Source organism: Exiguobacterium undae DSM 14481, from assembly GCF_000620805.1.
GTDB lineage: Bacteria > Bacillota > Bacilli > Exiguobacteriales > Exiguobacteriaceae > Exiguobacterium_A > Exiguobacterium_A undae.
Genome location: NZ_KK211187.1, coordinates 458,599 through 689,284 on the forward strand (window position 1 = coordinate 458,599; position 230,686 = coordinate 689,284).

Annotated in this window: 206 protein-coding genes, 1 pseudogene and 2 riboswitches (1 of these 209 cut by a window edge); of the genes and pseudogenes, 147 read left to right on the plus strand and 60 right to left on the minus strand. The window is 46.9% G+C overall.

Translation table 11 applies throughout. The features are described 5' to 3' along the window. Positions 1–7 precede the first annotated feature (7 nt). On the plus strand, positions 8–1,144 hold the full coding sequence (gene wecB / locus P397_RS0103085; protein ID WP_028105577.1) for a non-hydrolyzing UDP-N-acetylglucosamine 2-epimerase: 1,137 nt from the start codon (positions 8–10) through the stop codon (positions 1,142–1,144). A gap of 256 nt (positions 1,145–1,400) precedes the next feature. On the opposite strand, the gene P397_RS0103095 is transcribed toward wecB, so the two are convergent. Then, positions 1,401–2,189: a pentapeptide repeat-containing protein gene (locus P397_RS0103095; RefSeq protein WP_028105578.1), complete on the minus strand. Its 789-nt coding sequence runs from the start codon at positions 2,187–2,189 to the stop codon at positions 1,401–1,403. Positions 2,190–2,874: 685 nt separating this feature from the next. Between P397_RS0103095 and P397_RS0103100 the strand changes: the two genes are divergently transcribed. The 13 genes from P397_RS0103100 (at position 2,875) to mreB (ending at position 13,291) form a co-directional block, all read left to right on the plus strand. Continuing rightward, the gene (locus P397_RS0103100) at positions 2,875–3,093 is read left to right on the plus strand and encodes an AtpZ/AtpI family protein (RefSeq protein ID WP_028105579.1); all 219 of its coding nucleotides are present in this window, start codon (positions 2,875–2,877) and stop codon (positions 3,091–3,093) included. Beyond that, entirely contained in the window at positions 3,090–3,476 is a 387-nt protein-coding gene (locus P397_RS0103105) for an ATP synthase subunit I (RefSeq protein ID WP_026831925.1), read from the plus strand. Before P397_RS0103100 ends, P397_RS0103105 begins: the two co-directional genes overlap by 4 nt. Positions 3,477–3,484: 8 nt before the next feature. Further along, complete coding sequence (gene atpB / locus P397_RS0103110) at positions 3,485–4,228, plus strand: F0F1 ATP synthase subunit A (RefSeq protein ID WP_028105580.1); 744 nt, start codon at positions 3,485–3,487, stop codon at positions 4,226–4,228. Positions 4,229–4,303: 75 nt separating this feature from the next. Continuing rightward, the gene (gene atpE / locus P397_RS0103115) at positions 4,304–4,516 is read left to right on the plus strand and encodes a F0F1 ATP synthase subunit C (RefSeq protein WP_012371545.1); all 213 of its coding nucleotides are present in this window, start codon (positions 4,304–4,306) and stop codon (positions 4,514–4,516) included. A gap of 132 nt (positions 4,517–4,648) precedes the next feature. Further along, positions 4,649–5,182 carry a F0F1 ATP synthase subunit B gene (gene atpF, locus P397_RS0103120; RefSeq protein ID WP_026831927.1) on the plus strand — a complete coding sequence of 178 codons (534 nt, stop codon included), beginning with the start codon at positions 4,649–4,651 and terminating at the stop codon, positions 5,180–5,182. Beyond that, positions 5,182–5,715, plus strand: a complete 534-nt coding sequence (locus P397_RS0103125; protein WP_026831928.1) for a F0F1 ATP synthase subunit delta — start codon at positions 5,182–5,184, stop codon at positions 5,713–5,715. Before atpF ends, P397_RS0103125 begins: the two co-directional genes overlap by 1 nt. 19 nt (positions 5,716–5,734) lie before the next feature. Then, the gene (atpA, locus tag P397_RS0103130; RefSeq protein WP_012371542.1) at positions 5,735–7,243 is read left to right on the plus strand and encodes a F0F1 ATP synthase subunit alpha; all 1,509 of its coding nucleotides are present in this window, start codon (positions 5,735–5,737) and stop codon (positions 7,241–7,243) included. A gap of 57 nt (positions 7,244–7,300) precedes the next feature. Beyond that, entirely contained in the window at positions 7,301–8,152 is an 852-nt protein-coding gene (gene atpG, locus P397_RS0103135; protein WP_026831929.1) for an ATP synthase F1 subunit gamma, read from the plus strand. 35 nt (positions 8,153–8,187) lie between these two features. Then, positions 8,188–9,606, plus strand: coding sequence for a F0F1 ATP synthase subunit beta (gene atpD / locus P397_RS0103140; RefSeq protein WP_026831930.1), 1,419 nt, complete (start codon positions 8,188–8,190; stop codon positions 9,604–9,606). A 26-nt stretch (positions 9,607–9,632) separates the two neighbouring features. Further along, positions 9,633–10,046 (plus strand): F0F1 ATP synthase subunit epsilon, encoded by a 414-nt coding sequence (locus P397_RS0103145; RefSeq protein WP_026831931.1) that lies wholly within the window; start codon positions 9,633–9,635, stop codon positions 10,044–10,046. A gap of 322 nt (positions 10,047–10,368) precedes the next feature. Continuing rightward, positions 10,369–10,602, plus strand: a complete 234-nt coding sequence (locus tag P397_RS0103150; protein ID WP_026831932.1) for a DUF1146 family protein — start codon at positions 10,369–10,371, stop codon at positions 10,600–10,602. A 234-nt stretch (positions 10,603–10,836) separates the two neighbouring features. After that, positions 10,837–12,141, plus strand: a complete 1,305-nt coding sequence (murA, locus tag P397_RS0103155) for a UDP-N-acetylglucosamine 1-carboxyvinyltransferase (protein ID WP_026831933.1) — start codon at positions 10,837–10,839, stop codon at positions 12,139–12,141. Positions 12,142–12,310: 169 nt separating this feature from the next. Next, complete coding sequence (gene mreB / locus P397_RS0103160; RefSeq protein WP_028105581.1) at positions 12,311–13,291, plus strand: rod shape-determining protein MreB; 981 nt, start codon at positions 12,311–12,313, stop codon at positions 13,289–13,291. An 88-nt stretch (positions 13,292–13,379) separates the two neighbouring features. Here mreB and P397_RS0103165 read toward each other — a convergent pair whose 3' ends face one another. Beyond that, positions 13,380–14,249 (minus strand): hypothetical protein, encoded by an 870-nt coding sequence (locus tag P397_RS0103165; RefSeq protein ID WP_028105582.1) that lies wholly within the window; start codon positions 14,247–14,249, stop codon positions 13,380–13,382. A gap of 181 nt (positions 14,250–14,430) precedes the next feature. Between P397_RS0103165 and P397_RS0103170 the strand changes: the two genes are divergently transcribed. Further along, positions 14,431–15,630 (plus strand): multidrug efflux MFS transporter, encoded by a 1,200-nt coding sequence (locus P397_RS0103170; protein WP_028105583.1) that lies wholly within the window; start codon positions 14,431–14,433, stop codon positions 15,628–15,630. A gap of 38 nt (positions 15,631–15,668) precedes the next feature. On the opposite strand, the gene P397_RS17545 is transcribed toward P397_RS0103170, so the two are convergent. Further along, a complete protein-coding gene (locus tag P397_RS17545; RefSeq protein WP_028105584.1) occupies positions 15,669–18,524 on the minus strand; it encodes a GGDEF domain-containing phosphodiesterase in 2,856 nt (951 codons plus the stop codon). A 226-nt stretch (positions 18,525–18,750) separates the two neighbouring features. Between P397_RS17545 and P397_RS0103180 the strand changes: the two genes are divergently transcribed. Together P397_RS0103180 and P397_RS0103185 are read left to right on the plus strand one after the other, a co-directional pair. After that, the gene (locus P397_RS0103180; protein WP_028105585.1) at positions 18,751–19,539 is read left to right on the plus strand and encodes a flagellar hook-basal body protein; all 789 of its coding nucleotides are present in this window, start codon (positions 18,751–18,753) and stop codon (positions 19,537–19,539) included. Positions 19,540–19,554: 15 nt separating this feature from the next. Beyond that, on the plus strand, positions 19,555–20,337 hold the full coding sequence (locus P397_RS0103185) for a flagellar hook-basal body protein (protein WP_028105586.1): 783 nt from the start codon (positions 19,555–19,557) through the stop codon (positions 20,335–20,337). Between the two features lie 66 nt (positions 20,338–20,403). On the opposite strand, the gene P397_RS0103190 is transcribed toward P397_RS0103185, so the two are convergent. Next, the gene (locus tag P397_RS0103190) at positions 20,404–22,947 is read right to left on the minus strand and encodes a HAMP domain-containing sensor histidine kinase (protein ID WP_028105587.1); all 2,544 of its coding nucleotides are present in this window, start codon (positions 22,945–22,947) and stop codon (positions 20,404–20,406) included. A gap of 279 nt (positions 22,948–23,226) precedes the next feature. Between P397_RS0103190 and P397_RS0103195 the strand changes: the two genes are divergently transcribed. The 7 genes from P397_RS0103195 to P397_RS0103225 all read left to right on the plus strand — a co-directional run bounded on the left by P397_RS0103195 (position 23,227) and on the right by P397_RS0103225 (position 31,752). Next, the gene (locus P397_RS0103195) at positions 23,227–24,384 is read left to right on the plus strand and encodes an AI-2E family transporter (RefSeq protein ID WP_028105588.1); all 1,158 of its coding nucleotides are present in this window, start codon (positions 23,227–23,229) and stop codon (positions 24,382–24,384) included. 73 nt (positions 24,385–24,457) lie between these two features. Next, a complete protein-coding gene (locus P397_RS0103200; RefSeq protein ID WP_026831942.1) occupies positions 24,458–24,781 on the plus strand; it encodes a winged helix-turn-helix transcriptional regulator in 324 nt (107 codons plus the stop codon). A gap of 316 nt (positions 24,782–25,097) precedes the next feature. Then, a complete protein-coding gene (locus P397_RS18030) occupies positions 25,098–27,725 on the plus strand; it encodes an adhesive domain-containing protein (RefSeq protein ID WP_028105589.1) in 2,628 nt (875 codons plus the stop codon). An 82-nt stretch (positions 27,726–27,807) separates the two neighbouring features. Beyond that, positions 27,808–29,454 (plus strand): glycoside hydrolase family protein, encoded by a 1,647-nt coding sequence (locus tag P397_RS0103210; RefSeq protein ID WP_028105590.1) that lies wholly within the window; start codon positions 27,808–27,810, stop codon positions 29,452–29,454. Further along, positions 29,451–30,080: a class D sortase gene (locus P397_RS0103215; RefSeq protein WP_028105591.1), complete on the plus strand. Its 630-nt coding sequence runs from the start codon at positions 29,451–29,453 to the stop codon at positions 30,078–30,080. The genes P397_RS0103210 and P397_RS0103215 overlap by 4 nt, the downstream gene beginning before the upstream one ends. Next, positions 30,077–31,144 (plus strand): YheC/YheD family protein, encoded by a 1,068-nt coding sequence (locus P397_RS0103220; protein WP_028105592.1) that lies wholly within the window; start codon positions 30,077–30,079, stop codon positions 31,142–31,144. The genes P397_RS0103215 and P397_RS0103220 overlap by 4 nt, the downstream gene beginning before the upstream one ends. 14 nt (positions 31,145–31,158) lie before the next feature. Then, a complete protein-coding gene (locus P397_RS0103225; protein ID WP_026831946.1) occupies positions 31,159–31,752 on the plus strand; it encodes a hypothetical protein in 594 nt (197 codons plus the stop codon). A 45-nt stretch (positions 31,753–31,797) separates the two neighbouring features. Here P397_RS0103225 and P397_RS0103230 read toward each other — a convergent pair whose 3' ends face one another. Continuing rightward, a complete protein-coding gene (locus P397_RS0103230) occupies positions 31,798–32,730 on the minus strand; it encodes a class F sortase (protein ID WP_028105593.1) in 933 nt (310 codons plus the stop codon). A gap of 86 nt (positions 32,731–32,816) precedes the next feature. After that, entirely contained in the window at positions 32,817–34,187 is a 1,371-nt protein-coding gene (locus P397_RS0103235) for a copper amine oxidase (RefSeq protein WP_028105594.1), read from the minus strand. A 304-nt stretch (positions 34,188–34,491) separates the two neighbouring features. Between P397_RS0103235 and P397_RS0103240 the strand changes: the two genes are divergently transcribed. Genes P397_RS0103240 through P397_RS0103250 form a run of 3 tightly spaced genes read left to right on the plus strand, consistent with a single transcriptional unit; the run spans position 34,492 to position 35,667 of the window. Then, positions 34,492–34,788 (plus strand): DNA-directed RNA polymerase subunit beta, encoded by a 297-nt coding sequence (locus P397_RS0103240; RefSeq protein WP_026831949.1) that lies wholly within the window; start codon positions 34,492–34,494, stop codon positions 34,786–34,788. Positions 34,789–34,814: 26 nt separating this feature from the next. Beyond that, positions 34,815–35,237 (plus strand): 3-hydroxyacyl-ACP dehydratase FabZ, encoded by a 423-nt coding sequence (fabZ, locus tag P397_RS0103245; RefSeq protein WP_012371522.1) that lies wholly within the window; start codon positions 34,815–34,817, stop codon positions 35,235–35,237. Between the two features lie 7 nt (positions 35,238–35,244). Continuing rightward, positions 35,245–35,667 (plus strand): hypothetical protein, encoded by a 423-nt coding sequence (locus P397_RS0103250; protein ID WP_026831950.1) that lies wholly within the window; start codon positions 35,245–35,247, stop codon positions 35,665–35,667. Between the two features lie 71 nt (positions 35,668–35,738). On the opposite strand, the gene tnpB (P397_RS0103255) is transcribed toward P397_RS0103250, so the two are convergent. Continuing rightward, on the minus strand, positions 35,739–36,911 hold the full coding sequence (gene tnpB / locus P397_RS0103255; RefSeq protein WP_028105595.1) for an IS200/IS605 family element RNA-guided endonuclease TnpB: 1,173 nt from the start codon (positions 36,909–36,911) through the stop codon (positions 35,739–35,741). 274 nt (positions 36,912–37,185) lie between these two features. Here tnpB (P397_RS0103255) and P397_RS0103260 point away from each other — a divergent pair, with 274 nt between their 5' ends. The 3 genes from P397_RS0103260 (at position 37,186) to P397_RS0103270 (ending at position 40,252) form a co-directional block, all read left to right on the plus strand. Next, positions 37,186–38,691: an SdrD B-like domain-containing protein gene (locus tag P397_RS0103260; protein WP_028105596.1), complete on the plus strand. Its 1,506-nt coding sequence runs from the start codon at positions 37,186–37,188 to the stop codon at positions 38,689–38,691. A 118-nt stretch (positions 38,692–38,809) separates the two neighbouring features. Beyond that, on the plus strand, positions 38,810–39,241 hold the full coding sequence (locus P397_RS0103265) for a helix-turn-helix domain-containing protein (RefSeq protein ID WP_028105597.1): 432 nt from the start codon (positions 38,810–38,812) through the stop codon (positions 39,239–39,241). A gap of 162 nt (positions 39,242–39,403) precedes the next feature. Further along, complete coding sequence (locus P397_RS0103270) at positions 39,404–40,252, plus strand: pirin family protein (protein WP_028105598.1); 849 nt, start codon at positions 39,404–39,406, stop codon at positions 40,250–40,252. Positions 40,253–40,318: 66 nt separating this feature from the next. Here P397_RS0103270 and P397_RS0103275 read toward each other — a convergent pair whose 3' ends face one another. Further along, the gene (locus tag P397_RS0103275) at positions 40,319–40,564 is read right to left on the minus strand and encodes a hypothetical protein (RefSeq protein ID WP_233550726.1); all 246 of its coding nucleotides are present in this window, start codon (positions 40,562–40,564) and stop codon (positions 40,319–40,321) included. Positions 40,565–40,674: 110 nt separating this feature from the next. On the opposite strand from P397_RS0103275, the gene P397_RS0103280 reads away from it, so the two are divergent. The 8 genes from P397_RS0103280 to P397_RS0103315 all read left to right on the plus strand — a co-directional run bounded on the left by P397_RS0103280 (position 40,675) and on the right by P397_RS0103315 (position 54,526). Further along, positions 40,675–41,916 (plus strand): UDP-glucose dehydrogenase family protein, encoded by a 1,242-nt coding sequence (locus P397_RS0103280; RefSeq protein WP_026831956.1) that lies wholly within the window; start codon positions 40,675–40,677, stop codon positions 41,914–41,916. Between the two features lie 65 nt (positions 41,917–41,981). After that, the gene (locus P397_RS0103285) at positions 41,982–42,395 is read left to right on the plus strand and encodes a hypothetical protein (RefSeq protein WP_028105600.1); all 414 of its coding nucleotides are present in this window, start codon (positions 41,982–41,984) and stop codon (positions 42,393–42,395) included. 538 nt (positions 42,396–42,933) lie between these two features. Beyond that, positions 42,934–46,275 (plus strand): hypothetical protein, encoded by a 3,342-nt coding sequence (locus P397_RS0103290; protein ID WP_028105601.1) that lies wholly within the window; start codon positions 42,934–42,936, stop codon positions 46,273–46,275. 212 nt (positions 46,276–46,487) lie between these two features. Next, a complete protein-coding gene (locus P397_RS0103295; RefSeq protein WP_028105602.1) occupies positions 46,488–49,169 on the plus strand; it encodes a glycoside hydrolase family 70 protein in 2,682 nt (893 codons plus the stop codon). Between the two features lie 143 nt (positions 49,170–49,312). Continuing rightward, the gene (locus P397_RS0103300) at positions 49,313–50,896 is read left to right on the plus strand and encodes a S8 family peptidase (RefSeq protein WP_235183944.1); all 1,584 of its coding nucleotides are present in this window, start codon (positions 49,313–49,315) and stop codon (positions 50,894–50,896) included. Positions 50,897–51,057: 161 nt separating this feature from the next. After that, the gene (locus P397_RS0103305) at positions 51,058–52,626 is read left to right on the plus strand and encodes a S8 family peptidase (protein ID WP_028105604.1); all 1,569 of its coding nucleotides are present in this window, start codon (positions 51,058–51,060) and stop codon (positions 52,624–52,626) included. A 48-nt stretch (positions 52,627–52,674) separates the two neighbouring features. Then, entirely contained in the window at positions 52,675–53,388 is a 714-nt protein-coding gene (locus P397_RS0103310) for a hypothetical protein (protein WP_028105605.1), read from the plus strand. Between the two features lie 211 nt (positions 53,389–53,599). Further along, positions 53,600–54,526, plus strand: coding sequence for an LCP family glycopolymer transferase (locus tag P397_RS0103315; RefSeq protein WP_028105606.1), 927 nt, complete (start codon positions 53,600–53,602; stop codon positions 54,524–54,526). A 49-nt stretch (positions 54,527–54,575) separates the two neighbouring features. Here the strand turns inward: P397_RS0103315 and P397_RS0103320 are convergent, their stop codons facing one another. Further along, the gene (locus tag P397_RS0103320; RefSeq protein WP_028105607.1) at positions 54,576–55,730 is read right to left on the minus strand and encodes a hypothetical protein; all 1,155 of its coding nucleotides are present in this window, start codon (positions 55,728–55,730) and stop codon (positions 54,576–54,578) included. A gap of 197 nt (positions 55,731–55,927) precedes the next feature. Here P397_RS0103320 and P397_RS0103325 point away from each other — a divergent pair, with 197 nt between their 5' ends. The 24 genes from P397_RS0103325 (at position 55,928) to P397_RS0103440 (ending at position 82,373) form a co-directional block, all read left to right on the plus strand. Then, the gene (locus P397_RS0103325) at positions 55,928–56,659 is read left to right on the plus strand and encodes a YveK family protein (RefSeq protein ID WP_028105608.1); all 732 of its coding nucleotides are present in this window, start codon (positions 55,928–55,930) and stop codon (positions 56,657–56,659) included. Beyond that, the gene (locus P397_RS0103330) at positions 56,652–57,347 is read left to right on the plus strand and encodes a CpsD/CapB family tyrosine-protein kinase (protein ID WP_028105609.1); all 696 of its coding nucleotides are present in this window, start codon (positions 56,652–56,654) and stop codon (positions 57,345–57,347) included. Before P397_RS0103325 ends, P397_RS0103330 begins: the two co-directional genes overlap by 8 nt. Positions 57,348–57,358: 11 nt before the next feature. Then, entirely contained in the window at positions 57,359–58,123 is a 765-nt protein-coding gene (locus tag P397_RS0103335) for a tyrosine-protein phosphatase (protein WP_028105610.1), read from the plus strand. A 190-nt stretch (positions 58,124–58,313) separates the two neighbouring features. Then, a complete protein-coding gene (galU, locus tag P397_RS0103340; RefSeq protein ID WP_028105611.1) occupies positions 58,314–59,201 on the plus strand; it encodes a UTP--glucose-1-phosphate uridylyltransferase GalU in 888 nt (295 codons plus the stop codon). 16 nt (positions 59,202–59,217) lie between these two features. Beyond that, the gene (locus tag P397_RS0103345) at positions 59,218–59,970 is read left to right on the plus strand and encodes a sugar transferase (RefSeq protein ID WP_081776946.1); all 753 of its coding nucleotides are present in this window, start codon (positions 59,218–59,220) and stop codon (positions 59,968–59,970) included. Between the two features lie 21 nt (positions 59,971–59,991). Then, positions 59,992–60,936 (plus strand): GDP-L-fucose synthase, encoded by a 945-nt coding sequence (gene fcl / locus P397_RS0103350; RefSeq protein ID WP_028105613.1) that lies wholly within the window; start codon positions 59,992–59,994, stop codon positions 60,934–60,936. A 17-nt stretch (positions 60,937–60,953) separates the two neighbouring features. Further along, on the plus strand, positions 60,954–62,033 hold the full coding sequence (gene gmd, locus P397_RS0103355) for a GDP-mannose 4,6-dehydratase (RefSeq protein WP_028105614.1): 1,080 nt from the start codon (positions 60,954–60,956) through the stop codon (positions 62,031–62,033). Next, positions 62,026–63,336 (plus strand): flippase, encoded by a 1,311-nt coding sequence (locus P397_RS17065; RefSeq protein ID WP_152539583.1) that lies wholly within the window; start codon positions 62,026–62,028, stop codon positions 63,334–63,336. Before gmd ends, P397_RS17065 begins: the two co-directional genes overlap by 8 nt. A gap of 25 nt (positions 63,337–63,361) precedes the next feature. Beyond that, complete coding sequence (locus P397_RS0103365; protein WP_028105615.1) at positions 63,362–64,501, plus strand: glycosyltransferase; 1,140 nt, start codon at positions 63,362–63,364, stop codon at positions 64,499–64,501. A 15-nt stretch (positions 64,502–64,516) separates the two neighbouring features. Beyond that, positions 64,517–65,122, plus strand: a complete 606-nt coding sequence (locus P397_RS18120) for an acyltransferase (RefSeq protein WP_035414031.1) — start codon at positions 64,517–64,519, stop codon at positions 65,120–65,122. Between the two features lie 23 nt (positions 65,123–65,145). Then, entirely contained in the window at positions 65,146–66,324 is a 1,179-nt protein-coding gene (locus tag P397_RS0103375; RefSeq protein WP_028105617.1) for an O-antigen ligase family protein, read from the plus strand. After that, positions 66,302–67,531: a glycosyltransferase gene (locus P397_RS0103380; protein WP_028105618.1), complete on the plus strand. Its 1,230-nt coding sequence runs from the start codon at positions 66,302–66,304 to the stop codon at positions 67,529–67,531. Before P397_RS0103375 ends, P397_RS0103380 begins: the two co-directional genes overlap by 23 nt. Further along, positions 67,524–68,072 carry a WcaF family extracellular polysaccharide biosynthesis acetyltransferase gene (locus P397_RS0103385; protein WP_028105619.1) on the plus strand — a complete coding sequence of 183 codons (549 nt, stop codon included), beginning with the start codon at positions 67,524–67,526 and terminating at the stop codon, positions 68,070–68,072. The genes P397_RS0103380 and P397_RS0103385 overlap by 8 nt, the downstream gene beginning before the upstream one ends. Next, positions 68,050–69,315, plus strand: a complete 1,266-nt coding sequence (locus tag P397_RS0103390; protein ID WP_028105620.1) for a glycosyltransferase family 4 protein — start codon at positions 68,050–68,052, stop codon at positions 69,313–69,315. The genes P397_RS0103385 and P397_RS0103390 overlap by 23 nt, the downstream gene beginning before the upstream one ends. Positions 69,316–69,341: 26 nt before the next feature. Next, the gene (locus tag P397_RS0103395; protein WP_028105621.1) at positions 69,342–70,733 is read left to right on the plus strand and encodes a sugar phosphate nucleotidyltransferase; all 1,392 of its coding nucleotides are present in this window, start codon (positions 69,342–69,344) and stop codon (positions 70,731–70,733) included. A 59-nt stretch (positions 70,734–70,792) separates the two neighbouring features. Further along, positions 70,793–71,863: a hypothetical protein gene (locus P397_RS0103400; protein WP_028105622.1), complete on the plus strand. Its 1,071-nt coding sequence runs from the start codon at positions 70,793–70,795 to the stop codon at positions 71,861–71,863. 14 nt (positions 71,864–71,877) lie between these two features. After that, entirely contained in the window at positions 71,878–72,831 is a 954-nt protein-coding gene (gene manA / locus P397_RS0103405; protein WP_028105623.1) for a mannose-6-phosphate isomerase, class I, read from the plus strand. A 28-nt stretch (positions 72,832–72,859) separates the two neighbouring features. Further along, positions 72,860–74,587 (plus strand): phospho-sugar mutase, encoded by a 1,728-nt coding sequence (locus tag P397_RS0103410; protein WP_028105624.1) that lies wholly within the window; start codon positions 72,860–72,862, stop codon positions 74,585–74,587. A 19-nt stretch (positions 74,588–74,606) separates the two neighbouring features. Next, positions 74,607–75,773 carry a nucleotide sugar dehydrogenase gene (locus P397_RS0103415; protein WP_028105625.1) on the plus strand — a complete coding sequence of 389 codons (1,167 nt, stop codon included), beginning with the start codon at positions 74,607–74,609 and terminating at the stop codon, positions 75,771–75,773. A 204-nt stretch (positions 75,774–75,977) separates the two neighbouring features. Continuing rightward, complete coding sequence (locus P397_RS0103420) at positions 75,978–78,281, plus strand: immunoglobulin-like domain-containing protein (protein WP_028105626.1); 2,304 nt, start codon at positions 75,978–75,980, stop codon at positions 78,279–78,281. 295 nt (positions 78,282–78,576) lie between these two features. Beyond that, entirely contained in the window at positions 78,577–79,599 is a 1,023-nt protein-coding gene (locus P397_RS0103425) for an OB-fold nucleic acid binding domain-containing protein (protein WP_028105627.1), read from the plus strand. An 11-nt stretch (positions 79,600–79,610) separates the two neighbouring features. After that, the gene (locus P397_RS0103430; protein WP_028105628.1) at positions 79,611–80,837 is read left to right on the plus strand and encodes a phospholipase D-like domain-containing protein; all 1,227 of its coding nucleotides are present in this window, start codon (positions 79,611–79,613) and stop codon (positions 80,835–80,837) included. Positions 80,838–80,990: 153 nt separating this feature from the next. Further along, complete coding sequence (locus P397_RS0103435) at positions 80,991–81,461, plus strand: hypothetical protein (protein ID WP_028105629.1); 471 nt, start codon at positions 80,991–80,993, stop codon at positions 81,459–81,461. Between the two features lie 93 nt (positions 81,462–81,554). Then, on the plus strand, positions 81,555–82,373 hold the full coding sequence (locus tag P397_RS0103440) for a tyrosine-type recombinase/integrase (protein WP_028105630.1): 819 nt from the start codon (positions 81,555–81,557) through the stop codon (positions 82,371–82,373). On the opposite strand, the gene P397_RS0103445 is transcribed toward P397_RS0103440, so the two are convergent. Both P397_RS0103445 and P397_RS0103450 read right to left on the minus strand, forming a co-directional pair. After that, positions 82,354–83,190, minus strand: coding sequence for a tyrosine-type recombinase/integrase (locus P397_RS0103445; RefSeq protein ID WP_028105631.1), 837 nt, complete (start codon positions 83,188–83,190; stop codon positions 82,354–82,356). The genes P397_RS0103440 and P397_RS0103445 overlap by 20 nt on opposite strands. Further along, positions 83,187–83,621, minus strand: coding sequence for a sigma factor (locus tag P397_RS0103450; protein WP_028105632.1), 435 nt, complete (start codon positions 83,619–83,621; stop codon positions 83,187–83,189). The genes P397_RS0103445 and P397_RS0103450 overlap by 4 nt, the downstream gene beginning before the upstream one ends. Before the next feature lie 432 nt (positions 83,622–84,053). Here P397_RS0103450 and P397_RS0103455 point away from each other — a divergent pair, with 432 nt between their 5' ends. The 7 genes from P397_RS0103455 (at position 84,054) to P397_RS0103485 (ending at position 89,704) form a co-directional block, all read left to right on the plus strand. Further along, positions 84,054–84,611: a hypothetical protein gene (locus P397_RS0103455; RefSeq protein WP_028105633.1), complete on the plus strand. Its 558-nt coding sequence runs from the start codon at positions 84,054–84,056 to the stop codon at positions 84,609–84,611. Next, entirely contained in the window at positions 84,608–84,955 is a 348-nt protein-coding gene (locus P397_RS0103460; RefSeq protein ID WP_028105634.1) for a DUF1430 domain-containing protein, read from the plus strand. The genes P397_RS0103455 and P397_RS0103460 overlap by 4 nt, the downstream gene beginning before the upstream one ends. Next, a complete protein-coding gene (locus P397_RS0103465) occupies positions 84,952–85,563 on the plus strand; it encodes an ABC transporter ATP-binding protein (protein ID WP_028105635.1) in 612 nt (203 codons plus the stop codon). The genes P397_RS0103460 and P397_RS0103465 overlap by 4 nt, the downstream gene beginning before the upstream one ends. Then, positions 85,560–86,000 (plus strand): hypothetical protein, encoded by a 441-nt coding sequence (locus tag P397_RS0103470; RefSeq protein WP_028105636.1) that lies wholly within the window; start codon positions 85,560–85,562, stop codon positions 85,998–86,000. The genes P397_RS0103465 and P397_RS0103470 overlap by 4 nt, the downstream gene beginning before the upstream one ends. A gap of 193 nt (positions 86,001–86,193) precedes the next feature. Beyond that, a complete protein-coding gene (locus P397_RS0103475) occupies positions 86,194–87,726 on the plus strand; it encodes an FAD-dependent oxidoreductase (protein WP_028105637.1) in 1,533 nt (510 codons plus the stop codon). A 323-nt stretch (positions 87,727–88,049) separates the two neighbouring features. Beyond that, positions 88,050–89,069, plus strand: a complete 1,020-nt coding sequence (locus P397_RS0103480; RefSeq protein ID WP_028105638.1) for a fatty acid desaturase — start codon at positions 88,050–88,052, stop codon at positions 89,067–89,069. Between the two features lie 122 nt (positions 89,070–89,191). Next, on the plus strand, positions 89,192–89,704 hold the full coding sequence (locus P397_RS0103485; protein WP_028105639.1) for a VanZ family protein: 513 nt from the start codon (positions 89,192–89,194) through the stop codon (positions 89,702–89,704). A gap of 55 nt (positions 89,705–89,759) precedes the next feature. Here the strand turns inward: P397_RS0103485 and P397_RS0103490 are convergent, their stop codons facing one another. Continuing rightward, positions 89,760–89,954 carry a hypothetical protein gene (locus P397_RS0103490; RefSeq protein ID WP_152539584.1) on the minus strand — a complete coding sequence of 65 codons (195 nt, stop codon included), beginning with the start codon at positions 89,952–89,954 and terminating at the stop codon, positions 89,760–89,762. 381 nt (positions 89,955–90,335) lie between these two features. On the opposite strand from P397_RS0103490, the gene P397_RS0103495 reads away from it, so the two are divergent. Further along, complete coding sequence (locus P397_RS0103495) at positions 90,336–91,739, plus strand: ankyrin repeat domain-containing protein (RefSeq protein ID WP_028105641.1); 1,404 nt, start codon at positions 90,336–90,338, stop codon at positions 91,737–91,739. A gap of 43 nt (positions 91,740–91,782) precedes the next feature. On the opposite strand, the gene P397_RS0103500 is transcribed toward P397_RS0103495, so the two are convergent. Next, on the minus strand, positions 91,783–93,879 hold the full coding sequence (locus P397_RS0103500) for a 5'-nucleotidase C-terminal domain-containing protein (protein ID WP_028105642.1): 2,097 nt from the start codon (positions 93,877–93,879) through the stop codon (positions 91,783–91,785). A 372-nt stretch (positions 93,880–94,251) separates the two neighbouring features. Here P397_RS0103500 and P397_RS17955 point away from each other — a divergent pair, with 372 nt between their 5' ends. From P397_RS17955 to galU (P397_RS0103520), 4 genes are all read left to right on the plus strand, one after another. Beyond that, positions 94,252–94,428 (plus strand): hypothetical protein, encoded by a 177-nt coding sequence (locus P397_RS17955; RefSeq protein ID WP_167331053.1) that lies wholly within the window; start codon positions 94,252–94,254, stop codon positions 94,426–94,428. A gap of 273 nt (positions 94,429–94,701) precedes the next feature. After that, positions 94,702–95,511, plus strand: a complete 810-nt coding sequence (locus P397_RS0103510) for an ABC transporter permease (protein WP_028105643.1) — start codon at positions 94,702–94,704, stop codon at positions 95,509–95,511. A 14-nt stretch (positions 95,512–95,525) separates the two neighbouring features. Beyond that, complete coding sequence (locus P397_RS17070) at positions 95,526–96,479, plus strand: ABC transporter ATP-binding protein (protein ID WP_035387567.1); 954 nt, start codon at positions 95,526–95,528, stop codon at positions 96,477–96,479. 115 nt (positions 96,480–96,594) lie between these two features. Next, positions 96,595–97,473: a UTP--glucose-1-phosphate uridylyltransferase GalU gene (gene galU, locus P397_RS0103520; RefSeq protein WP_028105644.1), complete on the plus strand. Its 879-nt coding sequence runs from the start codon at positions 96,595–96,597 to the stop codon at positions 97,471–97,473. A 38-nt stretch (positions 97,474–97,511) separates the two neighbouring features. On the opposite strand, the gene P397_RS0103525 is transcribed toward galU (P397_RS0103520), so the two are convergent. Further along, a complete protein-coding gene (locus P397_RS0103525) occupies positions 97,512–98,093 on the minus strand; it encodes an LOG family protein (RefSeq protein WP_028105645.1) in 582 nt (193 codons plus the stop codon). A gap of 129 nt (positions 98,094–98,222) precedes the next feature. On the opposite strand from P397_RS0103525, the gene P397_RS17960 reads away from it, so the two are divergent. Next, entirely contained in the window at positions 98,223–98,396 is a 174-nt protein-coding gene (locus P397_RS17960) for a hypothetical protein (RefSeq protein WP_167331054.1), read from the plus strand. Positions 98,397–98,695: 299 nt separating this feature from the next. Continuing rightward, the gene (locus P397_RS0103535) at positions 98,696–98,926 is read left to right on the plus strand and encodes an ADP-ribosylation factor GTPase-activating family protein (RefSeq protein ID WP_028105646.1); all 231 of its coding nucleotides are present in this window, start codon (positions 98,696–98,698) and stop codon (positions 98,924–98,926) included. On the opposite strand, the gene P397_RS0103540 is transcribed toward P397_RS0103535, so the two are convergent. Further along, positions 98,918–99,799: a helix-turn-helix domain-containing protein gene (locus P397_RS0103540; RefSeq protein WP_028105647.1), complete on the minus strand. Its 882-nt coding sequence runs from the start codon at positions 99,797–99,799 to the stop codon at positions 98,918–98,920. The genes P397_RS0103535 and P397_RS0103540 overlap by 9 nt on opposite strands. A gap of 371 nt (positions 99,800–100,170) precedes the next feature. On the opposite strand from P397_RS0103540, the gene P397_RS0103550 reads away from it, so the two are divergent. From P397_RS0103550 to P397_RS0103560, 3 genes are all read left to right on the plus strand, one after another. Beyond that, a complete protein-coding gene (locus P397_RS0103550; RefSeq protein WP_028105648.1) occupies positions 100,171–101,382 on the plus strand; it encodes a hypothetical protein in 1,212 nt (403 codons plus the stop codon). Continuing rightward, entirely contained in the window at positions 101,375–102,118 is a 744-nt protein-coding gene (locus P397_RS0103555; protein WP_028105649.1) for a hypothetical protein, read from the plus strand. Before P397_RS0103550 ends, P397_RS0103555 begins: the two co-directional genes overlap by 8 nt. A 183-nt stretch (positions 102,119–102,301) precedes the next feature. Then, entirely contained in the window at positions 102,302–102,613 is a 312-nt protein-coding gene (locus P397_RS0103560; protein ID WP_028105650.1) for a hypothetical protein, read from the plus strand. Positions 102,614–102,675: 62 nt separating this feature from the next. On the opposite strand, the gene P397_RS0103565 is transcribed toward P397_RS0103560, so the two are convergent. Then, positions 102,676–103,095, minus strand: coding sequence for a helix-turn-helix domain-containing protein (locus P397_RS0103565; protein ID WP_028105651.1), 420 nt, complete (start codon positions 103,093–103,095; stop codon positions 102,676–102,678). 233 nt (positions 103,096–103,328) lie between these two features. On the opposite strand from P397_RS0103565, the gene P397_RS0103570 reads away from it, so the two are divergent. Beyond that, entirely contained in the window at positions 103,329–103,826 is a 498-nt protein-coding gene (locus tag P397_RS0103570; protein ID WP_028105652.1) for a VanZ family protein, read from the plus strand. Between the two features lie 96 nt (positions 103,827–103,922). Continuing rightward, positions 103,923–104,915: an ATP-grasp domain-containing protein gene (locus tag P397_RS0103575; RefSeq protein WP_028105653.1), complete on the plus strand. Its 993-nt coding sequence runs from the start codon at positions 103,923–103,925 to the stop codon at positions 104,913–104,915. Between the two features lie 63 nt (positions 104,916–104,978). Here P397_RS0103575 and P397_RS0103580 read toward each other — a convergent pair whose 3' ends face one another. Then, the gene (locus P397_RS0103580) at positions 104,979–105,737 is read right to left on the minus strand and encodes a hypothetical protein (RefSeq protein ID WP_026832008.1); all 759 of its coding nucleotides are present in this window, start codon (positions 105,735–105,737) and stop codon (positions 104,979–104,981) included. A 31-nt stretch (positions 105,738–105,768) separates the two neighbouring features. After that, positions 105,769–107,058, minus strand: a complete 1,290-nt coding sequence (locus P397_RS0103585; protein ID WP_035414038.1) for an O-antigen ligase family protein — start codon at positions 107,056–107,058, stop codon at positions 105,769–105,771. A gap of 328 nt (positions 107,059–107,386) precedes the next feature. On the opposite strand from P397_RS0103585, the gene P397_RS0103590 reads away from it, so the two are divergent. The 13 genes from P397_RS0103590 to P397_RS0103650 are packed head-to-tail and all read left to right on the plus strand — an operon-like array spanning position 107,387 to position 121,927. Then, positions 107,387–108,037 (plus strand): YveK family protein, encoded by a 651-nt coding sequence (locus P397_RS0103590; protein ID WP_026832010.1) that lies wholly within the window; start codon positions 107,387–107,389, stop codon positions 108,035–108,037. A gap of 21 nt (positions 108,038–108,058) precedes the next feature. After that, positions 108,059–109,930, plus strand: a complete 1,872-nt coding sequence (locus P397_RS0103595) for a polysaccharide biosynthesis protein (protein WP_028105655.1) — start codon at positions 108,059–108,061, stop codon at positions 109,928–109,930. A gap of 14 nt (positions 109,931–109,944) precedes the next feature. Then, on the plus strand, positions 109,945–111,207 hold the full coding sequence (locus P397_RS0103600; RefSeq protein WP_028105656.1) for an oligosaccharide flippase family protein: 1,263 nt from the start codon (positions 109,945–109,947) through the stop codon (positions 111,205–111,207). 14 nt (positions 111,208–111,221) lie between these two features. Next, positions 111,222–112,514 (plus strand): hypothetical protein, encoded by a 1,293-nt coding sequence (locus tag P397_RS0103605; RefSeq protein WP_028105657.1) that lies wholly within the window; start codon positions 111,222–111,224, stop codon positions 112,512–112,514. Then, positions 112,504–113,541 carry an NAD-dependent epimerase gene (locus tag P397_RS0103610; protein WP_028105658.1) on the plus strand — a complete coding sequence of 346 codons (1,038 nt, stop codon included), beginning with the start codon at positions 112,504–112,506 and terminating at the stop codon, positions 113,539–113,541. The genes P397_RS0103605 and P397_RS0103610 overlap by 11 nt, the downstream gene beginning before the upstream one ends. After that, positions 113,531–114,880: a phenylacetate--CoA ligase family protein gene (locus P397_RS0103615; RefSeq protein WP_028105659.1), complete on the plus strand. Its 1,350-nt coding sequence runs from the start codon at positions 113,531–113,533 to the stop codon at positions 114,878–114,880. The genes P397_RS0103610 and P397_RS0103615 overlap by 11 nt, the downstream gene beginning before the upstream one ends. A gap of 12 nt (positions 114,881–114,892) precedes the next feature. Continuing rightward, a complete protein-coding gene (locus P397_RS0103620; RefSeq protein ID WP_028105660.1) occupies positions 114,893–116,236 on the plus strand; it encodes a nucleotide sugar dehydrogenase in 1,344 nt (447 codons plus the stop codon). Next, positions 116,224–117,333 (plus strand): glycosyltransferase family 4 protein, encoded by a 1,110-nt coding sequence (locus tag P397_RS0103625; protein WP_028105661.1) that lies wholly within the window; start codon positions 116,224–116,226, stop codon positions 117,331–117,333. The genes P397_RS0103620 and P397_RS0103625 overlap by 13 nt, the downstream gene beginning before the upstream one ends. Positions 117,334–117,349: 16 nt before the next feature. Continuing rightward, the gene (locus P397_RS0103630) at positions 117,350–117,970 is read left to right on the plus strand and encodes a sugar transferase (RefSeq protein WP_028105662.1); all 621 of its coding nucleotides are present in this window, start codon (positions 117,350–117,352) and stop codon (positions 117,968–117,970) included. Beyond that, positions 117,951–119,018, plus strand: coding sequence for a lipid II:glycine glycyltransferase FemX (locus tag P397_RS0103635; RefSeq protein ID WP_028105663.1), 1,068 nt, complete (start codon positions 117,951–117,953; stop codon positions 119,016–119,018). Before P397_RS0103630 ends, P397_RS0103635 begins: the two co-directional genes overlap by 20 nt. After that, positions 119,015–120,169: an aminotransferase class I/II-fold pyridoxal phosphate-dependent enzyme gene (locus P397_RS17080; protein WP_035414040.1), complete on the plus strand. Its 1,155-nt coding sequence runs from the start codon at positions 119,015–119,017 to the stop codon at positions 120,167–120,169. The genes P397_RS0103635 and P397_RS17080 overlap by 4 nt, the downstream gene beginning before the upstream one ends. A 23-nt stretch (positions 120,170–120,192) precedes the next feature. Further along, a complete protein-coding gene (locus tag P397_RS0103645; protein WP_035414042.1) occupies positions 120,193–120,936 on the plus strand; it encodes a hypothetical protein in 744 nt (247 codons plus the stop codon). 34 nt (positions 120,937–120,970) lie between these two features. Continuing rightward, positions 120,971–121,927 carry an LCP family glycopolymer transferase gene (locus P397_RS0103650; RefSeq protein ID WP_028105665.1) on the plus strand — a complete coding sequence of 319 codons (957 nt, stop codon included), beginning with the start codon at positions 120,971–120,973 and terminating at the stop codon, positions 121,925–121,927. Positions 121,928–122,059: 132 nt separating this feature from the next. Here the strand turns inward: P397_RS0103650 and P397_RS0103655 are convergent, their stop codons facing one another. Next, a complete protein-coding gene (locus P397_RS0103655) occupies positions 122,060–122,671 on the minus strand; it encodes an AmiS/UreI family transporter (protein ID WP_028105666.1) in 612 nt (203 codons plus the stop codon). A gap of 153 nt (positions 122,672–122,824) precedes the next feature. Continuing rightward, positions 122,825–124,078, minus strand: coding sequence for a serine hydrolase (locus P397_RS0103660; protein WP_028105667.1), 1,254 nt, complete (start codon positions 124,076–124,078; stop codon positions 122,825–122,827). A 159-nt stretch (positions 124,079–124,237) separates the two neighbouring features. Between P397_RS0103660 and P397_RS0103665 the strand changes: the two genes are divergently transcribed. Next, entirely contained in the window at positions 124,238–125,146 is a 909-nt protein-coding gene (locus P397_RS0103665) for a Gfo/Idh/MocA family protein (RefSeq protein ID WP_028105668.1), read from the plus strand. 88 nt (positions 125,147–125,234) lie between these two features. Here P397_RS0103665 and P397_RS0103670 read toward each other — a convergent pair whose 3' ends face one another. The 3 genes from P397_RS0103670 to P397_RS0103680 all read right to left on the minus strand — a co-directional run bounded on the left by P397_RS0103670 (position 125,235) and on the right by P397_RS0103680 (position 130,362). After that, a complete protein-coding gene (locus tag P397_RS0103670) occupies positions 125,235–125,864 on the minus strand; it encodes a hypothetical protein (RefSeq protein WP_028105669.1) in 630 nt (209 codons plus the stop codon). Beyond that, the gene (locus tag P397_RS0103675) at positions 125,861–126,550 is read right to left on the minus strand and encodes a zinc ribbon domain-containing protein (protein ID WP_028105670.1); all 690 of its coding nucleotides are present in this window, start codon (positions 126,548–126,550) and stop codon (positions 125,861–125,863) included. Before P397_RS0103675 ends, P397_RS0103670 begins: the two co-directional genes overlap by 4 nt. Before the next feature lie 269 nt (positions 126,551–126,819). After that, positions 126,820–130,362: a CDP-glycerol glycerophosphotransferase family protein gene (locus tag P397_RS0103680; RefSeq protein WP_028105671.1), complete on the minus strand. Its 3,543-nt coding sequence runs from the start codon at positions 130,360–130,362 to the stop codon at positions 126,820–126,822. A gap of 142 nt (positions 130,363–130,504) precedes the next feature. On the opposite strand from P397_RS0103680, the gene P397_RS0103685 reads away from it, so the two are divergent. After that, positions 130,505–131,599 (plus strand): glycerate kinase, encoded by a 1,095-nt coding sequence (locus P397_RS0103685; RefSeq protein ID WP_028105672.1) that lies wholly within the window; start codon positions 130,505–130,507, stop codon positions 131,597–131,599. Between the two features lie 95 nt (positions 131,600–131,694). Next, positions 131,695–132,264 carry a hypothetical protein gene (locus tag P397_RS0103690; protein WP_026832030.1) on the plus strand — a complete coding sequence of 190 codons (570 nt, stop codon included), beginning with the start codon at positions 131,695–131,697 and terminating at the stop codon, positions 132,262–132,264. Between the two features lie 124 nt (positions 132,265–132,388). Here the strand turns inward: P397_RS0103690 and P397_RS0103695 are convergent, their stop codons facing one another. Continuing rightward, complete coding sequence (locus P397_RS0103695; protein ID WP_028105673.1) at positions 132,389–132,868, minus strand: glutathione peroxidase; 480 nt, start codon at positions 132,866–132,868, stop codon at positions 132,389–132,391. 170 nt (positions 132,869–133,038) lie between these two features. Here P397_RS0103695 and P397_RS0103700 point away from each other — a divergent pair, with 170 nt between their 5' ends. The 5 genes from P397_RS0103700 (at position 133,039) to P397_RS0103725 (ending at position 139,288) form a co-directional block, all read left to right on the plus strand. Beyond that, a complete protein-coding gene (locus tag P397_RS0103700) occupies positions 133,039–133,233 on the plus strand; it encodes a hypothetical protein (RefSeq protein WP_026832032.1) in 195 nt (64 codons plus the stop codon). Between the two features lie 240 nt (positions 133,234–133,473). Next, positions 133,474–133,626: riboswitch (cyclic di-AMP (ydaO/yuaA leader) on the plus strand. Positions 133,627–133,948: 322 nt separating this feature from the next. Next, complete coding sequence (gene kdpA / locus P397_RS0103710) at positions 133,949–135,589, plus strand: potassium-transporting ATPase subunit KdpA (protein WP_028105674.1); 1,641 nt, start codon at positions 133,949–133,951, stop codon at positions 135,587–135,589. Positions 135,590–135,606: 17 nt separating this feature from the next. After that, positions 135,607–137,670, plus strand: coding sequence for a potassium-transporting ATPase subunit KdpB (gene kdpB / locus P397_RS0103715; protein ID WP_028105675.1), 2,064 nt, complete (start codon positions 135,607–135,609; stop codon positions 137,668–137,670). Between the two features lie 14 nt (positions 137,671–137,684). Further along, positions 137,685–138,206, plus strand: a complete 522-nt coding sequence (locus P397_RS0103720) for a potassium-transporting ATPase subunit C (RefSeq protein ID WP_028105676.1) — start codon at positions 137,685–137,687, stop codon at positions 138,204–138,206. Continuing rightward, positions 138,203–139,288 carry a universal stress protein gene (locus tag P397_RS0103725; RefSeq protein WP_028105677.1) on the plus strand — a complete coding sequence of 362 codons (1,086 nt, stop codon included), beginning with the start codon at positions 138,203–138,205 and terminating at the stop codon, positions 139,286–139,288. The genes P397_RS0103720 and P397_RS0103725 overlap by 4 nt, the downstream gene beginning before the upstream one ends. Before the next feature lie 120 nt (positions 139,289–139,408). On the opposite strand, the gene P397_RS0103730 is transcribed toward P397_RS0103725, so the two are convergent. Both P397_RS0103730 and P397_RS0103735 read right to left on the minus strand, forming a co-directional pair. Further along, on the minus strand, positions 139,409–142,993 hold the full coding sequence (locus P397_RS0103730; protein WP_028105678.1) for an SH3 domain-containing protein: 3,585 nt from the start codon (positions 142,991–142,993) through the stop codon (positions 139,409–139,411). A gap of 198 nt (positions 142,994–143,191) precedes the next feature. Then, positions 143,192–145,225, minus strand: a complete 2,034-nt coding sequence (locus tag P397_RS0103735; protein WP_028105679.1) for a thioredoxin domain-containing protein — start codon at positions 145,223–145,225, stop codon at positions 143,192–143,194. Between the two features lie 743 nt (positions 145,226–145,968). Here P397_RS0103735 and P397_RS0103740 point away from each other — a divergent pair. Next, positions 145,969–148,716: a chitobiase/beta-hexosaminidase C-terminal domain-containing protein gene (locus P397_RS0103740; RefSeq protein ID WP_028105680.1), complete on the plus strand. Its 2,748-nt coding sequence runs from the start codon at positions 145,969–145,971 to the stop codon at positions 148,714–148,716. Positions 148,717–148,741: 25 nt separating this feature from the next. Here P397_RS0103740 and P397_RS0103745 read toward each other — a convergent pair whose 3' ends face one another. Further along, the gene (locus P397_RS0103745) at positions 148,742–149,098 is read right to left on the minus strand and encodes a hypothetical protein (RefSeq protein ID WP_028105681.1); all 357 of its coding nucleotides are present in this window, start codon (positions 149,096–149,098) and stop codon (positions 148,742–148,744) included. Between the two features lie 358 nt (positions 149,099–149,456). Here P397_RS0103745 and P397_RS0103750 point away from each other — a divergent pair, with 358 nt between their 5' ends. Beyond that, the gene (locus tag P397_RS0103750) at positions 149,457–150,335 is read left to right on the plus strand and encodes a CAP domain-containing protein (protein ID WP_028105682.1); all 879 of its coding nucleotides are present in this window, start codon (positions 149,457–149,459) and stop codon (positions 150,333–150,335) included. A gap of 408 nt (positions 150,336–150,743) precedes the next feature. Here P397_RS0103750 and P397_RS0103755 read toward each other — a convergent pair whose 3' ends face one another. The 8 genes from P397_RS0103755 to P397_RS0103790 all read right to left on the minus strand — a co-directional run bounded on the left by P397_RS0103755 (position 150,744) and on the right by P397_RS0103790 (position 158,675). Beyond that, positions 150,744–151,559, minus strand: a complete 816-nt coding sequence (locus tag P397_RS0103755) for a MetQ/NlpA family ABC transporter substrate-binding protein (protein WP_026832042.1) — start codon at positions 151,557–151,559, stop codon at positions 150,744–150,746. A 35-nt stretch (positions 151,560–151,594) separates the two neighbouring features. Beyond that, complete coding sequence (locus P397_RS0103760) at positions 151,595–152,260, minus strand: methionine ABC transporter permease (protein ID WP_028105683.1); 666 nt, start codon at positions 152,258–152,260, stop codon at positions 151,595–151,597. Continuing rightward, complete coding sequence (locus tag P397_RS0103765; RefSeq protein WP_026832044.1) at positions 152,250–153,263, minus strand: methionine ABC transporter ATP-binding protein; 1,014 nt, start codon at positions 153,261–153,263, stop codon at positions 152,250–152,252. Before P397_RS0103765 ends, P397_RS0103760 begins: the two co-directional genes overlap by 11 nt. 83 nt (positions 153,264–153,346) lie before the next feature. Then, positions 153,347–153,450, minus strand: a riboswitch (SAM riboswitch). Between the two features lie 62 nt (positions 153,451–153,512). Next, on the minus strand, positions 153,513–154,700 hold the full coding sequence (locus P397_RS0103770) for an aminotransferase class I/II-fold pyridoxal phosphate-dependent enzyme (RefSeq protein ID WP_026832045.1): 1,188 nt from the start codon (positions 154,698–154,700) through the stop codon (positions 153,513–153,515). A gap of 130 nt (positions 154,701–154,830) precedes the next feature. Further along, positions 154,831–155,502, minus strand: a complete 672-nt coding sequence (gene pgmB, locus P397_RS0103775; protein ID WP_028105684.1) for a beta-phosphoglucomutase — start codon at positions 155,500–155,502, stop codon at positions 154,831–154,833. A 12-nt stretch (positions 155,503–155,514) separates the two neighbouring features. Next, positions 155,515–156,339, minus strand: coding sequence for a carbohydrate ABC transporter permease (locus P397_RS0103780; RefSeq protein WP_028105685.1), 825 nt, complete (start codon positions 156,337–156,339; stop codon positions 155,515–155,517). 12 nt (positions 156,340–156,351) lie between these two features. Further along, a complete protein-coding gene (locus P397_RS0103785) occupies positions 156,352–157,200 on the minus strand; it encodes a carbohydrate ABC transporter permease (protein ID WP_235184020.1) in 849 nt (282 codons plus the stop codon). 188 nt (positions 157,201–157,388) lie between these two features. Then, positions 157,389–158,675 carry an ABC transporter substrate-binding protein gene (locus tag P397_RS0103790; RefSeq protein ID WP_028105687.1) on the minus strand — a complete coding sequence of 429 codons (1,287 nt, stop codon included), beginning with the start codon at positions 158,673–158,675 and terminating at the stop codon, positions 157,389–157,391. A gap of 305 nt (positions 158,676–158,980) precedes the next feature. On the opposite strand from P397_RS0103790, the gene P397_RS0103795 reads away from it, so the two are divergent. Further along, positions 158,981–159,991: a LacI family DNA-binding transcriptional regulator gene (locus P397_RS0103795; protein ID WP_028105688.1), complete on the plus strand. Its 1,011-nt coding sequence runs from the start codon at positions 158,981–158,983 to the stop codon at positions 159,989–159,991. A gap of 63 nt (positions 159,992–160,054) precedes the next feature. On the opposite strand, the gene P397_RS0103800 is transcribed toward P397_RS0103795, so the two are convergent. Continuing rightward, positions 160,055–160,801 (minus strand): DUF1189 family protein, encoded by a 747-nt coding sequence (locus P397_RS0103800; protein ID WP_028105689.1) that lies wholly within the window; start codon positions 160,799–160,801, stop codon positions 160,055–160,057. 188 nt (positions 160,802–160,989) lie between these two features. Between P397_RS0103800 and P397_RS0103805 the strand changes: the two genes are divergently transcribed. The 3 genes from P397_RS0103805 to P397_RS0103815 are packed head-to-tail and all read left to right on the plus strand — an operon-like array spanning position 160,990 to position 166,314. Next, positions 160,990–163,350: a glycoside hydrolase family 65 protein gene (locus P397_RS0103805; protein WP_174544505.1), complete on the plus strand. Its 2,361-nt coding sequence runs from the start codon at positions 160,990–160,992 to the stop codon at positions 163,348–163,350. After that, positions 163,347–164,690, plus strand: a complete 1,344-nt coding sequence (locus P397_RS17085) for a glycoside hydrolase family 32 protein (RefSeq protein WP_035414047.1) — start codon at positions 163,347–163,349, stop codon at positions 164,688–164,690. The genes P397_RS0103805 and P397_RS17085 overlap by 4 nt, the downstream gene beginning before the upstream one ends. Positions 164,691–164,709: 19 nt before the next feature. After that, positions 164,710–166,314, plus strand: a complete 1,605-nt coding sequence (locus tag P397_RS0103815) for an alpha-glucosidase (RefSeq protein ID WP_028105691.1) — start codon at positions 164,710–164,712, stop codon at positions 166,312–166,314. A gap of 87 nt (positions 166,315–166,401) precedes the next feature. Here the strand turns inward: P397_RS0103815 and P397_RS0103820 are convergent, their stop codons facing one another. From P397_RS0103820 to P397_RS0103835, 4 genes are all read right to left on the minus strand, one after another. Beyond that, a complete protein-coding gene (locus P397_RS0103820; RefSeq protein ID WP_026832047.1) occupies positions 166,402–167,130 on the minus strand; it encodes an MBL fold metallo-hydrolase in 729 nt (242 codons plus the stop codon). A 101-nt stretch (positions 167,131–167,231) separates the two neighbouring features. After that, a complete protein-coding gene (locus P397_RS0103825) occupies positions 167,232–168,035 on the minus strand; it encodes an SMP-30/gluconolactonase/LRE family protein (protein ID WP_028105692.1) in 804 nt (267 codons plus the stop codon). A 43-nt stretch (positions 168,036–168,078) separates the two neighbouring features. Beyond that, positions 168,079–168,603: a YceI family protein gene (locus P397_RS0103830; protein WP_026832049.1), complete on the minus strand. Its 525-nt coding sequence runs from the start codon at positions 168,601–168,603 to the stop codon at positions 168,079–168,081. Between the two features lie 150 nt (positions 168,604–168,753). Continuing rightward, positions 168,754–169,017 carry a metal-sensitive transcriptional regulator gene (locus P397_RS0103835; RefSeq protein ID WP_012371399.1) on the minus strand — a complete coding sequence of 88 codons (264 nt, stop codon included), beginning with the start codon at positions 169,015–169,017 and terminating at the stop codon, positions 168,754–168,756. A gap of 225 nt (positions 169,018–169,242) precedes the next feature. On the opposite strand from P397_RS0103835, the gene P397_RS0103840 reads away from it, so the two are divergent. From P397_RS0103840 to P397_RS0103850, 3 genes are all read left to right on the plus strand, one after another. After that, positions 169,243–169,788: an RNA polymerase sigma factor gene (locus tag P397_RS0103840; protein ID WP_028105693.1), complete on the plus strand. Its 546-nt coding sequence runs from the start codon at positions 169,243–169,245 to the stop codon at positions 169,786–169,788. Beyond that, the gene (locus P397_RS0103845) at positions 169,788–170,549 is read left to right on the plus strand and encodes an anti-sigma factor (RefSeq protein WP_028105694.1); all 762 of its coding nucleotides are present in this window, start codon (positions 169,788–169,790) and stop codon (positions 170,547–170,549) included. Before P397_RS0103840 ends, P397_RS0103845 begins: the two co-directional genes overlap by 1 nt. Before the next feature lie 177 nt (positions 170,550–170,726). Continuing rightward, positions 170,727–172,769, plus strand: coding sequence for a putative bifunctional diguanylate cyclase/phosphodiesterase (locus tag P397_RS0103850; protein ID WP_028105695.1), 2,043 nt, complete (start codon positions 170,727–170,729; stop codon positions 172,767–172,769). Between the two features lie 251 nt (positions 172,770–173,020). On the opposite strand, the gene P397_RS0103855 is transcribed toward P397_RS0103850, so the two are convergent. Genes P397_RS0103855 through P397_RS0103865 form a run of 3 tightly spaced genes read right to left on the minus strand, consistent with a single transcriptional unit; the run spans position 173,021 to position 175,053 of the window. Then, the gene (locus P397_RS0103855; RefSeq protein WP_028105696.1) at positions 173,021–173,368 is read right to left on the minus strand and encodes an iron-sulfur cluster biosynthesis family protein; all 348 of its coding nucleotides are present in this window, start codon (positions 173,366–173,368) and stop codon (positions 173,021–173,023) included. Positions 173,369–173,419: 51 nt separating this feature from the next. After that, positions 173,420–174,148, minus strand: a complete 729-nt coding sequence (locus tag P397_RS0103860) for a TspO/MBR family protein (RefSeq protein ID WP_028105697.1) — start codon at positions 174,146–174,148, stop codon at positions 173,420–173,422. Positions 174,149–174,207: 59 nt separating this feature from the next. After that, complete coding sequence (locus P397_RS0103865) at positions 174,208–175,053, minus strand: DegV family protein (RefSeq protein WP_028105698.1); 846 nt, start codon at positions 175,051–175,053, stop codon at positions 174,208–174,210. A gap of 186 nt (positions 175,054–175,239) precedes the next feature. Here P397_RS0103865 and P397_RS0103870 point away from each other — a divergent pair, with 186 nt between their 5' ends. The 6 genes from P397_RS0103870 (at position 175,240) to P397_RS0103895 (ending at position 180,219) form a co-directional block, all read left to right on the plus strand. Continuing rightward, the gene (locus P397_RS0103870) at positions 175,240–175,785 is read left to right on the plus strand and encodes a helix-turn-helix domain-containing protein (protein ID WP_026832056.1); all 546 of its coding nucleotides are present in this window, start codon (positions 175,240–175,242) and stop codon (positions 175,783–175,785) included. Positions 175,786–175,798: 13 nt separating this feature from the next. Beyond that, a complete protein-coding gene (locus P397_RS0103875; protein ID WP_028105699.1) occupies positions 175,799–176,893 on the plus strand; it encodes an ABC transporter ATP-binding protein in 1,095 nt (364 codons plus the stop codon). Beyond that, positions 176,893–177,699, plus strand: a complete 807-nt coding sequence (locus tag P397_RS0103880) for an ABC transporter permease (RefSeq protein WP_028105700.1) — start codon at positions 176,893–176,895, stop codon at positions 177,697–177,699. The genes P397_RS0103875 and P397_RS0103880 overlap by 1 nt, the downstream gene beginning before the upstream one ends. Further along, the gene (locus P397_RS0103885; RefSeq protein WP_251135606.1) at positions 177,699–178,499 is read left to right on the plus strand and encodes an ABC transporter permease; all 801 of its coding nucleotides are present in this window, start codon (positions 177,699–177,701) and stop codon (positions 178,497–178,499) included. The genes P397_RS0103880 and P397_RS0103885 overlap by 1 nt, the downstream gene beginning before the upstream one ends. Before the next feature lie 3 nt (positions 178,500–178,502). After that, the gene (locus tag P397_RS0103890) at positions 178,503–179,576 is read left to right on the plus strand and encodes an ABC transporter substrate-binding protein (RefSeq protein WP_028105702.1); all 1,074 of its coding nucleotides are present in this window, start codon (positions 178,503–178,505) and stop codon (positions 179,574–179,576) included. Between the two features lie 133 nt (positions 179,577–179,709). Further along, on the plus strand, positions 179,710–180,219 hold the full coding sequence (locus tag P397_RS0103895) for a hypothetical protein (protein WP_026832061.1): 510 nt from the start codon (positions 179,710–179,712) through the stop codon (positions 180,217–180,219). Between the two features lie 32 nt (positions 180,220–180,251). Here P397_RS0103895 and P397_RS0103900 read toward each other — a convergent pair whose 3' ends face one another. Beyond that, on the minus strand, positions 180,252–180,860 hold the full coding sequence (locus tag P397_RS0103900) for a YktB family protein (RefSeq protein WP_026832062.1): 609 nt from the start codon (positions 180,858–180,860) through the stop codon (positions 180,252–180,254). A gap of 129 nt (positions 180,861–180,989) precedes the next feature. Here P397_RS0103900 and P397_RS0103905 point away from each other — a divergent pair, with 129 nt between their 5' ends. Together P397_RS0103905 and P397_RS17900 are read left to right on the plus strand one after the other, a co-directional pair. After that, positions 180,990–182,687 carry a GGDEF domain-containing protein gene (locus P397_RS0103905; protein WP_028105703.1) on the plus strand — a complete coding sequence of 566 codons (1,698 nt, stop codon included), beginning with the start codon at positions 180,990–180,992 and terminating at the stop codon, positions 182,685–182,687. Further along, positions 182,677–182,826, plus strand: a complete 150-nt coding sequence (locus tag P397_RS17900) for a hypothetical protein (protein ID WP_156508404.1) — start codon at positions 182,677–182,679, stop codon at positions 182,824–182,826. Before P397_RS0103905 ends, P397_RS17900 begins: the two co-directional genes overlap by 11 nt. A 15-nt stretch (positions 182,827–182,841) precedes the next feature. Here P397_RS17900 and P397_RS0103915 read toward each other — a convergent pair whose 3' ends face one another. The 4 genes from P397_RS0103915 to P397_RS0103930 form a co-directional block, all read right to left on the minus strand. Beyond that, positions 182,842–183,492: a homing endonuclease associated repeat-containing protein gene (locus P397_RS0103915; RefSeq protein WP_028105704.1), complete on the minus strand. Its 651-nt coding sequence runs from the start codon at positions 183,490–183,492 to the stop codon at positions 182,842–182,844. 268 nt (positions 183,493–183,760) lie between these two features. Further along, a complete protein-coding gene (locus P397_RS0103920; protein WP_028105705.1) occupies positions 183,761–185,410 on the minus strand; it encodes a peptide ABC transporter substrate-binding protein in 1,650 nt (549 codons plus the stop codon). Positions 185,411–185,735: 325 nt separating this feature from the next. After that, positions 185,736–186,185 carry a thioredoxin-dependent thiol peroxidase gene (bcp, locus tag P397_RS0103925; protein WP_026832066.1) on the minus strand — a complete coding sequence of 150 codons (450 nt, stop codon included), beginning with the start codon at positions 186,183–186,185 and terminating at the stop codon, positions 185,736–185,738. A gap of 12 nt (positions 186,186–186,197) precedes the next feature. Further along, positions 186,198–187,040: a hypothetical protein gene (locus P397_RS0103930; RefSeq protein WP_028105706.1), complete on the minus strand. Its 843-nt coding sequence runs from the start codon at positions 187,038–187,040 to the stop codon at positions 186,198–186,200. A 111-nt stretch (positions 187,041–187,151) separates the two neighbouring features. On the opposite strand from P397_RS0103930, the gene P397_RS0103935 reads away from it, so the two are divergent. The 10 genes from P397_RS0103935 to P397_RS0103980 all read left to right on the plus strand — a co-directional run bounded on the left by P397_RS0103935 (position 187,152) and on the right by P397_RS0103980 (position 197,817). Beyond that, a complete protein-coding gene (locus tag P397_RS0103935; RefSeq protein ID WP_026832068.1) occupies positions 187,152–187,439 on the plus strand; it encodes a HesB/YadR/YfhF family protein in 288 nt (95 codons plus the stop codon). Positions 187,440–187,565: 126 nt separating this feature from the next. Further along, complete coding sequence (gene pruA / locus P397_RS0103940; protein ID WP_028105707.1) at positions 187,566–189,110, plus strand: L-glutamate gamma-semialdehyde dehydrogenase; 1,545 nt, start codon at positions 187,566–187,568, stop codon at positions 189,108–189,110. 79 nt (positions 189,111–189,189) lie between these two features. Next, positions 189,190–190,701, plus strand: a complete 1,512-nt coding sequence (gene putP / locus P397_RS0103945; RefSeq protein WP_035414050.1) for a sodium/proline symporter PutP — start codon at positions 189,190–189,192, stop codon at positions 190,699–190,701. A gap of 261 nt (positions 190,702–190,962) precedes the next feature. Next, a complete protein-coding gene (gatC, locus tag P397_RS0103950) occupies positions 190,963–191,253 on the plus strand; it encodes an Asp-tRNA(Asn)/Glu-tRNA(Gln) amidotransferase subunit GatC (RefSeq protein WP_014971273.1) in 291 nt (96 codons plus the stop codon). 16 nt (positions 191,254–191,269) lie between these two features. Beyond that, positions 191,270–192,712 carry an Asp-tRNA(Asn)/Glu-tRNA(Gln) amidotransferase subunit GatA gene (gatA, locus tag P397_RS0103955; RefSeq protein WP_028105709.1) on the plus strand — a complete coding sequence of 481 codons (1,443 nt, stop codon included), beginning with the start codon at positions 191,270–191,272 and terminating at the stop codon, positions 192,710–192,712. Positions 192,713–192,725: 13 nt separating this feature from the next. Continuing rightward, on the plus strand, positions 192,726–194,159 hold the full coding sequence (gene gatB / locus P397_RS0103960) for an Asp-tRNA(Asn)/Glu-tRNA(Gln) amidotransferase subunit GatB (protein WP_028105710.1): 1,434 nt from the start codon (positions 192,726–192,728) through the stop codon (positions 194,157–194,159). A 146-nt stretch (positions 194,160–194,305) separates the two neighbouring features. Then, positions 194,306–195,274, plus strand: a complete 969-nt coding sequence (locus P397_RS0103965; protein ID WP_026832073.1) for a diacylglycerol kinase — start codon at positions 194,306–194,308, stop codon at positions 195,272–195,274. A 27-nt stretch (positions 195,275–195,301) separates the two neighbouring features. After that, the gene (rlmD, locus tag P397_RS0103970) at positions 195,302–196,666 is read left to right on the plus strand and encodes a 23S rRNA (uracil(1939)-C(5))-methyltransferase RlmD (RefSeq protein ID WP_026832074.1); all 1,365 of its coding nucleotides are present in this window, start codon (positions 195,302–195,304) and stop codon (positions 196,664–196,666) included. Between the two features lie 181 nt (positions 196,667–196,847). Continuing rightward, entirely contained in the window at positions 196,848–197,492 is a 645-nt protein-coding gene (locus P397_RS0103975; protein WP_028105711.1) for a hypothetical protein, read from the plus strand. A gap of 16 nt (positions 197,493–197,508) precedes the next feature. Further along, a complete protein-coding gene (locus P397_RS0103980) occupies positions 197,509–197,817 on the plus strand; it encodes a hypothetical protein (protein WP_028105712.1) in 309 nt (102 codons plus the stop codon). Positions 197,818–198,075: 258 nt separating this feature from the next. On the opposite strand, the gene P397_RS0103985 is transcribed toward P397_RS0103980, so the two are convergent. The 3 genes from P397_RS0103985 to P397_RS17090 form a co-directional block, all read right to left on the minus strand. Beyond that, entirely contained in the window at positions 198,076–199,269 is a 1,194-nt protein-coding gene (locus tag P397_RS0103985; protein WP_028105713.1) for a CDP-glycerol glycerophosphotransferase family protein, read from the minus strand. A 24-nt stretch (positions 199,270–199,293) separates the two neighbouring features. Further along, positions 199,294–200,448, minus strand: coding sequence for a helix-turn-helix domain-containing protein (locus P397_RS0103990; protein WP_035414052.1), 1,155 nt, complete (start codon positions 200,446–200,448; stop codon positions 199,294–199,296). Positions 200,449–200,606: 158 nt separating this feature from the next. Beyond that, complete coding sequence (locus P397_RS17090; protein WP_051523874.1) at positions 200,607–202,853, minus strand: methyl-accepting chemotaxis protein; 2,247 nt, start codon at positions 202,851–202,853, stop codon at positions 200,607–200,609. Positions 202,854–203,030: 177 nt separating this feature from the next. Between P397_RS17090 and P397_RS0104000 the strand changes: the two genes are divergently transcribed. Further along, complete coding sequence (locus P397_RS0104000) at positions 203,031–203,453, plus strand: CBS domain-containing protein (RefSeq protein WP_026832078.1); 423 nt, start codon at positions 203,031–203,033, stop codon at positions 203,451–203,453. A 126-nt stretch (positions 203,454–203,579) separates the two neighbouring features. Further along, positions 203,580–206,375, plus strand: coding sequence for a putative bifunctional diguanylate cyclase/phosphodiesterase (locus P397_RS0104005; protein ID WP_028105715.1), 2,796 nt, complete (start codon positions 203,580–203,582; stop codon positions 206,373–206,375). A 244-nt stretch (positions 206,376–206,619) separates the two neighbouring features. On the opposite strand, the gene P397_RS0104010 is transcribed toward P397_RS0104005, so the two are convergent. Next, positions 206,620–208,326, minus strand: coding sequence for a M3 family oligoendopeptidase (locus tag P397_RS0104010; RefSeq protein WP_028105716.1), 1,707 nt, complete (start codon positions 208,324–208,326; stop codon positions 206,620–206,622). A gap of 174 nt (positions 208,327–208,500) precedes the next feature. Between P397_RS0104010 and P397_RS0104015 the strand changes: the two genes are divergently transcribed. From P397_RS0104015 to P397_RS0104050, 8 genes are all read left to right on the plus strand, one after another. Continuing rightward, positions 208,501–209,004 carry a PTS sugar transporter subunit IIA gene (locus P397_RS0104015; RefSeq protein WP_028105717.1) on the plus strand — a complete coding sequence of 168 codons (504 nt, stop codon included), beginning with the start codon at positions 208,501–208,503 and terminating at the stop codon, positions 209,002–209,004. Positions 209,005–209,169: 165 nt separating this feature from the next. Further along, positions 209,170–209,931, plus strand: coding sequence for an ABC transporter ATP-binding protein (locus tag P397_RS0104020; RefSeq protein WP_028105718.1), 762 nt, complete (start codon positions 209,170–209,172; stop codon positions 209,929–209,931). Next, positions 209,918–211,834, plus strand: coding sequence for an FtsX-like permease family protein (locus P397_RS0104025; RefSeq protein ID WP_028105719.1), 1,917 nt, complete (start codon positions 209,918–209,920; stop codon positions 211,832–211,834). The genes P397_RS0104020 and P397_RS0104025 overlap by 14 nt, the downstream gene beginning before the upstream one ends. A gap of 82 nt (positions 211,835–211,916) precedes the next feature. Further along, a complete protein-coding gene (locus tag P397_RS0104030) occupies positions 211,917–212,603 on the plus strand; it encodes a response regulator transcription factor (protein ID WP_026832083.1) in 687 nt (228 codons plus the stop codon). Continuing rightward, on the plus strand, positions 212,600–213,592 hold the full coding sequence (locus P397_RS0104035; protein ID WP_028105720.1) for a sensor histidine kinase: 993 nt from the start codon (positions 212,600–212,602) through the stop codon (positions 213,590–213,592). Before P397_RS0104030 ends, P397_RS0104035 begins: the two co-directional genes overlap by 4 nt. Beyond that, complete coding sequence (locus P397_RS0104040; RefSeq protein WP_028105721.1) at positions 213,585–214,349, plus strand: ABC transporter ATP-binding protein; 765 nt, start codon at positions 213,585–213,587, stop codon at positions 214,347–214,349. Before P397_RS0104035 ends, P397_RS0104040 begins: the two co-directional genes overlap by 8 nt. Continuing rightward, positions 214,315–216,246 carry an ABC transporter permease gene (locus P397_RS0104045; protein ID WP_081776950.1) on the plus strand — a complete coding sequence of 644 codons (1,932 nt, stop codon included), beginning with the start codon at positions 214,315–214,317 and terminating at the stop codon, positions 216,244–216,246. The genes P397_RS0104040 and P397_RS0104045 overlap by 35 nt, the downstream gene beginning before the upstream one ends. A gap of 25 nt (positions 216,247–216,271) precedes the next feature. Next, on the plus strand, positions 216,272–216,901 hold the full coding sequence (locus P397_RS0104050) for a helix-turn-helix domain-containing protein (protein ID WP_028105723.1): 630 nt from the start codon (positions 216,272–216,274) through the stop codon (positions 216,899–216,901). A 47-nt stretch (positions 216,902–216,948) separates the two neighbouring features. Here P397_RS0104050 and P397_RS0104055 read toward each other — a convergent pair whose 3' ends face one another. The 3 genes from P397_RS0104055 to P397_RS0104065 form a co-directional block, all read right to left on the minus strand. Then, a complete protein-coding gene (locus P397_RS0104055) occupies positions 216,949–217,380 on the minus strand; it encodes a hypothetical protein (RefSeq protein ID WP_026832088.1) in 432 nt (143 codons plus the stop codon). Between the two features lie 66 nt (positions 217,381–217,446). Then, positions 217,447–218,649 (minus strand): ABC transporter permease, encoded by a 1,203-nt coding sequence (locus tag P397_RS0104060; protein WP_028105724.1) that lies wholly within the window; start codon positions 218,647–218,649, stop codon positions 217,447–217,449. After that, complete coding sequence (locus P397_RS0104065; protein ID WP_026832090.1) at positions 218,639–219,532, minus strand: ABC transporter ATP-binding protein; 894 nt, start codon at positions 219,530–219,532, stop codon at positions 218,639–218,641. The genes P397_RS0104060 and P397_RS0104065 overlap by 11 nt, the downstream gene beginning before the upstream one ends. Positions 219,533–219,705: 173 nt before the next feature. Between P397_RS0104065 and P397_RS17735 the strand changes: the two are divergent. From P397_RS17735 to P397_RS0104085, 5 genes and pseudogenes are all read left to right on the plus strand, one after another. After that, positions 219,706–219,852 (plus strand): annotated as a pseudogene (locus tag P397_RS17735) (VOC family protein); the annotation flags it as partial. 103 nt (positions 219,853–219,955) lie between these two features. Beyond that, on the plus strand, positions 219,956–221,128 hold the full coding sequence (tnpB, locus tag P397_RS0104075) for an IS200/IS605 family element RNA-guided endonuclease TnpB (RefSeq protein ID WP_028105725.1): 1,173 nt from the start codon (positions 219,956–219,958) through the stop codon (positions 221,126–221,128). Between the two features lie 60 nt (positions 221,129–221,188). Continuing rightward, on the plus strand, positions 221,189–221,338 hold the full coding sequence (locus tag P397_RS17905) for a VOC family protein (protein WP_156508405.1): 150 nt from the start codon (positions 221,189–221,191) through the stop codon (positions 221,336–221,338). 9 nt (positions 221,339–221,347) lie between these two features. Then, positions 221,348–222,001 (plus strand): VOC family protein, encoded by a 654-nt coding sequence (locus P397_RS17095; protein WP_051523875.1) that lies wholly within the window; start codon positions 221,348–221,350, stop codon positions 221,999–222,001. Next, positions 221,998–222,600 (plus strand): alpha/beta hydrolase, encoded by a 603-nt coding sequence (locus P397_RS0104085; protein WP_028105726.1) that lies wholly within the window; start codon positions 221,998–222,000, stop codon positions 222,598–222,600. The genes P397_RS17095 and P397_RS0104085 overlap by 4 nt, the downstream gene beginning before the upstream one ends. 56 nt (positions 222,601–222,656) lie before the next feature. Here the strand turns inward: P397_RS0104085 and P397_RS0104090 are convergent, their stop codons facing one another. Further along, complete coding sequence (locus tag P397_RS0104090; protein WP_026832093.1) at positions 222,657–223,124, minus strand: hypothetical protein; 468 nt, start codon at positions 223,122–223,124, stop codon at positions 222,657–222,659. A gap of 408 nt (positions 223,125–223,532) precedes the next feature. Then, a complete protein-coding gene (locus P397_RS0104100; protein ID WP_028105727.1) occupies positions 223,533–224,273 on the minus strand; it encodes an SGNH/GDSL hydrolase family protein in 741 nt (246 codons plus the stop codon). 43 nt (positions 224,274–224,316) lie between these two features. Between P397_RS0104100 and P397_RS0104105 the strand changes: the two genes are divergently transcribed. After that, positions 224,317–225,384 carry an acyltransferase family protein gene (locus P397_RS0104105; RefSeq protein ID WP_026832095.1) on the plus strand — a complete coding sequence of 356 codons (1,068 nt, stop codon included), beginning with the start codon at positions 224,317–224,319 and terminating at the stop codon, positions 225,382–225,384. Positions 225,385–225,435: 51 nt separating this feature from the next. After that, entirely contained in the window at positions 225,436–225,768 is a 333-nt protein-coding gene (locus P397_RS0104110) for an Asp23/Gls24 family envelope stress response protein (RefSeq protein ID WP_233550691.1), read from the plus strand. Positions 225,769–225,814: 46 nt separating this feature from the next. On the opposite strand, the gene P397_RS0104115 is transcribed toward P397_RS0104110, so the two are convergent. Together P397_RS0104115 and secA2 are read right to left on the minus strand one after the other, a co-directional pair. After that, the gene (locus tag P397_RS0104115; RefSeq protein ID WP_028105728.1) at positions 225,815–226,573 is read right to left on the minus strand and encodes an SLAP domain-containing protein; all 759 of its coding nucleotides are present in this window, start codon (positions 226,571–226,573) and stop codon (positions 225,815–225,817) included. Next, on the minus strand, positions 226,557–228,917 hold the full coding sequence (secA2, locus tag P397_RS0104120; protein WP_028105729.1) for an accessory Sec system translocase SecA2: 2,361 nt from the start codon (positions 228,915–228,917) through the stop codon (positions 226,557–226,559). Before secA2 ends, P397_RS0104115 begins: the two co-directional genes overlap by 17 nt. A gap of 275 nt (positions 228,918–229,192) precedes the next feature. Between secA2 and pgmB (P397_RS0104125) the strand changes: the two genes are divergently transcribed. After that, on the plus strand, positions 229,193–229,855 hold the full coding sequence (gene pgmB / locus P397_RS0104125) for a beta-phosphoglucomutase (protein ID WP_028105730.1): 663 nt from the start codon (positions 229,193–229,195) through the stop codon (positions 229,853–229,855). Positions 229,856–230,111: 256 nt separating this feature from the next. Here the strand turns inward: pgmB (P397_RS0104125) and P397_RS0104130 are convergent, their stop codons facing one another. Further along, on the minus strand, positions 230,112–230,686 hold the 3' end of the coding sequence (locus tag P397_RS0104130) for an N-acetylmuramoyl-L-alanine amidase (protein WP_028105731.1). Its footprint extends 910 nt past the window's final position; only the last 575 of its 1,485 coding nucleotides appear in the window; the start codon falls outside the window, past its right edge — the gene reads right to left on this strand; its stop codon occupies positions 230,112–230,114.

Sequence of the window (230,686 nt, forward strand, 5' to 3'; positions counted from 1 at the left end):
AGTTTGTATGCCAATCAAAGTCATGCCAATTTTCGGCACACGACCGGAAGCGATCAAGATGGCACCACTCGTCAACGTCTTAAAACAAAATCCTGCGTTCGATGTTCATGTCACGATCACGGCGCAACACCGGGAAATGCTCGATCAAGTATTAGAGCTGTTTGAGATTACCCCCGATCACGATTTGAATATCATGAAGCCCCGCCAAACGTTAGTCGATATCACGACGCGTGGTCTGGAAGGACTGGATGCGGTCATGAAAGAAGTCCAGCCCGATCTCGTGTTGGTCCACGGCGACACGACGACGACGTTCGTCGGGAGTCTTGCAGCTTACTACAACCAAATCGCCGTCGGTCATGTCGAAGCCGGACTCCGTACATACGATAAATATTCACCGTTCCCGGAAGAGGTGAACCGGCAGTTGACGTCGACCTTGGCTGACCTGCATTTCGCACCGACCGATCAGGCGGCAGCAAACCTCGCGTCAGAAAATCGCCTGACAGGTGTCTACGTGACGGGCAATACGGCGATTGATGCCTTACAGACGACGGTCCAACCCGATTACGTCCATCCTGTGCTGGAAACAGTCGGTGAACGGAAACTCGTCTTGATGACAGCCCACCGTCGGGAAAATCAAGGTGCGAAGATGCATCAGATGTTCCGCGCGATCCGCCGTCTGGCAGATGATTATCCGGATATCCATATCGTCTATCCCGTCCATTTAAATCCGGTTGTCCAAGAAGCAGCCAAGGATGTGTTCAAAGGGCACGACCGGATCACCTTGATTCCACCGCTTGATGTCTTCGACTTCCACAACTTCGCCAGTCGGGCGCATCTGATTCTGACCGATTCCGGCGGCGTCCAGGAAGAAGCGCCGTCGCTTGGTGTTCCGGTCCTCGTCTTACGCGATACGACAGAACGTCCGGAAGGGGTGAAGGCGGGAACGCTGAAGCTTGCTGGAACGGACGAAGACACGATCTACCGTCTCGCCAGTGAGCTGCTGGACGATAAAGTCGCCTATGCGGAGATGGCACACGCTTCGAATCCTTACGGCGACGGTCATGCTTCAGAACGAATTGCGGCAGCGATTTTAGAACATTTTAATCAGGAAGCGACGTTTGAGCCGTTTCATGTTAAAAATTGACTGACCATCATGACAAAATTGAATACCCGACAAAAAGAACCGGTGCTACCGTCAAAAACGGAGGCATCGGTTCTTTTGTGGAACACAACAGATGAAACGAAATCATCTGGTCAAACATCGTGACCGTCCTCGTTTGTCTCGCCTGCAGAAAGCGCATGAGGAAGAGGGCGGAACACCTGTCACGATAGCATGACGCGTTATACTTGGGAACAGGTCGGCACTTCTATTAGACAATAACCAATTCCACATCATTCCCTTACGCCCAGTGCGACGGTCGAAGCAATAGTTCCGGGAGCCGTGTTCCGGCGTCTCCTTGAGCAGCATTGATTTGGGCCTGCGTTAAAAACAGGGCATCCGTCAGGTCGGCGCCCCGCAGATTACAATCACGCAAGTCGGCGCCGAGGAAATTGACGCCGCGTAACTGACAGTGCGACAGATTCGTTGCCAGTAAAAATCGTCCGCGAAGGCTGCAACCAGATAAATTCTGTCGGGAAAGGTTTTTGCCGATCCAGTCGTTCGGGAGTGTCGGCGGCTTTTTCTGGTACGGCGCTTGGACCAGTGTTTCGATTTGCGCAAGGAGCGGCAGGATCGTCGTGCGGAGCTGGTCGACGTCAAGTACGGCGAGTTCATCCGGAGGCAACGCGGTCTTCGCATCGAGTTCCTGAAGTGTTGTTTTCAAAGCATCATGGATGGAACGGGTTTCCGGTCGGATGCCGTCGGTGAGATACCACATCATTTCCTGAAGGTGGACCATCTTCGGATAGAGGGTGTACATGAGCGGTTTCGTCGAATCGTCATAGATGCCGGAGAACGTCACTTGCGAAATCTGTTGACCGGCGCCGAAACAATCATAGACGGTGCACCCTTTATAACCGCTCGGACGCAGTCGGTCATGAATCTTGCACCGGTAATCGGCATCGAGGTTCCGGCACGGGGTTGCTTCCGGCTTATCGTGTCCGAAGTCGCTCGAGGCGGAAAAGGCGAGCGCTGTGCAACATAAGCCAAAACAGTCCGCGCACCGGACACGAAAACGTTCTGTTTCCATTTGTTCACTTCCTTCTGATGTTCTGTCTTCTTTTTACCATAACGGTCCGTCTGCCGACAATCGTCCGAAAACGTTATTGTTGGAACGCATTGAGCGGACGACCGATGGGGCGAATCACCTGAAAAAAAGCGGGAGAATCAAAACATCCGTGTGAAATGTATGGTTTTTGTTAAAAAATCAACTGCCGGATGACCTCGAAACGACGAAATCAGATCTGACATTTTGAGCTGTGACAAGGGACACAGGAGACGAATTGGAAATCGTCTGCCGGCTTTGTTACAAACAGATGTCAAAGGGGTTTTCCTATCCCAAAACGGAAGCGTTTACAATTGTGAATAAAAATTGTTTTTTCACAAAATCGACACAAATCAAATTTAGATGACTTGTTTCTCATTCCGGAACACGATATAACGTTACTGTTCAATGGTTTTGTTCACCTAGTGAACCATCTCGCTAAACGTTGATAGTACTACATATTTTCTTCACATCTTCGTGAAAAGCGTGGCACGGGATACCTCTGTGAAAACCTTATCAATTGTTGATATACAATGGTTTAGACGGTCCATTTTAATTGTGAATTCATTTGACTATGAAATGGTTCTCATTGTATTCTTGACTAGTATGAAAATCCGCAAATTGTGGGAAAGAAAAAGAGCCCACAACTGGGAAAAGGGGGTCGTCTCTAGTGCGCCAAAACGGGCTCGCGACGAGTATGGTCATGGCCTCGCAAATTTCGACGGCACTTGCCGCACCGATCGTCATCGGCTTTCTTGTTGGGAACTATGGGGAACAGCAGAACTGGTGGCAAAATATGGGGGCGACGTTTTCAGTGTTCATCGGGATTTTCATCGGCATTCTCTGCATGATCGCAATGATCAGGCACTTGTTAGGAGACAAGACATGAACATAATCCTTCAAGATGCGTTGTATCGTGCGTACTTAAGATGGTTCGGACTCTATTATGGAATCCTTGCCGTCCTGTTACTTGTCGGTTATCCGAGTGATCCAGTGATCTATGGGCTGGCATTAGGTGGGGCAGGTAGCTTCATGATTCTGACGCTGCAACGACTCAGCGTCGATCGAATGTATCGTGTAATCGAGCGTGGGCGTAAGCCGATGTCTCGAGGGACCGTATCACGCATGGCGGTCGCGGTACTTTGTGTGATGATCGGTTTGAAGTACGAAACCGAATTGTCATTAACTGCGGTGGTAATAGGCCTTCTCGCCGGCCACGTCATACAATTTTGTGAGTTTTTGACTCACGAACTTAAGCGGGAAAAGAGGTGAATAGTCAAATGAACCACGAAATGCCACTTTACGAAATCCCACTCTGGGGCGACTTCGTTCTGTACGGTAGCTGGACAAACTTGATCACAGTGCTGATTGCAGCTGCTCTCGTTTTCCTGATTGCCGTGGCCGGTACGCGACGTCTAGCGATGAAGCCAACCGGTTTTCAAAACACGCTGGAGTTATTCCTCGAATTCGTTCGCGGAATCATCAGCAGTACGATGGACTGGAAAACAGGGGGTCGCTTCCTAACTTTCGGAATGACACTGTTCCTATTCATCATCGTGTCCAACTTAATGGGTCTTCCCTTTAACGTTGTGACGGGTCATTACATTTGGTTCAACTCACCAACTGCGGATCCGTACGTGACACTTGCACTTTCATCTATGGTAGTGGTCATGAGCCATTATTATGGTGTGAAAATGCGCGGCTTCGGCGCTTATGCAAAAACGTTTATGACGCCGATGTTTATTATTACCATCATCGAGGAGTTCGCAAACACGTTGACGCTTGGTCTTCGTCTTTACGGTAACATCTTCGCGGGTGAGATCATGATTGGTATCATTCTCTCGATCGGTATCATCTCTGGAACGAACGATTTCCAATTCCTCGGACCAGTCGGTGTCATCCTGTCAGCGATTCCAATGTTGATCTGGCAAGGATTCTCTCTCTTCATCGGGGCAATCCAAGCGTATATCTTCCTTATCTTAACGATGGTTTACATCGGACATAAGGCAGCGCACGACCATTAATTCGAAGGTAAAGCATCTGCTTTTCCGATAACCGCACGACCAAATTTCGAACACAATCTAGGGAGGCAATTCATAATGGAACTTATTGCAACAGCGATCATCATCGGACTCGGCGCACTCGGCGCAGGTATCGGTAACGGTCTTATCGTAAACGGTACAGTATTAGGACAAGCACGTCAGCCAGAACTCAAAAACGAACTTCGTCAAACAATGTTCATCGGTATCGGTCTCGTTGAGGCACTTCCAATCATCGGTGTAGCGGTCGGTTTCCTTCTCCTCAACTCTTAATCCGTATTTTACGCATCAAGAACTGAGCTACATAGGGCGTTATTCGTTCCACTAGAGTGAACCGTCATGGGGGCCACGGCTCCCTTATGTAGATATTAGAAGTAGGACCAACCACGAGGGGAGTGTAATCGAATGAATCTCACGTATCTTGCGGCAGAGGCGGGCGGCGAAGGCAACCAACTCTTACTTGCCAATATGATCGTCACGATCGTCGTTTTCCTCTTGCTCCTCATCCTCTTGAAGAAATTCGCATGGGGCCCGCTCATCAACATGATGAAAGCGCGTGAAGAGCATGTGGCGAGCGAGATCAATTCGGCTGAGAAAAGCCGGAAAGACGCTGAAGTCTACGTAGAACAACAACAAGCAGAACTCAACAAGGCACGTACGGAAGCACGTGACCTGTTAGAAGCATCACGCCGTCAAGCTGAGGCAGAACAAGCACGTGCGATGGAGCAGGCACGTCTTGAAACAGAAATGAGTAAGGAAGAAGCCCGCCGTGCGATCGAACGTGAACGCGCTGAAGCACAAGCTGCTTTGAAGAACGATGTTGCTCTTCAAGCAATCGCTGCAGCACGCCACGTCATGAAAACACAGCTTGCGACAGACGAAGCGGCTCAAAAAGCACTCGTCGATCAATTCCTTGCTGACACTAAGGGCACGAACTAATGCGTGACCACGTAGCGGGACGCTACGCAAAAGCGCTCTTCGATCTTGCACTTGAGCACCATGTGCTCGAACAAGCAGAAGCTGATGTGCGAACGCTCGGCGAAGTGCTCCACGCAACACCAGAGCTCGCATCGGTGTTAGACAACCCATCGATTTCTGCAGAAGAGCTGAAGCAAGTACTTCATACGAGCTTCACAGGCTTCAATACCATTGTCTTGAATACCATCCTCGTCATGGTCGAAAACGACCGTGCGGCGGAAGTATTATCATTGCCGGAGCATTTCATCGCGTTGTTGAACGAGCACCGTAACGTTGCGACAGCAATCGTGACAAGTGCATACAAACTGTCAGACGAAGAAATCACGAACGTGAAAGAAACGTTTGGCCAAAAATCAGGTAAAACGCTTGAAGTAGAAAATGTTGTTGATACGAATGTAATCGGCGGACTTCGTGTTCAAATCGGTTACACGACATATGATGGCACGATCGAAACGAAACTAACGCGACTTGAGCGTGAGCTGTTAAAAGCGTAAGAAAATAGGGGTGAAACGCATGAGCATTAGAGCTGAAGAAATCAGCGCCCTGCTTAAAGCGCGTATCGCGCAGTACGGTTCTACGATGGAAGTGAACGAGACAGGTACAGTCATCCAAATCGGTGATGGTATCGCTCGTGCACACGGACTCGACAACGTCATGTCGGGAGAGCTCGTAGAATTCGCTAACGGCACAATGGGCTTGGCGCAAAACTTAGAAGAAGGCAACGTCGGTATCATCATTCTTGGTGACTACCTTGAAATCAAAGAAGGCGACTCTGTTCGCCGTACGGGCCGCATCATGGAAGTACCAACAGGAGACGCACTCCTCGGACGTGTCGTCAACCCACTCGGTATGCCAATCGATGGTCTTGGTCCAATCGAAACAGAACACTATAACCCAATCGAGCGTAAAGCTTCTGGTGTTATGGCACGTAAATCGGTTCACGAACCACTTCAGACGGGAATCAAGGCAATCGATGCCCTCGTTCCAATCGGTCGTGGACAACGTGAGTTGATCATCGGTGACCGTCAGACGGGTAAAACGTCGATCGCCATCGATACGATCATCAACCAAAAAGAAGAAAACATGATCTGTATCTACGTCGCAATCGGACAAAAAGAATCAACAGTCCGTGGTGTTGTTGAGACACTCCGTAAAAACGGTGCACTTGATTACACGATCGTCGTTTCGGCAGCAGCTTCACAGCCAGCGCCACTTCTTTACCTCGCACCATTCGCTGGTGTAGCGATGGGTGAACACTTCATGGATCTCGGCAAGCACGTTCTTGTCATCTATGATGATCTTTCGAAACAAGCAGCGGCATACCGTGAGCTTTCGCTTCTTCTGAAGCGTCCACCAGGCCGCGAAGCCTACCCAGGTGATGTCTTCTACCTTCACTCACGTCTCCTTGAGCGTGCGGCGAAATTGAACGACGGACTTGGCGCAGGTAGCTTAACAGCACTTCCGTTCATCGAGACACAAGCGTCGGATATCTCGGCTTACATCCCGACAAACGTTATCTCGATCACGGATGGTCAAATCTTCCTTCAATCGGATCTCTTCTTCTCAGGTGTCCGTCCAGCGATCAACCCGGGTCTCTCGGTATCGCGTGTAGGTGGTTCGGCTCAAGTAAAAGCGATGAAGAAGGTAGCGGGTACGCTCCGTCTTGACCTCGCCTCTTACCGTGAGTTAGAAGCCTTTTCACAGTTCGGATCTGACCTTGATAAAGCGACACAATCGAAGCTTAACCGTGGTGAGCGGACAGTAGAGGTTCTGAAACAGGATCTCAACCAACCGTTGACTGTCGATAAGCAAGTCATCATCATCTATGCCTTGACTCGTGGTCACCTTGATGATGTTGCTGTTTCAGATATTCGTCGTTTTGAAAAGGAACTCAACCTTTGGCTCGATCAAAACCGCAAACAACTTTGCGATGAGATCCGTAAAACAGGTAACCTTCCAGCTGACGAAGAAATCGTTACTGCAATCTCAGAATTTAAGAAAACGTTCCAACCGACTGTCTAAGAGATTTCTCTTAGACTCGGCCGGACGCTCTTGATACTAACAAGGTGGTGAATCGAAATGGCATCGTTGCGCGAGATACAAATGCGGATCAACTCGACGAAAAGTACGAAACAGATCACGAAAGCGATGAACATGGTTTCGGCGTCGAAACTGAACCGCGCTCAAGCACATAGCGCGAAGTTCCAGCCTTACATGCTGAAAATGCAGGAAGTGCTCGGAACCATTGCGAATGGCACGACAGGTGCTAGCCATCCGATGCTCGAAAAACGTCCTGTCAAAAAGACAGGCTATATCGTCATCACATCGGATCGCGGCTTAGCTGGTGCATATAACGCCAACGTGCTGCGTGAAGTCTACCGGGAAATCAATGAAAAGCATACTACGGACAGTTACGTCTTGTTCGTGGTCGGTAAAGTCGGTGTCCAGTTCTTCCGTTCACGCGGAATTACGGTCACGGACGCGATCACAGGACTAAACGATTCTCCTTCGTATGTCGATGTCGCAGAAATCGTGAAGCGTACAGTGAGTGCGTTCACGCTCGGCGAAATCGACGAACTCAAGCTGTGCTACAACCATTTCTTGTCTGTCATCAGCCAGGAAGTGAAAGTCGAAACCCTTCTCCCGCTCGGAGAAATCGAAGCTTCGTCTTCGACGACTTATGAGTACGAGCCAAGTGAGGAACAAATCCTTTCTGAACTCCTTCCGCGTTATGCGGAGAGCTTGATTTTCGGTGCGCTTCTTGACGCGAAAGTAGCAGAACATGCGTCACGTATGACAGCAATGCAAAGTGCGACAGATAACGCAGATGACTTGATCGGTCGATTGACTCTCGTCTACAACCGGGCTCGACAAGCTGCAATCACGCAAGAAATCACAGAGATCGTCAGTGGAGCCGCTGCTCAGCAGTAAACCACTCGGCGTAATGATAGCTAGGAGGAAACACGATGAACGAACTCGGTTTAAAAGGCCGCGTCGTCGCGGTCATGGGACCTGTCATCGACGTTAAGTTCGACGGACACTTGCCGAACATCTACAACGCGCTTCGTATTCAATATACGCCGCAAACAGTAGAAGAAGTAGCCATCGATTTAACGCTTGAGGTCGCCTTGCATCTTGGTGACGACGTCGTCCGTACCATTGCGATGGATTCTACGGATGGTGTACGCCGCGGAGTGGAAGTACTGGACACTGGTGCTCCAATCTCGGTACCTGTCGGAGAAGCAACGCTTGGTCGCGTCTTCAACGTACTCGGTAACCCAATTGATGAAAAAGAACTCGATGCTACAGTGGAACGTCTTCCGATCCACAAAAAAGCACCGACGTTTGATAACCTTTCAACAAAAGTTGAAATCCTCGAAACAGGAATTAAAGTCGTTGACTTACTCGCTCCTTACATCAAGGGTGGTAAGATCGGTCTCTTCGGTGGTGCCGGTGTAGGTAAGACCGTCCTCATCCAGGAATTGATCAACAACATCGCCCAAGAGCACAGCGGTATCTCGGTATTCGCAGGTGTTGGTGAACGGACGCGTGAAGGTAATGACTTGTACCATGAGATGACGGATTCAGGCGTTATCAAACAAACGGCGATGGTCTTCGGTCAGATGAACGAGCCGCCGGGCGCACGTCTTCGTGTTGCCTTGACTGGTTTGACAATGGCGGAATACTTCCGTGATGAGCAAGGACAAGACGTTCTTCTCTTCGTCGATAACATCTTCCGTTATACACAAGCAGGTTCAGAGGTATCGGCCCTTCTCGGTCGTATGCCATCTGCCGTTGGTTACCAGCCGACACTTGCTACAGAGATGGGTATGCTTCAAGAGCGTATCACGTCAACAAACAAAGGTTCGGTTACATCAATCCAAGCGGTTTATGTACCAGCCGATGACTATACTGACCCGGCTCCTGCAACGACGTTTGCCCACTTGGATGCAACGACGAACCTTGAGCGCCGTCTCTCTGAGATGGGTATCTATCCTGCCGTGGATCCACTTGCTTCGACTTCACGTGCCCTTTCACCGGAAATCGTCGGCGAAGAGCATTACAGTGTAGCTCGTCAAGTTCAGGAAACACTTCAGCGTTACAAAGAACTTCAAGATATCATCGCGATCCTCGGTATGGACGAGTTGTCTGAAGAAGACAAATTGACTGTACACCGTGCGCGTCGTATCCAGTTCTTCTTGTCGCAGAACTTCCACGTAGCTGAGCAGTTCACAGGACAAAAAGGATCGTACGTCCCGGTTAAGGACACGATCCGCGGCTTCAAAGAAATCCTCGGTGGGAAACACGATGATTTGACGGAAGAAGCATTCCGTCTTGTCGGTCCGATCGAAGATGCGATTGAAAAAGCGAAGACGCTTGTCTAAGTGACAAAGCATAAGGGGGACTTGAGATGAACACACTTCATGTCAATATCGTCACCCCGGATGGCGAAGTGTATGATGGGAATGTTCGGATGGTCGTCGCGAAAACGATATCTGGTGAAATCGGGGTTCTCCCGCACCACGTACCGCTCGTGACACCACTCGACATCAGCATCTTGAAGTTGCGCCACGAAGATGGCGGACGCACGTTGATCGCTATCAGCGGTGGCTTTATGGAAGTGCGCCAGGATACAGTAACGATTCTTGCTGAAACGGCTGAAGCTGCGGAGAAGGTCGATTACGACCGTGCCTCTGCTGCGAAAGTCCGGGCAGAACGTCGTCTCCAGGACACGAAATTATCAGATCTTGAGTTCAAACGCGCTGAGCTTTCATTGAAACGCGCAATCAACCGTCTCAACCTAAAAGAGTACGGTCGCGATTGATCCAAGTAAAAAAAGACCCGGTTTCCGTCATGGAAACCGGGTCTTTTTTCATGAACGGTCAATGATTCAGCTCAGGACAACCGTTTTCGCATGCGATTCAGGGATTCAGGTTTAACAACGGTCAAAAAAGTAAAAGTACAATATATGTGTCCTCTTCACACATTTCTCAATCTTATTATGTTGTTTTTTCCAGATTCATCTTTTCATAATATATTTTATACGCTAAAATAAATTATCTTGTGCTTTTTTGTTTGCGCAATCATTCATTGTATGAAATCATGGTAAGGTTGGGAAAAACAAAACAAGAAGAGGTGCAGGAACAGTGACGTCAATCGGTTTAAGTGCGCTAGTCAGTATGCTCGTTTATTTAACAGCCATCATGCTTGCCTGGTGGGCACTCCTTCCTGTCAAATGGGAGAAGTTCCTCCAACATCCTAAAGGTCCGCAGGCTGTCGCTTTACGAGTGTTGCTTGCCATTGCGCTCGGTTCACTTGTCGCCGGATTTTTACTGGATTATTCAGGATTCGCGCAGCGTCTCCAATTTTTAGTCGGATGAACTTGTAACTTCATTGTAAACCTTGAATTGGCAATATGTTTTAGTATGGAACAGGATAGTATTCTTATAATGAAGTAACACAACCATTGTCGAGATGAAAAGTCGTGTTGGATTTGGAATGAGAGATAAACTACAGGGTGTTTCTCTTCTATCATGCGTTGGTCTACAACTATGATCTACACCAATCGCGAATTGAACGAATAGAATAGAAACGAAAGCAGAGGAGCATGAGTAATGGAAAAAATTGTTGTCCGTGGCGGACGTAAATTAGCTGGAACGGTAAAAGTAGAAGGTGCAAAAAACGCAGTCTTAAAAACATTGGTCGCAACGTTGCTTGCTTCAGAAGGAACATCAGTCCTTCAAAATGTCCCGCGTCTTGCAGACGTCTATACGATTAATAATGTCTTACGGAACTTAAATGCAGAAGTGACATTCGATGCAGAAGCAAACACGGTGACGGTTAATGCAGAAGCACAACTAAAAGATGAAGCACCGCTTGAATACGTTCGGAAGATGCGTGCGTCAATTCTTGTCATGGGACCACTCCTCGCTCGTCTTGGACGCGCACGCGTTGCGATGCCGGGCGGCTGTGCAATCGGCTCCCGTCCAATCGATCTCCATCTAAAAGGGTTCGAGGCAATGGGCGCAAAAACAATCATCGGTAACGGCTTTGTTGAAGCACAAGTCGACGGTCGCTTACAAGGGGCAAAAATCTACCTCGATTTCCCATCTGTCGGTGCAACTGAAAACATCATGATGGCAGCAACACTTGCTGAAGGAACGACTGTCATCGAGAACGTTGCAAAAGAGCCTGAAATCGTCGATCTCGCGAACTTCCTCAACGCAATGGGCGCAAAAGTCCGCGGTGCTGGAACTGAAACAATCCGCATCGAAGGGGTTGAAAAACTTCACGGTGGCAACCACTACGTGATTCCGGACCGGATTGAAGCGGGTACATTCATGATCGCAGCAGCGATCACAGAAGGTGATGTCGAAGTCATCGGTGCAGAACGTGAACACCTTCGTCCGTTGATCTCGAAAATGGAAGAGATGGGTGTCAAAATCTCGGATACAGAAGAAGGCCTTCGTGTCGTCGGACCGAAGAAACTGGTTGCGATTGACGTTAAGACGATGCCACACCCTGGCTTCCCGACAGATGTCCAAGCACAAATGATGGCCTTGGTCTTAAAAGCAGAAGGCACATCAGTCATCACGGAAACGGTCTTCGAAAACCGCTTCATGCACGTCGAAGAATTCCGTCGTATGAACGCCGACATCAAAATCGAAGGTCGTTCATCGATCATCACAGGCGGTATCCAGCTTCAAGGAGCAGAAGTCCTTTCAACAGATCTCCGTTCAGGTGCGGCACTTGTCACAGCAGGATTGATTGCTGAAGGCGAAACACGTGTTGGCGCCCTTCACCATATCGATCGCGGATATGTTGATTTCCACCTTAAATTACAAGCACTTGGTGCAGATGTTGAGCGCGTTACAGAAGAAACCGTTGCGATTGAAGAAACAGCCGCGACGAAGCTTTAAGCTCTCATTTCATTCTTATTTATTCTTGACGACTTTCTCAAAAAGAAAGTCGTCTCTTTTTGTTACGCTGTGCTAGAATTGAAAGGTATGTATACATAAATGGGTTAGACGTCCAAACGACGTTCTAAATTTTGGAATAATAGCCAGTGGATAAAGGAGATCACGCGAGATGTTTTCAAAAGATATCGGAATTGACCTAGGGACGGCCAATGTCGTCATTCACGTAAAAGGTAAGGGAATCGTGCTCGACGAGCCATCAGTCGTCGCGATCGATAAAGCAACAGGAAAAATTCATGCCGTTGGAACGGAAGCCCACCAGATGGTCGGACGGACACCCGGTAACATCGTAGCGATTCGTCCACTTCGGGACGGTGTCATTGCCGACTTCGAGATGACGGAAGCGATGTTACGTCATTTCATCGACAAAATCGAAGTCCGGAGTATGTTCGGTGGTGTTCGGATGCTGATTTGTACACCAGCCAGCATCACGACGGTTGAAGCCAAAGCAATCCGTCAAGCAGGCGAAAAATCAGGTGCAAAAACCGTGTTCCTCGAAGTGGAACCAAAAGTCGCAGCAGTCGGCGCAGGGATGGACATTTGGATGCCGGCCGGTCACATGGTGATTGATATCGGTGGCGGAACGACGGACGTCGCCGTACTCTCGATGGGAGACATCGTCTGCGGGGAAACGATTAAAGTAGCAGGGGACCGGTTTGATCACGACATCATCCGGGCGATCAAGGATAACCATAAACTGATTATCGGCGAACGGACGGCACAAAACGTCAAGATGACGGTCGCGACCGTTTCAGACGAAGGACGTCAAGAAGAGATGGACATTCGGGGTCGGAATCTCGTGACGGGTCTGCCGGACAACATTACGATTTCTTCGCAGGAGATGCATGAAGCGTTGGCGGAAGCGGCAATGGAAATCGTCGAAGCGACAAAACGGGTGTTGGAGAAAACACCACCGGAGCTTGCAGCGGACATCATCGACCGCGGCATCATCCTGACAGGTGGCGGAGCATTGCTTGACGGCATCGATCAGTTGCTCGCAAAAGAACTTGGACTGCCGGTCTTGATTGCAGAAGACCCAATGTTATGTGTCGCGCGGGGAACAGGGATCATGCTCGATAATTTAGGAAAATAAGATACACCAACAAGGGTCATTCCAATTGCGGAATGACCCTTTTTTGATGGAGACGTAAGATGAACCGATGCTGCTGAAACGTGCCGGATTACTGCGTACTGCGCATGAACTCCTGATAGGCGTCAAAATCATGATAGACGATGGCGCTTGGCGGCAAGGAACTGTTCATGGTCTGATTCACTAGTTGATTGAGCGTGGTCCGTGTTTTTCCGTAAAAGGTGATGCTCGGTGTTTCCGGGAGCGCTGTAAATTCGATGGCATACGACAAGCGGTGCTGATGACTCGCGGCATACAAGGCATCCGTCATCGTGATGGCAGCAAGACCATTCCCGCCGCCGTAGACCGTCCGGTAACTCATCAACGTCACTTCATCGGCTAACTCCATTGCCCATTCACTGAGCGGACGACCGGAGGCATCGGAAACGGTATGGAACCAGAACGGTAAGAACAGTTGCAAGGGAAGACTAGTGGTGTCACTGACATCTTGAAAAGCCGTTAAGATCCGTTGATAGGAAGCGACGACGGCAGCTTGATCGGTTTCCCACTCCGGTAAGGCATAGGGTTCCAAATCGACGCTGATTCCGTCCGGCCGTTCCATCGTTTCCTGCAGGTAGACATTGATCCAGGCTAACGGGTCTTCGACGTTCGGACGGTTGGCGGTCCCTTCGTTCGTGATCCAGCGCGGTTGTCCGAATAAAAAGTAGACTTCGATGCCGGCCAGATGGGCTTTTTCAACGAAAGAACGGTAGAGGGTACGGTCACCCTCGACAGCGACATGCAGATAGACACGTTTCATCTGTCTGGTGGTCAGCTGATTGATCTTTGTTGAAAGTTGTTTGGCCTCAGGAATCGACCAGATGACGGTATGACGAGTGACGGCGGTCGCTGCTTCACTTGGAACAGGCAGAAGCGAACTGACCACGGCGGCGCAGATGAGACTGACGATGAAACGTTTCATACTCAATCACTCCTCTGATTTCGTTATCTTATTATCGGTTGTTCGGGACGACTTGGATATGAGGCAATAGTCCGGGAGTCATCAGAATCAGTTCAAATCCTAGACATTTCACTTTGTGAAGTGTATATTAGAAGTTGTTGAATTGAAACGGATTTTCCATTAAAAAGGAAGTGATGCCACAATGCCATTGTGGAAACGGAATTTAGTTGTCGTTTGGATTGGCAGTTTTTTGACCGCTGCCGCACTCAGTTTAGTTTTACCGTTTTTGCCCTTATTCATTGAAGAACTTGGTGTCGATGGACGCCAGGAAATCACGACCTGGTCGGGAATCGCCTTTGGGGCGACCTTCCTTGTCGCAGCCATCGTTTCACCGATTTGGGGCCGATTGGCCGATAAAAAAGGTCGGAAATTGATGTTGCTTCGAGCCAGTCTCGGGATGTCGATCGTCATGTTCTTGATCAGCTTCGTCCAAGACGTCTACCAGCTCGTCTTCTTACGTCTTGTCATGGGTGCCGTCTCCGGATTCATTTCCGCCGGGATCACCTTGATTGCCTCACAAACCCCAAAAGAGAAAAGTGGCTGGGCGCTCGGTACATTGTCGACCGGTGGGATTGCCGGTGGCTTATTAGGACCTCTAATCGGAGGATTCCTTGCCGATATGATTGGGCTTCGACCCGTTTTTCTCTTTACGAGCATACCGCTCTTCCTGACTTTCCTCGTCACCTATTTCTTCGTCAAAGAAGAGTTCGTGCCGTTGCAAGTCAAAAAAATGGCTTCTGCGAAGGAAGTCATCCAGTCACTTCGCCATCCGGAATTGATCTTAAGCCTGTTCTTGACGACATTTTTGATTCAGTTCGCCGCACAATCAATCAGTCCGATTTTGTCGCTTTACGTGCGGGAACTCAGTCCCGGAACGGAACGCTTGGCACTGTTATCCGGAATCGTCGCCTCGGCACCCGGGATTGCTGCCTTGATCGCCGCGCAACGACTCGGGCGGTTGTCTGATAAGATCGGAGCGGAACGTGTCTTATTCTTCGCACTGCTCATCTTTGCCGCGTTCTTGATTCCCCAAGCGTTCGTGACCGATACGAGTCAACTGATTGTCTTACGTATGGGAATCGGATTTGCGACAGCTGCCTTGATGCCTTCGGTACAGACACTGCTTCGCAAACATACACCGGCGAATGCATCGGGCAGGATTTTTGGTTATAACCAATCGGCCCAGTTCATGGGGAACTTCCTCGGACCACTGGCAGGCGGTCAAATTGCCGGTCACTTTGGTTTTGAAGCGTTGTTCCTGTTCACCGGTTTGATCGTTATCACGAACGCCGTGTTGGAACGGACGCAGACAGCAGTACTCAGTAAAAATCCGAACGGCTAAAAAACTTCTGTCTCAGCATGAGGCAGAAGTTTTTTTGTTTACGAGGAGGCTTCGAAAAAGTCATCGATGCGTACTTGATGGGTAAGGTTAAGTTGTTCCTGAACGACGATTGATAAAGCACGGATATGGAAATCCGCCGTGTAATAGAAAAATCCGTTGTCGAGTTCTGTGATCGAGACCGGACGTAATAACAGTTCCGGGTGCGTCAAATCATTTAATTTTAACGACAGTTCGAGTTGTTGCTGAACCGGCAGACGAATCGATGAATAGAAAAAGACGGATTGACTGGTACACCGGTTGATTAAGATCGGAGAAGAACCGACCTGGATCACTTTGTTGTTCAGTTTCGTAATCGTGACTTTGGCATGGAGGCTCAACGTCGGTTCTTTCGGAGAAGCCGTACCTGTATCGGTTGGGTACAGCGTTCCTTCGAGCAACAATTGTTTTAAGTGTAAGACGTCGATCGGTTTACTGAACAGGTAACCTTGAATCATGTCACATTCCAACTCCCGGTACAGCTGGAGTTGAGGCAAAGTCTCGACTCCTTCCGCCACGACATCGAGTCCAAACTCCTTAGCCATATAAATGATACTTTTGATGACGGACAGACTTTTCGGATCCTGTTCAGCATGGATGGCAAAGGAACGATCAATTTTTAAACAATGGATTGGATAGCGCTGAATATAGGAAATCGAAGAATAAGCCGTTCCAAAATCATCGAGCGAAAGTTTGACATCCAGTGCGACGAGCTTTTCGAGCGTTTCCAGAACTTGTCCGCCTTCAAGGAGAATGTCGGACTCCAGCAATTCGATTTCAAGCAAGTGCCCCGGAATCCGGTGACGTTTGAGCTGCTGTTCGACAAGTGCGGCGAAGTCTCCATAAAACAGCCGTTTCGGAGACAAATTGATGGATAACGGAACGACTTGACTTGGATTATGATCCAGTAACTCGCGTAACAAGCGACAGACTTGATCGAGCACCCAGTCACCAATGTGAATGTACAGATCACTTTCTTCAGACAACGACAAGAAATCTTTTGGAGAGAGGCGTCCCCATTGTGGATGGTTCCAACGGATCAAGGCTTCGGCACCTACAATCTGTCCGCTCCAGCTGTTCACTTTCGGTTGGTATTCAAGAAAGAGTTCATTCCGGGCAATGACATCGCGGAGATCACGTTCGAGTTCATAACGGCGATACATCTCGATGTCCAGCTTCGTCGAATAAAACTGATAGTTGCTTTTGGACATTGATTTTGCACGACGTAAAGCAGTGTAGGTCTGTTTCAACAATTCTTCTGCTGTGTGGTCATGGTGGACAGAATACGTGATGCCGACATAGACCTTGGCAAACAACTCGTACGACATAATATCAAAACGATGCTCCGTTAAGTCCAGAAGCTGATGGGCGAGTTTGATGGCACGGACCTCATCGATTTTTCCTTTTAGAATCAAGAGGAATTTATCGCCGAAGAGATGACTGATAAATACATCTTTTTGGGTAAGGCGTTTTAGGGTCGCGCTCGTCTGCCGCATCCACTCGTCACCAACTTCATGACCAAATCGCTCGTAGATGACACTGTATTGATTAAACGTCACAGCCATCAGAGTGAAAGGAGAGCGGTGCGTCAGTAATTCACTGATATGATCAAGGACGAAAGCACGATTCGGAAGGTCGGTGATGGCATCATGCATCGATAAGTGCCAAATCTCGTGTTGTTGTTCTTTCAATCGTGTGATGTCGGTCGAAACCCCGTAATGTCCAATCACCGTTCCGGAAGCATCGATAATCGGGATACACGTCTCTTCCAACCAAAATTGTTGATTCGGAAAATCCAGACGGTAGACAAGTCGGACGACATCGCCCTTTTGAATGGTCGGATACACGGCTTTCATGGCCGGTAAATCATCAGGTGAGACAAGTTTTGTCCAAAGCTGGTGATCCCGTTCGATTTGTTTCAAGTAAGAAGCGTAAGGCTCTAGGAAACCCGTTGCATGAAATGTGACGGTATTGTCTTCATAACGATGTTCATACACGGTCGTATCGAGTGACGTAAAAAACTTTTTTAATGAGGCAATGGCTAAATCACGTTCTTTTTCCATCATGACGAGAGGTGTCTCGTCTTGGAGAATGAACAGAATCGAGGTTGGGGTTGTTTCTGACTGAATGACGCCTTCACAATGAATGATTTTTTTGAATTGACTGCGCCGTCCCATCCGTAAGGTCATCGAAAATTCATCGATGGCTCCTTCGTGGAGCAGGCGGCTTTGTTCACGAAAACCTGGACGATCCTCCGGATGCAGTTCTTCGAGGAAATCATAGGTATCCATTTTCGTGACATGTTTTTTTGACAAGGCCAGTAGTGGGGCGAGTGAAGCGGAGGTGATGATTTTTTTGGTTGCCGGTATATATTCAAGGAACGTGACACCTTCGAGCGTATCCGCCAAACGTTCCTTCATCAAGAGCCGTTGGTAGTCGGTGCGAAATTCTTTTTGTTGTGAGATGTCGCGGGCGATACCGTATAAACCGACGATGACCCGTTGCTCGTAAATCGGAATGTTGGTCACGTTTAGTGTGATCATGTGTCCACTTTGATGACGGACCTCGGCCGTGAAATGAACGGTCTCGCCGGAATAGACCCGTTTCTTAATTTCATTAATACGCTTTTTTTCATCAGGTTGCAAAAACTGTTCAAAATGAATATTTTTGAGACCAGTACGGTCGTAACCGAGCAACAGAGGAAATTTGTTGTTAAAAGAGATGAAGTGCCCTTTCGTATCCATCGTATAGACCGCATCAGGATGGTGCTCTAAAAAGTAAGTAACATCGGATAGACTGTTTAAATCTAAAGACCCGGGAACAGAACGTTCAATTGCACGTTTTTTAAAGAAACTCATAAAACTTCACCTCTGATCATGAAATTTAATAATCCTATTATAGCAATATTTGTCAAATTTGAATATGTAATCTTTCAATAAAATAGAGAATGGATTTTTCTAGGTCTTTCGATGCATCTATTTTTCTCATTACCTTATTTTGAAAAAAACATCAAATGTCTAAAAAATAGACCGATATACTAGAAGGAATAGAATTGAACAATAAGTCAATGAGGAGCCAATAGATATGTTACGAGGAATGTATACGGCATCAAATGCCATGCAGTCATTACAACGGCAACAAGAGATGTTAAGTAACAACCTGGCGAACGCCCGGACACCCGGTTTCCGTGCCGATCAGGCGTCACTTCGGACGTTCCCGGAGATGATGATTCAGCAGGCAGGCGTCAATGAACGAACAGGCATCCGGTCACGCGGAACGGTCGGGACACTGGCGACCGGCGTCTTCATGCAGGCGGCGACACCGAACTTCGCACTCGGTTCGATTACGGAGACGGGGAATGCGACAGATATCCAAATCAGTTCGCTTGAAGGAGCTGCCCTCTTTACGGTCCGGCATACGGATCCGGCGACCGGGGAAGAAGAAACCCTTTATACGACCAATGGTCAGTTCGCCGTCGGACAAGACGGTCTCTTGCGGACAACGGAAAACGATCTTGTACTCGGTGCAGACGGTCAACCGTTGAACGTCATCAATGAAGATTTTGTCGTCGATGCAGATGGTGCTGTCACGGACGGTAATGGTCAAGCAATCGGGAATCTGGGTCTTGTCGTGACGAATCAGCCGGAGACGTTGGAACGCACGGGTAACGGTCTGTTCCGATCACCGGACGCCTTGAACGCCGGTGCCGTCAAAGTTGATCAAGGAGTCCTTGAACTCGGCAACGTCGAAGTCGAACAGACGATGACGCAGATGAACGCCGGTCTGCGACAGTTTGAAGCCAATCAAAAAGTCATCCAAGCGTACGACCGGACTGCGGAGAAAGCCGTCTCGGAAATCGGACGCGTCCGCTAATCAAGGAGGAAATCCATGCAATCACTTTATACATCAGCCAGCACGATGGCTCAGCTCCAGAAGCAGCTCGATACGACGGGACATAATCTGGCGAATGCCAATACGAACGGCTACAAACGCCGGGACTCTCAGTTCAATGAACTGTTGGTCCGCAATCTTAACAATCAACCGGGCGGTCTCGTGACCGGACCATTGACGACACCAGAAGGACTGCGGCTTGGTGTCGGTGGATATGTCGCCAATGAAGCGACGCGGTTTACGACAGGGACGTTCCAGAACACGGGACGGAAACTCGATGCTGCGCTCAGTAATCCGCATCATTTCTTTGGTGTGATTGATGCGGACGGCGTGACGAAATTTACGCGGGATGGCAATTTTGAATTGTCACCGCAAGCGAACGGACAAGTTTTGTTGACGGATGATGCCGGCCGTTCTGTCATCAACCAGGCGAACGAACCGATTACGTTTCCGGATACGGCGACATCGATTGAACTGAACAAAGACGGCAACATCACGGGCGTCTTGAACGGGGAACGACGGGTTCTTGCCCGGATCGGCGTCGCTGATATTCCGAACCACGGCGAACTGACGGACGTCGGCGCCGGACTGTTCACGGCGACGGGACAATACCAGAACGCAGCAGGGAATCCGTTGACAGTCGGTACACTCGAAACTTCAAACGTTGACATGGGGACGGAAATGACGAACTTGACGCAGATTCAGCGTGCGTACCAGTTCAATTCCAAAGCTTTGACGACATCGGATCAGATGATGGGAATCGTGACGTCACTTAAGTAAATCACGGAAATTGAATACATGAGACAACAAAAGCCACCTTGCGCAGGTGGCTTTTGTTGTCTTCAATTATTCTTCATACGTCAGAATCGTTGAGATGACTGCAATCGGAAAGCGGATCGTAAAGGTTGATCCTATTCCGACCGTCGACTCGACTTCAATCGTTCCGTTATGGTGTTTGACGATTTCCTTACAAATTGATAAACCAAGTCCGGTTCCACCAATTTTCCGTGTCTCCGAATTGTCGACCCGGTAAAACTTATCAAAGAGTTTCGACATCGATTCTTGCGGAATTCCGATTCCTTGGTCGCGAATCGTGATTTCGGCGAAATTGTCCCGATTTTGAATCTGGATCATGATATCGCCGCCATCCGGTGAGTACTTGATCGCATTGCTGAGCAGGTTGTTTAACAACTGCTTGATTTTTTCTGTATCGGCATCAATCATGATCGGACCTTCCGCTTCAAACATCAACTGGTGTGTCGTATGCGATGCATCGTGGAAGTCGATCAGTTCACTCGCAAGTTGAACGAGGTCAAACGTCGACATCTGATACCGCTGCTCACTCGACTCCATCCGCTGTACATCAAGGAAGTCATTGACGAGTGTCGTCAGGCGTCCGGTTTCCGAGTGAATCGTCGTTAAATACTTCCGTTGTTTCGGCGGATCGATTTCCCGGTTCAGCATCAGTTCCGTGAAGCCGAAGATCGAAGACAGCGGCGTTCGCAGTTCGTGCGAGACCGTCGAGACGAATTCTTCCTTCATCCGGTCCGCTTCCGTTTCCTTCGTGACATCACGCAAGACGAGCATCGTGCCGACCCAGACGTGATTGATCTGAATCTTTTCGGCATAGATCTGGATGTAGGCGTTCTGCGACCGGATCGAGACGACAAGGCTGTCTTCCGGCAGATTTTGCTCGACGATCTGTTCGATGTATTGTTCGAACGGTTCCGGCTCATCGATGATCGACGACAGGGCCGACATCGCTTGGCGGAACGACGAAAGGTTACTTTCGTTTTGATGTTCGGTCTGGACTTCCGGGAACAGCTTCATCAACGGTTCGTTGACGAGCAATTCGTCGGATTCGTGTTCGATATAGACGACGGCTTCCCGAATCGAGTTCAGGAGTTGTCCCGTCTTGTTTTTCTCATGGATCATTTTTTCATAGATCCCCATCCGCATCAGTGAGAGGGACAACTGGTGCGAGAACGACAGGATGTCGCCCATCTGTTCCGGTGTGAAGGCATCGCGGTAACGGACGAGATAAATACAGGCGATAATCTGTTCTTCATTCGGGTCAAGGATCGGTACAGCGACTTCATACATATAGTAGGGATACGGTAACGGGCTGTCGTGCGCGACTTGTTTCGACGAGTGGACCGGTCGTTTCAAGACGCGTGCCCGGTGGAACAGCGACTGGTCGTCTTTGACGAGTTGACCGACCATTTCTTCCGTCATCCCGTACTCGATCGTCGACCGGACGTCATGCTGATCGAGGAACAGCAGGGCACCGATTTCCGAATGGGTGATCGAGACGAGTTTCTCGATGATTTCCGGATAAGCGGTCAACGTCTCGCGAGATGCGAGGGTCTCCGTCAATTCGTTCCGGTATTTTAAATGCTGTTCGCTGCGCAACGTGATTTCGAGTGCTTCTTCGAGTTCCTCTTGTTGCGCCTGCAACTCTTCCTGCTGGGCGACGAGTTCTTCTTGCTGCGCTTGTAACTCTTCGTTTTTCGCGAGCATGTGGACCTTGTTGTCAGCAATCGATGTTGCCATCTGATTAAATGATGTGGTTAAGGTATAAAGCTCATCGTGACGTTTCGGTAACGGAATCGTTGCGATATCTTCACCGGTCGCAAGTAAGGCACTGTCCCGTGACAGCGTGTTAACCTGCTTCGTCACCCGGCTGATGAACGGACGAACGAGTAACAACAAGATGATGATCAATACCACGAGATTCGACAACCAGATGAACTGGGCAACCCGCATCTCACCGAGCAAACTCGTTTTCGCTTCGGTTTCTTTGTCTTGGATCAACGTCAGGTAGTCCGCGAGCAACGTGTCGATCCCGGCAGCGTCTGTGTCCGTCGTCAACTGACTGTTTGATCCTCGTAACGTCCCGTTGGCGTTGAATAAATCGTCCCCGTTTGAAAGGGAAGCAAGCGTCTTCGGATCGAGGAACGTTTCGTCAATCGATCCTTGTCTTTTTCCATCGACGTATTCCGTCAGAAGTGGGAGGGCCGTGCCGAAATAATCGTCGTAAAGCGATCGCGTGGCGGCGGCATATTCTGTCCCTTGCTCGTAGATAGCATTTTCTTCGAACCAGTTCGTCAAACGATTGATTTCACGCTGATTGGCTTTGATCGTATCCAGTATTTCCGGTGTTCCGAACAGCACATACGACTTCACATTGCTCTGCACAAGTGTCCATTCGTTGGCTAACGCATTGGCGTTCGTTCGACGTTCCCGTAAATCATCAAATGTCGCATTCGTCTGATCAATTTTTCGTTCTGTATACGTATAGACAATGGCTGATGTCAGACTGAGGACGATAAATACCATATAAAACGCAAACATCAGTTGGCGACCAATTTTTTGATTAATCCATTTCACTTGTTTATCCTCCACGTGTAGTTTTATTCAATTCAAAAAATTAATCCAGTATTTTTATCTTACTTAATCAAATAGGCATTCATCAAACTTTAACACGCAAAGATGTAAAAAAGATATTTTATTTACTAGTTTCTTCTAATGAACGTTAAATGAGAGCCGTTTCAAGTCATCAAGAAATCGTAGCCGCTTCACTATTTTTTGAAAATAAGGATTAGAAGAGCCGGAATAAAGGGAATCTACTGAGTGATGCCATTATTTTAATCATAAGGAAGTGACAAGATGCAAAAGATGTTTGAGAACAAATGGTACCGTGGTGCCTGGTGGATCATGACGTTGCTGATCATCGTCTGGATCGGGAATCATGTGACGTTCTTGTTTCGGCCGATTGCAATCTTACTGCAAATGGTCGTACCGCCGCTTGCGATTGCCGGGATTCTTTATTATGTCCTGTTGCCGATCGTTGAGCTGCTCGAGAAAAAGATGAAACGCCGGCCGGCCGTGATCGTTGTATTGTTTGGTCTCGGTGGAATCCTGACAGCGCTTGGATTCATCTTCGGACCGATGCTGTCAGACCAAATCACGGAATTCGTCAATTCGATTCCGACACTCGCTTCACAATTCCAACGTCAACTTGTCGACGTGCGGGATCAATTGCAAAACAGTGCCTTCTTCTCCCGTTTCCTCGGAGGACAGGATGATCTGTTTAACAAGTTTTCCGGTAACATTTCCGAGTACGCATCGACGTTCTTAAAAAATATTGGAACCGGTGTCGGTGGATTCGTCAGCATCATCACGACGACGGTCGTCACGATTGTCATCATCCCGATCATGTTGATCTACATGTTGCTCGATGGGGATAAATTAAAAGGCAATCTCGTAAAGATGATGCCGTATGAATACCATAAGGAAACGAAAAAAATCCTCAGTGACGTTCACTTGACGATCATGAGTTACATTCGGGGACAAGTCATCGTCAGTATCGGCGTCGGGATCATTGCCTATATCGGTTACTTGATCATCGGGATTGACTATGCCTTACTGCTCGCCTTGTTTGCGACGATGACGAACATCATTCCGTTCCTCGGTCCGGTCATCGGTGTGATTCCGGCCCTGATCGTCGGTTTCATTCAGGATCCGATTCTCGCCGTCTACGCGGTCATCGTCATGACGGTCGCCCAGCAAATCGACTCGCACATCATGTCACCGCTCGTCCAAGGGAAAACCCTTGATGTCCACCCGCTGACGATCATCATCGTTTTACTCGTTGCCGGGAACATCGCCGGCTTCTTCGGTGTCTTGCTCGGTGTGCCGTTCTATGCCGTCATGAAGGTCATCATCCTCAATATCCGCCGTCTCTATCATTTGCGGTCACAGAAGAAGATGGTCATTGCCGAAGACGACAAGACGTTTAATACAATCGTGACGACAAAAGATTGAGTTTTGAATTTTCCCGCTGCTTCGGTCATACTGAGAAGGTAGAGTATCGTGTCACGAAAGGGGTATGCGTCAGATGGATCAACGTCATGTAGAAGAGCAGGCTGATTTATTAGCACTCCAGAAGTTTCAACACAATTTTGAGAACAGTCTTAAGTCGAGTGTCATTTACATCCTGCGGGATGGGGCATTGACGATTGGTGAGATTGAACAACGCTTGGATCAATCCCATGGTCAGATTCTCGAACAACTGCAAGAGCTGATCGAAGACGGGCTTGTTTTGCAGCAGATGTCCGAAAAAGTACAGGGATTAGCCTATTCATTGACGGGACCGGCAGAAGAACTCGTGCGCCAGTTCAAGGAATCGATTGTGTGGAGTAAACAACACATCACGTATTAACAAATGCCACAAGAACCTCTTGAGCCCTGCTCAAGAGGTTTTTTTGTCGGATTGCTTATTATATCGGTATAAAGTGAAAAACGACGCTTTTGGAAGTAATTAGCGGAATAAGTAATGAAATAAAATTACAATATATTTTATCTTTGTTAAAATCAAAATAAATATTAAATATATTTTAATGGGAATTTAGTATCTCAAATACTGGTTAATAATAACTATATAATCATTATGATTGTAAAAAAATGTATATTTTTTAGTCAGAAAGTCGCATAATATGAGGTGTAAGGTAATTTTTCTCAAGAAAAGGAGTGTTCCAATGAACAAGAAGACACCTGATTTTCGAAAGAAGATGAACCAACACCATAGAAACCACACCAAGCGGCTCGTCAAACTATTGGCAGCGTCCTCACTCGCCCTCTCTCCGATCTCCTTCACGTATACAAAAACCGAAGCATCTGAAAAAAAGTTTCAATCGCAACAACAACAGTTTGCGAATTCGATTAAAAATTCGCTGTCCGGTGCACCTGCCAATCGGGTCAGTTTGGCGGATGTTCAGTTATTGACCGGTGTACAGGTGACTGCTGGACTGACAGAACAGCCGGATCGCTATGATTTAGCACTGGGACTGACCGGAGTCGGTCTCGCGGATGCACAAGTCCTTAATCCGGAACGCGTCGCCGTCTTTAATGTACCGGATCTTGCCGGAAAAATGACGGCTGACGGCAATGCGGCTGTCAGCGTTGAACTTCTCCCGGTGACGTTACAGGATTTACCGACGTTAGAGAGACAATTGGATCCGTTGACAGGAGAGGTGACGAATGTAGTAAGCAGGCTTTTGACAAGAATTGATCGATTACAGAACAGACCGATTGGTGCGTTATTAAGAGTTGAAGGTTTAACAGAGTTAAGCACGGCACTGGAAAACCTTCAAAATCTGGATTCGGCCTTATCTGATTTATTAAAATATGAAGATTCGATTCCGTTTACCGTGAATCCAGATGGTTCCATCATCGTTGATTTTAGTGACGGGTTAGGCAACCACTTGGACACTGCAGTGAAACAAGTCGTTCAAACGGCATTACAAGATCTAGTCGATGCCATTACGAATGTAAAATTGAGCGGGCTTGCCGGAAGCATCATTAATCCGATATTAAATCCAGTCAGAAGTCTTTTGCCGGATGTGAATGCATTATTGAATGCAGTCACGAACGATACAGTAAACCTGTCTAACGATTTAGCTGGTGTACAAGTCCTCGGACCGACCTCCGTCAATCTCAATGTGGATGTCGTAAAACCAGCAGATGTGCCGCAAGATGACGTTGTCGTGACAGGATCAGCCGTCAGTACAACCGTGATCGATGCCGAGTTGTTGAGTGATCTCGATGGACGAGCGACGATTGTATTTGATGAAGAAGCGGATGCTGACGCGGATGCCGATGCGGATGCCGACGCGGATGCTGACGCCGATGCGGATGCCGACGCCGATGCCGATGCGGATGCCGATGCTGACGCCGATGCTGACGCCGATGCGGATGCGGATGCGGATGCCGACGCCGATGCGGATGCCGACGCCGATGCGGATGCTGACGCCGATGCGGATGCTGACGCTGATGCGGATGCCGATGCTGACGCCGATGCCGACGCTGACGCTGACGCTGACGCTGACGCCGATGCGGATGCCGATGCGGACGCTGATGCTGATGCGGATGCCGACGCCGATGCCGACGCTGATGCGGATGCTGACGCGGATGCCGATGCTGACGCCGATGCCGATGCCGATGCTGATGCGGATGCTGACGCGGATGCCGACGCTGACGCGGATGCGGATGCGGATGCTGACGCTGACGCTGACGCGGATGCCGACGCGGATGCTGACGCGGATGCCGACGCTGACGCGGATGCGGATGCGGATGCTGACGCTGACGCTGACGCGGATGCCGACGCGGACGCCGACGCGGATGCCGACGCTGACGCGGATGCCGATGCGGATGCTGACGCTGATGCGGATGCGGATGCGGATGCGGATGCCGACGCCGATGCCGACGCCGATGCGGATGCGGATGCTGACGCCGATGCGGATGCCGATGCGGATGCCGACGCTGACGCGGATGCTGATGCTGATGCGGATGCGGACGCCGATGCGGACGCCGATGCGGATGCCGATGCTGATGCCGATGCGGATGCCGATGCGGATGCTGATGCTGATGCCGATGCGGATGCCGATGCTGATGCGGATGCCGATGCTGATGCCGATGCTGACGCTGATGCCGATGCTGACGCTGATGCCGATGCTGACGCTGATGCGGACGCTGATGCGGACGCCGATGCTGATGCTGATGCGGACGCCGATGCGGATGCGGATGCCGATGCCGATGCTGACGCCGATGCGGATGCCGATGCCGATGCTGACGCCGATGCGGATGCGGATGCCGATGCGGATGCTGATGCAGATGCTGACGCTGATGCGGACGCTGATGCAGATGCTGACGCTGATGCGGATGCTGATAAAGATAATGACAACGATAACGATAATGGCAATGATAACGACGGTGATGATGACAACAAGCCAGATCCGGTCATGGATCCGAAAGATGATAATGATGCCGTGGTCGTGCCGATTCCAATCATTACAACGCCGACCCCACCATCGAATGCAGGCGTCATTACAAAACCAACTTTACCGACAAATGGAGGGGCTGTAACGAAACCGACGTTACCATCAAATTCTGGTGTCGTCACAAAACCGACGTTGCCGGCAACAAACGGCATTTCAGCTAAAAACACACCAATGTATTCAAAACCGGTCAGTCAGCCACTTCCGAAACCTGTGGCGAAAAGTCTTCCGAACACGTCTGAGAACCTCTTCTTGATCACCTTGATGGGGATGCTCGCGACGTTGACCGGATTGTTCGCCAAACTATTCCGACGCCGTCCACAAGACTGAGTCGACAAAAAAGTGATTTCACTTGTAGCAAGGACGTCGTGTCCTTGCTGCAAGTTCATCTTTTTGATAGGAGTGAGACGGAATGAACCAATTCATGCGAATCGAAGGATTGGAAGAAAGATTGACTGAACTGATGGAACAAGAACAAGCGATCTATTACTTGAACCAACGCTTAACGGTTTTTGTATCACTCGGTAATCCGACGGGACGGGCGCAGGTGCATACGTTTCGGGGAAAACGTTTATCGACGATTTTTCAAAAAATCAAGACCCAGCTAGGCGAACGACCAAGTAACTATCAATGGATCAAAGTCGATCTCGCGAAAAACTTTCAATTTTGTACATTTTCCGAATTGAACGCACGTCTGCAACAGACACGTAAAAACTATTTCCGGTCCGGCATCGCCTTCGATACGCGAATGGAATGTGCCTTTCTTGAGGAAGAGTTGAACGGAAATGCGATGTTGACACCAGATCCGGATCATCCTGATTTACGCATCAATTTAAAAAACATGACGCGTTACGTTGAATTGCAACAACGATCGGTTCCACGGATGGCATTTCATCCGGAGACGCGCTGTATCACCTTTGAGACGACCAGTGTCTTCGAAGAAGACGGTCCTGTTGTCTTACAGATGAACACGACAGCAGAAAAAATAAGAACTTATCAGCAACAGCATGACCTTACTTTTGAAATCACATCGGTTGTTCAACAGGCTGGCCGGTATTTAGCCAAGCAAGTTCAACAGAATGGTCGATTCACATATGGTTATTTTCCGTGTTTTGATAAAAAAATCGCCTATTACAACAGCTTACGTCATGCCAGCACGCTGTACGCGATGATTGAAGCCTATGAGGTGACGCCGGACATCGCGTTACGGCAAGCGATTGAACGGGCGAAAGCCTATTTGATTGATGAGTTGATTGTCGTACAAGAGAACCGCGCCTATGTCGTTGATTGGGAGCCGGGTGAAGTGAAGCTTGGCGCGAATGCTGCCGCTATTTTGGCATTGACCCAGTATATGAAGACGTTTCAGGTAACAGATGATTTAGACGTGTGCCGCCAACTCGCGACAGTGATCCTCGAGTTGCAACAAGTAGATGGGAACTTCCATCATGTACTCGCGTATCCGGATATGACCTTAAAAGAAGCCTTTCGGATTGTCTATTACGAAGGGGAGGCAACGTTCGCTCTGCTTCGTCTGTATGAACAGGACCGCGACGAACGATACTTGACCGCTGTCGTCGATGCCTTCGATTACTTCCTGGAGCATGAGTACTGGAAGTATCATGATCACTGGTTGAGCTACAGCGTCAATGAACTGACGAAGCATCGACCGGAAGACCGCTATTACACGTTTGGACTTCAGAACGTCGCACCGAAACTGACGTTCATCCATGACCGGGAGACGACGTACCCGACGTTTCTTGAATTGATGCTCGCGGCACAGGACATGATTATTCGGATACAGACGCAAGGACGGCAGGCATTGCTCGAAAACTTCCCGCTGGAACAGTTGGAACAAACGATCGAACGGCGGATGCATTATCAGTTGAACGGATTTTTTTATCCGGAAGTCGCTATGTATATGAAACGACCGGAGCGGATTCTTGGAAGTTTTTATATCCGGCATCATTCCTTCCGGGTCCGGATTGACGATGTTGAACACAATCTCTCCGGGTATTGTCAGGTCTTACGGAGCAATCGGAAGGAGGTCGAGCTACGATGATACGAAAGGGATCGACGATTTTGCTGCTGATCGGACTCGTTTTGCTTGGATACGTCGGCTATCAAAAGCTGACCGTCCAGCAAACGTTATCCGTGGAACTGGAGAAAGCGAAGGAAGTTGTCGTTCAAGCGGAAGGACAGTCTACGAAAACAGCTGACCAATCGGGTAAAAAAGAACCGATGGATCGAAAAGCCGACCGGGAACCGGACATGACGTTTGCAAACGGCGAGACACTCGGCTTTCTGTCGATTCGTTCACTCGACATGGAACTACCGTTACTGGAAGGTGTGGATGAGGTGACACTCGCAAAAGGCGTTGGTCATCATCCGGAAACGGCCTTCCCGGGACAAGAGGACCGGATATTCATCGCCGGTCACAACGATACGACGTTCTCGAAGATCAGCCAGCTGCAAGAAGGTGACGAAGTCGAACTGTTTCTCGCGGACGGTTCATACCGGTACGTGATGCGTTCGAGTGAAATCGTTGATTATACCGATACACGTGTCTTGCAGTCGACCGGCAAAGAATCACTTGTCATCTCGACTTGTTATCCTTTTTACAATGTAACCGACAGTACAGAACGGTACTTGATTTATCTCGAGCCAGTGAAGGAGGAAGCGCCATGACACGGATTGGCATATTACGTTTGAATGAGAAACCGCAGTTCCGCGATAAGATTGCGTGTGTCGTCGCGGCCTCGATGGGGTTCGAGACCTTTTTCTTTCGACCGCAAGATGTCGATTTTGACAGTCGGATGATTCAGGCCCAGCATTTTTTGGATGACGCGTGGCAGCCGAGTTTTGTTGAGTTTCCGGATGTCATCTACAACCATCTGCCGCTGACGGAAGAACAGAAACAGCTCTTTAAGCGGCTGGCGCAAGAGATTCCGTTTACGACGCACCGGATTGGTAATAAGAACGTCGTGCTGAAGCGTTTGGCGCAAGACGGAACATTTCGGGATAATCTGATTCCGATGCACCGCGTTCGAAAAGGGAGCGATTTGCTGCCGTTACTCGAGCGGTACGGACGCGTCATCTTCAAACCGGCGAACGGCAAACAGGGGCAACGAATTTATACGATGGAGCAAAGGGGAAACGATTCCTTTGATTTTCGGCATTTACTTGAGAATATGAACTATACAAAAGGAGAACTGATTGACCGTATCGAAGAAGAAACAAAGCGGAATCCGATGATCGTGCAACCATTCATTGCTTCCCAAACGATTCATGGTCATTCCTACTGCATGCGGATCCATGTCGCCAAGGGAGCAGGCGGAAAATGGAAGCTCGTGAAGTTTTTTCCCTTTGTCAGCAACAACAACCAAGAATCGGTCAGTCACTTGAGCCATGGCGCGTTCTCGACGACCCGAATGGACATTTTCATGCAACAGAACTACCCGGAGACGCATCATGAGGTAACGCGGAAAATTGTCGACTTTGCCCGTCGATTCCCGGCTTATTTCGAGTCGTTTTATGCCTATCCGCTCGATGCACTCGGGATCGATGTCGGAATCGGGGCGGACGGTAACCTCTATATTTACGAAGTGAACAGTCTTCCGGGCACCCGTTACGTGGAATTCCAAGCGGAGTATCTTGCCATTCAGTACTGTGACCACCTCGCGCGTCAAAAGTCGTCACCCGAAGTGAACGGGTTGACGGCAGGCTGGATGAAGGAACAGATCGAGGCTTAGAAAAGAGGATGAGTGTGAAGACATTTTTGTTTTATGTCATGGCAACACTTCTCGTCATCGTCATCGTCGCGAAGTTCATGGTACCGCTCCTCGGTTGGTGGGAGCAGGAAGAGACGTCAGGCAATCCTGAAAAAGCACGGACGACCATTCGGCTGAACGAAGGGCAGTTAAAACAATTTGACCGGGAGGACCGGATTGGGGTGACATACGAGATGGCGGGGCTCCAGTTAAAGACGCTGGATGTCGCACATCGCGATACGACCCGCCAAACGCCGTTGCTCGTCATCAATGTTCAAAAAGAAAAGCTGTTGCAAATCATGGGGGAACCGAACCGTCTGCTTGCAATCACGGTCAAAATCACCAATCAATCCGCAGACGAGATTCAGATTTTACCGAAGATTGCGGAGTACGAGACAAAAGGAAAAATCGTCACGATTGCGGATCAGTTCAACTCGTTGAACGGTTCCTACAAACCGGGCGAATCACGGATCGGCATCGTCTTCATCCCATCGGCACAAGTTCGGGTGACGGATGGACGGTTAAGTGTGTTTTATCAAACGATGTCCGGTGAAAAACAACTGCGGATTGCCTTGAATCAAGAAAGCTAAAAAGATCTTGCGCCGGTGAGGGCACAAGATCTTTTTTCTTGTATCTTATTTTTGAACGGCACTGAACGCTTCTTCTGATTCGATACCGGCTTTATTGACAGCCGTGATGATGAAGCGGCCGCTGGCGTCTTCCGGTAATGGGAAGGCTTTCCGTTCGATGGATTCCGTCGCACCTAACTTCTTCCGTTTTCCTTTTTGTTCTTGGTAGATGTTGTACTGGACGACTTCTTCATCTGTTGAGGCGTACCAGTTCACGAAACCGCCGGAAACGCGGACATTCGTTGCTGGTTTCGGAGGTGTTTTGACAGGGTCCGAAGCCTTTTCATCCAGTTCCGTGAAGACGACGAGACGATTGTCGTACGTGCCTTCGTTCTCATCATAGACACCGATGCAAGTAATCAAGTTCAAGTTGCGTTGATCCGATGCGCCGAAGATTTTTTCGAGTGGCGCATCGAGGTGACCGTACTCAACGAGCTTCTTGACACGGAAGACAAGTGTCCGGCCGGACTCATCCTTGATTTTGATCGTATCGCCTTTTTTCAGTTCATCGAGACGGTTAAAGACGGCAGGACCGGTCTTTGTATCGGTATGACCGTCGATGACGGCATTCCCGACATCACCTGGACGGGGACCAAACTTATACCAACCTACTTGCTGTTCATTTTTCGGAGTGGCCATGGCGCCTTCTTTATCCAAACCGACCTGCTCGACGTTCGTTTTGACATCAAGCTGATCGATGGCTAACGTTTTTGGGAGTTCAACTTCATTGGTCGAAAGACTCTTAAATTCTTTTTTGAAGATTTCGGACGGTTTGAGTGGATCTTCCTTTGCCTCGGAAGATGCCGCAGACTCAGTTTTTGCGTCGCCTTGCGTGATGTTCGATTGTGGTTCATTCGTGTTTCCGATTAATAGAAAAATTAACGTACCGATTGAAACGAGCATCAAGAGGATGCTGACCGGCAATAACCATTTTTTCAAGACACGTCACTCCTTTCCGAGACAAAGTCTCTTGCGCAGAAAAAGGATAGTGCCGAGGCGCTATCCTTTTTAGTATACCCGAATTCTTATGCGTTTTGACGTTTGCGAGCAAGGACGATTCCGGCTGCACCAAGTGCGAGACCGAAGAGTGCGATCGCACCAGTCGTTGCTGCTGTGTTGTTGTCGCTCATGCCGCCGTTACCTGTGTTTGGCATTGAGCCTGGTGTACCGTCCATGAACTTCTCTGGTGATTGTTTGACGATTGCGTCACCAAGGTTTGCCCCCACGCCGTACATGTAAGCGTAAGACTCACGGAACGTATCAACCGATCCTTTGTAGTCGCCTTCCGTGTACTGCATGAACGTATCTTGGATATACATCTCGTGGCCAGATACAGCTTCTTGAGCCGCTTTTGTCGGAAGGTTTTCTTCCGTTGCTGCGCCAAGGAACGCACCGAAGTCATTTGAGAACATTTTGAGCATCTCTTGTGCGTCACCCATCAATTTCTTATCGTCATTGATCGCTGCTGTGACAAGGTTTGCTTGGGCTTCGATGTGGTTTTTCGTCCAAACTTGCTCGAACTGATCCGCGCCCGCTTGACCGTAAACCGATTTCATTGCCGCTTTGAAGTCAGCTGTGTGCATGTCTTCTGCCCAGTTTGCTGCATCGTAGTCTTTCGCTTGATCGACGCCTGCTGTCATGCTGATGTTAGCCAGTGCGACGTGCTCTGCTGCAAGACTGTTGAGTGTTGACCGGAGGTCAGCTGCTTTTGTATCCGCTTTTGTGTTGTCGAACTTCTCAGGCATTTGTGTTGTGATCGCAACTGAGAGTGCTTTCGAGATGTCATACATACGGCTGTATCCTTCGCGGAACGTGTTGTACGATCCTTCGTAGTCACCGGCTGCATATTGTTGGAATGTTTTATAGACGTCCGCTTCATGGGCACGGAGCACTTCTTCCGCTGCTGCCTTCGGCAGTTTACCTTCTGTTGCTGTATCAAGGAAGCTCGAGAGGTCTTGGACGAACTCTTCCGTTTCCGCTTTTGAAGCGTTGATGCCGTCTTGGTCGTCCGCTTTGACGGCTTTGACGAGATCTGTTGTGTATTTGTTATGGTCGACGAAGATTTTCTCGAACTGTTTCGCGCCTTCTTCACCGTAGACCGATGCGATCGCTGGTGTCATGTCAAGTGCGTTCTGTTTGAGAGCCGCTTCGTAATATTCTGCGTCTTTTGATCCGTCATATTGTTTTTTCATGTCCATGACGGCAAGCACGAAGTGCTCAGAGAGTAGTTGATCAAGTGTTGCACGAAGGTCAGCGGCTTTTGTTTTGACCGTGACGTTTTTCGCGCCGTCCTCATGTTTCATCTCATCTCCGCCACCAGAAGCGAATGCTGCTGTTCCTGGTAATACGAGTGCTGCTGCCATTGCTGTTGCTGCGAATTTTTTCGTGTTTTTCATTTTGTCTCATCCTCTCAAATTTGGGTGGTATTTAAAACGTGTTTGGTAGTTTTTGTTTTACCGTTCTGAACAGCATACGCACCTCGATTTTATTTGGATTGGAAAATGATAAAAGTTTTTTTGAAAAAGCAGGTGGATTCACTTCTCTTCCTTATATAGAAAATGCAGAACTTTTTTACAAGTTCCTCGTTTGTGCATGTTACACTTAAAAAAAGAACGGTTTTGTAGCTAAATCGAAACTATTTAATACCAGGTACTAATATGCTATGATGTTCTTAGACTGACTCAACGAAAGGTGATCAAGATGGTACAAAATCAAGCAGGAACAGACCAACCGACACGTGAACGTCTCAAACGTCATCAACAAGCAGACAATCAGGGACAACAAGACAAGGAACCGAAACAGCGTCAAAAGATGCGTGAGTATTCCTCACGTCGTGTTCCGATTATCGTTCGCTTACTGATCGTTCTTCTGTTAGTCGTCGTTGCGTTAGTCATCGGTGCGATGGTTGGGTATGCGACACTTGGTGGTGGCGAAGCGATGGATGTCCTTAAGCTCGACACATGGACCCGCATCACCGATTTTTGGACGAAATCTTAAACTAACCAGTGATTGGAGCTGTTTATATGTATACGATTGAACAAATCAAGGAAGTGATTCCCCACCGTTATCCCTTTTTACTCGTCGACCGTATTTTAGAAGTCGAAGAAGGTAAACGGGCGGTCGGAATCAAAAATGTCACGGCCAATGAAGAATTCTTCAATGGTCATTTTCCAGACTACAACGTCATGCCCGGCGTCTTGATCGTCGAAGCATTAGCGCAAGTCGGTGCCTTTGCTGTCCTTAAGATGGAACAGAATCAAGGAAAACTCGCTTTCTTCGCGGGTATTGAAAACTGCCGGTTTAAGCGTCAAGTCGTCCCCGGTGACCAGCTCCGACTGGAAGTCGAACTGACGAAACTGCGTGGACCGATTGGTAAAGGGCGTGCCACAGCAACGGTCGATGGGGAAGTCGCCTGTACCGCTGAACTCACTTTCGCGATCAAGTGAAGATGTGATGAAGCGCTGGCTGATTCCACTGGCGATTTCGCTGCTTGTCGTTCCTGGTTGTCAACGTGCTGACGAGGTGGAGACCGCTTCCCCGACGGTCATCATCGATCCTGTCAAACGTGCTGGACAAACAGAAAACATCTCGGCTCAGATTTCAGCAACGGAAAATGATCGAATGCGTTTGACGATTCGCACGGCAAACGATATCCGACTCGACGACCAGCAAGTCGATATCCGACTGGATGTCGCCAATCAGTCGATTCCGTTCCCATTTGTTTCATTCGAAGCAAAAAAAATGGGTGAAGTCAGAACGTATACGTCCGATACGACCATCGAAAAAGAAGTATTTGATGAAAACCGCTTACCGGTCTTGATCATCGATGCGGGTGCAGGACGCGGCATTGAGATTCCGCTCGAAGTCGTCCGTTGAACTACCTCCACCTACGCTTCACTTAGAGGTGAAGGATTCCTGAGTTATCCGACCTAACGGTCGAAAATTTATCAGGCTAACCCCGTCGTCCCGACGGTTGAAGAAGCTAAAATGCGTTCGGCTTCTTGTTTGAGATTCAGTCCTGCATTCACATCTCGATCGTGATGGATGCCGCAACTCGGGCATGTCCATTCACGCAAGCTGAGATGTTTCACGTCTTTGTTTTGATGACCGCAACTGGAGCACAGTTGACTGGAAGCAAAGGTATTGCCAACCTTCACGATGGTCTTCCCGTACCATTCTGCCTTATACTCCAGCATCCGGAAGAACTCCGACCAGCTGACCTCAGAGATGGACTTGCTCAATTTACGGTTCTTCTGCATGTTCTTCACCTGCAAGGTCTCGATCCCGATGACGTCGTGGTTTTGGACGATCTCGGTCGATACCTTGTGCAGGAAATCGTTCCGCTTGTTGGCGATCTTCTCGTGGATACAGGCAACCTTCCGCTTCTGCTTCTGATAGTTTCTCGCCTCGGAAAGCGTGACTTTCTTGTTCAGGGCGATGCGTTGACGGCGGGAGAGCTTACGCTGTTCGCGCGCCAGTTTCTTCTCAAGCGAACGGAAGTAACGGTCGTTCTTGTATACGGTGCCGTCCGACAGGATAGCGAAGTTCTTGAGTCCGACATCGACGCCGACAGATGAACCGGTCTTCGGCAATTCGTCGATTTCCTGCTCGACGAGCAGGGAGACGAAATATTTGCCTGAAGCGTTACGTCGAATCGTGGCGTTCAAGATACGGCCTGTGATGTGTTTCGAATGGGCGAAACGTACCCATTTCAGCTTCGGAAGTTTGAGTTTATTGCATCCAATCGAGACTTCAGGAAGTTGAGACTTTCCCTGTATGTTCGTCTTGTACGATTGGACGGGATGGCGCTTCGACTTGAATCGAGGGCGTTCGTTCTGCTTCTTGAAGAAGCGATCAAACGCATCAGCAAGATGTTTGACGCTGATCTGAACAGAGGTACTATCCACTTCTTTCAACCAGTCGAACTCCTGCTTTAACAAAGGAATTTCTTTGGAACAAGAACCGTAGGACAGTCCTTTTCCAGTGGTCTTGTACATTTCATCCCACTTCGCCAAGAAGTGGTTGAAGATGAAGCGTGAACACCCGATCGTCTTCGCGATCAGGATTTCCTGCTCTTTTGTAGGGTAGATTCTGAATTTGTAGGCCTTGTGTTTCAACACCATTTTTCACCTCCTTTAAGGAAAATATACCCGAAAAGCAGGCTGGCGATTCATCTCCCACTTTCACTTCGTTTAGAAGTGGAAGTATTTTCGCCTAATTTTGATAAAAAAAGGAAGCATACGATAACCAATCGTTCCCGGTTATCGTATGCTTCTTTTTTTATCTTAAGTCGGCTGATTCCGAATGATCTTTGAAAAAGGACTGGTTTATTTTTACTGTATTGTTTAGAATTTAGGTAGAACATATTTAAAGAATGGGGCGAAAATAAACATAATGCGAAAAATTGGAATGTACATACTAGCTTGTTTGCTTGTTTTTGGTGTCATCACACCGGCACAAGCCGAAACAGCACTGACGTGGGACGTTAAAGGAACGGGAACGAATCCTTACACATTAACCTTTACGGGAGAAGGAGTCGTCAACCTCGAATCGGAAACCGCATTGGTTTTTGAAGAGGGCGTGACAGGGCAAGACATCGACATCGCGAAAACACCAATCGTGACGTTCACGGCAGAGACGGCACCAGTCGTCAAGATCGTCTCAGCCGATCAAACGAAAACGGTCTTGATTGAGTTTGGCCGTGAAGTCAAAGAAGAACCGACACCAGAAGAGCCGGTGACGGAAGAACCACCAGCAGAAGAACCAATCAAGGAAGATCCTCCTGCTGAGGAACCAGTTGAAGAAGAGCCGGTCAAAGAAGAACCGATTAAAGAAGAACCAAAACCGGAGACGGAACAACCGATCGCGACGACAGGAACGATCAGCGGAACGATCTGGTACGATGAAAACGAAGACGGAATCCGTCAAGAGAAAGAAACGCGTATCAGTGATGTGCCGGTCTACCTCTTGAACGCGGACTATGACGTTGTCGACGAAGCCTATACAAAAGACGGTCTTTATTCGTTTAAGGACCTGAAGCCGGGCACATACTACATCGACGTCTACGGCATGGACATCGGTTACTACTCCACTTCACCGCAACACGAGGGAACGGACCCGACAATCGATTCTGACCTGGATGAGGACGATATGGCGAAAGTTAAACTGACAGCCGGTGAGAATGTACAAATCGATGCCGGTTTATACGGTTATGATGAAGAAGCAGAGTTGGATTTTTCAAACTTGTTGCTCGTCACGAACTTCTTTGATGCGAACGCCGACAAGATTCCAGGTTACTCGGAGCAAACACTTCCTGCGACGTATACGGTGACGGATGCAATCACAGGCAGCGACGTTTATACGGAGAAAGTCGCGAAAGACGACGCATTGATGATTGAATTGACACCTGGTACGTACACAGTCAAAACAGAAGTCGCTTCCGGATACACGGTTGAAGCAATGCACCACATCTCACTGGACGACTTGATGGATTCGTTTGAATTTGAAATGACGAAAGCCAGTGTCAAAGCATTGGCGGTCGGCATGGCGGATGAAGAGGAAGAAGAATTCCCGGAGTACGATGAGTTCTTGAAACTGTTCGAACGCAAAGCAACAACGGATTCGATCACATTGACGGAAGACACGATGGGGTATTTCCTCGTCGCGGAAATCGTGAAAGCAAAACCGGTCGTAGCACCGAAGCCAACACCGACACCGACGAAAACACCGGTCAAGACGGTCGAAGCACCGGCGACGAACGTAGCGGATCAACAAACAACGAACACGACGTCAAACGAACGTCTCCCGCAAGCGGGTGAAGACAAACCGTTCCCATACGCAGCAACGGGAGCAGGTCTCGCTGTAGTCGGACTTTGGTTATTGTTACGACGCGCTGGATAACAGGAAAGCCCTTTGGACCGAATCGGTTCAGAGGGCTTTTTGATGTGTGTCTCGATTGACACACACGCACACACGTGTGTATAGTAAGGGTATCAAATGAATGGAAAGAGGGATGACGATGTTAACAACAAAACAGATCAGTGAATTGTTACGTGTCTCGGAAGAAACGGTCCGTCGTTGGATTCGGACAGGCGAACTGCATGCCGAACAGGATGGTAAAGGGTACTTGGTCGATGAACTGGCGTTAAAACGTCTCGTCGACGAAAAGTCGCAGATTCCAGGGAACGCGATGAACAAAGTGTTGCCGATCATCAATGATTTGTTTGGACCGGAAGCAGCGAAGTTCGCGAAGTCGAACTTGTTTGATCCGCTCCGCCAGTCGATGGATCAGACGGCCCCACCTCGTCCGGAAGCATCACCGGAATCGGTTGCGGAAGAACTGAGCCAGCTGAAGCGGAAAAAACGTCGTCTTGAACTCGAACATGAACTGAAGTTGCTTGAGATCGAAGAAAAGATTGCCGTTCTCGAACAAAAAGCGAACCGTTTTTAAATCAGACGGTACTAAACGAACGATCCCGAGATAGTAACGGGGTCGTTTTTTTGATAGGGAAGAGAAAGTTGCCTTAGAAAACCTGAACAAGCAAACCAGTTCTGCTTCCGAAACGGACTGTGCGACAATGAGGATATCTTATTAAGCAGAGGAGTCGAAGAGATGTTCCAACGCGATATTGCACAACACTGGCAAGTGACGTATCAGCAAAACGGTTATCCCCATGTCCAGCAAGGCTGGGTCCTGCCGCCGGAGCGAAAAGACGAGTTTGATCCGTTCATTCTGATGGCGGAAGATTGGTTCAAACGCGGAACCTTTTCCGATCATCCGCACCGCGGTTTCCAGACGATTACCTACGTGATGGACGGACGGCTGGAGCATATCGATAATCACGGCGGACATTCAATCTTGGATGCAGGGGATGTTCAGTACATGAACGCCGGTTGGGCGGCGCGTCACGCGGAAGAAGCGGTTGATGACGATCTGATCCATACGCTGCAACTGTGGCTGAATCTCCCGAAACGTCTGAAGGAGACGACGACTTCGTATCAAAACGTTTTGCTCGAAGAAGCGCCGATCGTACCGTTCGACGGGGGGCAGGTCCGGGTCTATTCCGGTGATATTGCCGGGGTGACCGGACCACTCGACAGTCTGGTGCCGATCACGATGAGCGAGATTGCACTCGCACCGGGTGCGACGTATACACACGTCCTCCCGACGAACCATAATGCGTTTATGTATGTCTTGGCAGGAGAGATCGAAGCCGGAGCAAGCAAGACGCGGCTTGCGAAGACGATGGCCGCGACACTGACGTTTGACGAACAGGCATCGGGTGACAGTGGACTGGAACTGACGGCTGTCAGCCGAACGAAGATCTTAATCTATTCCGGACAGCCGATTCGGGAAGAGACGATTGCTTATGGTCCGTTTGTCATGAACACGGAAGACGAGATCCGTCAGGCGTACCGGGATTACCACGACGGCAAGTTCGGACCACCGGCTGTCTTGTGACGACAAAAAAACCAGTTCCACAAGTGGGCTGGTTTTGTTTCATTGATAGGCGGACACCGCTCGACCTTAGGATGAGGTGGAATCGGTCGTCCGTTTTTTCTTTCGCCACCAATACCAGTAGCCAAGTCCAAGTGTAATCGGGATGGCAGCCAGGTAGGGGTTGGCCTCTAAATAACTGATGATCTCAAACAGCGCGAACCATCCACTGAGTAACCCAAGGATAAGTAAGATCGTCCGAATCGCTTCAGGCAGCTTCCGGATACGATATGCGAAGAGACATACGAGGCAAAAGATGATAATCGCCACGAGCATTCCTCCCATTCCCGTATCCAGTATAGCGTATTCGAAAAGCTTTTTCGATGCACAAATCGCTTTCGCTCCCGTATAGTGAAGACAGGGAAACTGACGAAGGACGTGATGAGATGCAAGTGACGGTAATTGGAACCGGTTATGTCGGACTCGTGACCGCGATTGGACTAGCCGACGCGAAACATGATGTAATCTGTGTCGACTTAAATAAAGAACGAATGGAGCGTCTGTCGAACGGAATTGCTCCAATTACGGAAGAAGGAATCGAAGAAGCATTACAACAAAATCAAAGTCGTCTGACCTTCACGACAGAGTATCCGGTATCTGATCTTTATCTGATAGCTGTCGGAACACCAGAACGGGCGGATGGGAGTTGTGATTTATCGGCCGTCGAAGCAGTGGTCAAGTTAATTCATTCGATTCAACCGGACGCTGCTGTCGTCATGAAATCGACAGTACCACCGGGAACGACGGAAAAGTTACAGACGGTCTATCCATCGTTACGTTTTGCGATGGTTCCGGAGTTCTTACGGGAAGGCACAGCGATTCGTGATATGCGTAATCCGCATCGCGTTATCATCGGGGCGCACGATCAACAGTTGGCCGAGACGTTGACGGATTTGTTCAAAACGAATGCACCAATCGTTCATGTGGATCCGACGACGGCAGAACTGACAAAATATGCAGCCAACAGCTTTTTGGCAGTCAAAATCAGTTTCATCAATGAGATTGCCCGATTAGCCGATATTGTCGGAGCAGATGTCGAAGATGTAGCGCACGGAATCGGTCTTGATCCGCGGATTGGTCCTGCTTTCTTGAAGGCGGGCGCAGGTTATGGGGGCTCTTGTTTCCCGAAAGATATCGCTGCCTTGACGACGCTGGCACAACAACAAGGCGAACATCTTCATGTCATTGAAGCAGCTGACCGGACAAACGAAGCACAACTGCAATATGTCCTCGACAAAATCAATCCAAGTCCTGGTCTTCATGTTGCTTTGTTGGGATTAGCTTTCAAGCCGGGAACAGACGATTTACGGGATGCGCCGGCACTACGCCTTGCCGAGCGATTAACGAAGATGGGTGTCACCGTTACAGGATACGATCCGGCAGCAAAAACACTGCTTGATCAAAAGGAATCGATTGAAGAAGCAGTTGCAGGAGCAGATCTTGCTGTCATCATGACGGAGTGGGATGAAATCAAACAGATCACGCCAGAACTTTTAGTCAAACAAATGAAGTCGGCGCGTTTGGTCGACGGCAGGAACTGTTGGGCTTATGTCAATGAGCCAGGAAACGTCCAATACGAAGGGATTGGACGTCCGAATAAAACATTTTCGAACAATCAAACCTTCTGACCTGTCATATAGGGTGAGTCCGTTACGGATTCATCCTATTTTTAATGGTGAAAAGGAGACCAAAAATGAAAATCGATTATTTCAGCGTTATGCCGAGTGGTCCAAAAGGCGCACTGGAAATTCATTGTTTGACGAACGACAACTGGTATCGACGGGTGAGTGAAGAATGGGAACGCGCGATTCATTACGGCGCCGGTCTGATTCGCATCAAGGACAAAGGAGCCGAATTACGGATTCCAATCGAATTCGGACTCGGTTATGTCTTACAGTACTTACGGCAATTCGTCGCAGCAGAACGACATACGCTGGATCAGGCGAGACACCATTTACAACAACAGCTGGAATGGATCGGACGTGGCTTACCAATCCAATTGCGTCGACTGGATGAAATGATTGAAGTAACAGCGGACACCGACCATCGATTTCGTCGGGATGCTTTTTTGGAAGCAATCGAACAAGCCAATCAAAAGGTGTTATGAGACAAAAAGACAGTCACTTTTGTTCAAGTGACTGTCTTTATTTTATTTCACAAAAATATTGACTTATCTGAAATTCTATATAAATGTAAGCGTTTTCTCAAAAAAGGACAGTTAGATTTTTAATTTCCATATACAGCCTGTAAATATATTTTACTAGTTATTACTATTCACCTATTTTTTACAAAAAACCTATTGTCGTGAGTTTCCTGGTTTTGTATATTGAATCTGTAGCTGAGTCATTCACTTTTTTAGAAGTGTGATTCGGTACAAACCTACCACATACGGAAATCCTTCATATTCAAGGGTTTCGACAACATCTTTCTGTTCATCCCAAACTGGATACATAATGGATCACTGACGATCGTCTACTGAATAGGCGATGGATCGGCGCGTGAAACAGAACGTATTCCTCCGAAGAAGACAGAAGGATTGTTGCATGGGTTAAAGTAAATATTTACAAATATTTTACTTTAAGTGTAGGTTATCTGGTTGGGATTGTTGCTTTTAGTTTTGAAAGACAAGAGGAGGAATTGTAAACATGGCTTACTCGAAAAAAACCAACAAATTGTACGCTGCTGCAGCTGCACTTGCGGTTACTGCATCTGTCGTCGCACCGGTTGCTGCTGACGCGGCAGCAAAGGTCTCTGTTAAATACATCGAACCAATCTTGATGAAACACGCAGGTGGTTCAAAGTATGCGGTTAAGAAATTGACATTGCCGACAAAGGTCAAAGTCAAACTTTCAAACGGCAAATACGAAATGCGTTCTGTTAAATGGAGCGGCTCTGTGAAATTTGAAACGAAGTACATCAACAAGTACCAAGTCCTTTACGGTACAGTTGCCGGCACTTCGAAAAAAGCAGTCCTCAAAGTAGAACTTCAGAACTATGTCGTTGATATCCTCGAACCAGTCCTCGAACCAGTTCCAGTCGGAGGCAAAGTCGTTCTTCCGAGTACGATCAGCATCCGTTACAAATCAGGCATCATCGTGAAACGCCCGATCAGCAAATTCAACATCAAAACACCGAGCACATCAAAAGCCGGTAAATATAAAATTGCTTACACGTACAAAGGTGCGAACTCTGTCGTGACAGGTTCAATCAACTATGAAGTGAAAGCAGCAATGATCTCAAACGTCATGGGAAGCGTCGATGATCAGACACTTTCTGTTAAAGCAGACGTCATGTACCCAGCTGTGGGTGCGATGGCTGAACTCTTGATCTACCCAGGTAAAGATATGACGAAAGCACCGATCGTCGTCAAAGGATCTCTTTCTAAAGGGAAATTCATGGCGTCGCAAGGTGGCATTCCGGAAGGCACACACAGCTATGTCGTCAAAGTCGGCGATGTGAAATCAGCTGCGATGGACTTCACGGTTGCAAACACAGTTCTCGCTTCAGCAAAAGCACTCGGCAAAGACAAAGTCGAAGTATCGTTCTCGCGTGCCGTTGATTCTGTTACTGCAGACAACTTCAAAATCGCAGGCGGTACAGTCAAATCAGCAACACTCAGCGCTGACAAGAAATCGGCTGTCCTCGAAGTCGAAGGCTTAGAGTACGGTAAGGATTACACGGTCGACGCGAAAGGCATCCTCATCGGTGGCGTCGCGAAAGACCTCGGTTCACTCAGCTTCATGACGCAAAGCGTTGAAAACATCTGGATGCTCGAAGTCACACCAAAAGCGTCTTCGATCCTTGCAAACGGATCAGACAACACGGAAGTGACATTCCAATTGAAAAACAAAGCAACTGGTGAAGTGGATATGAAAGCAGACGATATCGTCTTGAAATTATCGACATCATTCGGTTCGCTTGCGAAAGAACGCGTCACAATCCAAGACGGTAAAGCGACAGTCCTCCTCACTTCAGAGTTCAGCAACACGGACCTCGAAGCGACAATCGATGCGCAAATCATCGAGACAGTCAACGGTGAGTACAAAGACTTGATCGGTAAAATCGATGGACAAGCAAAAGTGAAGTTCAGCACAGTCATGGTCACACCGGCTCCGGTTGAGATGATCAATGTCCTTGCAGCTGAATCAAACCAAGCGGATCGCGTGACGATCTTCCTCGACAAAGCCGTTTCACGTGAGTTGTTACTCAAGTCGTTTGGACTTGATAAAGTGAGACAAGGTCTTCACGAAGAAGATTACATGGCGAATGACAACATCCAAATCGAGCAATTCGACGGGATGAAACGCGTCATCGGCATCAAGTCAGTTCCTTCGAATCCAAAAGCCTTCGAAGTCATCTTGGATAAAGAAACACCACTCCAAGACAACGCGACGGTCAAAGTCCTTGCGAAAATCACAAGCAGCACGGATACAGAAGTCAAATCAAAAGCGAGCTTCAAATTGACGGATGCACGTCAACCGGAAGTCACGTCTGTCAAAGCAGTCGGCTTGAACCAACTCGAAGTGAAGTTCTCAGAAGCAATCGCTGATGCGAAATTCAAAATCGACGGTCAGTTCGGTGAGAAATACTTCGACGTGAAATATCTCGGCTTTGATAACAAAGAAGGCGTTGACCGCCGCGATACAGTCATCATCACATTGAACGATGAACAGATGATGGCAGCTGTCAAAGCAGAAGAAGCTTACCCAGGACCGAAAAAAGGGTACTTCACGTCAGGTAAACACTCACTTCAGATCTGGGATGCAATGGACTTCGCAGCTCTTTCAGATGAGTCGAACATCGGAACGACACAAAACCTCGACTTCACAGTTGCGGCAGATACAGTCAAACCGACAGCTGGTGTCGTCGTCGAGTCGCCTGAACAATTCCGTGTGATGTTCAGCAAGCAACTCAAAAACCTCAGCCTTGCTGATGTTCAAGCACTCCTTGGTTCGAAAATGAAACTGGAGCGTTACAACTCAGGTACAAAGTTGTATGAAGACTTCAGCCAGTATGCTGAAATCACATACTACAACGAAGAAACAGGCGAAGTTCTCGTTGAGCTCAAGAAAGACTGGACGGAAATCTACGATACCGTCAACACGAAAGAAAACTACTACAACGATAAGTTCAAAATCACGCTCGCGAAAGATTCTGTCAAAGCAGAAGCGAACGGCGAGAAAAACGATGCCTTGTCACTCGACCTCAACTACTCTGGTTCACCGCTTAACACACCAGATCTGAAGAGTGCGGAAATCAATGCGATCGACCGTATCCTCCTCTCAAACGACTTCAACGTCATGATGAGCGAGCCGGTTAAATTACGTGGTCTTGATCAAGCCGATACACCACTCATCAACGCGGACGGTACAGTCTTGCCGCCGAAAACAACAGTTGAGTTCATCGGTAAAGATAAAGACGGCAAAATCGTCACAATCGATGGTTCAGTTGTTGGCTACACAAACAGTTCAGACATGAACTTCCGTGTCGCAGCCAACCAAAGCCTGCAAAACCTCGTCGACAACGCAGGATACGGCGAAGAGTGGAAAGTCGTCGTCAAATCACTTTCAGATGATGTCGGTAACACGGTTGCTACAGCGACACATGACTTCAAAATCATGAAAACGCCTGTTAAACCAGTTGTTTCACCGTTCGAAATCGAAAAAGTGTCTGCTAACGCAAAAGACGAAAAAGACGTCATCCGCGTCAAGTTCTCGGAAGGTGTTCAGTACTCAGGTATGTACGATGCAACAAGTACAGCTCAGTACACATTAAACGGGAAAAACTTGCCGGTCGGAACAAGCATCTCGCTTGCTGACTCAGATGATAACCTCTCGAACGGACTTGATATCGTCAAGATCAAAGTTCCAGCAGGTACGCTCAAAACATTGTCGAATGTCATCACGGTTAACAAAGAGCTTCAGTCGTACGACAACTCTGTCTTGACTGGCGGCTACGAGAAAGCAGTTCTTCTCGGATTGAACTAAGCATTACAAACATCTTCTGTCCAGAAATGGATGGAAGGTGTTTTTTTTTGTTGTGATTAGCGCAATCGATTGCATTTTAGCAAATCTATTGACTTTTTTTGAAAATTTACAGGTGTCATGACAAAAGAAAGGTGGTAAATTATGTGATGTTGATTAGTAATTAAAGGAAAAAACAATCAAATACATACAGATAATAAAGGAGAATAATACCAATGAAGAACACGAAAAAAGTATCAGCGGGATTACTGGCTACTCTCGTAGCAGCAAGTAGTCTTGGCGTCGCACCAAAACAAGCAGCAGCCTATACATCAGGTGAAAAGCTGGATAACCACGTTATCTTCCAAAGCTTCAGCCTCTACCAACCATACGACAGCAATATGTACCGGACACTCGCTAAAAAAGGGGACTTGTTGAATTCGTGGGGTGTGACAGACGTCTGGATGCCACCAGCTTACCGTTCGTTTGACATGGCACGTTACATGGAAGGATATGCAATCGCCGATCGATATGATTTCGGTGAGTTCCCGCAAGGACCAGGCGGAGCAACAGCGACGAAATACGGAAAAGCCAGTCACCTCGAAATGATGGTCGACATGCTACATGACGACAACATCAAGGTTCAGATGGATTTGGTACCGAACCAAATGCTCGGATTAAACCAGCGTGAAGCCGTCTTCGTTCGTCGTGCGACAAGCTCAGGTGAGCCGTTCGCAAATCCGTACACAGGTGGACAAACAACGAAAACAATCGCGACACCTTACCTCGCCTATACAAAAGGTGGCGGAATGGGGCAAGCGAAATACGGTTACCTCAAAGAGTGGAACAAAACCTTCTTAAACGGAACGTCACTACAAGGTCAAGGTACAGGACGTGTCATGACGGACAAAGACGGTAAACCGTACCGTTACTTTGGACCAAACGATGAGAAAAACTACCTTCCGGAATGGTTGATCGAAGCGTCGAAAACACAAAGCTTGAACGTCGTCGATACGTATCTCGCAGCTGACGGCTGGTATGAAGTCTCGCCACAAAACTGGAAACCGATGTTGTCGCAATATGCGAAAGATCCGGGATACCTCGCTTATATGAAAGAAAACGGTTTTGAGACAAAAGAAGCACTCCTTGCATCAGCAGATAACACAACGATTGCCAAGTTGACGGAAGACTACATGAAGACACAAGCGGTCTACGGATACGGATCGGAAGAGCGTTCGTACCAAAATGACAATTCAGGCATCGACATCGAAGATCAGTTCCTGTTCGTCGACGAGACGGGTTACCCACTGCAAGCCTATAACAAGACGATGACGAACAATGATGAGTTCTTGCTTGGCGTAGACTTGGCCAACTCGAACACAGAAGTCATCAAAGAGCAAAAGAACTGGATGAAGTGGATGCTTGAGACATACAAGTTTGACGGTTTCCGGATCGATGCGGCGTCACACTACGATGTAGCGATTTTGAAAGCTGAAGCAGAAGTTGCTAAAGAGCACTTTGGTAAAAAAGAGCACTTGAGCTATATCGAAAGCTACAAATCAGAGCAAAAATCATACATGAAGGCAAACAATGATGAGCAGCTCATCATGGATTCACCGCTCTACTTCACGATGCGGAATGCACTCGGAAACGAAGCATCAAAACGTCCGTTAAGTGCCATCGCAAGTGGTTCAACCGTTAACCGTGCAGGAGCAGGTTCGACGGATGTGTCTGCGAACTGGTCATTCGTCAACAACCATGACCAAGAGAAAAACCGCGTCAACCAAATCATGCTCGATCTTTACGGTATCAAAACAGGCGTCCAGTACGCAGCAGGCGAAGAGCCAAAATCGTTCGAAAAAATGTACGATAAAGACACTGAGAAAAAAGCACTTAACATCTACAATGCAGAACTCGCAAGCACGAAGAAAAAATACTCGGTCGATAACGTCGTTTCGCAGTATGCTTACTTGCTGACGAACAAAGACACAGTCCCGACTGTCTATTATGGTGACTTGTATCAGACCGATGCTTCGTATATGGCGAAACAAACACCATATTATGAGGAAATCACGAACTTGTTGAAAGTCCGCAAGCAGTACGCATACGGTGCTCAAAAAGTCGTGTCTCACACAGCGAACACGTCTAAAATTGCCGGAGATCACTTGATTTCAAGCGTCCGTCTCGGTAAAAACCGCAACACGGGTGTAGCGACAGTCATCGGGAAAAAATCAGCACTCAACACGACGATCAAAGTCGATATGGGGAAACTTCATACGAACCAAGTCTTCGTCGATGCGAGCGGCATCAGCAAGACGAAACTCGTCACTGATAAAAACGGGATCTTGACAGTTCCAGTCAAAGGAATGAGAACGGCAGAAGTGAACGGATACCTTGGTGTCTTCGTTCCACAAACAACAAAAGCACCAACTGCAACGATTGAAAAAGCAAGTGTCTACCAAGGAAAAGGCATCAACCTGAAAACGAAAGTCGCGAATAGCGCATCAGCTGTTTCGTCAATTCGTTACCAAGTAGCCGATTCATCAAAAGCAACAGTCGATACAACGGGACGTCTTGTTGGTAAAGCGGCTGGGAAGACAACTGTCACCGCAACGGTCACATTAAAAGACGGTTTCGTCTTAACGACGACATTGCCGATCGAAACAAAAGTCAACAGCGTCACGCTCAAAGCAACCCAAAAAACATTGAAGCCGGGTCAAGTCACGACAATCGGTTACGCGGCCGCGACGGATAAAATCAAGTCTGTCAGCTACGCGTCACTCAATAAAAAGGTCGCGACAGTCTCGTCAAAAGGTCAAGTCAAAGCTGTTAACAAAGGAACAACATCCATTCGCGTCACGTATACGACGGTCGGAAACTACAAGGTTGTCAAAACCTTTAAAGTCATCGTCAAGTAAGCCTCTCATCCATCACCGCTTTGGTGATGGGTGTTTTGCTTTAAAATAAACGAATCAGGTAAATGATTTTCAGTATTCCACATTATTCCAATCTTATCGGGTACATAGGAGTATGTACCTAAGACGAATAGAGGAGTGGCGGGATGAAACGAATCATTTCAGGTGGTCTGGCACTGAGCGTGTTGATGGGATTTGGATTAAACGGAGAAGCGGTCGATCAGCAAAAAACGGTCAGTCGTCAGCAAGTCAATCAAGCGAAAGCATTCCCGGCGTTCCATGGCAGTTATGTCGGTGCACCACTGAAAGGACGTTTTGATGAGGATGGACTGGATATCTGGTATCTCGATGCGAAGGACTTTGTCGCGGACGGGACACATCTCGAGTTTGATCTCGATTGGGACATCTACGGAACGATGTTTACGAGCAAGGCCGATGCCGATGCCGGACGTGTCTACAACCGTTATTTCCAGCGCAATGACGAAACGATGTATTTCCCGCTCAGTTGGAGCGGGCGCCAGTATCTGATTTTAGAAGGGTATCCGGGAGATACGTACTCCGTTCCGTTCAGCGTTTCACGCTACGAACCGATTGATCTGACGCGCAGTGCGTCTGTTCAAGCCAAAACGACGACCGCACTGATCGTTCAAACGAAATCTGGCATGGTGCGGGGCAACAGTCTCGGGGCGACGCGTGTTCAAGCGTTGGCACCGGAACTCCGCCTCGAAAAATTGACCTACCAATCGGTGGCGGAAGCGGCACAAGCAAAACGAAAATTCGAACAATCGCGCGCAACGGCGTATGTCGAATATGATACACCGATCGAAGCGTTTGGTGCCGATGCGTTTAAGAAACATCAATGGTCGCTCCTCAACACGGGTCAGAAAAAAGGTGTCAAAGGAGCTGACATCGGTCTGACGGCGATGCAAAAACGGATCGCGAAAAAGAAACAAACAACGACACTCGTTGCCGTCATCGATTCCGGTGTTAATCCGAGTTACGCCGATTTTGCCGGGAAGGTCCGGATGGATCTCGGTTATGATTTTGTCAATCGTTCGAAGACAGCTTGGGATGATCATGGTCACGGTTCACATGTCGCCGGTGTCATCGCGGCCGGCAGTGACAACACGTACGGGATGACGGGCATCAATGCGAAAGCATCGATCATCCCGATCAAGGTCCTGGATGAAAATGGGGCCGGTTATACATCGGATCTCGTCAGTGGGATCAATCATGCGGTCAAAAAAGGCGCAAAGGTCATCAACCTCAGTCTCGGTGGTGACACGTCATCGAAATCGGTCGAGTCAGCTCTTTCCTATGCGAAAAGTAAAAATGTCTTGATTGTCGCCGCGTCCGGTAATGCCGGCAAAAAGACGGTCGCTTATCCGGCGCGTTCGAAGTATGTCTTCTCGGTCGGTGCGACCGGTCGGACCGATAAACGGGCCTCGTTCTCGAACTACGGGACGGGACTCGATCTCGTCGCACCGGGTGTCGAGATTCCGAGTTATTTGGCGGACGGAGAAATTGCCTTCGCGAGCGGGACTTCGATGGCAGCACCGCATGTTGCAGCTGTCGCCAGTGTCCTGTACAGTCTCAAACCGACGATTAAAGCATCGGACGTCGAAAGTTTTCTTAAGAAATCCGCCAAGGATCTCGGGACGAAAGGGTACGATACGACGTACGGTTACGGTCGACTGAATGCCGATCAAGCGGCGAGTTATATTAAATGAAGCAATATGGTGAATCCAATCAATATGGGTTCACCTTTTTTAGTGGAGTGCTTCAAAAACAGAGGAAAAAAACCGATAAAAAGACGAAAAATAGGTGTTTGTCATAATTTTTTCCAGTATACTGGATGGATAGGACAAAAGGCGGATAAAGGAGTGGGAAAATGAAAAAGTGGTTAGTCGGTTTGACGGTTTTCGGTTTGCTCGGAACGATGGTCCCGGTTCAGACGGAAGCAGCAGGAACAGGAGCCAAGAAGTTGCCGGTTTTGGATACAAAAACAAAAAAAGCGTACATCAAAGGAACGTTTGACAGTAAAGGGAAAGCATTGTTCTACTTTGATACGAAAACGTATCTGACGGGCGGGACACACTTGAAGTTTGCGGCGGACGCAACGGAAGCCGTCACGGTCTATGAGTCACAAACGGACTATCAAAAACAACTGGTCTATGAACGTTACGCGGAAGTCAGTGATCAATCGTTGATCTTCCCACTCAGTTGGAGCGGGCGTCAGTACATAGAAATCGAAGGGAAGAAAAATACGGCATTTGTCGTTCCATTTAAACTCGAACGGTTTGAGCCGATGCGTGAACAACTGGCAAAAGCCAGTACGTCGGCGAAGGCAAGCAGTCTTGTCGTCAAAGTAACGGGAACGACAAGTCAGACGATGCAGTTGTCTGAGAAAACGGACGCCGTCAAACGGGAGACGATTGACGCCGGACTAAAGCTTGAGAAATTCACGTACCGGACGGTCATGCAGGCACTTGCTGCCAAACGTAAACTTGAACAAACACGTGGTGTCGCCTATGTCGAACTCGACAGCCAAATGCGGGGACTCGGTGGCGATGTGTTCAAGTCGTACCAATGGTCACTGAATAATACCGGGCAACGTGGTGGTGTCAAAGGGGCCGATATTAATTTTGATGCGATGAAAAAGCGGATTGCTTCGAAAAAACAATCGACGGTTCTTGTCGCCGTCATCGATACCGGGATTAATCCGACGTATGCCGATTTTGCCGGACGCGTCCGGATGGACCTTGGCTATGATTTCGTCAATCGGCAACGACTTGCAATCGATGATCACGGACACGGTTCGCACGTCGCTGGTGTCATTGCAGCGAACAGCAACAATACGTACGGGATGTCCGGGATCAATGCCAAAGCATCAATCATTCCGATCAAAGTGTTGAGCGAAGACAACTACGGTTCCAACTCGAACATCGCCAAAGGCATCATGCATGCGGTGAAAAACAAAGCCAAAGTCATCAACATGAGCATCGGTGGCGGCTTCTCGTCACGGGCGATCGAAGACGCGCTCGCGTATGCGAAAAAACAAGGTGTTCTTGTTGTCGTCGCGTCCGGAAACGACGGGGCAAACAAATTGTCGTATCCGGCACGATCGCAGTATGCCTTCTCGGTCGGCTCCTCCAACCGGTTCGACAAACGATCGGCTTTCTCGAACTACGGCGATGGACTCGATCTGATTGCACCGGGACAAGATATTCCGAGTTACCTCAGTGACGGTGAGTCGGCTTTCTGGAGTGGGACGTCGATGGCAGCACCGCACGTAGCGGGGGTTGCGAGTCTTCTCTACAGTTTAAAACCAACCATCAAAGCATCAGAGGTCGAAAATATTCTCAAGAAATCAGCACAAGACCTTGGGAAAAAGGGATATGACACGTCGTACGGATACGGTCGACTTGACGTTGATCGTGCCGTCCAACTATTACGTTAAACAGATAGTTTGAATCAACCAATACCTTTTAGAAAAGAGCGAAAACACATGACAACAACATTTGGTAAATTGACAATTGCGGCAATTCTTGCCGGTTCAACATTAATCGCAGGAACAGCACAAGCGGCAACCAAAGAAGAAATCCAAGCAACGACACAATTCGAAGCTTTGAAAACAGGGATGACAATGGAGCAAGTCGCAAAAGTGCTCTACGGCAAAAGTTATAAAACACAGTTAACGAAAAAAGACGGGTCGACGATGTTAAAGAAAAAACCAGAGTTCGCGGATAAAGAAGACGGTCAGAAATTTGCCGCTTACAACTTTTACGACACGAAAGTAAAAGTGGCACCGACCTATACAGCCTTATCATTTGCTACGAAAACCAAGGATTCGGTCTACCGCCTGACTTCAAAAATGATTAACGTGACTGCGAAAACAAAGCTTGGTGTCCGGGAAAGTAAGATGCAGCTGACAAAAGGTGCAAAACTGACGGAAGGCATGACGGAACAACAACTCGATGCCGTCTTAACGGGTAAAGGACTCGGGGAATGGATGGACTGGTCGAACTTTGACTACTCGATGGTCGCTTCAAAAGCGGAAATTAAGCTAGGGCTGGCTGACCCGATCATGATGAAGTCATATGTCTTCCAGACGACGGATCCGAAAAAACGAATGGTCGTCAGCATGGACTACAACTTCAAGAAAAAAATCTACGAAGTCTTTATGTACGAAAAAGTATCAACAACGGAGTCGTTACTTTAATTCAACGAAACACACGCTATCTAAACGAATTTTGATGAAAAAGAGTTTACCAACCGGTAGACTCTTTTTTTCATCTTTTCCCGTTTTTTACAATTCACGGTCGATTTTCAGTATACTCGACTGTAAGATCGTTTTTATTCGACCGATAGTAACGAGAACTAATGAAGTTACATAGGAAAAAGTAGCATATAATAGAAGGGAACGTGAAAACGTGGAACGTGTCAAAAAAAGAAGGAAAGTCAAAAAGCGGTGGACGCCGTTAAAAATTTTACTGTTGATTGCTTTAGTGTTGGTGATTGGGGTCGGAGGATTCATCGGCTATACGTATTATCAGGTCGACCAGACCGTCAAAAAAATTCAGTCGCCGGTCAAAAATACGGGCGACACAGTCGTCGAAAAACAAAAACCAGTCTCTGTGTTGTTACTCGGAGTCGATCAACGTCCGGGCGAGCGGGGACGGAGTGACTCGATTATGATCATGACACTCAACCCAACGCAAAATGAAAGTCGCCTAATCAGCATCCCACGAGATACGAAAGTCGAGATCGTCGGTCGCGGGACAAATGATAAAATCAACCATGCCTATTCATTTGGTGGACCGGAGATGGCCATCAAAACCGTTGAGAAATTCCTCGATATTCCGATCAACTACTATGCGGAAATCAACATGGAAGGCTTTACCTCACTTGTCGATGCGGTTGGTGGTGTTACCGTCAACAACGATTTAGATTTTAAAGTTGGTGAAAAGCAGTTCACCGTCGGGAAAATTAACTTAAACGGGGATGAAGCTTTAAAATATACGCGGATGCGATACGAAGATCCACGTGGTGACTTTGGTCGTCAAATGCGTCAACGTCAAGTCATCGAACAAGTTGTCGCCAAATTATCCTCGGACGTCTCCGTCAGTAAATTCAATGCAATCATGGATGTCGTCGGGAAAAACGCTCAGACGAATGTGTCGTTCAAACCGATGCGGACACTTGCCTTTGACTACATGGATGCTTTCCAAAATCAAAAGAATTTAAAGCTTGAAGGAACAGGTGGAAAAGAAGCGGATGGCATTTATTACTGGAATCCGACAGAAGATTCACTGGCACAAACAAAAACTGCATTACGTTACTCGTTAGGTCTCGAGTAAGCAAAAGGGACAATCCACTTTTCGGATTGTCCCTTTGTGTTTTATCAGGTTATAAATTTTGTTCGGCCAAACGTACCCGGCTGAAACTTGTCCCGGCTTTTTCAAAACGTTGCAGGCGATAAGAATTACTTGTAACCAGTCCCGTTGTGTCCGTTTCGAGTTGAAGCGGTGCAAGGGTGGCTAGTTCAGCATTTGTGATCGCCGTTTCCGACCAGTCAATTGCGATGACTTTATCATTTTGGAGCGTAAAGAAATGATTACCATAGAACAAATAAATATTTACCTTATCAGGATATGTACGATCAGGTTCACCATACATACTATTCAAATCTTCGGCAGATTTGCCGATAAGGTCAATGAGCGTCTCGGTAACGAAGCTCGTATCGAGATTATCACCGACCCATGTCAATAACGATTCGTCGGCGATCGCATCTTCTTTCAGTGATTTTGTCGTATCCACTGTTTTGATATAGCCGGTCAATTCGTCCGTCAATTCGATTTTACTGACGGTATCGGTTGTTTCAAGAATCCGGTACCCGTCACCGAAGTCAGCTTCATAGAGGGTATCAGTTAGACCGGAGTCACTGTAGATGTTCGTGTTACGTGTTTTGACGTAAAGCACGTTAGCTTCGGCTTTGGCGTCTGTTTTCGGTTCTTTTGTTTTCTCTTCCGACTTTTCAACGGTCACGGGTTGCTCAACCGTTGATTTTGGTTCCGTTGCTGCTGGACGCGCTAAATAGTTGGAGTAGACATAAGTACCGGCGGCACCCAACAAGAAACAGAGGAGCAGTAGTGCTAGCCAACCCCAAGGGATTTTTCGTTTGACGCGAGGTTCGGTCCGGACTTTGACTTTTTGCCGACGGGGTTCCGTCTCGCGATGTGTGCGTGATAAAGATGGCACGATTTCTTCCTCTTCTCGTTGGACAATCGGACCGTCTTCTTTCAGGATCGGTCGGGCGACAAGTGTCCCATAAAAGTCAGCGAGTTGGGAATGGTGTTTACCGGCTAAAAAGGCGGTCCACTCCTCGGCCGTGACGGTATCTTGTTTGAACGGAACGAGTGGTTCTTGTCCGGTCAGACGAATCATTGTGTCTGTCAAAGATTCGGTTGACGCGAGACTGGCACGAATCCGTTCGTGGAGTCGTTTGATGTCTTCTTCTGAGTGCGATGTATAGTATTGGAGTGCTTGTAACGAGCGATGCATGAAGATCTTCCTCCTATGTCGATATCCGGAAATCCATGTAAAAAGAAACATGTCATTCTTTATTATACGCAACAAATTTCAAAAAACGTATGTTATTTCCTGAAATTTAATCAACCATTTCCCAATTTTTTGTTATACTGAGGTCTAGTTGATGAAAATTTCATCGAATTAGACAGATAAAGGAGAATAATTAAACCATGAATGAAACGATTAGTTTACAAGAACTATTTTCAATTTTGAGAAAATCGCTTTGGCGGATTCTCGCACTGACAATCGTCGCAGCCCTTATCTCATTTGCTGTCAGTACGTTTTTAATCAAACCGACCTATCAGGCCGGCACACAAATTCTCGTCACACCGAAGAAACAGGAAAACGATGTGATTGATGCCGCACAAGTTCAATCGTCCGTCACCCTTGTCAATACATACCGTGTCATTATCAAAAGTCCAGCCATTTTAGAAAAAGTCCAAGCTGAAGTTGAAAATGCACCAGACAGCATCAGTGCCTTAAACAACATGATTACAGTTGAAAGTGAACAAAATTCACAGGTCATCAACGTCTCGGTCCAAAATACGGATGCAGCGCTCGCTTCAAACGTTGCGAACTCTGTCGCCAAAGTGTTCAGTGAAGACATCACGGAACTTATGAATGTCGATAACGTCAAAGTTTTATCGGTTTCTGGTATTCCAACGGCACCAGTTAGTCCAAATATTTTACTTAATACAGCAATTGCAGCCGTCGTCGGCTTTTTACTTGGTGTCGGTCTGGCCTTCTTACGTGAAGTTCTCGATCGCCGGATTCGGACAGAAGAACAAGTCCAACAAATCTTGGATCTACCGGTTTTAGGCAGTATCCCAGATATCGACAGTAAAGTCTTTAATGCATCAAAAAAGGCGTCAAAACGAGAGGCGGTTAAACAGTATGGCTAAGAAAAGTAAAATGAACAAAGACGCACGGAACTTGATTACCGTCACCCAACCCAAATCGCCGGTCGCTGAGCAATACCGGACGATTCGGACGAATATCGAATTCATGGCGGTTGACCAAGAAATTCAAGTCATATTAGTAACTTCAGCAACTCAAGGGGAAGGCAAGTCGACGACCTCTTCGAACTTAGCCGTCGCTTATGCCCAGCAGGGTAAAAAAGTCTTAATCATTGATACCGACATGCGTCGTCCGACGGTCCACTATACGTTCCGAGTCGCGAATGGTCTAGGGTTATCAAGTCTTTTGACGCGTCAAGCCGAACTTGAAAAAGCGATCCTACCAACAAAAGTTGATAACTTATCAATCTTGACAGCAGGACCGATTCCACCAAACCCCGCTGAGCTGTTGTCGTCAAACGCAATGGCAAAACTGATTTTGCACTTACGTGATGAGTACGATGTGATTGTGTTGGACGCGCCTCCGTTACTTCAAGTTGCTGACAGCCGAATTACGTCAAAACTGACAGATGGTGTTGTCTTAGTTGTTGGTTGTACAACATCGGATCGTCAACGTGTCTTGAAAGCAAAAGAACAATTGGAACTCGCTGAAGCAAAAATTCTTGGGGTCGTCTTAAACCGTCGTGAACTGACAGATGATTCAGCGTATCAATACTACTATTCCTATGAGTGAGGGATTCCATCATGGTTGATCTACATTGTCATTTACTTCCACTCGTCGACGATGGTCCGGCAAGTGTCGAGCAGGCATTACGTTTAGCAGAACAGGCTGCAAATGAGGGGGTCACACGAATTATTGCGACACCGCATTTGTTCCATCCCCAATTTGAAACGATAGACGTCGATGTCCGACTGACTGTTGCGGAGTTAAACGTGTTACTAAAACAACGCAACATTCCAATCACAGTTTATCCTGGACATGAAGTTCGGTTGACGGGCGAGTTGATGGAAGAAGTGAAGACGGGTGTTGCCTTGTCACTCGCTGACTCACGTTATCTGCTAGTGGAATTCCCATCAACCGGGATTCCTTCATACGCACGACAAGTGTTTGCGGAATTGATTTCAGACGGCTATATTCCAGTTATTGCCCACCCGGAAAAAAATAAAGCCATCATTCAAAATCCAACGTTACTGTTCGATCTGATTTCGAATGGCGCAATCAGTCAAGTGACATGTGCCAGTCTAATCGGCAAGTACGGTAAAGATGTGCAACGGTTTGCTGTTGCCTTGCTTGGAAATGGTCTTGCACATTTGGTAGCTTCTGATGCACATCATGTGGAGAAACGTCCGTTTTATTGGAGAGAATGCCGGAAGTTCCTGGCGCAGGAACTCGAAGGTTGGTTATACGATGAAATTTATGAAAATAACGAAGCAGTGTTACTAAATCAATTGGTAGCCATTAATCCACCAAACCCAGTTGAAAAGAACTGGAAAGGTCAGTGGGTATAATACATTTTTGTCTGAAATAAGAACGAAGAGAGTAAAATTCAGCTCTCTTTTTTCTATGTTAACGCTTACATTATTAAAATATGGAAAAGATTATGGTAGAGTTACCATTGATGTGTTATCTTAATTTACATAAAGAATGCCAAGTTGATTATATTATGGGAATCTAAATATAGTACTAGGAGTGAATTTTATGAATCGTGTAAAAAAGGCGGTTATTCCAGCTGCTGGACTCGGGACACGTTTTTTACCAGCCACGAAAGCGATGCCTAAAGAAATGTTACCGATTGTCGACAAACCGACGATTCAATATATCATCGAAGAAGCAATTGAATCGGGAATTGAAGATATTTTAATCATTACAGGTAAAGGGAAACGAGCGATTGAAGATCACTTTGATTCTGTACCTGAACTAGAAGAAAATTTGATTTCTAAAAATAAGTCGGAATTACTTTATTTAGTTGAAGCGACAACAAACATCAATATCCATTTTATTCGTCAATCGAAACCAAAAGGCCTTGGAGATGCAATCCTCCAAGCAAAAGCATTTATTGGGAACGAACCATTTGTTGTCATGCTAGGGGACGATATCGTTCAAGCCGATATCCCTTGTACACGCCAGCTGATTGAACAGTACGAGATTACAAATAGTTCAATCATTGGTGTTCAACCAGTTGCAGACGAAGATACACACCGTTATGGAATCGTCGATCCAAGTACTAGCATCACAGATCAATTACATAAGGTAAAATCATTTGTCGAAAAACCTGCTCCAGGAACGGCACCATCAAACCTAGCGATTTTAGGTCGCTATTTATTAACACCTGAAATTTTTAAATATCTCGAAACACAAGAGGTCGGATCGGGCGGTGAAATTCAATTGACCGATGCGATTACCCGACTTAATGAGATGCAAAGAGTCTTTGCCTATGAATTTGACGGAAAACGTTATGATGTGGGTGAAAAGCTCGGTTTCATTCGTACGACGTTAGAATTCGCTCTAAAACGTGAAGATTTAGGTAATGACGTACGTGAAATGATGTATGAACTACTCGATTTGAAAGTTCCAGTAACTGAATAAAAAGGAGAGTGTAATTTTGGATAAATCAAGTTCCATCCATGAGGAAACAGCTGTCACGGCACTCGCAGATTCTCCTTCTGTTTCAAAAGTGTTGCTTGAAGAAACACACTTTGAAAGAGTGCCAGATACTTTTGTTGTTACGCCAATTCCATTAGAGGAGTCTAAGAGCTATCTTATTTTAAAAAGACTATTAGATATCGTCGGATCATCACTTGGAATACTCATACTGAGTCCGTTTTTAGTTTTATTGGCAATTATCATTAAATTTGAAGATAAAAATGCATCAATTTTTTTCTCTCAAGATCGAGTTGGCTTAGATGGAAAAACATTCAAAATGTTTAAGTTCAGATCGATGGTTTCGGATGCAGAAGAGCGCTTGGCTAATCTGTTACAGCAAAATGAGACAACGGGTGCTATGTTCAAAATGGCCAATGACCCTCGTGTTACAAAAGTAGGTCGCTTTATTCGTAAAACAAGTTTAGATGAGTTGCCACAATTATGGAATGTATTAAAAGGTGAAATGTCGCTTGTCGGTCCACGTCCACCATTGCCACGGGAAGTGGCAGAATATACTTCGTATGACTTGCAACGTCTTTCCGTTGTCCCGGGATGTACAGGTTTATGGCAGGTAAGCGGTCGAAGTAATATTGGTTTCAAAGAAATGGTGGATTTAGATATTTTATATATTAAAACTAGAAGTTTTATGATGGATTTGAAAATTATTGTAAAAACCATTGCAGTATTGTTTGGTTCAAAAGATGCGTACTAATTTAAGAAAGTAGTGTGAATGATGAATAAGAGTTCTAAAATTTATGTCGCAGGACATCGTGGGTTAGTTGGATCAGCGATTCTTCGTAAACTAGAAAAAGAAGGTTATAAAAACTTAATCGTTCATACAAGTAAAGAGCTTGATTTACGCGATAAGCAACAAGTGGATTCATTTTTTGAACTTGAAAAACCAGAATTCGTATTCTTGGCAGCAGCTAAAGTAGGTGGAATTGTTGCAAACAATGAATTCCCGGCAGACTTTATCCGCGATAACTTAATGATTCAAACGAATGTAATTGATGCTTCGTATCGGAATCAAGTCGAGAAGTTATTGTTCCTTGGTAGTACATGTATTTATCCTAAATTAGCTCCTCAGCCTCTAAAAGAAGAGTATTTGTTGACGGGTCCATTAGAACCAACAAATGATGCTTATGCTTTAGCTAAAATTGCAGGAATCAAAATGTGTCAATCCTACAACAAACAGTATGGAACAAATTACATTTCAGCGATGCCGACAAACCTTTATGGAGAAAATGATAATTTTGACCTTCAATCCTCTCACGTAATGCCGGCTTTGATTCGTAAATTCCATGAAGCAAAATTATCGAATCAATCGTCAGTTGAAGTATGGGGAACAGGAACACCAAAACGTGAATTCCTGTATTCAGATGATTTAGCAGATGCCTGCGTGTACTTAATGAATCATTACAATGAGGATGAAATCATCAACATTGGTGTTGGAGAAGACGTATCGATTAAAGAACTGGCTGAAACGGTGCAACGGGTAGTCGGATTCAAAGGTGAACTGAAATTTGATACGACAAAACCAGATGGTACACCACGTAAATTAGTTGATACAACAAAAATCAATCAGCTAGGCTGGAAAGCTGATGTGAAATTAGAAGATGGTATTTCATTAGCATACGAGTGGTTCTTAAATAATACAGAAACCTTAAAAAAAGTATAATCATAGGAGTGAATCAAATGAAAAAGGCATTGATTACAGGAGTTACAGGACAAGACGGATCATATTTAGCAGAATTTTTACTTGGAATGGACTATGAAGTCCACGGTGTAATTCGCCGTAGTTCTTCTTATAACCAAGAACGTCTAGAAGACGTCATGAATGAAAATGAAGCAGAATCAATGTATAACAATGAAAACTTCCACCTTCATTATGGAGATATTACAGATACTTCAAATGTCATCCGTTTGATCAGTGAAATTAAGCCAGATGAAATCTATAACTTAGCTGCTCAGTCGCACGTACGTGTATCATTTGACGTACCAGAATACACAGCAGATGTCGATGCGGTTGGTACATTACGAATCCTTGAAGCCGTAAAAATTCTTGGATTAATTGAAACAACTCGTATTTATCAAGCTTCAACTTCAGAGCTTTACGGAAAAGTTCAAGAAGTTCCACAATCAGAAACAACACCATTCTATCCACGTTCACCATACGGTGTCGCTAAAATGTATGGTTTCTGGATTACGAAAAACTACCGTGAATCGTATAACATGTTTGCTGTAAACGGTATTCTTTTTAACCATGAATCAGAGCGACGCGGCGAAACATTCGTTACACGTAAAATTTCGCTTGCAGCAGCACGAATCGCACAAGGAAAACAAAAAGAATTAAAATTAGGTAACCTCGATTCATTACGTGATTGGGGTTATGCGAAAGACTATGTCGAGTGTATGTGGTTGATGTTACAACACGATAAGCCGGAAGACTTTGTCATTGCGACAGGTGAAATGCACACAGTTCGTGAATTTGTTGAGCTAGCATTCAAACACGCGGGTATCGATGTTGAGTGGACTGGAACAGGTGTAGAGGAAAAAGGATACAACAAAGTGACCAAAGAATTGATTGTATCTGTTGATCCGAAATTCTTCCGTCCAGCAGAAGTAGAACAACTTCTAGGAACACCTGAAAAAGCGAAGAGCGTTTTAGGGTGGAATCCTACTAAGACGTCGTTTGAACAGCTTGTAGAAATCATGGTTAAACATGATTTAGATAAGGTTTCGAAAGAAACAGAAAAAGTAAGAATGTTTGACTAATGTAATGAAAAGTAACACATTTTCCGGGAAAAATATTTTTAAAAATACCAGTTGGTTGTTTTTCGAAAAAATTTTTATAATGGCTATTAATTTTTTTGTTTCACTTTGGATGGCTAGATATTTTGGACCTGAAAAATTTGGAGACTATAACTATGCATTAGCGATAGTTTCCTTATTTTCATCCTTTGTTCCTTTAGGATTGATTGGGTATCTTGTGAAAGAACTTTCTCAAAATCCTGAAAATGAAAGGGAAATTTTAGGGACTTCTTTTTTATTAAGACTATTGGGTGGGGTATTAGGATTTATTATTTCGACTATAGTTGGATTATCTTTTATAAAAGATGATGATGTATTTATACTGTTTATGTTTTTTAATATAATGCTTCTTATTCAGCCGTTTGAAGTTATATATTTATTTTTCGAATCAAAAATTCAATCTAAAGTATCTGTAATGTCTAGACTAATCGGATTTGTTATTTCTTCACTGATTAAAATAATCCTAATATTAAATAATTCTTCTTTAGAAATTTTTGGTTTGGTATATGTGAGTGAATTTATTTTTTCACTAATATTAATTACATTTTATTATAATAAAAAAGTAATTAATATTAAAAAATGGAATTTTTCTAAAGATTTATCAAAAAAATATTTGAAATCTACTTGGCCTCTGATGTTATCAAGTTTGTCGGCAATCATATATTTAAAAGCGGATCAGATAATGCTAAACAGTATGAGTGGAAGCAAAGAAGTAGGAATATATGCTGCTGCTGTGAAATTATCTGAAGTATGGTTTTTTTTACCGACTATTATAACATCGTCAGTTTTTCCAGTACTAATTTCATCTCGAGAAAATAAAAGTGAGTTTGAAAAAGTTTTGCAAAAAAATTATGACTTTTTGTTTGGCTTAGCGTTTTTTGCGGCAATACTAATTACTTTATTTGCTGATTTAATTATAAAGTATACCTATGGAATCGAATATCAAGATTCAGCATTAGTTTTAAAAATTCATGTATGGGGTGCAATTTTTGTATTTATGAAAGCTTTGCTAAATCGTTGGTTTATCATCGAAGAAATGCTGAAGTTTTCTGCATTTACTCATGTCTTAGGAATGGTTATTAATATTATTTTAAATATTTTACTTATTCCTAAATATGGAGCGATTGGAGCATCGATTGCAACTGTAATTTCTTATGTGTTTTCAATATATTTGATTACATTTTTATTTAAAAAAACAAGAAAAGAAGGAATAAAAATGACTAAGTCATTTTTTATCTTTTTTAGAATTTTTCGGAATAATTATTGATTCCGATGTATTTTTAGGAGGATATATGAAAAAGAATATAATTTATGTTCATCACTCTGGACTTTTGGGAGGTGCTCCTAAAAGTCTAACCTATCTTGTTAGAAAAATAAACACAGACGTGTATAATGCGACTATCTTAGGAATTAGAAAAGGTCCTGTATGGGATTTACTGAAAACTTCTGGTGCTAAACTAGTTCATAAAAATTTTATGTATCCTTTTCATGGATCCACAGTGTCTGGAATGAACATGAAGTTGTTCATAAGAAATTTGATAGGTGTAATTCCAACTTATCTAGTAACTTATAAATATATGAAAAAAGAAAAACCAGATATAGTTCATCTTAACAGCACATGTTTGTTTATAGTTGCAATGGCCACTAGACATGCTTTAAAAAATAAAGTCAATATAATATGTCATATAAGAGAACCCATCTTACAATCTTTTGTAGGGAATATACTGAGATATTTTAATTTAAAATATGTCAATAAATTTATTGCCATTGATGAATTTGATGCTAAAAGTTTAAGCGATAATGTAGAAAAAATAAGCGTAATTTATAATTTTGTAGATTTTAAAGAATATTATCCGAAACCTAAAAATACTGAACTAATGAAAGAAATGGATATAGATTCTAAAGATATAGTTTATTTGTATTTAGGTAGAATAGTGGAGGGTAATGGAGTTAAGGAAATGGTAAAAGCATTTAAAAATGCAATTTTAAAGAATCCAAATATAAAATTAGTTATTTCTGGTTTTTATGATAACGCAAACAATTCCTATGAAGAAGTGATAAAAAAAATGTGTTCTAACAATGATAATATAAAGTTATTATCTTTTGTTGATGATGTACCTAATCTTATAAGTATATCTGATTGTATAGTGTGTCCTTTCATAGAACCACATTTTGCAAGAAGTATAGTTGAGGGATCTGCAATGAAAAAGTTTTCGATAGGTAATAATATAGGTGGACCTAATGAATTAATTGAACACTTTAAAAGTGGTTACTTGTACTCTACGCAAAAAGAATTTGAAGAATATATTTTTGCAACTTCTATAAATAGAGAATTAAGAGAAAAACTTAGCAGTAATGCCTATAATTTCGCATTGAAAAACTTTGATTCTGAAATTAATTCAGATAGAACATTCAAACAATATATAAATTAAGGAATGATTTTATTGATGTTGAAAACAATTTTAAAGGTTAATAGAAAAGTACACAAAATATTTTGTTCGTTCCTTTCTATTGAAATTTTAAAAAGTGAGAATGTTTCTTTTCATAAAGATATAAATATAGTTGGAATACCTATAATCGAAAATTTTAGAAATGCAAAAATTACTTTGGGACAAAGACTAATAATTTGTTCAACCACAAATAGTAATCCTATGGGACTCAATCATAAAACTGTGATTAGAACTTTAGATGAATTTGCTGAAATAAGCATAGGTAACGATGTGGGTATAAGTGGTGCTTCAATTTGTGCAGCTGAAAAAATCACTATCGGAAATAATACGATGTTGGGTGCAAATGTACAAATTACAGATACAGATTTTCATCCTATTCAAATTAATAATAGAAGATATAGCAAAAAATTTATTAAAAAAAAGGCAGTAACTATAGAAGACAATGTATGGATAGGGGCTAATTCGATAATATTAAAAGGAGTAACTATTGGTGAAAACTCAATAATAGGTGCCGGTAGTGTAGTTACAAGTTCTATACCAAAAAATTGTATTGCAGCAGGATCACCAGCAAAGATTATAAAGCAAATAAGTGCTGAAGAATAGCTTTTTTAATAAGGAGATTTAAATTGGAATTATTAAATAAAAAAAGCAAAGCTGAAAACGTAAAGAGTTTTATAACTACCTTATTGATAATTTTATCGTCGGGCACGATAGTATTTTATAAACTTTATTATCTCGAAACAATTATATTTATATTTGTGTATTCTTTAATTTTTTATTTTCCAAGCAAGATCAATTTGAAATTATTTTCGATTTATTTTGCTTTTGTTACTATTTTAACAATGAACTTTTTTATACATCAAATAAATATAGATAGCTATCTTGGTTTAATGTTAAAAATCACTTCTATTTTTCTTATTTTTAATAAAATAAAAATTACTTCTTTATCTAAAAATTTTGTGAAAATAATGGTTTTCCTTGCTGCAACAAGCATCCCCTTCTTTTTTATAGGTTATTTCAATAGTGATTTTGTAAGACAATATATTGATATAACTAAAGTGTGGGATTCGGATTATAGAATAACACCATTATATGTATATGATTATTGGAATTTCGAAAGAAATAACGGCATCTTTTGGGAACCTGGAGCGTACCAAGCACTATTAAATATAGCTTTATTTTTAACGCTGAAAATTAAATTAAAATATAAAAAAATGTATATTCCTTTGTTGGTTTTAGCTATATTAACCACTTTTTCTACTACTGGATATATAATAACAGCGCTCATTTTTTTATATCATTTTAAAAACAAATTCTCAAATAATATAAAGCCTAAATATTTTTTACTTAGTTTGATTATAATCTTAATTTATTTGTACTTAGAAATAAAATTTTCAGTTATTTTCTCTAAGTTTCAAAGCGACAATTTTTCTTTTGATAGAAGATCGATAGATAGCTTTTCTAATTTTGAACTAATGCTAAAAAAACCTTTTGTAGGTTGGGGATACCAAAATAATGATGTTCTATACAATAATTATGGTATAAAAGACTCTTCAAATTCCCTATTGCAGTTTGGATATCAGTTTGGTTTGATACCTTTAATAATTCTTTTGGTATTGTATTGGAACTCTTTTAAAAAAATAACAAAAGATAGATTAGGGATTTTCATTTTGACTATTATGTTGTTAATTATTCTTATGACTGAGAACTTTTTATTGCAACCGTTATTTTTACTTATAATTTTTGGAAGTAGTTACAAAAGAGAGGATGTAAGCTTGAATAATGAAAAAAAAATTAGTTGGTGAAAATAATGAATTAGAAATTCTTTACGTAGCTCCATATGTTGATGAAAAGGTAAAAGAATTCAGAGGTTATGGTTCTTTACATCCAGCTGGAAATAAAAAAATAGTAGCAATTAATAATTTGTTCAAAAAAAATAATTGGAATTCTACCATCATTTCACCACTATTACTAAAAAAAAATACATTTAAAATATTTAAAAGTAAAAAAATATTTCTTAATGAATCTTTAGTGATATTTCCAACTACGATTGATGTTAAATTCCTAAGCTTGATCTTTAATCTAGTTTTCTCTCTATATGAACTTAGTAAGTGGGCGAAGTCAAATAAGCACAAAAGAAAAGTAGTAGTTTTTTATAATTATAGAGTTGAAACTTCTATTGTTGCATTATTTGCAAAAACTTTTTTTAAAATTCCTATAATAATTGATTATGAAGACGGAATTTATGCTGTAAAAGAAACTAACAAGTATTATCGCAAGTTGAGTTTATTGATAGAAAAAATGATGGATCCATTATTGAATGGCGCTGTTTTAGTAACATCTCTTTTAAAACAAAGAGTTGCTACAAACAACGTTGTTGTTGCTAGAGGAATCTATAATTCAACATCCGATACTCCATCACAAAACTTTATTAAAGAGTGTGCGAACCTGACTTACACTGGAAGGTTAGATTATGAGAGAGGTATAGAGGTTTTATTGGAATCCTTAAAATATATTGAAACAGAAAAAAAAATTAACCTTAGAATTTCTGGATATGGACCTATTCAAAAAAAAGTAGAAGATTTCATTACAGAAAACACCCTGAAAGATATAAATATTGAATTTTTAGGATTTTTGAATGACAGTGATTATAATGAATTAATGATTAGCACTGACATTTTTATTAATCCTCAACGCGAAACAATTAAATTTAATGAATGTTCATTCCCTTCTAAAGTATTTGAGTATGCTAAGCATAGTAAGTTAATTATTTCTTCTAATGTTTCAGATGTAAAAGAAATGAGTGAAAATAGTATTGTTTTGTATGAAAATGATTGTCCTCAAAATTTAGGAAACGCAATTAGCGAAGCTATAGATCAATATAATGAAATATCCTCTGATTTCCCTATTAACTTGAAGGATTGGATGATTAATAATTCTTCGGAAACTGTATTATCTGAGAAAATGAAAATTTTGATAGAAGTTGCTTTGAAAGGTGAAAAAAATGCATAAAAATACTATGAATTTATCAAAATATGATCAGTCAAATTTTGATAGGGGTGCAAGTGGGTTTAAGATAATAATATGGTGGTTCATTCAAGGAACTTTATTTAGATTATCACTTCATAATATGTACAGATGGAGAGTATTTATTTTAAAAATTTTTGGCGCTAAGATAGGCAAACATGTAAAAATCAGATCTTCTGCAAAATTTACATATCCTTGGAAAATATCAATTGGAGACTATTCTTGGATAGGAGACGACGTTGTTTTATATAGTCTTGATTGCATTGACGTCGGAAGCAATACTGTAATTTCTCAAAAATCTTATCTTTGCACAGGTTCTCACGATATTTATTGTGAAAATTTCTCTTTGAAAACTAAACCAATCAAAATTGGAGATTCTGTATGGATTGCGACTGATTCATTCGTACATCCAGGAGTAGTTATAGGATCAAATTCAGTAGTAACTGCTAGAAGTACAATAAGGAAGAGTGTTGATTCAAATGTAATTGTAGGAGGACCTTTTGGTGAATATATTAAAGACAGATAAAAAGAAAATAACATTTGTAATTAACTATTTTCATCCTGATTACGCATCAACGGGTCAACTAATGACTGAACTTTGTCTGCATATCAAAGATGATTTTGAGATCACTGTTATTGCAGCACAACCCGGATACAGTCAAGATACCTATTCTGGAAGGCCTAAAAAGAAAATCGAAACAGCATGTTGGAATGGAATGAAGATTGTTCGTGTCCAACTACCTAGAGTAAATAAACGATCCAAGTTGAGTCGAATGAAATACATTTTACAATACTTTGCATTAGCTAACGTTGCTTTGTTAAAAGAAAAGAATGTAGATTTAATCTATACAATTTCGCAACCTCCGGTCTTAGGAGGACTGATAGGAACGATCGGAAAGTTTTTAAAAAGATCTAAGCACGTATACAATATTCAAGATTTTAATCCCGAGCAAGCAGCAGCTGTAAATTATACAGGTGGAACAGTACATAAGGTTGCTAAACAAATCGATCAGCTGAATTGTCGTTATTCTGATCACATCATTTTGGTAGGTAACGATATGAAACAGACACTTAAAAATCGTTTTGGAATAAATCATCAGCTCAGTCACAGTGTAATCAATAACTGGACGGATGAAAATGAAATCATTCCTTTATCTAAAAAGGATGTTCATGTTTCAGCTTTTTTAGAGGAACATCATCTTGAAAATAAGTTCGTCATCATGTATTCCGGAAACTTAGGCTTATATTATGATTTAGAAAACTTAATCAAAGTTTCTTCCACATTGCAGTCTATTCCAGACATCCACTTTTTGTATATCGGTGAAGGAGCATCGAAAAAAGAGATGCAAGACTACGTGTCTAAAGAAAACTTGAGAAATGTGACGTTTTTACCTTATCAACCAAAAGAATTCATCAAATACTCTTTAAATGTCGCAGATGTGCATTTAGTTGTGAATCAAAAAGGAATAAAAGGTGTTTCTGTTCCTAGTAAAATTTACGGTGTCATGGCAGCGGGAAAGCCTATTTTAGGAGTTTTAGAGCAAGGTAGCGAGGCAGAATTTTTAATTTCGAAAAGCAACTCTGGAGTAGTTTCTGAACCACAAGATTACGTTCATTTTGTTGAAAATATTAAAAATATTTATAATTTGACAAACGAAGAACGTTTGGAAATGGGAATGCGTGGTCGTCAGTATCTTGATGCTCATCTAAAAAAAGAACTTTCGCTTAATAGGTATAAAGAAACCTTAAATAACATCATTAATAAATAATAAGGATAGAAATGAGGAAGTGTGATATGAAGCTTGTTCTCTTATCAGGAGGGTCTGGTAAAAGACTATGGCCCCTCTCGAACGACACACGCTCGAAGCAATTTTTGAAAGTGCTTGAAAGCCATAATTTACAGGAACAGTCAATGGTCCAACGTGTATGGGGGCAACTTGAAGCGACAGGATTATCAGGCGATGCAATGGTTGCAACATCAAAAATGCAACGAGACATGATTCATGCTCAAATCGGTGAGCATATTCCTTTAATTATTGAACCTGAACGTCGTGATACCTATCCAGCGATTGCTCTTGCTGCGAGTCACCTACACTCAGTTCAAAACGTGAATGAGGATGAAGTGGTGGTTGTTTTACCAGTTGATCCTTATGTGGATGATCAATTTTTTGAGCAAGTTAAAGTGCTAGAGAAAATGTTGATTACAACTAACGCTGATTTAGCACTAATGGGCGTCAAACCAACATATCCTTCTTCTAAATATGGTTATATGGTTCCTACAATGGATTCTAGTATACCTAATAATCACATCCAAGTTCAAAAGTTTACAGAAAAACCTTCTGAGGAAGATGCCGCTACACTAATTGAATCAGGAGCCCTTTGGAATTGCGGTGTATTTGCTTTTCGTTTAGGATACTTACTCAAAACGCTCGAAGAAAATCATTTACCTTTAGATTATCAAAAATTACTAGCTATGTATGCAACATTACCTAAAATCAGCTTTGATTACGCTGTAGTCGAAAAAACAGACAATATCATCGCGGTTCCTTATGATGGGTACTGGAAAGATCTTGGGACATGGAATACGCTGACGGAAGAGATGGCAACGTCTCAAATCGGTAAAGGTGTCATTTCAGAAGATAGTACAAACACTCACCTTATTAATGAGCTTGATATCCCAGTAACAGTCATTGGAGTAAAGAATCTGGTGATTGCAGCTAGTCCTGATGGGATTTTAGTTTCTGAAAAAGAAGCGAGTCCAAAAATTAAAGATTATATCGGACAATACGACCAACCGCCCATGTATGAAGAACGGATGTGGGGCTGGACGCGAACGCTTGATTACGCTAAGTACGATGAACAAAAAGAAATGGTTACAAAACGGATTTGTATCTATGCCGGACGAAACTCTTCTTACCATCGCCATATGCTGAGAGATGAAGTTTGGACGATTGTTCGAGGTGAGGGAGACTTGGCAGTAGACGGACGGATTACTCGAGTTAAAGCCGGTGATATTGTTCATTTGCCAGCGGGGAAAGAACACGGTATTTATGCACTTTCTGAATTAGAGTTCATTGAGGTACAGACAGGTCTCGAGATTACAGAAGAAGACTTTGTACGTATTCATTATAAATGGTCGGATGTTCTCTCATGCTTCAATCAATCCGAGTCGCGTGTCATTTATTAATTACTTACTTGGGGAGAAAACCTATACTTCTCTCCTGTTTTTTTGTTTGGAGGAAATAAATGTATATCGCCTACTACATTTCAGATTATGGTTATGGTCATGCAACAAGAAGTGTTGCAATCATTCGTGAGCTTTTAAAAAGTAATGAAAACCTTAATCTTATTATTTGTCATAGTTTCGCTCAAAAATTCTTGCAGGAATCACTTAGAGATTCTCGTGTTACTTTTCGCACTCTTGAAACAGATATCGGTTATATCTTAAATCCTCAAACTTTAGAGCTAGATCATCTAAAAATTCAAGACATGTATGAAGAATATCTTGTGCATCGTAAACGAAAAATAAAGGGTGAACGTGATTTTTTAACTGAAAAAAATATTGACTATATTATTTCAGATATTTATTCGACAGCAATTGAAGCTGCCTATGATTTGAATATCCCAAGTATAGGAATTTCAAATTTTTTATGGAGTGATGTCTATAAAAATATCATTTCGGATTCTAAGCTTAAAGTTATGCAAGAGGCTTATGCGAAAATGACATACTACTTACCTTTAAAAGGACAAATTAATTCGAAAAGATACATGAATACATTCGATTTTTTCTCTCGAGAAATCAATCATTCCGAAGTAAGAAAAATTAAATCTAAATTAAACATATCTCTGTCGGACATTGTGATTTTTTATGGACTCGGTATGAAAATCGATCATAGTACTCAGTTCGATAATGATTCTTCATTATGGTCAACTGAAGGTTGTAAATTTATTGTCTCTTCGCATATAGACATAAGTCATCCAAATGTATTTAGAATCCCGAATGATTATACTGAAACACAAAATTATATAGCAGCTTCTGATTTTACAATTACAAAGCCCGGTTGGAGTACAGTAAGTGAATCAATAAATGGAAGTAGTAATTTATTATTGATTAAGCGTGACTCATTTATTGAGGATCAAAATACCATCGATGCACTTAATGGAAAAGCAAACTATCATGTAATATCTCTCGAAAAACTGAATCATTCCAAGTTTAAAGACACTCTACTGATGAAACATCATAAAAAATTTAAGCCAACTTCATCTGGGATGAGAGAAATAATAAAAAAACTAAATGACATTATGAGTAATTATTGAAACGAGGAATTATCATGATTATGAAATTAAAGCCTATTTTTCAAGAACGTATTTGGGGAAGCCAACGACTAAAAATAGATTTTAACTACGATATACCAAACGGGTCCATTGGAGAATGTTGGGGAATTTCAGCCCATCAAAACGGAGAAAATGAGGTCATTAATGGTCCTTATAGCGGTCGTACTTTATCTGATCTCTGGGCCAATTATCGTCAAGAATTGTTTGGTGACTTTACGCATGAAACGTTTCCTTTACTGGTTAAAATCCTGGATGCAACGGATGATTTATCTGTTCAAGTCCATCCAAATGACGAACAGGCATATAGATTGGAAGGAGAACGGTTCGGCAAAACAGAGTGTTGGTACGTTCTTGATGCTGAACCCGGTGCCGAGTTGATTCTTGGTCATACTGCTCAGACGAGAGCAGAACTAGAAACAGCTGTCTCAAACGAAGAATGGTCCAGCTTACTAAAAAAACAACCTGTTAAAAAAGGAGACTTTGTTTTTGTGGAGAGTGGAACTATCCATGCGATTGGTAAAGGAATCATGATTCTCGAGACGCAACAATCTTGTGACACGACTTATCGTGTGTATGACTTTGATCGAGTTGATGATAAAGGTACTAAACGTGAACTTCATCTAGAAAAAGCACTGACTGTGACGACAGTTCCTGACGTTCCAGTTCTCGCACGACCTTCTGAAAAAACTGTGCATGCCGGCACAATTCGAGCACTTGTCAAATCATCTGAATTTGATGTCTACCATCATCAAGTCAGCAAAGGGTACTCATATCCTTGTCGCGAACAGTTTTCGTTGTTAACTGTTATTGAAGGTGCTGGAGTTTTACAAAATGATGAAGAAACAATGGAAGTCAAAAAAGGTGATCACTTAATTATTACAAAAGATACAAGTGAGATATTGGTCGCTTCTGGAAACATGGAATGGATTACAAGTGAAATCGGTCGTTAAGATTAGATAGAGCATGATGGAGGAAGTTATGAATTATATTGAAAAATCGCAACAATGGACTACATACAGCAATCTTAATTTTGAATTGCAATCAGAACTTCATACAATATTGGACCAACCAAAAGAGTTAGAAGATCGGTTTTATAAAGCACTCGAATTCGGAACAGGTGGGATGAGAGGCGAATTAGGAGTCGGAACAAACCGTTTAAATATCTATACAGTTCGAAAAGCCATCGACGGACTCGCCCGTTATATTGTCGAGCAAGGAGAAGAAGCGATGCAACGTGGAGTTGTTGTTGCTTATGATTCCCGTCATAAGTCAGAAGAATTTGCAATGGAAATTGCTCAAGTACTTGGCCATTATCACATCAAGTCATATGTCTTTGATGCATTACGTCCGACACCTCAGTTATCTTTCTCGATCCGCTATTTGAATACATTTGCAGGTATCGTCATTACTGCAAGTCATAACCCTCCTGAATACAACGGGATTAAGATTTATGCGGAAGATGGCGGTCAAATGCCGCTTGAGATGGCAGATGTCATAACTTCTTACATCAACCAAGTCGAAAATGAACTGATGATTCCATTTGTACAATATGAAACTCTTTTGAAAAATGGTTTGTTACAAATGATTGGTGAAGAGTTTGATAAAGCATACCTGGCTGCACTTGATACTCTGCAACTTCGAAAATTTGCAAAATCTGATATGAAGATTGTATTTACACCTCTACACGGAACGGCGTATCATCTTGTTCCGGAAGGATTAAAACGATTTGGATTTGAGAATATCATTCTAGTAGAAGAACAAATGACTCCAGATCCAGAATTTTCAACGGTTGTCTCGCCCAATCCGGAGGAGCATGCTGCTTTCGAACACGCAATTCGTTACGGAGAAAAGCATGGTGCTGATCTGTTACTTGCGACGGATCCGGACGCCGATCGTTTAGGGGTTGCTGTCAAAAATGCGGAAGGACAGTATGAAGTGCTAACTGGAAACCAGACAGGTGCTGTAATGCTACATTATATTCTCGAGCAAAAGAAGCGATTAGGGACTCTTCCTGTGGATGGAGTTATACTCAAAACGATCGTTACTTCCGAGATTGGGCGTACAATTGCCCAAGATTATGGTATTGAGACAATCGATACACTAACCGGGTTTAAGTTTATTGGAGAAAAGATCAAACAATTCGAAGAACAGTCTTCTCATACATTTTTATTCGGATACGAAGAAAGTTATGGTTATTTGATTAAAGATTTTGCACGTGACAAGGACGCGGTTCAAGCGGCGGTATTCATTGCAGAGGTTGCAGCATACTATCATGAGCAAGGAATCACTTTACACACTGCACTTCTTAATTTAATGAACCGATACGGTTACTATCAAGAAGATCTTGTATCATTAACTTTAAAAGGTAAAGATGGTGCGACTCAGATTCAAGAAATGATGCAACAGGTTCGGCAATCTCCTATGAACGAAGTGGCAGGTAAGAAAGTAGTAATGATCGAAGATTACCTTTCAGGTCAAAGAAACAATTATCAAACTGGAGTAATGTCGCAAATTGATTTTCCTACTTCAAACGTATTGAAGTTGTATTTAGAAGGGGATACTTGGATTACACTCCGCCCATCTGGCACTGAACCAAAAATCAAATTTTACTTTAGCGTGAAAGAAGATACGATCGACTTAAGTAAAAGTATGTTGAGAAAGTTAAAAGAAGAATTCATGAACACGATCCAAGGTGTTACGATTTAATCTAAGGAGAAGCAAACATATGAAAATTACAGTAGCAGGGACAGGTTACGTTGGTCTTTCGATGGCTGTTTTACTCGCACAGCATAATGAAGTCACATCAATTGATATCATTAAAGAACGTGTCGAGCTCGTCAATGATCGGAAATCACCAATCGTTGATGCTGAAATTGAAAACTTTCTTCAAAATAAAGAGTTGAATTTGCGAGCAACAACTGACAATTTTGAGGCCTATAAAGAATCTGATTTTGTCATCATTGCAACGCCGACCGATTACGATCCAACACGGAATTACTTTAATACGCGTACGGTAGAGAGCGTCATTGCGACAGTTCTTGCGATTAATCCAGATGCTACGATGGTCATCAAATCGACGGTACCAGTTGGCTACACACAAGAATTAAAAGAGAAGTTCGATACACCAAATATTATCTTCTCACCGGAGTTCTTGCGTGAAGGACAGGCACTGCATGATAATCTTTATCCATCACGTATCGTCGTTGGTGAACAGTCAGAACGAGCACAACAATTTGCTGATCTGTTACTCCAAGGAGCTATCAAAAAAGATGTGCCGATTCTTTTGACAGATTCAACAGAAGCGGAAGCCATCAAGTTGTTCTCCAATACGTATTTAGCGATGCGTGTCGCGTTCTTTAACGAACTTGATACGTATGCAGAAGTCCGTAATCTTGATACAAAACAAATCATTGAAGGAGTGGGACTTGATAGCCGGATTGGCAACCATTACAACAATCCTTCTTTCGGATATGGTGGGTACTGCTTACCGAAAGATACAAAGCAACTCCTTGCGAACTATGATGAAGTGCCGAATAACATCATTGGGGCAATCGTTGAAGCGAACCGGACACGGAAAGATTATATTGCGGATACAATCATTAAGCAAAATCCGAAAGTCGTTGGAGTTTATCGCCTTACGATGAAAACGGACTCGGATAACTTCCGTGCTTCTTCGATTCAAGGTATTATGAAACGAATCAAGGCAAAAGGAATCGAAGTGACAGTCTTCGAACCTGTGTTGACGGAAGATACATTCTACAATTCACGTGTCATTCGTGATCTTGAAGCGTTTAAGCAAGAATCAGATGTCATTCTCTCGAATCGGATGCATCCTGAGTTGAGCGATGTTGAAGATAAAGTATATACGCGTGATTTATATAGTCGTGACTGAAAAAAGATTCCTTGTATGTTATGTACAAGGAATCTTTTTATTTTACTAAAATAGGTAAGCGAGGTAAAAGGTACCTTAAAATGAAATAGTATGTAACTGATAGAAGAGTAAGCTAACAATAAAAAGAGTTTATCTAATCGTTTAAATAGAATCTAATTCGATTTATTTAAGATTAGAAAATTATTTATGAAAACAGGAGGAAATATGAAGAAAATATTATTTTTGCTATTTGTATTATATTTATTCGCTGGAGATTTTAACGGCAAGACTGTCATCGCTTCAGCAAGTACAGACGTATCAGGAATTATTCGGGAAGATACCGTATGGACTAAAGAAAATTCACCCTATAACCTTGTAGGTGATATTCAAATCGATAATGGAGTGACTTTAAAAATTGAACCGGGAACAGTGGTCAATGGGAATAATAGAGGTATCTACAACTTAGGGATTCTAGAGGTAATAGGTAACTCGAATTCTAGAATAAAAATTAATAATACACATATCGTACCAGTTAACGATGAATACTCAAAAAAATGTTTGATTCATATTGAGTATACCGATATTATTTCAGGAAGTTTATATGGACCTAATGTTAGTGCGGGTTATGGAAGTTTAATTTTGAAAGATTCTAGAATATTTGATTTATCACAATTTATGTACATTTGGTATCCTAACAGTAACGTATATATTGAACGCAATGTATTTATGAATTCTCATAAAATTAGTGTTGGTACATCTGGTGATACAAAAGTCTATATTCGAAATAATATTTTTTATAATACTTTAGATAATACAATAGAAAATTGGAATAGCTCTGGATCATCAGAAACCATTGTAGAATTTAATTCGTTTTTAGGGTTTGGAAATGCACTGATATTACCTAATGGGTATCGTAATACAAAAATTACTGCCGTTAATAACTACTGGGGAACAGTAGATGAGACATCAATCGGACAAATGATATTTGATAAAAATGATGATTTGAGAGCTGGATCGATAATAGAATTTAAGCCTTATTTAACAGAACCAGATTCTAATACACCGACGATGGATGTTACAGCACCTGAAAAACCAACAGTTGATGAAATTACAGAAAAAAGTTTATTCATAACAGGTACAGCTGAAAAGCGTTCTACTATTAGTTTCTTTTTAGGATTAAACAATCAAAATTATAGTTTTGGAAAAACAATAGCAGATGACTACGGAAATTTTAAATTTCCAATAAATACGTTTCCTCCCAACACTGTGATTTCAGTAGTTGCTACGGATGATTGGTATAACAGTAGTGAAAGTACTTCTGTAACAGTGAAGGATATTACTGCACCGCTTGTCCCGACAATTTCTGAAGTCACCGATCAAACGACTGTCATTTCAGGGATGACCGAAGCAGACGCTGTGATTTTTGTTCATGTAGGATTGACAGAAATCGGTCAAACGATTGCTGGGAAAGACGGCGCATTCAAAGTAATGATTCCGAAGCAAGTGGCAGGAACGGATCTGACAATCACGGCAACAGATGATGCAGGAAACATCAGTCCAGCTGTAACGGTGCTTGTAGCTGATAAAACGGCACCGACCCTTCAGGTTAATCAGATCACTAATCGTTCAGGTCTCATCACAGGAACGGCTGAGTCGAAAGCGAAAGTGCAATTGACATATGCTGGTAAAATAATAGAAACAACGGCTGATGCAACCGGTAATTTCAGCTTTACGATTACAAAACCTAACACCAATGAAGAGTTCAGTTTTACGGCATCAGATAGTCTGGGAAATAAGAGTGAGGTTCTGAAATTGAAAGTGATCGATGCAACATTGCCTGTTATTAAAGGCGCGACGGATATCACAATTGAAGCAGGAATGCTCTTTGATAAAAAACTTAATGTCACCGCAATGGATGAGACGGACGGAAATCTTACGAAATCTATGTTAATTTACGGGATAGTAGACAGCAAGAAACCGGGAATCTACAGTCTGACATACAGCGCAAGAGACCGGGCAAGGAATCATGCGAGGATTATTCGCCGTGTAACCGTCAAAGATACGATTAAACCGGTTCTGTCAGGTGTAATGAACCAGTCGATCAATCTGAACAGTACGTTTGATCCGAAAAAAGGCATTACGTCAAAAGATAACATTGACGGGGACGTAACGAAGAGTATTCAAGTGTCGGGCAGCGTCAATCTGAAGAAAATCGGCACGTATACTTTGACTTACAAAGTCGCGGACCGCTCGGGAAATACGACGACCTTAATTCGTAAAATCACAGTTAAAGATAACGTCAAACCGGTCATTACGGGAGCGAAGTCAAAAACGATTAAGTACAAGTCGTCCTTCAATCCGATGACAGGCGTCACTGCAAAAGATAATATCGACGGTTCGTTGACGAAATCACTCAAAGTGACTGGCAGCGTCAATACGAAACGTAAAGGTATTTATGCACTGACATACACTGTAAAAGACAAAGCAGGGAACAGTACGAGTGTGAAAATTAAAATCACAGTACGTTGATGGTACCCAAGCAGAAAATTTTAGGGGGAAATGACGTAAAGAAGGCTTAATGAACTACCAACATCAAGTTTTCCTTGATTTTAAACAAGGTTAAAAGAGTGACGAGGGACTCCGTGAAAAGGGTTTTTCGTCACTTTTTTATTTTAGACAACGTGATTCAACAAAAAGAAACTATAACGAATACATATTGACCATTTATATTGAAAATGAAAATTAGAGTTTCCGAGGTTGTGTAAAATTAGAAATATAAGACAAAAATAAATATTGAATAGGAATTCTTAAGGAGAGTGTCTAAATGAAACAATCAAAAGGAATGTTTATCGGTTTGACCGTCTGCATACTTGTACTATTGGTCGGTGGAGCCATCTATAAACTAAATCTGTTTGGAAACGAGACAGCGAAAGAAACGAGTGAAGTTCAATCGGCAGAATCGGATAAAGCGACAAAAGACAGTGACATAATGTCCATTTCCTCTATTACCGAAGAGATGAAAGGGCAACAGAAAAAAATCATTGGTACAGTCACGGAACGTTCAACGAGTAAAGGGCATGTATTCTTAAAAGTGAACGATGATAGTGGGACGATCAGTGTGCCAATCTTTAAAGACAAGGGGATCGATTCGTCGATGTTTATGTCCGGCAAAACGGTTGCGGTCACCGGAAACGTTGATGTCTATCAAGGTAAGATTGAAGTCGTACCGCAAACAGAACAAGATCTCATCATGATGGAATCCAATCAGACTGAACAAATCACAAGTGATGATGTCGGTCAAACCAAGACCGTATCAGCCAAAATTATTTCAAAGTACGTTCATCCGAAAGGGCATATTTTCTTGACGGTCGAAAGTACGAATGGACAGACCTTAAAAGTACCATTATTCGTAAGCCTAAAACCCGATTCTTCCGAATATCCTGTTCATGCGACAGCTACGATTAAAGGAAAAGTAACAGAATATAAAGGAGAATTAGAACTTGTACCGGCAGCCTTACAAGATGTGACGTTGACGAATAAAACAGCAGAAACGATTAAGACACGGACACTGTCCTCTATTCAAAAATCAGATCGCGGATCGCAGGTTATCGTCGAGGGAATGGTCGAACAAGTAACAGAAAAGAATGATCATCTGTTTTTTCAACTAACTCAAGACAATAAACAAATCAAATCCGTCTTGTTTAAAGCGGATTCGCAAGAGATCAAGGGAAGAAAAGAACGGATTGAAAATGCGATGGTCGCGCAGTTTCCAATTCGAGTCATGGCAACCGTTGATATCTATCAAGATGAACTTGAACTCATCATTGATAAAGTCTTAGTAGATTAAAGGAGACGTTCATGACACATCGACAACTTCTCGTCATCAATGCACTGGCATCCTTTTTGCCGTGGGTATTACCAAATGCAGTGAGTCTGAGCCTGCTACTGATTCTTGGAACCGTAAGCCTATATTTGTGGCAAAAGGACAGAATGTACGATCAAGTAACGGCATACATCACACTTGGAGCGATGACCTTACTAACATCAGTTCACTTATTCTTGTTTGATCAAATGATTTCGGCACTCTACATCATGCTTATTTTCATTAGTTTTATCGGAATCAGTCTTTTTGCAAAAAAAGAAAATAGTCCCGTGAGTATCAGACAAACGCCTGATTTGATACCAATCCCAGTCTCTCAAAAGACCAGCGAGGAACACGAACTGACACGTAGCTTAATGAAGCAAATGGATAGTTACATGGCACAAATGTTGCAGACGATAGAAAGTGCCATGTTGAAAAATGAATCTTCCTCGAATCAGAAAATGGATGAGATACACGAAGTCGTGAAAGGTCACTCTATACAAATGGAAAAAAATCTTGAAATGTTAAATGGCAAGTTCGATCAAAATGCAGAGATGACAGCCGCTCAATCAGAAGCAATGATGGCTGATTTACAAGTTGCCATCAGTCTTCATCAGGAAAAGGATGAAAAAATACAAGAGGTGCTTGATCTGTTAAAAGCAAAATCGTCGGATGGATTAGACGTAGAATCGATGCTGCAAATCATTCAAGACTTACAATTGAAAGATATAAAGCCGACGAACCGTCATTATGTCGAAAATCAACAGATGAAAGATTTGTTCTATCGTGCTTTTGACGAAGCACAATCTGAAATCTGCCTTGTCAGTCCTTGGTTAGGAAAATGGTTAATGCGAGACAACGTACTAATGAATAAAATGGAAAAAGCGCTTAAGCGCGGGGTCGACGTGAAGATTGTTTATGGAATTGGAACCGAGAATGGTTATAAGACTAATGATGATCGAAGCGTAAACTCTAAAGAGGTAGCAAAAGATTTAACACGAAAGTGGCTGAAAAAGGGTTATCCGGGGAAGATAAAGTTACATGTTTCTAACACCCATTTCAAGCTTTTAATGTGTGACGAAATATTCTTGGTCATCGGTAGCTATAACTTCCTATCAAATCAAGGGAAGTTTGGAGAAACTGGCTCTTGGCATGAGGCAGGAGAATATGCGGAAGATAAGGAACGGATTCGTCAACTTAAAGAAATACACTTCTCGTTTTGAATAATTTAAAAGGTGCTTTGGATTTTTTATCCGGAGTACCTTTTGCGTTAGACCGGATCTAGTTGGATAAAAGTTTTTTACTTTAAAAATGAAGTTAATATTACCTATTTAATGGTATTTTATAGTGGGTAATAGAGATTAGGAGGATGGAATATGCACCAAATTAACAAAATGATTCAGATTATGCTGATATTCAGTTTAGTTTTTGTTGGCTTGTTGACAAATACCAAGTCAGTAGATGCAAAAGTTGTTGCAATAGGATATACGAAGCTCACCTTTCCAGGTTTAGATGCAAACGAAGGAATGAGAAGACATGGCTATACATGGAGTCAAGAACGTGTAGGAAAGACAACTTACCATACTGTGTTTTTTAAGTCTCCTTATCGGGATGATCAACGTCAATTTACAAGTGTTCTTATGTTCAAAATTGATTCAAAAGGAGTTCAAAAGCAGGTGCGGAAGTATTTATTCCGGGTGGATGGCGATAAACCGGAAGCATTCATCATCAGAACAAAGACAAGTTCGCCGGGGACTTATTTTTATCATGTTCGGTCCGAATCAGTTTTCCATAGTAATATCCAAGGACCAGCCTATACGGAAACGATGCATGTAGTAGTAAAATGAGCATGTTTTGAATATTGACTGAGACTGAACTTCCTGATTGAAAGACTCTGAAAAAGAGAATCTTTTACTAAAATTCTTGAAGGAGGACCTCCTATGACACATTACGACTATTTGGAACAGTATCTTCTTACACACGTCTCGTACAGCAAGCGAACGGTTAAAGCTTACCGCAGTGATTTGCGGCAGATGAAGATGAATCATGTCGAGTGGTCGGTCAAGTCCCTTCAAACATATTTTGATCAGTTGATTCAACAATATAAACCAGCAACAGCGATGCGACGATATCATGCGTTGATGGCACTGGGGAATGAACTAGTTCAGGCGAAACGTCTCAAAGCAAATCCCATGAAACAAGTCCGACCGATTATCCATCAGCAGATCCAACAATGCGAACATCATCCGCTTGAAGAGGTGATTCAAACGATTCGCCAAATCAATCATCCGACCTATCGTCTTTTCTTCGAACTCATCAGTCAAACGGGCCTCCGCTTCATGGAGGCCCGTTTGTTGTCGATCGAGGATATTCAGTTTGCGACGTTAACACTGCTCGTGCGACACGGGAAAGGACGACGACTGCGGACTGTTCCGCTTGGGGAAAGACTGGCTTATAAGCTACAAGCATTTTTAGAGGGACGGACGACGGGACTCGTTTTCCGTTCTGTCCGTGGTCAAGCAATTAATGAGCAACAAGCTCGCGATATGTTACGTCAACAGTCGCTTGCTATACGCGGACGTTCGCTACATCCGCATGACTTGCGTGTCTCGTTTGCGACGTATCTCTATCACAGCGGCAATTGCAAACTGCTTGAGATTCAACGGTTGCTTGGTCACAGCAGCTCGCGAACGACGGAAGGTTACATTCTCAGTCAGGAAACGAAGCTCCAGCACATCATCAATGCGTTGTCGGCGTGAGGCGGTTGATTGAGGAGCGGGCGACTTCTGACGACGGCAGGATATACTGTTGCGTCGTCTTCGCATCACTATGTCCAAGCAGACGCATGACGGTCAGTAAATCGGCTTGGTGCTCCCGATACAGTGTCGTTGCAAATGTTACGCGTAAGTCGTGTGGTCGGAGTGTCCGCTTGAGGATTTGTTGACTGGCGAGCCGGAGTTGCTTCCGTGTTTGATTCGGATCAAGCGAACGTCCGGTGTCGTTTTGAAATAAGAGTTCGTCGTTTGGCTGAACGTCAAGGTAGCGTGTTAGGACCATGATCAGCTCATCATGGAGTGGGACATAGCGTGTTTTTTGTCCTTTGCCGTGACGGACAAACAGTTGGCGTTCGGTCAGATCGAGATCGGTCCGGCGTAATTGTCGGGCTTCGTTGAACCGCAGACCGGTATGTAACAGCAGGAAGTAGAAGGCATAGGTCGTTTCGTCTTGAATCGTCTCGATGACACGTCGGGCATCGGTGTAGCTGAAAGTGGTCCGGTGTTTCGGGATTGGACGGGACGGCTTTTTGATCTGGGATAAAGGATTTTTGACGAGTGACCGTTCAGTGACGAGAGTATCGAAGAGTGTCGCCAAGGCATGGATCCGCCGGGCGACGGTCGTCGGGGCATAGGTTTGTTTTAACTGGTTCATATACCGGTGGAGGGAAGGGATGTCGATCGTTTCGGCGTGGCTACAGAAATGGCGGACGTCGACACGATAAGCTTTTTTTGTCAGCGGACTATAACTCGGAGATTGTTCGATGATTTTCAGTAACCGTTCCAAGTAAAACGTCATCATAGAAGAATCTCCTGAACCTTCCGTTTGAGTTCTGATTTGAGCGAACGCAGCCGGGCCGGAGAGTAGCCGAGGGTGTCCTCATTGCCATGAAGAAGAGCTTGCAGGATAGCGAATTCTTTCCGCGACAGTTCCTGTTTCAGTTGATCGAGTAAGTAGGTGAACGAGACTTGCTGCTGACGGGGGAGTTCCGGTAATGTCTCGACGGCGACTTCACCGGCCATCGTCCGGTTGCGGGTCGCCAGATAATCGAGCATCGCGCCTTTGGCCCGAATCCGGGCGAAGGTAACGGTCATGACCTTGCCTTCTTCGATCGACTTCCAGAGTCGGAGTAGTGCGGCTTGGCGGCATTCATCCTGTTCATTCGGGTGAATCGAAAGGCGGGAAAGAAGAGAATTGACGAGGGGGATCCATTGTTTTAACGCTTCATTCATTAATGAGTAATCCAATCTGAGATATGCATATCTATGTATTCCGCGGTAGTTTCAGTATAAGTAGAGTTATCCTCCGTCTTCAAATCATCTTTTTTGAATCATGCCAACGGTTTTCTAAACTTTCCAATTGCCGACTGTCGTCATTTCTTCCACTGAACACGAAAAATCACTTGAAAAACCGCCTGTTTGCATCACTCGCTTCAGGATAACTCTACTTATCCGAGGCGGTGTTCGAAAAGAAAATCTTTTTTGAAAGGGCTGCTTTCTCTTATTCCACAGTCCGGCGGATCAAAGTTAAAAGAACTGACGGCATTTCTCAGATACTGCTTTCCTTGATGTGCAAGGGAGAAGTAGAAGCGGATTGGCGGAAGATGCTACGGTAAACAGAGAAAAGTTGCCGAGCGATTGTGGCAGAACTACGGGGGAGTGCCGATGAAACTATTAAAAGTCTTACTGATGACGTTGATTCTCGCGACCAGTCTGTTCATCATCGGTGAAAGCCGGATGCTGACACTGGAAGGATTCGCCGAGCCGTTTGATACGACGACTCTATACTCGAATCCGAAAAAATCGGAGAAACAGATGATTGCTGATATCTATGCCGCAGCCGAGCGGAATCAGGTGGAGGTCTTTACGTATGAAGAGACGCCGAATGGCAGTTTCTCGAGTACAAAGACAATCTACGGAACGTCAGGTGTCGAGAAACGCCTTGCGAAGCAACAGATTCGAAGCGGCACATACGACAGTGTTTTCCTTGGTGACATCACTTTCAGGTTCAAACCGTTACGGGAGCATCCGCGTCTTGCCTATACACCAAACTTTTACGGGATCGGATCTTCCGCTGCCGTAAAAGCATTTAAGATGGACTTGATTGATACATATGCGGGGAATCACCCGCAACTGGGTTATAACGAACAGGCTGAGCGAAATCGTGTCCTTGGCATCTGGTCGCTCGTCGTTATCATCACCGTTCTGATGACATTTACATGAATTTGGTTTTTGCCGCACTAATCATCAGTTTGGAACTGTTGATCATCGTGACTGTCTTGAAACTCGAGTACCAAGTTAATGCACTTGAGTTATCCGTCAAAAAAGTCATCGGCTACAGCATCTGGCAAAAAAATCGACGGTTGGTCCTCTATACACTTGGCATCACGTCGTTCAGCACGGTGACCGTGACGCTTGCAGCGTACGTCTTTGCAATCGGTCATCCCTTGTGGTTGCTGAGCGGAGGCGGTCTGTTGGTCGTACTCGAAGGAATAGTGTTAGTCGGACTGATTCGTAAGATCGAACGGGCAAACATCCAACGGATCCTAAAGGGGGGAAATGTATGATTCAGATTCAAGGCGTGTCCAAAACATTTGAAGGCAAAAACTTATTTGAAAATTTGTCGTTACAGATTGAGACCGGTGATTTCGTCATCTTTTCCGGACCGAGCGGATGCGGGAAAACGACGTTGTTAAACATGGTGGGGGCCTTGGAACCGCTTGATGCGGGGCAGATTCTTATCGATGGACAGGACATCACGAAAAAACGGAATCAACTGGACTACTTCCGGACGAAGATTGGCTTTCTGTTTCAAAACTTCGCCTTGGTCGACCATAAGACAGTCCGACAAAATCTGGAGATCGTCCAAAAACGCTACCGCGCCGGCCGAACGATTGAAGAGGTCTTGTCAGCCGTCGGTCTTGAGGAAAAGATAGATAAAAAAGTCTATATGCTGTCCGGGGGCGAACAACAGCGGGTCGCACTGGCCCGACTAATGCTGAAGAAATGTGACATCATTCTCGCCGATGAACCAACCGGCTCACTCGATCAAGCGAATGCCGAACGGGTCATGACGATTTTGCAGGAGTTGAATGCAAGCGGCAAGACCGTCATTCTCGTCACGCACGATGAAGCAATCAAAAAACAGGGGAACAGGTTGGTGGAACTCGGATGAATCGAAAGAAAAAAGGTTGGCGTATTGCGCTCGGTTTAGTGGCCGGCTTCCTGCTGCTAAATCTTGTCTGGTACGGGGTGACGACGGTTCAGTACAAACCGTTTGTTTCGGCTGTACCGGATTTTGATGGCGTACACAGTCTGATGCAAGACGGTGTCTCCTATACGGTGGAGACACCCGATTACCTGTCTTATACAGGGAGACTGATGATCGCTGACAAACAAGCCGGGTTGGCAGTCGGTGTATACCCACGATTGTTCCAAGACGACACGTACGAAGTCTGGATTCAAGAAGGAGTGAGGGGGTATCTTCTTGACGTCAACGATCGTTTGGAACTACTCGAACCGGATGCGGAACTACAAGCGATTCTGGATCGGAATAAACCGAAAATCACGCGTCTCGTAGAACAAGCGAAGACTGTATTTCCACTTGATTGAATAGAAACGTGTTTCCTAATAAGGAGGCACGTTTTTTATATTGGTGATAAAGCAAGAAAATACTTAACAGGTAAACAGTCCCGACTGAAAGAATAACAGGATTCTTCGCAGGGAGTGAATGTTTTTAGAAGAACAAGGGTAACTGTAACTGTTAGCTAGAAAGCAAAAACTGACATTTGCGGAGGCGGGGAAAATGAAGCAATTGGACGGATTTCCAACATCGTATTGGCGCACTTCGATTGAAGCATCGAATTATCCGAAATTGGAAACAAATCTAACAAGTGACGTCGTCGTTATCGGGGCAGGGATCGCCGGACTTGTTACAGCCGTTCAACTGATTGAACGGGGCTATGACGTGACGTTAATTGAAGCCGATCGGATTGCAAGCGGAACGACCGGTTATACGACGGCGAAGGTTTCGTCGCAACACGGTTTGATTTATGACGAACTGATCCAGACGTTCGGTGAAGAGAAAGCACGACTCTATCACGAAGCGAATGAAGAGGCGATTCGATTCCTCCGTGATCAGACGACACGCCTGGCAATCGACTGTGAACTTGAGGAACAGGATGCGTACCTATACGTCGCATCAACCGGACCGAAACACAAGCAACTGATCAAGGAAGCGGATGCCTACAGTCGGCTTGGAATCAACGGCGGAGACGCGACGGATGAGGTTCGGGGGAAGTTACCGTATCCGGTCGAACAGGCCCTCGTCATCCGCAATCAAGCCCAGTTCCATCCGGTCAAATACTTACTTGGTCTCGCAGAATACTTCACGGAGCAAGGCGGGAAGCTGTACGAACAGACGCGGGCGACGTCTGTCGAATCGAAACGAACGCCGACCGTGTTGCTTGAATCGGGGCACCGGATCGAGGCAAAAAAAGTCATCGTTGCGACGCACTTTCCATTCAACGATTTTAAAGGGCTCTATTTCTCGAAACTCGAAGTCCATCGCTCTTACATCGTCTCGGGACGTGTTCCGGAACAGTTCCCGGACGGTATGTTCATGAGTTCCGACAAACCGAGCCGATCGCTTCGGCATACGCAGACAGCTGACGGGACGCGGCTCGGACTATTTGGTGGAGAGAATCATCTGTCCGGTCATCAGACGGACACGAAAGCGAATTATCAAGCGTTGGCGCATTTCGCAGAGAGTGAGTTTGGTGTAGCTGAAATTGACCAATTTTGGTCGGCGCAAGATTTGATTTCGCTCGATAAAGTACCGTACATCGGTCAGATGACGAGTGACGATCCGAATATCTTGATTGCGACTGGCTTTGCCAAGTGGGGGATGACGAACGGAATTGCGGCAGGGCTGCTTTTATCCGATTTATTGACCGGAACACCGAATCGTTTCCGCGGATTGTTTGATCCGAACCGGTCGAAGCTGCATAAGCAGGATGCGAAACAGTTCGCGAAGAACAATGCCGATGTCGCAATCGAATTGCTGAAGGGGAAAGTGACCCGTGCCAGTCAGTCGGCGGACGACCTCGGCATCGATGAAGGGGGACTCGTCCGGCATGCCGGGAAGACGGTCGGCGGATACCGGGATTCAGCCGGTGAACTCCATCTCGTCAAGACGACGTGTACGCATATGGGGTGCGACGTCAAATGGAACAACGGAGAACGGTCATGGGATTGTCCGTGTCACGGTTCGCGGTTTGATTACGAAGGAAATGTGCTCGAAGGTCCGGCTGTGAAGCCGTTGAAGAAGTTAAAATGATACAGTGATCGTCTCTGATCTCGGGGGCGATTTTTTTGTGGAATAATTCTCTTGAAACTCTCGTTTGTTGGATACTCAATAGTTTTACGAACAGATGACCGTAAATATTTTTACTGATATCAGAATTTAATACTTTATTATTTTTTCGATGTGCTATAATTACCTGGTATTAAAAATATTCAAGCGTTTAACTATATCGGTCGGGTCGATCTTCATGTGGATGTTACGAATTCACCGTCACGGACGCCGTTTACAGGTTTTATATCAAGTTCATTTCATAGTAGCGTCGTGAACGCTGTACGAATTCGAGGAGGAAGTAACACATGAGTAAAGAAAAAATCGCCCAGCTCCGCAAACACGTCTCGCCTTTTGAGAAGGCAGACGTCAAATCCAGCGTCCGGCAGATGATCAATACGATCTTGCCGTTTCTCGTCGCCTGGTTCCTGGCTTATCAAGCCTTACAGATTTCCGTTTGGCTCGCTGTTCCGCTTGCGATCGTCGCAGCCGGTTTCGTCGTTCGGATGTTCATCATCTTCCATGACTGTACACACGGGTCATTCTTTAAAAACAAAAAAGCTAACGCAATCGTCGGAACGATCACAGGCATCCTGACCTTGTTCCCGTATGAGAAGTGGAAACGTGAGCACTCGATCCACCATGCCTCAAGCGGGAACTTGGACAAACGCGGTGTCGGTGACATCTGGGTCATGACGATTGAAGAATATGTCGAAGCGTCAAAATGGACACGTTTGAAGTACCGTCTGTACCGGAATCCGCTCGTCATGTTTGGTCTTGGACCACTCTTGTTGATTCTCGTCGTCAGCCGCTTCAACCGGAAAGATGCCCGCAAGAAGGAACGGATGAATACGCATGTCATCAATGCGTCGTTGATCGTCCTGTACGGCATCATGATTTACTTCATCGGTTGGCAGGCATTCCTGATCATTCAAGGCACGACGATGTTCACAGCAGGCGTCCTCGGGATTTGGTTGTTCTACGTCCAGCATACGTTTGAAGACTCGTACTTCGAGGATGAGAGCGAATGGGATTACGTCAAGGCTGCGATCGAAGGCAGCTCGTATTACGAATTGCCGAAAGTCTTGCAGTGGGTGACGGGAAACATCGGTTTCCACCACGTGCACCACTTAAGTCCGCGTGTTCCGAACTACAATTTAGAAAAAGCGCATACGGCGACACCACCGCTTCAAAAAGCAACGACGATCGGCTTGTTCTCGAGTCTGAAGTCGCTTCGCTACAAGCTGTATGATGCGAAAAATAAAACGTTTGTGACGTTCGGTGAAATCAAGCATTTGTTGCGTGAACCCAAAACGTCTGTCTCTTAAGCACACAGACCTTACTTCCATTTGTGGAAGTAGGGTCTTTTTTTGATGCCGGCTACGACTTTTGCCGTATGTCGCGTGCCTTGATCCATGGTACGATGGCAAGTATTGAAGGAGGGATGATAATGCGTCGTCTACCCATTGCTTACATCATAGCAGGAGCCATCTTACTTTTACTGTTCGCCTTCAGTTCGATGCGTTATGAGCAACAATCGCTGATTCCGTTTCTGACGAATCATATCCCGCTCGGGTGGGTCTATACCTTTTCGTTCGTTTCGTTTCATTATGAAGTTCCGATCAGTGTCGCGGCGCTAGGTCCAGCGGCGTTTCTCGAGTTCTTCATCCGCAAAGGGATGCATGCCGGTCTGTTCTTTATTCTTGGGACGAGCTTGGTCCATGTCTTACGCATGCGTGGTTATCGTCCTGTGCCGGCCGCTTTTTTTGCCGCAACGACGGCAATCACGGTCGGTGTCTTGGATGAATTTCATCAGCAACTGACCGGCGGACGGACACCACTGGTTGGAGATGTCATCATTGATGGAAGTGGAGCCGTCTTTGGCATCTTGCTGTATACCGGAATCCGCTTGTTCCTTAAAGCGGATCGCATCGTCAAATCAGAATATCAGCAATCGGGCTGAACACGAAAATACCCGGTCGTCTCAAGTGGATTGAGGCGACCGGGTATTTTGACGATCAAAAACGTTGGACCCATTCGATTTTGTATTGTGTCCGACCAAATTGTTTACGGAGCATCGTATCGGCTTTTTTACGAGCTGCCGTATGGTCACTTGCCTTGATGTTCAATCGATCTGTATCGACGACCTCGTCACGCTCGATGACTTGATATTGTACCGTATATTCTTTATTAAACAATCCTAAAAACCCCAAGATGTTCACTCCCATATTCTTCATTCTAGTAGTTAGTATATGGCATTTTTAAAGTATTGGCAATTCAAATCAAAGACTTTTGTCTCACCCCTTACTAAAAGGGATATGGTTCGGATGAATCATAGACTTAATGTTTCAAATGTTACAAAGAACCGCGGTAATTCTATAACTTTTTCAGAAAAATTTGATTTTTGATCAGAATCGTTTGGAATGTTATAGGTCTTTAGACATGCTTAAATACTTCTTTGATTATAAGCTAAAGATATATCTTTCAAGACACTTCATACCGTTTAACAACAATTCCCTTGGAATGATTATGGGATTACGGGTATGATAAGACATGAAACGATAGCGAGAACTCAATGAAAGGGAGGTGAAAGAATGACCAATGAGACAGAACCGATTCCATTGCGGGTCGGTAAACGAGAACAGCTTTATTTCTGGTTGCTCCTGCTGAGCACACTCGTAACGGGATGTGGTCTGATCGTCGGAGTACTGGCGCTCGGAACGCTTGGTGTCGTCTTACTCGGACTGACCATCCTCCTACTTGGAGCGATTTGGATTCGCCAATGGATCCGGGTGATGACGATTCGGACGGAAGGTGTTTTTCTAAGCGAGACCCAACAACCACTCGTTTATGCGGCACTTCGTCGTGATGCAGAGCAGATGGGATTCTGGAAAACACCAGAGATCCTGTTGACGCAGGACCCGAAGATGACACGACCACGGACGATTGGTTTGTTCCAAAAGTATATGCTGGTGTTGCCGGCGGATTATCCATTAAATGAGACGACGCGTTTTGAAATCTTGCGCGAACTGGCCCACTTAAAACAGAACCATGAAGAAAAACAGCTGTTGTTACTGATCGGGAGCTGGATCCCATTCTTGCGCACAGCTTATTTACGCGCTTGTGAAGAGACAGCTGATCGGTTTGCGCTCGCGCAACTGACTGAAGAGGAGAGAATTCCATCCCTCGTCCGCTCGATTGTTGGTCCGGCGCTATGGCGCCGACTGGATGTCATGCACTACATAGAACAAAAACAACAAGCGCCGTCACTCGCGACGAGTATGAGTGAATTATTCCGTCATCAGCCATCCATTCACCGGCGCTTGGCGGTTGCCGGACTGAAGACGACTGCCCCCCGATTGGCGCGTGTGACAAGCGGTCTGCTCGTCAGTCTGAGTTGTCTGGCACTCGCCGGTCTCGTCTTCACCGCGACGGAGCTTGAGATTCCAGAGTGGTCCGGCTGGACGGAGTCCGTCGTGCAGCAAGATGATACGAAGCAAGATTTAGGTGAATCGAAACTGATGGCCGCGATTCAAAAGGGAACACTTGATGAAATCAACCAACTGATTCCGGAGAGTGACATGAAGGCGGTCGATGCGGACGGAGATACGGCATTACATTATCTCGGATACCGGAAGTCGAGCGAAGGGCTCGCGGATGTCTTCCAAGACTTGCTGGCAGCCGGAAGTGATGTCGACGCCGTCAATGACTTTGGAGAACGTCCATTCATCACTGCCGTCTACAGTAACAACAAGGAACTTGTGGAGTTGTATCTGAAACGCGGCGAAGCGATCAACCAACGGGATGATGAGGAGTATACGCCGCTTCATCACGCGGTCGAAGGTGAAGGCAAGGAGACTGTTAAACTGTTGCTCGAGCGTGGGGCGGATCCGGCACTGAAGAATGCCGACGGCTACACGCCGCTGATGATGGCAGAAGAGTATGAACTTGAGGACATCATCGTCTTACTGAAACAAAATCAAACGCAGACGTTATAAAAAAAGGACGATTTCCCACTCAGGGAGATCGTCCTTTTGCTGATTAGTTGGCTTCGACTTTTGTATCGATGATACGACCTTCGATGTTGTAGTTGACTTCGCCGAGCGACTTCGTGAAGTCGCGGAGGTTTTCCCAGTCCGAGAGACCAAGATCCGTCACGCGGCCTGCTTTGTAAGCCACTTCAAACGGTGTCAGACCATCGCCGCCTTTTGCCGTGAAGGCATTCGTTGCGATGACGTATGTTTTCGCAGGATCGATCGTTTCAAACGTGCCGCCGTTGTTGACTTCCATTTTCGTGACACGGTTTCCTTTTGCGAGTTTACTGCTGTATTCAAACTTCATGCCCGACACGTGGAGGAATCCACCGTTTTCGATTGGTGCCACACCAACGCTGATTTCAAGCAGGTCCTTGATTTCCTGACCTGTCATTTTCACTGTCGCGAGCGTATTTCCGAACGGAAGCGTCGTCAAGACTTCGCCGACTGTAAGTGGTCCGGCATTGATGGCAGCCCGGATCCCACCACCGTTTTGCATCGCGATGACCGTTTCTGCGTTATACTCTTTTGCTTTTTTGAGCATACCATCCGTGATCAAGTTCCCGAGTGCCGTTTCGCTGTTTCGGACACTGACTTCGCCACGTGGGTTCCCGAGCTCGTTGACGATATTTGCGCCGACTTCTTCATTTTTCAACTCAGTGATTTGATCCGCATATGGCTTCAGGATTTCAGCAGCACGTGTATCTTCCGCAGCTTTTGCCACATCGATCAACGAACCGTTGTACTCTGTCAATTTCCCTTTGTAGTCAAATGTCAAATCCAGATTTCCGAGGAAATCACCATATTGGTACGCTTGCGCGATGATCGTTGGTTCTGTTTTACCTGGTACGATCGTCTCGTCGACAACAACCGGTTTTTCCAGCTTGGTATGCGAGTGACCACCGACGATGACATCGATGCCGTCGACGTTACGTGCGAGCAACTGATCGTTGTCGACTGCTTCGTTATCGTCAAAGCCAATGTGCGTCAAAGCGACGATCTTGTTGACGCCACGGTCTTCGAGTTTTTTAACAGCGGCTTTTGCGCTAGTGATGTAGTTGGCAAAGGCAACTGTTCCCGGACTAGCGATATCCGCTGTCTCTTCTGTCGTCAAACCAAAGAAGCCGATTTTTTGACCTTTGTATTCCTTGATGATCCCTTGATAAATTTGACCTTTTTCAGGACCAGCTGTGATGGTTTTTTTCTGGAGACCGTTGAAGCTTTCATTTTTGCTGAAGTCCACGTTTGCCGTGATGAACGGGAATTTGGCTTTCGTGACGAAGTTTTTGAGTGCGATGTTGTTCTCCGTCTCTCCGAGATCAAACTCATGGTTACCGAACGTCATCATGTCGTATTTCATATAGTTCATCAGTTCAAGGTCAGCTTGACCCAGGAACTTGTTGAAGTAAAGGGAGCCTGAGAAAACGTCCCCTGCATCGAGTAAGAGGGAAGGTTTACCTTCCGCCCGGTACGCGGCACGGAGTTCTTTAATGACCGTTGCCCGTTTTGGTGCTTTATCGAGATTGGCGTGCGTATCGTTCGTGTGCATCAAGCCGATGGAGAAATCGTCTTTGTTGACGTCCAGCACGTTGATTTTTGCTTTGAGTGTGATGGTCTTACCGAGACGTGTGTAGCTCGCGACGGCATATTTCGTCCCGGCTTCGCTCGTATCGACTTTCGACCAGCGGACCGGTTTGTCATAGACACGACCTGTCGCATAGAGGACGGCGAGTGTTTTTGGGAGTTCCGGTTTGTCACCGACATAAATCGTCTGTTCGCGAACGCTCTCGACGAATTTCACGGCATAGTTTTGGATGAAGATTTTGACTTCGATCGGCGATTTCTTCTTGCCATACGTTCCTTTGACCGTTTGATAACGGTTGAAGATATGACGATCATAACTTTTCCACGTAATTTTCTCGCCCTTGTATGTAGCAGGTAACTTGACCGGGGCACCTTTTGTGAAGACGAGTGACTTGAGTTTGACCGTTTTGACTTTGACATGCGTTGCTGCGGATACGGTAGTCTGCGCAACCGGCACGATTGCCGATGTCGTCAGGGCGACAGCAACGGCTGCCGCGTAAAGCGGTTTTGATTTGTACATACGTAGAAATCCTCCTTCAAAGTGGGTGTATGAATACAAGGTCGAAATGCGATCGTTGACCTCTTCTTCTACTATAAATCGTTCTAGGTATCTGGTGCGATAAAACTTTTGTAAACTTCGTAAATTCTTAGGTCGGACGACATGACAACCGAATGGAGACGTTTGTTTTAAGGGTTGTTCTTAGGGCATTTGAACTAAAGACATAAAATGATAACGCTTTCATTATAATCTGTCCTATTAAAAAAAGAAACGAAAACCTTGACTGATTCGTCAAACATTTCCATTATTTGATAAGCAGACAGTAGTATTCAGGACAAGAGTTCTGTATGATGAAGAAACGAGGAAAACCGCGGAGGGAGGACGGAAAACACGATGAAAGAAACGGTTCAAGGGACTGTGATTTTAGTCATTTTATGTTTAATGAGTATTTTGTTGCTGTGGGGACTGGCCTCTCCGCCGACGACAATTGAATTTCCACTTCTATCCCATTCCAAACCCGCTTTGATTGATGTCTTCCACATCATCGAAGCGGTTTTTTTAGTTGAGTAGAAAGCTACAGTTTGGTGTCGGTTTGCCCAATACATTGACACGATTTTTAACGATGGCTAGAATTGATTAAGTGTATGGCATGTGATGCCTACTTTTTAATATGAAACGAGTGACGTGAGAAGAAGGGGGGAGCAGAAAGAACGCAGACCATTTGTCCTGCGCACGGGTCGATCGTTCGTTTGAAGAATCGCGAACGGAGTCCGTCTTTTTTCTTTTACGTGGATGCAACTGAACTAAAATACATGTACCTTTACAGATCGGAAGGAATTTATTATGTGGAAAGAAATGAAAAGTATCGTCCGCGAACAAGTGGAGAACTTCCCACTGATCCGTCGTTTGGCTCGTTATGAGATCAAATCGGCGCACGCGGAGCAACGGCTTGGTTTGTTATGGGAGCTGTTGAACCCCGGATTACAGATCTTTATTTACTGGTTCGTCTTTGGTGTCGGTCTGAAAGGGAACAAAAACGTCGACGGGGATATCCCGTTCATCGTCTGGTTATTGTGCGGGATCGTCGTCTGGTTCTTCATCAATGATGCCTTGCTGCGTGGATCGAACTCGATCAACAGCCGCCTCGCGATGGTGACGAAGATGCGTTTCCCGATGAGTGCGATTCCGTCTTATGTCATTTTGTCACGGATGTATCAGCATTTCGCGATGCTCGTGATCGTCTTCATCGTCATCATGCTGAACGGAATTCCGATTACGTGGAAACTCCTTCAACTCCCTTACTATATGGCAGCGACGTATATATTCGTCTATGCCTTCTCACTCTGCTTCTCGACATTGATTACGCTCGTGAAGGATATCCAATTGTTCCTCCAATCGATGATGCGGATGTTGTTTTATTTGACGCCGATCCTCTGGAACATCGAACGTTTCCCGGACGTCTTACACGGGGTGCTTCGTCTGAACCCGGTCTTCTACCTCGTAGAAGGCTATCGCGCGAGCTTACTCGGCGGCGCTTGGGTCTGGCAGGAATGGCCGACCGGACTCTATTTCTGGAGTGTGACGCTGCTCTTGTTCACAGCCGGGACATTCTTGCACATCAAGTTCCGTAAATCATTCACCGAGCTCGTTTAAGGAAGGAAATCGCCATGTCTATGATAAAGCTCGACCATGTCACGAAACGGTTTGATATGGTTACGACTACAAAAGAAAAATTCAAATTGTTATTTAAGAACCAAAGCAAAAACGTCAAGACGTTCACGGCGCTCCGCGATGTCTCAATCGACATCGGTTCCGGGGAAGTCGTTGGTCTCGTCGGCATCAACGGCTCCGGGAAATCGACGTTATCAAACTTGATTTCCGGCATCATCTACGCCAATGAAGGGGACGTCGCGATCAACGGAGAAGTTGCGATCATCGCCGTCTCGCAAGGCTTAAAAAATGTGCTGACAGGACGCGAAAACATCCACTTGAAATGTTTGATGCTCGGGATGGATGACGCGGAAATCGAACGCCGGATGCCCGGCATCATCGACTTCGCCGACATCGGAGATTTCATCGATCAACCGATCAAAAAGTATTCGAGCGGAATGAAGTCGCGGCTTGGTTTTGCGATCGCCGTCAATGTCGACGCCGATATCTTGATCGTCGATGAAGCCTTGTCCGTCGGGGACCAGACGTTTTATAACCGCTGTATCGACAAGATGAACGAGTTCAAGAACGAAGGCAAGACGATCATCTTCGTCAGTCACTCTTTGACGCAGATTCGCAGTTTCTGTGAACGCGTCATCTGGCTCGAGTACGGACAAGTCAAGCTCGACGGAACGACAAAAGAAGTCGTGCCGGAGTACAAGAAGTTCCTGACCGATTATAAAAAGCTGACGAAAGAAGAGCAGCACCAGTACCGGAAAGATCGTTTGAAGGAACAAGCGCAACAGGCCAAACCGGGGAAACAAAACGTGGATGCGGAAGATACCGTCAAACATCCCGGTTGGATCTTATCCGGCATCAGTCTTCTTGCCGTCGCGGCAGGTGCCTTGATGGTCATCGATGAGACGCCGTCCTTCTCGACCTTTGCGGAAGCACTCTCCAACCTATTTTGATTGCAGACCATGGACATTCTTGTTCATGGTCTTTTTTTTGACGAAAACAGGGAATAGACGAGAGAAAAAAGAAATAAGTACAGAGTAGAAGTAAGTAGAGGAGCGGAGGGCGGTCATGAAAAAAATCAGAAAAGCCATTATCCCGGCAGCGGGACTCGGGACACGTTTCTTGCCGGCGACAAAAGCGATGCCAAAAGAAATGTTGCCGATTCTGACGAAACCGACGATTCAATACATCGTCGAGGAAGCGGTTGCGGCGGGCATCGAACAGATTATCATCGTCTCCGGACGAAACAAACGGGCGATCGAAGACCATTTTGATCACGCACCGGAGCTTGAGAACATCCTCCGGCAAAAAGGGAAGCTCGACTTGTTAAAAGAAGTGGATGCATCGACGACGATGGCCGAGATTCATTACATCCGGCAAAAGGAACCAAAGGGACTCGGACACGCCATTTGGAGTGCCCGTCATTTCATCGGCGACGAACCGTTCGCGGTGTTGCTCGGTGATGATATCATCGTCTCGGAACAACCGGGACTGAAACAATTGATTGATCAGTACGAGGAACTGGAGTCCTCGATCGTCGGCGTCCGTCATGTGCCGACCAGTGACACGGACCGTTACGGCATCATTGATCCGCTGAAACAAGAGGGCCGTCGTTATCACGTCCGGCAGTTCGTCGAAAAACCGGTGCAAGGTACGGCACCATCAAACATGGCAATCATCGGACGGTACATCCTGACGCCGGCGATCTTTGCGTTTCTTGCCAAGCAAGAGGTCGGGTCAGGAGGCGAGATTCAGCTGACGGACGCGATTGAACGGTTAAATGGGCAGGAAGACGTCTATGGTTATGAAATCGACGGTGACCGGTTTGATGTCGGGGAGAAGATGGGCTATGTCGAGACGACACTTGCCTTTGCCTTAAAGGACGCGGAGATCCAAGCCGATGTTAAAGCCTTGCTTCGCCGGCACGTCGAAAGCTGGACCGATTAAATAACAAAAGCAAAGCCCACGGGTGAGCTTTGCCTTGATCAGGTCTGCTTCTTATTCATGTACGTTTTGACGCGTGGTGCCGTATACGTGCGGAAACGTTCGAGCAACCGTTCCGGATCAGACTCGACGAGGAGTATTGCGGCGTGTTCCGGTATCAGGAAACCTTGTGTCTCCATCTGCTGGAACAACGTGACGAGCGAATCATAGTAGCCGTCGATGTTTAAGATGCCGCATGGTTTTTCATGTAAGCCAAGCTGTGCCCACGTGAAGACTTCAAAAAATTCTTCCATCGTCCCCGGACCACCCGGTAAGATGATGAATCCGTCTGCCAGTTCAGCCATCTTCGCTTTGCGATCGTGCATCGATTCGACGAGATGAAGCTCTGTCAGATTCGGGTGGGCAATTTCTTTTTCCTGTAAGAAGTGCGGCAGGACACCGATCGCTTGTCCATTGGCTGCAAGGACCGCATCAGCGACAGCACCCATCGTTCCGACGCGTGACCCGCCATAGACAAGGTCGAGGTCATGACGTGCCAGCGCGGTACCGAGCGTCGCTGCTGCCTGACGGAAAATTGGTGTTGCTCCATCTTTTGAACCACAAAACACTGCAAGTTTTTTCATCCATAGGTCCCCCTTGTTAAAATCGTCTTCTGTCAACATATCATATCAGGTCGTTTCGAATAAGAGGGCTCATGTATCGTTATCATGAAAAATAACAGACTGGACTACGTCAAACTGAAGGAGAACAAGATGAAACCGAAAACCATCGTATGGCTCGTATTGCTGATTGCAGCAATCAATCTTGCAATCGGGATTTGGGTGCCGGAATCGCCGACGCGAACGACAATCAGCAGTGTGTTGCTTGGATTAGTCGTCTTACTCGGAATCGGTTATTTCATTGCCCTGCGTCATTCATCGAAATAAAAACAAAGCCGTTTCGTTTGCTTCAGGCAGACGAAACGGCTTTGTTTATGTGTGATCAGAAGTATTTAAGAATGAGGGAATATTCTAAAAAATCTATTTTTATACACGATTTCGACATAAAGACGGATAAAATGTAAAAATTACGCATCTTTCGGGACATATGACTCATGTCTAAAGTATCGGTAAGTGTAAATAATGTGCAAATTACACCAAATATTCGTATTCGAATATCCAAGGGGGGTCTAAGGATATATGATGTTGTTACAAAGCCAGACAAAAATATTAGGAGGTTGTTAATAATGAACTTAAAAAAGAAATTAGGACTAGTTATTGGGACATCAGCCCTTTTACTATCACTAGGAAATTCAGTTACTAATACTAATGATATTGCTCGTAACGACCTGCCAGCTGAATTCTCAGTGAAGAACGTGGCGAAGAACGACCTACCAGCTGAATTCTCAGTGAAGAACGTGGCGAAGAATGATTTGCCAGCTGAATTTTCAATCAAACAAACTAACTCATTATCTTAACCAATCAAGAAGATTAGTTTTTTTTCTTAAAAGAATTTGTTTGTACTCATTCATATTTAAAATATCAAACAACAAATAAGCCTTTTTATACGAATCTCTTATTTCAGAATCGTCTGCATTTATTAGTTCTAGCGCATAAGCTTTTTGATAATATAACTGCCCTAATAAAGACATATCTTTAAATTGAAGGCACGATTGAATACCATCATTAATATATTTTAAAGCTTCTGCTGGCTTATTTAATTCAATTAAAACTTTTGACGCATTATATAAAATTCTTATTTTCTCTACTAACAAATCGTCACTTTCGAAGTTGAGATTAATCAATTCTTCATATGTTCGTAAGCCGTGCACATAATGACGTTTTTCGTAATATAAAGTTGCGATAGCAGATTTCAAGCGAAGTAACATTTTAGGAGAGTAATAAAGAGTTGCATATTTATCTGCTAACAATTGAAGCTCTACAATACAGGTTCTATAGTCAATCTTATTCATTCGATAAGCAGTTATATGAAGATAGTAAGAGTAGAGAGAAATCAGTTCTTGATCGAAATTCAATTGCTTAATTTTTTCTTTAGCTTCTCTATATATCAAATCATATTGTTGATTTTGAAAAAGTATTAATAACCTATCGTCAGTTAATCTAATGGAATCAACGTGCTCATTTTGATTCAAAAATATTGTTATAGGCACTTGTAACTTTCTTGATAGAGCATATAACAAATCAACTGTTGGAGAATGTGTGCCGCTCTCAATCTTACTGATTTCCGCTTGGCTACAAATCCCATTCGCCAAATCCTTCTGGGTCAGATTATGTTTCTTACGGAGACGGCGAAGGGCGAGACCAATCTGCGGTGTCGTGAATTGATCCATCGGGTTCTGTCCTTTCTGTCCAGTGGATTTGAGAAATGATTCCCTTTTCATTATAGAAGGGAATCTGATGAGACACCAATCTTTTACTTCTAAAGTTCGTCAACGTGTTGTCTGCCATTTCAAACGAAAAGAAAGGGGTAACTCCTATGAATCTCACCTTTAAAGAATCGCGCCGAACCATGACTTCTTCGGGCTGGTGCTTAAATGCTGCTCATGTCTCGGTCGCACCCTTGGCAAGTCGGGAAATGGACCGGATCAAACCACCGGCGAAACGTGAATTAAAAACTTCATAACGACGTCTCTCGACGTGGCTTCATTCCGTCACCGGTCTGAAGCCTTTTTTATCATCATCAACTGAAAGGAGTGGGCATATGATTGGATTAACGATTCTTTCCGAAAGCCAAGGTTGGTTGCATCAACTTGATCCGACCCCTGAGCTCATCACGTTTTGTGAACAGCATCGTTTTTCGATGGATCGTTATGATTACGATCAGCATACGTTTTTGGATTTACTCGATTATATGGAGTTTCAAGAATTCGAACACTATTTATTTATCTTACGCGGACCGGGTGAACGGACGCTGCGACTCGTCGCGTATTTACAACAACGGATGTTGCATGTCCAGTTCCACTTGATGAATGAACGGGGCGACGTGTTATTTGGGGATCCGTATTTCTTGAACGGAGGGCAGGTGCCGCTTGAAACATCCTACGTTTCTGAGCAACCGATTGCCTTACAAGATGCCTTGATGTCGTTGTTCACAGGTGTCTATCCGGATGCGGCGTCGCGTCATCCGCAACCGTTACGTCATGTCTACGTCGAGGAGACGGCATTACTGGACTCGATTGAGCCGTCCTTGTTTGATCAGATGACGATCAACAGCCTGCTTTACATCGATCAGTCGACCCGCCACGATTTGCCGGTGATTGAATTGATGAGTCGGACACCGGTCTTGCTGGCATTTTCCGATACGTTGCCGTTTGACATCAAGGAACGACTGGCAGCATTTGATCGCCAGGCGTTGCAGCGAGCGTTTCAGCAGTGGCATGACACAGGGATCATTTCGAACGAGGAACACCGTGCCGGGATCATGGATTATGCGACGCTTGCCGGACTGACCGTGTCCCATCGTTTGTTTATCTGTAATTGCGGAATTTTCGCGGATTACGGGCAACGTCTCCAACTTAGTGACACGTTTGCCGTCAATGTGTGTCAGTTGCGCGAACGGCAACGGGAACAGCTCGAGGCGCTTGCACCGGTTGCGCAACTGACGCTTTATCCGCTCTTGTTCCAATTGGCCTCCGCTTTTAAAGGAACAAGTCGATTCGTGACACCGTACAGTGATCTTGAACTGCCCCGAACGGACGGGAAGATTGGTCCGCTGTCGATGGTCGGTATTCAAAACACGGAAGGCTGTTTTGCGTTTGAACTGACGACAAACCAACTGTTTGAGACGGATGAAATGTTTCTTGCGATCCTCGAAGCCGATCAAAAAGAACGGTTCGATATCTTGCCGGAACGGCTGGGGGAAGACTATGAAGCGGCCATACAGACTTATAAGGAGTTGATTTATCATGGATGAGCGACCGCTGTTTGGTCCATTCTCAAGAAAAGGGAGCTACTCTCGTGTTGAGGTCCTCGATAACTTGTTTGCCGATGACCGCTTCGTCGCCTTGTATCAAGAAACTGTTGCCTTGCCGGAAATTGATGAATTGATGTTATACCGCCGTTATCTTCGAAAAGAAGACCGCGTTCTTTTATACGGAACGTTTTCTCCTGACCTGTTTAATACGTTATGCCAAGAAGGCTATGACCTGTATTTGGTCGAACCGGAACTGAACCGGATCACGGGCATCTCGTCTCGTTATATGGACCGCGTCTATGGGCTGAGTAATGAGTTGGTCGATGTGATGGGCAGCGGGGCGTTTGATAAAATCGTGTTGCCGGGGACGACGATTGCGCGGTATTCACGAGGGGAGTTGTTGTTGTTTTTCCGGAATGTTCGACAGCTGTTGACGCCGGCGGGGCAATTGCTCGTCAACATCCACAATGCGAGGTATTTAAAAACACACGTCCAACCGATTGCGTCACGACGCATTCAAGATTGTACATTGTTTTACGGGCAAAAAGTCGACCGCAACCGTCTGATCTTTAATTTATATTTGAAATCAGGTAATGATGAAAAGGTCAGTTATGCGATTGAACATCTGTATGAGCCGGACACCTTATTCGAATTTGCGAAACTATCACGTTATACAGGCAGGACACTGTATGCGGGAAAAACCGTCAGTATTCTTGAACTCGATAAAATAGGTTAAAATCAATCGATTCTGTATCCACTGGATGCAGAATTTTTTAGCAACTAAAAATAGTTCTTCAAATTAATTGAAATATTTTCTATACTGGTTTCAATAGGTCTAAAGGTGGGGTAATAAAAAGAGCAGTCCTTAATTGTCAGAAATTTTAACGCCATCAAGAAAATCGGAGGATAGGTAAACGTTATGGATGAAAAGACGACACAAGCACGGCAAGACAGTTGTTTATCCTTTATTACGACGTTGTTTCCAGAGGAAACCTTTCAGTTCGTTGAACAGCAGACATATCCGGACGCTTTTGGACATACCGGAACGCATATTACGTTCAAATCCGCCTTACGTGAGTTAAAGCTCAGTTTTGTCAGCCAAGCGCACAGTCGCTTCGAGCGGGTCTTTTTAGCGGAAAAAACATCGGCATCACCCTTTTTCAGCCGGATGATGGAAGCGACATATGAAGATGGTCAGTTATACATTCATCACGTTTTGAAGTCCGATTGACGCACAAAAAAACACGATGAGACGTGGACAGGAATTCTCCTATCCGCGTCTCATCGTGTTTTTTAGGTTTTAATTGACTGAAGTCCTTGCTGTAACGCTTGATTGACCGACGTCGCCATATGATCCCGCACCTCTTGTGTGAGTAAGCGACCGTTGAAGTACACTTCATTCGACAGTGTCAGATGGACAAGGATATCTTCTAAGACGGGCTTGAAATCGAGCGGCTGGGTTGGCTCGAGGGACTGGTCGATAAACTCCTGCAACGAAGGATGTTGGACATACTTCGGATCAATGAGATCGATCACCGTCGTGTTCAAGGCCATAGCTAATCGTTCCAATACCTGTGTCGTGGGAATTCGTTGTCCCCGTTCATAGGCCGAGATGGAAGTAACAGTTTCACCACACCGTTCTGCTAAATGTTTTTGAGTGTACCGGTGTTGTTTTCGTAGTTGCATGATTTTTTTTCCGAGAGCACGATTCACAGTACTCAACTCCTATTCTTACATCCGTACATTATAGTACTAAATAACCATTTTCATTATATCGCAAACCTTTGAAATGTAAAAAAAAGTTTTACATAAAAAATAATTGCATGATTATGTATGTAATGGATTTAAAATTCAGGCGATTTTCATGATTTTGTCTATTTCGGTAAGGGCAGGAAAGGAGAACATGCTATTCTAATGAAAGAAATAGTAATGGAGGTTCAGGTGTGATGAAAAAAATTCCTTGGTCAGGTTATGTGACGTTACTTGTCTTGATTATTTTGTTTGTAGCGAGTTCGATGCCGTATGAAGAACAGTCACTCAAACCGGGTTTATCCCGTTATGTTAATTTAGATTTTGTGGAGCAGCTGCGATTCATCTCGTTTGATTACAACGGGGAAGTCAGTGTGGCGGCGCTTGGAGCATCGGGATTCGTTGAGTTTTTCATTCGTAAGGCCGCACATGTCTCGATTTTTATCGTCCTCGGTATCGCGTTGATTGATTTAACGATTCGCTTAGTGCGTCCTGTCCCGCTGGCTGCTGTATTTGCCTATACGTTAGCGATTACGATTGCCGTATTTGACGAATTCCATCAGATTCTGACCGGTGGACGGACCGGATTGATCCACGATGTGTTGCTCGATGGAACAGGCGCATTAATCGGAATTCTCTTCTATCTGTTGATTTGGAAAAAACGACCAAACCATCAACCGGTTCGTTCTACGTAAGTCTTCGGTCCTAGTTTTTTTTTGACGGTAGCAGGTTTTGCTTGGTTGAGGTCGAATCCTTAAGGCTAACACCATTAACCAAAAGGAGAGAATCGTATGAAAACACCTCATCTATTGATTACAAGTGCCGGGCGTCGTGCAAAACTGGTCGACTATTTTGTCAGAGACTGGACGACCGGTCGTGTCAGTACGGCTGATTGTAATCCGTTGGCCGCCGCATTGTACATGACGCAGCACCACTATATCGTGCCGAAAATAGATGAGGTCGATTATATCGATCATCTGCTTCGGCTTTGTCAGACTGAAAAAGTGACGGCGATCCTGTCCTTGATTGATCCGGAACTTGGTTTACTGGCAGAAGCAACCGAACGTTTTCAGGCAATCGGTGTGACGGTCATCGTCTCCTCTCACGAAGCGTGCCAGCTCTGTTTTGACAAGTACGCCATGTATGAATATTGTCTCAGTCGAGGCATCGCTCATGCGCAGACGTATCATTCGATGGAATCGTTCCGAGAAGCACTGGCTCTGTCCGAAATCAAGTTGCCTGTTTTCGTTAAACCGCGTAGCGGCAGTGCGAGCATTGAGGTCAGACGAGTCGAGACACTTGCAGAAGTCGAGCAACTATTTGCGAAAAATAGCGGATTGATCGTTCAGGAACTGTTAGTCGGTCAAGAGCTCGGGGTGGATGCCTACGTCGATTTGATTTCCGGCAAGGTCACATCCATCTTCGTCAAAGAGAAATTGACGATGCGAGCCGGAGAGACCGATAAAAGTCGATCCGTCGTCCGGGAAGATGTGTTCGAATTGGTCGAACAGGTGCTTGAACATTCCGGACTGATCGGTCCGCTGGATTTTGATTTGTTTGATGTCGATGGTACGTTGTATCTCTCGGAAATCAATCCACGGTTTGGCGGCGGTTATCCCCATGCCTATGAATGCGGCGTCAATTTTCCGGCACAACTCTTCCGTAATCTTCAGCACGAGATCAATCCGCCGCACATCGGAAACTATACGAGCGACTTGTATATGTTAAAGCACGATACGATGACACTGGTCTCGGCAGCGGCGTTACAACAAATGAAACGTTGAAAAATAAGGAACTGATTTCATATAGAAATCAGTTCCTTATTTTTGTGTAGAAACAAATTATTATTAAGAAATCGAAATCCGCGAGCGTTTTAAACACTGGACAGCCGATGTCCAACTGCCGAATAAGGCGTTGATCGTCGAGGTACTTGGAACAGACCGTCCTTCCGCCCATTTGCGGTAATGGATGATACTGAGGGACGGCAGCTCACGTTGCGCCTGCGTCAGAGCTTCGAGCACATCTTCCTCTACCCACTTCCGGCGAGGAGGGGCAATGTCAAGACAGGCGAGGGCATCGACCCACGACCCATATTTTCGGGCAATCGTCGCGACCGTCGGATGTCCGTTTTCCTGCGCCCAAATCGAGTAGGTCTGGGTCGTTAAGCGCGGAAGAACGTCCGATGCTTCGAGGAGTGCGTTGATGATGCGTTCTTCTGTCATGCAGATTGAACGTGTCATCTCAATGTGTGCTTCCTCAAGGGCCCGTGACCATGACCCGAAACGCAGATTGATTAACGTCAATGAAGGACCGTGTTTTGCTTTGGCCCATTCGCGGTAGCTGTTGCTGTGGAATGGGTGCAACCGCTCCGATGCTTCCTTGATGAAGGCGAGGATTTCCTGATCCGAGTAATACGGCCGAATCGATGACAGTCCGGCAGCATGTAACGCTTCACGCCATGAACCGAACACGTTGATGATCGTCGTGATGGAAGGAATTTCTTTTCCAGTCGACCAGCGGGCATACGTTTTGGCGTCTAAGGCAGGGTAAGCGATGCTGGCTTCGATTAAGCTGTCGATTACTTGTTGTTCTGTCCATTTCTTCATGATGTTATACCCCTTTCATGTAGGTGTTCGTCTAGGTGTGGGTACTTTCTTGTGAGGTTGTGCGACGGCGTGTCGCATAAATCAGCAAACTGAGCCAAATGAAGTAAAATCCACTCGGTCGGACGAGTACGCTTTCTGTGAACTGAAGAAACAGCAACCAAAGACTGAGCACGAGCAAGGCAATCGATAAGGAATCATCATAACGGTAATCCCGAATCAATCGAACGAGTATCAGGAGGAACGAAGCAAGATACATCAACAGACCGACGACACCCAATTCATACAGATAAACGATCGGCGTGCTGTGGAACGTATACAACGTGCTCGGACCAAGTTGTTCTTCGAGTCCAACAGCAGAAGAACCGAGTCCGTGTCCGAACCAAAGGCGGTCGGTGGAAGCCGCCATTCCCGCCTGCCAGAGTGCACTGCGCCCGTTGAGACTGATCACTTGTGAAAACAAGGCTTGGTTAAACGACATCGAGACAAGAACGATACCGGCGCCGAGCAAGTAAAGTGCCGTCACTTGGTAGCGAAGCCGCTTCCGTTTTAACCGTAAGACGGTCGTCAGTAACGCAAGCAGGAAAAAGGAATAAATCCCGGTCTGGGAGGCACTCAGGATCAAACCAATCATGATCAGCAACAGGAAGCTTCCGAACAAGAGACAGGAACGCCATCTGTTCCGGGCAAGCGACTGCAGGACATACATCCAGGCGATGAGTCCACCGGGAACGAGCCAAGCGGCAAAGGTGTTCGGATTATTCGTCAGGCTGGCCGAGCGGAGAAAGCTGCCTTGTTCCCCGACATACAGCTGAGATAAGGAAACGGGACCAAACCGCAATGATTGAATGTTATCGATTGGTACATAATGTTGACCAAACGAAACGAGTAAGGCATATGCTGCAAGAAATAAGGCCTGATACAAGAGAATGAGGTTCATCAACTGAAACCAGCGAACGAATGGGCGAGCGGTAAGTGATAGGACGATGATGACAAAAAGCCACGTCGTAAACAGATGGAGTAACGAAAGCGAAGAAGCGGTAGCTGGACGAAACAGAAAAACAAGCGTGTGAAAGGTGAGGTGGATCAAAAACAGGGTGACGAGTCGTTGCGTCAAAGCACGTGGTGGAAAATACAAGGGACGGGTGATGAGATAAAACGTCACGAACAGAACAAGATAGACAACGGCGATCCAGACGTTCCACTGATGCGGCAGGACTTCGTCCGTAAAAGATAACGGACGGGTCCATAAATCGATCGTTACCCAAAGTGCTAGGATGAATAAGCCAATCGATTCAGGTATATTGACTGATTTTAACATCATTACTAATCTCTATCCACCCTTCATATAGGACTTATTACCGAATTTCATACTTATTAATCATCAAATTGGTATTTACCCTTAATTTTATGAACATCATGCAGTTTATAGGGATGATTTTGATGAAACGGCGATCATTTTTATGTGAATCGTCTTTTTTTCGTGAATCAATCTTTTTCGGTGAGTTAACGATACGCGGGCATAATGACTCCTCAAAAAAATATAATCATTTCCACCAAGCTCTAATTGTTTTGGTAGCCGTTTGGAAATAAGGTGTAACCATAACCAATGTCCATCCAACGTGTCAGGTAACGAGAAAGAGGTGAACAGCGTGAGCTCCATCCATCAAAAAAAGACATTCGGTGATCATTTGACGACATTGAAGAAGGGCTGGTGGATTCTCTGCATATTGGCAATTCTTTTTGCGGGTGCAGGATATGCGGTCAGCACCTACGTGATTCCTCCAACCTATGAGGCGACTGCCTACATCCTAGTCGTTCCGCAACAAGATGCGGAAGCGACAGCCACGACGACACTCGTCAGTACCTATCAAGATATCCTGAGAAGTCCGGAAGTCATCGATCAGGTCGCTCAAAAGATGGACGTGACCGATAAACGAATTTTTGACTTAACGGACCGCCTGACCGTCTCCAGTAACTTGGATTCGCAAGTCATCGCCTTATCCATCACTGATCGATCGGCGGAACAGGCAGCAATCCAAGCGAACACGATGACGGAAGTCTTTCAGGATTATTTACCCCAGTTGATCAAAACGAGCAGCACGGAAGTCTTCTCGACGGCACGGATCCCGACAAAACCAGTCTCACCGAACATCCTCATGAACACAGCAATCGGTGGCATTCTCGGTCTCTTGTTCGGATTGTTGATCGTCTACTCTCGGGCCCTTGGAAAAAAGTCAGTCGCTGAAGAAACAAAAGAACCGGCTTACCCGCAAGCTGTCAGCCGCCCTAGCCGTTCATAACCAGAGAAAGGAGGAGCCGTCATGCAAGCCCCACCACTTCATCAGTACCGCAGGCATCTCAAAATCGGTCTTTTGCGGTTGATCGACGCCGCGGTCATCATCGCAGCGACGGTCGTGACATTCTATTTCTTCAATCCCCTGAATCTGACCGCGAACTTTGAACTGGTCGATGCAGTCGAAATCGCTTTGATCCAATGGGTGGCCCTGACACTCGTTGCGCACTGGATGCGTTTTTATCAAATCATCTGGCGCTATGCCAGTCTGCGTGACCTCGGTGTCTTACTCGTCGTCGTCGTCGCCAGCAGCTTCGTCTTACTCGGTCTCGAATATGCGCTCTTCGACTTTGCGGTCGAACGGGCCGTCTTTCTTCAAACCGGTCTTGTCTTAAACGGCATCTTATTCGTCCGGCTGTTGATCCGGGGACGTCACCTCGAATTGAAGCGGGAGAACCGAACACTTGGAAAACGAACGTTGATCATCGGTGCCGGTGCCTCCGGTCAGATGATTACAAAAGAACTGAAACAGAAAAAAGCACACATCCTCAACGTCGTCGGGTTACTCGATGATTTGACGGAGCTGAAAGGGATGATGATCCATGGTGTCCCGGTCGTCGGAGCCATCGAACAGCTCGAGTGCATCATCGAGGAATACAAAATCGAGGCTGTCGTGCTTGCCATCCCGTCCTTATCCTATCCGGACCGGGTCGCTTTACTGAACCGGATCAAACAGACGAAAGTCGAAGCGCATACGTTACCGATGCTCGTGGAACTGGCATCCGGGAAAGTGTCCATCAATCAGATCCGGGAAGTCTCGATCGCCGATTTGCTCGGGCGGGAACCAGTGGAACTTGATATCACGGAAATTGAACGGAGTGTCAGTCAGGCGACGGTGCTCGTGACCGGCGCCGGCGGATCAATCGGCTCTGAAATTTGCCGCCAGCTGGCGAAGTTCAAACCGGATCATCTGATTTTACTCGGTCATGGTGAAAACAGCATCTACTTGATCCGTCGGGAACTGGAGGCCGTGACGGACGGCATCACCCTTCATTCCGTCATCGCCGATGTGCAGGATGCGGACCGAATGATGGACGTGATGCAACGTTTCAAACCGGATCTCGTCTATCACGCAGCGGCTCACAAACACGTTCCGCTGATGGAAGATAATCCGAGTGAAGCCGTCAAAAACAATGTTTACGGGACGCGGAACGTCGCTTTGGCGGCGGAAGCAGCCGGCGTCAAACGGTTTGTCATGATTTCGACCGATAAAGCGGTCAATCCGACAAGTGTGATGGGGGCGACGAAACGCATCGCCGAGATGGTCATTCAGCAAATCGCCCGCAACAGCGAAACGACCTTCGCCGTCGTCCGCTTCGGAAACGTCCTCGGCAGCCGCGGCTCGGTCATCCCACTCTTCAAGGAACAAATTGCGAACGGGGGACCAATCACCGTGACGGATCCCGCGATGACCCGTTATTTCATGACGATCCCGGAAGCGAGCCGGCTTGTCATCCAAGCGAGTGTCCTCGCTGAAGGGGGCGAAGTATTTGTCCTCGATATGGGGGAACCGGTCAACATCACGACGCTCGCCCGCAACTTGATTCACTTGAGTGGATTTACAGAAGAACAGATCCCGATCGTCTACAGCGGTATCCGCAAAGGCGAAAAGTTGTACGAAGAATTACTGGCGACCGAGGAGGTTCACGAAGAGCGGGTCTTCGATAAGATCTTAGTCGGAAAGACCCGACCGTTCGGTTCGATTGATCCGTATCTCCGCGATATTGCACTCGCGATTGATGATGAACAGGCACTTCGGACGTATTTACTCGAAGCGACGAATCGAACCGGTCCGATTCCGGAAACGATTCCACCCGCGATTCGGGTCGCCCGGGAATAAAGGGGGGAGACGGTATGAAATCAGCCCGGCAGTTATCACGCTTCAATCTCATTTTCATCGCCGATACAGCGTATTCGCTGCACCAGTGGATGATCCTGACCCTGTTGATCAAATGGAGCACCCCGCTCAACATCGGTTATTTCAATTATGCGCTCGCTTTGACGGCACCCATCGTCATGTTTTGTTGGCTCAATGCCAGTACGATTCTGACGGCAGAACGTTCCGGGCTGAAGAACTTCAGTCTTTTCATCAAAACCCGTTTTTCCTTGCTGACGGTCGGTGTCTTCGTCTTACTCGTCGTCTATTACTTCTTCGGAAAAGCCGACATCTTATGGCTGACGTTACTCGTCTACTTGAACAAATACATGGAATCGTTCGCTGATCTCGCTTACGGATTCCTGCAAGGTCACATGGCATTCAAGGAAGTCGCCTTATCAAAAATCTTCCGCAGCCTCGTCAATGTATCGGGAGCCGCCTTGATTTTGTTTACGACCCATTCGATTCACGGGTTCGTGCTCGCGCTCGTCGCCGGGAACTTGGTCATGCTCGTCCTGTATGACTTACCGACCGTCCGGCGCATCGGTCATGGTTTTGAAAACAACACGATGAGCGAGCGGTATCAAACGGGACGACAGTTATTTATCAAAGCCGTCCCACTGGGCTTCGTCGCCTTGTTGATTGCCTTGAATGCCAACATTCCCCGCTTGTTCGTCGGTCAAGCCATCGGGACGGAAGAACTTGGCTATTACGCAAGTATTGCTTACCTTCTGGTCCTAGGCAGTTTATTTATCCACTCACTCGTCGCAGTCTTGTTACCGAACTTCTCGTCTGACAGCGGGGAACGGCAAAGTCTCCCGGAACTGCGGAAGCTGACCCGCTCGATGCTGCTGATGACAAATGCCGTCGGTATCCTGTTGATTATCGGATCCATCTTCTTTGGAAAATGGGGGCTGACGATTTTCTACAATGCCTCCTTCGTTCAGTACCATACGATTTTTGTCCTGATGATGGTCGCCTCACTCTTTTTCTACAATTCAACCGTCATCCAAGCCTTGTTGACCGGATTTCAACAGTTCCGGGTCCAGACGATCTCGATCTTCGGCAGTGTCGTCGTCAACATCGTCGCCTGCAGCATCTTGATTCCGATGTACGGGTTGTACGGGGCAACGATCGCTTACGCCCTCTGTGCCGTCACCCAAATCGGACTACTGATTCCGGCACTCTATCGTTCACTCTATCCACGCAAACTCGCACTCGCCATCGAACAAAGCAGCTGAAGGAGGGGAAAAGCATGCGGCCGATTCTGATTGTCATTGCCATCGAAGCCTTGCTCAGCCAATTGGTTCGACCGCTCTTTTTGACTTCTGAAGGATACGTCGCGACACTCCTGATCATCAACTCGGTCCTGTTGATGTGGTACCTCTTGAAACAAGCGGACACGACGCCACTTTTTCTCATCTTCGTCACCGCGTTTCTGATTCGGCTGACCTTAATGCTGGTCGATCTCGAACTGTTCCGGCTCCCGCCGCACAGCGGGGATGATACGGAGGCGTTTCACCTGGAGGGCTTGCTGATCTACACCGATCCGACGACATTCAACGAAGTGGTCCGGGGAAGTTACTCGAAGTTTCTTGGTCTCTTTTATCTCGCGTTTGGACCGGAGCGGATGTTGGCTCAGTATTTAAACGTCATCCTCGGTGTCGTCTCAATCGTCATTTTGTCGAAAACATTGTTGTTGCTGAAGTTACCGATGCATTACGTCTTGATCGCAACCGGAATCTTCGCCTTCTTCGCCCAAGGGTTGTTGCTCTCACCGATTCTCCTGCGTGACCAAATCGTTGCACTCGGTATGGTCTACACGCTTTATTACATGGTGCGCTGGACGGTCGAAAAATCAGCAGTCAGCCTGACGCTCGCGTATACCGGTTACTTCGTCAGCACCGTGTTTCACTCGGGACTCGCCATCGGCATTCTCGTGTTACTCGTCTACTTTTCCTTTTACAATCACGAGACGAAGCGGATGGATTTCGAAGCATCGAAAGTCCAGCGTCTCCTCGTTCAAGTCGTGCTCGTCGGATTCATCGTCTACAGCTTCCAGGACGTCTTGTTCGCAAAATTCACCCATGTCTCACAAAACGGGCAATTGTTCAGCGGGATGAGTTATGACCGCGGTGGATCGGCTTATCTGAATGGACTGACAGTGACGGGACCACTCGACATGATCGTCTATTCCCCGATCCGGATGATCTACTTCCTGTTCTCGCCGTTCCCGTGGCAGTGGTCGAGCCTGATGAACATCGCGATTTTCTTCGCCGATGCCGTCTTTTATCTCCTGCTGTTTGGTCTGACGATGCTGCATCTGAAATATCTCAAACAACATCCGTTCGGCAGTGTGCTTCTGTTCATGTTGATCCTCTTCGTCGTTAATGCCTTGATTTTTGGTCTCGGGACCGGGAATGTCGGGACGGCGATCCGCCATCGCTACAAGTTGTTCCCGATGCTGTTGATTGTCTATACATCGATTCATTATATCCGCTATCAGGTGCTTCATCACTTCGAGGAGGTTGAGAAACGTGCAGAATAAAACGATTTTGATTACCGGGATTGCAGGCTTCATCGGATTTCATGCGGCACGTCGCTTTTTGGCAGAAGGGTACCGGGTGATCGGACTGGATGAGGTCAATGATTATTACGATCCGGCGTTGAAGGAAGCCCGGTTGATCGAACTGGATCCAAGCCGCTACACGTTTTACCGGATCTCTCTTGAAGATACAGCAGCCGTCCACACAGTGTTCGAGACGGAACAGATTGATCTCGTGCTTCACCTGGCTGCCCAAGCCGGTGTCCGCTATAGCATTGACCGACCGGATGTCTACATCACCTCAAACATCGTCGGCTTCCTCTCGATCCTGGAAGCGTGTCGGCATCATCCGGTCGAACAACTGATTTATGCTTCCTCCAGTTCCGTTTACGGCTCGAATACGAAGATGCCGTTTGCGACGACGGATGCGGTCGACCATCCGCTCAGCCTCTACGCTGCTTCGAAAAAAGCGAATGAGCTGATGGCCCATACGTACAGCAGTCTTTACGGAATCAAAACGACCGGTCTTCGCTTCTTCAGCGTTTATGGACCGTGGGGACGCCCGGACATGGCCCTGTTCAAGTTCACGGAAGCGATCGCGAACGGTCAACCGATTGACCTGTACAACTACGGTGAGATGGGACGCGACTTCACGTATGTCGACGACATCATCGAAAGCATTTACCGGCTGATGCAGACTGAACCGGTCGCCGATCCGGCATTTGATCAGGAAGATCCCTTACCCGACCGCAGCAATGTCCCGTATCGTGTCTTCAACATCGGCAGTCACAGCCCGATTCGACTGAATGAATTCGTCGCCCTGATCGAACAGCGACTCGGTAAAAAAGCCATCAAACACGAGATGCCGCTCCAGGCAGGCGACGTTCCGGAAAGTTTCGCAGACGTGACCTCGTTGTTCGAAACGATCGGCTACCGTCCACAGACGACGATCGAAGACGGGGTTCACGCATTCATCGACTGGTATGAACGTCATTATCAGCTGAAGGAGGAAGTACAAGATGGCGCTTAAAGAAGATTTCTACTACAAATCTCCGATATTTATTCAGAATATTTTGACTTCCCTTTACGGTAAAAAGCTGATGCAGGAACGATATGGACCCGAATACGAAGCGAAAATGAAAGATCTGCGGGAGAAAGACCGGACGGTGGATTACCGGGTCGAACAGCTCGAACGTCTCAATGCGTTTCTCCTGTTCGTCCAAGCACACACGCCGTACTATCAAAAATTGTTTCAAGAACACGATATCCGATTACCCTTCACCTCACTGGAACAGCTGAAGACGATTCCGATCCTTGAAAAGGAGACGCTCAGGCAACAAAATGAAGCGTTCATGTCGAACATCGATGCGCCGGTTCGCGGCCGAACCGGTGGAACGAGCGGGAAGTCACTCCAAGTCGCCTTTGTACGCGAAGACGTGCAGGAACGGATGGCACATCTCGATTACTTTAAAGAACTGCACGGCTTTTATTCCGGCATGCGCCGGGCGAGTTTCACCGGTCGGACGTTGACGGCAGTGGATCAGAAAAAGCCGATCTTCTGGCGGATGAACCGACCGTTAAATCAACTGTTGTTGTCGATTTTCCACATGAAAGAAGAGAACTTTCCCGCTTATATCGCGGAGCTGAATCGTTTTCGGCCGGCGGCGCTTGACGGGACACCAACGGCGATGCTCGAAATCGCCCAATATTTACTCAAAAACAATCTCCGGCTTGAGTTTCAGTTGGTAGCGATTTTCCCGACATCGGAGACGGTGACACCGGAGATGCGGCACCTGCTCGAAAAAGCTTTTCAAGCTCCGGTCTTTGACCAGTACGGTTCCTCGGAAGGGGCACCGATCATTTCCGAATGCCGGGAGCGGAAACTCCATCTGCATCACGAAACGGGAATCATCGAACCGTACGGAGAGGGCGGAGAGGTCGTCGTCACATGTTTTACGACACGCGGGACACCGCTGATCCGCTACCGGATCGGCGACCGAATGACACTCAGCGACGAGCGATGCAGCTGCGGCTTGAACGGTCCGGTCATTGAGTCGATTGACGGACGCGGGACAAGCTACATCGTCAGTGAAAAGCGCGGCAAAGTGTTTGAAGGAGACATCACGACGATTGCCCGCGAATTACCGAACTCGGTCTTACGCCTGCAAGTCGAACAATACGCATTAAATCAAGTGACGCTCCGGTACATTCCGGACGAACAACGGTTTGTCCCGAAACATGAAAAAATCTTATTACGCGAGATGCAGAAGCTGCTTGGTTCCTCGATGCAAGTCACGCTCGAGCCGGTCCGGCAGATGAAGCAGGAACCGAATGGAAAAACACTGATCGTCAGACAGTCGATGAAATAGGAGGAATCCATCATGAATAAGGCAGTCAAACACATCGTAGATACGACAGCAGCCGAAACTCGATCACTCCCCATCGCCAACCGTTCGATTGCCGTCGTCGGTCTCGGATACGTCGGTCTTCCCGTCGCCGTCGCCTTTGGTGAAAAAACAGAAGTCGTCGGTTTTGACATCAAGGAGCAACGCGTCGCCGAACTGAAAGAAGGTATCGATGCGACGCTTGAACTCAGTCCATTCGTCCTCAAAAATGCAGACGTCGCCTACGTGACGGACGCAGCGGCACTTCACGCAAGCGACTTCATCATCATCGCCGTCCCGACACCGATCAATGCGCAGAATCAACCGGATTTGACACCGCTCCTCCGGGCTTCGCAGCTCGTCGGACGCCAACTGAACAAAGGGGATATCGTCGTCTATGAATCGACGGTCTACCCGGGCGCGACAGAAGAAGATTGTATCCCGGTCCTCGAAGAAGCTTCCGGTCTGCAGGCAGGGGTCGACTTCTTCGTCGGTTACTCACCGGAACGGATCAATCCAGGGGATCATGAACACACATTCAAGACGATCAAAAAAATCGTCTCGGCCCAAAATCAAGAAACGCTCGATATCGTCGCGGAAGTCTACGAAGCGGTCGTTGATGCCGGAGTCCACCGGGCATCGTCAATCAAGGTCGCAGAAGCCGCAAAAATCATCGAGAATACGCAACGGGACTTGAACATCGCCTTGATGAACGAACTGGCGATCATCTTTGACCGGATGGACATCGACACGCTCGAGGTACTCGAAGCCGCCGGTACGAAGTGGAACTTCCTGCCGTTTCGTCCAGGACTCGTCGGCGGACATTGTATCGGCGTCGACCCGTTCTACTTGACGATGAAAGCCGAATCACTCGGTTATCATCCGGAAGTCATCTTAGCCGGACGGCGGATCAATGACACGATGGGACGGTTCATCGCGACATCACTCGTCAAGAATCTGATCAAACAAAACATGCCGGTCCTCGGTGCCCGGGTCACCGTCCTCGGCCTATCGTTCAAGGAAAACGTCAGTGACATCCGAAACTCGAAAGTCGCGAACCTCGTCAAGGAAATCGAAGAGTTCGGGATTGAAGTCCAGGTCGCGGATCGTCTCGTCGCAAAAGAAGATGCGAAACGCGAATACGGGATCGATTTAGTCGATCTCGCGGATTTAAAACCGGCAGACGTCGTCATCTTCGCGGTTTCCCATGAAGAGTACGTCGAAGGCAACTGGTTACTTGCGCAACACCTGCTCAAAGTCGGACGGGGAATCGTCATCGACATCAAAGGCATGCTGACACCGTCGGAAAAACCGGAAGGGGTGCATTTATGGCGACTCTGAAAATCCTTCAAGTCTGTGCTCTCGATACGACGGCGGAAACGATGCTTCAGCCTTTATTGCTCGCCTTGAAGGGAGCCGGACACGATGTCGGGATTGCCTGTGCGGATACCGGAGCGGCGCAAAAGCTCGCCGCTCAAGGGTTCACGATGCATGACATTCCAATCGAACGGAAAATCGACTGGACGAGTAACTGGAAGACGATCCGCTCGATCGTCCAGATTCTAAAAGACGGACAATACGATGCGGTACATGTGCATACGCCGGTCGCAGCAGCCCTTGGCCGGGTCGCTGCGAAGCGGGCCGGGACGAAACATATCGTCTATACCGCTCACGGCTTTTACTTTCACGAAAAGATGGGTCGCGTCACTTATCAACTGACGTACTCAGTCGAGAAGTGGCTCGCTCGGTTCGCGACGGACTACCTGTTACTCCAAAGTGCCGAAGACTATGAACTGGCGAACCGGAAACGGTTCAAAAACACGACCCGGCTGATGCACCTCGGAAACGGGATCGATTTGACCCGCTTTTATCCCCGTCCTCGTCAGACGGATGCCGGGTTTACGTTTTTATTCATCGGTCGGATTGTCGAAGAAAAAGGCATTCTCGAATTGTTGAACGCCTTTGAAGACGTCGTCGCGGTTCAACCGGACGTCCGGCTCGTCATCGCCGGTGAAATGATGGCAAGTGAACGGGATCAGACGACGAAACACACGTTCATGAAACGAATCCGGGAGATCCCGAACATCGATTATCTCGGTTTCGTTGAAGATGTGCCGACGCTGTTGCACCAAGTCGATGCGTTTGTTCTTCCGTCGCATCGTGAAGGGGTGCCGCGCTCGATCATCGAAGCGATGGCGACGGCAAAACCCGTCATCGCAACAAATATCCGCGGCTGCCGCGAAGAAGTCATCGACGGCAAAACCGGTTATCTGGTCGAAGTACAGGATGAACAGCAGTTGGCCCGTCGGATGCTGAATCTTGTCGAACAGCCGGCCGTCGCGTCTGAGATGGGCCGGGCCGGATTCGAACGGGCAATGAAACACTTTAACGAAGCAGATGTCATCAAGCGGCAACTCGATCTCTTTTCGACCTTATGAAAAGGAGGACGTCATCATGAAACGGACATTTGATTTCACAGTCAGTCTACTCGCTATTCTCGTCCTGTTGCCCGTCTATCTCCTCGTCGCCTTATTCATCTATACGAAGCTCGGACGCCCGATTTTCTTTAATCAGGTCCGTCCCGGCTACAAAGGAGAACTGTTTAAGATTTATAAATTCCGGACGATGTCGAACGAGACCGATGCGGAAGGCAAGCTCTTGCCGGACGCCGAACGGATTCCGAAATCCGTCGAATGGATCCGGCGTTTGAGTCTGGACGAATTCCCACAATTTTTTAATATCCTCCGCGGACAGATGAGTTTCGTCGGTCCCCGCCCGTTGCTCGTCAGTTATTTGAACCACTATACGAAAGAACAGATGACACGGCATGATGTCTTGCCCGGCTTGACCGGTTGGGCGCAGATTCACGGACGGAACGCGACGACCTGGCAGGAACGGCTCGAACAGGATCAGTGGTACGCTGCAAACCACACGTTCCGGCTCGATCTGTATATCCTCTTCAAGACCGTCAAGATCGTCGTTTTATCCGAAGGAAACTCAACTGATCATCAGACCGGGATGGGCGAATTCAAAGGGTTGGACGGGGGTGTCCCTCATGATGTCGTTAAGCGCTGAACGATTGATTCACGATTCGCGGGAATGGAATGCGCTCGTGACGCATTACGGACTGGATTGTTATTACGAGTATGCATACTTCGAACTGGCGGAAGAGCCGTCAGCCGTACCCGAGATGTATATCTGTCCTTCCGAGTTCGGCATCTTGATCTATCCGTACTTGAAACGACCGATAGCCGGAACCCCCTTTCAAGACATCACGACCCCATACGGATACGGGGGACCGGTCTTCATCGGATCATGGTCGACGGATCAGGTACAAGAAGTGCGGCATCATTTTCTCGCGTACTGTCACGCGGAACGGATCATCACGGAAACGGTCCGGTTTCATCCGGTCCTTCAGAATCGTGAACTTGGTCAAGCCTGGTGTGATCGTGCTCAAGTGATCCAACAAACCGTCACGGTGCCGTTGACCGATCCGATCGACGTCATTGAAGGACGTTTTTCCTCGATGACGCGGCGGAACATCAAAAAAGCGCGGCGTGAAGCGGTGACGGTCCGGGTTGCCCGGCCGGAAGAATACGCAAGCTTCATCCGTCTGTATCGGTTGACGATGGACAAACATCAAGCGGATGCCCGCTATTACTTCAGTGATCAGTACTTTCGACAGTTACAAGACGGACGATTACCGGCTGAGCTGCTCGTCGCCGAACGAAACGGCATCATCATCGCCGGTTGCATCGTCCTCTATGGTCAGCAGTTCGCCCATTATCATCTCGGCGCATCAGATCCCGAACAGCTGGCTGTCCGTCCGAATCATCTGTTATTTGCCGAAATGATCCGCCGGGCCAAGGAGCTTGGGAAAACCGCCCTTCATTTAGGCGGCGGAACGACGCGGGACGAGGCCGACAGTTTACTGGCCTACAAACGTTCCTTCAGTCCTCAACAGACCGAGTACGCGCTCGGGACTTCCATTTTGAACCCGTTGATTTACGATCAATTATCCGAACAGCATGTAAAAAAGCATGTGCTTGCATCGCAGAATTGGTTTCCACTATACCGGACGCCGGTTCGTCAGTTGTCACGAAGAGGGGAGGAATCATCATGAAAAACATCCCGTTATCCATCCCGCACCTCAGTGGTCACGAAATAAAATACGTCACGGAAGCACTCGAAACCAACTGGGTCGCACCGCTCGGTCCGAACGTCGAAGCTTTTGAAGCCGGTATGCGGGTCTACAGTGGAACACAAGCGACACTTGCGACGAGCAGCGGGACGGCAGCGATTCACTTGGCACTTTCGACACTCGGTGTCACGGCAGGGGACGATGTGTTTTGTCAGTCGTTGACCTTCATCGCTTCGACGAACCCGATCCGGTACGTCGGTGCCCGACCGGTCTTGATTGATTCTGAATCCGATACATGGAACATGTCACCAACCGCGCTGCGCCGGGCGATGATCCAGGCAGCGACGCGCGGCCGGTTACCGAAAGCCGTCATCGTCGTTCATCTGTACGGCGTCGTCGCTAAAATCGAAGAATTGGCGGCAATCTGTGAAGAATATGATGTTCCGTTGATCGAAGATGCAGCGGAATCGCTTGGTTCAACGGTCAACGGACGGATGACGGGCACGTTCGGCACGTTCGGCGTCTACTCGTTTAACGGCAACAAAATCATCACGACATCAGGAGGCGGGATGTTGGTCTCGAATGATGTTGGTCTGATCGAACGGGCCTTTTATCTCGCAACCCAAGCCCGGCAACCCGTCCTGCATTACGAACATACGGAAGTCGGCTTCAACTACCGGATGAGTAACGTCTGTGCCGGTATCGGGCGAGGTCAGCTCGAAGTGATCGAAGACCGGGTCGAGGCGCGCCGAACGATTTTCCAACGGTACGTCCGGGCGTTCGAGACGATTGATGCGCACCATTATCAACAGGAAATCAGCGGCAGTCGCGCCAACCGGTGGCTGACGGCCATGACGGTTCCCGGTGGCACGGAACAGCGGGATCTGCTGATTCAACAGTTGCAACAGAAAAACATTGAATCGCGTCCGGTCTGGAAACCGATGCACTTGCAACCGGTCTACCGGGATGTTCCGTATATCATGGGTGAAGAGCAGGATGTCAGCCGTCGACTGTTTGAAGAAGGGATCTGCCTGCCGTCTGCTTCCCAAATGACGTTTACAGAGCAGGCACTGGTCATCCGTTCGGTTCGGCAAGGACTTGTTGCAGACGTTCGACGAAATGTGCAGCTATGAATGTGTGGGAGGGAGACATCGTGATGAGCGATTTGGAGGAAGCGATCGAAGCACTCCGTCTCGCTGCGAACGGGAAAAATGAACTGACGGCCAATACCTATTTTCGTTGGCAACTGAATACCCAGTACCCAAGTGTCGCAGAAATCCTGATTTTATTCGGTTCTTGGCAAATCGCTTTGGAACGGGCCGGTATCGGCACCGTTCGCGTCGCTTTTACCAAATCGGATATCATCGAAGCGTTACGCGCTGCGAAGGAGGAACTGGAACCCTTCACGAGTGCGACGTACCGTGAATGGGCTCAGCAACATCAGGCGCCGAGCTTGACCGATATCGTCCATCAATTCAACTCGTGGCAGCAGGCCTTATCAGAAGCGGAAATCTTAAAGGAACGGGTGCAGGAGATGGAGCGACGTATCATTGAATCCCTGCTGGAAGCACAGGAAACCTTACCCGTTTTGACGAGTCAAACGTATACGAAGTGGGCAGCCGGAAAGAACCGGCCGACGGTTGCGACGATTGCGAGGCGGTACGGTTCGTGGAGCAACGCCTTGGAAATCATCGGCATCGAACAACCCCGTAAACGCTGGACGGAAGAAGAAGTGTTACAAGTTCTCGCAGAAGCAGCAGATGAACGCGACGGCTTGACGATTGCGCATTATCAAAAGTTCAGTGAAGGACGGAATACACCGAGCATCGGAGTCATCACAGCCTTATTCGGCAGTTGGAGCAATGCCGTGATGATCGTCTTGAACCAACGTCAATCGTAAATCGACTTGATTCGAAGGAGAGAGGGAAATCGTGATGAAAGAATGGAGATGGCTGATCTTAACGGCATTAGGTATCGGATTACTCGTTTTCTTCGGATCAGGTGGGTACGTCTATCATCAAAACAGTCAGCTGGTCGATGAGGTCGATGAACCGGTGGAAGCGAGTGTCCAACCAACCGAAACGGCTCAAACGGAACAAGGAAAAAAAGCAGACTCCAAAAAAGCAGATCAGAAGAAATCAACCGGGAAACAAACCGAGTCGGAAACCATATCGTTGTTACTGCTTGGTGTGGATCAACGCGGCAACGAAGCGGGTCGGAGTGATACGATCATCGTCGTGACGGTTAATCCGGAAACCGGTTCAAGCAAGATGCTCAGCATCCCGCGGGACTTGAAGACAGAAATCATCGGCAACGGCTCGAATGATAAGATCAACCACGCTTATGCGTTCGGCGGACCGGAGATGGCGCGCGAGACGGTCGAGCATCTGCTTGATCTGCAAATCGACTACTTTGCAGAAATCAATTTGGACGGCTTTACCGATCTGGTCGACGCGGTTGACGGCGTGACGGTCGCAAACGATATCAACTTCTCGTATTACGAGATGAAGTTCCCGAAAGGCGAGCTGTCGCTGAACGGTAAAGAAGCACTTGCGTATGCCCGGATGCGGTATGACGATCCACGGGGAGACTTCGGACGGCAGATCCGGCAACGGCAAGTCGTGCAGGCAGTCGCCGATAAATTGACGGCTGATTTTTCCTTGACGCGATTCAATGACGTCTTGACGGCGGTCGGGAAAAACGTCAAGACCGACATCCCGTTCCCGGTCGTCCGGAAACTGGCGACGGATTACCGCGCCAGTCTACAAAATGTCGAAACGCTGTCGCTTGAAGGAAGCGGAGGAATTGAATCAGATAAGATTTACTACTGGCATCCGACGGCAGCCTCGCTGAAACAAGTCCAGACGACGTTACAGAACGAGCTTCGGTGACTACGGGTGTTCGTCTCTGACAGTGCAAGGTGTCTTGTGCAGCACATGATTTGTTGAAATGAAAAGAGGGAGGCGGATTTTGATATCCGCCTCCCTCCGTTGTATAAAACCGACGTTCGCGTCAGCTTGTGTTTAATTTTTCGAGCGGATGAGCGTTCGTAAGGGAACGAATTTAACCGCGGAATAGACAAAATACAAGACCGTCATGATGGCCGCTGCACTCCAGACGAGTTGATAATTCGCACCCGTCGTACCGAACCGGAGACCGACGAGCGCCGGAACGATCAACGTCAGCCAACTGAGTACGATCGCGACCCGTGCCGTCAAGGGATCAACGCTGAGGTTCAAGCCCATACCGAGGAAGAACAGACCCCAGAGAACGAACCAGAACATCCATGTGGCGCCGCCCATCCAGTCACCTGTACTGAAGCTGACACCAGCATAGAAGAGAGCGGCGATGGCGACGAATAACGAAAACCAACCGACGCCGCTGCCGTCGAGTCCGAATAAAAACGTGATGCCGACGTACAGATACGTAAACGCAAACAAGTAGATGCTGGCATAACCGAACGTCAACGCCGGATCACCGGCTGCACCGATGACGAGCCACGTCGCGATGAAGGTCTGCAATAAACCGGTCAATAAACTGAACAGACCGGCACTTTTTAAATCGACTTTCCCGAACAACGACAGGCTATTTAAAAAGAGCGCAACGCCCCCGAATAACAAACTTACATTTCCCACATGAATTCCTCCGTTAAGACGTCAGACGTCTGATTGTTAACTTAACCATATGATGAATTCGCTTCCAATGCAAGTAAATTTTCGAGCGGGAAATCAACAGAAAAAAGACTCTCGATGTCACTTTCCGGAGAAAGCGAATCCGAGAGTCTGTTCTTAGCGATTCAGGACGGAGCGTAACGTCGTCTCCGTTTGCGGGAGCGTTCCTTTTAACGTGACAAGACCGTAACGCGTCGAGCCTTTTTTGATGAAGAAGACACGAGTATACGCAGATTCCGGTGTATAGCCCGTTTTGCTGGCGTAGACACGCGTGTCTCCCGGAAGTGACGTGTTCGTATGGTACCACGTCAATGTCCGTGCATACGGTCCTTTAACGGCGGTCTGGTATGACTTACGTCCGCTGACCGTCATCAAGTAACTGTACTTGGCATACGTATTGGCAAGCTTCTGCATATCAGCTGCCGTCGTATAGTGGCTTGCGTGATAAAAACCATGCGGGTTCATGAAATGACTGGCGGACATGCCGATCGCTTTCGCCCGGCTGTTCATCATGGAAACGAAGTTTGACTCCGAACCGCCTGTGCGGACCGCGATGGCTTTCGCTGCGTCATTGCCGGACCGGATGAGCATTCCGTTCAAGAGTTGGCGCATCGTGACTTTGTCACCCGACCGGAAACCAGCGGAGCTGCTGCCGGCAGGAACGGACAACATCGAATAGGTCAGTGTGAATGTCTGATCGAGTGTCCCTTTTTTAGCAGCGGCGTCATAAGCGACGAGTGCCGTCAATAACTTCGTCGTACTCGCCGGGTAACGGCGGGCAAAACTTTCTTTCGTCAGTTCATAACCGGATGATCCGAGCTTGAAATAACGCATCGAAGCAACCGGATAACTGCCGCTCGATGGAGCAGGTGAGCTCGTCGTCAGCTTTCTGGCGACTTGATTCGAGACGTAATAATAATTGACTTTCCCTTTGACTTTGTACCAACCATTCAAATAGGAAACGGCATTAAATTTTGACTTGTATGTAGCATGCCGTTTGATATTTTTAGATGAGGCCGTACTTGGAGACGTTCTGACATTGGCACCGGCTGTCGAGTAGACGATGATTTTATAAGTCTTGACCGAACTGGTCCCGACTTTCGCTGCTACTTGGTTCGACAGGTAACGGTAAGCACTTCCGTCCTTGATCTTGTACCAGCCGTTTGAATAGGAAACGGCAGTAAACTTAGCTTTGTACGGGGCACGACGGGTAATCGTTGCCGATGAACTTGTACTGGGCTTCGTCCGAATGTTCGCACCAATCGTCGAAGTGACGATGACCTGATAGCTGGCTGCTTGAGCAGGTAAGGCCGGGAGACATAATGTGATGAGTAGGACGAGTGTCAAACAAATCCTGAATAATGACTTCATAAAAATCTCATTCCCTCCTTTTGCAAAATATGTTCTTATCATAAAACAAAAAAAGGAAATTATCTTCTTTTTCAAAAAAAATACTTCGGCTACACGAGAAGCATGAAACCCGGTAACATAGGGAATGAGAGCAAAAGACGTGTTCAAGGAGGAAGTCAGATGAAAATTGCAGTGATTGGTTTAGGGGATATCGCTCAAAAAGCGTATCTGCCTGTTTATGCTGAACGAACGGATTTAGAAGTGTATCTCGTGTCGACAGACCGGGAAAAAGCCGAGCGATTGCGGACAGCTTATCGATTCGCCGGAACGCTTGATTCAATCGAGGACGTGATCACAAACGGGATTCAAGTCGCGCTGATTCATTCCGCGACAAAGGTCCATGCTGAGCAAGCCAAACAGTTGCTGAATGCCGGCATCCATGTCTACATCGATAAGCCGGTCTCGCTCGAAGTCGAGGAAGTCCGATCATTAACGGAACAGGCAACAGCCAACGGATTACATTTCATTACCGGTTTCAACCGGCGGTTTGCATCGGCGCACCGAAGCTTACTGGAAGTCGAAGAGCCGAATTTGATTGTCATGCAAAAAAATCGGACCTCGTTCATTGAAGATGCCAAGACGTTTATCTTCGACGATTTTGTCCACGTCGCGGATACGCTTCGTTTCTTGACAGGACGCGGTGAGATTGAGAACCTGCAAGTCCGGGGTAAAAAAGTAGATGGATTGTTGCATCATGTCACGATTCAATTTGAAGCAAACGGCATCACGGCCATCGGCATCATGAACCGGAACAACGGGGTGACGGAAGAACGGGTCGAAGTGATGGGACCAAACGAAAAACGTGTCGCAACCGACGTTACGTCCGTTGAACAGATGACAAAGGGCGGAACGCTCCGGCTGCCGCTCGATAACTGGGAACCGACATTACGCCGACGCGGCTTCGTCGAGATGGTCGATGCGTTCATTGAGACCGTCCATGGTCATCCAACCGCATCGGTGACAGGGGAAGACAGTCTGGCGACGCACGAACTCTGTGCAGAAGTCGTCAAACGGTTGGACGAATTGTAAGCATAGGTCATCCGGGACAACATCAAAAAACGAACGGTTTCTCTCGATCAGATGAGGGAAATCGTTCGTTTTTTTGGATCCAGCTCTATTAAATTTTTTTCAATTGATAGACCAATTTTCCGCCGGGACCTTCGAACGTCAGTGTAAAGCCGGATTGGTTGAAGACGTAACTGACCAGTCCTTCTGATAACGGAAGGCGGGCCGATAAATCCGGTTCGAACCGAATCGACTCCGTATCATTGCGGGGTGCCTCGACCATTCCAAAGTCCTGGTAGTCAATCGTTGCCACCAGTCCATCGCGTTTCGCGAAGGAGACGTCAATTTGTCCGGTCGCAGGAAACGACCGTTCTTTCAGACCCGTATCAAGTGTACTTCGTTCGATTTGATAGGTGCCTTCGACTTGTTTCAGTTGATCGAGCATCGTTTCCGCACTCAATTGAAGGGAGTTTGCCCGGAGACGGATCGGATTGTCTTGCGCCAAGGCAAGTTGATCGATTTTTCGGGCAATCTTGACGACTTCCTTAAAATGATAGCTCGCTAATGCCGTTTCGAGTTGCACCATCAACTTGGCAGGGTCGTGCATCGTATCTTGACGTGCCGATTGATCGACGGCTTGCGTGTACTGTCCGAGTTCGAGTTCGGACTGGACACCGGATGGTCGTACTTCTGTACAGCCGGCCAACAGGACACACAAGAGGATGATTACCGTTCGTTTCATGCCTTCACCTCCGTGCGGACGATGTGTGTGATTTGCAGATGATCCGTATGTAACCGGACATTGTACCGAACATCATATGTGACGAGATGTTGACCGGCTGACCGTGTCAGCTGATACGTCTCGACCGTCTTGATTTGAAACGATGCGCCCTTCGAAACAAACCGTTCGAAGTCAACGGTGTGCAGACGGGGAGGAATCGGACTGTCAGACGCAGCTTGAATCGTCCGTAAGGCGGCGACTTCCGAATGAAACGTCTCGAGCGTCGCGAATTGAATCGCCGAGAACGTCTCAAGCGTATCCGTTGTTTTGGAATAGGTGGCGGTTTCCGGCACCGTTTTCGTATACTGACGGACAAATTTCAGAACGTCGTAAGACGCCGGTGGATTTTCCGACGAATAGGTTTGGTTATAGGCGGATGTTTCATCGGACCAGTCTGCTATCGGCGAAGCCTGAACAGCCGGAGGAAGCGTCGTATGCGTGGAGTCCGTTTGTGTCAGTCCGTACCAGGTGCCGACAGATCCGAGACCGATGACGAATACGATGATGAAGGATAACAAGCGCCGACTGGACGGAGAGGGGTCCGGTGAGTCCGGTGTTTTTATTTTATTGAGGACAGGGTGTTTGCAGTAGGAGCACGCTGTCTCGTCTGTTTCTAAAGGGGTTCCGCAAAGTGAACAACGTTCCATTAACAAGCCCTCCTAACGAAATCAAGAGTATATGGGTTAAGAATAATCGTATTTTTGAATATCCTATTCAGAATAACATTAATTGGAAATCAAATCAAAAACGAATTGACTGAAACTCTTGAATTCAGACGGGTTGACGCGTAAAACGAGTGATTCTCTTAGAACGAGACAAGGGTGGCAGACTTGTCATCTGCCACCCTCATCTTCTGTATAGAGATTGACTGCTACGTCAGTCCTTATTTGTTGTCAGGTTAGTGGTGTGAAACCACTCAAACGGAATAACTGCCGTCCGGTTGTTCCGTTACATCCAGTGCGTCCTCTGCAAAAAACGTATCGACGACACGTGATGCCGCTAACCCGTCTTCCATCGCGCAATAAGCTTCGCGGAAAGTGTCGAGTTGCGACTGATAGTCGCTTGTCAGGCGTGGGATATCCGATAAGGCATTCAGGAACGCGTCCTCAGTTTCGAGAATCGGTCCCGGTAAATCCTTGTAGTAGTCAAGATAGAATCCACGTAACGTATCCCGGTATAAATCGAGATCGTACGCATAAAAGAACATCGGACGGTTCATGTTCGCGAAATCAAAGAAGACGGACGAATAATCCGTAATCAACAGATCCGTGATCAAGTACAGTTCCTGAATATCCGGATAACTGGTGACATCGATGAAGCGTTCGCGATGTTCGGCCGGAATGCTCGGCTTCTTCGTCACGAGGACGTGTGTCCGGATCAAGAAGACATATTCGTCTCCGAGCGCCTCGGCGACGCGGTCGAAATCAAACGGATAATCAAAGAAGAACTTCCCGTTGCCGAGCGACTGATGATCACGGAAGGTCGGCGCGTATAAGATCACCTTTTTGTCATCCGACAGTTGCAGTTTCGTCCGGATCGTCTCGATGGTCTTCGGCTGATTGTTCGAGAAGAACAGATCATTCCGGGGATAACCCGATTCAAAAATCGGTCCCTCGTACCGGAAGGCACTTTTGAAGATGGTCGACGCATACGCACTTGGTGACAAGAGGACACTCCATTGTTTGATCGAGTTCGTCACCCGTTCGACGTACCCTTCGTCTCGTCCATGAATTTCGTCGAGGTCAAACAACATCTTCTTCAGCGGTGTGCCGTGCCAGGTCTGAATGTACGTCGTTTCTTCACGGCGTCGGAAGTAATGCGGGAAGTTTTGGTTGTTGACCCAGAACTTCGCCGTCGCCAGGTAATAGAAGTAGGCCGGTGACAACCGTTTGATGACCTTGGCGTTCGGGTCCCCGAGATAAAGGCGCTTGTTGTAAACCCAGACGACTTTATAATCGAGATTCCGGCGTTTCAGTTCCTCATAGATATAGCGTGGACTGTCGGAATATTGTTTACCGAGTCCGCTCTCAAAGACGACGAGTTTCGGGTCGACCGGTAATCGTTGCATCAACCGGTAGGCAAATTTCATCGATGGGAAGTAATAGCGATTTTTTCGATAGAGACGATATAAAATATTAGCAGCTTCATTTGTTTCGAGACGTTCTAGCCAACTGGTTTGTTTTTTAAAGTCTGTGATCGCTTGATAAATTGTTTCCACATAAGACGAGTCAACCGGTCTAAGGAAAATATCAGCCCTTGTTTGGTACTCAGGAGCCATCTGAAAGTCTTGTTGTGCAGAAAGTTCCATTTGATCGAGTACTTCATCTGCCGTTTTTGAAATTGGTCCAGGCAATTCATTTTCAAGGTCATAATGCGAACCTTTTGGTCCGATGAAACGTCGACTATCAAACTGGAAGTAGAAGACAGGTCGTTTCAAGAAACTGAAATCAAAAGCGACACTTGAATAATCCGTAATCATTAACATACTTTCTTTCATCAAGTCTTGGACGTCGCGTTCACCTTGGTTGATAACGGTGATGGGTAAGTCCTCGAAATGGCTAGAATATTGTTGCATGTTTGGATGCAAGCAAAGGACAATTTCCATCTTATGAGTGCGTGCAAAGTGATGGAGACGTTCACTTGAAAGTAGATTACGATAATGCTCATAGTAGTCAGATTCAAAAAATTGAATCGGTGTTTGTAACCAAGTTCGCCACGTAGGAATAATTAAAATTTGACGTTTAACTTCACAGTCATTTGAAAGTAAAGTATCGAAACGAGCCAGTCCTGTCACACGGACTTCATGTTCTGGATAACCCATGTCTTGTGTGACGACACGTTTTTCACGTTCTGAACTAACAAAAAACAAATCAGTATGGAAAGACGGTGAATACTTACCGTAGTGATTTTCTAAATTCTTAGTACCGAGAACACCATGCTGAAGGAAAACATGTTCTGCATTCATTTTACTGTCAAAACGTTTGGACCGAACAGGGTATAAGTAATCCCCATGGTGTGTTCCAATGACCTTTTTTGCCATCAGTGTATGATAAATATGTTCTTTTGATTTAAATGGTAAAGCATGACCAAGCTGATTTACTTTGCTGAACTCTGGTGAATCTTCATCAATTACATAGTAGACAGGACGATCTGGATAGGTCTCACGCATATATTTAAAGAAGTGATACCCATTATCCTGTGCTTTGTAAGGACGTTCTCCAACGATCCATGTGTTCTGTTCAGCAAATAGTCGATAAAGTGGTGCGAATTTCATCATATGATTTAAATATGCAAAGTTTTCATTCGTAAATTCTGTCATCTCAAATGAGAGATTACGATGCCCGATTGTGAAATAAGGATTAACGAGCATAGTGTGTTGTTCACTCTGTGCTTTTGTTTCTGAAATTAACTGACGCGTAATATATCGAGCACGTCCAAGACGAATCAGTGTTGGTTCTGATCGATGATAGAAGTCAAGTAAAACAAAGGCATCATACACACCTTCTTGCAACAGTTCTTGTTGATAAATCAGTGTCCAGTCAATCACAGTACGATACGTATACCGGTAGAGACCAAATTTTTCAGCACTTCGAACATTGTCATACACCCAGTCGATCGGAACCGGAATCTGCTCGCCTGTTTCTCGGTGAACGAGTTGTAAGGTTCCTTTTTGAATGAACGCATGTCGGGTGAAAATTTTCCCTTTGATTTCTGTTTGATGCGCTATCGGACGATTGATAGAATCAATCTGCATTTTCGGCTTGACCTTTGGCTCTTTATTCAATAGCAACCGAAGATTTCCTTTTAGATCAATGTAAACATGGGCCGAGTTTTGGAAATCCGGATCAATCAACGGTTTTAAGGGAGCAGCGACCTTTGTCTCCAAAAAACGACCGAGAATAATTTCCCGTGTGAAGCAGTCGCCTGTAATGGTGGAACGACTAGGTAACCCATTGAGTTCCCATTTTTCAAGTGTTGTAGGACGGAAGTCTTCTAATTGCTTTGAGAATTTGACCCAAAACGAAAACCGTCCAGAAGGAAGTGTTGCTTCCGTTTCAGGAGTATCTTCTTCATGTTCTGCCTCGAGCATCTCGAGCGCGTCTTCTGCTTGTTCTACAAGAACAGCCTGCTCTTGTTCGACAAGACGTTTGTTCTCTAAAACGCGTTCGACGAGAACAGGAAGAATGTCGTGCGGCAACGAAAAGGAAAAGTGGTTATTTCCTGTCGTAGCGGTATTCGGTAATTCAATAACCTGATTCATCAGGCTGTCACGAATTAGTAAGGACTGGACCGTTACCGTCGGGTCAGATAGTTGACCTGTAATGGTTTGTTCGTGGAATGTTGAGTCGAGCTGCAAGCTTTGTTTAAACTTGGCGCGACGTGAAATTGTTTTTTTCGGTTTTGGCAAGATCGAATTTCCGAATCGTGCCATCCGTAGTAGTGTCTTTGAAAGACTCACAGAATAGGACCTCCTCATAAAAAAATCGTTTGTTTTCGACGGCGAAAACAAACAAAACGTGTCGTGTGCATGACAATTATCATATCATATTTTGATTTTTTAGGATGGATAAAATTGAGACCAGCAAACGGGAGGGATTGTCATGCATCATTTCATCTGTATCGACAGCTTCAAAGGTTGCTTGAGTTCATCTGACGCGGCGCGTGCCATTCGTGCCGGGATATTGAGTGCTGATCCGGACGCGACGATCGATTGGAGTCCGGTCGCAGACGGGGGAGAAGGGACGATCGAAGCTTTGTCCGCGAATGGATTTCAACACGTAGCAGCTGCGACGGTGGATTTAGCCGGACGTCCAATCGAAGTGGTGTATGTACAAAAAGAGCGGGTCGCCGTGATTGAAGTTGCGGCGGTTTGCGGGTTGCATCTGAAGCGACCGGAGGATGAGGCGCTGTTGCTTGATACACGGGGTGTGGGGCGTCTCGCAAAACAGATTTTGGCGACCGGCGTATCGGATTTGTATCTTGCACTCGGTGGCACCGGGACGACGGACGGCGGGCTTGGTCTGTTGGCTGAACTGGGCGCTCACCTGTTGACGAAGACCGGCAACCCGATTGCGTGGCAGACCAATCCGTTGCTTGAAACCGACCGGATCATACTGCCGTCACCGATCGTTTCCTTACATGTCTTAGCGGATGTCACCGCGGTGTATGCCGGGACAACAGGTGCGGCACACGTGTTTGGTCCGCAAAAAGGATTGACGGCACAACAGATCACGTTACTGGACGCCCGGTTAAGCCATCTCGGACAACAACTCGGCGTGGAACACGTAGCGGGAGCCGGTGCTGCCGGCGGACTGGGAGGAGCGGCTTACGCACTGGGGGCGTCAATCGAGTCGGGGGCGGCATACATTCTACAACAGATGGGCATCAAAGAGCGGATCCGTCCGGCGGATTATGTCTGGACAGGCGAAGGGCGGATTGATCGCCAAACGGCGATGGGAAAACTTCCGGCAACGGTCGTTGCCTTGGCGGATCGTGCGCATGTCCCTTCCATCCTGCTGGCAGGAGAGGTCACGGAACGGCTGGAGCAGGCCTGGTTTTGTGAATCGATTCATGATCCGGATGAAGTGAAGACGCTGGATCCGGTCATCACCCAAAAACGATTGGCACGACGTGCGGAACAAGTCGTCCAGCGGATCATGACGAAATCAAGCGGAGAGCTGGACAAATTTCTTTAATTTAGGGAAATGGTTGGATGGAGCAGGAATGAAGGGGTGCTGCTTAGGGTAAAAGAAATTATACTACTCTATCAATTGGAAGGCAGGTCATCCTTATGATCAATCAGTCGATTCAACTCTCATTTCGACAAGTGCGGGCACTCGTCGAACATACCTTATTGTTATTTAAAGAGCTTGACCAACAGCTTGCCAACCGTGGTTATGAGCCGACGTTGCCGGACGTCGTCCAGACGGAACACGGATTAAGCATCCATCAAACAAAAGACAGTGCCGAATCATTGGTGCCGCATTTTTTGACGCGGTCGTATACGCGTCAAAATGAAAAAGTCCTGAACCATGCGCTGATCGTTTCGGTCCAGTACACGCATCCATTACATGAACGATTTGATCCGGTTGTCTTGGTAGGTGACGTCATGTTCAAGCAACCGAAACAGACGATGAAGCTGTTGCTCGACAAACCGTGGTTGCTGAAATATGCCGCGTTCGAGTCGACGGCTGCTGCTTCCTTTGAACCGACAGGGGAACGTTTCCGGACGCAACCGATCGAAGAAATCGAATGGCTCGATGTCTGGGGACATCCGTTTACGGAGATGCGTGACGTCGAGGACGTCAAGGTCTTGACGGAAGAAATGATTAAAGGACACTTGGAGCCGGGAACACCTTGACTGTAAATCGGTGAGACGGATCTGTGTAGAAAACAGTCTTTGAGTCAACGGAAAATTAAAAAAGTTCTGCTTCGATGTACGGTCGAAACAGAACTTTTTTTGTTGGTGAATCATTAAGGCTGTTTTAAACCGCAACGAGAATCCGTTCGATTGCTGCAACCAAATCAGTCGGATTCGTTTTTGGGGCGAAGCGTGTCACTTCACCGTCACGTGTCACTAAAAACTTCGTGAAGTTCCATTCCACGTCTTCTTCACCTGTCGTGTTCGGGGCGAGCTTTTTCAGCTCCGTGAACAAAGGATGTGCCGTTTCACCATTGACATCGATTTTTGAGAAGACAGGAAACGTCACGCCATAGTTCATTTGGCAGAAACTTTGAATTTCTTCATCAGTTCCCGGGTCTTGAGCGGCGAACTGATTACAAGGGAAACCGAGGACGACGAGTCCTTGTTTCCGGTAATCTTGATGGAGTTGCTCGAGTCCTTCGAACTGTGGCGTCAAGCCGCATTTGCTTGCCGTGTTGACGATCAGCCAAGCTTGTCCCGGATAATTCTGAAGCGTGGCTTCGGTTCCGTCAATCCGTTGAAAAGTCTGCTCTTGTAACATGTCTAAATTCCCCCTTATAGTCTTAAAATCAGTGTACCAAACCGGTTGGTCTTTCGCCCAGAAAACGGCTGTCAGATGACAATCCTTTCACAATCAAGTGTCAGCACACCCGAAATCCTGCAAAATTTGGTAGACTACAAAAGACTTTGGAAGGAAAGGAGAGATGCCACATGAGAAAGATGTTGAAACAATCGCGTTTTGTCATGATCGCGACGCTTTGTCTCGTCCTGGTCGCAAGTGCGGTTGCCTTGCTGACCCTCGGATTCGAACGCGATATTGTGATTCTTGTTTCTGGAGTGGTTGCCCTTTGGGTGACGATGCTAGCTCCTTTGACGGTCCAGACCAAACTGAATGAGCAACCATAAGCCTTGTTTATTCAAAAAAACCGTAGCCTGATTTCTTGCTGAAGGATGTTTTCCATTCAGATGAAGGAATCGGTCGCTGCGGTTTTTTTTCTTCTATAGCATATGTTCCAAAAACACTATTTTTATAAAAGAAGTCATCAAAAAGTCTGACTATATTTTTTTTTGAAATTCGCTTTACAACCTCAAATAATCGGAGTAATATCCATCTCATCAACGAACACTAACATGTTAATGCTTCGATCTCAAAGTACGCCGAATTCATGATTGAAGCGGGGGACCCAATCGTCACGACACGTGACACGGGGTGAATCTTCTCAGATAAGAGAAGTAGGGCGAAATCCTAGGTATGCCCGAATCCGACAGCTAACCCCGCAGGCGTTTTTAGGAGGGAACGACTCTTATTCAGTGATGCCAATTTTTTAGGGCGATGCTGGGGCCGTTACTGCCTCACATCGTCTTTTTGTCGTGTTTAATTGTAAAAATATTGAATAATATGGAGGTAATTTCAAAATGGGTGAACTTTGGAGTGTCTTGTTACTCATCTTCTTTTTCGGAAGTTCGTATCTGATGATTGATCTGATTGAACGGGTCCAGTGGCGGGCAGGTGACCGGAAATGACATGGTTTTTATTAGCTACCGGTTGTCTCGTCTTTTTGTATCTTGGTTATTGTCTGATGTATCCAGAAAAATTCTAATCGCATAGGAGAAACAAATCATGTGGACTCAATTTTTAATCCAATTTTGGATTTTACTCGTCATCGCACTAGGGGCAGCCATCTTGCTCGGACGTTACATCGGAACCTACTTTGCACCTGTCGAAGACCGGAAAATGGATTCGTTCGGTAAAGTGGAACGGCGATTTTTACTTGTTCTCGGCGTTGATGAACGAAAACAAGACCAGTCGTGGGTCGGTTATTCGAAAAGTCTGTTGCTCGTCAACTTGTTATTTTTTGTCGGAGGGTACTTGCTACTGCGTTTCCAGGGAAGCTTGCCTCTGAATCCGAACGGAGCTGTCAATCTGGACTGGTCGACCGCCCTGCATACGACGATCAGCTTCATGACGAATACGGACCAACAACATTATTCGGGTGAAGCGTTATCGTATCTGTCACAGACGTTTGTCCTCGGAACGATGCTGTTCGTCGCACCGACGATGGCGTTCACCGTTTGTATGGCAGTCATTCGCGGACTTGCAAACAAGCCGCTCGGTAATTTTTATGCCGACTTCGTCCGTTTCATCGTCCGGATTCTGTTGCCGATTTCGTTTGTGTTTGGACTGGCGATGATTCTGTTTGGTGTGCCGCAGACGTTCGGCGGTGCTGTCAGCGTCACGACGCTTGAAGGAGCAAAGCAACTGATTTACCGTGGACCGGTCGCTGCGTTTGAAGTCATCAAACAGCTCGGGAATAACGGTGGTGGTTTCTTTGGTGTCAACGGAGCGCATCCGTTTGAGAACCCGAACCAATACGTCAACTTCATCCAGATGTTCTTGATGCTGCTGATTCCGATGTCACTTCCGATTGCTTACGGAAAAATCATCGGTTCGGCCAAGCAGGGCCGCCTGTTCCTCGGCGTGATGACGATCTTGTTTGTCATGATGACGTTCGGGATGGCCGGCAGTCTCTTCGCAAATCCGACCGCACATGGTCAAGAGCTTCGCTTCGGACAGATTGGGACAGCATTGTACAGTTCGATTACGACGGCCGCCGAAACCGGTGCGGTCAATGCGATGCATGATTCGCTCCATCCGCTGGCCGGATTGATCCAGCTGGGGAACATGATGCTGAACGTCGTTTACGGCGGAACGGGTGCCGGTTTCTTGAATGTCCTGTTGTATGCGTTCGTTGCCGTCTTCTTGACGGGGCTGTTGATTGGTCGGACACCAACTTTCCTCGGCAAGAAACTGGAGACATTTGAAGTCAAACTGATGGCCATCACCTTGCTCGTCCCACCGTTCCTCATTCTCGTCGGGACAGCGGTCTCGATGTACGTCGCACCAGGAGTCGCTGGGATTTCGAATCCCGGGTATCACGGTCTGTCGCAAGTCTTGTACGAATTTACATCCGCGACGGCCAACAACGGTTCTGGTTTTGAAGGGCTCGGCGATGCCAACGTGTACTGGAATGTCTCGACGTCGTTTGCTTTATTCTTCGGTCGCTACATTCCGCTGATCCTGATGCTGGCGATTGCCGGATCACTCAAGGCAAAACCGGCCGTTCCGCAAGATGAATTTTCGTTTAAAACAGATACCCCACTTTTCGGCACAGTTTTCCTCGGTACGGTCGTACTCGTCGGTGCGCTGACATTCTTGCCAGTGCTCGTACTTGGACCGGTCGCGGATTGGCTGACGATGTGAACAGGAGCTAATGAGAAATGATGGAACAAGTAAAACACCAACCAACTGAGCAGGAACCGAACATTCCTGAAAGAGAATCCAAATCTGCCGTCAATCCATCGATTGCGAAACAAGCGACACTCGATGCCTTTAAAAAGTTAAATCCGGTGCATATGGTGAAGCAACCGATCATGTTCGTCGTCTGGATCGGTTGCCTGATGGCAATCGGGTATACGATTTTCATCGATGAGATGCGTGGCTTCAATCTGGCGGTCAGCATCATCCTGTTCTTGACGGTGCTGTTCGCGAATTTCGCAGAGTCGATTGCGGAAGGACGCGGGAAAGCACAGGCGGATTCGCTGAAGGCATCAAAAGCCGATGTCATGGCGCGCAAACGGGTTGGTCAGATGATTGAGAAAGTCTCGTCCGCGACATTGCGCAAAGGGGACATCGTCTTCGTCCGGACCGGTGAATACGTGCCGGGGGACGGGGAAATCATCAAAGGGCTGGCATCGATTGATGAATCCGCCATTACCGGCGAGTCCGCACCGGTCATTAAAGAAGCGGGCGGCGATTTCTCGTCCGTCATCGGTGGAACACTCGTCGTTAGTGACGAAATCGAAGTCCGGATCACAAGCAATCCCGGGGAATCGTTCCTCGATCAGATGATTGCCTTGGTCGAAGGAGCGAGTCGTCAAAAAACGCCGAACGAGCTGGCGTTGTCGACGTTGCTGACGAGTTTGACACTGATTTTTTTACTGGTCGTCATGACCTTACCCGTCTTCACGAACTATCTGGGATTTGAATTGTCCGGTCCGATCTTGATTGCGTTGCTCGTCTGTTTGATTCCGACGACGATCGGCGGATTATTATCCGCGATCGGGATTGCCGGGATGGACCGGGTGACCCGATTCAACGTTATCGCGATGAGCGGGAAAGCCGTTGAAGCAGCAGGGGACATTCAAACGATCATTCTTGATAAGACCGGGACGATCACGTTCGGGAACCGGATGGCATCCGATATCACACCGGTCGGTGATGTGACGCAGGAAGCGGCGTTTGAAGGCGCGATCCTCTCCTCGCTCGCAGACGAAACGCCGGAAGGACGTTCAGTCCTCGAACTGGCCGGATTGCGAAACATGCCGATTGATCAGGATAAGTTACAAGGAGCGGAAATCATTCCGTTCCGGGCAGAAACCCGGATGTCGGGACTCGATTTAACAGATGGACGCCGCGTCCGCAAAGGAGCGGGGCAGGCGATTCAACAATGGGTTACGGAACAGGGTGGTGTGATTCCGGATAACCTTCAAACGACGGTCGATCAGATTGCCCGTCTCGGCGGCACACCGCTCGTCGTCGCCATCGATCAGACGATCTTAGGTGTCATTTATCTGAAGGATACCGTGAAACCGGGAATGCGGGAACGGTTCGACCGACTGCGTGAGATGGGCATCAAAACGGTCATGTGTACCGGTGATAATCCCCTGACGGCAGCGACGATTGCCCGGGAAGCCGGTGTCGATGACTTCGTCGCTGAATGTACACCGGAAGATAAAATCCGTGTCATCAAGCAGGAGCAGGCGGCAGGCCATTTGGTCGCAATGACCGGAGACGGTACGAATGACGCACCGGCGCTGGCGCAAGCGGACGTAGGTCTTGCGATGAACAGCGGGACGCAAGCGGCGAAAGAAGCGGCGAACATGATTGATCTCGATTCCAATCCGACAAAAATCATCGAGGTCGTCGAAATCGGTAAGCAATTGCTGATGACGCGTGGCGCCTTGACGACGTTTTCGATTGCCAATGATGTCGCGAAGTATTTTGCGATCATCCCGGCGATGTTCATGGTCGCGATTCCGGAGATGGAGTTGCTCAATATCATGCGACTCGATTCACCGACGACCGCAATTCTGTCGGCCTTGATCTTTAACGCCATCATCATCCCGATGCTGATTCCGCTCGCGATGAAGGGTGTTTCCTATAAGCCGATGACGGCAGATCAGCTGCTCGGACGGAACTTATTGATCTACGGACTTGGTGGGGTCATCGTACCGTTCATCGGCATTAAAATCATCGATGTCTTGCTCGCAAGCATCCTATAAGGAGAAAAAGGACAATGAAACAAGCCATACGTGTGACGGTCTTCATCACAGCGTTATGCGGGATCGTCTTTCCCGCGTTACTGACCCTGTTTGGTCAGTTGCTCGTACCCGATAAAGCAGCAGGTTCACTCCTGCAACAAAACGGAAAATTCATTGGATCGGAATTGATCGCCCAACCCTTCACGTCGAAGCAGTATTTCCACGGACGTCCATCGGCAGTCGATCAATTAGCGGGCGCATCTGCTGGGGATAACCTAGCAGCATCCAACCCGGAGCTCACTACGAAGATCAACGAGCAACAGGAACAGTCCAAAGAGGACGGACGTTCGCTTCCGGACGATGCCCGCGTGACATCCGGCTCTGGCTTCGATCCGCACATCTCGCTCGACTATGCACGGGCACAAGTGAATCGTATTGCAACCGAACGGGATCTCTCGCGTGACGAAGTCCGGCGGTTGATTGATCAGGAAGCAGGAAATGATGCGTACGTAAATGTGCTGTTGCTGAATCTGGCGCTTGATCGGAGTCAATCATGACACGGGGGAAGCTGAAGCTGTACATCGGCTCAGCTCCTGGTGTCGGAAAGACGTATAAAATGCTCGCCGACGCCCGAATGCTCATCGAGGAAGGGCGGGATGTCGTTCTCGGATTGATTGAAACACACGGTCGACGTGAAACAGCCGCGATGATCGGCTCCTTGGAGCAGGTCCCGTTGTTGGAAGTGTTGTACAAGGACAAGGTGTTTCTCGAAGTGAACGTCGACGCCATCATCGCCCGGCAACCGGATATCGTCCTGATTGACGAATTGGCGCATACGAATGCGCCGGGATCCATCCGCAAAAAACGGTATCAAGATGTTTCGGCGCTGCTTGACGCCGGTATCAATGTCTATTCAGCCGTCAACATCCAACATTTCGAGAGTCTGCTGTTTAAAGTCAAGGAAGTGACGGGGGTCGAAGTCCGGGAACGGATTCCGGACCCGTTCCTTGGTGAAGCGGACGAAATTTTACTGGTCGATGTCACCCCACAGACGTTGCGTGAACGGCTTGAACAGGGGAAAATCTACAGAAAAGAAAAAATCGAACAAAGCTTGAACTCGTTTTTTTCACTGCAAAACTTGGCGAGTCTGCGTGAATTGTCGCTCCGACAGGTCGCGGACGAGGTCGATGATCAAGTCTATCAGACGCGGTTGTTGATTGAAAAAGATCCGAAGCTGTTACAGGAACGAATTCTGGTCTGTGTCCAGTTAAACGGAAATGCCCGGAAATTGATCTACCGGGGATTTCGGATGGCGAGCCGCTTAAAAGCAGATCTCTATATCCTGACGATTTTACCGGGACCGGAGAATAAGCTGTCGGCAGGGCAAGCGGAAGTTCTCGCCATGTTACGCGAGAGCGGGTCCTTATTCGACGCCGAAGTGTTGATCCGGATTCAAGGAGAACGCTCGATTGCCGCGACCATTACGGCGGTCGCGAAGCATCACCGCATCACCCAAATCGTACTCGGTCAATCCGCCCGGACCCGCTGGCAGGAAATCCGGCGCGGCTCGATTGTCAATCAGATCATGCGTCAAAACCGGGGTATCGATCTGCAAATCGTCTCCGATGATCAAGTCTGACAGGATGTCTCTTCCGCGTAAATGCAGGAGATGTCTTCCGTCAGACGGGGACGATGGAAGTACAAAAAAACATCCAGGCAACGAATCGATCGATTCCATGCCTGGATGTTTTTGTTGTGTTTAACGGGCGAAGACCGGAATATCAAAGACAGCCGTATAGCTCTCCATCTGTCGATACAGGTTATAGATCTGAGTCGTTTGTTTAACGGCCCAGCCCATATCCGTCGCGTACTGATGAGCACCAGGACGCATCGGACTCCAACGCATTTTGTAGAGGGTGTTTTGATCGTATTGATTATGCACATATTTCGTACTGATGAATTCCGCACCACCGATGATTGCAGCTTCCGGTGTGAACCAACCTTGGCTGTAAGCATACGCTGCACCTGTGTTGATGGCGTCATAATCGTATGCGCCGATGCCGTACATGTTATAAACCGTCCGTCCATTCCAGCTGACGCCGGTTGCTAATTTCGAAGAACCGTTGCCTGTCTCAAGCAAAGCGTGTGAGATCAAGTACGCTTCGTTCAGCGAATATTTGGCACCCGCATCGATGAAGGCTTGTCCACAACTGCCGGTCGAACACTTCCCGAAGATGCCTTTTGTCGCAAGGATCTTGTTGAGTGTCGCAGCTGTAGCGCCCGTTGATTTTGATAAATCAAGGAATTGATAGTAAGCCGATGACTGGCGATCCACTTTCAGCGGATCTGCCGCGTTACGGACATCTGCTTCCAACGCATTTAACCAATAAATCGTCGAATAGCGTGTAGTCGATGTATAGATACGCGGATACGTCGTGTAGAATCCGCTGACGTTTTGATACACCTTGATCATCGCTTGCGGTTTGAATTGACCGTAAACGTGACTTGCGGTCGTTGCGCCGGACCGGATGTTGAGTGGTGTCGTCGCAGTGACCGTTGCGATTGTTCCGTTGACCGGATCCAGTGCGCCGCCAAGTCGGACATAATCCGCGCTGACATACATCAGCTTCGACGCGTACAGATCCGTCTGTGGTGGTGGGTTCAATTTCATTTGCGCACTGATGAAACTGTCAAACGTAAACGGCGTCGCCACTGAATTGTAGATATTTAATTTGGACGACGTCATGACGAGTGTCCCGTTGTACGCATACAGCGTCTTCCCTTCGTAGGAAACTTCATACCAGTTACCGATTTTCCCTGTTACCGGCAAGACGGTGTCGAGTGAAACGGAAGCAACCGGCTGATACGCATCTCCGACATAGGACCGGAGTAAAGTCGTTCCTGTTGCCCGGACAAACGATTTTTCAATCGGTTCATAACCGATGACTGAAGTCGGTTGACCCAGTTTGATGTAGCCGGTTTTTCCATTAATAGTGACTTGGTGCCACTGACCGTTTGCAGACGTGACAACCAATGTTTTTGTCGTATAGACGTTCCCTTTGTTTAAGGTAGCAATCGTGCTTGCAGTGTCTTTCGCATCACTTTTGACAGCGATGGATGCATCAAGCAAGAAACGGGCTTCCGGGATTGTCTTTGTTTCTGTAAATTCATTTAATGTCGAAGCAGACGCGTAGCCACTCTTGCCGGCATATGTGATTTTCATCCAAGTGCCGATTTGTCCGGTTACCGTGATGATTGTCCCGCTCGGAATCGTCGTGACAGCCCCGTAAGAAGGACCGGCGTATGAACGAAGTGGTGTCGAGCTGGATGTTTTATACTTTGTTGCTGATACGGCACTGTAAGCAATCGGCGTTCCTTGGTTGACGCGGACGTAACCAGTTTTACCGTTGATGTTCATCCGGTGCCATTGTTCAGAACGACCGTTCGTGACGAGTTGTGTCGTGTAGTAGACATCACTTGCCGTCAAAGTCGTTAATGTGTCGGCTGTCGAATGATGGGTTTTCTTCACGTCGACCGATTTCGATAAGACGAATCGGGAAGCCGAAAGTGTCTTTTTCGTAATCAGTTCCGTCATCATATCAGCAGGCACATAACCTATTTTTCCGCTTGCCGACACTTTGTACCAGTCTTGGATTTTTCCGATGACCTGTACGTTTGTCCCGCTCGTAATCGTTGCGGTCGTCGCATACGAGTTACCTGCATATGTACGCAGTGCTGTCGTTGCAGTTGTCTTCATCGCGATGTTTTCCGATGTATAGGAAACCGGTGTCCCCTGGTCAACCGGAAGGTATCCCGTCTGACCGTCTTTCGTCACCCGGTGCCATTTCGATGAACCGTTCGTGACGAGTTGATTCGTTTGATAAATATCATTCGTTTTAAACGTCGTGACGGTCGTCGCCGTTGTTTTTGGAGCGGCTTTCACCGCGACGTCTGTTTTAAGCTCGAAGTCCGTCGTTGGAATCGCTTGTGTCGTCACGTGATCGGTAAAGGTTGCACCTGACGCATAACCTGATTTCCCGTCATACGATACTTTGTACCAGTTGCCGATTTGACCTTGGATCTTGATCACGGCATTACTTGGAATCGTTTTGACGACTCCGTAAGAAGGACCGGCATACGAGTGAAGTGCTGTCGCCTTCGTCGTTTTTAACGAAAGATCGTGGACCGTGTAATATTTGATGGCTTTTCCCTGGTTGACTTGAACGTAACCGGTCTTGCCATCTTTTGAGACCTTGTGCCACTGTTGACCGATCGAATTCGTCACGAGTAACGTCGTGTAGTAGACATTACCGGTTTGTAAGCTGGCAATCGTCGTACTCGATGACGATGGAGACGCTTTGATCGCGACAGCGTTTGATAACAGGAAGCGGGATGAAGCTAATTTCACGGTGGCTGTGTATTCCGTCAGGGAAGCAGTTAAGGCATACCCTGTTTTCCCATTGTACGTAACACGATGGTACTGACCGGACCGTGCTGTTGATTTGACGATCGTTCCGCTTGGAATCGTGATGAGCGGACGTTTTGTTCCGTCCGTCGCATCGTACAAAGCGAGAGCGGTTTTTGTCTTGAAGGCCGTTTCCGGAATCGTCGTTATGTCTTGTTTGGATGAACCGACGAAGGCTGCTTTATGCATGTAGCCGGATTTGCCTGCATAAGTGACGTTATACCAGTCACCGATCCGTCCTGTCGTTTGCAGCGATGTCCCCGTCGGAACGACGAGCTGACGCGGATACGCTGTGCCGGCATACTGGCGCAGGATGTAACCGTCTGTCGTCTTTAATGTTGTTTTTGCTAAACGCGTATAGCTGATCGGTTGTGCATTCAGAAAACGGGCGTAACCGGTCTTCCCGTCATATTTGACGCGGTACCAGACTTCTCCGACCGAATTCGTGATTTTTTGTGAACTGTAGTACGCATCCTGTTCATTGAGTGTCGTGATGACAGGAGCTGTCGTTGACGCCGCTGTGTGGAGCGCCGTCTTTTTCGAAACGAGGAACCGTTGTCCCTTGATCGTTTCTTTTTTGTCGTATGCTGCTAGATATTTTGACGCGACATATCCCGTTTTTCCGTTGTATGACACTCTTCTGAAGTAGCCAGAAGTGGACTCATACGTGGATGAAACGATAGTTCCGGTCTTGATCGTCAACAGGCGTTTCCGTGAAGATGTCGTCTTGTCGTACAGATAAGTATCGGTAGACAGACGGTAGGTCGTTGCTTTCGTCGTTGCGGCCTCTAATGATGGACTGTAAGAAACAAATAGACCGAGGACCAGGATGAAGCTGACCAGCATCTTCAAGGTTTTCGTGAATAGTGTCGTGTTCAAAGATCGTATCCTCCTAGTTGGAATTCGTCCGAAGACGTATCGGGCTCTAGGATGTCAATTCTAAGGTGTGAAATTAATTTGCCTATTCTTACTATCGACAATAAAACATTTATCTACAGTATATTTAGAATTTTTTTGAAAAAAGGGGTTTTGTTTTTTAAAAAACCCTTCTGTTTTAGGAAACAGAAGGGAATGGAATCAAGAATTTAGTTGTTCAAGAAGCGATTCGAGGTTTGTTGTCGGACGTTCACATTGAAAATCGTGACAGAGATAAGCGGTTGGAGCTGAATCGATTGGTTCATAGTCCGCCAGAAATGGCGCGATGGACAGCAAGTCCGTCTTTTTGCCGACGAGGAGCGACAATTCCGGTATGCGTCGGGTAAGGAGTTCGGATAAATAAGGTTCGATTGCTTCCTGGCTGTCAGTCAGGATGATCAGTTCTTTTGGCTGCATCAAGGTGCGGACATAGGCACTCATCAAGCTGGCGAATCCGGTCGGTTGCGCCTTGACTTCGAGCGCAACGGATGTAAACACCTGATGGGCCGCATCCCGATAATCCGTCCGACCGGTCAGTTGGGACAGACGCAACAGATTCGAGACTGCCGTACTGTTTCCGGCGGGTGTGACGCCATCGTACAGATCCTTTGGTCGAACCAATAAAGTTTCATCATTAACAGACGTAAAGAAGAAGCTGCTGTTGGAATCTCCAAAATCGCGGAGCATCCGTTCCGTCAGACGCAGGGCGGCATGAAGGTATTGACTTTTTTGTGTCGTATGATGCAGTTCCAGATAAGCTTCCGTCAAGAAGCTGTAGTCATCGAGAAATCCATTTCCTTGCACGTGACCTTCGCGGTAACGGACTCGAACCGTATCGCCATCGATCAGATGGGTCTCGAGGAACGCTAAGGCACGTTCTGCGACTGACGTGTAATGCGGATTGGCAAAAACCCGTCCGGCCTTGGCATAAGCGGAAATCATCAGAGCGTTCCAAGACGTCAAGACTTTATCATCCCGAAACGGACGTGTCCGCGTGCTGCGGATCCGTAGTAACGTCTGTCGTTCCCGTTCGAGTTGGCGCACGACGTCGCGAACAGGCATGTCTTGTTCATCGGCGAACGCCTGCAGAGAGTGGTCGGTCCGCCGGAAAATATTCCGCCCCTCAAAGTTACCGCCAGGAGTAGCCTGATAATAGAGCGGGAACAAGGCCTCTTTCCCAAGGAACGTGGTCAGTTCCTCAGAGGTGAAGGTATAGAACAGTCCTTCCCGTCCCTCACTGTCCGCATCTTCCGCCGAATAGAATCCTCCTTCCGGCGATAATAAATCCCGTTCGATATACGTGAACACTTCTTCCGCATACTGTTTGTACCGTTCGCGCCCGGAAGCTTGGAACGTTTCGATGCAAGCTGTGGCAAACAGGGCATTATCATACAACATCTTTTCAAAATGCGGCGTTTCCCAACGGGCGTCGACGGTGTACCGGTAAAGACCAAAGCCGACTTGATCGGTGATTCCGCCGTCGCGCATCGCCGTCAACGTCCGCATGACCATCTGTAGGGCGGTCTCGTCTTCCGCAAAGCGATGATAATCAAGTAAAAAGGTCAGCAGGGAAGGAGAGGGGAATTTTGGTGCTTCACCAAACCCGCCGTTTTTGACGTCAAATTGCCGCATCGCCTGGTCAAAGGTGTCGTGAACGAGTGACTCGTCAAGTTGACCCGAGGTGTCACCATGAAGGACGTTTGATAGGGCCTGATTGATTTCAGTACCGACCCGTTCAATTTTTTCGGGATCCGTTCGGTAATGTTCACTCAGTTGCAACACGACCTGCCGGAAACTGGGGCGATTGAACTGCGGCGTTTTCGGAAAATAAGTCCCGATGTAAAACGGGGTTTGGTCAGGTGACATAAAGACGCTGAGCGGCCATCCTCCTTGACCGTTCATCAGTTGGGCTGCCGTCATATAAATTTGATCGATGTCCGGACGTTCTTCCCGGTCGACTTTGATGGAGATGAAACGGTCGTTCAGCAGACGGGCGGTCTCTTCATCCTCAAAGCTTTCGTGCGCCAAGACGTGGCACCAATGACACGTCGAATAGCCGATCGACAGGAAAATCGGTTTATTGGTCGCCCGGGCCATGGCGAATGCTTCTTCCCCCCACGGATACCAGTCGACAGGATTCTCGGCATGTTGCAATAAATAAGGACTCTTTTCATGGATCAATCGATTCGTAGCCATCTCTTTTGACCTCGTTTCTTCTATAGTAATGTCATCTCCCTAACGATACCGATTTTGAAGTGGGGAATCAACGGTTCGTTCAGTCCGGTAAAAATAGGACGATGAAAAAAAGATTGACTTTATAAAATAAAATGTGTTATATTAAATTTTGTCATGAATCGGGGATGATCACTCATGTGAGAATCTTTCACTTAAATACACAATTTAATAATCAGGTCAGGATTTTTAGACCTTACTGACAAATGAGTCAGACATAAGTCATCGCTTTTATTTTGTCCTTCTTCTGTTCAACTAGAAGAAGTTGACCCAGCAAGATAAACCTTCCATTCGATACTTTTCAGCTCATTCCGAGCGAAATTCTAAAAATCCCAGTAAATACGCAACCCAACGCGTAACTTGATTCTTGCTAAAACGCTTGATTCAGCTGGCGCGGCCAAGGAGCCGTAACAACGAAAGAGAGGTAGGGCTTTCGTCGTTTCAGGTGTTTTGATCACCTGTATCCTCGATTCTCATGACACCTAAAAACAGACACGCTGAAAAGGCGTTTTTTTTATACCCTTTTTTAAGCAATTGTCTGTCTTTCGTGTTTTTTTGTAACATAAAGACGAATGATTAATTTTTGTAAGCGTTAACAATTAATTCTTTTACGAATATTAAGGTCTTTTTTTACACAAAATATACACTATCCGTAAATATATCTGATAATATGAAGAAGTGTCAGAAAATTCATAGGGGGTAACATCATGAAGAACGTCAGTACGTTTGGGAAGTGGGCATTGGTCGGCGCATTAACAGCAGGAATTCTTCCGCAAGCAGGCATTACGGTCGGGGCAGAAGGCGAAGGCGTCATCTTGTCTGAGTACATAGAAGGGTCAAGCAACAATAAAGCGATTGAGATTTATAATGGTTCGGGGCAAATCATTAATTTAGCCGATTATACACTTGTACAATATACGAACGGTGGACCTTCGGAAGCGAAAATCACATTGTCCGGTACGATTGAACCGGGAAAAACGTTTGTGATCGCCAATTCAAGCGCGAACGCAGACATCAAGGGAAAAGCGCAACAAACAACCGGTTCACTGAACTTCAACGGAAATGATCCCGTTGCCCTGAAAAAAGGGGATGAAGTCCTTGATATCATCGGACCCGTCGGATCGAGCACGGACTTTGCGAAAGATACGACACTTGTTCGCAAGACAAACGTCACAGCAGGATCAAAAACATATGAACCGTCGCAATGGACAAGTTTCCCGGTCGATACGTTGACGGACCTCGGCGCACATGCTGCTGAAGCGGGAGACATCTTGGTCGCACCAACAGCATCACCCGTCGGAGAAGTCGAACGCGGCGATCAAGTCACACTGACGGGCGAGGGAACGATTCACTTTACAGTCGACGGCTCGACACCGACAGCAGAAAGCCCTGTTTATTCTGGACCGATTACAATCAATGACGAAGTCACGATCCAAGCGGTTGTGGTTAAAGACGGTAAAACATCTGCCGTATCGACGTTCAAATATTACATCGCACCACCCATCACGAAAATCAGCAGTATTCAAGGGGTAGCCCACACGTCACCATACGCGGATCAACTCGTCCGGACGACCGGTGTCGTCACGTATATCGTTGATGCAAACAACTTCTACATGCAGGATCCGAACCCGGATAACAACAGCAAAACATCAGAAGGTGTGCTGGTATACGCTAAAAATCACGGTGCGGCGATTGGTCAGACCGTCGCAACGACGGGTTACGTCAAAGAATGGTTACTTGGCGGATACAGTGATAAGTTTGACACGGATCTTGCGGTCACGGAGATCAGTACAGTCAACCTCGTCAAAGGCGCATTGAACACAGGATTACCGGCAAGCATCGTCCTCGGAGAGAAGGGTGTCTTGATTCCGACACAAGTCGTCGACAACGATTCGTTTGCTGAATTTGATCCGGCGGAAGATGCCATCGATTTATACGAGAGTGTCGAAGGAATGCGTGTCGCGCTTCCGAACGCCATCGTCACGGGTCCACAGGCCAACCGGACGATTCCAGTGCGCACACAAACGGCAAACAAAGACTATACGAAACGCGGTACGCCAATCTTAACGGCAAATAACGTCAATCCGGAGCGTCTGTTCGTTGAGATGGGCAGCAGCTCGTACCGGGCGAAATCCGGCGACCGCTTTGACGGAACGATTGAAGGGGTCATGAGTTATAACTACTCGGCTTACAAAGTGCTTTCAAAAGCGGCTGACTTACCAACGTTGATCACAAGTGAAGTGGATCGTCAGCCGACGAACATCGAAACAGGAGATTCACGTTTGACAGTCGCCTCGTATAACGTTGAAAACTTTGCTTCAACGGCAGATGCCGGCAAGGTGGACCGTGTTTCCGAAGGGATCGCGACGTTCCTGAAAACACCGGATATCGTCGGTTTGACGGAAATGCAGGATAATGACGGTGCGACAGACAGCGGCACGGTGGATGCTTCGAAATCGTTTGAGACATTGATTGCCGCAATCGAAGCGAAGACAGGTGTCCGTTACGCGTATACCGATATCGCACCGGAAGATAAAAAAGACGGCGGGCAGCCGGGTGGAAACATTCGTGTCGGTTTCTTGTATAACCCAGCACGTGTTTCACTTGCGTCAGGTGAAAAAGGAACGGCAACGGAAGCAGTGGCTGTCGAGAATGGTAAATTGACGAACAACCCGGGACGGATTCAACCGACGGATCCAAACTTCGATAGTTCACGGAAACCACTCGTCGGAGAGTTTATCTTCAAAGGGGAATCGTATCACGTCATCGCCAACCACTTTAATTCAAAAGGCGGCGATGGAGCGGACTTTGGCAAAAACCAACCAGCCGTCCGTAAAAGTGAAGTCCAACGCCATGCCATCGCGACGATCGTACAAGATTTCGTCCGTGAGCTGGAAACAGAAGTCAAAGATGCGAACGTCGTGGTACTTGGTGACTTAAACGACTTCCAGTTCTCGAAAACGCTGGATATCTTAAAAGGGAAAAACCTTTGGAATACGGTGGATGATCTTCCGAAATCCGAACGGTATTCGTACATCTACAACGGAAACGCCCAAGTCCTTGACCACGTCTTGATTTCGAAAAACCTGAAGCCGTATACGTCGTCTGATATCGTCAACATCAACTCTGATTATATGGAGGCAGACGGCAGCGCCAGCGATCATGATCCGGCGATCATTTCGATTCAAGGAGCACAAAGCGCTTATCCGGTCAAAGGGAAAGCAGAAATCGGAAAATGGCGTGCTGTTCAAAAAGGAAAACACGTGACCATCGAACGGAAAATTGCAAATCGTTGGTTAAAAGTCAGTGAAACACACGGTCGCCAACACGGTGAGCTTTTGGAGCTTCGTGTGACGAAAGGCATTCCATATGTACTTGTCCAAACCAAAAAAGATGGTAAAACGTGGCTAGAGCTTTCGAAGCGCTATAAACTAGTCGAGTCGAACAAGTTTTAATCGTTGAACATACAAAAAAGCGGACTTAGTTGTCCGCTTTTTTGTATGTTCGGATAAATAGAGAGAGAAAAGAAAACAGACTGATGGAAAGAGTGAGCAGTAAAGCGAGGTGGAGCGGGATAGCGCGGAACATGTACATAAAGTGTATGATGATCAGCAGAAGGATAATGGAAAGACCGGGAATGAATTGTTTGCGTAATAAATGACCGACGCCGGGCACAAGCAATTCAAAACCAAACCGCTGACTGATATGGACTTCTTCATGGGCATTGGCAATACTGAACGAAACAGTCAGTAAGACTAAAATCATCCATCCGGAAAACAAATACTGCTGGATCGGCAAAAACGTAATCGATTCGTAAATAAAATAAAGTAGGATCATGGCATACTCCTTTGGAAGTAGATATTATATAAAATTTCCTTATTTTTTCCTTACGAATTCTAATGATAGCGAGGGTTTTCGGGAACGGCAACAACATTTAAAAGGAATGAAAATAAAAGAATGTTCACACATTTTAACAACAGGGAAAGAATAGTTTATTTTATGTATGATAATGGTGTGAGAATGTGATGAATAAAGACGTCAGACCTCTTTTGCACATAAAGTCTAAAATGTGTCAAAAGTGTGAAGAGACATACGGAATCGTGTGATTTCACTTGAAACGATAGCTTAGACTGTTCGAATGGACTGGTTTCTTTTAAAATTAGGGTAATGGAACAAATGAGGAGGCGAAAGACACATGAAAAAGTGGTTAGTGCTCGGAGTAGCAGCGGTCGCTTTCTTTAGTTACGAAAACACCCCCATGGAACAGGCGGAGGCGGACTACCCGAAAAGCGGGGGAACGCTGATTGATCGATATACGAGTGAATACCCGGGTTATGACTGGGAAGTCAGGCGAACAGCGTCTGAAGAGTTTGTCGCACTGACGAAAGACGGGAAAGATTACGGGAAGTACCGTTCGAAAAACGGTGTGACGACGCAAGGAGCCGTCCTGAACAAAGATACGGAAGCGACACTTGCGAAAAAAGGCTGGAAAGCCGTCAAGTCGTACCGGAAAGGGAATACAAATTATTTGTTGAACCTCGATCATGCTGCCGTCTATGAAAAAAAGGACCGGTATGTCACGTATTTCTTTGATCAACATGACGGCAATAAGGTCAAAGCAACACTTGCCATCCCGAAAGACGTGGAAGCGAAAAAAAGCGGCTTCTACGGAACGGCATCGAGTGCATTACGGACAACGGATGAGAAATTGATGTTGCGTCTGATGAACTGGGACCGGGCAGAGTACAAACGCGGAGCACTGACTCCGTACAATGCGCTGAAACCTGTCACACGGGCTCACAGTGAGAACATGGCGAAAAACAATTTCTTCTCCCATACCGATCCACAAGGACGCGATCCGTTTGATCGGATGAAAGAAAAAGGAATCCGTTTCTCGACAGCCGGAGAAAACCTATCGATGGGCTACCCGAACGTCTTTGCAGCACACTGGGGGTTGATGAACTCAAAAGGACACCGCGACAATATCATGAACAATGATTTCAAGCAGGCGGATGTCGGTGTGGCTTTCCGGGAAAACTCGCCGTACTTCACGATTAACTTCCGGACACCGTAAAGTAATATTTACAACTAAAGCGTACGTATCACCCCGATTTTGCGAAAGCAGGATTGGGGTTCTTTTGTGTGGATCAATCTGTAGATGAATGACGCGCCATCTGTATTTGAATCCTATCTTGAAAAATGAGAGGGGAATTTTGATTGACGAAGCCCCGTCTTCTCCACTCGCTTTTCTCGGGCGGAACGCAAGCTAGCTGTCATCTGTTTGATGACCGGGTCTCGCCTGTTCCTGACGGAAGCAGCGCTTCCTTTTCCCGTAGAAGTCGAGCGGAAGACGTGACTTCTAACGAGACATCATTCAATGGAAAACCCCTGAAACCGTTCCACATCCTTTTTGTAAGGGGAGGGAGCTGTTTCAGGGGTTTTATATCGTCTTTAGATGAATGAATCGGCAAAAGGAATTACGTCAGTTTGCCCACTCGGGTTTACTGAAGCCTTTAAAGGACTTTTCGATGACAGCGTTAAAGTCATCTGATTCGACGACAGCCGTTAAGTCTTTCGCGAGCTGTTTCTTTTCATCTGCTGTTTTGACAGCGACTAAGTTACGGTACTGCTCGTCCATTTTCTCGAGTGCCAACGCATCAAGTAAATCGAACTTCGCGGCAAGCGCAAAGTTTCCAGGGACGGCAGAAATATCAACGCTCTCGATGGCACGTGGCAACTGTGCTGCCTCCAGTGGTTTGATGACGAGTTTTTTTGGATTCTTAACAATGTCTTTTTCAGAAACCGTCAATGGATCAGCATCCGGCTTCAACTCAATCCAGCCTTGTTCAGCGAGTAGGTTCAACGCGCGGGCTTGGTTGGTCGGATCGTTTGGTGTTGCGACTTCCGCGCCTGTCTTGACGTCATCAAGCGACTTATAAGATTTACTATATAAGCCCATCGGTGCCGTCGGGACAGTGATCAGCCCTTTAAGATCGAGATTCTTTTCCTTCGCGAACGTCTTCAGATAGATCGAGTGTTGGAACAAGTTCGCGTCGATGTCGCCACTGCCGAGCGCGATGTTCGGCTGGATATAATCGCTGAATTCAACGATTTCGACTTTGTAGCCTTTCTTTTCAAGACCAGGCTGAATCGCTTCTTTGACCATGTCGCTGTAAGGACCGCTCGTCGCACCGATCTTAATCGACTTGGTTTCTTCTTTCGCACTGCTGTCGCCACAGCCGGCAAGAATCCCGGCTCCGAGTAATCCTGTTGCTAAAAAGGCGTATCGTTTTTTCATAGTCATTCTCTCCCTTAGTGGTCTCTATTTTGGATTTAACGTTTATCAGCACGACGGGCAAGTTGATTGCCGAGTCCTTGAATACTTTGGACGATGACGACGAGTACGATGATCGTCACGATCATGACGACGTTATCGTACCGGTAATAACCGAAGCGGATGGCGAGGTCACCGACACCACCGCCGCCGACGATGCCGGCCATGGCAGAAAAGCCGATCAGGCTGATCGTCGTTAACGTCACCGCTTGGATGATTCCGGGAAGGGCTTCCGGTAACAGGGCGCTGATGATGATACGAAATGGTGTGGCGCCGCACGCCTCAGCAGCTTCGATCAAGCCCGGTGGAATCTCACGGAGTGAGGTCTCGACGAGTCGGGCAAGGAACGGAATGGCGGCAACACTTAAGCTGACAGAAGCGGCCGTCGGACCAATCGTATTGTCGAGCAACAATTGTGTCAGTGGAATCAATGCGACAAGCAAGATGATGAAGGGTAACGAACGAACGATATTAACGAAAAAGTCCAAAATACTGCGAACGAAGACGTTTTGGAAAAACAATCCACGGTCGGTGATGAATAAAAGAATTCCCAGCGGAATCCCGACGACGAGGGCAAAACCAAGGGAAATCCCGACCATCAAGGCCGTTTCGCCTAAGGCTTTTGCCAACTCCGGTAACATCGTTTGAATCCGTTCAAGCCACATCCTGAATCACCTCAAGCGTATGGAGTTGCTCCTCAAGCCAAGTGAGGGCCCGGTTGACGTGAAGCGTTGGACCGGTCAGGCTGACAATCAACACTCCGAAGGCGACGTTTTGAATATAATCGACCTTGCCGTGCAGGATGCTGACCGAGATATCAAATTGTTTGATCGCTTCTGACAGCGTACTCTCACCGGTCTTTTCTCCCGTGAATTGGAGACGGATGATCTTCCCGGGTGTTGTTCGCAAAATCCGTTCCGGCAACTCGATTTGGAGTGCCGTATCGACGTAATGTTTTGTGACGTCATGGGTCGGTTGACTGAATATGTCGTAGGTGTTGGCGACTTCGACGACTTCACCGTGAGCCATGACGGCGACGCGGTGACAAATCTGTTTGACGACATCAATCTCGTGAGTGATCAGGATGATTGTCAGACCAAGCCGTTCATTCAAGTCCTTCAGCAATTCCAGGATTTGCAGGGTCGTGACCGGATCGAGCGCTGATGTTGCTTCGTCACATAACAGGACACTCGGATTATTCGCAAGGGCGCGGGCAATCCCGACCCGTTGTTTTTGTCCGCCGCTGAGTTGACTCGGGAAATTGGTCTCAAATCCTTCAAGTCCGACCAGGGCGACGAGTTCTTTGATCCGGCTTGGGAAATCACTGCGTTTGACGCCGGCTGCTTTTAAGGCGAACGCGATGTTGTCGGAAACATTCCGCGATTGAATCAATTGGAAATGTTGAAAGATCATTCCGATCTTCAGGCGCAACTCTCTTAGGCTGCCTTTGGATAAATCGGACAGTTTGATACCGGATACTTTGACCGTTCCTTGTGTCGGTGTTTCGAGTCCGTTGATCAAACGCAACAAGGTACTTTTTCCGGCGCCGGATTCACCGATGATGCCAAAAATTTCACCTTGCTGAATCGTTAAGTTGACGTCACGCAGGGCGAAAATCGGTGTCCGGTCACGTACGAACCGTTTGGTGATGCCTTTGAATTCAATCATCTGTTATTTCCTCCCTATACAAAAAAATCGCTTTTTTCCAGTTAAGAGCAACCAGAAAAAAGCGACGAAGTGTAAGATTTCGTAACTTATCTCTCAGAATGAAACATTCTGTAGGATGTGGCACCGTTCCTTAAAGGTGGTTGCCGGACGTCGTTGGGCCTATTCCCTCGGTCGCTCGCGATAAGTAGATATGCTGTTGGGATTTACTTTAACGGAAATCATTCCCATCTGTCAAACGTTTTTTCAGAATTATTCCGCAACGGCTTGCTGAAACAGATTGAGCTGCCCAATCCGTTCGGCGGCTTCGACCAATCGTTCGGCGTCGGCAATCAAGCTGATCCGGACGTAGCCTTCGCCATATTCACCGAAGAAATGTCCCGGTGTGACGGCGACATGCGCCTCGTCCAGCAAGTGGTCGGTAAAGCTTTGTGACGTAAAGCCGGACGGGACCGGCAACCAGACGAAGAACGAACCACCAGGGATCGGTCCGTCCCATCCGATGTCTTGTAATTTGCCGAACAAGGCATCGCGACGGGCTTCATACAGCGCACTCAGTTCACGGACACACGTCTGGTCGCTTGAGAGGGCGACGGTCGCTGCGTGCTGGATGGGTGTGAAGGCACTGACGTATAAGTGTTCCTGGTACGTTTCGATACTTGAGATGACGGATGGATTCCCGATTGCAAAGGCGATGCGGAAGCCGGACATGTTGAAGCGTTTGGATAACGAAAAGAGTTCGATTCCGACGTCTTTCGCCCCTTCGGTCTGGAGGAAACTTCGGGTCGGACCATCAAAACTGATACCGCCGTACGCCAAGTCATGGACGACGCAGATGTCGTTCGCGTCAGCGAAAGCGACCGTCTGTTCAAAGGCTTCCGCCGTCGCCGTCGCGCCGGTCGGATTGCTCGGGTAGTTGAGGAACAACATCCGGGCCCGTTCGACATCCGTCGTATCGAGTAACGTGTAGTCAGGTAAAAAAGCATTTTCCGCAAGGAGCGGTAACGTGATCGGGTAAGCACCTGCCAATGCCGCGCCGGACAGGTAGTCGGGGTAACCGGGATCAGGAACAATGACACCTTCACCCGGATTGACGATTGTTTGCGGCAAGGCGACGATACCGGCTTTACTGCCGAGCAAAATGGCGACCTCAGAAGCAGGATCAATCGTCACACCGAATTCGGACTGATAAAAATCGGCTACAGCCTGTTTGAGAAAATCATGTCCGCGAAACGGAGGATATTGGAGATTGGAGGCGTCATTGATTGCCTCTTTTAAGGCGTCCAAAATATGTACGGGCGTGGTTTGGTCCGGCGTTCCTTGACCAAGCGTGATGACATCGTGGCCGGCTGCTTTGACGGCACCAATCCGCTGAGCGAGTTCAGCAAAGACCGGAGCGGGCAGCCGATCAATCGCAATCGATGGGGCGAAATGTTTCATCTGTGTTCCTCCTTGTTAGGTATTGTCGTCAAGGATAGCGAATTTTCAGTCAAAAGAAAAGGGTTTTTTCAAAAAGAAAAACACAGGACTTTTAAAAGGGGGTGTTCCCTCAAAAGTCCTGCGGTGAAAATTATTTTGAGAATACTCCGGATAAGGTGGTGAGTGAAAGCTTCGATGTATCGGTCAGGACAAGATCCGCCGCGTTTAAAATGTCGGCGTCACCAATGGCGATTGCGCGCATTCCAGCGCTCTTGATAGCCTCAACACCAGCAGCCGCATCCTCAATTCCGACACAATCTGTTGGAGCGACACCGACAGCTGTTGCTGCCTTTAAAAATACTTCTGGATGAGGTTTGGACTTTTCGACTGTCGCTGCGTCGACGATATGATCGAAATAGTGATCGACCTCAAGTCGTTCGGAAACAAACTGTGCATTTTTAGAAGCAGACGCCATTGCGATTTTGATCTTGTTTTGACGCAAATCCTTGAGCAAATCGATGATTCCGGGAAGAACATCCTGTGGCGTTAAATGTTGAATGGACTCCACGTAATACCGGTTTTTCTTTTCAGCCAGAGCCGTTTTTTCGGTTTCAGAATACCGGTCATTTGCTTGGCCGAGTGAAAGAATGCGTTCAAGTGAGTCCATGCGGTTAACGCCTTTAAGTGTCTCGTTGAATTGACGATCGAACGGGATAGAGAGTTCCTGTCCGAGTTGTTGCCAAGCCAGAAAATGATGTTCGGCAGAGTCTGTGATGACGCCGTCTAAATCGAAGATGACCGCTTGTGGATAAGGTGTAGACATAAAAGCTCCTCCTTACTTATCTCCACCGATACGTAATCCTTGCATGAAATACCGGTTGAGTAAGATGTATAGAATGATGATTGGAATAATCGAGACGACGGACGCTGCCATGATGTAATTCCATTGGGTGGCGTTTTGACTTTGGAACGATTGAAGACCAAGCGTTAACGTATATTTTTCTGGTGACGTGATGTAAAGCAAGGGCTTCATGAATTCGTTCCAGAAACCAAGGAAAATGAAGATGGCCTGAGTGGCAACGGCCGGACGCGCCATCGGAAAGACGATTTTCCAAAACGTCTGGAAACGGTTTAATCCATCGACTTGAGCGGCTTCCTCGATTTCCTTCGGGAAGTTGATGAAAAATTGTCGCATCATGAAGATGTATGCGAAGTTGATGGCACCCGGCAAGATCAGGGCGGAATAAGAATCAAGTAACCCAAGTGATTTCATGATGAGGTAATTCGGAATCAACAGAATCTGTCCGGGAACCATCATGACGGCAAGAATGAGTAAAAACCAGTAATTTCGACCGGCGAAACGAAGGCGTGCCAGTGAGTAACCGGCCATTGTGTTAAAGATCACGTTCAAGATGGTCCCAGTCGTTGCGACGATGAACGTGTTCATGACCCATTTCGGAAAGAGTGGATCACGGGTAAAGATGTAAGCAAAATTATCGAGGGTCGGCTTTTCAGGAAGTAGATTCAATCCGCCGGATACGATTTCTGCATAAGGTTTAAACGCAGCAAGAACTGCCCATAAAAAGGGATACAGCGTCACGAGTCCGTAAAGGATGAGGACGCAATACAGTAAAACACGGGGCCATTTTTTCGGTTTCATATTCGGACCTCCTTAGTAATGAGACTCTTCTTTATTTAACCGTCGGGCAATCATCGAGACGGTGAAAATGACAATCGTCAACAAGATGGCAAGAGCTGATGCATATCCCATCGTTCCGAGCGTCTTGAACGCATATTGATAAATCAATAAGGAGAACGTCAGTGTCGCGTTATTCGGACCACCCGATCCGCCGGAGATGATATAGGCTTGGTCGAATAGTTGGAAACAGCCGATCAATCCCATTAAAATCACGTAGTTTGTAATCGGAGCAAGGTTGGGAACAGTGATTTTCGTCAGTTTTTGCCAAGCATTTGCTCCGTCCAAATCGGCTGCTTCGTACAGTGATTTCGGAATGTCTTGAAGCCCCGCTAAATAAATTGTCATGTAGTAGGGGACAGTTGCCCAAATGTTCATGACCATGATTGAGGCAAGGGCGAATTGTGTTTCATTCACGAAGTTAATCGGTTCCGGTAAGATACCAACTGAAACCAGTGCATTGTTGACAGGACCGTTTAAGCTGAACAGAAACATGAAGATCATCGTTAAAGCGGAGCTTGATGTCAATGTCGGTAAAAAGTAAATGGTTCTAAAAGTATTTTGAAAACGAATACCTGAATTGAGAACCGCCGCCATAATCAGAGCGATGATGGTTTGGATCGGAACGACGAAGGCGACGTATCGAACCGTATTTTTGAGCGCAATCCAAACGCGTTCATCCTGCAAGGCGTTCGAATAATTCGTTAGACCGGTGAACTCAAAACTGACACCGCCAAATAGATTAACCCGTGTAAAGGAAAGGAATAAGGAATAGCCGATCGGAATCAATGTAAAGACCAGCATAATCAAAATCGTCGGCAACATGAACGTATACCCCTGTAAACTTTCGCCCTTACGTGCCCGTTCTTTTTTGGGTTTCGGAGGGCGACCGGTTGGGACAACGGGTTGCTGATTAGAATGAGGAACACTTGTCATGGAAAAGCTCCTTTCAAGTTGAGAAATAAGAAGAAAACGCCCAACCTCCGAATTGGTCAGGTGAGCGTTCTCGTGGATCACTTATTCAACTGTGTTTTGATATCTTTATTGGCAGTCTTTTCGGCTTTTTTCATCGCCTCTTCTAACGATACTTCGCCTTTTAAAGCGGCAGGGAACTGGTTGTTATATTCCCGGGCAATGATGGAAAGTGTGTCGCCTTTTTGCCAAGGTGTCGCATATGCTCCAGCTTTAACGAACGGAGCTTTGATTGGATCCTCTTCAAGTTTCATCTCGCTTGCGACAGATTGAAGGGATGGCAATGTTCCGGCACCGTCCGCCCAAATTTTCATTCCTTCTTTTCCGGCGGCGTACTTAATGAATTCCCACGATGCCGCTTTGAATTTTGTTTGAGCATTCATCGAATAACTGACCGTAAACATCATCGAACCATTTTTATCATTGATGGTTGGTGTTTCTTTCGTACCGAATTTCACGTCTTTGAAGTTTTGTTTTAAATGAGCAACCGCCCAGTTTCCTTCGATCATCAACGCTGCTTTTTGTGCGCCGAATGAGTCGCCTGCCCATCCTTGACCTAAATCTGCCGGACGGCGAATCAGTCCTTCTTTATACGCGTCAACGATTGGTTGCAGTTGCTCGATTTGAGCCGGGTTACTTAAGACGGCATACCCTTTATCGTCCGTAATAGCTGTTCCGCTTGCTTCCATCACGAAGAGATGGCGTGCCAATTCCGAAGTCGTAATGGCTGGTGATACTCCTTTTGGAAGTTTGTCTTTTAACTCAGAAAGAAAGGCCGGCCAATCTTCTGATTTTGTCGGAATGTCGTCTGGTGAAACACCAGCATCTTGAAGTAATGCTTCGTTGTAGTACACACCAAGTGTTGAGTAGTCTTTCGGCAATCCGTACTGCTTTCCATCTTCCGCTGTGAAGGCTTTATAGGCAGGAGCGTAGTAGTCTTCTTTTTTAAAATCTTTTGTCTGCTTCATATAGTCATCGAGTGGTGCGAGGACGCCTTGCTTAGACAGTTCAGGAGAAAGGAAGGCATCTACGTAAAATACGTCAGGTGCTGTTCCGCCGACTAAATCGGTTTGAAGTTGTGTCTGGTAATCGTTATAGATTTTTTTCTTTACTTTAATCCCGGTTTGTTTGGTGAAGTCCTTCAGCATCTTATCCCAGGTCGTAACCTCTGCTTCCGTTCCTTTCCAAGAGCCGACGGTAATCGTTTGTCCTTTTAGCTCGCTTGGATCAGATGATACTTCAGCTTTGTCGTCCTCATTCGACGAACAGGCTGCCAATAACACAGAAGTCGTTGCCAGTAATGCCAATGCGGGTTTCCAAGTTTTCATAAGAAATTCCTCCTCGTTCCGAAACGTTTTGTAAAAACCGATATTTCTAAGGGGTATGAGAATCCGTGCTTTCCATGCAAAATAAACGTAAGACTCAAACCTGTACAGAAAACGCTTTCATCTCTCGGGAGTATCATACTACTTAAACGTTTCGGATAGCAAGTGTTTTTAGTTTTTTTACAGTGTGGTATATATATTCGTTGATATTGCGCTCTTTAAACGTAATAAAGTAATATGAATATAAACGATGTAAATCGACGGACGGTCGATTTGCCAAAACGTTTTGAGTAGGAAGGGTGAAAGAGTTGGCCACATTAAAAGATATTGCCCGCGAAACGGGTTTTTCTGTTACGACGGTATCCCGTGCGTTAAACGGTTATTTTGACGTAAGTGAAGGAACGCGAACAAAGATTGAACAGACCGCCAAGAGACTTGGATACAGTCCGAACATCATTGCGCGTAGTCTTGTGACAAAACAATCGAAGACGATCGGATTCATCGTGACGGATTTGAAACGTGAGAGCATCAAAGATAACTTCATGTATGAGACGTTATGTGGGGTGTCGGACACGTTAGCTTCGACGACCTACGAGTTCGTTGTTTTGAGCACTTCGACGGCGAAACAAAAAAACAAAACCTATCGTCAAATTTGTGCCGAGCGTCAATTAGATGGTGTCGTCATTCAAGGATTGAAAATCGAAGATCCTTATTTGATCGAAGCGATGGACAGTGATACACCCTGTGTCTTAATTGATATTCCAATCGAGGGGGAAAAAGCAGCTTATGTCACTTCCAACCAATTTGAGAGTGCAAAGCAAGCGGTTAAGTATCTAAGACGGATGGGACATGAAAAAATTGCGTATATGAATGGTTCTGAGCATGCCCATGTCAGTCAGATTCGAAAAAAAGCATACGAAGAGGCCCTGCGCGAAACAGGAGTTGAACTTGATCCGGCTTTGGTTGTCAACGGGGATTTTGAAGAGGAAATGGCAAGGCGAGCTGCTTTGCATTTACTGTTGAATCGGTCGGACGTCTCGGCATTTTTTTGCGCGAGTGATGTAATGGCGCTTGGTGTCATGCAGGCAGCTAAAGAGTTGGGGATTCAGATTCCGAAGGATTTATCTGTGATTGGTTTTGATAATATCTTGCTCTCACGTTATATCACCCCTAAGTTGACGACGATTTCTCAACAACCGTATGAAATGGGAAGTGCGGCGGCTGAGATGTTAATTCAATTGATTGAAGGTCATGACGGAGAACGGCAGATTGAACTGAAAAATGAATTGATTTTACGCGAATCAACTAGCAATCGATGAGTGAACTAGATACCAGATATAAATAAGGGATGTTCCTGTTGAGGAGCATCCCTTTATTTATATTCATGTCTCGTTATCAATTGAACGGATGGCGAGTAAAGCGAAAGTGGCGATGCTTGCCCAGTAAAGAAGCGACATGAATCCGATTTGGAAACCGAAAAGATCAAGTAATGTCTTGATGAGAATGGGCAGTGTGACACCGTAAGCTGTTAGCGTCCAAGCTTGACGGTAAGTGATGTCGTGCATCCGTTTGAAGCTGCGGCCCGCCAGTGCAAGCAGGCTGATGAGAACGATGTGAACGAACAATTGCAACATAAAAGCGACATACAGATAGATGGGGGCGAACCATTTTAATTGCCGGTCGAGAACGGCTGCTCTTTTAAGCGCTTGATCATACGTGAACTCGCCGTTTTTAACGAACGGAGCCTCGGAATAGCGGTTAGATTGGAGCGGATAACCTTTTCGTCCGTAAGACCAGGTGTCCTCTTCAAGAAGCAGGATGTTCTCATAACGAAGGTTTTCGAAGGATTGATCAGAACCGATGACGATCAAAGAATTGATCTGACTTAACAAAATAACATCCGATTTTGCTGTCACTAATTTTCCGTTTGCCACATGCAACTGTGTCTCTTTTATCGTCGGAGAGATTGGTTCGGATTGACGTGTTGAAAAAAAGATAGTCAGTGCAAAACACAAGACCAAAAGGCTGAACAGGTAAAAAATCGTTTTCCAGATCGATTGATTCCGCCAAATCGTAGCTTTTTTTGCCTGAAAAGTTACGGAAATCAACCACTGATCAAGAAGATTCATAAATTCACATCCTTTTTCTGAAACGTTTAAGTATCTATTCGGATTATACATGGTTAGACCCTCGAAATGTCAATGTCAAAAAGAATGATTGCTTTACCGAAACGTTTCGGATAGAATGAACTCGACTTATAAAGTAAGCGCTTTACTATTTTCGAATTGAAAGGATGATCTGAGTGACGACTGAAATCATGAACTATTCGACCGGACAAGCAGAATATAAAAATTGGTGTGTGGCAGAAGAGCGGTTTGACTCACAGTTTTTAGGAAAAGCGGAAGCGATTTTTTCATTAGGGAACGGGTACATGGGAGCACGTTCGACCACGGAGGAGAGATATGTCGGAGAAGTCCGGAATACATTCGTTGCGGGAACGTTTAATCGGTTTGCAGAAAATGAAGTGACCGAGTTACCGAATGTTGCGGATGTAATCGCGATGGAATTTTTCTTCAACGGTACACGATTTGATTTAACGCTTGGAAAAATTCATCACTATAAACGTCAGTTGGATTTAAAGCGTGCCGAGTTAGTGCGGGAAGTTGACTGGGAAGCGCCGACCGGTGAGCGATACGTATTGGAATTCAGACGATTCGTTTCGTTGGCTGATCGTCATTTGGTTGGACAACGTATTACGATTACGCCTTTACAAGAGACGACCTTAAGAGTGATTTCCGGTATCAACGGACAAGTCACGAACAGCGGAGTCCAGCATTTTATCGAAGGTGAAAAACGTTTGTATGAAGAGGTGTATCTTCAACAAGTCCAAAAGACAACCGAATCAAAAATTGACTTTGTATTGAATACGACACATCGCTTTATGAAGCAAGATACACCGGTCCAGGTGAAAGGATTAATCCAAATGGACCGCAGGAAAATTGTTTACGATTTTAAACAAATTGCTTTGCAGGCAAACGAGCCGTTTGTCATTGAAAAGCTTTCAACGATTCATACGAGCCGTGATAATGATCAACGGCAAGCCGACTACACGCTGGAGTCGTTGCGCGAGGAGAGTCTGACCGAATTAAAAGAAGCAGCAGCAGCAGGATATGAAGCTAAATTCCATCAGCATAGCGCGGAGTGGGATCAACGTATTTGGTCCGCACTGGATATTGAAATCGAGGGAGACGACGGTTTTGATCAGTTGGCCATTCGTTTTGCGCAATACCACATGACGGTGATGACACCTGCTCACGACCACCGGATGAACATCGGTGCAAAAGGTTTGTCGGGCGAAGGATATAAAGGGCATACGTTTTGGGATACGGAAATCTTCCTGTTGCCGTACTTCATTTACACCCAACCAAAAGTGGCGAAGAGTCTGCTGGAATACCGTTATCAAACATTACCGGGGGCACATCGGAAAGCGCTTGAGAACGGGTATGAAGGAGCGATGTTCCCTTGGGAATCTGCCTGGCTTGAGGATGGAGAAGTCACGCCCGTTTATGGAGCGGCGGACATCGTAACGGGAACGGCGACCAAGATTTGGTCAGGATTCATCGAGCAACACATCACCTCGGATGTTGCTTTCGCGACTTGGCAATATTATCAAATCACGGGTGATGAAACGTTCATGGAAGAATCCGGATATGAACTCATTCTCGACACCGCGAAATTCTGGTCTTCGCGTCTGGAGTGGAATGATGCAGCGAAACAGTATCATATTAATCAAGTCATCGGACCGGATGAGTACAAGGAACACGTAAATAACAATGCATTTACGAACTATACAGCTCATTGGAACATTCAAAAAGCGATGGAGTACAAAACGGTACTCGAACAGACGAAACCGGCCCTTTATGAACGTCTGGATGAAAAAATGAATTTAGCGAAAGCTTTTGCGAAATGGGAAGAGTGTTTACCGCTTCTTTATTTACCGGCAATTCGAGAAGACGGGGTGTTACCACAAGACGATACCTATCTCTCCAAAGAAATCATTGATTTGACGAAATATAAACAGCAAACACATGTCGGTTCGCTGTTCGAAGATTACAATCTGGAACAGGTGAATGAGATTCAAGTTTCGAAGCAAGCGGATGTCATGATCTTATTTTACCTGCTTGAAGATTTGTTTGATCAAAAAACCAAGCAGGCGAACTGGTCTTACTACGAACCGAAGACACTCCATGACTCATCACTCAGTCTTTCGACACATTGTGTGTTAGCGAGCGACATGGGGGAAACAGACCTCGCATATGACCTGTTTAGTCGCGCAGCCCGAATCGACCTTGGTCCGAACATGAAAACAAGCGACCATGGCATTCATGCCGCCTCACTGGGTGGCATTTGGCAAAGTGTCGTCAACGGATTTGGTGGTGTCCGGATGTTAAACGGTCAACTTCGGATCAATCCGAGATTACCGAAGGCGTGGGACCGTCTTGCTTTTCCGATTCATTGGCAGGGAGAGCGGCTCGAATGCACGGTGACACGAGATACGCTCGACATCAAGCAAGTGACGGGAGGACAGCCGGTCTCCTTTACGCATGACGGAAACCTTTATACGATTGAGCGGGAGATTCAACTGACGTTACAACCACAGGTCAGTGAAACACGATGACGTATCGACCAATCTACCATTTCACTGCACCGAGTGGCTGGATCAATGATCCGAACGGACTCAGCCAATGGAACGGCGTTTATCATTTGTTTTATCAATTTCATCCCCATTCTACTTTTTGGGATGACATGCATTGGGGTCACGCGATATCGCGTGATCTTTTGCACTGGGAGCATAAGCCGATTGCGTTGTTTCCAGATCAATCGTATGACCGAGGTGGTGTTTTCTCAGGAAGTGCAGTCGTTGTCGAGGATGAACTCTGGTTATACTACACAGGAAACCAATGGATCGATCAAGAACAGGATCAACTGATTCAAGTGCAGTGCCTCGCTCGTACAAAGGATGGCGAACGATTTGAGAAAGCAACAGTGAATCCCGTTTTAGCGTCGCCGCCTGAAAATATGAGTCCTCACTGGCGTGACCCGAAAGTTTGGTTTCAGGAAGATTATTTTTGGATGGTGCTCGGAAGTAAAGATGAATCCGGCGGACAAGTGCTGCTGTACCGATCAATGAACGGGAAAGAGTGGCAATATCGCGGTATTTTGGCGAGAGATCCCCGTCTCGGTTACATGTGGGAATGTCCGGATCTGTTTTCTTGTAACGGCGTGGACGTCTTGTTGTTTTCGCCGCAAGGCATCGAAGCGAAACAAGAGCGGTATCAAAATCTGCATCAATGTGGTTATGTCACCGGTCAACTCGATCTCGAACAGACCAGTTTTTCGCATGGTACGTTCCGGGAATTGGATCTGGGACATGATTTTTATGCGGCGCAGACCTTTCAAGATGAAAACGGCAGACGGATTTTGATCGGCTGGCTCTCGATGTGGGAGGCGGAGTTCAAGGAGCGAGTGGAGGGTTTTGCGGGAATGATGACTTTGCCGCGTGAGCTCACGGTTGAAGAAGGGCAACTGTATATGAGACCGGTTCAAGAATGTGAAACACTACGGTCCAAAACAGTGCTGGACGAAATTTTTTCGGGGAATTCGCGGCTGGTTACGCCGATCGGATTTGAACTTTGCATTACAGGCAATCGACTGCCCGGTACATCGCTTAGCCTATTCCTGAGTTCTTCTTTTGAAATCAGATGGGATGATGAAGGAATAAGTATGAAGCGAATAGGGGAAACAGGTGAAGAAGAGCGAATAAGTAAACGAGTGGTGACATCGATGGACGAAAGACTATTTGTTGATGCCTCCTCGGTGGAATTATTTTCTGAGTATGGACGCACCGTGTTCAGCAGCCGTTTTTATCCAACTGAAGAACGTGTTCTTCAAGTAGAGTCTACCGATCAAGTAGCTGACATCAGAATGTGCATGTATGAATTAAAGCAAACCATGTAAACATAGAGGAGGAAACCGGATGAATCGAACCTGGTGGAAAGAAGCCGTTGTCTATCAAGTGTATTGGCGCAGTTTTAAGGACTCGAACGGAGACGGGATGGGAGATTTACGGGGTGTGATCGAAAAGTTGGATTACATCGCGTCACTTGGTGTGGATGTCATCTGGTTAAACCCCTGTTATACATCACCCGATGTCGATAACGGATACGATATTTCCGACTATTACACAATCATGGAAAAGGCGGGAACGTTGTCCGATTTGGAGGAATTGATTGCGGCAGCCCATGAGCGGGGCTTAAAACTGATTCTTGATCTCGTCGTCAACCATACGAGTGATCAACACGCTTGGTTCGAGGAGTCGCGACGTGGCAAGACGGGCGAAACGGCGGACTGGTACATTTGGCAGGACGGGGAAAAAGGAACACCTCCGAATAACTGGCGCTCCTATTTCGCACCAAGCCCGTGGACATGGGATGAGACACGCGAGCAGTATTATTTCCACTCGTTTGCATCGGAGCAACCGGACTTGAACTGGGAACATCCAGCCGTTCGACAAGCCGTCTATACGATGATGCGGTGGTGGGCGGACAAAGGCATCGACGGATTCCGGATGGATGTCATCAATCTGATTAAAAAACGCGCCTCGTTTGCGGATGTTGCCGATCCCTTTGATCTGTCCTATCTCGGCAATCAACCGGGCATCCATTCCTTTTTACAAGAAATGCATGACGAGGTGCTTGCGGGGACCGATTTATTTACGGTCGGAGAAATTCCGTTCGTCGGTCCGGAAGACGGTTTGCTGTACGTCGGGGAAAACCGCAATGAATTACGGACGCTGTTTCACTTTGAAGTGGCGGATGACATGGAGACGATGGACTTACCGCGGTTCAAGCAGATTCAAAAACAGTGGTATGACGCATTGTATCCGCGTGGTGTCGCGTCCCAGTTCCTGAACAACCATGATCATACACGTCAGGTGACACGGTTCGGAAGCGAACGCTACCGGGTCGAAAGTGCGAAATTACTTGGTTTGATGTTACACACGTTACCCGGTATCCCGTATATCTATCAAGGCGAAGAAATCGGTATGACCGGGATCCGGTTTTCTGATCCGGAGGCCTATCAAGACGTCGCATTCCGGAATCAATACGCGGAACGGGTTGCAGCTGGTGAATCACCGGGGACTGTCCTGTCATCGATGCAGATGCGGGCGCGGGACAATTCCCGGACCCCGATGCAATGGAACGCAAACCAACTGGCAGGATTCACGGAATCTGGCCATTCCTGGATGACGGTCAATCCAAATTATTTAGAGATTAACGTTGAGGCGGCGGAACAAGATCCCCATTCCGTCCTCGCCTTTTACCGGACACTGATTGCCTTACGGAAAAAACATCCGGTCATGGTGTACGGCGTCTACCGCGATTTGGCGATTCAAGATCCGTATTTGTACGTCTACGAGCGGGAACTGGACGGTGTCACATGGCGGATCGTTTTGAATCTTCATGACGAAGCCGTCACGACGACGCTCGCTTTGCCAGAAGAACAACTGCTGTTGTCCAATCATGAAGCCCATGATCCAAAACGGTTGGCACCGTATGAAGCTCGTTTGTACCACTATTAAACAGAATAACCGGACGAATGAAACACCGCCGTTCCTCTTTGTCGCGATGCGATCGGGAGAAACGGCGGTGTTTTTTCGTATATTCGTTTAGGTATAACCGTTTCGCTTTTTAGCGGATAACAGTTGTTCGAATCGATCGACCGCTTGACGCATATCAAAGCTTGGTGCGACGACAAGCGGACCATGACCAACCGCCAGCACGTCCGGTGTCAACTCCGTCAACTGATGCGCGGACTGGAGTGCCACCTCCTTATCCCACGTAGCAAGGGACGGGAAGGGGAACTGCCATCGTGTGTCGCCGGATACGGCTAGTCCACCTTGTGTTTGAAACGCATCTCCGGCAATCAACGTCCGGCTGCCTTCATGCCAAAGGGAAATCGAGCCTGGTGTATGACCGGGTGACGCAATGACACTTAAACTGCCGATCTGTTGACCACTTTCGAGTAACCGATCAGGACGGGTCTTGATGTTTTTTGGAATGCCGCCTTTAAGAGGTGTCGTTTCGCCTTCGCGTAACGATTCGTCGCCACTGAGCAGGGCGGCATCCCGATAACTGATGGATACTTCAGCGAGCGGGAAGGCACTCGCTAAAAAATCAAGGGAACCGACATGATCGGCATGCGCGTGGGTCAAGATGATGGATTGTAACGGTTTATCAAAAGACTTGATGACGGAATAGATGGCTTTGGCATTCAGTGAGATGCCTGTGTCAATCAAGGTAAGGCTGTCTGCTTCTTCAAATAGGTAACAGTTGACCGGGAAAAAGGACGGGGTCGTTTGCAGTTGATGAAGCCGTTCAATCGATGAAATACGCATCCGGGTACACTCCCTCGTCAAAATATTCGCTTCTCTTTCAGTATCGCCTGTTTTAGTACAGGCGTCCACAAAAAAACTCCCTCAAAAGGGAGTCTTAAACATCAATACGTGACTTCGAAAACGGCACCGGCATGTTCGGCGTCGTCGCCGTCCGCGGCCGTCGTAACGAGCAAACGGTCTTCATACAAAATCGGGCATGTCGGATTCGAGACAGGGAACTCGACATGGGCGAGTTTTTCACCTGTTTCAAGATTCCAACGCGTTAAGCACGACCCGGCATAATGGGCGATGAAGACGTGACCGTCCCGATCTTTTGTCATGCCGTCCGGAAAACCATCCTCGTCTTCTAAATCGATGGTAACACGACGGTTCGTCAACGGTTGATCCGCCGCATAATCAAAAGCATAGACCTTTTTCGTCGGCGTATCGATGTGGTAAAGCGTCTTCCCGTCTTCCGACCAAACGAGTCCGTTTGAGTTCGTTAAGTTTTCAAGCAAGACATCGACTGAACCGTCATGACGCAAGCGATACAGCGACGCTGTTTCACCGTCTTCCTCATTGATGCTGCCCGCTACATATTGACCGGACGGATCGAGTTTCCCGTCGTTCATCCGATCCGATTCAGGCAGTGTCAACTGGGTTTCCAGTGAGAGGCGTCCTTCTTTTAAGTCGAACGTCCCGAAGCCGTGTGCCGACGTGACGCGCAGGAAGTCCGGTGCGTCCGTCAAGGCGATCGAAGTGATCGCGCTTGGCAACTGATACGGTTTTAATGCTTCTGTCGTTAAATCATATGAAAAAAGAAGCTGACCCGGAATATCGACGAAATAAAATCGTTTTGTTTTGGCATCGTACACCGGTGATTCACCGGTCTTACAAGAAACATCAATAAAAAGTGACACTGTCATATCATTTCCCCCTACAGATACTGTTACGTGAATTGATTAATGATTAAGCGTGAATGAATTCGAGGTGCAATTGGAATTTCACATCACTGCCGACCAAGACGCCACCGGCTTCAAGCGCGACATTCCATGTCAGGTTATAATCTTCGCGTTTGATTTTACCGTCCACTTCAAAACCAGATCGTGTATTGCCCCAAGGATCAACACCGCTGCCTTCATACTCGACTTTAAACGTTTCCGTCCGCGTGACGTCTTTAATCGTCAGATCACCCGTGACTTCATATTCGTCACCGGAGTGTTTTTTAAACGAGGTCACGCGGTAAGTAATGTTCGGATATTGCTCGACATCAAAAAAGTCGGCAGATTTCAAATGCGTATCGCGGTCATTGCTGCGAGTGTCGATGGTTGCGACTGGAATCGTCACGACAGCGGAGGCATGTTCTAAATCATGCGCTTCCCCGCTGACATCAAACGTAAAATCACGGAATTCCCCTTTTACTTTTGAAATCATCATATGTTTGACTGAGAATGAAATGGAGCTGTGGTCTTGATCGAGCTGATACGTGGTCATGGTCGATTCCTCCTCATGTTCAATTCACTTTAAGCACGCCTTTTAATGTTCCTTTTTATCTTGATTGCAAAACATCTAAATGAAGAGAATCAAAAATGCCCTGCTCCGCATTCAAGCGGAGCAGGGCAAGTAAATGATCCTAAGGGACGATCAACGACTTTTGACAAGTAGGTTGACCGCTTCCTTGACCAATTCTTCAGTTTGTCCTTCACCGGACTGTTCCGCTTCCTTGACACACTCGATGAGATTCGAGCTGACGACGACACCAATCGTCCGGTCGATCGCGGAACGCGCAGCGGACAATTGGGTGATGACATCGCGGCAATCCTGCCCTTCTTCCATCATGCGCAAGATGCCACGAAGTTGTCCTTCGATGCGGCTGACCCGATTCTTCATTTTCCGATCGTAATCCATTCATTTTCCTCCATTCTAAGATGCAATCCGTCTATTCGATACCTTTATGCTATGCCCATCATAGTATTGCTGTCAATCCAACCGCTTTTTGAGCTATATTTTTTAGTAGAATAGGGAATATGGATGTGGTGGACAAAAAATGAAAAAAGATAAAAAACTAAAACGATTTCGCGTCAGCTTGCGTATACTATATGATAAGGCTGACTGATCACAAGGAGGAGAAGGATGCATACTCAATCCGATGAATCGCTTTATCATGAGATGCGCAGTGGAGATGAACTGGCTCTTGAAGCACTTTACGAAAAGTACGAAAGGCTTTTGTTCTCATTCGCTCATCGCTTTACGAATAACGATCGTTTATCAGAAGAAGTCATTCAAGAAGTCTGGATGAAGATATGGAACGGACGCGTTGATTTTAATACCGATAAAGGAAAGTTCTCCTCTTGGATATTAACGATTACCCGCAATGCCGCTCTTGACTGTTTAAGACGTGAAAAACGACAACCGACGATCGAAGTCGAGGAACGGGATGGTGGATTCGATGAACCCGTCGAACGCACCGTCATCGAACGGGAGACCGCTTCGGAAGTCCGGAATGCCGTCAGCGAATTAAAACCGGATCAACAGGAGTTGATTGAACTGGTTTACTTTAAAGGATTGACCCAGCAACAAATCTCAGATCAATTGAATTTACCGCTCGGAACGGTAAAAACGAGAATCAGGAGTGCCATCCAATCACTCCGAAAAATAATAGACGGGAGGGAACGTTGATGGAAGAACGTTGTCATGACTTAATCGACTACTTCAACGGCACATTATCAGCTAGCGATCGCGACGCGTTCGAAGCACACTTGGAAACGTGTGATGACTGTAAGCAGGCGCTTCAAGAGATGCAAGACTTGATGCTCCCCATCGCGGAATCGCTTCCGGCACGACCGGTACCAGCAGGCATGAAATCAAGAATTCTCGGGGAGGTCCTCGGATCTGCCCGTCCGACTGAAGAACCACTGGAGTCGACATCGAACGAGCCCGTTCGTCAGGAAACGCCACACGTTTCCGAATTCGAAACCGCTCAAACCGAGAAAAAGAAAAAACGTTCCGTCCCGCTCGGATGGTTGATGAGTATTGCGGCTGCTTTAATCCTGTCACTTGGTGCCAACGCGTATTTCCTTTCACAGGACGAAGCTTCGCCGGAGGAAGAGTTCGCGATGGATGAAGTCAAAGGAATGGGCAACTTTGAGAGTACCGCCTCCATCAAGGGATCCAGCATGATCTTTACGAAAGATGATCAGGAATATATGCTCGTTCAACTAAAAGATTTACCGCCTTTAAAAGAAGGGGAGTTATATCAGCTCTGGACGATTCAAGGGGACACCCCACGCGCGAACGGAGTCATTGAACAAGACGGAGAAGCCGCTGCGGTCTTCCCGCTGAAAGGAGACGGAGCGATTGATGCCGTCGCCATCACCGTCGAACCGGAACCGGATTTAGAAAAACCGACCGGTGAAATCGTCGCTTCTGTCGCTTTATAAAAAATGCTCACACGAGATGCCGGAATTCCGGCATCTTTTTTTTGTCCTTTTTCGAGTTTGTCCATCTATTTTAGAAAAAGCAGATTGATTCTGATGAAATTTCGGAAGAAGACTGAAGAAATGACGGCAAGTAGACGATACTAATAGGAATGTCAGTCAAAAAGAGAGGCACTTACCATGAATGAATGGATCATCTTAACAAAACACTATGAAGAGACATTGGTCATCCTATCGGTCATCGTTGCCATCGTCGGATCCTATGCTTCTCTTGAATTAAATCGCCGGTTAGCTAAGGCAACCTTTTTGAAAAAACGCGCACTGTTTTTATCGTCATTAACAATGGGATTGTCCATTTGGGGCATGCACTTTGTCGGGATGGGGGCATTTGAGTTGGCAGTCCCGGTCAGTTATGACTGGTTCTTGATGTTTTTGTCGATCGTACCCGCCGTGACGGCCGCATGGATTGCCTTTCATTTATTATATTATTCAGAGCTCACCTGGAAAAAGGTGATGGTTGCCGGGGCATTCATGGGCGTCGGAATTGCGATGATGCATTATCTCGGGATGGTCGCGATGCAGTTCGGCGGCGATGTCCGGTATGACGCAACGTTGTTCATCTTATCGGTCCTGATTGCGATTACGGTCGCCTATGTGGCACTGCTGTTGCTCTATGTGACACGTCATGTCAAGAAAAAACGGATTTTGATTCCCGTCGCGATTGTGATGGGATTTGGTATTTCAACGATGCATTATGTCGGTATGCTCGGAACGACGTTTTGTATTCCGAGTAATTCAAACGTTGATCTCGCAGCAGGTCCGGTGACATCGAATGTCCTGAGCAATGTGGCCATTCCTGTATTCATCATCATCATTCTGATTGTTGGATTGTATATACATCTCGAACGTCGGGCCTTGCAGGTGATGGCGTATACCGACCACTTGACGGGTCTTCACAACCGGCGGTGGCTCGATCATCACATGCACAAAGTCGATGCCCAGTACAGCCGGACCAAACAGCATATGGCGATGGCCTTACTTGATCTGGATGGTTACAAATGGATCAATGATACGTTTGGTTTTGATCAAGGAGATGCTGTCATTCGTCAATTTGCGGATCGGATTAAAGGGTTACTGCAAGAGGATGAAGCGTGTATCCGGTACAACGGAACCCAGTTTTTCCTGATTCAAAACATTGATCCGGACCAGCTCGACCCAGCATTCACTGACGTGTTGGAAGCGATTCGGCAACCGATTTCGCTGGAAGGACAAGAGATTCATCTGACAGCGACGATCGGCATCATCGTCCCGAATCCGGATGATACGTTGGAGATGCGGATTGGTCAGATGGAGAGTGCTCTACGTGCCGGAAAAAATGAAGGACGCGACCGTTTCGTCATTTACGATGAAGCGCTCCATTCCGACCGCCGGGAACAGCAAATCGTCGGTTCGTTACGACGGGCGATGACGGACTTTAAAGAATTTAATCTGGTTTATCAACCGAAAATTGCATTAGCGACAGGAAAAGTGGAACAGGCGGAAGTTTTGATTCGTTGGAATCATCCGAAGTTTGGATTCATCTCACCGGCAGAATTTATTCCGCTTGCGGAAAAATACAGTCTGATTCATCGGTTGACGCAGTGGGTGCTCCAGGAAACCGTCAATCAGATGGAAGTCTGGCGGGAAGAAAATCACTTCATCCGGCAAGTCTCGGTCAACCTGTCGGCGATGCATTTTCGGTCCGAATCACACAACTTGATGATCAAGGAAATCGTCCATCACTCACTGAAAAATGGCGGGGAGCTGCAACTGCAACTCGAAATCACGGAAACGTCCGTGATGGAGAACTTGGAACGGGCTCTCTTGATGCTGGGAGAATTGAAGCAGTTGAGTTTAACGATTGCGCTCGATGATTTCGGAACCGGCTTATCTTCGTTGACGCACTTGAAGCATCTGCCGATCGATATTCTGAAGATTGATAAATCCTTCATTGATGAGGTCCCACATGATGAACGGGGGACGGCGATCACGGAGATGATCATTCAGCTAGCTAAGAGTCTCGGGATTGAGGTCGTTGCGGAAGGTGTCGAGACGCTCGAACAACATGAATTCCTCAAACGTCTGGGGTGTGATTATGGACAAGGATACTATTACAGCCGCCCGGTTCAGGTCAAGGATTTGGACCAGCAGACGATCGAACGAACGGTTCTGAATGTCGGCTGAAACTGTCAAAAAAGAAATCCGTTTTACTGTTTTATACGTATACTAGATAAGCACGCGGGTACAATGCGTGTGATCATGGGGGACGCAACAGCTTCATGAACAGATTCCGGGCAGGGATTTGTTCGACTCGTGCAAGATGCAGACAGAATCGCAGTACATTTACGATACGACTCGCTCTGTAATCAACCCAGCTCCTGTCTGTCCATCTAACTACAAAGGCAGCTTCCGCAAAGGAAGCTGCCTTTTTTGATTCATCGGTTAGCCGTCAGCTGACAGCCGGTTTGATCCGTGACAAGAACATTCGTATTAAAATATTGACCGTCACTTTTTAGAATCAGTGATTTCTTCTCGGCGTTGTAGTCGAGGGTCATCTCTTGATCGAGAAAGTGACTCGACCAGCGTTTGACGAGAACGGGACCAACGTTTGAGTCGATCGTCATATCTTCGTCTGTTGCGGCAGGGACAAGCCGGATGCTGAAGATACCGGAGTTCCCGCAACCACAACCTTCTGTATCGTAGTAGAGATGCAATTGACCTGCCGTATCGCCGCGTAATTGGTCGATGCGACCAAGAGCAGCTTCTGTAAATGTGATGTGCATGACATTCACTCCTTTGATACTAGTATACGCCGAACGGAACGGAAAATAACGTTACTTGCTCACGTGTACCTGGCGGCGCATCCGGACAAGCAAGAAGACATATCCGGCGAGTAAAACGACGACGCTGCCCAAGACGACCGTATCGACCAGTCCGTTATCTGACTGGAAGTTGATCGCGATATAGGCCCAGACGAAGACGAGCGGATAGATCGGATCGCGGTTCGCGAACATGAACAATAAGGCGACGACGACACCGACACCCAGCATGATCATCGTCCAACCGGAATCCCCGATGCCAAGCAAGGAGTTGATGTTTTCTGTATCGAGTGTCAGGAAGATGTTGGCGATCGTTGCGACCGACACCCAACCGAGGTAGAGCGAAAACGGAAGCTTAAAGCGTAAGGCTTTTGTCTCGCGATCGATTTTCGAATAGATGACGATCAACGAAAGCAACAGACCAACGATGACGACGACAGACAATGGGAACAGTTTGAATGAGAACGTGACGATCCATGCAGCGTTAAACAGACAGCTGATCAAGAACCATGGACCAATTTTCTTCGCAATTTCATGTTCCTTGAACTTTGGAATCGTCTGTAAAATCAACCAAACGAGTAAAATTGCATAAATCAATCCCCAAATCGAGAATGCGTAACCTGCGGGTTTGAAGAGTGTCGAAATCGTATCCGAAATACGACCTGTTTTTCCACCGTCTAACGCATTGATGGCAATCGTGAAGACAAAACCAAGCCAGTTGAGCCAAATCCATTTGTTTTTCAAAACAAAAACCTCCTTTAATCTCTAAAGGAGGTTTACCCGGATTCCGGAATTTCTAGACATCAGCGTCGGCTCGTCGGATTGAGGAAGGACATGCCGATCGCTGGATTACCGGTATGCGAACCGAGGACAGGTGTCAGATTATCGATTCGGACTGTGACGTCAAACCGTTGCTCAAGCGCCGTCTTCCACTCGAGTGCCAAGTCGTACGCAGTCGCATGAAACAACGAGACATCGGTCACGGTGCCGCTTTCGAGCATCTCGACGAGGTGATCAAAAATCATGCCATGTGCTTTTTTGAACGTCCGGACCGTCTGATACGGTACGATTTTTCCGTCTTCAAAGTGGAACAGGGGACGGAGTTGAAGCAGGTTACCGACAAACGCCTTTGTCGAAGAAATCCGTCCGCCGGCCTGCAGTTGATCCAAATTGGCGACAGTAAATTCAATATGATGATCGAGTCGACGGTTCAGAATGTGTTGTTCGATGTCTTCGACGGCAGCGCCTGTTGCTGCCATTTCGATCGCTTCCGCCAACAGTTGACCTGCCGGATAGATTCCGCAACGGGAATCGATGGCAATCAACCGAAAACCGGCAATCTCTGCTCCTTGGACCGAGGCATTGTACGTACCGCTCAGTTCACTGGATAGATGAACGGCAAAGCCGATATCGTACTGTTCTTTTAAGCGTTCGTAGTGTTCGGTGAACGTTCCGATCGATGGTTGGCTTGTCGTCACCTTATGCTTGGCACCAATCCATTCATAAACGGTTTCTGCTTGCACGTCGACGCCGTCGACAAAACTCTCGCCATCCTTCATGACGAGAAGCGGGACGACGGTCAGGTCGTCACGGTCGGCGATCGAGTCCGGTAAAATGGTTGTACTGTCTGTAATCCATGCAATTTTCATGCTGTCTCCTCCTTGTTTTAGTACCTGATATTAATTGTAGGTGTAAGCGTTATCGGTGTCAAATGGACCTCGGAAAATTTAAAACATTTTAGTTGATTAATTGACTGAATACGCTATAATCGGTACGTGATTAGTAAACTTAAAGTCGTCTTATACTAAACTGACGAATCGAAAGGAGGGCGCGGATTGCGTACGATCGGCAATAAAATCAAGAATCTGCGTCTTCAAAAAGGACTGACACAAGAAGAACTGGGTGAAAGAACGGATTTGAGCAAAGGATACATCTCGCAGATCGAACGTGAAATCAGTTCACCGTCGATTGAGACCTTGTTCAGTCTGCTCGAAGTACTCGGTATCTCCGCAAAAGATTTTTTCGATGAGGATACATTAAATCAAAAGGTCGTCTATGCACAAAATGATGTCACGAGTTATGAAGATATAGAACAAGGGTATCATGTGACGTGGTTGATTCCGGAATCAAACGAGAAAGACATGGAACCGGTGTTACTTCAGTTGGCGCCGGGAGGCGCGTTTAAGACATACGAACCGTCAGGAGCCGAGACGTTTGTCTACGTGTTAGAAGGACGTGTGACACTTCAGCTGGGACGACAATCCTATATTGCAGCCCAAGGCGAGACATTATACTATAAGGCTTCTGAAATTCATCAATTACGAAACGAGTCGGATACAAAGACAAAGGTACTCGTCACGGCAACTGATTCGTACCTATAAGGAGGAACAGAACTTGGCAGACAACACAATCATTCAATTTACAGACGTGACAAAACGTTTTGATGATCAGACCGTCCTCGATCAGGTCAGTTTTGAGATCGAACGCGGGAAATTCTATACCTTGCTCGGCCCATCGGGTTGCGGAAAGACCACCGTCTTACGCCTGATTGCCGGATTCACGGAGGCGACGGAAGGCGATATTCTGTTTAACGGGAAACGAATCAATGATGTTCCTGCCAATAAACGACAGGTCAATACGGTTTTTCAGGATTATGCTTTGTTCCCGCATTTAAATGTTTTTGAAAACATCGCATTTGGTCTGCGGATCAAGAAGATGAAGGAAGCGGAAATCAAGACACGTGTGCTTGACGCGTTGAAGTTCGTCAACTTGTCCGGATATGAATCGCGTGAAATCACGGAAATGTCGGGTGGACAACGTCAACGGGTAGCGATTGCCCGGGCCATCGTCAATGAGCCGGAAGTCATCTTGCTGGATGAACCGTTATCGGCCCTCGATTTAAAACTCCGGACCGAGATGCAATATGAACTACGGGATTTACAGCGTCGTCTAGGCATCACATTCATCTTCGTCACGCACGACCAAGAGGAAGCACTGGCGATGTCGGATGAAATCTTTGTCCTGAACCACGGTCTGATTCAACAGTCGGGAACACCGACGGATATTTACGATGAACCGATCAACCGCTTCGTCGCTGACTTCATCGGCGAATCGAACATCATCCCGGGCCGGATGCTGTCGGATTACCGCGTATCGTTCGCGGAAAACGAATTTGATTGTGTCGACCGGGGGCTTGAGTTGAATGAGCCGGTTGAAATCGTCATCCGTCCCGAAGATTTAGAAATCACGGGTGTTGCGCAAGGGAAGTTACGTGTCACGGTCGATTCCCAGTTATTCCGCGGCGTTCATTATGAGATTGCCTGCATGGACGAGGTCGGAAACGAGTGGCTCGTTCACAGTACGAAAAAAGCGACCGTCGGCGAACAAATCGGTCTGACGTTTGATCCGGAAGCGATCCACGTCATGCGTCTGAATGAGACGGAAGAGGAATTTGATAAACGTCTGGAATCCTACGACGGGGTGCTCTGATGCAAAAAACACGCAACTGGTACCTCATCCCGTATAGTTTTTGGATTGCGTTGTTCGTCATCGCACCGATCGTCCTTGTCGTCTATTATTCGTTTTTGGATCTTGAAGGGAACTTTTCGCTCATTAACTACCAAAAGTTCTTCAGCTCAACCTATTTGACGATGACGTTAAGTTCATTTTGGTATGCGTTTTTAATCACGGTGTTTTCACTCGCTATCGGTTATCCGACGGCGTATCTGCTGACGAAAACGAAACATAAGCAACTCTGGTTACTGTTGATCATCTTGCCGACATGGATCAACTTATTGCTTAAAGCGTATGCCTTCATCGGTCTGTTCAGCACGTACGGACTGGCGAACCAGACACTTGAAGCAATCGGCATCGGTCGGCAACAGATTTTGTTCACGGATTTCAGCTTCGTGTTCGTTTCCGTCTACATCTTCATTCCGTTTATGATTCTGCCGATTTTTAATGCGCTTGAAAAACTCAATCCATCGCTTGTCTTCGCGGCACGCGATCTCGGGGCTTCAAACTTCATGACGTTCCGCCGGATTGTCTTCCCGTTGACGCTTGACGGCGTCAAATCAGGCTGTCAGCTCGTCTTCATTCCGGCGCTCTCGCTGTTCATGATTACACGTCTGATTGCCGGGAACCGTGTCATCACGCTGGGGACAGCGATTGAGCAACAATTCCTCGTCACGCAGAACTGGGGCATGGGTGCGACGATCGCCGTCTTCTTGATCATCGCAATGGCCATCATTCTTGCTTTGACGAGCACAAAACGGAAGAAAGGGGCGACAACGTGATGAAACGACTGAAACTAGCGAATCTCTATTTAATCGGTGTCTTCATCATCTTGTACGCACCGATTCTTTACCTGGCATTTTACTCGTTCAACAGTGCCGATAACATGACGAATTTCGAGTCCTTCACTTGGGACTGGTACAAGGAAGTTTTCCAGGATTCACGGCTTTTGATCATCGTCTTGAACACCTTGGTCATTGCCCTCTTATCGGCAGCGATCTCCACGATCATCGGTGTGTTTGGGGCGATCGGAATTCAGGCGGTCCGACGCAAGCGGATTGAGACGTCGCTGTTGACGCTCAACAGCATCTTAATCGTCAGTCCGGACGTCATCATCGGGGCATCGTTCTTGATTTTCTTTACGATGCTTGGGATTAAACTCGGGTTTACGTCGGTATTGTTATCGCATATTGCGTTTTCCGTCCCGATCGTCGTCATTTTGGTTCTCCCGAAACTGCAGGAGATGAGTCCGACGCTCGTCGATGCGGCGCGTGATTTAGGCGCAAGCCGACTCGATGTCTTGACGAAGGTCATCCTGCCGTACATCACACCGGGAATCTTTGCCGGATTCTTTACGGCGTTGACGTATTCGCTTGATGATTTTGCCGTGACGTTTTTCGTGACGGGGAACGGATTTACGACCTTGTCCGTTGAAATTTATTCGCTCGCCCGACAAGGAATTTCAATGAAAATCAATGCCTTATCGACAGTGATTTTCCTGTTCACGTTCCTGCTTGTCATCGGCTACTACTTCTTAAACCAACGTGCTGCGATGAAGCTGTCCCGACCGGAGGTGAAATAACCGATGAAAAAACTTATTCAATTGTTCGTCGCGATTTTTCTAATATCGGGGATCATTTTATTTGCTTTGAACCGGTTAAACGCGACACAAGGGTATTCGGGTGAAAATGTCTTGAACATCTATAACTGGGGCGATTATATCGATCCTGAACTGATTGACCAGTTTGAAAAAGAGTCGGGCATCAAAGTCGTTTACCAAACGTTTGATTCGAACGAAGCGATGCTGACGAAAGTCGAACAGGGCGGGACAACGTATGACATTGCGGTTCCTTCCGATTATGCGATCGCGAAGATGATCGATGAAGAGTTGGTCCTGCCGATTGATCAGACGAAAATCCCGAATCTCAAAAACATCGATGAACGTTTCTTGGATTTATCGTTTGATCCGGGCAATCGCTACTCGATCCCTTACTTTTGGGGAACGGTAGGTATCGTCTATAACGAGAAATTGATTGACGGGAAACAACCAACGAGTTGGAAAGATCTTTGGGATCCGGCTTTAAAAAATCAAATTCTTCTGGCTGACGGAGCACGCGAAGTGATGGGGATGAGCTTAAACAGCCTCGGTCATTCGTTGAACGAAACGGACGAAACGAAGTTGCAGGCGGCAAAAGCCAACTTGATGGAGTTGACGCCAAACATCAAAGCGATTGTCGGTGATGAAATCAAATTGCTGCTTGCAAACGAAGAAGCCGGAATCGGCGTGGTCTGGTCGGGTGATGCCAATGAAATCATGAGTGAAAATGAAAATTTAAACTATGTGATTCCGAAAGAAGGTTCCAATGTCTGGTTCGATAATATCGTCATTCCGAAAACAGCGAAAAATGTGGACGGGGCGCACCAGTTCATCGACTTCATGCTTGAGCCGGAGAATGCGGCGAAGAATGCCGATTACGTCGGCTACTCGACACCAAATGCAGCGGCTCTGAAATTACTGGATAAAGAAGTGCGGGAAGATGAACGTTTTTATCCGAACAAAGAAGTCACGGATACACTAGAAGTATATGAAAATCTCGGTAAAGAAATGTTGGCTCATTATAATGAGCTATTTTTAGAATTTAAGATGCATAAGAAATAACAAAGAAAAGTTGTCGCCTTTTAAGGTGACAACTTTTTTTAAAATATTTTTTAAAAAAATGTATTGAAAGTGAATAGTATTTCAAAAATGGGGGAATGAGATATTTATCAAGCAATTCAAGGGGGAGTACATCATGAAACAAATTTTTGGTCTTATCTTAACTGCCGCACTTACCGTGAGCCTTGTCTCAGGTCCTTCATATAACGAATCTGCAGAAGCTGCCAAACCGACGGACGTCGATTGGTTGAAACAAATCAAAACAAGCGCGACACAAGCAAAATCGACCGACAACAAAGTGAAACTTGAACAGACGACTTTAGCTCAGGTACATAACGCGTACAAAGGGGAAAGAAACTCGACGTGGTGCCAAAGCGGGAAAGGCTTAGTCACACCAAACAAAGCCGTCCATTATTGTTCAACATTCGGCGTGCCGGATCGGAAAGCGAAAGTTTCCGCAATCGTCTACAATCCGAAAGCAGTTGATCGGACAGTCTCTGTCAAAGAAGTTCAAAAAGCCTATTCAACGGCCAAGCTCGATAAAACGTTTAATGTCATGACGGTTTCAACGAAACAGGTCAACATTTATCTAAATTTAAATTCTGACCGTACACAAGTCATGTCAATTCTAGTAAAATATAACTAACGAACAAAGGATGACCTTTTAGGCCATCCTTTTTATTTAATCTTTTTATAGATTGGGACGAGTTGTTCGTAGGTATTTCGAATCATCTGGACTAAGTCATCATGTGACATCGCACTGACTTGATCTGCCGAAACATGGCGGCCGACTAAAAACTCTGCCTTTTTTACATCCCGGAAGCGGACAAGACCTTGCTCGAGCGTCGTCTCATCAATCGGCTGTGCGTCCTTTTTCATATGGTCATAGGAAATGACGAAGTCAGACGGGAGCGCATGCAGGAGCTGCTGCTGTTCCAACAATTTGGTTGCGTACTGTGATTTGTTCGGAAGCTCGTAAATATAGGCTAACCAGATGAATAAGTGGTCATCGAACAGACCGACTTGAAAATGAGGATGTTTTTTATACCCTCTTTTGTTAGGAGAAAAGGCCATCCACGTATCATTGGGTGGATTTACTTTCCGACGTGCATGCTGTGCGATATGCACATACATATCTTCTGCAAGATGAACGGTTAAATCAGGAGAAACGTCTTGCCCGATCTGTCTGAAGACGGGCTGTATCCGTTCCCGAATCGCCTCCATCCGTTGTTCCAGTCCATCGATTTGAAACGCATTAAATGCTTCTTTTGTAAATTGATTAGTCACTGAATGATCACCTCTATTATTAGTGTAACAAATTAGCACGTTCAGAATAGACTTCCATGCTCAGGTAAGGAATAATAAAATTGTGTTTTCCATTTATATACAAAAATGTTTTGGGAAGGGGAAGTCAACGTGCGTCGCTTTCAACAATATCTCCTTCGAAGCTGGATTGTCTTTTTTCTTGTGGTCATTGGGATAGACCTACTGGCGAAAACAAGAGATTACAGTCCGAGTATCGATTTTTTTACATTCATGCTGGTTGTGGTCTTGGCTACGATTTTTGTCATTGATCCGGTTCGCAGAAGACATATGAGTTTTACCTTTCATTTTGGATTCGTTCTTTTTACTTTTTTAACATATGGTTTATTATCAGCCGTCTGTGTCGGTCAATTAACGATGTTGATTTATCAATTACGGACTGTTCACACGGCAATCGGACGGAGACGTATGCTACATAATTATCCGTTTAACGTCACGCTCGAATTATTATTGATCCTGCCGGCTGGGCTTGCCTACAATGCGTTAGGCGGCACACACGGGCAAGACTTCACCTTGATTCAGAATGTTGGACCACTGCTCGTCATGGTCGTGATTTTATGGTGCGTCTTATTGTTCCAATACAAACTATCGAATTTTTTACTCGGTGAAAATATCCCGAGCAGTGTCATGTTACCGTTATTACGTTTTGAAGCTGTCGTCATCGCGGCAGAGTTACTGTTTGGTGTTTTCAGTACATTAATGGTGCAAAACAACGGAAACAGTGGTCTGGTCATGACCGCCTTTGCGCTCTTCATCATCAAACGTTCGCTTGGCAGTTCCGTTCATGCCAGTGATCGAATCGAACACTGGGAACAAATTGAACGTTTAAAAGAAGCAGCCTGGAAAGACGGCGACGCTCAGTTCATCATCGAGCGGTATCTCCGGCAATTAAATCATTTTGTTCGTCCTGATATCGCCTGGATCAAGTTTGACTTCAGTGATGGTCATTCCGTGTACTATTCGTTGAAGGATGGGCGGAAATTAAAAGCCGATCATGTCCGGGGGATTGTCATCGAAGAAATCATCGAAGAAAAAGAAGAAGTGCTGTTATATGGCATGCAGCAAGAATGGGATATCCGTCTCTATGATTGTGTTCCGGAAGAAACCCAGTCCATTTTATTCATTCAGCCGGAAGCAACGGAAAAAATCAACTGCTCCTTATTCTTGGCATCCGAGGCGAGCGGTGAATTCACAAAAGATTTTGGCTATGAACTGTACCGGGCCTTACGTGTGCTGTCTTGGGCCGTCGAACGGGCGCAGGAGCGGGAACGTCTCTTGACGGACAGTCGGACCGATGCGATGACCAAATTGCCGAACTACCGCGCCTTACAGGAGTGGGGCGATCGACGGATCAGACAACGGGACCTCTACCCGTTCTCGGCCTTGATGATTGATTTGGATCACTTTAAGCAAATCAATGATACGTATGGGCACGAAGTAGGGGACGTCGTGTTGTTCGAAGTCGCCAAACTCTTGATGCAGGCGACACGCATCACGGATCTCGTCGCCCGGTATGGCGGTGAAGAGTTTGTCGTCTTATTGCCGAACACCGATCTTGATTCCGCACAAATCGTCGCCGAACGGATTCGTGAGACGCTTCATGCCAACCCGATTCAAATCGAGGAACATACATTAAACATCACAGCCAGCATCGGAATCGATACATTAAACGAGCTCGGTGATTTAGCGAGCCTGATCCGGAATGCGGACCGCGCGATGTACATTGGTGCGAAGTTCCAGGGACGAGATCGTGTCGCATCGTATCAGGAATGGAAAGAACGTGTCGTTTGATGAAGAGACGCAAGAACCGCTGAATGATCAGCGGTTCTTTTTTGTCGTTGAGAGGAGAAGGCAGTCGAAAGACGATGGAAATAAAACACGCCTCGTTCTGATGAAAGAACGAGGCGTGTTCGTCGAATCGTTAAAATAAAGAATAAAAGCAAGATTATTGAGCCTGTTGTTTACTGATCCGGATTTCACTTTCGATGGCATGAATCGCAGCTGACCATGAACCATAGCGGTGCAGCAACGCTTTGGTCGAGGGTTTGTTGTTGCGTTTTGCCCATTCGCGGTATGCTTCGAACGAGAGGGAGAAACCGACTTCTTCGATCGCTTGGCGAAGTGAAGCGGCAAGTTCTGCTTTTGAATACGTCACACTGGCTTCTAATCCGGCTGCTGTACAGGCATCATGCCAGGATCCGAACATCTTCACGATATGATAATGACTCGGGGCATGGTGAACCGATTTTCGCCAGATCTGATACTTCTTTAATGTGATCGTCGAACCGACATCTTGAGCATAACGATGAAACGATTTTAAGATTTCATCTTTCGTATATTTTGGAGCACGCTCGAGTTCTTCCGGTTGCTGATCGATATGCCATTCGTATCCGGCTGCGGATAAGGCTTCCGGCCAAGAACCGAACTGACGGATGATGGTCTCAGGTTGTGGCCAACCATGTTCGATGGCGTAGCGACGGTAAATCGTCCGGCGGGGACGGTCTTGAATCAGCTCGCCTAACGCTTGGATGGCTTGGATCATTTCCAATTGTTCCTCCGTCCATGCTTGCTGACTCGTAAGTACACGTTGTTTCAAGGGTGAGTCCTCCTTCCTAGTCAATCGTAATAGTTGAGGCAAAAGTCCTCTGTATAGAATATATCGGCGCTTTTCCATTAATTATGAATAATTACCGTGAAATATTGTAAATAAAGTGAAAATCATTCTTCAGCTAAGTATAAATGGAAGTAATTCAAATGAAAACAGAATGTTATCAATTTTTAATGAATGATATAAAAACAGTTCATTTGACTCATATGGAAAAAAAGACCAGACACGCATATGGCGGTCTGGTCTGAAGTCCTGCTTATTTTCCTTCGATGTATGTCCATTTGAACGAAGTATCGGCACCCACTTTGTGGTTAACGATTCCCTTGACGTAAGGCTTACGTAAGAGTGAAGCACCGCGTTGGTACATAACCGAGATCGCTTGATCGTCTTCAAGTAAGACTTTCTCTGCGTCTTTGAGGGACTGCCAACGTTTCTCAGTATCCGTTTCTTTCATTGCCGATTTGATGAGTGAATCATACTGGTCGCTTGAGTAGCCACCACGGTTGTACGGTCCACCTGTCATCCACATATCGAGGAATGTCATTGGATCCTGGTAGTCAGGTCCCCAACCAGCGAATGAAAGTTCGAACTCACCTTTTGATTCAAGCTCCAGCTTGTTTTTAAACGGCTGTTGTTTGATTGTAACTTCAAGACCTGGAAGGTTTTTCTCCCACTCGCCTTTGAGGTACTCAGAGATTTTCTTCGAGTTGTCGTCATCATACGAGAGAAGTTCAAGTTTGACTGTCTTCTTGCCGACATCTTTCAGACCTTTCTCGAACGAAGCTTTTGCGGATGAAGCGTCGAATGAGCCGAATCCTTCGTTGCCGTCACGGAAGTCTTTGCCGTCCGGACCTTTTGCGAATTCTTTAGGCACATAGTAGTACGCAGGGATTGATCCGTTGTTCAAAAGGACTGCTGCCATCTGCTCTTTGTCGTAACCAGAATCGATTGCTTTCCGGATGTCTTTGTTTTTGAGCAGTTCATTTTTGAAGTTCATTTGGATGTAGTACATCGAAGCATCTAGACGTGTGTCGAACTCATCACTGTCTTTATACTGATCAACGAACTCACTTGTCAGACCGACTGTGTCGATGTCACCTTTTTCATAGAGGTTGACGGAAGTCGAGACTTCTTTAACGACCTTGTAGTTCACTTCTTCAAGTTTAACCGTGTCAGCATCCCAGTACTGATCGTTTTTCTTGTAGCTCCAGCCGACTTCTGTTTTCCAGTCCGTGAGTTGGAACGGTCCGTTGTAGAGGAAGTTTTCCGGGTTTGTTGCAAAGTCTTTTCCTTTTTCTTCGACGAATTCTTGTTTGAGCGGCATGAATGAACCGAAGCCCGTCAACGCTTTGAAGTATTCAGCCGGTTGTGTCAGCTTAACTTCAAGTGTTTTGTCGTCCACTGCTTTGACGCCGACATCAGCTGGTTTTCCTTTTCCAGTGTTGTACGCTTCTGCGCCGTCGATGATATACATGATGTACGCATATTGCGATCCGCTTTTTGGATCAAGGACGCGTTTCCAGGCATACTCGAAGTCTTTCGCCGTGACGTCACTACCGTCCGACCACTTTGAATCACGTAATTTGAATGTGTATGTAAGACCATCTTCAGAGACGTCTACACTTTCAGCGACACCAGGTGTTGCTTCTTGTTTCTCATCAAGGCGGAACAGACCTTCTTGAACGTTATTGAGGACTGTGAATGAAACGGAGTCCGTTGCAACGGTTGGGCTGAGTGCCGGGATATCTGAACCGCTTGTCAGGTTAAGGACTTGTTTGTCTGATGCTTTTTTCGTATCCGTAGAACCTGATGTCTCTTTTGAGTCGTCCGTAGAACTACAAGCAGCAAGGCTTGATCCAGCAATTGTCAGGGCACCAACGAGTGCAAGTGTCTTTTTCTTCTTCATAATAATAAGTTCCCTCCCAAGAATGAATATATATGATTGAAATATGAGTACCGATTAGAATAGCGATCCGGTGTCCTATAAAAAATAAGAGGGGTCATCGCCTTTTATTTGTTGAAGGAAAGCACCGGATCAACTTGTTACCAATAATAAATACAATATTCAGAAAAATCAATAGCTTATTTTCAGATTATTTCAAAATCATTAAAATTTCATGTGTTATCAACGTTTTTTTTGTAAAAATAATTTTTTGGGGAGGATAATATTGGGAAGGAAATAGGAATTGAAAATGAAAACACGCGAATTGCTTCGCGTGTTTTCGGGTCGATCAATCGAGTTGGTCAAGAAAGGAAAGTGCTTCTGCGACATGGTCTTTGACTTTTACAGAACGCCACTCCTGAATTAGTTCACCGGATTCGTTAATTAAAAACGTCGAGCGAACAATTCCATAATATTCCTTTCCGTAATTCTTTTTTAGTTGCCAGACGCCATACTGTTCACAGACGGTATGCTCGACATCGGACAATAACTCGAATGGAAGTTCGTATTTCGAAATAAAGTTCTGGTGCCGTTTTTGACTGTCAGCCGAAATACCAAGGATGACGGTATTTTTCGCAGCGAAAGCTTCCGTTGCGTCACGGAAATCACAGGCTTCTGTCGTACAGCCCGGTGTGGAATCTTTGGGGTAGAAGTAGAGGATGACTTTTTTGCCGCGGTAATCACTTAACGAAATCAAGTCTCCTTGTGCATTAGGCAGTGTGAAATCGAGTTTGTTCATGAATAGTCCTCCTCAGCCGAGTTCCATGTTTAACTGGTCGGCGTATTTTTCAAGCTTCTTTTGCAGGCTTTCCTTTAAGGGATCAAGGGCAATCAAATATTTTTCGAAATCCGTGCCGGCTTTTGCCGTCTTCAGCAACAGGGCTTGTTCATCACGGTACCAGTCGGCGTAATCTTCATAATAGTCGACCAATGTCTCCGGATTCCCTTCATTGCCGAGGGCTTGACCGTAAATCATCAAGATGTTGCTGTTCATCTCAAGCGCCATATAGTCTGTCTGGGCATTGACGCGTGTGAAGACTTCGTCTTGTTGATCTTCCTTCGTATTCCCGACGGCTTCCGCGGCTTTCGCGTTGACCCCATACTCGTCGGCATTAAAGGAGTCGAACATCGAAGCGAGTGTCGTAAAGACTGCAGGCTCAAATGTCGTCGGGACGATGACGACCTTCCATGCATCCTCCTGCTTCAAAAACAGCTTGGACGCCCGGTTCGGGAGGGGGGAACCGTCCTCATCGTTAAACTCGTGAATGACGTAAGCTACATTCCCTTCTTGAAAGCTTTTGACGACCTTACCCGGTTTGATTTTTAAGTTTTTAGCACCAAGCATGGCAGGGCGGAGCAATTGTTCCTCTCCGGTATATTCGATCCGGGCAAGGGCTTTGGCGTCAGCCGTACCGGACTGCCCGACGGTTTGTTGGTACGTCTTGTAGACAGCGAGAACGTCTTGATCCGCTTGTTTGGTTTGTTTCGTTTCCGTTGACTTCGGGGATTCAGTATCAGTAGACGGAGCAGAATCGTTTCCACATCCGACGAGGATGATACTCGTTGACGCTAATATCGTCAGCAATCGTTTCATTTTTGGTTCCTCCTAATGAAAAACATCAATACTTTGTGTCTTCACCATACAGGAAATTCGCTTTTTTGAGTAGGGAATAGGTACACTAAACTAAAGGAGAGTGGGTTCAAGATGAAAATTCACGTAACAGACGAAGCATTACAATACTTCAAAGAAGAGATGGAAGCAAAAGAAGGCGATACGATCCGATTTTTCGCCAAATACGGCGGATCAACTGATCTGACACAAGGGTTCTCAGTCGGAGTTCACATGGAGGCCGTTGACCGGGCGGCAGTCGAAGAAACCGTCGATGGAATTCATTTCGTTGTTTCCGACCAAGATGACTGGCTGTTCCAGGGACAAGACGTGCAAGTATCCGTCAAAAACGAAGAAATCGTCTTTTCACAGGCGAAGCAATAAGCAGGACATGAAGGGGACCAAATCGGTCTTCTTCATTTTTTTGGCTAGAATAATTGTAAGCGGCGACATGCTTCTGTACAATGGAGAATGTAAGCGATTAAAAGCAAGTATAAAGGGGGAATAGAGATGATTCCGTACAAACACGAACCATTCACGGACTTCTCACAGGAAGCAAACAAGAAAGCGTTCGAAGAGGCGTTAACTCTTGTATCAAAAGAGCTTGGCAAAGATTATCCACTCGTCATCGGGGGAGAACGCGTGACGACAGAGGACAAAATCGTTTCTGTCAATCCGGCAAACAAAGAAGAAATCGTCGGACGCGTTTCGAAAGCGACACAAGCGCATGCTGAAGATGCGATGCAAGCGGCAGTCAAAGCATTTGAGACGTGGAAATTCGTTAATCCGAGTGTTCGTGCGGACGTCTTATTCAAAGCGGCGAACATCATCCGGAAACGGAAACATGAATTCTCAGCTTATCTCGTCAAAGAAGCGGGTAAACCATGGAACGAAGCGGATGCGGATACAGCAGAAGCAATCGATTTCCTTGAGTACTACGCGCGTCAGATGCTTGTCTTAAAAGAAGGTAAAAAAGTCGAGAGCCGTCCGGGTGAATACAACCGGTACGACTACATTCCACTGGGTGTCGGTGTCATCATCTCACCATGGAACTTCCCACTTGCCATCATGGCAGGGACAGCGGTTGCTGCGATCGTGGCAGGAAACCCGATTCTCTTGAAACCAGCATCGACGACACCGGTCGTCGCTGCAAAATTCGTTGAAGTCATGGAACAGGCAGGTCTTCCGGCGGGCGTCTTGAACTTCATTCCAGGACCGGGCGCAGAAGTCGGTGACTATCTCGTCGATCACCCGAAAACACGTTTCATCAGCTTCACGGGTTCACGCGATGTCGGACTCCGCATCAACGAACGTGCTTCGAAATTGAATGACGGTCAAATTTGGCTGAAACGTGTCATCGCTGAAATGGGCGGAAAAGACACGATGGTCATCGATGAGTCAGCCGATCTCGACTACGCAGCAGATATGATCACAAAAGCCGCATTTGGTTTCTCTGGTCAAAAATGTTCAGCGTGTTCACGTGTCGTCGCGCTCGATTCAGTTTACGACGAGTTGCTCGCGAAAGTCGTCGAGAACACGAATAAACTCAGTATCGGGAACCCGGTTGATGTGACGAACAACGTCGGTCCGGTCATCGATGCAGCTGCTTTCAAAAAAATCACGTCATACTTCGACGTCGCGAAACAAGAAGGCCGGATTGCAGCGGGTGGTACGGCTGACGATTCAACAGGATACTTCGTCTCACCGACAATCGTCGCGGATGTAAAACCGACGGATCGTCTGATGCAGGAAGAAATCTTCGGACCGGTCGTGGCGTTCACGAAAGCAAAAGACTTCAAAGAAGCGATCGATATCGCAAACAACACGGAATACGGTTTGACAGGTGCTGTCATCACACAAGACCGGACGAATCAAGAGTACGCACGTGCGAATTTCCACGTCGGTAACTTGTACTTCAACCGTGGTTGCACAGGTGCAATCGTTGGATACCAACCATTTGGTGGCTTCAACATGTCAGGAACGGATTCAAAAGCAGGCGGTCCGGATTACTTGACGTTACACCTTCAAGCAAAAACTACTTCTGAAATGTTCTAAAATGATGTTTAATAGATGAAACGGGTATGCGACCTGCATACCCGTTTTCTTTTTACATCATGGAAAAGGGGGAGCAAGGATGAATGGAATGTGGTTTGCGATTCTGCTGTATCTCGGCCTGATGGTCGCGCTTGGTGTGATCGCCTATTATCGGACGAAGAACATGAATGATTATATGCTTGGAGGTCGGACGATTGGTCCCGTCGTCACTGCGCTCTCAGCAGGAGCAAGCGATATGAGTGGGTGGCTGTTGATGGGATTACCGGGGGCGATGTTTGCAACTGGTCTGTCCAGTGGCTGGATTGTCATCGGATTACTGCTCGGTGCGTATGCCAACTGGTTGCTCGTCGCTCCACGCTTACGTGCGTATACGGCACATGCCGGGGATGCAATCACGATTCCGGACTACTTTGAAAAACGATTCCACGATAAAAGTGGGGTTCTGCGTACCGTTTCAGCTGGAGTTATCTTAATATTCTTTATAATGTACGCATCAAGTGGTTTTGTAGCCGGTGGTCGGTTGTTTGAATCGGTATTTGGTTTGGAATATACGACCGGGTTATGGATTTTAGCCGGAGTCGTCATCGCCTATGTGTTCCTCGGCGGATTCCTCGCCGTCAGTTGGACGGATGTCGTGCAGGGGATGATCATGGTCATCGCCTTATTGATCGTCCCAGCTGTCACGTTGTCACTCAGCGGCGGGATCAATGAGACGCTTGAGACGATCCGTTCGACGGACGGATCAAAACTGGAATTGTTTAAAGGAACGACGGTTGTTGGAATTGTCTCGTTACTCGCGTGGGGACTCGGTTACTTTGGTCAACCCCACATCATCGTCCGTTTTATGGCGATTCGGAACTTACACGAGATGAAAGCAGCACGTCGTGTCGGGATGATCTGGATGACGTTCTCGATTGTCGGCGCGATGGTGACAGGCTTGTTCGGATATGCTTACTTCACGCAACAAGGCGGGACGCTTGAGAATCCGGAGAACGTCTTCATTCAATTGTCGCGCGATCTGTTCCCTGGGTTCATCACGGGATTATTACTGGCGGCATTACTCGCTGCCATCATGTCAACGATTTCGACACAGTTGCTTGTTTCATCAAGCGCCGCCACAAATGATTTCTATCAACGGTTCTTGAAGCGGAATGCGTCGGATAAGGAACTGATGGTCGTCGGTCGTGTGATGGTCCTCGTGGTTGCTGTCCTTGCGATTTTGTTGTCGTTTGGTGCTCAAAAATCAATTTTAACACTCGTCGGATATGCCTGGGCCGGATTTGGTGCTGCGTTTGGACCGGTCGTGCTGTTCAGCTTATTATGGCGCCGAATGAACAAACATGGGGCTCTTGCCTCGATGATTACAGGAACGGTCGTCGTCATCGGATGGATTTTGATGGTTCAAAACGTCAGTGGTCTGCCATCGTATATCGCCGACCTGTATGAAATGATTCCTGCGTTCCTCGCATCGACGGTTGCGCTCGTCGTCGGCAGTCTGTTGACGAAAGCGCCAAGTCAGGCAATTTATGATGAGTTTGATCAAGTTCAAGCTCAGCTTAAAGGAGCGGAACAAGAACGGAAAGTAGTATAACGGTGCACAGAGGAATGGGAGAGGGGAACCTCTCTCATTTTTTTGGTAATACTGTTTTGAATATTCAGATTTTTTGTTTTGCTTCTCGACAGCTTGGGTAATTCATAACTAGAAGCTTTCTGCCCGGAAGCTTTGCTACCCCTATAAGGACGATGGTGCGGACCTCCCCCCGATGCACCATCGTCTTTTTTGTCTGGACAAAAAGTGCTATGATTAGAAATAGTGTAAAATATATTGAAAAAGTTCCGGAGGTGGAATCAGATGGCAAAGATTAATGAAGAACAAGTCCGCCATGTGGCGCATTTAGCACGTCTCGCCGTAACAGATGAAGAGGTTCAACAATTTACCGTTCAACTCGAGAAGATTCTCGGGTTTGCTGAACAATTAAATGAGCTCGATACGACAGGAGTCGAACCGACGACACACGTCCTCGATCTCAAAAACGTCTTGCGTAAAGACGAAGTACGCCCATCACTTCCGCGTACGGAAGTAGAACGACTCGCACCTGATTGGGAAGACGGACAAGTCCGCGTCCCGGCAGTGTTCGAATAAGGAGGAGACCACCGATATGTCACTTTTTGAACATGGTGTAAAGAACTTACACACACTCGTCAAAGATGGGGAAGTTAAAGTATCTGAACTTGTCCAAGAATCCTTTGACCGGATTGACCGCGTTGATGGAAAAATCGGAGCCTTTTTGTCTCTGAATGAAGAGGCTTTCGAACAAGCAAAACGAATGGATGAAATCGCAAAACACGAAGCAAGCCCGTTATTCGGTTTGCCGATTGGTGTCAAAGATAACATCGTCACAAAAGGAATGACGACGACATGTGGTTCGAAGTTCCTTGAAAACTTCGTACCGGCACACGATGCGACGGTCGTCGAGCGATTGCACGAAGCAGGAGCTGTCACAATCGGGAAGTTGAACATGGATGAATTCGCGATGGGATCGTCAAACGAAAACTCAGCGTATAAACCGGTTCGCAACCCGTGGAACACAAAACACGTACCGGGCGGTTCGTCAGGCGGTTCAGCAGCAGCTGTCGCAGCAGGAGAAGTCTTATTCAGCCTTGGTTCTGATACGGGTGGTTCGATTCGTCAGCCGGCTGCGTATTGTGGTGTCGTTGGTTTAAAACCGACATACGGTCTTGTCTCGCGTTTCGGTCTCGTCGCGTTCGCTTCGTCACTCGATCAAATCGGACCAGTGACACGGACTGTCGAAGACAATGCGTACTTATTGAGTGCGATTGCCGGACACTGCGACATGGATTCAACGTCGGCCAACGTCAATCCGACCGACTATACACAGGCATTGACGGGTGACATTAAGGGCTTGAAGATTGCTGTTCCGAAAGAATATTTCGGCGAAGGTGTCAGTGAAGGCGTCAAGGAGAACATCCGGACGGCAATCAAGAAACTTGAGTCACTTGGTGCGACGGTCGATGAAGTCTCGCTTCCGAACTCGAAATATGCACTTGCGACGTATTACTTACTCGCTTCTTCAGAAGCCTCATCGAACTTGGCCCGTTTCGACGGAATCCGTTATGGTGTCCGTGCGGAAGCCGATGCACTCGAAGATGTCTTCAAGTATTCGCGTGCTCAAGGTTTCGGTGACGAAGTCAAACGCCGGATCATGCTCGGCACATATGCCCTCAGCTCAGGTTATTACGATGCATACTATAAAAAAGCACAACAAGCCCGGACGTTGATCAAACAAGATTTTGACCAAGTCCTTGCGAAATACGATGTCATCATCGGACCAACTGCACCGACGCCAGCCTTTGAACTTGGTGCACAAAACGATGATCCGGTCACGATGTATGCCAACGATATCTTGACGATTCCGATCAACTTGGCAGGGGTACCGGCAATTTCGGTTCCAGCCGGTCTCGTCGACGGATTACCGGTCGGTCTGCAAATCATCGGAAAACACTTTGACGAGGCGACGATTTATCGTGCTGCGCATGCATTCGAGCTTGCGACCGGCGGATTCGCGCTTCCGAAGTTATAAAGGAGAATGCCTTATGAACTTTGAAACAGTCATCGGTATTGAGGTCCATGCCGAATTAAATACGAATACAAAGATGTTTTGTGGCTGTGCCCGGGAATACGGAGCGGAAACAAATACGAAGACGTGCCCGGTCTGTCTCGGACATCCCGGCGTTCTGCCGAAAATCAATGAAAAAGCGGTTGAACTCGCCGTTCGTGCAGCAATGGCGTTGAACTGCCACGTTGCCGATCAAACGAAATTCGACCGGAAAAACTATTTTTATCCGGATACGCCAAAAGCCTATCAAATTTCGCAGTTTGATCAGCCGATTGGTTTTGACGGCTACATCGATGCTGAAGTGGACGGCGAAACGAAACGTTTCCGGATCGAACGTGTTCACCTCGAAGAAGATGCCGGGAAGATGAACCACACCGGTGCCAACCATTCGGTCGTCGACTTCAACCGGACCGGCGCACCGTTGATCGAGATCGTCAGTGAAGCGGACATGCGCTCACCAAAAGAAGCGGTCGCTTATCTCGAACGTCTGAAAGAAGTGTTGCAGTATGCCGGCGTCTCGGACGTTAAGATGGAAGAAGGTTCGTTGCGTTGCGACTGTAACATTTCTGTCCGTCCCTACGGGCAAGAGAAGTTCGGGACAAAAACCGAGCTGAAGAACTTAAACTCGTTCGGAAACGTCTTAAAAGGTCTGGAGTTTGAAGAAGACCGCCACCGTAAGCTGTTGTTATCCGGCGGTGTCATGCGCCAGGAGACACTTCGTTTTGACGAAGCGAAAAAACAAACCGTCTTGATGCGGGTCAAAGAAGGCGCGTCTGATTACCGCTACTTCCCGGAACCGGATCTCGTTAAGTTGGTCCTCGATCATGACTGGAAAGAAGCGATTCGTGCCGGTATCCCGGAATTACCGGATGCCCGCCGTGTCCGGTATCAGGAAGCGCTTGGTCTATCGGCGTATGACGCGAAACAACTGACGGTCACACGTGAGATGGCGGAATACTTCGAAGCGACGATTGCAGCCGGTGCGGAACCGAAAGCAGCGGCGAACTGGACGGTTGGTGAAGTCCAAGGTCACTTGAACAAATCGACGGAAACGTTTGACACGATCAAGTTGACACCGGTCCGTCTTGCGGAAATGATCGAATTGATCGCCGGCGGCACGATTTCATCAAAAATCGCGAAACAAGTCTTCACGGCAGTCATCGAACAAGGCGTCGAGCCACGTGCTTACGTCGAAGAACAAGGACTGGCTCAAATTTCGGATGAAGGACTGCTTCGCGGACTTGTCGTCGAGATGTTCGAAGCAAATCCAGCGGTTGTTGAAGAACTCGTCAACGGACGCGACCGGAAAAAAGGGTTTGTCATCGGTCAAATCATGAAGAAAACAAAAGGCATGGCGAATCCTGCCTTGCTCGACCAACTCTTCTACGAGGAATTGGAAAAATTAAAATAACCATTCGGAAGCGGCTGTTTCTCGTCTTGCATCAAGGCGGAGAAGCAGGCGTTTCTTTTTTTGCCTTTGTAATGTGCCGGGACTTCATGTAAAATAAAACAGTTATGTATCAAATGGATCGGTTGAGTAAAAAAGGAGAAAATCTTATGAGACCTAGAGCGCGAGTGATTTATAACCCGACTTCCGGGAAAGAGATGGTAAAGCGAAATCTGCCGTATATCTTGGACCGGCTGGAAGCAGCGGGTTATGAGACTTCCGTCTATTCGACGAAAGCGGTCGGTGACGCGACATACGAAGCAGCACGGGCCTGTGAAGCCGAATTTGACCTTGTCGTTGCTGCAGGTGGAGATGGTACGTTAAACGAAGTAATCAGCGGGATGGCGTCTTACCCGGTTCGTCCGAAGTTAGGTGTCTTGCCGGTCGGGACGACCAATGATTTTGGTCGGGCGATGCGGATTCCATTGACGATTGAAGGGGCGATGGATGTCATTTGTACCGGTTATACGATGCCGGTTGATATCGGTAAGATCGAAGGATCGACCGGAACCCATTACTTCATCAACATCGCAGGTGGTGGCATCATGACGGAATTGTCCTACGAAGTCCCGTCAAAGCTGAAGACAGCACTTGGACAGTTGGCGTACTACGTCAAGGGAATGGAAAAACTTCCGCAAATCCGTCCGACGTACGTTGAGCTTGAGCATGAACGCGGGATCTTTAAAGGTGAAGTCATGCTCTTTTTGACATCGAACACCAATTCCGTAGGCGGGTTTGAGAAACTCTCGCCCAATGCCTCCCTCAATGATGGACGGTTTGATTTATTCATTTTGAAAAAATGTAATCTTGTCGAGTTGATTCGCGTGATGCGTTTGGCTTTAAAAGGCGATCATTTCTCTGATCCATGTGTCGAACACGTGACGACGTCATTCGTCCGGATGAAAAATACATCCGAAATGAGCTTGAACATCGATGGTGAATTCGGCGGAATCTGTGAAGGCGAGATGACGAATCTTCGGTCGCATTTCGACGTCATGACACCGAAATTCCGGATCGATGAGATGGAAACGATCAATGTACAGTTACGAGCTGAAGAAGAAGAAACAAACCTCGCGTAAAGCGCAGGGTTTTTAGGAGGAAACAAGATGATTCCAGTACAAAAAAATGATGAGCACGTCGTCGAGATCGTCGATTTGACGCACGACGGTTCTGGTGTCGCCCGGATTGACGGCTACACGGTCTTTATTCCCGGTGCATTGCCGACAGAGCAAGTGAAAGTGAAAATCACGAAAACGACGAAATCGTACGGTTTCGGACGGATCATCCGTCAAAAAACGAAGAGTGTCGATCGCGTTGAACCACCTTGCCCGGTCTACAACCAGTGCGGCGGTTGCCAACTGCAACACCTTTCGTATGAAGCGGAACTGAAATTCAAACACAACCGTGTCCGTGACGCGTTTGCCCGTCTTGCCGGTCTTGAAATTCCGGTCCATGAAACAATCGGCATGGAAGACCCGTGGGGTTACCGCAACAAGGCACAAGTCCCGGTTGCCTTCCAATCGAACAAACTGATGGCTGGTTTTTATCAAAAACGCAGTCACCGCATCATCGACATGGATTACTGCTTGATCCAAAACAAAGAAAATGATGAAGCGATTCAAGCGGTTCGTAAAGTATTGGCCGACTTAAAGGTTCCAGCTTACGACGAAAAGAAAAACAGCGGTGTCATCCGTCACATCATGGCACGCCACGGATACCATACAAACGAATTGATGATCGTTCTTGTAACGAAGGTCAAACAATTGCGCGGTGTGGATAAAATCGTCGAAGGCATCTTAAAGGCCGTTCCGAACGTCACATCGATCCAGCACAACATCAATCCGGATGAGACGAACGTCATCTTAGGAAAACGTAACATCGTCCTGCACGGACCAGCCGTCATCCGCGATCAAATCGCCGGATTGACATATGAAATTTCACCGCACTCGTTCTTCCAGGTCAATCCGTTACAGACGGAAAAACTGTACGGAAAAGCACTCGAGTACGCACAATTGACAGGCAATGAAATCGTCGTTGATGCCTACTGCGGTATCGGTTCGATTTCGTTATCACTGGCCCAACAGGCGAAACACGTCTACGGCATCGAGATGGTTCCACAAGCGATTGACGATGCACGCCGGAACGCAAAAGCAAACGGCATCGACAACGTATCGTTTGAATACGGAACTGCAGAAACGGTCATGCCGGCACTTGTTAAAGGCGGCATCAAGCCGGACGTCATCGTCGTCGACCCACCACGTAAAGGTTGTGACGAAGAATTCTTGCGTGCTGCGGCTGAAGTTGCACCACAACGGATCGTCTACGTCTCATGTAACGCTTCGACGCAAGCGCGTGATGCGAAGTTGCTTGCTGAGCTTGGCTACAAGCTGATGGAAGTCACACCAGTTGATATGTTCCCGCACACGACGCACGTCGAGAGTGTTGCCTTGTTCGTTCGTGAAGAAAACTAAGAATGATTTATCTCAAACTCCTTTTGTTAAACGGTAACCCCGTTACAGCAAAAGGAGTTTTTAGTTGTCCGTAAATCTTCAAGTATTGAGTCAGAATCCCAAAAAACATTTTATTTTAAAAATGTGATAAAATGTAAAAAAACCTTTATTTATTCCATTTTGAAGGGGAGTCTGTTCAAGTATGAATCATCAGAACGTTCAAGCATTTGGTACCTTTATGAAAATCGGTGACCGTATCCATCGGCATGAGACCTACCTGCAATGGGGCGAAGGAACAAATTCACTCGGTGCCTGTCTGTTGTTGAATCCCGGATCTGCGAAGTTAACGAAACAGTTGGATAAAGTACTCCATACGACTGGGCAAGCGACCGGACCTATTCACGCCAATGACCCAACGATGAAACAGCTGATACGTATCGTTGAACGTATTCATACTGACCAAAAACCTTTATCAGGGCGTTTCCATTTGTATAATTTATTTCAGCTTCGCCATGGTAACAATGTGGAATCCATTCGACACTTCGAAGAATTATCCCGACTTGGAATCTATGATTCAAGTGAGTCGTTTGCTTCTGTTGAAGAATTAAAGATGCATCCCTGGTTGCTTCTCGGCTGGGGTGTCGAAAACCGGAGATCATGGCTTTATCTCGAACAAGCAAAACAAGAGTGGATGAAACGTGTCCAAGAATCAGGTGTTCCTTTCTTCGGAAAAGAAAAGCAAGGAACAACAGACTACTATCATCCGTCTCCTCAAAAGGTAACAGATCGAAATGTTCGATTTGAAGAACTTGTCGAGTTGCATCAAACGAAATTTCGTAAAGATTGAGACAGGAGGAGAAAACGTGGAAACAGTATGGGAAGAAATACTTATATTACGATTTGAAGGTGGACGTGTCACCTTGATGGGACAGAAACAACCGGACGGACAATGGGTGTTCGTAAAAGAAACGAACGAAGCCGCATTTTTTGATGAAGAAGATGAAGATAATCTGAACGCCCTTCTTCAGACTAAGTCATCTGTAATCCATAGTTGGGAAGAAGCAATAGAATCGCTAGGAACAGGTTGGGAGAGAAAAAGACCTGCTTATGTTCATCCTGAATTTGAAGAATTGGTGCCGAATAAACCACTTCGACGGCGACCGAAAAGATGAATTCAGTCGATTTATAATTGAAATGGTGTAAAAAAACCTGAATGATTTTCTTTTTCTATAGAGAAGAAGAAGCATCATTCAGGTTTTTTGTTGCTTAAACCGAAAAAACCAGGCAGGAGTAGAAGGGGAGACGCGGACTCCTGCGGGAAAAGCGAAATAGGTGAGACCCCGTAAGACGTTGATGCGTCGCGGAGGCTCACCTTTCGCCCGCGGAAAGCAACGTCTCCCCTGAGAATCATCCTATCCTGAGCGATTACTTCATTTTTTTCGTGCTGTAAACAAAGTATCAATCACCCGCTGACTCGCCTTTCCGTCATCTAAGCCACAGAATTGCTCTTGAAATACTTTGTATTTGTCCGCGTACTGCTTGGATTGTGCTTCAATGTCTTCGATATAGTCGATGACCTGATTACTTTCTTTTAGCAAAGGGCCGGGCACAACCGCTTCAAAATCAAAGTAGAATCCGCGTAAGACGGACGCGTATTTCTCCAAATCATACGTAAAGAACAGCATCGGTCGATTCAAATGCGCAAAATCAAAGAACACGGAGGAGTAATCAGTGATCAGAAGATCGCTGATCAGATAAAGCTCGGCGATGTCGCCGTATGACGAGACGTCATACGCAAAACCGGCATACGCATCGAGATCCAGATGTTCAGCAATCAGATAATGCATCCGCAACAACACGATATAGTCCTGACCGAGACGTTCCTGCATCTGTTGTAAATCAAGTTGAAGGTTAAACCGGTATTGGCCTTTTGTAACGAACTCATCATCGCGCCAGGTTGGTGCATATAAAATGACTTTTTTGTTCGGCGGTACGTCCAATTTCCGCTTGATTGTCTCTGCCTGTTGATTCCGGTCAGGAGCGTATAAGAGATCATTTCGTGGATAGCCGCTTTCTAGCAGCGTGCCGCTGAAACCGAAGGCACGCTTGAAGATCTCGCTTGAGTAGGTATTTGGTGAGAGCAGATAGTCCCACTCCTGTGCCTGCTGATAAAAATTCTTTTTGTATTGTTCGGTCGTCGTTCCTGCCATATGGACTTCCTCCATATCCAGACCGAGTCGTTTCAAAGGTGTCCCGTGCCACGTCTGGAGATACGTCGTCGCCCGTCGTTTCTTTAAGCTGAGCGGCTGCCGGGTGTTGAAGATCCAGTACCGTGCACGTGCCATGTAGTAGTAATATTTCGGACTGTTCCGTAAAACCCAGTTCGGACAGGACGCTTTGACATCAGCGGTCGGTTCCTTCGCAAAAATCCAGACGAGTGTCAGTTCCGGACGTTGCCTTTTAAGCGTTTGATACAGTGCTTTCGGATTGTCGGAGTAGCCGCGTCCTAAAAAACTTTCGAACAACACCAGATTTTTTTGAATCGGCAGTTTTTGAAACAGACGGTAGAGCAGTAATCCTTTATGAATTTTTTTGCGGCGAATCGTCGTAAGTAACTGTGTCATGTAAGGCTCCTTCTAAAAGTAAACTTAAAAATGATGTTGTCTGTAGTGCGTCGGCGTCTCACCCGTCGTCTGTTTAAAGGCTTGGCTGAAGTGGCTTTGACTCGAGAAATGCAGCTTGTTGGAGATCGTCAGTAACGAATCATCCGTCGAACGCAGCAACCGTTTGGCTTCCCGAATCCGTTCGCGAATCACATAACGGGCGAGCGGAAGACCGGTCTCTTCTTTAAAGAGGACAGACAAGTAGTTTGATGAGACGTGAATCGCTTGGCTGATCGATGAGACGGACAAGGGATCATACAGATGTTGCTGGATGTAACGGATGGCGGCTAAAACATGCGGCGAATGGCGGAGTTCTTGAATCTGTTTAACCGCTTCCGCAAAACTGACGGTGATCCGGACATGACGATTTCTCAGTTCGGAAATACTTGTTGCGGCTTCGATCGACTCAATCATCCGGTCACTGAGCATGAAGGCTTCATCCGGTTCAAGCCCACCTGTAATGGCGGCGCGGGCACTTAACAACACGGTACCGAGCAGCAGGTTTTTTTCGGCGCGTAACGGCTGATGACGGGCCAGCGAACCGAATTCTCCGTAGGCGGGCAGGGAATAGGTCGTCGCCAAGCGTTCACTTTGTCCGGAGGCAATCCATTCGATGATTTGTTGTTCCCGCTCCCAGGCTTTAATGTAGGCCGTTGTCGCCGTATGGGGCGGCACATCAGCGATTAACGGAATTTCCGGATCATCGCTTTCGGATTCCGTCCGGATATCACGCGCGACCAACTGTTGACCGGTCAACAACCGGTAGACCAAGTGGGCGCAATCGATCAGCCGATTTTCGGTCGTCCGCGTCAATGATTTATAAAATTGATGGAAGGTCTCGTCCTGAATGTGTGCGCGAAACAGCGCGGACTGCAGTAAAACAGGACCGATCCGGTATTGTCCTTGATCGAGTACAGGAATGAACAAATAAGCCGTTCCATCTTTTAACGTATACAACAACGGCGTCGTATCCGGCGTCGGCCATTCCTGTTCAATGGCAAGCTGGCTCGGATGGACCGGCGCAGCAGGGCGAATCGGTAAAGTGTCTCCTGACGACGATTGATACGACACGAAAAAACCAGTCGTTCCGTACAGATTTTCTGCGGTTTGGATTAAATCCTCCTGGTGCAAGGTCGGCACTTCAATCCCTCCTTTCTCTAGAAACGTGTTGCTTCCAGTTTACGTCGTGTCTTGTCGATTGTATAGCAAGAATGAATCGTTAAAGATTAAACAGAAATGAAAACAGACATCACCTACCCGAGAATCGGAGAGGTCGATGTCTGTTCGTTTGAAATCCATTAACGATCGGGTTGATCTTCGTCGGCGCGCGTTTCCGGCTGCACCGTCAAGTCATCTTCAGAAAAATCAGTTGCGGAGGATACGTTCTCATCGAGTGATGCGACGGCTGCTTCTTCGTAAGCCAGCGCGTCCGGTTCAAGCGATTCTGTGCGTAGTGTGCTGTCATCTGGAACGGTCGTCTCATCCAATTGGAAGTCAATCGTCAAGGAGTGGAGTTCCGTTGCGATCTGTGCCAAATGGGATGCCGCCGTCGTGACGGCTTCGATTGTGGCATTCGTTTCCTGGATGCTCGCGGCACTCGTCTCGATTCCGGCTGCGTTCTCCTCCGTCAACGCGAGGATCGTTCCCATGGCGTCCGACACGTCTTCCGTCGCTGTCGTCAAGGCACGGATATCGCCCGTCAACGACTCCGTCCGTTTCGAGACGTGTTGGACAGAACCGGCAATCTGTTCAAAATCGACTCCCGTCGTCTTGACGGATTCAAGGGATTGTTTTAAGTCATCCATGACACCGTTCATCGCACCCATTGCCGTTTGGGTTTCGTGCTGAATGTTATCGAGCAACTGTTTGATTTGTTTGGCTGATTGATCACTTTCTTCCGCAAGTTTCCGGACTTCACTTGCGACGACGGCAAAACCACGTCCTTGTTCACCGACACGGGCAGCTTCGATCGCGGCATTTAATGCCAGCAGATTCGTCTGACTCGAAATGGCCTGTAAGGTTCCGAGAATCTTCCCGATTTCATCCGATCGTTTCCCGAGGAAGTCGGAGGTATTTTGAATTTCTTGCTCCAGTGAATCGGAATGCTGCAACAAATCCGTGATGGTTTGCTTCGTCAACGAACTGCCGCGTGTCGCAGCATCTGCGACTGTAGCGACCTCGAGTAATGTTTCAGAAGCCGCGGCCTGCATCGCGATGGATCGTTCCTTCACGCCGTAGACAGCATGAGAAGAGCGTTCCGCCTGTTTGGTTTGTGTCTCACCGGCAGCTGCGATCTCTTCCATCGTTTGTCCAATTTGAACGGATGCATTTTGAACGTGAGTCGCATTCGACGATAAGTCCTGCGAAGCATCGCGGACGGTTCCGGCAGATTGGGTCATCGCCGTAATCGTTTGACGTAACTTATGACGCATCGCATCAAAGTTTTCGCCGAGGTCGGATAATTCATCACGAATCAATCGTTTTGGACGGACTGTCGTCCGTAAGTCACCGTTCGCGATGGCCAGTGCTTCGCTGCGAAGACCAGACAATGGACGGTTAATCGACCGACCAATCAACCAGGCGATCAGCGTTGCCAGTGCAATCGCAATGACGAAATTAATCAAGGACTGGGTGAGCATCGCATCTTTTGGTGCATACAACGAAGCGTAGTCGAGAACGACGGCTAATTTAAAGCCGGTCTTGGAAGACAGTTGCCAGATGACGACAGATTTTTTGCCGTTGACGTCCATGATGGCAGAACCGGATTCTTGGCTGATCATTTGTTTGGGTGCTGCAAAGTAGGCGTTGCCGTTTTCACGCAGTTGATCCACTTTTTTGAAGAAGTAATTTTTATTCGGGTGGGTGACGATTTTGCCGTCCTTCGTGTAACTGAACACGAAACCGTCTTGACCGATCTCAATCCGTTTCATGTCTTCGGACAGCCGATCAACACTTTTATAAACGGATAATACACCTTTGATGTTGGCTTGATCGTCCAGCGTCGCTTTGGAGAAACCGATGACCGATAATTTGGTCGCTTCATCGTAATACGGTTCGCTCATCGCAACGGTGCTTGAATTTTCGAGTGCTTGTGTGTACCAGATTTCCTTGCGGGGATCATAACCCGATGCCGCGTCTTGTTTCGGCCAGTTCAGATAACCACCGTCAACGTCCGCATATTGAACGAAAGAGTTCTCAATCTTAGACGAACCGTACTTTTCAAGGATGCTGTAGATGTCTTTTGCTTTTTGGGAAGGCAGTTCGGTTGATGTGGGTGCGGCACTTGGTTTTATGTAGTTGGGTAATTGCCCATTGGCACGGTTGAAGGGAAGACCTGCGAGTAAGGTCGTATCTTTTTTCGTGTCATCGATGATCCGTGAAAATGATTGTTCCAGTTGTTTTAAGGCTGTCTGCGACGTTGAGTCGACGAGACGTTCGACCGTCTGACTCGTCTGATCATACGAAAACCAGGTCGAGACGCCTAAAGTAAGAGCGGGTAATAAAATAAGTCCAATAAAGAGCCGACGTGTAATCGGAAGGCGCATATGTAATTCTCCTATCTTTTGAAATAGTCTTTAAAATCTGTCTATTCTGATTATCGGAAGGGTAGTACTAAATATGAAGGAATTGTGGGGAGATTTTCATGATTTGGGAACTGAACGTAACCAGAGTTCATGATAAAATAGAAGAGGTGTCACAGAGTGGCTAGGGAGGAACCAGAAATGAATATCGCTTTTTTCTTATTACCAAAAGACGAAGTCAAATACTTAGATCCGGAGTCAACGGTCAGACAAGCACTGGAAAAGATGAAACATCATCGTTTCACATCGGTCCCACTCGTTGACGATAAAGGAAAATATGCAGGAACCCTGACGGAAGGGGATGTCCTGTGGGCACTGGAAAAAAATCTGGAACATGCGGATTATGACCATGTCTTGCAGACACGTTTGACGGACATTAAACAACGTGTCCGGTACAAGCCGGTTTCGATTACGGCACAGATGGAAGAGATGATTGAAGTCATCACCGATCAGAATTTCGTACCGGTGATTGATGACGGCAGACACTTCATCGGAATCATCCGCCGGCGTGATATCATCGATTATTTTGCGAAAAAAGTCGCCCGCGAAAACGTCGAATATTAAAATCTAGTATTAAAAGCACTTATTTTCACGAAATGTGAGGATGAGTGCTTTTATTGACCCATTTTGACTTCACGAATCGTTGTCGCAAGACGATATAGAAGCATAATGACAATTAGGGAGGACGATGTGTTGCGACGTTTATCACCAGTCTCCATCGTAGAAGCATTCCGAAAACGCTCCTACTACAAAACGTTCTCATGGATGATTTCAATCATTGGGTTATTAGCGTTATTAATCGCGACGCAACAACTTATGAAAAATCTGGAAGAGGGGTATCAGTTTAAGCGCTCAAGTGAGATGATGAACAATTTTGATCAATTAAATCAAGTCGAGCGGGATTTGACGAGTGGTTATTATCAGATGTTAAGTGACGGTAATGACTCAAACCGAGAACCTCAAACAAGCAAACCACTTGAGGATGAATTAACGGCGCTCAACCAGCAGATCAAGGCGACCGAGACGGCGGATGCCGCGAAAAAGAATCTTCTTGCTGAAATTAACCAGATTCAAACGGACGGTCCTGAATCAGAACATCAATTTTTTTCCGCGGCTACCATGTACAAAAGCGAGATTTTGTTTAATCAGCTTTCGTTAAGCGGAGAAACCGGAACTTATTATTCTTTATTTTCTAATCTGATTTTGATGGAAGAGGAATTTGGACGAGCCGGGCAGTTTCTTTTAAGTACGGATCAAGACAGCCGGTTGGATGCGATTGAACTGTTGCGGATGCGTCAAATCCGGCAAGATGTCAATTTACGGAACAACACGTTGATTCAATCGTTGTATGCAACGATGCAACCGGAAGATACAGGACGCAGACGGGATATCTCGGTGATGAGCAATCAAATGTATGCCTATTTACGGATGCTCGACGCGACACTCAGTCAACCGGATAATCCGCAATACGGGACAATCGATAAGATATCAGAACGGTATCAAGCGAGTATGTACCGCTCGTTTGATGAAGGAATTCAACGTGTCCAGTCCGAAATGACGGAGAAAGGGAATACCCTGATCCGCAATGCCTGGCTCATGTTCGGCGTGACGTGCCTCGTCATTTTGACGTTGCTCTTATTGACGTTATCGTTGTTACGTGCTTTTCGAAAAGATTTACATATCCTCCAAGAGGAGGCTGTCTTTTTTGCCGACGGTCCCCGTCAGTCGCATTATCAAGTGCCGGACCGCAATGATTTCCGACCCGTCGTGCAAGCCTTTCGGACGATGACGACGATCATCTCCGGGTTACTGGATTATAACGATAAAAAAACCGTCGAAATCAAACAGAAAAAAGCAGAAATCGAGTCTCTGTTTTCGCAAAATACGGATCCGATCATCGCGCTGTCCGCAGAGTTTGAGCTGTTGAGCGGAAATGACCGCTTTCAACAGTTGGCTCAAACGTCTGAACTGCTGACGATCGAAGAATTGATTCATCCGGCAGATCTCAATCGTTTCCGTCGTGCGTTGAACCGGGCGGTTGAAGGCTACAGTCAGACGATTCGCTGCCAGATGATTTTTAAGCAGGACATTCGCAACATGTTCGTCAACATCATTCATGTTCCGACGAAAAGTGACGGCGGCACCGCCCTTTACTTGACGTGTCATGACGAGACAGACCAGTTCAAACGGGAAGAACGGATCACGCAGTTGGCCCTGTACGATGTCTTGACCGGACTGTTGAACCGAAACGGTTTTGAACAAAAGATGGAAGAAGCACTCGCCGCACCACAACCGGGTGAACTCGTCACGATCGGTGTGCGCCAATTTAGACGAATCAATGATATCTATGGCCATAGTGCTGGTGATCTGATTTTAAAAGAAGTCTCGAATCGGTTGCGTCGTCACTTCATCGGAACGGGCGCCGCAGCCCGCATCGGGGGAGATGAGTTTGCCGTCTTGATCTTTCAGCAAGATATCGTTGACTACCGTGACCTCAAAACAATCATCGAACGTCCCTATCACATCGAGGGTGAAAAAATCGACGTCAGCATCAGCATGAGCATGGTCCGTTATCCGGATGATGCCGTCGCGGTCACGTCCTTGCTGTCATCGGTTGATATCGCGATGCAACATGCGAAGCGGGAACAAGCGGGTGAACCGGTGTGGTTCGAGTCGTGGATGAGCGAGGAGTACCGGGAATCGGTGGTGCTGGAGTCAGAGTTACGGGAAGCGATTGCCCGAAACGAGCTGCAGTTATTTTATCAGCCGCAAGTCAACTTACAGACGAAAGAAGTGGATGGTTGTGAAGCCTTGTTGCGGTGGTTCCATCCGGAGCGGGGGATGATCAGTCCAGCCGTCTTCATTCCGATTGCCGAACGCTCGATGCTGATTGAAGAGATCGGCATGTGGGTCGTCCAAGAATCCGTCCAGCAAGTCAGACGATGGGAAGGAACACCGCTTGCATCCTTGCGTGTCTCGGCCAACTTGTCCGTCAAGGAACTCGTCTCCGGTCGGATTGTTGAATTTTTGACGGAAGTCAGAAATCGCTATCCCGGGATTGAACAACGAATGGAGCTCGAAATCACAGAATCATTTGGTGTGTTTTCGGATACGCGCGTCTTTGATGCGTTACAGACATTACACGGCATCGGTTACCGGTTAGCGATCGATGATTTCGGAACAGGCTATTCGTCGTTGTCCTATCTCAGCCGCTTGCCGATCCAACGTCTGAAGATTGACCGGTCCTTTATCAGTGGGCCGGATGCCTGTTCGAACGCCCCGTTAATTGAAACGATCATCCGGCTCGCCCATACATTAAAGTATGACGTCGTCGCAGAAGGGATCGAACAAGCGGAGCAAGGGGAGAATTTACGGAAACTCGATTGTGAGTATGGGCAAGGATTCTATTATTCACGTCCGATTCCAGCAGATGAATTCGAAATTTGGTATAACCGGTATCAAGAGAAACTCAAACAATCTGGTTGATGCGTTCGTATTGTTTCGCCCGAAGATGAAAGATGACCGCTTCCGATCAACTGGAGGAAGCGGTCATCTTTTTTAGTTTCATTGAAAAGCTGACGCCCTTGTCCGTTCCTTTCTGTCTGACCTTTTCTTGATCTGGACAAAAAAACGAAACGATTGATTCCCTGACGAAGGGACCATCGTTTCATTTTTGGTTTACTTTGAGCAGTCGTGTCTCTCATCCATTCAAAGCAACTCTGTGAATCGATCAAACACGGTCAAGTGCGAGATCGTCTGTTTCCGCCAAGTACGCTTTAATCGGAGCAACTGCTTCGTTGACCGTACCAGGAGCGAACGGAGATTTTAATCCGGCACGTTCCACGAGCGTAAGGAAACTTTCCGATCCGCCCGCCTTACAAAGCTCAAGGTAGGACTTCCAAGCCGCTTCCCGGTCTTGTTCCATCCACGCATAGAACTGGAACGCACAGACTTGTGCGAGCGTGTAATCGATGTAGTAGAACGGACTGCCGAAGACGTGTCCCTGTTGATGCCACCAGGCGCCGGAATCGAGATAATCATTTTCTTCGTAGTTGCGGTGTGGCAAATATTTCTGTTCAATCGCACGCCATGCCGCACGACGCTCCGCCGGTGTCAGTTCCGGCTGGTTGTAGATGACATGTTGGAACTCATCGATCGCGACACCGTACGGCAGGAAGGTAACGCCACCGGCAAGGTGACTGAATTTGTATTTGGCCGTCTGATCACCAAAGAATTCCTCCATCCACGGATATGCAAAGTATTCCATCGACATCGAATGAATCTCACACGCTTCATACGTCGGGAACCCGTATTCCGGCACGGTGAAGTGACGGCTTTCATAGACTTGGAAAGCGTGTCCGACTTCGTGTGTCAAGACGTCGATATCGCCCGCTGTTCCGTTAAAGTTCGAGAAGATGAACGGGAGTTTTTCATCGGCGATATACGTACAGTATCCGCCGCCTGCTTTACCCGGTTTCGCTGTCAGATCAAGCGCACCGCGATCAATCATGTACTCGAAGAACTCATTCGTTTCCGGAGACATGTCCCGGTACATTTTCTTGCCGCCTTCGATGATGAAAGCTTCTTCGCCTTGTGGTGTCGCGTTACCGGACTTAAAGGCAAATCCTTCATCGTAATAATAAAGGGAATCGACACCGATCCGGCGTTGCTGGCGTTCTTTTAATGATGTCGCAATCGGCACGATCGTCTCGAGAATTTGCTCCCGGTAGTTTTCGACCATCGATTGATCATAATCGACACGCAACATCCGGGCATACCCGAGTTCGACGAACGACGGGAAGCCGAGGGTCTTGGCGATATCGGTCCGAACCTGGACCAGTTTGTCGTAAATCGTATCAATCGCGTCCCCGTGTTCCTTCAAATAGCCGTAGCGTGCTTCAGAAGCCGTTTTTCGGACACTCCGGTCAGATGACTGGAGGTAAGGTCCGAACTGGGATAAGTTCAACGTCTTGCCGTCAAATTCGATTTGGGCCGCCGACATCAATTTCGTATATTCACTCGCCAGTCGGTTTTCTTCCTGCAGTTTTGGAATGATGGCATCCGAGAACGTTTTTAAACTCGCTTCCGCCAGTAAAAACAATTGTTTGCCCCACGTCGATTCGAGTGAAGCGCGGAGTGGATGAGCCGTCAAGGCATGGTAATAACTTGAGACGTAGCCTTGGTAAACCGGACCGGCTTCGTCAAAGAAACCTTGCTCGGTTTCGTAAAAACCATCGCGTGTATCGATCGTATGCCGGATCTCAACGAGCTGGCTGGCTGTTTCAAATTGGTTTCTGAGGGTATTAATCTCAGTGATGGCATTGTTTGCTGCATCGACGTCTGTTGCTTCACGCAATCGATTAATCGCGGCATGCATAGAAGTTTCAAGGACGTTTAGGTCAGGTCGGACATATGTAAGTTCTGAAAATGTTAACATGTAAGCGCCTCCTTGTGATTTCTAACTATTATCACACAAAAATACTTGCAAAACCAGAGTTACAAACGTATGCTTTTTGTGAGAACGTGAGCGAGTTTGCAATTAACTGGCTCCTATAAAAAAATCGGATCTTCTAACAGAAGAAAACGATCGAGAAAGTAGAGGGATAGTATCATGGGATTCTTTAAAAAATTGTTTGGTGGTAATGACGCAGGAAACACAAAAATCGCTTCTGCCCTTACAGGTAAAATCGTCAGCATCGAGAACGTACCCGATCAAGTCTTCTCACAAAAAATGATGGGAGACGGCATTGCAATCGAGCCGACTGAAGGAAAAGTTGTTTCACCGATCAACGCGACGGTCGAAACAATCTTCCCGACGAAACATGCCATCGGTCTCAAAGGCGAAGATGGTCTTGAGTTGTTGATCCACGTTGGATTAGACACAGTCAACCTCAAAGGTGAAGGATTCACGGCACACGTTCAATCTGGCGATAAAGTCAAAGCAGGCGATGTCTTGGTAGAGTTCGACCTCGAATTCATCCGTGCAAACGCACCGTCAACGATCACACCAATCATCGTGACGAACCACGATCAATTTACACTTTCAGCTGTACCGACTGAAGGCACATCTGTTGTCGCAGGTGAAACAGAACTGTTCAAAGCGACACACAAATAATTCGTTCACTCAACCGCTCCCTCGTCCTAGACGAGGGAGCTTTTTTTGTCGTCTCCTCCTCGAGCTTACTGTTTTGTAAGATGCTTGAAAGTCTAACCGATTCTTGCGGAGAGCGTTTGCCCGTTACACTAACAGCAAGATAAAGAATACGGGAGGAAACACATTATGAAATCGATTTTACACGCAGAGCAGATTACGAAAGTCTACCAAACCAAAAACGCCCGGCATGAGGCGCTTCGTCCGACGACGTTAACGATTCACCAATCGGAATTCGTCAGCATCATGGGACCGTCAGGAGCAGGAAAGTCGACGTTGCTGAACCTCTTATCGACGATTGATCAGCCGACGGACGGCACGATTCATATCAACGGGGAAGACGTGACCGGGATGCGCGAAAAGCAGTTGGCCCGGTTTCGGCGTGAACAGCTCGGCTTCATTTTTCAGGATTTTAATCTGCTCGACACGATGACGATTGAAGAGAACATCGCCTTGCCGCTGGCTTTGCAACAGCTGCCGAAAGCAGACATCTTGGCCCGGGTCGAGCAGGTGGCAGGCGAACTCGGAATTCAGGAGTTATTAAAGAAGCGACCGGCTGAGCTGTCGGGTGGTCAAAAACAGCGGACAGCCGCGGCCCGGGCGATCATTCATCAACCGTCGTTGATTTTAGCGGATGAGCCGACCGGCGCCCTCGACTCGAAGTCGGCGACGGGATTGCTTGAAGCCATGGCTCGTCTCAATGAGCAGGGAGCGACGATCTTGATGGTGACGCATGATCCGATGACGGCGTCATATGCAGAGCGCGTCGTGTTCGTCAAAGACGGCGAACTATTCCGGGAGATTCATCAATTTGGAACACGGAAAGAATTTTTTGAGCAAATCATGGAAGTGCAACGTGAACTCGGAGGTGTCGCGCGTGAACTTGTTTAAGTTGGCTTTTCGTAATTTAAAAAATATTCGTCAAAACATGATGTACCTCGGCGCAGTCACCTTTGCCATTTTGATTTATTACACGTTTTTAGCGATCCGGTCGAACGAAGCGATGTTGCAGGCCAATGAGTTATATGGAAAACTCGGCACCGTCTTTACCGGATCGAGTGTGATTTTAGCGTTGTTCGCAGCCATCTTTATCTGGTATTCAAGCGACTTCTTCTTGCGTCGCCGCAAACAAGAGATCGGACTGTATGCGTTGCTTGGTCTTGAGCGCCAACAGATCGCTAAACTGCTGTTTCTCGAAACGATGGGATACGGTCTCATCGGTCTCTTGATTGGTGTGTTGCTCGGAACGATTGCTTCGAAGTATTTTGTCATGCTGCTTGCGTACGTGATGGGGATGTCGATTGAAGCCGACTTTTCAATCAATGCCGGCGCGATCGGTCAGACGGTCGCTGTCTTCTTGACGATCTTTTTATTGATTGCCATCCGCTCGGCGCGGACGATTTACCGTTTTACGTTGATTGAACTGTTCAAAGCCAAGCAACAGGTCGAGACAGTCCCGAAAGTGCATCCGATTCTTGCGGTGTTATCCGTGCTGTTGATTGGTGTCGGTTACTACTTGACCGGAAAACCGTTACTGGAACACTTCACGATTGTTGCTCCAATCTTAATGTTGTGTGTCATCATCGGGACGTTCGGAACGATGAGTTACTTCACGATTTTCTTGTTACGCCTGCTCAGTAACCGGGTGCGGCATTACCAAGGAACGAACTTGATTTTACACGGACAGCTGTTGTCGCGCGTCAAATCCAATGCCGTCATGTTGTCGACGATCACCGTCATCACGGCCGTGACGTTGACGACGGTCGGAACCGCAACCTCGATCTACTATTACATCGACCGGACGGTGGAAGAACAGATGCCGTACAGTTTGTCGATCTCGAGCAAACGCGACGAAGCGGAAGCGTTAATCCGTCAGTCGAATCAGAAGATCGAGTCGCGGACGATGGTCAACGTCAAGAATGTCGATCATACGCTCGAGGAGCTGCCGAACCCGCTGTCGTTTACGACGTCGTACCAGACATATGCGTTTGACGGAGAACCGGGACAGTTCAGTTACATCAGCTATTCCGACTATGAAAAGTTGGCGAAGAGTAGCGGGAAAACCGTTTTACCGGAGCCGGGTACAGGCGAAGCGATTGTCCTTGAGACCTTCAAAGGAAATGATCTGATAAAAGAAACCGCTCAGTCACCGATTGGGGTTTCCGTCAAAGATACGCATTCGTCCTTTCGGATTACCGGTGCGACGAATTTACCACTCACTCAACTGTATGCGAAAAAACGTCTGGCCTTTGCTGTTTCCGATGATGCCTTTGCGATGATGCCGGAAAAAGCAGCGATGCTGACGAACTATCAGTTTTCGGATGAACGGTCGGACGATGGACTGATCAACCAGCTGGAACAATTGTATGGCAAAAAAGCAGAGACCGACATGGCAGCCTATTATCCCGTCTATGCCATGACGACGGCGACGACAGGATTGCTCGCCTTTGCCGCCGGCTTCCTCGGACTCGTCTTCTTGCTGGCGACAGGGTCGATCATCTACTTTAAGATGCTCGCTGAAGCGGAGGAATCGAAGCAACGTTTTGCAATCATTCAAAAGATCGGCGTGGATCAACAGGAGCAGACGGGAATCATCCGCCGGTTGGTCGGCTTCATGTTCTCGTTGCCGTATCTCCTTGGACTTGTCCACAGTCTGTTCGCGATGCAAGTCCTGCAAAAATTGTTGGACTATAATCTGATTTTGCCGATGTCGATCGCCATCGGTTGTTACACGCTGGTGTATCTGTTGTATTATCTCCTGACAGTGCGTGCATATCGCCGGATTGTCATGTAATTCAAATGGGCGGGAAACGAATAATCGTTTCCAGTCCATTTTTTGTTCGGTATCATGGAGAAAGAAGGAGTTGAATCTGCAAATGGAAACGATTTTATTAGTAGAGGACGATCAACAGATTGCGCTGTTGTTAAAAGAGTTGTTGGAACGGTATGACTTTAACGTCATTCATGAGGACGGGTTCGGGGATGTCGTTGCTCGATTCGAGGAAACCCAACCGGATGTCATCTTGCTCGACGTCAATTTACCGAAGTTTGACGGATTTTACTGGTGCCGCCAACTGCGGATGAAAACACGGGCGCCGATTTTGTTCATTTCGGCACGTGTCGGAGAAATGGATCAGGTGATGGCACTCGAATATGGAGCGGATGATTATATCGTCAAGCCGTTTCAAGGTGCCGTCGTCATCGCCAAGATCAAAAGTCAGATTCGGCGCGCCTACGGAACGTTATCCAATGAAAGTGACGAACGGACGGTCAACAAAGCGGGCATTACCTTGTACTTGGATCGCTACATCGTCGAACACGGGGACCGGTCGATTGAGCTGTCGAAAAAAGAAGGCTTGATTTTAGAGATGCTGCTGACAGCCAGTCCGCGAATCGTCAGCCGGGGGGATTTATTGGAACGTATTTGGGATGATGAAGCATTCGTCGATGAAAACACGCTGAATGTCAACATCACACGTGTCCGAAAACGATTGACGGAGATTGGCGTCGACGGACTCGAAACGGTTCGCGGCGTCGGTTACAAACTGGTACTCGACCGATGAAACTGTTTCTGAGGCATACGATTCCCGGCATCCTGTTTTTCAGCGGGCAGATGATTGCCTTGTTCATCATCTTGTGGTTGTACGATTTGTATCGACCGGCCGCCTTTTTTTACATTGCGCTCCTGAACGGAATTGCCTTGGTCATCTATTTGAGTTACCGCTTTTTCAGCATGCTGCCATTACTCAAACGGCTTCAGACACCGGTTCAGTCGGTTGCAGAACCGATTCGGAGGGATAGTGACGAACCGCTTGCTGCTGCGGTCGAACAGTTTCTGGAGCGGCAACAAACGTTGTTCCGCAACAGTCTGTTCTCCGAACGGCGAAAAGAAAAGGAACGGCACCGGTATGTCGATCAATGGATCCACCAGATGAAGACACCCTTGTCGGTCATCGAACTGATTCTGGAACATCCCGGGGAACAGTTCCAGACCGATTTACGGCATGAGGTCGACCGGATGCGGATTGGTCTGGACCAAATGTTGTACTCGTCGCGCCTCGAAGCCATCGAGACGGATCTGAAGGCGGAACAGTTGAATTTGCGGACGTTGGTCACGGGGATCATCAATCAGGAAAAACGGTTATTCGTCAAAAATAAAGTGTATCCGAAGCTTGAACTTTCAAGTCAGCTTTATGTGTATACGGACGCCAAATGGTTCCGTTTTTTACTGCTTCAACTGATCACGAATGCCGTCAAGTATACGTCAGGTCATGGTCGGGAAGTCGTCATCCGCGCCGTCGAACAGGCGGGACAAGTCACGGTCACGATTGAAGATGATGGTGTCGGGATTCCGAAACGCGATTTGCCGCGTGTCTTCAATGCCTTTTTTACGGGAGAGAACGGACGGCGTTACGGTGAATCGACCGGGATGGGCCTTTATTTTGTCGGTCAAGTCTGTCAAAAGCTCGGGCATACGGTTGAACTCGACAGTACAGAAGGGGTGGGGACGATTTGTCGTCTGACACTGGTAGGAGGGAAACAGGATGATTGAAGTCAAACAGGTCGGAAAAGTCTATCCGGGAAAAGTGATTGAACAGCCGTTGACCGACATCAACTTTCGGGTCGAAGAAGGGGAGATGGTCGCGGTCATGGGTCCTTCCGGAAGCGGGAAATCGACCTTAATCAATTTACTGGCGACGCTCGATCAACCGAGTTGGGGAACGATTTTGATTCAAGGCATCGATACGGCGACATTCAAACGGAAAGAAACGACCCGGTTTCGGCGGGAGACACTCGGGATCATCTTTCAGGAATTCAATTTGCTCGACTCTTTGACGGTCGCGGAAAACATGCTTGTCCCCCTGATGCTGGGCGGTAAAAAGACGAAAGCGGCGCGGGACGAGATGCATCATCTCGCAAAGCGACTCCAGATTGACGAGTTGCTTGATAAGCAGGTCGACGAAGTGTCAGGGGGACAACGGCAACGGACAGCGATTGGCCGGGCTTTGATCCACGCGCCCCGTTTGATGCTTGCGGACGAGCCGACCGGTGCCCTTGATTTTCAAGCGACGAAACACGTCATGGAATTGTTGGCTGAATTAAATGAGGCCGGCATGACGATGGTCATCGTCACCCATGATCCGACGGTCGCGTCCTATTGTAATCATGTGTTGTTTTTAAAAGACGGCAGTATTCAGACCGAACTGTTCCGGGATGAACCGCGGCGTGTCTTTTTCCAACGTGTCATCGAATCGCTCTCGTTATTAGGAGGGGATGAACATCACTTATCTGCAATACGCCCTACGTAACATCAAGCGGTACCAGCGTCTGTACTACGGGTATGCCCTGACAATCATCGTTGCGATGACGATTGCGACCAGCTACTGGAATCTTGTCGTCAGTGAATCGTTTCAGAATATCGCCAAAGTACTGAGTCAGTTGAATCAAGTCATCGAAATGACGATGATTTTCGTGTTCATCGCCGAAGTCATCATCTTGTTTTTCAGTATTTTATTCATCTATTCGACGACGTATACGATGCTTGAGCACCGTAAAAATGACCTGCGGATCATGCGGACGCTCGGGAGTGGTTTTTCGCACTTTTTGAAATATTTTTTGATTGAAATTCTGATTGTCGGTGGTCTCGCAATCATGGCGGGCATCACACTGGGGATCGTACTAACGAAGTTGATGTTGCTGTCAATTGAAAAGGTCATGTTTTTACCAAAACTGTCGACTGAAATCTCCGTTCTTTCATCGTTGGTGTTGATTGCAGGTGCCTTGTTGGTCCTGCTAATAGCGACTGTTCTTGCTATCTATCGCTTTCGTCCCGATCGCCCGGTTCGGACACGGTCCCGTTTTCGGGTCCGGTTGAGTCTGGCCGTTCAGGGATTAGGGATACTCACGCTGTTTTACGGTTATTATTTGGCGATCACAAGACAAGGGAACTTTTTGCTTGTCTTTCCGTTGGTCATTTTCATCGGTTCCTTTTTTTTCTGTCGGCACGTCATTCCGACACTCCTGAAACTGTACCGTCCCCGGCGCTTGTCGTTACGTAAATTAATCATTTCCGAGATTGCGGTCCAGTTACGGACAAACAGTACGTTGGTTGCGCTCGGGACGATTTTGACATCATGCGCCTTGACGGCGGTCGGGCTTGTTTTTGTATTTCAACTGATTGGTTTTGATGTCTCGTCGAAAAACGAGTTTGGTCTCGTTTATTATGAGGAGTCGACACAACCGTCGAAGCGGCTGGGCACCATCCAACAGATGATGACGGAGACCTTTCCGGATAAGTATCAACAGGCGGTCCGTTTAAAATCGTTTGACACGCGTTATGTGCTGCCGTTATCGGACTACAATCAATTGATGCAGCATCTCGGCTATGAGCCGCGCGCCTTAACGAGCGGAGAAGCCTTTATGATTCCGGCGCGGCCGGTCCAAATCAAGGAAGTCACACCGACGATGAAACGGGCACAAGCGGAGATGAACAAAGCGGGTTACGATTTAAAGGAAGCTTCGGACCACGGGCTGTTGTTCGGATACAACGATCGGATCGAGACCTTGTTCGTCGTCACGGACAGCGACTTTGCGCAACTCAAGCGTCCACTTGCGACGATTCATGTGTTTGATACCCCGTCGTATACGGACTATGGAACAAAATCTTGGGAGGATTGGATGTCGATCGTTCGCAACATCCAATCCAAATCGAATATGGCCGAAAAGGCAAAAGCGCCGTATCAACTGATCAATGAAACGGAAGATGAACTGGACTTCATCCGGATTGTTCGTCTCGTCTCATTCGTCGTCATCTTGCTGACGATCTGGTTGTTCGTCATCAATGCGAGCTTCCTGCATGTCTGGATGCAGATGACGGCAGAGAAGGAACAGAAACGCTTGAAGACGTTGTTTGCCCTTGGTTTCAGCAAGCGCAGTGTCCGAACCTTTTTGCTCGTCAAGTATGGAGCGGTCTTGATGGTCCCATATCTGATCTCGATTTTTCACGCCTGGTTACTCTTTCAGGTCATCTTGTCTGAAAGCGGTCTGAAGCTCGGACCGTATCTCCCGCTCTCCTTGATTTGGATTGGAATCGTCACCTTCTTCTACTTGATCAGCATCTTACCGCTTTGGATTCGTTATCCGCGTCACCTGCTTAAAAAATCGTGCGAAAGTTCGATGTATCCAATGGCGGATTCAAGGGTATGATAAAAGCATAGCGAGGAGGGATAACATGCTGGATCATTCACCTTACCGGGGATACGGGGATCGGATCCGAATCCTGCGAGAACGGGCCGGAATCTCGATTGAGGAGTTGGCAAAACGTCTTGGTGTCGCACCGTATTTCATTCGCCGGACGGAACTGAGCGAAGTCTACCCGACGAAAGCCTACATCGAATCGTTGGCCGAAGCATTACAGATTGATCCGAGTTACTTGGCGCGGCATATTTGGACCGGGGAGTCATTAAAATTCGTCATGCAGGAAAAAACACCGCTCGAAGAAATGCGGCTCGCCTACGAGCAAACGATGGGGCAGGATGAGTCGTTGATTGAGCAACAACTCGAGGAACGGATGCGGTTGTTTGATTTGATGTATGACGAAGATGTCAAACGGATTGAACAAACGATGGATGCGACGGAACAACGGATTTTTCATGAACTGGTCGAAGCGGTCATGGAAGCCGGGGAACTGAATCGACAAGAAGCGAATGAAACGTTTGAATTGTTTTCCGATAAATTACCGACGATGCTTCAGTTGGATGAATACCTCAACCGTCTGACGGAAGAGGCGGAAGTTTCGGAAACGACCTGTTATTCAAAGTATAGTCAACAGATCAACCGCTCGCGGTATCACCGGAAATAACACGAAAAAACGCCGTCTCTTTGACAGAGACGGCGTTTTTGAATTCATTAACGTTGTGGAGCCGGACGAGGCGCACGGCGTCCTTTTTGACGGGTACGTCCAATCAGGAAACCGATGATCGCGTTTGCGATGACGAGCACCCAACCGACATAACCGAAGTTTAAGGTCAGGCTGCCGAGCATTGCCTGCCATTTGAAGATCATCATGAAGTCTCCCCGAAGTAAAAAGCGGGCGACACAGACAAGCAATACAGTCGTTCCGCCGATAAAAACACCGATCCAACTGCCGTACAAACGAGAAGATTGAATCCGGACGGCAACGAAGGACCAATAAAACAGACTGACGATGAATGTCGTCCCTCCGTAGGCGAGGACAAGTTTCCATGTCTCACTTGCTTGTGGGAATTTCGTAAACATGACAAGGGACGAGACGATGGCGACAGCAGTAAATAAAATCGCTGCCCAAAAACGAGACCGCATAACGTAGTTCCTCCTAAAGGCTTTTTCTCACCTAACGATAGCGGAAACGATTCATCTTGTAAACCACTACTGCCGTCCACCTAAGATCCGGCGTAATTGTTTTAACGGATTGGAGCCGTAGAAAAGGACACCGCCCCGGTAAAATTTTGTTCCGACAAACAGGGCAAGAGCGATGCTGAGACCCATCAGGATCAGGGATAAGGCAACTTGCCAGACCGGCACTTCCGTCAGCATGACCCGGAGGAACATCAGCATCGGCGTAAAGAACGGTACAAACGATAAGACGACGACCGCTTGATTCGTCGGTGCATTCAAGCTGAAGATCGAGACGGTGAACGCTGCGACGATCAACATGATGACCGGCAACGTCACTTGCTGGGCATCTTCAACACGGCTGACGAGCGAGCCGAGGGCAGCGAGTAACGTCGCATACAGCAGATAACCGAGCAGGAAAAAGACGAACAGGTAAACAATCGTCTTGACGCTCAGTGAATCGAGTGACAATTGATCAAACAGGCTGCTGCTTTGCGCACTATAGTACCCGACGCCGACGAGTAGCGACAGCTGAATGAGACTGACAGTCGCAATCGAGGTGATTTTAGCGAGCATATGCTGAATCGGACTGGCTGCAGAAATCAACAGCTCCATGACACGTGATGATTTTTCGTTGGCGATTTCCGTGACGATCATTCCGCCGTAAATCGCAATCGTGAAGTACATCAAAAAGAGCAGAACATAAACGAGAGCCGAAGCGGCAAATAGTTCATCTTCACTTTTTCCGCCGGTCGACGTCAATTCTTGTTTCACATCAATCGGATTAGCGAGAGAGGCGAGCAAAGCGGGATCAACCTCTGCTTCCGTGATGATGTTCTGATCGCGGACTTGTTTCAGAGCCGTTGACAACTGGGTCTGCAACTCCTGCTCCGGACTCGCACTGATCAATGTGACCCGGTATGGATCATCGGACAATAAGGCGACGGCATCATACGTACCTTTGTCGACGACTTGTCGCGCCTGTTTCAGCGTGTAGTCTTTTTGGGTAATATCTGTTTTGATTCCGACCTCTTTTAAGACAGGAAGGATTTCGGTATCAAGTGAACTGACGACGGCGATTTTCGGATCGTCGCCCGAGAACCAATCGATGATCCGCTCGATGTTGCTGAACCCGACGAGGAAAACAATCATTAATACCGTCGAAATCAAAAAGCTTTTGGCCCGCAGTTTTTGCAGGAGACTGAAACGATACAAGGTAAAGAATTTACGGTTCATAACGTTTTCCGACCTCCTCGATGAAGATATCTTGAAGCGACAGCTGGTCCCAGACAAACCGTTCGACATGGAAACCTTCCGTGATCAAATGACGTAACAAGGCATCGGCTGCTTCCTTGGATTCGACTTGCAAATTATGACCGGTCCCGTCTGATTCGACCTGGAGGATACCGGGAAGCGCGTCCCACAACAGAGGCGGGGCATCTGTCGTCAACAAGACGCGTGTCTTTCCGTAACCTGCCTTGATATCAGGCAGATATCCGGCGACGACCGGTTTTCCGTGGTCGAGGATTGCGACATGTTCACACAATTCTTCGACATGATCCATCCGGTGGCTCGAGAAGACGATCGTCGTTCCGTCTGCGGTCAATTTACGGACGGCTTTTTTTAACTGTTCGACGTTGACCGGATCCAGTCCGCTGAACGGTTCATCTAAAATCAACAAGTCCGGTTTATGTAAGACGGCAGAAATCAATTGAATTTTTTGTTGATTTCCCTTTGATAATTGTTCGACCCGCATCTTCTCATACTGCGGAATCTGGAAGTAATTCAACCACTCCTGCAAAGACTGTTTTGCATCTTTTCGTTTCATCTCACGTAATTCCGCTAAGAAGATCAACTGTTCATCGACACGGATTTTCGGATACAATCCCCGTTCTTCCGGGAGATAACCAATCTTTGAGAGCGGAATCGGTTGTCCTTTCCACGTGATGGATCCTTCGGTCGGTTGCAATAAACCGAGCAGCATCCGGAACGTCGTCGTCTTGCCGGCCCCATTCGCCCCGAGCAAACCGAAAATTTGTCCTTCCGGTACATGAAAGGACAGTTCGTCGACCGCTGTGAATGTTCCAAACTGTTTTGTGATGTTTTTGATTTCCAGCATGAATCGATCCTCCTTTTTCTTAATCAATAAGTGACTAGATGTACTATGTTCATTCTACACCTACGAAAAAAATGGTTAAAGGTTCCAGAAAAGAAGTAAATCAAGCATATTGGTTTACTTTTAGTAAATTAGTTACTATTATTGTGTTAAAGAGAACGAACAAGGGGGAGATCATGCGTATGAAAACAAAAGGAATTCACCATATTACCGCAATGGTCGGTAATCCACAGGAAAATCTTGATTTTTACGGAACGGTACTCGGGTTACGTTTCGTAAAAAAAACCGTCAACTTTGACGATCCGGGGACGTATCATTTTTATCAAAATTAGGTGAGAATACGCTCACTTCTAAACGAAGTGAAAGTGGGAGATGAATCGCCAGCCTGCTTTTCGGGTATATTTTCCTTAAAGGAGGTGAAAAATGGTGTTGAAGCACAAGTCCTACAAATTCAGAATCTATCCCACAAAAGAGCAGGAAATCCTGATCGCGAAGACGATCGGGTGTTCACGCTTCATCTTCAACCACTTCTTGGCGAAGTGGGATGAAATGTACAAGACCACTGGAAAAGGACTGTCCTACGGTTCTTGTTCCAAAGAAATTCCTTTGTTGAAGCAGGAGTTCGACTGGTTGAAGGAAGTCGATAGTACCTCTGTTCAGATCAGCGTAAAACATCTTGCTGATGCATTTGACCGCTTCTTCAAGAAGCAGAACCAACGCCCTCGATTCAAGTCCAAGCGCCATCCCGTCCAGTCGTACAAGACCAACATCCAAGGTAAAAACCAGCTTCCTGAAGTCTCAATTGGATGCAACCAGCTCAAACTTCCGAAGCTGAAATGGGTTCGTTTCGCCCATTCGAAACAGGTCACAGGCCGTATCTTGAACGCCACAATCCGACGTAACGCTTCAGGCAAATACTTCGTCTCCCTGCTCGTCGAGCAAGAAATCCACGAACTGCCGAAGATCGGTTCATCCGTCGGCGTCGACGTCGGACTCAAGAACTTCGCCATCCTGTCGGATGGTACGATTTACAAGAACGACCGTTACTTCCGTTCGCTTGAGAAGAAACTGGAGCGTGAACAGCGTAAGCTCTCCCGCCGTCAACGCATCGCCCTGAACAAGAAAGTGAAGCTGTCCGAGGCAAGGAACTATCAGAAGCAAAAGCGGAAGGTTGCGCGTATCCACGAGAAGATCGCCAACAAGCGCACCGACTTCCTGCACAAGGTATCGACCGAGATCGTCAAAAACCACGACGTCATCGGCATCGAGACCTTGCAGGTGAAGAACATGCAGAAGAACCGCAAGTTGAGTAAGGTCATCTCGGACGTCAGCTGGTCGGAGTTCTTCCGTATGCTGGAATACAAGGCAGATTGGTACGGGAAGATTGTCGTGAAGGTCGGCAAGACCTTCGCTTCGAGCCAACTCTGCTCGAATTGCGGACATCAACACAAAGACGTGAAACATCTCAGCTTGCGTGAATGGACATGCCCGAGTTGCGGGACCCATCACGACCGGGATGTGAACGCAGGACTGAATCTCAAACAAGAAGCCAAACGTATCTTAGCTTCTTCAACCGTCGGGACGACGGGGTTAGCCTGATCAATTTTCGACCGTTAGGTCGGATAACTCAGGAATCCTTCACCTCTAAGTGAAGCGTAGGTGGAGGTAGTTCAATTCGGCAATGAATCCGGTGCGCCGGGGACAATCATCACCTTTTTCCCGTTCGAAGGAATCCAGCAAGGGACGGTCGGTGCCGGACAAGTCGGAACGACAGCCTATGCGATTCCAGCCGGTGCCTACGATTTTTGAAAAAACCGCTTGACCGCAAAAGCTGTCATGTTCGAAGAAGCGGAACGGTTCGGCGAAAAGCAATTGGTCTTCAAGGATCCGCATGGCTTACAAATCGAACTGGTCGAACGAACCGAGGGACCAAACAGCCGTTTTGAAATCGATGGGATTTCTACCGACGTCGCCATCAAAGGGTTTGCCGGAGCGACGTTGCTGTCGCACGATCCAACGGATACGGCACGTCTTTTGACGGAAGCATTCGGATTGACGCTTGCGAAACGGTCGGAAACGATGGACCGATACGCAGCGGCCGGTGAGTTTGGAAACACGGTTGACGTCCTGCATGCGAATGTCCCTGTCGGACGACCGGGAGCAGGAACCGTTCACCATATCGCGTGGCGCTCGGACGACCAGGCAAATCAACTCGATTGGATGAAACAAATCAATGCCTTTGGTCTGATGACGACAGAAGTCAAAGACCGCAATTACTTCACATCGATTTACTTCCATGACCGGGGTCGGATTTTGCATGAAATCGCAACCGATACCCCTGGTTTTGCCGTCGATGAAGCGTTTGAAGCATTGGGTGAAGAGTTAAAGTTACCGGAGCAATTTGAAGCACACCGGGCGACGATTGAAGGACATGTCGCACCAATCACACTACCAAAGGGGAGACTTGTATGATCCATCTATTTGAACCGGCGAAACAACCGGGCGCACCGATTTTTCTTTTGTTACACGGAACAGGCGGGACGGAGCAGGATTTGATCGGGCTCGTGTCACTGTTACATCCGGAAGCCGGCTATCTGTCGGTCCGGGGCGAGGTAACGGAAAACGGAATGCCGCGCTTCTTTAAACGATTGGCGGAAGGTGTATTTGACGAAGCAGACCTTGCGCTCCGGACAGAGCGGTTGATCACCTTCTTGGAAGAAATGAGCGAAACACACGGTTTCGCTGTTGATCAACTCATACCGGTCGGCTATTCGAACGGAGCCAACATCGCAGCGAACATGATGTTTGAAAAACGTTTGTTTGAACAGGCGATCCTGCTTCATCCGATGGTTCCACGACGCGGTCTGACGTTGCCCGATTCCTCACAGGTCCGGGTTTTCATCGGAGCAGGGACAAACGATCCGATTTGTCCGGCTTCTGAAACCGAGGAGCTGACGCAACTGTTTGAACAGGCCGGCGCAGACGTCGACGTGACTTGGTCCCATCATGGTCACCAACTCGTCATGCCGACGATCGAAGCAGCGGCACAATGGTTGGCAGTTAAAAAATAACAGACAAAAAGCATGGAATCCAGGGAGCAGTTGTCCCGGTATTCCATGCTTTTTGTTTAAGCTGGATGATCGCTCTTAGGACGTGAATAGACGATGAGGACGCCGCGTTCGACGAGTTGGGTGGCGAGTGTTTCAATGGATTCTTGGGATGCTTTCGTTTGCGTGATGTGTTTGTAGAGGTGACGGAGTTCGCGGCGCATCGGTTTACGGATCAACCACATGCTGTCGATGATGGGGCACCAGCTCAGAACGGTTTCATGACCGATGTAAAACTGGGTTTGGCGGTCGAGATACCGGATCCACCATTCATCGCGTGCCATCTTTAACAGGACGCCTGTCAGGAAGACGACGGTCAGGGCAAGTGGAATGCTTTCATAGAAAGGAAGGTTTACGAGTACTTCACGGAGTCCCGTGACAAAGCTGAGCATCGTCCATCCAATGAGACCGATGACGAGCCAATAGCCAAAGTTGACTGTACTTCGTTGCTGCATCATAACTCTTGGTTTAAGGATTGGAGTAGCCATCAGAATCACCTCCTTGTTAAATAATCGAATTTTCTGACAATTTATAGTTGTCCTTCTACTATAGTTACTTTTCCCCGAAACGTCCAGTCCTTAGACATAGAAAATGTGTTTCTTTCTTGACGAATTTCGTGTACGCTAAAAAAAGAAAGTGAACGGTTACATATAAGGGGGAGAAAAGATGGATCAAGTCGTGTGGATCGCAGTTGGCGTCGTCGCAATCGCTGTATTCTCAGCATCAAGCATCGCCGCATACATGGGTGTCAAAAACCAAGAAGACTAAGCAAAGAGCGGTTCATTTTTAAGATGGACCTTAAAAAAGGGAGGTTCCGGTTTGCGGAATCTCCCTTTTGCCATGCCTGAATTTGATCAAGAAAACGAATCGGTGTTAACGATCGGCTAACGATTTGCTTATTGGTTTTCAGTAATCTGGATTTTCTCAGCAAAGGGCTTCAACGCATCACTCCAGCGTAAATAACCGCCGCCGACCAGATGGAGACCATCGTAGGTCATCCGGTTTTGAAGGTATCCTTGTTGATTCGTCAATCCCGGGCGTAGGTCGATGAACTCAGCGTCGAGGGATTGAGCCAGCTGTTCCAAGTTCCGGTTTAACGCTTCGACATCCCGGTTGACTCGAACGGAGTCCGAATATTTAGGCGCAACGGGTAACGTTGACTGGATGACAACATCGATGTTATTTTTTCGAAGAGTCGTCACAATCGTCGTCATGTTTTCCGTAATCGTCGGAATCGGCGTGAAATGCCGGATATCATTGATGCCGCCCATTAAAAAGACACGTTTTGGTTTCATCTCCACGATGAGATCCAGTCGGGTCAAAAATCCTTCCGTCGTATCCCCCGGAATGCCGAAGTTGACGATTGTCGGATCATTCAACAAGATCCGCCAATCTGCAAAATTCGTCATTGAATCACCCAACATGACAGCATTCGGCGATTTTGGGTATTGATAAGTATGGAAGAGACTATTCAAGCGAACATAGTTCGGATTTTTGGTGTACTGGAATGTCGTCACTGGTTGCGTACTCGTTGCAGGAAAGGCACTTTCAAATAACTCGAGTGGTTTCCGTCCTAACAGAAGGGCAAGGAGGACGATGTTTACGGCAACAGAAAGAATGAGTAGAGCTTTTTTCATAAAACAATCGTTCCTTTCGAGGGAGTATAAGGGGTAGTGTAACATGAATCGAAATCCATGGTTCGACAATATCAAAGGATTTCTCGTCATTTTCGTCGTCATCGGTCATATGCTGACCGATTTACGGTTTGACTATGACGGGAAACTGCTTGAAACGGTGTATCTGATCATCTATTCGTTCCACATGCCATTATTCATCATCTTAAGTGGCTACTTCTTCCGGGAAAATAAATATCTCCGTGTCATCCAACTGTTTGCCGTTTATTGCGTCTGGCAAATCCTGATTGGATCATGGGCGACGTTTGGAGAAGGATTGCCGCTGTTATCAGGCGAGAATATCGGAACGCATCTGTTACGACCGTACTGGGCCCTTTGGTATCTCTTCGTCATGGTCGTCTGGTATATCGTCACACCGTATGTCGTCCATCTGCGTGGGTATGTCTGGTTTGGACTCGCCTTTGCCTTGTTATACGGCTTTGAACTCGAAAATACAGGATTTTTAGCTCTACGAAAATTGATCATGTTTTATCCCTACTTCCTTCTCGGAAACTACCTGTCGGAGCATGAGTTCATTCGGATCTTTGAAATGCCGAAAAACTTTAAGCGGCGGATGAATGTGCGGTTGATCGGCGGGCTGGCGTTTGCAAGTGTCGTCGGCTTCCTACTATATGAAGCATGGCGTGATACACCACAGGAAATCGTCGCGCTCGCCAATGCCTTTAAGCATCGCTTTCCGTATGTCGTCCAGTATGACAGTGATGCCTGGATCGGCGTCTTGAAGCACGGCGTGATCTATTTCCTCTCGATCACGGCGTCGCTTGGATTCATGATGCTTGTCCCGATGCGCCGTCTGCCGCTCGTGACACGTGCCGGCGAACTCAGTTTATACGTGTATCTGCTCCACGTCTTCTTCGTCATGGCATGGCGGCAATACGTGACGGAAGCGTTTGTGCCGCAACCGTGGCTCGCGCTGCTGATCGTCACCGGTGTCGGGTTACTGATTGTTGGGGTCATCATTCACCCGCTCGTCGTGCGGATCTTACGACCATTGATTGAAATTGATATTCGTCCGATTGTCGAAGAACGACAAGACCTTTCAAAAAAAGGTTAAATGCTATACAATTTAAGGTAGAGCGATTAATTGATGAAGGGCGTGGAAAGTATGTCGTATAACTTAAACAATGCGGATGGTGTCGTAAACGTTTCGCAACAAGTCATTGAAGTCATTGCCGGGGTAGCAGTTCAGGAAACAGAAGGTATTGCCTTTACGCAGGACGATTCAAAATTACAGGAAAAACAAATGGTGAAACTGGTGAAGGTCGAAGATGTCGACGGTTCGATCACGGTCAGTCTGTCGGTGCATATCAAATACGGTATGTCGATCATCAAAACAGCCGGCAAGGTCCAGGAACGCATCGCCCAAGACATGGAAAACATGTTGGCATTCCAGCCAAAAGCGATCAACGTCCGGGTCATCGGTTTATTAAAAGGATAATCAAAAATGGACTTTTCGTCACTGACGAGAAGTCCATTTTTTATCTTTAAGGAAGATACCGTAACGCAAGGGAATCCGCCGCCGGAGCCATGTAGTCAAAGACGAGTCGGATGGCGGTCTCACTCGTAGCAGAGACGTGGACGGACCCGTGCCCGGCAGTCGATACAGTCTGCTCGCCCGAAACGAGCTCAAACGTGAGAGAATCCAGCTCAAGCGACTGTTCGTTCGGATTGCGGACTAGGACGATGGCTTCGACAGTGTGCTCCCGCTTGAAAATCGAGACAGGCAACAGCGACCAACCATCTGTTGGTGGAGTTGGATGCGAAAAAGCGACTTGTCGAATCAATCGTTGCTCCGACAAAGTAAACGTGTCATCAATCACGAGATCAGATAAATGCTCATTCGAGAACACGAGTTCAAGAGGAGCATCAAGCGTTTCCAAGTCGACGAATCGTTCTTCCTCTGAAAATTCGAGCCAGAGTGGTAATGTCGCCATCGGCAGCAGGACGGGGACTTCTTCGATCGTAAAGGTCTTTCGGGCGACGAGTTGGTCACCGGACAGGACCAGAACAACTAAATCATTGAGCTGGAACTGTTGGTCGAGTGTATTTTGAAACAGGGCGATGACATGAAGTGGATCTGTTTGTAACACCTGAAACAGATGAATCGCCAGTTGACCCGGTCCCAGTTTCGGCAACTGATTCACCGCATAACGAAATACATACTCATCTTCTTTGACAATCGGCATATCCTCGGTAAAGTACAGCGCAGGTTGAATCCAGACAGAATCAGTCGACGGTTGCATGAATGAGTCCTCCTTGCATCGGTGTCTCTTCAAAACGGCAAAAGCCTGAGACGACTTGTTTTTCAAAGCTGAAGATGGCATAACGGAAATAATCCATGCCTTCCCGTTCAAAAATCCGGACCGGTTGTTCCTGACCGTAACTCCGGAGGTGAATCCCTTCTTTCAGCGAGTTCATGGCAGTCAGGTGACTGGTCCACTGTTCGTCAAGCGCCAGCAGCATGAAACGGCGTGCCGTCTCCTCGTGTTCAGAGAGGTGTCGCGCCATCAGTTGCTCAATCGTTTCCACGAGGGGCTCGATCTCTTGTTTGACGGTGTCGACCGAATCCGCCGGCACTAACGCGACCGGTTGATGGAGCAATTGTTCGAGTTCTGTTTTCAATAAATCGATCGGCCATTCCTCCGGCACGAGCTCATCCGTTAAATATTGCTCAATATAGGAATAAATCGTTTGGCGGGCGAAGGGATGCACAAATTGATCGAGCGTCGCCGAGTCGACGATTTGATTTCGCAAACGATAGATGGCAAGCCGCTGTTCACTGATGACTTCCTCGAGTTGCACGAGATCGTCCCGAACACTTCGGTTGACGGACTCACAGGTCTCCTGCGCATACGCCATCAGTTGTTGGGCTTCTTTCGCCGTGATCGGACCGCTGACGGAACCGAGTTTCTTTTTGACGCGTACCAGCCGATCGCGGGCAAAACGGCGGGGTAACTCATCTTCAAGCGAGAGATAAAAACGTGTCAAACCGGGATCCCCCTGACGACCGGCGCGACCGCGCAACTGGTTGTCGATTCGGACGGATTCGTGGCGCTCTGTTCCGATGACGAACAAACCACCCTGTTCTTTTGCGGTGTCGTCAAGCAGGATATCGGTGCCGCGACCCGCCATGTTCGTCGCAATCGTCACCCGGCCGGATTGACCGGCCGAGGCGATGATCCGGATTTCTTGATCGACCGTCTTGGCATTCAAAATTTCATAGGGAATGTTTTTGTCGTCTAAGACCTGCGCGACTTTCAACGATTGTTCGATCGAAGTCGTTCCGATCAGAACCGGTTGACCGGTTGCGTGGGTCGCCGCAGTCGCTTCCGCGATCGCCAGATACTTTTCCCGGCTCGTCAAAAACAGGACGTCTGTGTCGTCATGGCGAATTTTCGGTCGGTTCGGCGGAATTGAGACGACGTCCATCCGGTAAGTCTTCAGGAATTCATCCCGGGAAGTCGCAGCGGTTCCCGTCATGCCGCAGACATGCCGGTACAGCCGAAAGTAATGTTGAATCGTAATTTGCGCCGTCGTTCGATTTTCTTCCGTCACACTGACCTGCTCTTTTGCTTCCAGCGCTTGATGGAGACCGTCTGACAAGCTGCGTCCTTCCATCAAACGTCCTGTGAAAAGATCGACAAGAGCAATCTTGTCGTCCTTGACGATATAATCAACGTCGCGTTGCAAGACGACATGCGCGCGCAGCGCTTGGATGACGTAATGGAACAAGACGGCATGTTCAGCAGCAAACAATTGATCAATGCCGAAGACCCGTTCAATCGTCTCGATCCCTTGATCGGTCAAGGCAACGGCTTTGATTTCTTCATCAAACGTATAATCCGTTTCATTCGTAAAATCTTGTACGACGTGACGGATGAGCTGTTGTAATCCTTCGTGGACGGTATCACGTTCCGCCATGATGAGCGGGGTTTTCGCCTCGTCAATCAATACGCTGTCGACTTCATCAATCAAGGCGAAACGAAGTGGACGCTGCAGACGCTCCTCAGGTCGCATGATGAGGTGGTCCCGCAAGTAATCAAAGCCAAATTCGGTTCCGACGCCATATGTAATGTCAGAAGCGTAAGCCTGTTGTTTTTCCTCAAACGACAATTCCGCTGAATTGATGCCGACCGTCAAGCCGAGGAAACGGTGAATTTGACCGATCTGTTCCGCATCACGTCGGGCGAGATACTCGTTGACCGTGATGACGTGGACACCGTGACCATGTAAGGCCTGGGTGAAGCTTGCAAGGGAAGCGACCAAGGTTTTTCCTTCACCGGTCGCCATTTCGGCAATATGACCCGAAAGCAACGAAAGCCCGCCTAACAACTGCACATCGTAATGACGTAATCCGAGTGTCCGTTTGCTTGCTTCGCGCACGAGTGCAAAGGCGGTGACCGTGACCGCTTCGATTTTTTCACCGGCTTGCAGACGGTCTTTTAAGGATTGGGTCAGTTGTCGCAATTCGTCATCGGTTTTTTGTTCCATTTCTGCTTCTAAGCTGTTAATTAATAAAACGGTTTTTTCATAACGCCGCATTCTGCGGCTCTGTTCATCTATTAATTGTTTAACACGCTGAAACATAGTTGGTCACTCCTTCAGTTCGACTATCAGACTGGCTTCATTATAACAGTTAAAAATTGTAAAACGAATAGTAAAGAACGAAATAAGTAAAACATTCCCTTGAAATTGAAAACGTTTTCTTTTTAAAGGAATAATTGTTTTTCTTTTGTTTTTTGATAACGCTTGCAAAGAGGTGATGGAACAGGTAAAATAATTCTTGAGGCAAGTGCAATCGTTTGCGCAAATCATTCGATTTCTTGTCTTTCATGTACGATGGATGAAAGGATGGATGTCGGATGGCACCAACGATCGAAGCCGTTATTTTTGATTTAGACGGCGTAATTACCGATACAGCCGAGTATCATTATCTGGCTTGGAAACAACTGGGTGAGGAGTTGAATATTCCGTTCGACCGGGATTTCAATGAAACACTAAAAGGCGTCAGTCGGACCGATTCGCTCGAGCGGATTTTAACACTTGGCGGAAAGCAGGATGCTTTCACGGAACAAGAAAAAACTGCGCTCGCGACGAAAAAGAATGACCATTACGTCACGTTGATCCAACATATCTCAGAACAGGACCTTCTACCGGGAATCATTGCGTTCCTTGACGAAATCCGTGCTGCTGGACTGAAAATCGGAATGGCGTCGGCTTCTAAAAATGCGTTGAGCGTCGTTGAGGCACTTGGAGTTCGGCACTATTTTGATGATATCGTCGATGCCGCGACCGTAGCCCAGTCGAAACCACACCCTGAAGTGTTTTTACGGGCAGCGGAGGCGCTTGGCGTCGAACCGGCACGTTGTATCGGTGTAGAAGATGCATCGGCAGGTATCACGGCGATTCACGCAGCAGGTATGTATGCTGTCGGAGTCGGACCGGAAACGACGTTACATGAGGCAGACTATCGTGTCGATTCGACGGATTTGCTTTCCCTTGAGCAAATTCTAGCTAGTCGCTAATGACTTTTGACCATTCCCTGATGGTTGACAGTTTCATCTGATTGATCTCTTTTCATGTGAGTATAAAAGGACCGCTTCCCTGAGCGGTCCTTTTATCATGCAAAAAGAGTTCACCTAAAAAGGAATCACTCGCTTTACGCGTTTCCTGTCGGAGTCGCGTGAAGCGAGTGATTCCTTATAAACAAGACAAGGGCGACAGAATGATCATCTGCCGTCCTCGTCTGTGTAAAGACTGATTTAAATGAAGTGGATGAAATTAGAGCGTCGCCAGAATGCCGTCGGCAATCGCTTGGGCATAACGGGCCTGATAAGTCGGACTCGCTAACTTCGCACGATCAGTGCTGTTCGACAAGAAACCGAGTTCGGCGAGAACTGCCGGTGCTTGTGTACCACGGATGACGGCGTAGTTGGCAAAATGAATATTCCGGTTCCGCATGCCGGCGTAGCTTGTCAAACGTTGTTGGATCGCTTGAGCCAATTGGACCGAAGTTGATCCTTTGTAATAAAAGCTTTCCGCTCCTGAAGCGCTGAGAGCAGTCGAGGCATTAACATGAATGCTGACGAACCGGGACGTCGAGTGTGCATTCGACATCGCGCTCCGGTCACCGAGTGTCGGATAATAATCGTTCGTGTAGCGGGTGAGAGTCAGATCAACTTTTCCTTCAAGTAAACTCGCAACTTGGCGGGCGACGGACAAGACGATATCCCGTTCTGCGAGACCGGACCGGACGGCACCCGGATCGTGCCCGCCGTGACCAGGATCGATGACGATCAGCGGACGGTTGGACGGGCTTGGTTGGAACAGTGTCAAATACGTCGCTTCGATGTATC

Coding starts and splice junctions, on each gene's coding strand:
- wecB (WP_028105577.1), top strand. CDS start 8: ATGCCAATCAAAGTCATGCCAATTTTCGGCACACGACCGGAAGCGATC.
- P397_RS0103095 (WP_028105578.1), bottom strand. CDS start 2,189: ATGGAAACAGAACGTTTTCGTGTCCGGTGCGCGGACTGTTTTGGCTTA.
- P397_RS0103105 (WP_026831925.1), top strand. CDS start 3,090: ATGAACATAATCCTTCAAGATGCGTTGTATCGTGCGTACTTAAGATGG.
- atpB (WP_028105580.1), top strand. CDS start 3,485: ATGAACCACGAAATGCCACTTTACGAAATCCCACTCTGGGGCGACTTC.
- atpE (WP_012371545.1), top strand. CDS start 4,304: ATGGAACTTATTGCAACAGCGATCATCATCGGACTCGGCGCACTCGGC.
- atpF (WP_026831927.1), top strand. CDS start 4,649: ATGAATCTCACGTATCTTGCGGCAGAGGCGGGCGGCGAAGGCAACCAA.
- P397_RS0103125 (WP_026831928.1), top strand. CDS start 5,182: ATGCGTGACCACGTAGCGGGACGCTACGCAAAAGCGCTCTTCGATCTT.
- atpA (WP_012371542.1), top strand. CDS start 5,735: ATGAGCATTAGAGCTGAAGAAATCAGCGCCCTGCTTAAAGCGCGTATC.
- atpG (WP_026831929.1), top strand. CDS start 7,301: ATGGCATCGTTGCGCGAGATACAAATGCGGATCAACTCGACGAAAAGT.
- atpD (WP_026831930.1), top strand. CDS start 8,188: ATGAACGAACTCGGTTTAAAAGGCCGCGTCGTCGCGGTCATGGGACCT.
- P397_RS0103145 (WP_026831931.1), top strand. CDS start 9,633: ATGAACACACTTCATGTCAATATCGTCACCCCGGATGGCGAAGTGTAT.
- murA (WP_026831933.1), top strand. CDS start 10,837: ATGGAAAAAATTGTTGTCCGTGGCGGACGTAAATTAGCTGGAACGGTA.
- mreB (WP_028105581.1), top strand. CDS start 12,311: ATGTTTTCAAAAGATATCGGAATTGACCTAGGGACGGCCAATGTCGTC.
- P397_RS0103165 (WP_028105582.1), bottom strand. CDS start 14,249: ATGAAACGTTTCATCGTCAGTCTCATCTGCGCCGCCGTGGTCAGTTCG.
- P397_RS0103170 (WP_028105583.1), top strand. CDS start 14,431: ATGCCATTGTGGAAACGGAATTTAGTTGTCGTTTGGATTGGCAGTTTT.
- P397_RS17545 (WP_028105584.1), bottom strand. CDS start 18,524: ATGAGTTTCTTTAAAAAACGTGCAATTGAACGTTCTGTTCCCGGGTCT.
- P397_RS0103180 (WP_028105585.1), top strand. CDS start 18,751: ATGTTACGAGGAATGTATACGGCATCAAATGCCATGCAGTCATTACAA.
- P397_RS0103185 (WP_028105586.1), top strand. CDS start 19,555: ATGCAATCACTTTATACATCAGCCAGCACGATGGCTCAGCTCCAGAAG.
- P397_RS0103195 (WP_028105588.1), top strand. CDS start 23,227: ATGCAAAAGATGTTTGAGAACAAATGGTACCGTGGTGCCTGGTGGATC.
- P397_RS0103200 (WP_026831942.1), top strand. CDS start 24,458: ATGGATCAACGTCATGTAGAAGAGCAGGCTGATTTATTAGCACTCCAG.
- P397_RS18030 (WP_028105589.1), top strand. CDS start 25,098: ATGAACAAGAAGACACCTGATTTTCGAAAGAAGATGAACCAACACCAT.
- P397_RS0103210 (WP_028105590.1), top strand. CDS start 27,808: ATGAACCAATTCATGCGAATCGAAGGATTGGAAGAAAGATTGACTGAA.
- P397_RS0103215 (WP_028105591.1), top strand. CDS start 29,451: ATGATACGAAAGGGATCGACGATTTTGCTGCTGATCGGACTCGTTTTG.
- P397_RS0103220 (WP_028105592.1), top strand. CDS start 30,077: ATGACACGGATTGGCATATTACGTTTGAATGAGAAACCGCAGTTCCGC.
- P397_RS0103235 (WP_028105594.1), bottom strand. CDS start 34,187: ATGAAAAACACGAAAAAATTCGCAGCAACAGCAATGGCAGCAGCACTC.
- P397_RS0103240 (WP_026831949.1), top strand. CDS start 34,492: ATGGTACAAAATCAAGCAGGAACAGACCAACCGACACGTGAACGTCTC.
- fabZ (WP_012371522.1), top strand. CDS start 34,815: ATGTATACGATTGAACAAATCAAGGAAGTGATTCCCCACCGTTATCCC.
- P397_RS0103250 (WP_026831950.1), top strand. CDS start 35,245: ATGAAGCGCTGGCTGATTCCACTGGCGATTTCGCTGCTTGTCGTTCCT.
- P397_RS0103260 (WP_028105596.1), top strand. CDS start 37,186: ATGCGAAAAATTGGAATGTACATACTAGCTTGTTTGCTTGTTTTTGGT.
- P397_RS0103265 (WP_028105597.1), top strand. CDS start 38,810: ATGTTAACAACAAAACAGATCAGTGAATTGTTACGTGTCTCGGAAGAA.
- P397_RS0103270 (WP_028105598.1), top strand. CDS start 39,404: ATGTTCCAACGCGATATTGCACAACACTGGCAAGTGACGTATCAGCAA.
- P397_RS0103275 (WP_233550726.1), bottom strand. CDS start 40,564: ATGCTCGTGGCGATTATCATCTTTTGCCTCGTATGTCTCTTCGCATAT.
- P397_RS0103280 (WP_026831956.1), top strand. CDS start 40,675: ATGCAAGTGACGGTAATTGGAACCGGTTATGTCGGACTCGTGACCGCG.
- P397_RS0103285 (WP_028105600.1), top strand. CDS start 41,982: ATGAAAATCGATTATTTCAGCGTTATGCCGAGTGGTCCAAAAGGCGCA.
- P397_RS0103290 (WP_028105601.1), top strand. CDS start 42,934: ATGGCTTACTCGAAAAAAACCAACAAATTGTACGCTGCTGCAGCTGCA.
- P397_RS0103295 (WP_028105602.1), top strand. CDS start 46,488: ATGAAGAACACGAAAAAAGTATCAGCGGGATTACTGGCTACTCTCGTA.
- P397_RS0103300 (WP_235183944.1), top strand. CDS start 49,313: ATGAAACGAATCATTTCAGGTGGTCTGGCACTGAGCGTGTTGATGGGA.
- P397_RS0103305 (WP_028105604.1), top strand. CDS start 51,058: ATGAAAAAGTGGTTAGTCGGTTTGACGGTTTTCGGTTTGCTCGGAACG.
- P397_RS0103310 (WP_028105605.1), top strand. CDS start 52,675: ATGACAACAACATTTGGTAAATTGACAATTGCGGCAATTCTTGCCGGT.
- P397_RS0103320 (WP_028105607.1), bottom strand. CDS start 55,730: ATGCATCGCTCGTTACAAGCACTCCAATACTATACATCGCACTCAGAA.
- P397_RS0103325 (WP_028105608.1), top strand. CDS start 55,928: ATGAATGAAACGATTAGTTTACAAGAACTATTTTCAATTTTGAGAAAA.
- P397_RS0103330 (WP_028105609.1), top strand. CDS start 56,652: ATGGCTAAGAAAAGTAAAATGAACAAAGACGCACGGAACTTGATTACC.
- P397_RS0103335 (WP_028105610.1), top strand. CDS start 57,359: ATGGTTGATCTACATTGTCATTTACTTCCACTCGTCGACGATGGTCCG.
- galU (WP_028105611.1), top strand. CDS start 58,314: ATGAATCGTGTAAAAAAGGCGGTTATTCCAGCTGCTGGACTCGGGACA.
- fcl (WP_028105613.1), top strand. CDS start 59,992: ATGAATAAGAGTTCTAAAATTTATGTCGCAGGACATCGTGGGTTAGTT.
- gmd (WP_028105614.1), top strand. CDS start 60,954: ATGAAAAAGGCATTGATTACAGGAGTTACAGGACAAGACGGATCATAT.
- P397_RS0103365 (WP_028105615.1), top strand. CDS start 63,362: ATGAAAAAGAATATAATTTATGTTCATCACTCTGGACTTTTGGGAGGT.
- P397_RS18120 (WP_035414031.1), top strand. CDS start 64,517: ATGTTGAAAACAATTTTAAAGGTTAATAGAAAAGTACACAAAATATTT.
- P397_RS0103380 (WP_028105618.1), top strand. CDS start 66,302: ATGAAAAAAAAATTAGTTGGTGAAAATAATGAATTAGAAATTCTTTAC.
- P397_RS0103385 (WP_028105619.1), top strand. CDS start 67,524: ATGCATAAAAATACTATGAATTTATCAAAATATGATCAGTCAAATTTT.
- P397_RS0103395 (WP_028105621.1), top strand. CDS start 69,342: ATGAAGCTTGTTCTCTTATCAGGAGGGTCTGGTAAAAGACTATGGCCC.
- P397_RS0103400 (WP_028105622.1), top strand. CDS start 70,793: ATGTATATCGCCTACTACATTTCAGATTATGGTTATGGTCATGCAACA.
- manA (WP_028105623.1), top strand. CDS start 71,878: ATGATTATGAAATTAAAGCCTATTTTTCAAGAACGTATTTGGGGAAGC.
- P397_RS0103410 (WP_028105624.1), top strand. CDS start 72,860: ATGAATTATATTGAAAAATCGCAACAATGGACTACATACAGCAATCTT.
- P397_RS0103415 (WP_028105625.1), top strand. CDS start 74,607: ATGAAAATTACAGTAGCAGGGACAGGTTACGTTGGTCTTTCGATGGCT.
- P397_RS0103420 (WP_028105626.1), top strand. CDS start 75,978: ATGAAGAAAATATTATTTTTGCTATTTGTATTATATTTATTCGCTGGA.
- P397_RS0103425 (WP_028105627.1), top strand. CDS start 78,577: ATGAAACAATCAAAAGGAATGTTTATCGGTTTGACCGTCTGCATACTT.
- P397_RS0103430 (WP_028105628.1), top strand. CDS start 79,611: ATGACACATCGACAACTTCTCGTCATCAATGCACTGGCATCCTTTTTG.
- P397_RS0103435 (WP_028105629.1), top strand. CDS start 80,991: ATGCACCAAATTAACAAAATGATTCAGATTATGCTGATATTCAGTTTA.
- P397_RS0103440 (WP_028105630.1), top strand. CDS start 81,555: ATGACACATTACGACTATTTGGAACAGTATCTTCTTACACACGTCTCG.
- P397_RS0103445 (WP_028105631.1), bottom strand. CDS start 83,190: ATGATGACGTTTTACTTGGAACGGTTACTGAAAATCATCGAACAATCT.
- P397_RS0103450 (WP_028105632.1), bottom strand. CDS start 83,621: ATGAATGAAGCGTTAAAACAATGGATCCCCCTCGTCAATTCTCTTCTT.
- P397_RS0103455 (WP_028105633.1), top strand. CDS start 84,054: ATGAAACTATTAAAAGTCTTACTGATGACGTTGATTCTCGCGACCAGT.
- P397_RS0103460 (WP_028105634.1), top strand. CDS start 84,608: ATGAATTTGGTTTTTGCCGCACTAATCATCAGTTTGGAACTGTTGATC.
- P397_RS0103465 (WP_028105635.1), top strand. CDS start 84,952: ATGATTCAGATTCAAGGCGTGTCCAAAACATTTGAAGGCAAAAACTTA.
- P397_RS0103470 (WP_028105636.1), top strand. CDS start 85,560: ATGAATCGAAAGAAAAAAGGTTGGCGTATTGCGCTCGGTTTAGTGGCC.
- P397_RS0103475 (WP_028105637.1), top strand. CDS start 86,194: ATGAAGCAATTGGACGGATTTCCAACATCGTATTGGCGCACTTCGATT.
- P397_RS0103480 (WP_028105638.1), top strand. CDS start 88,050: ATGAGTAAAGAAAAAATCGCCCAGCTCCGCAAACACGTCTCGCCTTTT.
- P397_RS0103485 (WP_028105639.1), top strand. CDS start 89,192: ATGCGTCGTCTACCCATTGCTTACATCATAGCAGGAGCCATCTTACTT.
- P397_RS0103495 (WP_028105641.1), top strand. CDS start 90,336: ATGACCAATGAGACAGAACCGATTCCATTGCGGGTCGGTAAACGAGAA.
- P397_RS0103500 (WP_028105642.1), bottom strand. CDS start 93,879: ATGTACAAATCAAAACCGCTTTACGCGGCAGCCGTTGCTGTCGCCCTG.
- P397_RS17955 (WP_167331053.1), top strand. CDS start 94,252: ATGAAAGAAACGGTTCAAGGGACTGTGATTTTAGTCATTTTATGTTTA.
- P397_RS0103510 (WP_028105643.1), top strand. CDS start 94,702: ATGTGGAAAGAAATGAAAAGTATCGTCCGCGAACAAGTGGAGAACTTC.
- P397_RS17070 (WP_035387567.1), top strand. CDS start 95,526: ATGTCTATGATAAAGCTCGACCATGTCACGAAACGGTTTGATATGGTT.
- galU (WP_028105644.1), top strand. CDS start 96,595: ATGAAAAAAATCAGAAAAGCCATTATCCCGGCAGCGGGACTCGGGACA.
- P397_RS0103525 (WP_028105645.1), bottom strand. CDS start 98,093: ATGAAAAAACTTGCAGTGTTTTGTGGTTCAAAAGATGGAGCAACACCA.
- P397_RS17960 (WP_167331054.1), top strand. CDS start 98,223: ATGAAACCGAAAACCATCGTATGGCTCGTATTGCTGATTGCAGCAATC.
- P397_RS0103535 (WP_028105646.1), top strand. CDS start 98,696: ATGAACTTAAAAAAGAAATTAGGACTAGTTATTGGGACATCAGCCCTT.
- P397_RS0103540 (WP_028105647.1), bottom strand. CDS start 99,799: ATGGATCAATTCACGACACCGCAGATTGGTCTCGCCCTTCGCCGTCTC.
- P397_RS0103550 (WP_028105648.1), top strand. CDS start 100,171: ATGATTGGATTAACGATTCTTTCCGAAAGCCAAGGTTGGTTGCATCAA.
- P397_RS0103555 (WP_028105649.1), top strand. CDS start 101,375: ATGGATGAGCGACCGCTGTTTGGTCCATTCTCAAGAAAAGGGAGCTAC.
- P397_RS0103560 (WP_028105650.1), top strand. CDS start 102,302: ATGGATGAAAAGACGACACAAGCACGGCAAGACAGTTGTTTATCCTTT.
- P397_RS0103570 (WP_028105652.1), top strand. CDS start 103,329: ATGAAAAAAATTCCTTGGTCAGGTTATGTGACGTTACTTGTCTTGATT.
- P397_RS0103575 (WP_028105653.1), top strand. CDS start 103,923: ATGAAAACACCTCATCTATTGATTACAAGTGCCGGGCGTCGTGCAAAA.
- P397_RS0103580 (WP_026832008.1), bottom strand. CDS start 105,737: ATGAAGAAATGGACAGAACAACAAGTAATCGACAGCTTAATCGAAGCC.
- P397_RS0103585 (WP_035414038.1), bottom strand. CDS start 107,058: ATGATGTTAAAATCAGTCAATATACCTGAATCGATTGGCTTATTCATC.
- P397_RS0103595 (WP_028105655.1), top strand. CDS start 108,059: ATGCAAGCCCCACCACTTCATCAGTACCGCAGGCATCTCAAAATCGGT.
- P397_RS0103600 (WP_028105656.1), top strand. CDS start 109,945: ATGAAATCAGCCCGGCAGTTATCACGCTTCAATCTCATTTTCATCGCC.
- P397_RS0103605 (WP_028105657.1), top strand. CDS start 111,222: ATGCGGCCGATTCTGATTGTCATTGCCATCGAAGCCTTGCTCAGCCAA.
- P397_RS0103615 (WP_028105659.1), top strand. CDS start 113,531: ATGGCGCTTAAAGAAGATTTCTACTACAAATCTCCGATATTTATTCAG.
- P397_RS0103620 (WP_028105660.1), top strand. CDS start 114,893: ATGAATAAGGCAGTCAAACACATCGTAGATACGACAGCAGCCGAAACT.
- P397_RS0103625 (WP_028105661.1), top strand. CDS start 116,224: ATGGCGACTCTGAAAATCCTTCAAGTCTGTGCTCTCGATACGACGGCG.
- P397_RS0103630 (WP_028105662.1), top strand. CDS start 117,350: ATGAAACGGACATTTGATTTCACAGTCAGTCTACTCGCTATTCTCGTC.
- P397_RS0103635 (WP_028105663.1), top strand. CDS start 117,951: ATGATGTCGTTAAGCGCTGAACGATTGATTCACGATTCGCGGGAATGG.
- P397_RS17080 (WP_035414040.1), top strand. CDS start 119,015: ATGAAAAACATCCCGTTATCCATCCCGCACCTCAGTGGTCACGAAATA.
- P397_RS0103645 (WP_035414042.1), top strand. CDS start 120,193: ATGAGCGATTTGGAGGAAGCGATCGAAGCACTCCGTCTCGCTGCGAAC.
- P397_RS0103650 (WP_028105665.1), top strand. CDS start 120,971: ATGAAAGAATGGAGATGGCTGATCTTAACGGCATTAGGTATCGGATTA.
- P397_RS0103660 (WP_028105667.1), bottom strand. CDS start 124,078: ATGAAGTCATTATTCAGGATTTGTTTGACACTCGTCCTACTCATCACA.
- P397_RS0103665 (WP_028105668.1), top strand. CDS start 124,238: ATGAAAATTGCAGTGATTGGTTTAGGGGATATCGCTCAAAAAGCGTAT.
- P397_RS0103670 (WP_028105669.1), bottom strand. CDS start 125,864: ATGAAACGAACGGTAATCATCCTCTTGTGTGTCCTGTTGGCCGGCTGT.
- P397_RS0103675 (WP_028105670.1), bottom strand. CDS start 126,550: ATGGAACGTTGTTCACTTTGCGGAACCCCTTTAGAAACAGACGAGACA.
- P397_RS0103685 (WP_028105672.1), top strand. CDS start 130,505: ATGCATCATTTCATCTGTATCGACAGCTTCAAAGGTTGCTTGAGTTCA.
- P397_RS0103690 (WP_026832030.1), top strand. CDS start 131,695: ATGATCAATCAGTCGATTCAACTCTCATTTCGACAAGTGCGGGCACTC.
- P397_RS0103695 (WP_028105673.1), bottom strand. CDS start 132,868: ATGTTACAAGAGCAGACTTTTCAACGGATTGACGGAACCGAAGCCACG.
- P397_RS0103700 (WP_026832032.1), top strand. CDS start 133,039: ATGAGAAAGATGTTGAAACAATCGCGTTTTGTCATGATCGCGACGCTT.
- kdpA (WP_028105674.1), top strand. CDS start 133,949: ATGTGGACTCAATTTTTAATCCAATTTTGGATTTTACTCGTCATCGCA.
- kdpB (WP_028105675.1), top strand. CDS start 135,607: ATGATGGAACAAGTAAAACACCAACCAACTGAGCAGGAACCGAACATT.
- P397_RS0103720 (WP_028105676.1), top strand. CDS start 137,685: ATGAAACAAGCCATACGTGTGACGGTCTTCATCACAGCGTTATGCGGG.
- P397_RS0103725 (WP_028105677.1), top strand. CDS start 138,203: ATGACACGGGGGAAGCTGAAGCTGTACATCGGCTCAGCTCCTGGTGTC.
- P397_RS0103735 (WP_028105679.1), bottom strand. CDS start 145,225: ATGGCTACGAATCGATTGATCCATGAAAAGAGTCCTTATTTATTGCAA.
- P397_RS0103740 (WP_028105680.1), top strand. CDS start 145,969: ATGAAGAACGTCAGTACGTTTGGGAAGTGGGCATTGGTCGGCGCATTA.
- P397_RS0103745 (WP_028105681.1), bottom strand. CDS start 149,098: ATGATCCTACTTTATTTTATTTACGAATCGATTACGTTTTTGCCGATC.
- P397_RS0103750 (WP_028105682.1), top strand. CDS start 149,457: ATGAAAAAGTGGTTAGTGCTCGGAGTAGCAGCGGTCGCTTTCTTTAGT.
- P397_RS0103755 (WP_026832042.1), bottom strand. CDS start 151,559: ATGAAAAAACGATACGCCTTTTTAGCAACAGGATTACTCGGAGCCGGG.
- P397_RS0103760 (WP_028105683.1), bottom strand. CDS start 152,260: ATGTGGCTTGAACGGATTCAAACGATGTTACCGGAGTTGGCAAAAGCC.
- P397_RS0103765 (WP_026832044.1), bottom strand. CDS start 153,263: ATGATTGAATTCAAAGGCATCACCAAACGGTTCGTACGTGACCGGACA.
- P397_RS0103770 (WP_026832045.1), bottom strand. CDS start 154,700: ATGAAACATTTCGCCCCATCGATTGCGATTGATCGGCTGCCCGCTCCG.
- pgmB (WP_028105684.1), bottom strand. CDS start 155,502: ATGTCTACACCTTATCCACAAGCGGTCATCTTCGATTTAGACGGCGTC.
- P397_RS0103780 (WP_028105685.1), bottom strand. CDS start 156,339: ATGAAACCGAAAAAATGGCCCCGTGTTTTACTGTATTGCGTCCTCATC.
- P397_RS0103785 (WP_235184020.1), bottom strand. CDS start 157,200: ATGTTGCCGACGATTTTGATTATGCTGGTCTTTACATTGATTCCGATC.
- P397_RS0103790 (WP_028105687.1), bottom strand. CDS start 158,675: ATGAAAACTTGGAAACCCGCATTGGCATTACTGGCAACGACTTCTGTG.
- P397_RS0103800 (WP_028105689.1), bottom strand. CDS start 160,801: ATGAATCTTCTTGATCAGTGGTTGATTTCCGTAACTTTTCAGGCAAAA.
- P397_RS0103805 (WP_174544505.1), top strand. CDS start 160,990: ATGAACTATTCGACCGGACAAGCAGAATATAAAAATTGGTGTGTGGCA.
- P397_RS17085 (WP_035414047.1), top strand. CDS start 163,347: ATGACGTATCGACCAATCTACCATTTCACTGCACCGAGTGGCTGGATC.
- P397_RS0103815 (WP_028105691.1), top strand. CDS start 164,710: ATGAATCGAACCTGGTGGAAAGAAGCCGTTGTCTATCAAGTGTATTGG.
- P397_RS0103820 (WP_026832047.1), bottom strand. CDS start 167,130: ATGCGTATTTCATCGATTGAACGGCTTCATCAACTGCAAACGACCCCG.
- P397_RS0103825 (WP_028105692.1), bottom strand. CDS start 168,035: ATGACAGTGTCACTTTTTATTGATGTTTCTTGTAAGACCGGTGAATCA.
- P397_RS0103830 (WP_026832049.1), bottom strand. CDS start 168,603: ATGACCACGTATCAGCTCGATCAAGACCACAGCTCCATTTCATTCTCA.
- P397_RS0103835 (WP_012371399.1), bottom strand. CDS start 169,017: ATGGATTACGATCGGAAAATGAAGAATCGGGTCAGCCGCATCGAAGGA.
- P397_RS0103840 (WP_028105693.1), top strand. CDS start 169,243: ATGCATACTCAATCCGATGAATCGCTTTATCATGAGATGCGCAGTGGA.
- P397_RS0103845 (WP_028105694.1), top strand. CDS start 169,788: ATGGAAGAACGTTGTCATGACTTAATCGACTACTTCAACGGCACATTA.
- P397_RS0103850 (WP_028105695.1), top strand. CDS start 170,727: ATGAATGAATGGATCATCTTAACAAAACACTATGAAGAGACATTGGTC.
- P397_RS0103855 (WP_028105696.1), bottom strand. CDS start 173,368: ATGCACATCACATTTACAGAAGCTGCTCTTGGTCGCATCGACCAATTA.
- P397_RS0103865 (WP_028105698.1), bottom strand. CDS start 175,053: ATGAAAATTGCATGGATTACAGACAGTACAACCATTTTACCGGACTCG.
- P397_RS0103880 (WP_028105700.1), top strand. CDS start 176,893: ATGCAAAAAACACGCAACTGGTACCTCATCCCGTATAGTTTTTGGATT.
- P397_RS0103885 (WP_251135606.1), top strand. CDS start 177,699: ATGAAACGACTGAAACTAGCGAATCTCTATTTAATCGGTGTCTTCATC.
- P397_RS0103890 (WP_028105702.1), top strand. CDS start 178,503: ATGAAAAAACTTATTCAATTGTTCGTCGCGATTTTTCTAATATCGGGG.
- P397_RS0103895 (WP_026832061.1), top strand. CDS start 179,710: ATGAAACAAATTTTTGGTCTTATCTTAACTGCCGCACTTACCGTGAGC.
- P397_RS0103920 (WP_028105705.1), bottom strand. CDS start 185,410: ATGAAGAAGAAAAAGACACTTGCACTCGTTGGTGCCCTGACAATTGCT.
- bcp (WP_026832066.1), bottom strand. CDS start 186,185: ATGAACAAACTCGATTTCACACTGCCTAATGCACAAGGAGACTTGATT.
- P397_RS0103930 (WP_028105706.1), bottom strand. CDS start 187,040: ATGAAACGATTGCTGACGATATTAGCGTCAACGAGTATCATCCTCGTC.
- P397_RS0103935 (WP_026832068.1), top strand. CDS start 187,152: ATGAAAATTCACGTAACAGACGAAGCATTACAATACTTCAAAGAAGAG.
- pruA (WP_028105707.1), top strand. CDS start 187,566: ATGATTCCGTACAAACACGAACCATTCACGGACTTCTCACAGGAAGCA.
- putP (WP_035414050.1), top strand. CDS start 189,190: ATGAATGGAATGTGGTTTGCGATTCTGCTGTATCTCGGCCTGATGGTC.
- gatC (WP_014971273.1), top strand. CDS start 190,963: ATGGCAAAGATTAATGAAGAACAAGTCCGCCATGTGGCGCATTTAGCA.
- gatA (WP_028105709.1), top strand. CDS start 191,270: ATGTCACTTTTTGAACATGGTGTAAAGAACTTACACACACTCGTCAAA.
- gatB (WP_028105710.1), top strand. CDS start 192,726: ATGAACTTTGAAACAGTCATCGGTATTGAGGTCCATGCCGAATTAAAT.
- P397_RS0103965 (WP_026832073.1), top strand. CDS start 194,306: ATGAGACCTAGAGCGCGAGTGATTTATAACCCGACTTCCGGGAAAGAG.
- rlmD (WP_026832074.1), top strand. CDS start 195,302: ATGATTCCAGTACAAAAAAATGATGAGCACGTCGTCGAGATCGTCGAT.
- P397_RS0103975 (WP_028105711.1), top strand. CDS start 196,848: ATGAATCATCAGAACGTTCAAGCATTTGGTACCTTTATGAAAATCGGT.
- P397_RS0103985 (WP_028105713.1), bottom strand. CDS start 199,269: ATGACACAGTTACTTACGACGATTCGCCGCAAAAAAATTCATAAAGGA.
- P397_RS17090 (WP_051523874.1), bottom strand. CDS start 202,853: ATGCGCCTTCCGATTACACGTCGGCTCTTTATTGGACTTATTTTATTA.
- P397_RS0104000 (WP_026832078.1), top strand. CDS start 203,031: ATGAATATCGCTTTTTTCTTATTACCAAAAGACGAAGTCAAATACTTA.
- P397_RS0104010 (WP_028105716.1), bottom strand. CDS start 208,326: ATGTTAACATTTTCAGAACTTACATATGTCCGACCTGACCTAAACGTC.
- P397_RS0104015 (WP_028105717.1), top strand. CDS start 208,501: ATGGGATTCTTTAAAAAATTGTTTGGTGGTAATGACGCAGGAAACACA.
- P397_RS0104020 (WP_028105718.1), top strand. CDS start 209,170: ATGAAATCGATTTTACACGCAGAGCAGATTACGAAAGTCTACCAAACC.
- P397_RS0104030 (WP_026832083.1), top strand. CDS start 211,917: ATGGAAACGATTTTATTAGTAGAGGACGATCAACAGATTGCGCTGTTG.
- P397_RS0104035 (WP_028105720.1), top strand. CDS start 212,600: ATGAAACTGTTTCTGAGGCATACGATTCCCGGCATCCTGTTTTTCAGC.
- P397_RS0104040 (WP_028105721.1), top strand. CDS start 213,585: ATGATTGAAGTCAAACAGGTCGGAAAAGTCTATCCGGGAAAAGTGATT.
- P397_RS0104045 (WP_081776950.1), top strand. CDS start 214,315: ATGAACATCACTTATCTGCAATACGCCCTACGTAACATCAAGCGGTAC.
- P397_RS0104050 (WP_028105723.1), top strand. CDS start 216,272: ATGCTGGATCATTCACCTTACCGGGGATACGGGGATCGGATCCGAATC.
- P397_RS0104055 (WP_026832088.1), bottom strand. CDS start 217,380: ATGCGGTCTCGTTTTTGGGCAGCGATTTTATTTACTGCTGTCGCCATC.
- P397_RS0104060 (WP_028105724.1), bottom strand. CDS start 218,649: ATGAACCGTAAATTCTTTACCTTGTATCGTTTCAGTCTCCTGCAAAAA.
- P397_RS0104065 (WP_026832090.1), bottom strand. CDS start 219,532: ATGCTGGAAATCAAAAACATCACAAAACAGTTTGGAACATTCACAGCG.
- P397_RS0104085 (WP_028105726.1), top strand. CDS start 221,998: ATGATCCATCTATTTGAACCGGCGAAACAACCGGGCGCACCGATTTTT.
- P397_RS0104090 (WP_026832093.1), bottom strand. CDS start 223,124: ATGGCTACTCCAATCCTTAAACCAAGAGTTATGATGCAGCAACGAAGT.
- P397_RS0104100 (WP_028105727.1), bottom strand. CDS start 224,273: ATGAAAAAAGCTCTACTCATTCTTTCTGTTGCCGTAAACATCGTCCTC.
- P397_RS0104105 (WP_026832095.1), top strand. CDS start 224,317: ATGAATCGAAATCCATGGTTCGACAATATCAAAGGATTTCTCGTCATT.
- P397_RS0104110 (WP_233550691.1), top strand. CDS start 225,436: ATGTCGTATAACTTAAACAATGCGGATGGTGTCGTAAACGTTTCGCAA.
- P397_RS0104115 (WP_028105728.1), bottom strand. CDS start 226,573: ATGCAACCGTCGACTGATTCTGTCTGGATTCAACCTGCGCTGTACTTT.
- secA2 (WP_028105729.1), bottom strand. CDS start 228,917: ATGTTTCAGCGTGTTAAACAATTAATAGATGAACAGAGCCGCAGAATG.
- pgmB (WP_028105730.1), top strand. CDS start 229,193: ATGGCACCAACGATCGAAGCCGTTATTTTTGATTTAGACGGCGTAATT.